Source organism: Pseudomonas sp. p1(2021b) (genome assembly GCF_020151015.1).
Taxonomy (GTDB): domain Bacteria; phylum Pseudomonadota; class Gammaproteobacteria; order Pseudomonadales; family Pseudomonadaceae; genus Aquipseudomonas; species Aquipseudomonas putida_K.
Genome location: NZ_CP083746.1, coordinates 1145001 through 1373229 on the forward strand (window position 1 = coordinate 1145001; position 228229 = coordinate 1373229).

Below are 228229 nucleotides of genomic sequence, written 5' to 3' on the forward strand. Positions count from 1 at the left end.
CGGGGACCAGCCCTTAAGCTGGTTTGAGATTAGTGGAACGCTCTGGAAAGTGCGGCCATAGTGGGTGATAGCCCCGTACACGAAAATCTCTTGCCAGTGAAATCGAGTAGGACGGAGCACGAGAAACTTTGTCTGAACATGGGGGGACCATCCTCCAAGGCTAAATACTACTGACTGACCGATAGTGAACCAGTACCGTGAGGGAAAGGCGAAAAGAACCCCGGAGAGGGGAGTGAAATAGAACCTGAAACCGTATGCGTACAAGCAGTGGGAGCCTACTTTGTTAGGTGACTGCGTACCTTTTGTATAATGGGTCAGCGACTTATATTCAGTGGCGAGCTTAACCGAATAGGGGAGGCGTAGCGAAAGCGAGTCTTAATAGGGCGCTTAGTCGCTGGGTATAGACCCGAAACCGGGCGATCTATCCATGGGCAGGTTGAAGGTTAGGTAACACTGACTGGAGGACCGAACCGACTACCGTTGAAAAGTTAGCGGATGACCTGTGGATCGGAGTGAAAGGCTAATCAAGCTCGGAGATAGCTGGTTCTCCTCGAAAGCTATTTAGGTAGCGCCTCATGTATCACTCCAGGGGGTAGAGCACTGTTTCGGCTAGGGGGTCATCCCGACTTACCAAACCGATGCAAACTCCGAATACCTGGAAGTGCCGAGCATGGGAGACACACGGCGGGTGCTAACGTCCGTCGTGAAAAGGGAAACAACCCAGACCGTCAGCTAAGGTCCCAAAGTCATGGTTAAGTGGGAAACGATGTGGGAAGGCTTAGACAGCTAGGAGGTTGGCTTAGAAGCAGCCATCCTTTAAAGAAAGCGTAATAGCTCACTAGTCGAGTCGGCCTGCGCGGAAGATGTAACGGGGCTCAAACCATGCACCGAAGCTACGGGTATCACCTCAGGGTGATGCGGTAGAGGAGCGTTCTGTAAGCCTGTGAAGGTGAGTTGAGAAGCTTGCTGGAGGTATCAGAAGTGCGAATGCTGACATGAGTAACGACAATGCGAGTGAAAAACTCGCACGCCGAAAGACCAAGGTTTCCTGCGCAACGTTAATCGACGCAGGGTTAGTCGGTCCCTAAGGCGAGGCTGAAAAGCGTAGTCGATGGAAAACAGGTTAATATTCCTGTACTTCCAGTTATTGCGATGGAGGGACGGAGAAGGCTAGGCCAGCTTGGCGTTGGTTGTCCAAGTTTAAGGTGGTAGGCTGAAATCTTAGGCAAATCCGGGATTTCAAGGCCGAGAGCTGATGACGAGTTGCCTTAAGGCGACGAAGTGGTTGATGCCATGCTTCCAAGAAAAGCTCCTAAGCTTCAGATAACTGGGAACCGTACCCCAAACCGACACAGGTGGTCGGGTAGAGAATACCAAGGCGCTTGAGAGAACTCGGGTGAAGGAACTAGGCAAAATGGCACCGTAACTTCGGGAGAAGGTGCGCCGGCGAGGGTGAAGGACTTGCTCCGTAAGCCCATGCCGGTCGAAGATACCAGGCCGCTGCGACTGTTTATTAAAAACACAGCACTCTGCAAACACGAAAGTGGACGTATAGGGTGTGACGCCTGCCCGGTGCCGGAAGGTTAATTGATGGGGTTAGCGCAAGCGAAGCTCTTGATCGAAGCCCCGGTAAACGGCGGCCGTAACTATAACGGTCCTAAGGTAGCGAAATTCCTTGTCGGGTAAGTTCCGACCTGCACGAATGGCGTAACGATGGCGGCGCTGTCTCCACCCGAGACTCAGTGAAATTGAAATCGCTGTGAAGATGCAGTGTATCCGCGGCTAGACGGAAAGACCCCGTGAACCTTTACTATAGCTTTGCACTGGACTTTGAGCTTGCTTGTGTAGGATAGGTGGGAGGCTTTGAAGTGGGGACGCCAGTTCTCATGGAGCCATCCTTGAAATACCACCCTGGCAACCTTGAGGTTCTAACTCAGGTCCGTGATCCGGATCGAGGACAGTGTATGGTGGGTAGTTTGACTGGGGCGGTCTCCTCCCAAAGAGTAACGGAGGAGTACGAAGGTGCGCTCAGACCGGTCGGAAATCGGTCGCAGAGTATAAAGGCAAAAGCGCGCTTGACTGCGAGACCCACACGTCGAGCAGGTACGAAAGTAGGTCTTAGTGATCCGGTGGTTCTGTATGGAAGGGCCATCGCTCAACGGATAAAAGGTACTCCGGGGATAACAGGCTGATACCGCCCAAGAGTTCATATCGACGGCGGTGTTTGGCACCTCGATGTCGGCTCATCACATCCTGGGGCTGAAGCCGGTCCCAAGGGTATGGCTGTTCGCCATTTAAAGTGGTACGCGAGCTGGGTTTAGAACGTCGTGAGACAGTTCGGTCCCTATCTGCCGTGGACGTTTGAGATTTGAGAGGGGCTGCTCCTAGTACGAGAGGACCGGAGTGGACGAACCTCTGGTGTTCCGGTTGTCACGCCAGTGGCATTGCCGGGTAGCTATGTTCGGAAGAGATAACCGCTGAAAGCATCTAAGCGGGAAACTTGCCTCAAGATGAGATCTCACTGGGATCTTGAATCCCCTGAAGGGCCGTCGAAGACTACGACGTTGATAGGTCGGGTGTGTAAGCGCTGTGAGGCGTTGAGCTAACCGATACTAATTGCCCGTGAGGCTTGACCATATAACACCCAAGCAATTTGCTGTTACGAATTGCGGTGGTGAAGACGAACGCACCGAAAGTTTGCATCACAAATTCACATATCCGAATTGGCTGGCATGTCCATCTGGACGTTCTGGCAACAGAATTTCTTGACGACCATAGAGCATTGGAACCACCTGATCCCATCCCGAACTCAGCAGTGAAACGATGCATCGCCGATGGTAGTGTGGGGCTTCCCCATGTGAGAGTAGGTCATCGTCAAGATTCATTTCGCAAAACCCCTATCTGCGCGAGCAGGTAGGGGTTTTGTCTTTCCGCTCCCCGAAAGACGCGCGCCTCGCCCTGTAGGAGCGGCCTTGTGCCGCGAATCGGTCGCGCAGCGACCGCCAACCCTGCCGCCCCGATCCCCCTGGTGCACCGCGTCGCCTGGGCTTACGGCCGCTGCGCGACCGATTCGCGGCACAAGGCCGCTCCTACAAGGGGGCGCGTTTCATGCAAAAGCAAATCTCTTTTGCCTCACCGGCCGCTTATCCTCCCGCCGACAGCTGCGACAATTAATGCCGATAATTAACGTGACTTTCCTCCACGCAGCCTACGTCAAGGCTTAGGTTCCGAGGATCCTTACCTGCGGACATAGCGATGCCAGCGTACCGTGCTGCGCATTCCTGGACTTCACCACCGTCCTATCATTTGAGGTAGCAAGCAAGATGGCCAAGGCCGCCGATGTCGTTGTGCAATGCCTGGAAAACGAAGGTGTCGAGTATGTGTTCGGCATTCCCGGCGAGGAGAACCTCGACCTGCTGGAATCCCTGCGCAAGTCGAAGATCAAGCTGGTCCTGACCCGTCACGAGCAATCCGCAGGCTTCATGGCCGCCACCTACGGCCGCCTGACCGGCAAGACCGGGGTCAGCCTGTCGACCCTCGGCCCTGGCGCCACCAACCTGGTGACCGCTAGCGCCTATGCCTACCTGGGCGGTATGCCGATGATGATGATCACCGGGCAGAAGCCGATCAAGAAGTCCAAGCAGGGCCGTTTCCAGATCATCGACGTGTGCGGCATGATGGACCCCATCACCAAGTACACCCACCAGTTCGCATCGGCTGACAACATCCCGGCCCGCATGCGCGAAGCCTTCCGCCTGGCCGAAGAAGAAAAGCCCGGCGCCGTGCACCTGGAGCTGCCGGAAGACATCGCTGCCGAACAGACCGATGCCATGCCGATCCAGCCGAGCCTGCACCGCCGCCCACTGGCCGAGCACGTGGCCATCGAAGCGGCTATCGAGAAGCTGCGCACCGCCCGCAGCCCGATCCTGGTGATCGGTGCCGGCGCCAATCGCAAGATGACCGCCAAGGTCCTCAAGCAACTGATCGACAAGACCGGCATCCCGTTCGTCACCACCCAGCTGGGTAAAGGTGTGGTGGACGAGCGCCATTCGAGCTTCCTGGGCAACGCCGCGCTGTCGTCCGGCGACTTCGTGCACCGCGCCATCGAAGCGGCCGACCTGATCATCAACATCGGCCACGACGTCATCGAGAAACCACCATTCTTCATGGTGCGTGGCGGTACCGAAGTCATCCACGTCAACTTCCGCTCCGCTGAAGTCGATGCCGTGTACTTCCCGCAGATCGAAGTGATCGGCGACATCGCCAATGCTGTCTGGCAGATCGCCGAAGGCCTGGGCGACACCTCGCACTGGGACTTCACCCGCTTGCTGGCCATCCGCGAAGCCAACGAAGCGCAGATCGCCGAAGGCAAGGATGACGACCGCTTCCCGATCTACCCGCAGCGCCTGGTCGCCGATATCCGCCGCGTATTGCCGTCCGAAGGCATCGTGGCCCTGGACAACGGCATCTACAAGATCTGGTTCGCCCGCAACTACAAGGCTCACAAGCCTAACACCGTGCTGCTGGACAACGCCCTGGCGACCATGGGCGCTGGCCTGCCGTCGGCCATGGCGGCGCATCTGGTGTACCCGGACCGCCCGGTGATCTCGGTGTGCGGCGACGGCGGCTTCATGATGAACAGCCAGGAGCTGGAAACCGCGGTACGCCTGGGCATGCACATTACTGTGGTGATCCTGCGTGACGACGGTTACGGCATGATCCGCTGGAAGCAGGCCAACATGGGCTTCACCGACTTCGGCCTGGACTACGGCAACCCGGACTTCGTCAAATACGCCGAAGCGTACGGTGCCAACGGTCACCGCGTCGAAAGCGCCGAAGGCCTGCTGCCGCTGCTCGAGCACTGCATCAAGACCCCGGGCGTGCATGTGATCGACTGCCCGGTCGACTACAGCGAGAACGACCGCATCCTCAACCAGGAACTGCGTGAGCGTGCGCTGGCCGTATAAAGCCGTCATGCGTTGATCGCCGGCAAGCCGGTTCCCACAAAGGACATCAGAGTATCTTTGTGGGAATCGGTCTGTCCCGCGACTGCCATTATCGAGTCAACCCATCCCCCGTGTGTTAGGGTGCATCCAAACATCCTTTGGACGTAGCCTTATGCTCCCTGCCCTCAGCGAAAAAGAACTCGACCGCCTAGAAGACCTGCTGATCACCTACGGCAACGACTTCTCCGTGCTCAACCTGGCCGAGCTCGACGGGTTCTTCACTGCCCTGGCCAGCTCTCCGGTCAATATCCTTCCCGAACAATGGCTGCCGGCCGTTTCCGGCGGCAAGGTACCCAAGTTCAAGAAGCCGGCCGATGAAGAAGCCTACACCGCTCTGATGCTGCGTTATTACCATCAACGGGCCGGCGAATTGGCCGATCATCTCGATCACTTCGAGCCGCTGTTCGAGGAGAGCGAAGGCGAGGAGGGGCCGGCGATCATTCTGGAAGAATGGTGCTTCGGTTACATGCGTGGCACGCAGGTCGCGGGCTGGGACGAATTACCGCCCGAACAGGACCGGTTGCTCAAGGCCATTTCGCTGCATGGCCTGGAAGACAACTTCGAGCTGCTCGACTCCATGAGCTTCGATGAGCACCAGGCGTGCGTGCCTCAGGTCGTGGAGGCCGCGCGTAGCTTGTATCGGTATTTCAAACAGCGCAACTGACACGATCAAGCCGATACTTCCCGGTGTCGGCCGTTTCTTTCCTTGCTGTGAGACAAGTCCCATCTTGTGGGCTGTTCGCCACAGTGCACTTGCTGGGGGAATGCTCATCCCGCTAACCTGCCAGCCCTGATTCCAGCAATGCTCCGGTCATCGCAATAGGCGCATGGTCGTGGGAAGCGCTGTCCCGACCAGAGCGAAAGGACCAACGCTCCAACCCCAAAGCATGTTTCATGCAGGCGGTGCTGATCGCTGCCTGCTTCGAACACTGACGTTCATCCATCACGCAAGGAGGCTCGACCATGCAACAGAACTCATCCCCAACCACCGGGAATCTGCTCGGTACCTACGGTTACGGCAAGGCGCTGATCATCAGTCTGGTCATCATCGGTATCGTCTGCCTGGGCCTGGCCGCCTTCGTCGGCTTCCTGAGCACGATGCTGCCAACGGATGTGTCCGGCCCCATTTCTGTCGAAACCCGCCGCGGCGCCACCTTGCAGTTCGATGGGCCGCAAAGCCTCGTGACCTTTAGCATTGGCCTGCTGGCGGTACTCGCCCTGTGCATGTTCGGCCTGGCCATGTGGCAGAAGAAGCTGCGCAACGCTCGCTATGAAGTGTATGAAAAAGGTATCTGCCAGATCATCGGCACCCAGCGCGACTACGTGCCTTTCAGCGAGATGAACGACCTCTACCTGTTCGCCTCCGGGCAAACAGCCGTTGCCGGTTTGCACAACAACCTGGCGTACCGCCGCGATGCCAGCGAGCCGTTCCGTCGCGTCAACCCCCATCTCAAGGACCTCTATGCCTTCATCGACCTGGTGCGCGACCAGCACCTGAACGAGCGCCTGCCCAGTGCGCTCGCCACCCTGGAAAACGGCGGCGCGGTGCGTTTCAGCTACATCGACAGCGCCCAGGTGTGGGGCAAGCGTATGAAAGGCGACTTCTTCGCGCTGAATACCAAGACCCTCACCATCACCCGGGATGCTCTCGATGTGGATGGGCGTCGGGTGCCGATGTCCAGCCTACGCAACCTCGACCTCAACGCCTGGACCGAGCGGGTGGTGATCAAGGACGAAAGCGGGCAGACGGTACTGTCCACGGTAGGCAGCGGGATCATGAGCTTCGACGTATTCATCAATACCCTGCATAGCTTGCTGCAGGCGCCGAAAGCTCAAGCAGGGGAGGTGGCGCAGGCTTGATGTTCACCTTTGTGGGAGCGGGCCTGCGCACCACCTGCAGCGTCATTGACATGCTGGCGCAGGCGCTGAGGGCTCAGCAGCTGGGCTGATTCAACGGAGCAGGGTGAATATAAAGCAGCCTGGGCATTGCTGTTCCAGCCACTCCTTGGCCCGTTCGCTCAGAAAGTACCCACGATAGACATCCCCTTTGAAGAAATCGGCTTGCTCGTCGACCTTGAGCACCTTGAGATACTGGCCGAGGTCGGCAGGGTCATGCTGCGGGTCCTTGAGCAGGTTGAGCTTACCTACCACGAATGCCTGCCAGTACTCCGGCATACGTGCGGCAAGCTCAGGGTCATGGGGCAGGGAGTCGATGATCGAGGTCGGCCCGCCTTCCAGATCGAGGTATTCGGTAATGGGTTTGCTGGTATCCCAGTGCAGCCAGTCGATGCGCACGACATGGGTTTTCTCCAGGTGCTCGTAACGCCCGACCCCCTTCAGGCCGCTTTTCTCCAGGGCTTGCTTGACCGGCTGGGTGAGTACCAGCGAACCCGACCGGATATACGCAGCCGGCGTAGCGTCGCTTCGCATATCGCGCTGGTGCGTGGATATGCCTGGGGCTTGCGAGGGCTGATCGGTCTGAACGGGCTGGCCGTGTTGGCCGCGCTGCCGAGCTACGCTTACCGGCCGCACATGGGCGGCTACGTCTCGGTTTTGCTGTTCGGGCTGCTGGCTTTGCTGGTGATCAACACCCAGCGCTATCGGGAAATGCGCGTGCGCCTGGTGGGCTACCGGGACATTCGCAGGGCCAACCGGGAGGCGGCGAAAGCTGCGAGGTAACGTGTTGTCGCTGGCACCGGCTGCGCCAGTGTTCGCGGCCACGGCCGCTCCCTCAGGAACAGCGTGAACCTGAAGTCCGCGCAGTACCTCTGGGAGCGGAATCATCCGCGAAGAGGCCCGCCCAAACGAAAAAAGGCTGCCAATCGGCAGCCTTCTCTATGCTTCGCTCGGATATCAATCCCAGCTCAACGCCCCACCAGTCTGATACTCGATCACTCGCGTCTCGAAGAAGTTCTTCTCCTTCTTCAAGTCCATGATCTCGCTCATCCATGGGAACGGGTTGGTAGTCCCTGGATACTCTTCTTTCAGACCAATCTGGGTCAGGCGACGGTTGGCGATGAACTTGAGGTAGTCCTCCATCATCGCCGCGTTCATGCCCAATACGCCGCGAGGCATGGTGTCGCGGGCGTATTCGATCTCCAGCTGGGTACCCTGCAGGATCATCTGGGTCGCTTCTTCCTTCATCGCGGCGTCCCACAGGTGCGGGTTCTCGATCTTGATCTGGTTGATCACGTCGATGCCGAAGTTCAGGTGCATGGACTCGTCACGCAGGATGTACTGGAACTGCTCGGCGACGCCGGTCATCTTGTTGCGGCGACCCATGGACAGGATCTGGGTGAAGCCGCAGTAGAAGAAGATGCCTTCCAGCACGCAGTAGTAGGCGATCAGGTTGCGCAGCAGCTCCTTGTCGGTCTCGACGGTGCCGGTGTTGAATTCCGGGTCGGAGATGGCGCGGGTGTACTTCAGGCCCCAGGCGGCTTTCTTCGCGACCGACGGGATCTCGTGGTACATGTTGAAGATCTCGCCTTCATCCATGCCCAGCGACTCGATGCAGTACTGGTAGGCGTGGGTGTGGATCGCCTCTTCGAAGGCCTGGCGCAGGATGTACTGGCGGCACTCGGGGTTGGTGATCAGGCGGTACACGGCCAGGGCCAGGTTGTTGGCCACCAGGGAGTCGGCGGTGGAGAAGAAGCCAAGGTTGCGCATCACGATGCGGCGCTCGTCTTCGGTCAGGCCGTCCATGCTTTTCCACAGGGCGATGTCGGCGGTCATGTTGACCTCTTGCGGCATCCAGTGGTTGGCGCAGCCGTCGAGGTACTTCTGCCAGGCCCAGTCGTACTTGAACGGTACCAGCTGGTTCAGGTCGGCGCGGCAGTTGATCATGCGCTTTTCGTCGACGCGCACGCGAGCGGAGGAGCCTTCCAGCTCGGCCAGGCCCTCGGCGATGTCGAGTTCGTTCAGGGCAGCCTTGGCGCGCTTGACGGCATCGGAGTCGTCGGCGGTCGCTACGCGGGCTTCCTGGGCGGCGGCGTCGCCGGCGCTGTCCAGCTTGTCGAGGGTGGCGGCGGCAGCGTTGCCTTGTGCAGCGGCGTTGCCTTTGGCGGCGACTTCGCCGTCTTCCTTGTCGAATTCGTCCCAGCTCAGCATGGTTCCTGGCTCCTGCTAGAGGGTTGCGCGGGGCAACCGGTTGGATTTTAGAAAGGTGACGCCTGTGCTACGCAAGGCCCTTAGGGCAATACGGCGGGCAATGAGCGCGGGCGCTCGTCACGTTTGGAATTGTCGGGGTCAGCGCCTGTCCTTGCCTCGCAGGAGGGGCCAGGTCGCTTGGGAACAGTGTGGCAACGATAAAACGTGCGGGCCGGCCAAGCGTTGGGGTACGGCTTGTGTCACGCAGTCGATCATTGGCTAAACCCTTTTTCGAGGGGGGCGAAGTATAACGGAATTCGCGACCGATCGGAGCGACGCTCAACCGGCCTGCTGTAAATTTTCGACCGGTGTGGGGCGCATCCGTTCACGAATCACGCGTCGTTTCCACGGGGAAGAAGTGTAGCGGAAAAATCGCAGATGTGGTGTCTGAATTTTTGACTTGGCACAAAATATTGTGTTTTTGCGCAGGGGGAGGAAGCGGCAAAAAGCCGCGCCCAGGAGGCCGTAACCACCCGGGCGAGGGCTTAGTGGCAGCGGTAGCGCAGCGTCTGGACGATATGCGTCTTCGGATGCTGGCGCGCCTCTTCGACCGTGGTGAAACGGCCGGTTTCGGCGTTGCGGCCAATCTTGCGTACTACTGTTTTCTTCCGAGCCATCGTTTGTCTTCCATGTTGGGATAGAGGCCAGGTGCTTGGGAGCACCGGGTCCGGCTGTTTTATCCCTTGGCGAAACAGGTGTGCAGGGGGCACGACCTCTCGATGACGCGGATACAAAAATGCCGCAAGGGGCGCCCGAAGGCGCCTCCCGCGGCACTGGGTGTCACTGGCAGGCTTCGCAGTCTGGCTCGTCGATCGCGCAGGCCTTCGGCACCGGGGCTGGGCCCGCTGCCTGGACCGGGGCGCTGTCGCCGCCGCTGGAAACGGCGTTGAGCTTGCCGGTATTGATGGTCGACTTCTCGGTGCTGGTGGCGGCCAGGGCACGGAGGTAGTAGGTGGTCTTCAGACCACGGTACCAGGCCATGCGGTAGGTCACGTCCAGCTTCTTGCCCGAGGCGCCGGCGATGTACAGGTTCAGCGACTGGGCCTGGTCGATCCACTTCTGGCGACGGGAGGCGGCATCGACGATCCACTTGGTCTCGACTTCGAACGCGGTGGCGTACAGGTCCTTCAGCTCTTGCGGGATACGCTCGATCTGCTGCACCGAACCGTCGTAGTACTTCAGGTCGTTGATCATGACCGAGTCCCACAGGCCGCGGGCCTTCAGGTCGCGGACCAGGTACGGGTTGATCACGGTGAACTCGCCCGACAGGTTCGACTTGACGTACAGGTTCTGGTACGTCGGCTCGATCGACTGCGACACGCCGGTGATGTTGGCGATGGTCGCGGTCGGCGCGATGGCCATGATGTTCGAGTTGCGGATGCCTTTCTTGACGCGCTCGCGGATCGGTGCCCAGTCCAGGGACTCTTCCAGGTTGACGTCGATGTACTTGGCGCCACGGGCTTCGATCAGAATCTGCTGGCTGTCCAGCGGCAGTATGCCCTTGGACCACAGCGAGCCTTCGAAGGTCTGGTAGGCGCCGCGCTCGTCGGCCAGGTCACAGGAAGCCTGGATGGCGTAGTAGCTGACCGCTTCCATCGACTTGTCGGCGAACTCGACCGCAGCGTCCGAGCCGTACGGGATGTGCTGCAGGTACAGCGCGTCCTGGAAGCCCATGATGCCCAGGCCGACCGGGCGGTGCTTGAAGTTCGAGTTCTGCGCCTGGGGCACGGAGTAGTAGTTGATGTCGATCACGTTGTCTAGCATGCGCACGGCGGTCTTGACGGTACGCGCCAGCTTGGCGGTATCGAGCTTGCCGTCGACGATGTGGTTCGGCAGGTTGATCGAGCCCAGGTTGCACACCGCGATTTCGTCGGCGTTGGTGTTCAGGGTGATCTCGGTGCACAGGTTCGAGCTGTGGACCACGCCCACGTGCTGCTGCGGCGAGCGCAGGTTGCACGGGTCCTTGAAGGTCAGCCACGGGTGGCCGGTCTCGAACAGCATCGACAGCATCTTGCGCCACAGGTCCTTGGCCTGGACGACCTTGAACACCTTGATCTTGTTGTACTCGGTCAGGGCTTCGTAGTACTCGTAGCGCTCTTCGAAGGCCTTGCCGGTCAGGTCGTGCAGGTCAGGCACTTCCGAAGGCGAGAACAGGGTCCACTTGCCGTCGTCGAACACACGCTTCATGAACAGGTCCGGGATCCAGTTGGCGGTGTTCATGTCGTGGGTACGGCGACGGTCGTCACCGGTGTTCTTGCGCAGCTCGAGGAATTCCTCGATGTCCAAGTGCCAGGTTTCCAGGTAGGCGCAGACCGCGCCCTTGCGCTTGCCGCCCTGGTTGACCGCCACGGCGGTGTCGTTGACCACTTTCAGGAACGGCACGACGCCCTGCGACTTGCCGTTGGTGCCCTTGATGTACGAGCCCAGGGCGCGCACCGGGGTCCAGTCGTTGCCCAGGCCACCGGCGAATTTCGACAGCATGGCGTTGTCGTGGATGGCCTTGTAGATACCCGACAGGTCGTCCGGCACGGTGGTCAGGTAGCAGCTCGACAGCTGTGGACGCAGGGTGCCGGCGTTGAACAGGGTCGGGGTCGAGGCCATGTAGTCGAACGAGGACAGCAGGTTGTAGAACTCGATCGCACGGGCTTCCTTGTCCTTCTCCTGCAGCGCAAGGCCCATGGCCACGCGCATGAAGAACACCTGCGGCAGCTCGAAGCGCACGCCATCCTTGTGGATGAAGTAGCGGTCGTACAGGGTCTGCAGGCCCAGGTAGGTGAATTGCTGGTCACGCTCGTGGTCGATGGCCTTGCCCATGCGCTCCAGGTCGTAGCCCTTCAGTGCAGGGTCCAGCAGCTCGAACTCGACGCCTTTCTCGACGTAGGCCGGCAGGGCCTTGGCGTACAGCTCGGCCATCTCGTGGTGGGTGGCGCTGTCGGCGACGTTGAGGAAGCCCAGCGCCTCGGCGCGCAGGGTGTCCATCAGCAGGCGGGCGGTGACGAAGGAGTAGTTCGGCTCGCGTTCGACCAGGGTACGGGCAGTCATCACCAGGGCGGTGTTGACGTCCTTGATGGCCACGCCGTCGTACAGGTTCTTCAGGGTGTCGCGCTGGATCAGCTCGCCGTCGACCTCGGCCAGGCCTTCGCAGGCTTCGCTGATGATGGTGTTCAGGCGCGCCATGTCCAGCGGCGCCAGGCTGCCGTCGGCCAGGGTGATGCGGATGCTCGGGTGCGGCTCGACCACGGCATCGGTATGGGCGCGGGTGGCACGCTCCTTGGCACGTTGCTCACGGTAGATCACGTAGTCGCGGGCGACTTTCTGCTCGCCGGCGCGCATCAGGGCCAGTTCGACCTGGTCCTGGATTTCTTCGATGTGGATGGTGCCACCCGACGGCATGCGGCGCTTGAAGGTCGCGGTGACCTGCTCGGTCAGGCGCGCGACGGTGTCATGGATGCGCGACGAGGCAGCGGCCGTGCCGCCTTCAACTGCGAGGAACGCCTTGGTGATGGCAACGGTGATCTTGTCGTCGGTGTAGGGAACGACAGTGCCGTTGCGCTTGATCACGCGCAGTTGGCCTGGAGCCGTAGCAGCCAGATCCTGGTTCGAATCGGCGGCCTGCGGCACCTTCGCCTGCGGGTTCTCGCGAGTTGTGTCGGTTTGCATGGGTGGGTGTCTCCACAGTTTCTATATGTTCAGGCGCCTTTTGGGCGCCCACCGTTCCATCCACTAGCCTGGTGCCGGGTGGGGGACGCACATGCGCGCGCGTCCGCCCGCTCGGGCGTACCGACTTCGGGACAGACTCAGGAATAAGGGGCAATAACCTGCCGCTCCCTGGCCGAAGTCAAATGCTGTTGGCGCTGGGGCCAAAGCTGTTGCTCTCAATGCTTCCGCTGGAGCGGTTTGCTGGTGAAACCACGTTAAGTTCAGCCAGAAAAATCGCTTGAATTTCTGTGCCGACTGGTGTTGGCGATAGTGAGTCAAACCCAATATCTAGTGGTTCGCTGCGATGGGGATACAAGATAATGCGGTATTGGGGCCTTTGCAAGGCGAGCGTCTGTGGATAACTTGTGCGTACTTTGTGTGTGATCCGTGGGTATGCGCTGTAGGCCTTGTCCTAGCTGGTCTTCACTTTTTTTCTGCGTCCCGATGCCCCATCGCAGATTTTTTCGGGTGCGAACCCTATCACGAAAAGCACGCCGATCCAGGCCCTGCGACCGGCGCCTTGGCATGGTTGGCAGGGCCGGGTGCGGCACGTAGTATCGGCAGGCAGTGTTGCCTTTTGGTGACGCGGACACCGCCAACCCATCGGCAGCCCCAGAACAAGAATAAACAGCACAGGCGATTCATGGACCAGCCCAGCAATCGGATTTTGATCGTCGAGGACGACCAGCGCCTGGCGGAGCTCACCGCCGAATACCTGCAGGCCAACGGCTACGAGGTTGCGGTGGAAGGTGATGGCGGTCGGGCCGCGCGACGCATCGTCGACAGCCAGCCTGACCTGGTGATCCTCGACCTGATGCTGCCCGGTGAAGACGGCCTGAGCATCTGCCGGCGCGTGCGCGGCCAGTACGCAGGCCCCATCCTGATGCTCACCGCGCGCAGCGACGAGCTCGACCAGGTGCAGGGCCTGGACATGGGGGCCGACGACTATGTCTGCAAGCCTGTGCGCCCACGCGTGCTGCTGGCGCGCATCACCGCCCTGTTGCGGCGCAGTGAGGCGCCGGAGGCCAAGCGCCAGGCGCTGGCCTTCGGTGCCTTGCGTATCGACAGCCGCCTGCGCGAAGCCTGGCTGGGCGAACAGGCGATCGACCTGACCAGCGCCGAGTTCGACCTGCTCTGGCTGCTCGCCAGCAACGCCGGCCGGGTGCTGTCGCGCGAGGAGATCTTCACCTCCCTGCGTGGCGTCGGCTATGACGGCCAGGACCGTTCCATCGATGTGCGCATATCCAAGATCCGCCCCAAGATCGGGGACGACCCGATTCATCCCCGGCTGATCAAGACCCTGCGCAGCAAGGGCTACCTGTTCGTCGGCGAGGCCGCCCAGGCCGCGGCGCCATGAATTCGATCTTCCTGCGCATCTATGGCGGGATGCTGGCCGTGCTGGTGCTGGTGGCGATACTCGGCGTGCTCAGCCTGCACCTGGTCAACCAGGTGCGTGCCGAGCAACACCGCGAGCGGCTGGCGCAGGGCACGTTCAGCCTGATGGCCGACAACCTGGCCGTGCAGGACCCGGTGGAGCGCAAGCGCTCGCTACTGATCTGGGAGCGTTTGCTCGGCGTGCCGCTGGAGCTGCAGCCACCATCGGCGTTCACCCTCGACGGCAGCCAGCGCGCGCGGCTGCGCCGTGGGCTGGTGGTGGTGGAGAAAACCGGCGCCCACGCGGTGCGGGTGTTGCGCCAGATCGGCAACGAGGCGCAGTTGCTGGTGGCCGAGGTCAAGCAGGTCAGCGAACAGCTCGCTCGCGCCACCCTTTACCTGCTGGCGGACGAGCTGGTGCGCTACCCGGTGACCGAGCAGCAACGGCGCCTGGCCGAACTGAAGGAAAGCAAAGGCTTCGGCTTCAATGTCGCCCTGCAACGGCTGGAGCGGGTCGGCTTGGACGATGACCAGCGGCGCCGGGTGGAGGAGGGCGACACGGTGATGGCGCTGGGCAGGGATGGCGATTCGGTGCGTGTCTTCTCGGGGTTGACCGGGTCGCCCTGGGTGTTGGAAATCGGGCCGCTGTACCAGCTCAACCCGTATCCGCCACAGCTGTTGATCCTCATTGCCTTCCTTGGCCTGTGCCTGATCGGTCTGGTGGTGTACCTGCTGGTGCGTCAGCTGGAGCGGCGCCTGTCGGGGCTCGAAGTCGCCGCCACGCGCCTGGCCCAGGGCAGCCTGGACACACGCGTACCGGCCGGCGATGCCGACTCGGTGGGGCGGCTGGCCGAAGCCTTCAACGGCATGGCCGAGCACCTGCAGCGGTCATTGACCATGCAGCGCGAGCTGGTGCGGGCGGTCTCCCACGAGTTGCGCACACCCGTGGCGCGCCTGCGCTTCGGCCTGGAGATGATCGAGAGCGCCGGCACCGAACAGGCCAGGGCCAAGCATTTGGCTGGTATGGACAGCGATATCCAGGATCTGGACAAGCTGGTCGACGAGATGCTGACCTACGCCCGCCTGGAGCAGGGCACGCCGGCATTGAAGTTCCAGGCGGTGGACCTCGATGCTTTGCTGGCGCGGGTGATCCAGGAGCTCTCGCCCCTGCGCGCCGAGGTCAAGGTGATGCGTGGCGAGTGTTTGGGCGGCCAGGCGGACGGGGCCTGGGTCGATGCCGAACCCCGTTACCTGCATCGAGCCCTGCAGAACCTGGTGGGCAATGCCATGCGCCACGCCGAAAGCCAGGTGCGGCTGAGCTACCAGTTGGGCCAGGAGCGCTGCCGGATCGATGTCGAGGACGATGGGCCTGGGATCCCGGAGGGCGTGTGGGATCGCATCTTCACGCCTTTCACCCGGCTGGACGACAGCCGCACCCGGGCTTCAGGCGGGCATGGCCTGGGCCTGTCGATCGTGCGCCGGATCATCTATTGGCATGGCGGGCGGGCGATGGTGGGCCGCAGCCAGACGCTGGGCGGCGCCTGTTTCAGCCTTAGCTGGCCCAGCACCCGGGCGCCGTCCTGAGCCTTATACGCTGATCAGGCTGAGCAATGCCCCATCGCGGACGCTGAACTGGCCTTCGAGCTCCTGGCCGCTGCGCCACTGGGGCGACAGGTCGGTGAGCAGACGCAGCCGGGCCTGCCCGTCGGCGGACCATTCCAGCAGTTCGGCGTGTTCGAAATAGAAGCGCTGCCGGGTCAAGGGGTAGAGTGCCTTGAACAGGCTCTCTTTGAGCGAGAAGGTCAAGGTCACGGCCAGGCCGAGCTGACTGCGATCCAGGCGCTGCAGCTCCGCCGGGGTGAGGATTTCCCCCGCCAGCCGTTCAGCGCGCGCTTCGTCGAGCAGGGTTTCCTGATCCAGGCCCAGGCCCTGGGTATCGCCATCGGCGGCCACCACTGCCGCCGCCCAGCCCTTGCCGTGGGTGATCGAGCCGTGGACGCCGGTCGGCCAGATCGGCGAGCGGTCTTCATGGGTGCCCGGCACGTAGTCGCGCCCGTCCAGCTGCTGCAAGGCGGCGCGGGCGCAGACCCGGCCGGCCAGGTATTCGGCCTGGCGCTTGGCCACCGAGCGGTGCAGGCTGGCGCTCTGCTCGATGCCGGCACGCTGGAAATCGTCCGCGGCCAGGCGGGTGGGGTCGAAGGTGCAACTGACCAGCACCGCGCCTGAGACCGGGCGGGGCAGGGGCCAGTGGTGTTGGAGTGGAGTACAGCAAGTGGGAAGTCTGGTCATGGTGGCTATTGTGCCAGCGCTCGGTCACTTTGGGGCCGCGAAACGGCCCCGGCACTCCTCAGTCGAACACTTTCTTCAAGAATGCCTGCATATCCGCCCACGAACTCTCATCGGCCGACTTGCTGTAGCCGATATCCGGCCCACCATGCCCGCCATGGCTCAACCGGTCAGCGTCGGGGTTGGTGAACCCATGCTTGGCGCCGGGAATGCTGACGAACTCGAAGCTCGCTCCCGCCGCGTCCATTTCCTTCTTGAACGCCTCCACCTGCTGCTCGGTGACCATGCTGTCGGCCGCGCCATGTTCGACCAGTACCTTGGCCTTGACACTGCCAGGTGTCGCCGGAGCCTGGGTCGCCAATGCCCCATGGAAGCTCACCACTGCGGCCAGGGGCTCGCCGCGCCGGGCGGCGTCGAGCACCACCTTGCCACCGAAGCAGTAGCCGACAGCGGCCAGCTTGCCCTGGTCGGTGTAGGGCTGCAGGGCAAGCAGCTCGAGGCCTGCATCGAAGCGCCGGGCCGCAGCCTTGGGGTCTTTCATCGCGGCGGCCATGAACGCCTGGGCATCCTGAGGGTGTTCGGTGCTCTTGCCATCGCCGTACATGTCGATGGCCAGGGCGCTGTAACCGAGGGCCGCAAGGTCCCGGGCGCGGCGCTTGGCGTAGTCGTTCAACCCCCACCATTCATGCACCACGACGATGCCCGGGCGTTTGCCATCGAGCGCATCGTCATAGGCGTAGTAGCCCACCAGGCGCTGGCCGTCGGCATCCTGGTAGGGGATTTCGCGGGTCTGCACCGCCGCCTGGGCGAAGGTGGCGCTGCATAACAAGGCCAGGGCAAGCAGGGAGCGCATGGTCGGTACCTCCTCATTTCGGCAAAGAGCGGGCTCGTTCAGCCAGGGTTCAGCCAGGGTTCAGCGGCGGTTCAGGGCGCCCTCCCTACTCTAGCCCCCAGACCGAAACAACGCATCCAACTGGAGTACCAAACCCATGAAAACACTCAACACCCTGATGGTCGCCATGGCCGTTTGCGCCGCCAGCCTCACCGCCCAGGCCGCCGACGACACCTTCGCCAGCCTGACCTATGGCCAGACCAGCGACAAAGTGCGTAAGTCCGGCCTGCTGCAGCGCAACACCGGGCACCTGAACACCGACGGCATCATCGGCAAGGATGGTACCTGGGGCGTGCGCCTGGGCAAGATCAACGATGACGCCCGCTACTACATGACCTACGACAACGTCTCGGGTGACCACAGCGGCATCAAGCTGCGCCAGGAAAACCTGCTCGGCAGCTATGACAGGTTCCTGCCGGTGGGCGATACCACCAAGCTGTTCGGCGGCGCCAGCCTGGGCCTGACCAAGCTGACCCAGGAATCCTCGGGCTACAGCCGCGACACCGACATGGGCTACGCCGTGGGTCTGCAGGCTGGCGTGTTGCAACAGATCACCAACAATGCCTCGGTGGAGCTGGGCTACCGTTACCTGCGCAGCAATGCCAGCACCGAGCTGGCCGCACACGGCGGTCCCAAGGCCGGTACCCTGCGTCTGACCAGCAGCGCCCAGACCTACCTGTCGGCCAATTACACCTTCTGACTTGGCAGGGGCCCGGACATTCACTGGTATGCTGTGCCGGCCCTATCGCGGGACAAGCCCGCTCCCACAGGAATCGTCGTCGATACTTGGTGGGAGCGGGCTTGTCCCGCGATAGGGCTGTCAGGCAAAGAATCAAGGAGAGTGACATGAAATTGCTGGTGGTCGAGGACGAAGCGCTGCTGCGTCACCACCTGTACACGCGCCTGGGCGAAAGCGGGCACGTGGTCGAGGCGGTGGCCAATGCCGAAGAAGCGCTTTACCAGGCCGAGCAATACAACCACGACTTGGCCGTGGTCGATCTGGGCTTACCAGGCATGAGCGGGCTGGACCTGATCCGCCAGCTGCGCAGCCAGGGCAAGCGCTTCCCGATCCTGATCCTCACCGCGCGCGGCAACTGGCAGGACAAGGTCGAGGGCCTGGCCGCCGGCGCCGACGACTATGTGGTCAAGCCGTTCCAGTTCGAGGAGCTGGAGGCGCGCCTCAACGCCTTGCTGCGGCGCTCCAGCGGCTTCACCCAGTCGACGATCTCAGCCGGCCCGCTGGTGCTGGACCTCAACCGCAAGCAGGCGACGCTGGGTGAGCAACCGCTGGCCCTGACCGCCTATGAATACCGCATCCTCGAATACCTCATGCGCCATCACCAGCAGGTGGTGGCCAAGGACCGGCTGATGGAGCAGCTCTACCCCGATGACGAGGAACGTGGCCCCAACGTCATCGAAGTGCTGGTCGGCCGCCTGCGGCGCAAGCTCGAGGGCGATCGGGGCTTCAAGCCCATCGATACGGTGCGTGGCCTGGGCTACCTGTTCACCGAGCGTTGCCGATGATCCGCTCGCTGCGCCTGCGCCTGATGCTGGCGGCGGCGCTGCTGGCCCTGCTGTTCATGCTGGCCCTGTTGCCGGCCTTGCAGAAGGCCTTCAGCCTGGCCTTGCAGGAGTCGATCGAGCAGCGCCTGGCCTCGGATGTCACCACCCTCATCTCGGCGGCGCGCATCGAGAATGGCCAGCTGCAGATGCCCGAGCTGCTGCCCGACGAGCGCTACAACCTGCCCTATACCGGCTTGCGCGGCTACATCTTCGACCGTGACGGCACCCTGGTGTGGCGTTCGCGCGCGACCTCCGAACAACACATCAACTACCGCCCGCGCTACGACGGGCGCGGCAACGAATTCGACCGCATCCGCCAGGACGATGGCGAGGAATACTTCGTCTATGACGTGGAGATCAAGCTGCTCGGCGGCAAGAGTGCGGCCTACAGCATCGTCGCCCTGCAACCGGTGCGCGACTACCAGCACACCCTCGATGGCCTGCAGGAAAAACTCTACCTGGGCTTTGGCGCCGCGCTGCTGGTGCTGATGCTGCTGCTCTGGGCCGGCCTGACCTGGGGCCTGCGTTCGCTGCGCCAGCTGAGCGTGGAGCTGGACGAAGTGGAGGCCGGCGCGCGTGATGGCCTGAGCCGCGAACACCCCCGGGAGCTGTTGCGCCTGACCGGCTCGCTCAACCGCCTGCTGCGCAGTGAGCGCGAGCAGCGCCAACGCTACCGCGACTCGCTGGATGACCTGGCGCACAGCCTCAAGACCCCGCTGGCGGTGCTGCAGGGGGTCGGCGAGAGCCTCGGGCAGGGCAACAGCGAGCGCGAGCAGGCGCGGGTACTGCAAAGCCAGATCGAACGCATGAGCCAGCAGATCGACTACCAGCTGCAGCGCGCCAGCCTGCGCAAGAGCGGCCTGGTGCGTCATCGGGTGCAACTGCGGCCGGTGCTCGACAGCCTGTGCAGCACGTTGGACAAGGTCTATCGCGACAAGCGCGTGGCGGTCACCCTGGACATTCCCGAGCGGGCCTGGCTGCCGATGGAGCAAGGGGCTGCGCTGGAATTGTTCGGCAACCTGCTGGAAAACGCCTACCGCCTGAGCCTCGGCCTGGTGCGGGTGAGCCTGCAGCAGGCACCTGGGCAACTGACGTTGTGCGTCGAGGACGACGGCCCCGGTGTGCCGGCTGGCCAGCGTGAGCGCATTCTCCAGCGGGGCGAGCGGCTCGACCGCCAGCACCCGGGGCAGGGCATCGGCCTTGCGGTGGTCAAGGACATCATCGACAGCTACGACGCCGAGCTGAGCCTGGACGATTCGCCCTTGGGCGGCGCGGCCTTCCGCATCGTCTTCCACCTGGACTGAGCGTCGCCTGCATGGCGGGGCAAGCCGGCCCCCCGTTCCCAGGGCTGACAGCGCCCCTGTAGGAGCGGGCTTGTCCCGCGATGAACGCAACACCAATCGGGCGGATTCCCGCCATCTCCCGCGTTCCAACCCTGCCAGCGGGCGGAAATCCGCCAGCTTCCGCCTGTGTGCCTGCCCAGTCCTGGGGCAGGAAAAGCCCCTGAACATGGGCCCTGCACCCATTGCGAGCACTTTGGCATCGGCCTTGCTATTGACCTGGCATCGGCCTGCCCAGGCAGCTCGACCACAACGACAAATCCCTCCAGGTGCAGGAGGGTTCGCGCTTTAGGTGCCGCAACACCCTGGGAAGGGTGGGCTTGGCACACTTGAGGAAAATGAGCCATGACGACACGTCAGCCGCTGTACAAATCGCTGTATATCCAGGTGTTGGTCGCCATCACCATCGGTATCCTGCTCGGTCACTACTACCCGGAAACCGGCGTCGCCCTCAAACCCCTGGGTGACGGATTCGTCAAACTGATCAAGATGGTCATCGCCCCGATCATCTTCTGCACCGTCGTCAGCGGCATCGCTGGCATGCAGAGCATGAAGTCGGTCGGCAAGACCGGCGGCTACGCACTCCTGTATTTTGAAATCGTCTCCACCATCGCCCTGATCATCGGCCTGGTGGTGGTCAACGTGGTCCAGCCGGGCGCCGGCATGCACGTCGACGTCAGCACCTTGAACGCCAGCAGCGTGGCCGCGTATGCCGCCGCTGGCGCGCAACAGACCACCGTCGGCTTCCTGCTCAACATCATCCCCAACACCGTGGTCGGCGCCTTCGCCAACGGCGACATCCTGCAGGTGCTGATGTTCTCCGTGCTGTTCGGCTTCGCCCTGCACCGCCTGGGCAGCTACGGCAAGCCGGTACTGGACCTGATCGACCGCTTCGCCCATGTCATGTTCAACATCATCAACATGATCATGAAACTGGCCCCGATCGGTGCTTTCGGCGCCATGGCCTTCACCATCGGCCAGTACGGCGTGGGCTCGCTGGTGCAGCTGAGCTACCTGATGATCTGCTTCTATGTCACCTGCCTGCTGTTCATCCTGGTGGTACTGGGCAGTATCTGCCGCTTCCACGGCTTCAGCGTACTCAAGCTGATCCGCTACATTCGTGAAGAACTGATGATCGTGCTCGGCACGTCCTCCTCGGAGTCGGCGCTGCCACGCATGCTGGCCAAGATGGAGCGCCTGGGTGCGAAGAAGTCCGTGGTGGGCCTGGTGATCCCGACCGGCTACTCGTTCAACCTGGACGGCACCTCGATCTACCTGACCATGGCTGCTGTGTTCATCGCCCAGGCGACCGACACCACCATGGACATCACCCACCAGATCACCCTGCTGCTGGTGCTGCTGATTGCCTCCAAGGGCGCTGCGGGCGTCACCGGTTCCGGCTTCATCGTTCTGGCCGCTACCTTGTCGGCGGTGGGCCACCTGCCGGTTGCAGGCCTGGCGCTGATCCTGGGTATCGACCGCTTCATGTCCGAAGCCCGCGCCCTGACCAACCTGATCGGCAACGCCGTGGCCACCGTGGTCGTGGCCAAGTGGGTCAATGAGTTGGACACCGACCAGTTGCAGGCCGAACTGGCTTCCGGCGGCGCACCGCTGGTCGAAAGCCGCCCGCTCGACGACCTGGGCGTGGCAGAAGGTCCGGCACGTTGATCCAGGCATGAACTGAAAAGGCGACCTTCGGGTCGCCTTTTTCATGTCCGTGTCTGGCTGTGCTGGCGCTATCGCGGGGCAAGCCCGCTGCCACAGGTTTTGCATCGCCGCCCAGTGCGCAGCCCTCCCTGTGGGAGCGGGCTTGCCCCGCGATAGCGGTGGTTCATTCGACGCGCGTCTCGCCGCTGTACACCAATATCTCCCGGCACCGCCGACACAGGTACCGTCGCCCCTGGCGCACCAACTTGTGCCGCTGGGCCGTGAATGGGAAATCGCTCTCCGGGCACGGGCAACGGTAGATATAGCGTGTCACCACCCGCCGCTGCACTTCATAGTTGTGGCACCGGTTGGGCGGCAGCTCGTAGACCCCGCGCATGATCAACTGCCATTCCTCGCCATGGGCCTGGATGCGGTCGCCGAACACTTGGTGCGCGACCAGGTGCGCCACCTCATGGGCAACGGTCTGGCGCAGGAAGTCTTCCTGGTTCTCGCGGTACAGCTGCAGGTTGAAGCGCAGCAGGTTCTCGTGCAGATGGGCGACGCCGGCCTTCTGGCCGCGTAGCTTGAAGCTGACTTCCGGGCGGGGGAAGGGGCGTTTGAAGAAGGCTTCGGCTTGCTGGTAACAGGTTTCGACGCGTTGTTTGAGCAGCTCGGGCATGGCGGGGTGGTTCTCCTGGCCGGGGCATTATGCCGCAAGCGCCCCATGCCTGCCGAGCCACCGGTCAGCGCATAGCCAGAGGCCGCCTCGATGGCGGCCCCTGGTAATGCGCCTATGTCGCAATGTCTCTAATTGGTATAGACAGGCCCCACACCCAGCCCCCAGATGATCACCGTGGCGGCCATGATCGCCACCAGCACCACCAGGCCCACCGCCAGCACGGAGCTGGAGAACAGGAAGCCTTCATCGGTGGGGATGTTCATGAAGGTCGGCAGGCCGACGTAGAGCAGGTAGACCGTGTAGCAGATGGCTGCCGTGCCTACCAGCATGCCCAGCCAGAGGTGCGGGTAGAGCGCCGCCAGGCCGCCGATGAACAGCGGGGTGGCGGTATAGGTGGCAAAGGCCACGCACTGCGCCATGGACGGCGTGGCATCGTAGGTGCGGGCCATCCAGTGGATGAAGGCGCCCATCACCGCGACGCCGGCGAGCATCGCCAGGTAGGACATGATGCTCATCCATAGCGCGCTTTCCATGGTCAGCATCACCGCCGGTCGATCGCCGATGACCCAGCCGACCTGGGTGGTGCCGATGAAGGCCGACACGGCAGGGATCGCTGCCAGTATCAGCGTATGGGTCAGGTACATGTGGCTGATGCTTTCGTCCTCGCCACGGATCTCCTTCCACTCCTGGTCAGGGTGGGTAAACAGCCCCAGAACGTGATGGATCATGCCGGTCACTCCTATCGTCGTTGTCAAACGCCCCCCAAATGGAGCGCTTGCGGCCCGAGGCCCTGGACACCGATGCAAGCGGTCGTGTGGCCTTATCAGGCAGTATAGGAAGCCGTTGCCGGCAAAAAACCGGCTTTTTAGAGCAAATTGCGCTGTCAGGCGCGCCCTTGATTCTTTATCGGAATGGCCTACGCCTGTGCTCGGTTTGTGCGTAAAATAGCCCGCTTTTGTCACACCTCGCGGATCCAAGCGCTATGGGCACCCTCTCGGTCAACCAGAACAAACTGCAAAAACGCCTGCGTCGTCTCGCCGGCGAAGCCATCACCGACTACAACATGATCGAGGATGGCGACAAGGTCATGGTCTGCCTGTCCGGCGGCAAGGACAGCTACACCATGCTCGACGTTCTGTTGCACCTGCAGAAGGTGGCGCCGATCCAGTTCGAGATCGTCGCGGTGAACATGGACCAGAAGCAGCCAGGCTTCCCCGAGCATGTGCTGCCGGCCTACCTCAAGACCCTGGGCATCGAGTACCACATCGTCGAGAAGGACACCTACTCGGTGGTCAAGGAACTGATCCCCGAAGGCAAGACCACTTGCTCGCTGTGCTCGCGCCTGCGCCGTGGCACGCTCTATACCTTCGCCGACGAGATCGGCGCCACCAAGATGGCCCTGGGGCACCATCGCGACGACATCGTCGAGACCTTCTTCCTGAACATGTTCTTCAACGGCTCGCTCAAGGGCATGCCGCCGAAGCTGCGCGCCGACGACGGCCGCAACGTGGTCATCCGCCCGCTGGCCTACTGCAGCGAGAAGGACATCCAGGCCTACTCGGACATGAAGGAATTCCCGATCATCCCGTGCAACCTGTGCGGCTCCCAGGAGAACCTGCAGCGCCAGGTGGTCAAGGAAATGCTGCTGGAATGGGAGCGCAAGCACCCGGGCCGCACCGAGAACATCTTCCGGGCCCTGCAGAATGTGGCGCCGTCGCAACTGGCCGACCGCAACCTGTTCGACTTTACCAGCCTGAAGATCGACGAGAGCGCCACCCCGCGCTTTCTCGACGTGCTGAATATCTGATCCATGCGTGACTACCAGTGGCTGCATGAATACTGCCTGAACCGCTTCGGCTCGGCCCAGGCCCTCGAAGCCTTCCTGCCGCAGCCGCGTACCCCTGCGCAACTGCGCGACATCGGCGATGACCGCTACTTGTCGACGCTGGCCCTGCGCGTATTCCGCGCCGGGCTCAAGCACAGCCTGGTGGATGCCAAATGGCCCGCGTTCGAGCAGGTGTTCTTCGGCTTCGAGCCGCAGAAGGTGGTGCTGATGGGCGCCGAACACCTGGAGCGGCTGATGCAGGACGAACGAATCATTCGCCACCTGGGCAAGCTCAAGAGCGTGCCGCGCAATGCGCAGATGATCCTCGACATCGAGAAGGCGCACGGCAGTTTCGGCGCATTCATCGCCGACTGGCCAGTGACCGACATCGTCGGCTTGTGGAAGTACCTGGCCAAGCACGGCAACCAGCTAGGCGGGCTTTCGGCACCGCGCTTCCTGCGCATGGTCGGCAAGGACACCTTCATCCCCACCGATGACCTGAGCGCGGCCTTGATCGCCCAGGGGGTGATCGACAAGCAGCCCACCAGCCAACGCGACCTGGCATTGGTGCAGCAGGCCTTCAACCAATGGCATGCAGAAAGCGGGCGACCGCTGTGCCAGCTGTCGGTGATGCTGGCGCATACCGTCAACCATTGAGCCCAGAGTTGATCACGCAGATCCCCTGTGGGAGCGGGCTTGTCCCGCGATTGGGCTGCGCGGCAGCCCTAGCGCTCAAAGCCCTTCGCCGGCCAGCCGCCGCTCATGCTGGAACTTCCAGCGCACATACAGCAGCGCACTGACGAACAGCCCCAGGCTCACCAGCACCTCGATCCAGCCGAACACTGCCCGCGCCGGGTCGAACGCCGCCAGTACACCTTTGATGAAATAGAGATTCACCACGAAGCAGGTCCAGGCATGCGCCCGGGCGCCGCCCATCAGCATGCCAGGCAGCAATACGAGCAGCGGCACCAGTTCGATCGCCAGGATCACCTCGACCCGCGCCCCGTGCAGGTCGGCGAACCCCAGGTTGTTCACCACCAGCAGGGCGATCAGGCCGAAGAAGAAGGCCAGGCTCGATGCTCGCGTCAGGCGCAGACGCGGAGCCAGCCACTCCAGCGGCGGCAACACCTTAGGCTTTTTAGCCACGCGCGGCCTCCAAGGCTTTGGCGGTGTTCGCCAGGCGTTGGCCGAGCGCGCGGCACAGGGCGATCTCGTGCGGGTCGAGCTCACGCTTGCCGTCGGCACCGGCATGGTGGCTGGCGCCATAAGGCGTGCCGCCGCCGCGGGTCTCGAGCAACGCCGACTCGCTGTAGGGCAGGCCCAGCACCAGCATGCCGTGGTGCATCAGCGGCAGCATCATCGACAACAGGGTGGTTTCCTGGCCGCCGTGCAGGCTCGCGGTGGAGGTGAACACCGCTGCCGGCTTGCCGACCAGTTCGCCGCCCAGCCACAGGCTGCTGGTGCCGTCGAGGAAGTACTTCAGCGGCGCGGCCATGTTGCCGAAGCGTGTCGGGCTGCCCAGGGCCAGGCCCGCGCAATGGCGCAGATCGTCCAGGGTGGCATAGAGCGCGCCGCTGGCCGGAATGTCCGGCGCCACGGCTTCGCATTCGGTGGAAATCGCCGGCACGGTACGCAGGCGCGCCTCCAGGCCGCCCATCTCGACACCCCGGGCGATATGCCGGGCCATCTCGCTGGTCGAGCCATGGCGGCTGTAGTAGAGAACCAGGACGTAGGGCTCGCTCACGGCAGGATCTCCAGCACTTTCTCAGGCGGGCGGCCGATCACGGCCCTGTCGCCGACGACCAGGATCGGCCGTTCGATCAGTTTCGGGTGCTGGGCCATGGCTTCGATCAGCTGCGCGTCGGTCAATGCCGGGTTGGCCAGGTCCAGGGCCTTGTACTCATCCTCGCCGGTACGCAGCAACTGACGCGGGGCGATGCCCAGCTTGCCGAGCAGGGCCTTGAGCGTGGCGGTGTCCGGCGGGGTCTCCAGGTAGCGCACGATGGTCGGGGCCAGGCCGCGTGCTTCGAGCAGTTCCAGGGCGCCGCGGGATTTCGAGCAGCGCGGGTTATGATAGAGGGTCAGATCAGTCATGACGGGTCGCATCCAGCTGGGTGTGGCGGCTATTCTAACCGCAGCGACTGTGTAGTTTGCTTGAATCTTCTAGAAGGATTGACCCATGGCAAGGCGTTTGGCAGCTGTATTGGCCATCACTGCGAGCCTGTTGCTCGGCGGTTGCGGTGCGGATTACGGCGTGGACCAGCACGGTAATACGGTAAAGGCCGAGCAGATCGATGGGCACTGGGTGGTGCTCAACTACTGGGCCGAGTGGTGCGGCCCGTGCCGCACGGAAATCCCCGAGCTCAACGCAGCGGCCAAGCAGTGGGAGGCCCAGGGCATCAAGGTGGTGGGGGTCAACTTCGACGGGCTGCAGGGGCAGGACCTCAAGCAGGCGGCCGAGACCCTCGGCATCGCCTTCACCGTGCTCGCCCAGGACCCGGCCGAGCGCTACGAGCTGCCGCGCAGCGAGGCGCTGCCGGTGACCTACATCATCGACGACAAGGGCAAGGTGCGTGAGCAGTTGATGGGCGAGCAGACTTTCGAAGGGCTGCAGGCCAGGATCAAGGCGCTCAAGGGCGGCGCCTGATCGATTCCGGGGCTGCTTGGCAGCCCATCGCGGCACAAGGCCGCTCCTACAGGCTGGTGTAGGCGCGGCCTTGTGCCGCGAAAGGGGCGCGAAGCGCCCCCGATCATTTCAGCCTTCCTCAGGCCAGAACCGCAGCGGCTTGCCCTCGGCCGGCCAGAAGCGGATCTGCTCGATCGGCGAGACGTCCCAGCGCTGCACGGTCTCCAGCGCCTGCAGGAAGCGTTTTTCCTGGTCCATCAACGCCGGTGCGCACAGCTTGCGGGTCTTGCCGACCTTGCCGAAGCTGATGCGGTCGCCTTCCAGGGTATAGGGCGCGAACCAATGGTTGCAGCCAGCATTGCCATAGGCGCGGCCGTCCTCGCCCAGAATCAGGGTCAGGTGGCTGTAGTCGATCAGCGGACGTTCGCCGATCCACTCCAGCACATAGCCGTGCTCCTGCTGCAGGGGCGACGGTTCGGACGCACAACCCCCCAGTGCGGCGGCAGCCAATGCGGCGCTCAACAACTGTCTCACTGCGCGCTCCCCTGGCAAGCCGGGCACAGGTGCCGTTCGCCCTGGCTGCTCCAGCCCAGTTCGGCGATACGCGCGCTGGCGGCCGGCTGGCGAGCCTTCTTGCCAAGCTTGGCGTCCACGGCGAACTCGAAGTCCAGCTGGGCCTGGCAAGCGTCGCACGTGACCTGCCAGTTGAGGATCTCCAGCTCGTTGAACACCGGGCCGCTGGCCACGGCGACCCACTGGCCGCGAGGGTTGATCAGGTGGCGCACGCTTTCCACGGTCAGGCGCATGGACAGGTCCTTGCTGCCCTTGAGGGTCACCAGTAGGACATCGTCCTTGTGCATCGAGCCACCGTTGCCGGTCACCTGGTAGCGGCCGGGCACCAGGGCACGGCATTCGATCAGCGTGTGTTGCGGGTTGAATAGGGTGTAGCGGAAATCGTGTTCGACCATGGGTCCTCCAGAATTGCCGCGTATCCTAGCACTAACCCATGACCAGATTCTGCGCATCGCCTGCCGCCCAGCGGACGATATTGTCCAGGGTGGTGGCGGCGATGGCATCCAGGGCTTCGCGGGTAAGAAACGCCTGGTGCGCGGTGACGATCACGTTGGGGAAGGTCAGCAGCCGGGCCAGTACGTCATCTTGCAGCGGCAGGTCGGAACGGTCCTCGAAGAACAGCTGGGCTTCCTCTTCATAGACGTCCAGGCCCAGGTAGCCCAGCTGGCCGCTCTTGAGCGCGTCGACCAGGGCGGGGGTGTCGACCAGCGCGCCGCGCCCGGTGTTGATCAGCATGGCGCCGGGTTGCAGTTGGGCAAGGCTTTGCGCGTTGATCAGGTGGCGTGTCTGCTCGGTCAGCGGGCAGTGCAGGCTGATGATCCGCGCTTGGCGCAGCAGTTCGGGCAGCGGCAGGTAACGCGCTCCCAAGGCCAGCAGCGCCGGGTTGGGCGTGGGGTCGTAGGCGAGCAGCTGGCAGCCGAACCCCGCCATGATGCGGGCGGTAGTGCTGGCTGCTGAACAACAGGACGCGCATGGGGGCACCTCTAGGTATCGTGTTGCGCCCAGTGTAGCCAGTCCGAGCCCATGGACCTTGATCTATGGTGCGGTTACAGCACAGTTCCTGTGGGAGATTACGCTGTCGCGCAGAGAACAAGCGGCCAATGCTGCCCCTGTAGGAGCGGGCTTGTCCCGCGATCAAGGGCGAAGCCCTTGCCAGATGACGGTGATATCGGGTCGGGCCTAATTGCGCCTGACCTCAGGAACCTCGTAACCATCTGGCCCTAAGCTCAGGCGCTCAGCCGCGCCTGGGCCGCCAGCCGGGTAATGGCCCGGTCCAGCTCATCCAGGGCCTGTAGGGCCTGGGGGCTGTCCTGCTTGAGCAGGGTCTCGCTGCGTTGACAGGCCGCGCGCAACTGCGGCACGCCACAATAGCGCGAGGCGCCGTTGAGGCGGTGCACCTGTTCTATCATGGCCGTGCGGTCGCCGCGCTCGCGGGCGCTGCGGATCGAGTCGCGGTCGGTCTCCAGCGAGGCCAGCAGCATGGCCAGCATATCAGCGGCCAGGTCCGGCTTGCCCGCCGCCAGGCGCAGCCCTTCGTCAGGGTCGAGCACTTTCAGCTCGGTGCCGTCGGGCAGGCGCTCCTGCGCGCGTTCCGGTTGCTGCGGGGCCAGGCTCAGCCCGGTCCACTTCATCACCACCTGGGCCAGCTGGCGCTCGCTGATCGGCTTGGTCAGGTAGTCGTCCATGCCGCTATGCAACAAGGCGCGCTTCTCATTGGCCATGGCATGGGCGGTGAGGGCGACGATGGGCAGCGGGTTGCCGCTCTGGCTGGCTTCCCAGCGGCGGATCTGCTCGGTGCAGGCGCGGCCGTCCATGCCGGGCATCTGCACGTCCATCAGCACCAGGTCGAAGGGCTCGTTCTGCACGGCCTGCACTGCCGCGAAGCCATTGTCGAGTGCCAGCACCTCGGCGCCCAGTCCTTCGAGCAAGGTTTGCACCAACAACAGGTTGGCCGGGTTGTCGTCCACGCAAAGGATCTTCGGCGCCCGCTGGCTACCGCTGCTGCGTGGCTCGGCCAATGGCCGACGCGGCTGCACCAGTTCCAGCAGCAGACGGCGCAGCTTGCGTGTGCAGGCCGGTTTGGACAGCAACTGGCCATGGCCGTTGGGTAGGTAGGGATGGTACAGCGCGTGTTCGGTGGTCGGGCACAGCACCACGCACAGGCAGTCGAGGCGCTCGAGTTGCTGGTGGTAATGACCGAGCTGCTCCGGCGAGAGGCTGCCCAGGTTGGCCCCGAGCACGGCGAAGTCGAATGGCTGGCCCGCCTGGGCGGCGGCCTGGGCCCCTTGCAGCAACTGGTCGAAGGACGCGAACAGGCTGACGCTCAGGCCACAGTCCTCCAGTTGATGTTCCAGCGCCTGGCGAGCCAGCTCGTGGCCGTCGACGATGGCCGCGCGGCGCCCGAGCAGCGGCTGCAAGGGCTGCTCCTCGGCATCGTCATGGGCCCGGGGCAGGTTCAGGCTGATCCAGAACTGCGACCCTTCGCCTGGCGTGCTGTCGACGCCGATCTCACCGCCCATCTGTTCGATCAAGCGCTTGGAGATCACCAGCCCAAGGCCGGTGCCGCCGGGCTGGCGCGACAACGAGTTGTCGGCCTGGCTGAAGGCCTGGAACAGGGTGCGCACGTCCTGGGGCGACAGGCCGATGCCGGTGTCCTGCACGCTGATGCGCAGCTGCACGTTGTCTTCCTGCTCGTCCTCGAGCATGGCCCGTACCACGATGGTGCCTTCGCGGGTGAACTTGATCGCGTTGCTCACCAGGTTGGTGAGGATCTGCTTGAGCCGCAGCGGGTCGCCGACCAGCGACAAGGGCGTGTCGCGGTAGACCAGGCTGAGCAGCTCCAGCTGCTTGGCATGGGCGGCCGGGGCGAGAATGGTCAGGGTGTCCTGGATCAGGTCGCGCAGGTTGAAGGGAATGCTGTCGAGCACCAGTTTGCCGGCCTCGATCTTGGAGAAGTCGAGGATTTCGTTGATGATCCCCAGCAGATTGTCGGCGGATTTCTCGATGGTGTTCAGGTAGTCGAGCTGGCGCGGCGTCAGCTCGCTGCGTTGCAGCAGGTGGGTGAAGCCGAGGATGCCATTGAGCGGCGTGCGGATTTCATGGCTCATGTTGGCCAGGAACTCGGACTTGATGCGGCTGGCCTCCAGGGCCTCCTTGCGCGCCATGTCCAGCTCGATGTTCTGGATCTCGATGGTCTCCAGGTTCTGGCGCACGTCCTCGGTAGCCTGGTCGATGCTGTGCTGCAGCTCTTCATGGGCATTGTGCAAGGTCTCGGCCATGCGGTTGATGCCCGCGGCGAGCTCGTCCAGCTCGTGGCTGCCCATGGCCGGCAGGCGCTCCTCCAGGTTGCCGTCCTTCAGCTGGGTGACGGCGTGCTTGATGCGGCTGATCGGGTCGTTGATGGTGCGGCTCATGCGCAGGGCGAGCAGGGCGGTCAGTGCCAGGCAGCCGAGGATCAGCAGCACGCTGGTGAACAGGCTGCGGTAGCCGCGCAGCAAGGTGCCGTCGTGGGACAGTTCGATTTCCACCCAGCCCAGCAGGCGCTCGGCCTCGGCGGGCACGGCCTCGGTGGCCAGGTCGCGGTGATGGCCGAACACCGGCATCAGGTAACGGGTGGCATCGTTGCCGGTACGCTGCAGCAGCTGTGTGCCGGTGCCGCCGGTGGGCGCCAGGTTGAGCATGCTGGGGCCGGCATGGGCCAGGCGCGTGCGGTCCGGGGCAAGAAATGCCACGGCGCGCACGTCGGTTTGTTCCAGGGCCTGGGCGGCGATCCGTTCGAGCTGGGCCTGGGCCGGGTGGGCCAAGGCCGGCGCTGCCAGCGGGGCCAACTGTTCGGCGAGCATCTTGCCGCGTTGGAACAGCTGGGTGCGCAGCTCGTTCTGCTGCAGCCAGGTGAAATAGCTCCCCAACACCAATGCCATCAGGCCGGCGGGCAGCAGGGCCAACAGCAGGACCCGGCTTCTGATTCCCAAGCGATCGAGCACATCTGTCTCCTGTCATGTGCTTGCATGCCGTCATCATAGGGACGGCCCCAGGCGGAACGTTACCCCGGCAGCCGGCCTGATGCACTTATTTGTATCCATTTTATACAGCCAACGGCCCACTCAACGAGAATGCAGCCCTGGCGAGGGTGGCCAAAAGCCGTCACCGGTCGAAACCCGGTTGCCTTGGCGCGTCCGCATGGCCAATAATCGCGCAACTGAGAATCAATGTCACAAGCCAATGAATCCCGTAGCTGTTAACCAGTCCTCTATTCTCGCCATCGAGGACGACCCCGTACTTGGCGCCTACCTGAACGAGGAGCTGCAGCGTGACGGCTTCCAGGTGACCTGGTGCCGCAATGGCTTGGAGGGCCTGAAGGCCGCTGGTCGCCAGGTGTTCGATGTGGTCCTGATGGACATTCTGCTGCCCGGCCTCAATGGCCTGGATGCCCTGGCCCAATTGCGCAGGCACAGCGCCACCCCGGTGATCCTGATGTCGGCCCTGGGGGCCGAGGCCGACCGTATCACCGGTTTCCAGCGTGGCGCCGATGACTATCTGCCCAAGCCCTTCAGCATGGCCGAGCTGCGTGTTCGCATCGAGGCGATCCTGCGTCGCGTCGCCCTCGAGCGGCGTCACCAGGTTTCGCGCGAGGTGGCCAACGGTCAGCTGCGCTTCGACGATGCCGCCTGCGACGTCTGGCTCGATGGTCTGTGGGCTGGGCTGACACCTAGCGAATACCGTCTGCTCGATACCCTCAATCGCAGCCAGGACGAAGTACTGAGCAAGCCGTTCCTTTATCAGCAAGTCCTGCAGCGAGGCTATTCGCGTCACGACCGCAGCCTGGACATGCATGTCAGCCAGATCCGCCGCAAGCTCAAGGTGATCGGCTACCACGAACGGCAGATCCGCACGGTCTGGGGCAAGGGCTATATGCTCTGCGCCGGCGAGGCGGACTGACGGTGCTCGACCGCCACTCGTTGTTCTGGAAGCTGTCCATCCTTCTGGTGGGCTTCTGTTTGCTGATGATCGGCCTGAGCTATACCTGGGGCCGGCACATGGAAACCCGCAATGCCTACCTCGACGCATCGGCCCGCGAAGAACTGCTGGCTTGGGCCGGCGAAGCCGAGCGTGCCTGGCACGAAGGCGGGCGGGCCGGCGTCGACCGATGGCTGGCGCAGATGCGCGAGCAAGGGGCGGGCTGGGTCGGTGTGCTCGATGCCGAACTCCGGCCATTGGGCAGCGCCAGCCTGTCTCTTGCTGAGGTTCAGCAACTGACGCACCTGCGGGGTGTCGATTGGCCCATGAGTCGGCGCAGCATCAGCCAACCCTGGCTGCGCCTGCCGTTTCCCGGCGCACCGGAGCAGGGCATGCTGGTAATCGAGCTGCCGGAGCGCCTCAACCCTGGCCGCTACCGCCTGTTCTGGCAAGTGCTGACCAACGGCATCATCCCGGGCTTGTTCACCCTACTGCTATGCGTGGGCCTGTACCGCATGCTGATCGTGCCGCTGAACCAGTTGCGCGAGCAGGCCAATGCCTGGCGCGCCGACCAGCTCTCGGCACGCCTGGATTCGCGCACCATCGGCCGACACGACGAACTGGGCGAACTGGCCCGGGCCTTCGACCAGATGGCCGAGCGCCTGCAGGGCACCGTGGCCATGCAGCAGCAGATGTTGCGTGACCTGTCCCACGAGATGCGTACACCGCTCAGCCGCCTGCGCGTGGCCTGTGACGGTGAAACCGACCTGCAGCGCCTGGCTGAACGTGTGGGCCGTGAGGTGGACTGCATGCAGCAACTGGTGGAGAACACCCTGCAACTGGCCTGGCAGGATGCCGAGCGTGCGCCGATGAACCTCGAGCCGATCCAGCTCCAGGCGCTGTGGGACATGCTCGCTGAGGATGCGTGCTACGAAAGCGGCTGGGCGCCGGCGCGTTTGCGCTGTGAACTGCCGGCCGAATGCTGGGTGCACGGCAACCTCAACCATTTGGCCCAGGCCCTGGAGAACATGCTGCGCAACGCGATCCGCCATTCCCCCGAACAGGGGCTGGTGCGCCTGGGAGGCCAGCGTGAGGGCGGGTATTGGCGCATCGTCCTGGAAGACCAGGGAGGCGGGGTGGCCGAAGAAGACCTGGAACGCATCTTCGCCCCGTTCTCGCGCCTGGACGGCTCCCGCCCGGGCGACGGTGGTTTCGGTCTGGGCCTGAGCATCGCCCGCAGCGCGATCCAGCGCCAGGGTGGCACGCTGTGGGCAGAGAACGGCAAGCAAGGGCTGCGCCTGTGCATGCGCCTGCCCGCCATCACACCGTCCCCCTGCAGGAGCGGGCTTGCCCCGCGATCGGCTGCGTAGGACTGGGGGCGGCGCTCGATCCCACAGGTCCGCTTCCTTATGTCTTATAGCTATAAACACTGCAGATTGCGTGATATGGCGAGGAAACGTTTGCCGGTATGATAGTCGCCCCTGCCGTCCGGATTGTGAACTACGCCATGACCTTGCAGTACCCAACCATCGCCGATTGCGTCGGCAATACGCCTCTGGTTCGCCTGCAGCGTATCGCAGGCGAGACTACCAACACCCTCCTGCTCAAGCTCGAAGGCAACAATCCGGCAGGCTCCGTGAAGGACCGCCCAGCCTTGTCGATGATCACCCGCGCTGAACTGCGCGGCCAGATCAAGCCGGGCGACACCCTGATCGAAGCCACCTCCGGCAACACCGGTATCGCCCTGGCCATGGCCGCGGCGATCAAGGGCTACAAGATGATCCTGATCATGCCCGACAACTCCACCGCCGAGCGCAAGGCGGCGATGACCGCCTATGGCGCCGAATTGCTGCTGGTCAGCAAGGAGGAGGGCATGGAGGGCGCGCGCGACCTGGCCGACAAACTGCAGGCCGAAGGCCGCGGCCTGGTGCTCGACCAATTCGCCAACGGCGACAACCCGGTCGCCCACTACACCAGCACGGGCCCGGAGATCTGGCAGCAGACCCAGGGCAGCATCACCCACTTCATCAGCTCCATGGGCACCACCGGCACCATCATGGGCTGCTCGCAGTACCTCAAGGAGCAGAACCCGGCGGTGCAGATCGTCGGCCTGCAGCCGATGGAAGGCTCGGCCATCCCCGGCATCCGTCGCTGGCCCGAGCAATACCTGCCGAAGATCTTCGACGCCACCCGTGTCGACCGCGTGGTCGATATGTCCCAGGAAGAAGCCGAGCAGACCACCCGCCGTCTGGCCCGTGAAGAAGGCATTTTCTGTGGTGTGTCTTCCGGTGGTGCGGTTGCAGCCATGCTGCGCCTGTCCCGCGAGGTCGAGAATGCGGTCATGGTGGCGATCATCTGCGACCGTGGCGACCGCTACCTGTCCACCGGCCTGTTCGACGCAACCTGATGTCCAGAAAGAAAAGCAACGGCGGCCTGCGGTTCCAACCGGCCGGCGGCAACCGTGCGCCCCAGGTGCCGGTAGGCAAGAAACAACGCCTGGACATCGAACGCCTGGCCGGTGACGGCCGAGGCATCGCGTTCCTGGAAGGGCGTACCTGGTTCGTCAGCGGTGCCCTGGCAGGGGAGGCTGTCGAAGCCCGGGTGCTCGGTGCGCGCGGCAAGGTGGTCGAGGCACGCCTGGAGCGGGTGCTGCAGGCCAGCCCTGAACGGCGCGAAGCCCCTTGCCGGTATTACGCCCGCTGCGGTGGTTGCAATCTTCAGCACCTGCCCCACGAGGGGCAGGTGGCGCTCAAGCAGCGCCTGCTGGCCGAGCAGCTGCAGCGCGTGGCGGGGGTACAGCCTGAACAGTGGGCCGCACCGCTGGTGGGCCCTGAGTTCGGCTATCGGCGACGGGCGCGGGTGGCGGTGCGGTGGGACCCCAAGGCGCGCCGGCTGGACGTAGGTTTTCGCGCCGAGGCCAGCCAGGACATCGTCGCCATCGATGAGTGCCTGGTTCTGGTACAGCCCTTGCAAACGATTTTTCGCCAGTTGCCGGACGTGTTGCGCAGCCTGGGCAAACCTCAAGCGCTGGGGCATGTCGAGCTGTTCAGCGGTACCGCCGAGGCGGTGCTGGTGCGCCATGTCGCGTCGCTGCCGGCAGACGACCTGGCGCGTCTGGAGGCCTTCTGCGCAGCCGTCGGCGCCCAGCTGTGGTTGCAGGGCGAAGGCGAGCCGGCGCCGGTACGGGCAGGCCAGGTGCTGGGCTTTGTCCTCGAGCCTTGGGGGCTGGAGCTTGCCTGGCGGCCAGGGGACTTCGTGCAGGTCAACGCCCAGGTCAACACGGCGATGATCGAGCAAGCCCTGGCCTGGCTCGCGCCGCAACCTGAGGAGCGGGTGCTGGACCTGTTCTGCGGCCTGGGCAACTTCGCCCTGCCGTTGGCCCGGCAGGCCCGTGAAGTGGTGGCGGTGGAAGGTGTCCAGGCCATGGTCGAGCGGGCGGCGGCCAACGCCCGGGACAACAAAGTGCATAATGCACGCTTTTTTCAGGCCGATTTATCGCAGCCTTTGGATGGCGCCGGATGGGCCGCCGAGGGCTTTTCTGCGGTACTCTTGGATCCACCGCGCGACGGTGCCTTCGAGGTGGTGCAAAACATCGCACGTCTCAAGGCCAAGCGGTTGGTCTATGTGTCCTGCAACCCGGCCACGCTGGCGCGAGACGCCCAGGTGCTGGTAGGGCAGGGGTACCGGTTAACAAGGGCCGGGATTCTCGACATGTTTCCTCAGACGGCGCATGTCGAGGCCATGGCGTTATTCGAAGCGGGCTAGCCAGGCTGGCCCCTTGGTGCGGCGTCCAGGGAATGGGCGTCGTACGGTGATTGCCAGCGCATCCGTGGGGTGCGCTGTATGGAAAGGTAAAAGAAAGATGGTACAGGTGAGAGTGCACCAGCCGGTCAATACCGACGGCAGTATCAATCTCGAAGCATGGCTGGATCATGTGGTGAGCGTCGACTCGGCGCTGGACCGCAAGGCGCTCAAGGAGGCCTGCGATTTCGCCCAGGAAGTCGAGAAGAAGGGCAACCCGGCCAAGCATTCCTGGGCCGATGGCACGTCCAGCTTCCAGGCGGGCCTGGAGATCGCTGAAATCCTCGCGGACCTCAAGCTCGACCAGGACTCCCTCGTGGCGGCCGTGATCTATCGCTCGGTGCGCGAAGGCAAGGTGACCCTGGCCGAGGTCGGCCAGCGGTTCGGCCCGGTGGTCTCCAAGCTGATTGACGGTGTGCTGCGCATGGCGGCCATCAGCGCCAGCCTCAGCCCGCGCCAATCATTGGTGCTTGGCTCCCAGGCCCAGGTGGAGAACCTGCGCAAGATGCTGGTGGCCATGGTCGACGACGTGCGCGTCGCCCTGATCAAGCTGGCCGAACGTACCTGCGCCATCCGTGCGGTCAAGGCCGCCGATGACGAAAAACGCCTGCGCGTGGCGCGCGAGGTGTTCGACATCTATGCACCGCTCGCCCACCGTCTGGGCATCGGTCACATCAAGTGGGAACTGGAGGATTTGTCCTTCCGCTACCTCGAACCCGATCAGTACAAGCAGATCGCCAAGCTCTTGCACGAACGTCGCCTCGACCGCGAGCGCTTCATCACCGATGTGATGAACCAACTGCAGAACGAGCTGCTGGCCACCGGCGTCAACGCCGACATCAGCGGCCGGGCGAAACACATCTATTCCATCTGGCGCAAAATGCAGCGCAAGGGCCTGGAGTTCAGCCAGATCTATGACGTGCGTGCGGTGCGCGTACTGGTACCGGAGATCCGCGACTGCTACACCGCGCTCGGTATCGTCCATACCCTCTGGCGACACATCCCCAAGGAGTTCGACGACTACATCGCCAACCCCAAGGAAAACGGCTACCGCTCGTTGCACACCGCAGTGATCGGCCCGGAGGGCAAGGTGCTCGAGGTGCAGATCCGCACCCACGCCATGCACGAGGAAGCCGAGCTGGGCGTCTGCGCCCACTGGCGCTACAAGGGCACCGACGTCAAGTCCAGCTCCAACCACTACGAAGAGAAGATCTCCTGGCTGCGCCAGGTGCTCGAGTGGCACGAGGAGCTGGGCGACATCGGCGGCCTGGCCGAGCAACTGCGGGTCGATATCGAGCCGGACCGGGTCTATGTGTTCACCCCCGACGGCCATGCCATCGACCTGCCCAAGGGCGCCACGCCGTTGGACTTTGCCTACCGCGTGCACACCGAGATCGGCCACAACTGCCGGGGTGCCAAGATCAACGGCCGCATCGTACCGCTGAACTACAGCCTGCAGACCGGCGAGCAGGTGGAGATCATCACCAGCAAGCACGGCAGCCCGAGCCGTGACTGGCTGAACTCCAACCTGGGCTATGTCACCACCTCCCGGGCCCGGGCCAAGATCGTCCATTGGTTCAAGCTGCAGGCTCGCGACCAGAACGTCGCCGCCGGCAAGACCTTGCTCGAGCGTGAGCTGAGCCGCCTGGGCCTGCCCCAGGTCGACTTCGAGCGCCTGGCCGAGAAGGCCAACGTCAAGACCGCCGAGGACATGTTCGCCGCCCTGGGCGCTGGCGACCTGCGCCTGGCGCACATGGTCAATGCCGCCCAGCAGCTGCTCGAGCCCGAGCGCAACGAGCAGATCGAACTGATCCCGCGCAAGGCCAGCGGCACCCGTTCCGGCAAGCGTGGCGATATCCAGATCCAGGGCGTCGGCAACCTGCTCACGCAGATGGCCGGTTGCTGCCAGCCGCTGCCGGGCGACGCCATCGTCGGCTATATCACCCAGGGCCGTGGCGTGAGCATCCACCGCCAGGACTGCGCCTCGGTGCTGCAGCTGGCCGGCAAGGAGCCGGAGCGGATGATCCAGGTCAGCTGGGGGCCGATCCCGGTGCAGACCTACCCCGTCGACATCATCATCCGTGCCTACGACCGCCCAGGGCTGCTGCGCGACGTGTCGCAGGTACTGCTCAACGAGAAGATCAACGTGCTGGCGGTCAATACCCGCTCGAACAAGGAAGACAACACCGCCTTGATGTCGCTGACCATCGAGATCCCCGGCCTGGATGCCCTCGGGCGCCTGCTGGGCCGGATCTCGCAGTTGCCGAACATCATCGAGACGCGGCGTAACCGTACCCCTTGAGACCCTGGGGCCGCTTTGCGGCCCATCGCGGGGCAAGCCCGCTCCCACAGGGGTGCGCTGTACCTTGTAGGAGCGGGCTTGTCCCGCGATCGCAGGCGAAGCCTGCGCCGTATGAGAGAACCCGATGTCCTACACCCTCGACGACCTGCTGCACCTCATGGCCCGCCTGCGCGATCCGCAGCACGGCTGCCCCTGGGACCTGAAGCAGAACTACGCGAGCATCGTCCCGCACACCCTTGAAGAGGCCTACGAAGTCGCCGACACCATCGAGCGCGGCGACTTCGAACACCTGCAAGGCGAGTTGGGCGACCTGCTGTTCCAGGTGGTCTACTACAGCCAGCTGGCCCGGGAAGAAGGCCGCTTCGCCTTCGATGGCGTGGTCGATAGCATCACCCGCAAGCTGGTCCGCCGGCATCCACATGTCTTCCCCACGGGGGACCTGTACGCGCCGCTGGATACGCCCAGCCTGAGCGAGGCCCAGGTCAAGTCGCGCTGGGAAGAGATCAAGGCCCAGGAGCGTGCCGAGAAAAGCGAGCCCGAGCAGTTGTCGCTGCTCGACGACGTGCCAGCGGCATTGCCGGCCCTGTCGCGCGCGGCCAAGCTGCAAAAACGCGCGGCCACCGTCGGCTTCGACTGGCCTGACGCCTTGCCGGTGCTGGACAAGGTCCGTGAAGAACTGGATGAAGTGCTGCAGGCCATGGCTGACGGCGATGACGATGCCCTCGAGGATGAAATCGGCGACCTGCTGTTCGCCACCGTCAACCTCGCCCGGCACCTCAAGCACGACCCGGAAAACGCCCTGCGCCGGGCCAACCGCAAGTTCGAGCGACGTTTCCGCTTCATCGAACAGGCATTGCGCGACAGTGGCCGCCCGATCGAAGATTGTACCCTTGATGAGCTGGACGCCCTGTGGGGTGAAGCCAAGCGTCAGGAAAAGAACCTGCCCAGCTGCGGCTGAGCTGTTGCATAAGTGAGTGAATACATGAGCCTTTCCCTTCGCGACCAATTGCTCAAGGCCGGTCTGGTCAACCAGAAACAGGTCAAGCAGGTCAACAAAGCCGAGAAGAAACAGAAACGCCTGGAGCACAAGGGGCAGGTCGAAATCGACGACACCCAGCAGCGCCAAGCCAAGGAAGCCATGGCCGAGAAGGCCAGGAAAGACCAGGAGCTGAACCGCCAGCTGCAGGAAAAGGCCGAGCAGAAGGCCCGTGCCGCGCAGATCAAGCAGTTGATCGAGGCAACCCGGCTGCCCAAGCTCAACACCGAGGACTACTACAACTTCGTCGATGACAAGAAGGTCAAGCGCATCGCCGTCAATGCCCTGATGCGCACCAAGCTCAGCAATGGTGCCCTGGCGATCGTCTCCTTCGGCGGCGGTTACGAGGTGATCCCGCGCGAAGCCGCGGTGAAGATCCAGGAGCGTGACCCGCATCGTATCCTGCTGCTCAACACCCATGTCGAGGAAGCGGACGAGGACGATCCGTACGCGGCCTACAAGATTCCTGACGACCTCATGTGGTAATAAAAGCGCTCCTACAGAACTCGCACGATCCCTGTAGGAGCGGCCTTGTGCCGCGAAAGGGCCGCGAAGCGGCCCCTCTGTGTGCAGAGGTTCACTGCATACCGCGCTGGCTCTCCAGGCATTCCAGCTCGCTGCGATATTGCTGGGCCTCCTGTTCGGAGTGGAACATGCCCACCAGTTCGCCTTGCTGGTGCACGTCCCAGATCCGCAGGCCATGGGCCTGGCTTTCGTGGGACATTTTCGATTCGTCGCGTTCGGTTACTTGGACTGTCATCGGTAAACTCCACTTTCGATTGGCTGCGGCAACGTGTCGCAGGTCTCTTTTATAGAGTTTGTTAGCAGGCTAAGTAAATTAAAACGACGATGAAACAAGTTTCATCCTGGGACTGGTCTTGAGGCGGGTGATGGCTGCGAGATCGAGCTGACAGCGGCAAAATCTGTGGGAGATCACCCAGCCCTTTGAGCTGCGCTGTCGCGCAGAGAACAAGTGGCTAGTGCCGCCTTCTTCTGTAGGAGCGGGCTTGTCCCGCGATAGGGCCGGCCCAGGCAGCGACAAATCCCAGGTAAAAAGAAGCCCCGCATCAAGCGGGGCTCTCGGGTATTGCAGGCAATGGTGATCAGTTGCCCTTCACCGATTTGCCATCGACCGTACCGTCCTGCAGCACGATCACATATTCCTTGCCGTCGGTCTCGACCTGGCGCAGTTGCACCAGCAGGTAGTCCCAGTCCTTGGCGAACCACAGCTCGGTGATGCGCTTGCTCTGGCTCGGGTCGCGCACGCGCTCGACCTTCACGGCATCGACCTGGCCGGTCTTGGTGGTGACTTTCTCGGTGCCGAGCACGCGGAAGTCATAGGTGTCGATCTCGTCGCCATCGACCACCTGGTAGGTCATGCTTTTCTTGCCGGCGGCCACATCATGCTGCAGGGCCAGCTGATAAGAGGATTTGTCCAGCACACCACGGTTGAGCGGCAGGCTGACGGCATCGCCACGGTCGGAGCCGGTGACTTTCTTGCTGTTCCAGTCGAAGGTCAGGTCGACCTTCTTCGCCTTGCCCAGGCCGCCACGTTCGAAGTGGTACTTCTGCGGCAGCAGGGTGTCGTTGTCCAGGCGCAGGGTGCTTTGTTCGGTCAGGCTGGCGATCATCATGGAAGCCTTGAAATTAAGGTCCCAGGTACCGTTGGCATTCTTCACCAGGCTGCGCTCGGCGGTGCCACTCATGGGCAGCTGCTTCCAGTCGGCGGTGTAGCTGGCCGAGAAAGGCTTCAGATCAGCTGCCTGGAGCGGCAGGGCGAGTACAGCGAGAGCCAAGAGCAGGGCGCGACGCATAAATTCTCCTAGGGTCGAATCAAGTGACCGCTGGCCGCCAAGGGCTGGCCATCCAGTAATGCACCCTGTTCGCCCAGACGCAAGCGTCCTTCGGCGAACCAGCGCACCGCCAGCGGGTAGATCTGGTGTTCCTGGCGATGAACACGCTGGGCCAGGCTGTCGGGTGTATCGCCTGGCTCAACCGGTACCACTGCCTGTACGACCAAGGGGCCGCCATCGAGTTCCTCGGTGACGAAGTGTACGCTGCAACCATGCTCCGCGTCGCCCGCTTCCAGTGCCCGCTGGTGGGTGTGCAGCCCTTTGTACTTGGGCAGCAGCGACGGGTGGATGTTGAGCAGGCGGCTCTGGTAGTGGCGGACGAACCCGCCGCTCAGGATGCGCATGAAGCCGGCGAGCACCACCAGGTCCGGCTCGAAGCCGTCGATCAGCGCCATCAGCGCAGTATCGAAGGCTTCGCGGCCCTCGAAGTCGCCGTGCGCGAGCACAGCGGTTTCGATGCCGGCCGCCTGGGCGCGTTGCAGGCCGTAGGCATCGGCGCGATTGGAAATCACGCCGCGAATGCGTACGGGGCTGTCGTCGCCACGGTTGGCGTCGATCAGCGCTTGCAGGTTGCTGCCGGAACCCGACAGCAGTACCACGACATTACAGGTCTTGCTTGGCATCAGTGCGCCTTGAGATTCTGCAGCTCGACCTGGGCGGCACCGGCTGGTGCTTCGGCGATCTGGCCGATGACCCATGGCTGTTCGCCAGCGTCACGCAGCACTTGCAGGGCAGTGTCGACCTTGTCCTGCGCTACGCAGATGACCATGCCGACGCCGCAGTTCAGGACGCGATGCATCTCATGCTCGTCGACGTTGCCTTTTTCCTGCAGGAAGTCGAACACCGCCGGACGCTGCCAGCTGGCCACGTCGATCACGGCCTGGGCATTGGCCGGCAGCACGCGTGGGATGTTGTCCAGCAGGCCGCCGCCGGTGATGTGGGCCATGGCCTTGACCGCACCGGTGTCCTTGATCAGCTTGAGCAGCGGCTTGACATAGATACGGGTCGGCGCCATCAGCAGGTCGGCCAGTGGCTTGCCGTCGAGCTGGGTGTTCTCGATGTCGGTGCCGGATACTTCGAGGATCTTGCGGATCAGCGAGTAGCCGTTGGAGTGCGGGCCGGAGGACGGCAGGGCGATCAGGGCATCGCCGGTGGCGACCTTGGAGCCGTCGATGATCTCGGCCTTTTCCACCACGCCGACGCAGAAGCCGGCCAGATCGTAGTCCTCGCCCTCGTACATACCTGGCATTTCGGCGGTCTCACCACCGACCAGGGAGCAGCCGGCCAGCTCGCAGCCGGCGCCGATGCCGGTGACCACGGTGGCGGCCACATCGACGTTGAGCTTGCCGGTGGCATAGTAGTCGAGGAAGAACAGCGGCTCGGCACCGCAGACCACCAGGTCGTTGACGCACATGGCGACCAGGTCCTGGCCGATGCTGTCGTGCTTGTTCAGGTTCAGCGCCAGGCGCAGCTTGGTGCCCACGCCATCGGTGCCGGAGACCAGAACCGGCTGCTTGTAGCCGGCCGGGATCTCGCAGAGGGCGCCGAAGCCGCCCAGGCCACCCATGACTTCAGGGCGTGCGGTGCGCTTGGCCACGCCCTTGATGCGTTCGACCAGTGCTTCGCCGGCGTCGATGTCTACACCGGCGTCCTTGTAGCTCAGGGAGGGTTGCTTGCTCATTGATCCAGGCCTTTAGGAGGGAGGGATTCGGGAAAACGACCGCGACGGCCAAGGCCGGCTCGAAGGGCGGCGGCTGCCTGTACGTCACTGGTCTGCGAAGGCGCGCGATTTTATCAGGGTTGCCGGGCAGCGGCCATCCTCAGGCCGACGGGCAGGGCGTGAATCTGGCAAAAAACATCCTTTCACAGGCTGCGACTGGTTGCCGGGGCGGTGCCTGTATAAGGTAATAGGAATGGCGGTGGGCCGAATCGGCTGGCACGGCGGAGCGTTTTGCGCCGTGCCGGTGTCACAACGGCAGGTCGGGGCCCGGCGCCCCTTGGTCATCTGGACAGGAATCCTCCATGCGTTTTCTCAATCACCTGGCGGTCGCTTGCCTGGTCGTGGGCAGTGCCGTCGCACAGGCCGAAACCGTCTCCGGGCTCTACCAGGTCCGTGAGCCGATCGACGGGCAGGGCAGCGACGCCCGCGCCCAGGCCACCAGCAAGGCCCTGGACACCCTGGTACTGCGTCTGACCGGCGACCCCAAGGCGGCCCAGAGCCCAGGCCTTGCGGCATTGCGCAAAGATCCGCAGCAAATCATCAACCAGGTCGGCACCGAGGCGGGCCCTCCTGAGTCCCTGGTAGTGGAGTTCGACCCTGGCAGTACCGAGCGCGCCCTGCGCCAGGCCGGGCTGGCCCTGTGGGGCAGCAACCGGCCGTCGATCCTCGGTTGGTGGCTGAGCGACAGCGTCGAGGGCAGCAACCTGGTGGGGGACGGGCAGTCGGCCGCCGGCCCGTTGCGCCGTGCCGCCCAGCATCGCGGTCTGCCGCTGCGCTTGCCGCTGGGCGACCTGCAGGAACAGTTGGTGGCGAACGCCAAGCAACTAGAGGGCAGTGACCCGGCACCCTTGCGCGAAGCGTCCGAACGCTACAACGCCGATGCCATGCTGGCGGTGCATGCCCAGGAAGCAGACGGCAAGTGGCAGGGTAAATGGCAGCTGTGGCTGGGCGACCAGCGCGAGCAGGGGAGCGTCGAGGCCGCCGACCAGGCAGCCTTGGCCGATGCGGTGATGCTGGCGGTCAGCAGTCGCCTGGCCCCCCGCTACGTCACCCGCCCGGGGGCCAGCAGCCAGTTGCAGATCCAGGTGCAGGGCATGAACCTGCAGCGCTATGCCGAGCTCGGCCGCGTGCTCGAGCCTTACGGCCCACGCCTGCGCCAGGCCGAAGGCGATACCCTGACCTACAGCGTCACCGGCAACCGCGAACAACTGCGTGCCCAGTTGGGCCTGGCCAAGCTCCAGGAGCTGCCGCCCGAGCAGGCGCCTGCGCCGCTGCCCGATGCCGCTGCGGCGCCGCAGCCACCGGGCACGCCGCAGCCGGCCGCGCCCAAGCCGTTCGACGGCCTGCGCTTTCGCTGGTAGGGAGTACCACGCATGATCGATATGCGCCGTTGGGCGTGGCTGGGCATGGCGTTGCTGGTCGCCGTGCTCCTCTATTGCCTGCATAACATCCTGTCGCCGTTCCTGGTCGGCATCCTGCTTGCCTACCTTGCCGACCCGCTGGTCGACCGCCTGGAACGCCTGGGGCTGTCTCGGACCTGGGGCGTGGTGGTGGTGTTCAGTCTGTTCGCCCTGCTGTTCCTTGCCTTGCTGCTGGTGTTGGTGCCGATGTTGGCCAAGCAGTTGGTGCGCTTGTACGAACTGGCGCCGCAGATGCTCGATTGGCTGCAGCATGTGGCGCTGCCCTGGGTACAGGGCCGGCTGGGCCTGGCCGATGGCTTCTGGAAGTTCGACAAGATCAAGGCCGCTATTGGTGCGCACATGGGCCAGACCACCGATATTGTCGGCGTGGTGGTGTCCCAGGCCACGGCGTCGGGGCTGGCCTTGCTCGCCTGGCTGGCCAACCTGGTGCTGATCCCGGTGGTAGGGTTCTACCTGCTGCGCGATTGGGACGTGATGATGGCCAAGCTGCGCAGCCTGCTGCCTCGCCAGCGCGAAGCCCAGGTCATGGGCCTGGCAGGGGAGTGCCACGAGGTGCTGGGGGCCTTCGTTCGCGGCCAGTTGTTGGTGATGCTGGCGCTTGGCTTGATCTATGCCGGCGGCCTGATGCTGGTGGGCCTGGAGCTGGGGTTGCTGATCGGCCTGTTGGCCGGGCTTGCGGCCATCGTGCCGTACATGGGGTTCATCATCGGTATCGGCGCGGCATTGGTCGCGGGCCTGTTCCAGTTCGGCGGCGACCCCTACGCGATGCTCGGCATCGTCGCGGTGTTCATGGTCGGTCAGGCGCTCGAAGGCATGGTGCTGACGCCGCTGTTGGTAGGCGACCGTATCGGCCTGCACCCGGTTGCGGTGATCTTCGCGATCCTGGCCGGGGGCGAGTTGTTCGGCTTCACCGGCGTGCTACTGGCCTTACCGGTGGCGGCGGTGATCATGGTATTGCTGCGGCATGTGCATGACCTTTACAAGGAGTCGGACATGTACGCCGGGGATATCGACCCGAAGCTTTAGCCGGGTAGGGGCCGCGTCGCGGCCCTATTAGGCGCGCGCCTGCCGCGCGATCGAGGGCGAAGCCCTTGCCATGCAACCGGGCCGGCAAGGCCAAAGTGTCATGCAACCCATTGATTTTACTTGCCCTATTACCCTCACAGATTGTGCCGTCCGCGTTGCGGGTATAGACTTTGCACACTGTTCACCAAAGGCCCCCTGTGGTCCTCGCGACCGCCAGCCAGCATGAAACCGATCCAGTTGCCCCTGGGTGTGCGTCTGCGCGATGACGCCACCTTCATCAACTACTATCCGGGCGCCAATGCCGCGGCATTGGGTTACGTCGAACGGCTTTGCGAAGCCGACGCCGGCTGGACCGAGAGCCTCATCTATCTATGGGGCAAGCAGGGTGTTGGTCGCACGCACCTGCTCCAGGCCGCTACCCACCGTTTCCAGCAGCTGGGCGAGCCGGCTGTCTACCTGCCTCTGGCACAATTGCTCGACCGTGGCGTGACGTTGCTCGATTACCTGGAGCAATACGAACTGGTGTGTATCGACGATCTGCACGTGATCGCCGGCAAGGCCGATTGGGAAGAGGCCATGTTCCACCTGTTCAACCGCCTGCGCGACAGTGGTCGGCGCCTGCTGCTGGCAGCGTCCAGCTCACCGCGCGAGTTGCCGATCAAACTGCCCGACCTCAAGTCGCGCCTGACCCTGGCGTTGATCTTCCAGATGCGCGGCCTGTCCGACGAAGACAAGCTTCGTGCCTTGCAATTGCGGGCTTCGCGCCGCGGCCTGCACCTGACCGATGAAGTCGGTCATTTCATCCTCACCCGTGGCGCTCGCAGCATGAGTGCACTGTTCGATCTGCTCGAACGTCTCGACCAGGCTTCCCTCCAGGCGCAACGCAAGCTGACCATCCCGTTCCTCAAGGAAACCCTGGGTTGGTAGCACCCTGAAAACAGCGCCCCAGAGCCTGAAAACAGAAAAGTCACATTTTTTTCGATAAAATTTGCAAATGGCCATGATAGAGGGCATAGTTTCCCCCTTCTAAAGGATTACAGACACGGTCGTGCCCATGCTGACGCGCTTCGCACCCCTCGTGCCACTTGCACTCGTGACCCTGCTTTTTGGCTGCGCCTCCCAAGGCCCCGTTTCCCAGCCACAGGATCAACAATCGCTCGCCACCCATACCGCCGAGCTGATCAAGCCATCCGCCTCTTCCGTTTTCGGTGAAGAGCCGCTGGCCACTGAAGAAGACCTGGAAGCCTTTTCCAGCAACAGCAAGCCCTATGAGCTGCCGGCCTTGGCCGACAGTATCCTGGAGCGCGGCATGTCGCTGATCGGCACCCGTTACCGTTATGGCGGTACCTCGGAGAAGTCCGGTTTCGACTGCAGTGGTTTCATCGGCTACCTGTTCCGTGAGGAAGCAGGCGTGAAACTGCCGCGTTCGACCCGCGAGATGATCAACGTCGATGCGCCAAAAGTCGCTCGCAACAAGCTCAAGCCAGGTGACCTGCTGTTCTTCAGCACCAATGGCCGTGGCCGTGTGAGCCATGCCGGCATCTACCTGGGTGACAACCAGTTCATCCACTCCAGCAGCCGCCGCAGCGGCGGTGTGCGCATCGACAGCCTGGGCGATCGCTACTGGAGCAAGACCTTTATCGAGGCCAAGCGCGCCCTGGCCATGGCGCCGACCACGATCTCGCGCAACTGATATCAAAATGCTGTACCCTGCCGCGGCGGCGATGCTGAAAAGCTCGCCGCCGTGCGCATTTATAGAAAGCGTCTAATCTAATTCCTCAACTCTTTTGGCTTCGGCTGCGGCCGAACGGTTCCAGACAGGATGTTCTGACCATGGCGATGTTGGCGCGCTTCGCATTCCTTTCCCTGGCGGCATTGCTCGCGGCCTGCTCGAGCCGTGCCCCGGCACCTGCCCCGGTGGCCAAGCCGACGGTGACGTTCAACCAGCAACCGGCTTTTTCGCCTGTGGCGGAAGATGTGTTGTTCCGTGCCATCGGCTTGGTAGGCACGCCCTACCGCTGGGGTGGCAATACGCCGGACTCGGGGTTCGATTGCAGTGGGTTGATCGGCTATGTGTACCGAGATGCGGCGGGGATCAAGCTGCCGCGGTCGACGCGTGAAATGATCGTGATGCGGGCGCCTAATGTAGACATCAATGCGTTGCAGTCGGGTGACCTGGTGTTCTTCGCCACCGGTGGCGGCTCGCAGGTCAGCCATGCAGGGATCTACGTGGGTGAGGGGCGGTTCGTGCATGCACCCTCCAGCGGGGGGACGGTGCGGTTGGATTATCTATCCAACCGCTATTGGGCGCGGGCGTACCTGCAGGCCAAGCGAGTGTTGACGGCGGGGCATTTGGCGCAGAATCCTTGAGATCGTCAGTGACAGTGATGGTGAGCGCTCGGGCCAATCGCGGGACAAGCCCGCTCCCACAGAAGAAGGCGGCGCTAGCCACTTGTTCTCTGCGCGACAGCGCAGCCCAAAGGGCTGGGTGATCTCCACAGAGACCGCATAATTCTTGAGCTTGCGCCGTCCTTGTGGGAGCGGGCTTGCCCCGCGATAGGGCTAGAACAGCCAACCCATCAGCACGATTTTTCGCCGCTGTCGCCGCCACCGCGTTTGCTCTTTCCTGCGCGATAGCCCAGGCCCCACCACCAAAAACGAATACCTGCACGACCTAAAAGCCCAAGCCCAAGCCCTCAAGTCCCCCGACTCACCCGCCAAACCACATTCCCCACATCATCCGCCACCAAAACCCCGCCACGCCCATCATTGACCACGCCCACAGGCCTCCCCATCGCCTTCCCCTCACCATTCACAAACCCCGTCAGCACATCCACCGGCTTCCCGGCAGGCCTCCCCTCATCACTGAACGGCACGAAAATCACCTTGTACCCACTGTGCGGCTTGCGATTCCAAGACCCATGCTGCCCTACGAACGCCCCCTGTTCGAACGGTGCCGGTAACACCCCCGGCTGGGCGAACTCAAGCCCAAGCGATGCCGTGTGCGGCCCCACCGCATAATCCGGCACGATCGCCTGCGCCACTTTCGCCGGATCCTGCGGCTCGACCCGCAAATCCACATGTTGGCCGTAGTAGCTGTATGGCCAACCGTAGAACCCCCCATCCTTGACCGAGGTGATGTAGTCCGGCACCAGATCGCTACCGATCTCGTCACGCTCGTTGACGGCCGTCCACAGCACGCCTGTACGCGGCTCCCACGCCAACCCGTTGGGGTTGCGCAGGCCCGAGGCGAAGATCCGATGTTCGCCATTGGCTGGGTCCACCTCCCAGATCGCTGCCCGGCCCTGTTCCTTGTCCAGCCCGTTCTCGCCCACGTTGCTGTTGGAGCCGACCGTGACATACAGCTTCTTGCCGTCGCGACTGGCGATCACGTTCTTGGTCCAATGGTGATTCAGCGGCCCCCCAGGCAGGTCCACCACCGTGCGGCCTTCCTGGCGCAGTTGCATGGCGCCCGGCTCATAGTGAAAACGCAGCAGCCGGTCGGTATCGGCGACATACAGGTCCTTGCCCACCAATGCCATGCCGAACGGTGAGTTGAGCCCTTCGATGAAGGTCGTACGAATCTCCGCGACGCCATCGTGGTCGGCATCGCGCAGCAAGGTGATGCGATTGGCGCTGGGCACGCCTGCGCCGGCGCGCTCCATGACCTTGCGCATCACCCAGCCGCGAATCCCCTTGCCATCCTCGGGCTTGGCTGGGGCATTGGTTTCCGCCACCAGCACATCTCCGTTGGGCAACACATGCAGCCAGCGCGGGTGGTCGAGGTTGCTGGCGAAGGCAACCACCTGTGTACCGGTGGCCGACTTCGGCCTGGCGCCCTCCGGCCAGCCGGTGACCGGCGCGATATGGATGGTGGGGAGCAGCGTCTCTCGCGGCTCCGGCAGCTGCGGCGAAGGGCCGCTGCCGTCGCTGACGTCCAGGCGAGCGGACTCGCCGCAGGCACCGAGGCTGAAGATCAGGGCCAGTAGTATCGAAGTTCGCATCCTGTCCATGACCGGAGTCCTCATCGGAGTGTGTGAGAGTTGAGAGTCGGATGCGTTCGAGTAGGTTCATTCGCGGCGTGCAGACCTATCTACCACCGGGGCGACGGGGCATTGGCAACCATGGCAGGCCCTAGACCAGCCTGGACCTATCCTATGCTCGACCTCCAACACATAGTGCTGCACAACCTCAAGGTGCTCGGTACCGGGCGCGCGTTGACACAACTGACGGACGACTTCCTGGCGCATTTTCCCGACCCCTATCGGCTCGCCCAGCGTCACGCTAGGCAGATTTTGCGGCGCCACACCGGCAAGGACTGGGACCCGGATCTGGTCTGGTGGCACCAGTTCACCGATGCGGCCTCCAGCAGCCGGAGTTTCACCGGCTGGGCGCACAACCAGCGCCCGATCAAGTCCTTGCGTTTCACCGAGCTGATGATCGAGCGCTTCTCTGTAGGCTTCCAGGACGCCACGGACGAATTGGACCTTTACGGTGGCTTCTATTGCCAGGGGGCCTATGCGCAGCGGTTCGACGAACGTAACGAGGTCCCTATGCTGGCCCGGGAGGTTCAGAAGGATTTCTGGAAACTGGATTTCGCCCAGGTGGTACAGGACGAAGTGGAGGCGTTCTGGAGAACGCGTGCCGACGACTTCAGGGTACTGGCCAAGGTCAGCCTGTTGGCCCAGTGCAAGCAGGCCGAGCGGGACGGGAGGCTCACGGCGCAGGATGCCAGGCAGATTCGCGCCCTCGTCTCGAGTGTGCTCGCGTCCTCGGCGCCTATTCCGACGCTGGAGCTGCTGCGCACGGTGACGGAAGAAGGGGAAACCACGCTCAGTGTCTATCGCCCGAGTGTGGGCAGGGCTTGCCTGTATATCCTGCGCCCAGCCGATGGGCGCGTGTGGCTGTACATGCCGTATGACGAGCAGGCCTTGCGCGGGTTCGCCTCGGAGCTGGCCATGGCGCGCTGGTTGCGTAGCTGGGCGGCCACGACCGAAGGCATGCAGCGGCTCAGGAGCGCGGCGATCGCTGACGCGCACCTGGGCGATGGGCCTGAAGCGACTGAGGATGCCCTGCGCCAGCTGGCCGACAGCTCCAGCGATGCCGCGGCCTTGCAGTTGCTCCGGCAATCCAGCACAGCGGGCAGTCGCAAGCTGTTCACCCAGCTGCAGGAGGATGCCAGGAGCGACATGCGCCGCAACGCCGGGTTGATGGTCGATAACCAGCAATTGCGCAAGGCCATGCTCACCGGTTATCTGGCCGCCTTCATCAAGGTCAGCGCCTTGCTGGTGCCCTTGTCGCCCGGTATCAGCCTGGCATTGCTGGCGGCGTCGGTGACCAAGGTCTGGCTGGATGTGGATGCTGCAACCCATGCACGCAGCCGTACGGCACGGCAGGATGCCCTGCGCGGCGCCATCATCGATTCGATCTTCGCCGCGTTGAACATGATCGAGCTCGGCTTCGGTGCCAGCTATGCCACCCTGGCCTATCGCGCGGCATTTCATGAAACGGGCGTATCGCTGGCTGACTGGCAACCGCTTGCCGAGCCTCAAGGTTGGCTGCAAGACCAGCAAGCCAACGAAATCCTGTATGGCCTGCCACAAGGCCGCCAGATGTTGCGCGGCATCCACTTGGGCCCCAAGGGCGAGAGTTGGATCGAACTGCAAGGCCTGCCGTATCGCGTGCGCTACAGCACCGAGCTGAACACTTGGCTCATCGTGCCCCCCGACAACCCCTTCGCCTTCGCGCCGATACGCCCCGTGCGTCTGAATGAAGCGGGCGAATGGGAGTTGCTGGGCCCGCCGCGCCTCGCGGGAGGCGCGCCAGGGGATGGGCTTGCCCAGCAGTCGTCGGCCTTTTGGGATGAGTACATGCTCACCGATGAGCAGCGCAGCGAGTTTCTGTCCGACACCGCCATGGCCCGCCAGGAAAGCCTGTTCGAGCAGCTCGACATCCCCGAGCTGGCGAGCGATGCCGAGCCGTTGGTGGACGATGAAGGGTTCGACTATATCGACCACCATGGCGCCTCCACCTACACCTACAAGCATGATGGCCGCTTCAAGAATCACCTGATCGATACCTACACCATGGATGACTCCATCAATGATTACCTGCGTCAGGGGGTGCGCAACTTCAGCTATGGAGACGAAGCCAGCTATCTCGACAAACTGGCCGACTCCCTGGAGCGACTGCCTGCCGATGCCGAGGTTCCGTTGTATCGAGGGGGGTGCGGCGAGCGCGGTACCAGTGGCGTGCACTTTCGCAGCGGGCGTTTCAGCGAAGGGGATATTCTGGTCAACACCGACCTGACGTCCTTTACCGAAAACCCCTACATCATTCGTAAGTTCTCGGCCGATCCGGACAAGCTTTCGAGTCGCGGCCTGGAGGGCGTTTTCGACGACACCTCTGTAGTGTTCGAACTGCCAGCCGGTCGCTACCGCAGCGGCAGGCAGATCGCGCCGCTCTCTGCCCATGGCTATGAAGTCGAGACGCTGTTCCTGCCGGGAACGTATTTCCAGATCGACGAAGTCTCTGAAATCGTCGGTGTCGACTATCGGTTCGTCAAGGTCAGACTCAGGCAGGTAAGCAAGCCTCAAGGCGGCCCGGTATACGACCTGCGTAGCGGTGACCCGTTCGACAGAGGCGCCTATCTCGAACGGCTGGGAGCGCCACATCTGGTAGAGCGTTTCTTCGGGCCATGATTGGGGTATCGGGGCCTCGCTTCATTTGACGCTCCCGATCCAACCCTCTAACCTTCGCGACGTGTTTCAGGTGCCCTGCCAGCCAACGCTGGGCAGGGTGAAACTGGGAAGCCGGTGGGCGCCAGCGAAGGCGCGATCCCGGCGCTGCCCCCGCAACGGTAGGTGAGTCAAAGGCCGCGCAGGGCCACTGGGGACATGCCCCGGGAAGGCGCGCGGTACAGGGGCCCAAGGCCTCGCTCACGAGCCCGGAGACCGGCCTGTCACTGCCAACGGCATCACGGAGGGTGATGCGCGGTGCACCGTGGCGCGTCTGCCACGGCTCCTGCGCGTTCTCCGGCTGCCTGCCTATCGACCTGTCGTCGCCCGTGCGCGGTGACAGCCTGCGGAGAACCCTGATGAGCGATTCCACCGAGCGCGACGAACGTCACCTGGCGCGCATGCAGCGCAAGAAGGCGATCATCGACGAACGTATCGCCAATGCCCCCAACGAATGTGGCCTGCTGCTGGTGCTCACCGGCAACGGCAAGGGCAAGAGCAGCTCGGCCTTCGGCATGCTCGCCCGCGCATTGGGCCACGGCATGCAGTGTGGCGTGGTGCAGTTCATCAAAGGGCGCAACAGCACCGGCGAAGAGCTGTTCTTCCGCCGCTTCCCCGAACAGGTGCGCTACCACGTGATGGGCGAGGGCTTTACCTGGGAAACCCAGGATCGCCAGCGCGACATCGCCGCCGCCGAAGCCGCCTGGGCGGTTTCGCGCCAGATGCTGCAGGACCCTTCGCTGCAGTTCGTGGTGCTCGATGAACTGAACATCGCCCTCAAGCACGGTTATCTTGACCTCGACCAGGTACTGGCCGATATCCAGGCGCGCCCGCCGATGCAACACGTGATCGTCACCGGCCGTGCCGCCAAGCCGGAGATGATCGAGCTGGCCGACACCGTCACCGAAATGGGCATGGTCAAGCATGCCTTCCAGGCCGGAATCCGCGCCCAGAAGGGCGTGGAGCTATGAACCAGGTCCGGCACTGCCCGGCGGTGCTGATCGCGGCACCCGCGTCAGGCCAAGGCAAGACCACGGTCACCGCCGCCCTGGCGCGCCTGCACCGCAACCTGGGCCGCAAGGTCCGGGTCTTCAAGTGCGGGCCGGACTTCCTCGACCCGATGATCCTCGAACGCGCCAGCGGCGCACCGGTGTACCAGCTCGACCTGTGGATGATCGGCGCCGAGGAAAGCCGGCGCCTGCTCTGGGAGGCGGCGGGCGAGGCCGACTTGATCCTGATCGAAGGGGTCATGGGGCTGTTCGATGGCACCCCGTCGAGCGCTGACCTGGCACGTCATTTCGGCGTGCCGGTGCTGGCGGTGATCGATGGCACCGCCATGGCCCAGACCTTCGGCGCCCTGGCCCTGGGCCTGGCGCGCTACCAGCCCGACCTGCCCTTTGCCGGGGTGCTGGCCAACCGGGTCGGCAGCCTGCGCCACGCACAATTGCTCGAAGGCAGCCTGACCGAGGGCCTACGTTGGTACGGCGGTTTATCCCGCGAGCGCGGCATCGAGCTGCCCAGCCGCCACCTGGGGCTGGTCCAGGCCAGCGAACTCAACGACCTGGACATGCGCCTGGATGCTGCCGCCGATGCCCTGGGTGCCAGCTGTGACGCCGCCTTGCCGCCACCGGTGGCGTTCGACGCACCTGTGCCTGCGGCCAGCGCCGCGACCTTGGCCGGCGTGCGTATCGGCGTCGCCCGGGACGAAGCCTTCGCCTTCACCTATGGGGCCAACCTCGACCTGCTGCGCCGGTTGGGGGCGCAACTGCTGTTCTTCTCACCGGTACATGACCTTGAGCTGCCGCCGGTCGACAGCCTCTACCTGCCCGGCGGCTACCCGGAGTTGCACCACCGCGCCCTGGCCGGCAACGCGCCGATGCTGGAGGCGATCCGCGCCCACCACGCCCAGGGCAAACCCTTGTTGGCCGAATGCGGCGGCATGCTCTACCTGCTCGACGCCCTGACCGACGTGGCCGGCGAGCGGGCTGAGCTGCTCGGCCTGCTGCCGGGCGAGGCGGTGATGCAAAAGCGCCTGGCAGCCCTGGCCCTGCAAGCGGTGGAACTGCCCGAAGGCACCTTGCGTGGCCATACCTACCATCATTCGCTGACCACGACCACGCTCGAGCCGATCGCCCGTGGGCAAAGCCCCAACGGTGGGCGTGGCAACGAGGCGGTGTATCGCATCGGCCGCCTGACTGCGTCCTACGTGCACTTCTATTTCCCCTCCAACCCCGACGCGGCGGCGGCGCTGCTGCGACCATGAGCGAGCACGCCTTCTCCGATGCCGAGCGCGCTGCGGTCTACCGCGCCATCGGCGAGCGCCGCGACATGCGCCATTTCGCTGGCGGCGAGGTGGCGCCGGAGCTGCTCGCCCGCCTGCTGGCTGCAGCCCACCAGGCCCCCAGCGTCGGCCTGATGCAGCCGTGGCGTTTCATCCGCATCAGCGAACGCACGTTGCGTGAGCGTATCCAGGCGCTGGTGGAACAGGAGCGCGAGCGTACCGCCCAAGCCTTGGGCCAGCGCTCCGATGAATTCATGAAGCTCAAAGTCGAAGGCATCCAGGACTGTGCCGAAGTGCTGGTGGCCGCGCTGATGGATCACCGCGAAGCCCACATCTTCGGCCGGCGGACCTTGCCGGAAATGGACCTGGCGTCCCTGGCCTGCGCCATCCAGAACCTGTGGCTGGCGGCCCGCGCGGAAGGCCTGGGCATGGGTTGGGTGTCGTTGTTCGACCCCCAGGCCCTGGGCGAGCTGCTGGGCATGCCGGCGGGGGCCAAGCCGGTAGCGGTGCTATGCCTGGGCCCGGTGGTGGAGTTCTACCCGGCACCGATGCTGGTGCTGGAGCAATGGGCGCAGGAGCGGCCCTTGAGTGAAATGCTCTTCGAGAACCAATGGGGAGAACGGCGATGAGCGTGGCCTTGCTGACCGTGGCCGGGGTGGCCCTGGATGCCTTGCTGGGCGAGCCCAGGCGGTGGCACCCCCTGGTGGCCTTCGGCAACTTCGCCTCGCGCCTGGAACAGCGCCTCAATGCGGGCGGGCGGGGCTGGCGCAGCCATGGCGTCAGCGCCTGGTTCCTGGCTGTGGTGCCGCTGACGTTGCTGGTGCTGATCCTCTCCTGGCTGCCGGGTATCGGCTGGCTGGTGGAGGTGCTGGCGCTGTATTGTGCCCTGGGCCTGCGCAGCCTGGGCGAGCATGTGCTGCCTGTAGCCGAGGCCTTGCGCCGCGGTGACCTGGGCGAGGCACGCCGGCGCGTGGGTTACCTGGTCAGCCGCGAAACCCGCGAGCTGGACGAGCCCGCCGTGGCGCGCGCGGCCACCGAATCGGTGCTGGAAAACGGCAGCGACGCGGTGTTCGCCGCCCTGTTCTGGTTCGTCGTAGCCGGCGCTCCCGGGGTGGTGCTGTACCGCCTGAGCAATACCCTCGATGCCATGTGGGGCTATCGTAACGAACGGTTCGAGCGCTTCGGCTGGGCTGCGGCGCGTATCGACGATGGGCTCAATTATCTGCCTGCCCGATTGGTGGCACTGACCTACGCGCTGCTGGGCAAGACCCGCCTGGCCTTGGCCTGCTGGCGCAACCAGGCACCGCTGTGGGACAGCCCCAATGCAGGCCCGGTGATGGCCGCCGGTGCCGGCGCCTTGGGCGTAGCGCTGGGTGGCCCGGCGGTGTACCACGGCGAGCTGCACGAGCGCCCGCGCCTGGGCGAGGGGCCCATGGCCGATGCCGACGCCATCGAGCGTGGCTGGCGCCTGGTCCAGCGGGGTGTGTGGCTATGGCTGTTGCTGATCTGCCTGGGAGCCTACTGGAATGCTTGAACACGGTGGTCGCCTGCTGCGTGCAGTGCGCCGATACGGCATCGCCCGTGAACATTGGCTCGACCTGTCCAGCGGTATCGCGCCCTGGCCCTATGCGATACCACCGATTCCGCTGGACGCCTGGGCGCGCCTGCCGGAGACCGACGACGGCCTGGAGCAGGCCGCACGCGGCTATTACGGCGCGGCCGAACTGTTGCCGGTCGCCGGCTCCCAGGCCGCGATCCAGGCCTTGCCCTGCCTGCGCCCGGTAGGGCGGGTCGGTGTGCTCTGGCCGTGCTACGCCGAGCATCCCCATGCCTGGCGACGGGCAGGGCACTCATTGCTCGAACTGGACGAAGAGCAGGTCGAGCAGACGCTCGACCGCCTGGATGTGCTGGTGTTGGTCAACCCCAACAACCCCACAGGGCGGCGCATCGAGCGCGAGCGCCTGCTCGACTGGCATGCCCGCCTGGCGCAGCGTGGCGGCTGGCTGGTGGTCGACGAAGCCTTCATGGACAACACGCCCGCCCACAGCGTGGTCGGGTGCGCCACACGCCCCGGGCTGGTCGTACTGCGCTCGTTCGGCAAGTTCTTCGGCCTGGCCGGCGTGCGCCTGGGCTTCGTGATGGCTGAGCAGGCCCTGTTGCTGCGCCTGGCCGAGCTACTCGGGCCCTGGACCATCAGCGGGCCTACCCGGGTGCTGGGGCAGGCCTGTTTCAGCGATGGCGCGGCCCACGCCCTGCAGATCGCCCGCTGCGCACAGGCCAGCCAGCGCCTGGCTGCACTGCTGGCCGACGCGGGCCTTGTGCCCGTGGGCGGCTGCGATCTGTTCCAGTACGTGCGCACCGAGCGGGCCGCGCACCTGCAGGATTTTCTCGCCCGCCGCGGCATCCTCGTGCGCCTGTTCGAGCAGCCAGCGGCCGTGCGCCTGGGCCTGCCTGCCAACGCTGCAGATGAGCAGCGCCTGCGCCAGGCCCTGGCCGACTACCAGAAGGAATCGGCATGACCACGCTCATGGTGCAAGGCACCACCTCCGATGCCGGCAAGAGTACGCTGGTCACCGCCCTGTGCCGCTGGCTGTTGCGCCAGGGCATCGGCGTGGTGCCGTTCAAGCCGCAGAACATGGCGCTCAACAGCGCGGTGACCGCCGACGGCGGCGAGATAGGCCGCGCCCAGGCGGTGCAGGCCCAGGCCTGCCGGCTGGCGCCGCACACCGACATGAACCCGGTGCTGCTCAAGCCCAACAGCGACACCGGGGCCCAGGTGATCGTCCATGGCCGTGCAGTGACCTGCATGAATGCAGTGGCCTACCACGATTACAAAGCCATCGCCATGCAGGCCGTGCTGGCCTCCCACCAGCGCCTGAGCGCCGCCTACCCGGTGGTGATGGTCGAGGGCGCGGGCTCGCCGGCGGAGATCAACCTGCGCGCCGGCGATATCGCCAACATGGGCTTCGCCGAGGCGGTGGACTGCCCGGTGATCCTGGTGGCCGACATCAACCGCGGTGGGGTCTTCGCCCACCTGGTCGGCACCCTCGAACTGCTGTCGCCGAGCGAGCAGGCCAGGGTGAAGGGCTTCGTCATCAACCGTTTCCGCGGCGACATCGCCTTGCTGCAACCAGGCCTGGACTGGCTGGAGCAACGCACCGGCAAACCCGTGCTGGGGGTGCTGCCCTACATCACCGACCTGCACTTGGAAGCCGAGGACGCCATCGATGTGCGCCAGTCCACCCAGCAAGGGCGCCTGCTCAAGGTGATCGTGCCGGTGCTGCCGCGCATCAGCAACCACACGGACTTCGACCCGTTGCGCCTGCACCCGCAGGTCGATCTGCAGTTCATCGGCCCCGGCCAGCCGATTCCGCCGGCCGACCTGATCATCCTGCCGGGCTCCAAGAGCGTGCGCGGCGACCTGGCGCAACTGCGCGAACGTGGCTGGGACGCCGCCATCGCCCGTCACCTGCGCTACGGCGGCAAGCTGATCGGCATCTGCGGTGGCCTGCAGATGCTCGGCCAGCAGGTGCACGACCCGCTCGGCCTGGAAGGCGCCGCCGGCTCCAGCCCAGGGCTGGGGCTGCTGGACTACGTCACCGTGCTGGAGGCCGAGAAGCAGTTGCGTAACGTCTGCGGCACCTTGGGCCTGGAGCGGGCCACGGTCAGTGGCTATGAGATCCACGCCGGCGTCACCCGTGGCCCGGCGCTGGAATGCCCGGCGGTTCAGCTGAGCGATGGCCGCTGCGATGGCGCAATCAGTGCCGACGGCCAGATCCTCGCCACCTACTTGCATGGCCTGTTCGAAGGCAGCCATTCCTGCGCCGCGCTGCTGCGCTGGGCCGGGTTGGAAGACGCCCAGGCCATCGACTACGAAGCCCTGCGCGAGCGGGATATCGAACGCCTGGCCGACTTGGTGGAACGCCATCTGGACACCACGCGCCTGCGCGAACTGTGTGGAGTCGCCTGACATGCGCAACCTGATCCTCGGCGGTGCCCGCTCCGGCAAGAGCCGCCTGGCCGAACAGCTGGCCGTGGCCAGCGGCCTGCCGGTCACCTACATCGCCACCAGCCAGCCGCTCGATGGCGAGATGAACGAACGCGTGCAGTTGCATCGCCAGCGCCGACCCAGCGAATGGGGGTTGGTCGAGGAACCCCTGGCCCTGGCCTCGGTGCTGCACGCACAAGCGGATATCGGGCGTTGCCTGCTGGTGGATTGCCTGACCCTGTGGCTGACCAACCTGTTGATGCTCGAAGACGACCAGCGCCTGGCCCATGAGCGCGACGCACTGCTCGACTGCCTGCAAACGCTGCCCGGCACCCTCATCCTGGTCAGCAACGAAACCGGCCTGGGCGTAGTGCCTATGGGCGAGCTGACCCGCCGCTATGTCGACCTGGCCGGCTGGCTGCACCAGGCCGTGGCCGAGCGCTGCGAGCGCGTGGTGCTGACGGTCGCCGGCCTTCCCCTCATGCTCAAAGGACCTGCCCTATGACCCAACCCTGGTGGAGCGCCCCCTGCCAACCGTTCGATACCGCCGCCATGGAGCAGGCCCGTGCCCGCCAACGACAGTTGACCAAGCCTGCGGGCTCGCTTGGCCAACTGGAGGGCTTGGCCTTGCACTTGGCCGGCTTGCAGGGCTGCGAGCGGCCATCCGTCGAGCAGGTCTGCATCGCGATCTTCGCGGGTGATCATGGTGTGGTGGAGGAGGGGGTTTCGGCCTATCCCCAAGCCGTGACGGGGCAGATGCTGCACAATTTCGTCGGTGGGGGCGCGGCGATCAGCGTGCTGGCGCGCGAGCTGGGGGCCAGCCTGGAAGTGATCGACCTGGGCACCATCGATCTTGGCCTGGCGCTGCCAGGTGTGCATCACCTGCGCCTGGGCGCCGGTACCGCCAACTTCGCCCGCCAGCCCGCGATGACCGGCGTACAGTTGCAGGCCGCCCTCGGTGCCGGGCGTGACAGCGCCCTGCGTGCAGCCGGGCAAGGTGCCCGGTTGTTCATCGGTGGCGAGATGGGCATCGGCAACACCACCGCCGCCGCCGCCGTGGCCAGTACCCTGCTTGGCTGTCAGGCCCGTGAGCTGAGTGGCCCGGGCACCGGCCTGGACCCGGTCGGCGTGCGCCACAAGGCCGAGGTGATCGAGCGTGCCCTGGTGTTGCACGGGCTGCGCGCCGACGACCCGCTGCAGGCGTTGGGCTGTGTCGGCGGCTTCGAGATCGCCGCCCTGGCAGGGGCCTACCTGGCATGCGCACAGCAGGGGGTGGCCGTGCTCGTGGATGGCTTCATCTGCAGCGTCGCTGCCCTGGTGGCTGTGCGTCTGAACCCGCAGTGCCGCCCCTGGCTGCTGTTCGCCCACCAGGGCGCGGAACCGGGCCACCGGGCCGTGCTCGAAGCCCTGGAGGCGAGCCCGCTGTTGGCCCTGGGCCTGCGCCTGGGCGAAGGCAGCGGCGCCGCGCTGGCGGTCCCGTTGATGCGCCTGGCCTGCGCCCTGCACGGGCAGATGGCGACCTTTGCCGAGGCCGCGGTGGCGGATCGCCCGGCATGATCATCGACCTGCTGCGCCACGGTGAGACCGAACAGGGGGGCGGCCTGCGCGGCAGCCTGGACGATGACCTGACCGAGCGCGGCTGGGCACAGATGCACGCGGCGGTGGCCCAGGCCGGCCCTTGGGATGCCCTGGTCAGCTCGCCATTGCGCCGCTGTGCCCGGTTCGCCGAGCAGCTCGGTGACCGGCTGGCACTGCCGGTGCAGTGCGAGGCAGGTGTCCGTGAGCTGCACTTCGGTGACTGGGAAGGGCGCAGCGCCGCGCAGATCATGCAGGACCAGGCCGATGCGTTGGGCCGCTTCTGGGCCGACCCTTATGCCTTCACGCCGCCCAACGGTGAACCAGTGGGTGACTTCGCCGAGCGGGTGCTGACGACCATGGAACGCCTTGGTCGCCAGCATGCCGGCAAGCGCGTGCTGCTGATCACCCATGGTGGCGTGATGCGCCTGCTGCTGGCACAGGCCCGAGGCTTGCCGCACGAGCAACTGTTGCAGGTGGAGGTCGGGCACGGGGCGCTGGTGCGCCTTGCCCTGGCGGCCGATGGTCAGCTGCGCGAGGAGGCCTGATATGACGCCATTCTGGATCGCCCTGCAATTTCTCAGCAGCCTGCCTGTGCGCCTGCCGGGCATGCCGGAGCCCCGGCAGATAGGCCGTTCGCTGCTCTATTACCCGCTGGTCGGTCTGCTGTTCGGCGTGGTGCTATGGCTGGCCAGCCACCTGTTGCAAGGCATTGCCGCGCCTCTGAACGCGGCCTTGCTGTTGACGCTGTGGGTGATGCTCAGCGGTGCCTTGCACCTGGATGGCCTGGCCGACAGTGCCGATGCCTGGCTGGGCGGTTTCGGCGATCGCGAGCGTACCCTGCGAATCATGAAGGACCCACGCAGCGGCCCGATCGCCGTGGTCACGCTGGTGCTGGTCCTGTTGTTGAAGTTCTGTGCACTGTGGGTGCTAGTGGAGCAGGGCGCCGGTGCATCGCTGGTGCTGGCGCCGGTGGTAGGTCGGGCGGCGTTGCTGGGGTTGTTCATGAGCACCCCTTACGTACGCCCGGGTGGGCTGGGGCAGGCATTGGCCGATCACCTGCCGAAAGCGGCCGCGGCCTGGGTGCTGGCGGGTACCTCGCTGGCTGCGGTGTTGCTCGGCGGGTGGCAGGTGTTCGGGGTGTTGCTGCTGGCGGTGTTGGTCTTCGCCTGGGGACGGCGGCTGATGTGTCGGCGGCTAGGAGGCACGACGGGAGATACGGCGGGGGCCTTGCTGGAGTTGGTGGAGCTGGCGGTGGTGCTTGGGTTGGCATTGTTCAGCCGGTGAAGAGGGTGTTGGGGCGTCGAAGTATCGCCGTAGCCGTTTCGACACTACCTTCTTAAACGCAGGCACCCTGCAACTTCCCGCAACGTACCTGAACGGTTTCCCAGCCAAGGCAGGCGTATGCTCACGGGCTTCTCAACCGACCAGGGAGCCTTCGCATGCGCCACTGGATACTCGCCGGCGCCCTCGCGCTGACCAGCCTGCCCAGCGTGGCAGCCGACCTCATCGATTTCTGGGACACACCACGTCACGGCGGCAACAGCTTCAACCGACTCCCGCCTGACCAGGCGTACTTCGAGGCGCTCAAAGGCTATGGCGCCACCTGGGTTCGGCTGTCCTACGACAAATGGCAGCCCGAGCGGCGCGACTTCCTGATAGGCAATGCCGATGCCTACAAGGGCCTCATGCCTGCCGACCTGGCGCAGCTCAAGGCCACCCTGGACAATGCCCACGCCGCCGGGCTCAAGGTCGTGATCGCACCGCTTTCGCTGCCTGGCATGCGCTGGTCGCAGAATAACCAGGGCACGTTCGACGACCGCCTCTGGCAAGACAAGGCCTATTGGGCCCAGGCCGCCGAGTTCTGGCGCGACCTGGCCCTCGCGCTCAAGGGCCATCCAGCCGTGGCGGCCTACAACCTGATCAACGAACCCGCGCCGGAAAAGCAGGGCGGCCTGGCCGAACACGCCAAGCCTGAACGCATGCGCCAGTGGTATGCCCAGGCGCAAGGCAGTGCGCGCGACCTGCCTGCGTTCTATCGCCAGGTGGTGGCGGCCATCCGTGAGGTCGACGCCGTCACCCCGGTCATGCTCAATGCCGGTTGGTACGCCGCCGCCGACGCCTTCGGCTACTGGCCGGCGCCGCTGCAGGATGCCCGGGTGCTCTACAGCCTGCATATGTACGAGCCCTATCAAGTCACCAGTGCGCCGAACATGGCCCGCAAGCAACCGATACCCTATCCGGGGCCTGCGCCTTTCGGCGGCAAGCGTGAGCTATGGGGGGCCGAACGTGTGGCCGAGTACCTGCAGCAACCCTTGGCCTGGGTGGATGCCATGGCGATCCCGCGGTCGCGCCTGGTGGTGGGCGAGTTCGGCTGCATGCGCCAGCTCGCGGGGTGCAAGCAGTACCTGGAGGATGTGCTCACTGTCCTGGACCAGAACAAGCTGCACTGGGCCTTCTACAGTTTTCGCGAGGACAACTGGGACGGCATGGACTACGAGCTGGGGTCGGCCAAGGTGCCCTGGCGCTACTGGCAGGCTATCGACAAGGGCGAGCCGGACCCGCTGGCGCGGCAGGCCACGGCTGAATTCGAACCGATCCGCCGACGGCTGGCACGCTGATCGGTCGCGCGAAATTTCTTGCAACATACAAGGTGCGGGTATATACACGGATTCATGTTGACCAGTGAATGCATCTGTACCCATCTGCGCCGCGCTGCCCGTGGGGTGAGCCGGCACTACGACGAGGCCCTTGTGGGTTTCGGCGTCAATGTCGCGCAGTTTTCCCTGCTTCGTCATCTACAGCGGCTCGACCGGCCAAGTATCACCACCCTGGCCGAGGCCATGGGCCTGGACCGCAGCACCCTGGGGCGAAACCTGCGGGTGCTGGAGGCCGAAGGGTGGGTGGCCCTGGCCGATGGCGATGACCAGCGCAACCGCCTGGTGTTGCTGACCGCTGCAGGCAAGGCTTTGCTGCAGGCCGCGCATCCTGCCTGGGAGCAGGCCCAGCGTGAGCTTGTGGAGCGCTTGGGGGAAGGGCAGCGGGATATGTTGGTGCGGCTATTGGAACGTTTGGCGTAAAGCCCTTCGATTAAAAGCGGGTATATACCCGTATAACCTTGCGATGTGCTGGAGATAACCACAATGACTTCGGTATGGCGAACCAGCGGGTGGGTATTGTTGGGCGCGGCGCTGATCCTGGCGCTGTCCCTGGGGGTGCGGCACGGCTTCGGCCTGTTCCTGGCGCCGATGAGCGCCGAGTTCGGCTGGGGGCGTGAGGTATTCGCCTTCGCTATTGCCTTGCAGAACTTGATCTGGGGCCTGGCCCAGCCCTTTGCCGGCGCCTTGGCAGACCGCCTGGGAGCGGCCAGGGTGGTGATCGTCGGTGGCCTTCTCTACACCGCAGGGCTGATCCTGATGGGCATGGCCGACTCGGCCTGGTCGCTGTCGCTCAGTGCCGGGCTGTTGATCGGCATCGGGCTGTCCGGCACCTCTTTCTCGGTCCTGCTCGGGGTCGTGGGGCGTGCGGTGCCGCCGGAAAAGCGCAGCCTGGCCATGGGTATCGCCAGTGCCGCTGGCTCGTTCGGCCAGTTCGCCATGCTGCCGGGCACCCTCGGCCTGATTCAGTGGCTGGGCTGGTCGGCGGCCTTGCTCGTGCTGGGGTTGCTGGTGGCGCTGATCGTGCCATTTGTGGGCATGCTGAAAGACCGCCCGTTGCCCAGCCATGGCACCGAACAGAGCCTTGGCCAGGCCTTGCACGAAGCCTGTTCGCATCCGGGTTTCTGGCTGCTGGCCCTGGGTTTCTTCGTCTGTGGCTTTCAGGTGGTGTTCATCGGCGTGCACCTGCCAGCCTACCTGGTGGACCAGCACTTGCCGGCCACCACCGGCACTACCGTGCTGGCGCTGGTCGGGCTATTCAACATCGTCGGCACCTACACAGCCGGTTGGCTGGGCGGGCGCATGTCCAAGCCGCGCCTGCTCACAGGGTTGTACCTGTTGCGGGCGGTAGTGATCGTGCTGTTCCTGTGGGCGCCGGTGACCCAGGCCAGTGCCTACCTGTTCGGCATCGCCATGGGCCTGCTGTGGCTGTCCACGGTACCCCTGACCAACGGCACCGTGGCCACGGTGTTCGGAGTACGCAATCTATCCATGCTCGGCGGCATCGTCTTCCTGTTCCACCAGCTGGGGGCCTTCCTCGGGGGTTGGCTGGGCGGCGTGGTGTATGACCGCACCGGCAGCTATGAGCTGGTCTGGCAGATCTCGATCCTGCTCAGCCTGATGGCCGCGGCCCTCAGCTGGCCGGTGCGCGAGCGCCCGGTCGCGCGCCTGCAGGCCCAGGCCGCATGAGCCGTTCATGGGGGCGCTGGCTGCTGGCGGCGGGGGCGCTGCTGGTGCTGGCATTGGCCTGGTGGGGCTGGCACGAGGGCGGGCTGGCGTTGATGCAGTTGGGCATAGGCGCCTGTTAGGCGCTACCCTGCAAGGCAAGGATTTCACTTTGCAGGAGTACCGAACGATGCATGTACGCTGGCTTGCCTTCCCGTTGTTGGCCCTGGCCGCTGCCACCTCGAGCTGGGCGGCGGACTGCCCGGCGTTGTTGCAGGGCAGCCTGCCCGAGCTGCGCGGCAAGGAACAGATCGATTTGTGCCAGCGCTTCGCCGGCAAGCCCTTGGTGGTGGTGAACACCGCGAGCTATTGCGGCTTCGCCCCGCAGTTCGAAGGGTTGGAGGCAACCTACAAGCAATACCACGGCCAAGGCCTGGAGATGCTCGGCGTGCCGTCGAACGATTTCAAGCAGGAAGATGCCGACAGCGAGAAGACCGCCAAGGTCTGCTATGCCAACTACGGCGTCACCTTCACCATGACCAAGGCCCAGGCGGTGCGGGGCAAGGATGCGGTGCCGCTGTTCAGCGAGCTGGCGCGTCAGAGCAGTGCGCCGAAATGGAATTTCTACAAATACGTGGTGGATCGCCGGGGCAAGGTGATCGCCAATTTCTCCAGCCTGACCAAGCCTGACGACCCGGCGTTCCAGGCGGCGATCGAAAAAGCCATCGCCTCCCAGCCTTGAGCCTCAGTGCGGGTTCACCGTCAGCGCCACCAGGCGCATGACGATGGGGCGCACCATCAGCACGCAGATGAACGCCACCGGCATTGCCAGTTGGTAGGCCTTGAAGACTTTCATCAGGTAATCGGTGCCGATGCCGGCGCTGGCGGCGGTGATCACGAAACACATCAGCAGGGCCATGATCGCCGACATATAGAAGGCGAATACGTAAGGAGTGGCCGCAGGGTGCAGCTTGCGGCGGGAGGTAGATATTTCGCCCATGGAAGCTCCTGGTCGAGTAAAGGGAGGCGCAGGTTAGCAATGGCGGGGCAGGGCCTGTAGACCCGCTGGGCTGAGTTCTTTATAAAGAATTACTTACGAATCCATTGGGCTCGACATGGACCTGCTCAACGCCATCCGCTGCTTCATCAAGGTCGCCGAAGCCGGCAGCATCGCCGGCGGCGCCCGTGCGTTGGGGCTCAGCCCCGCGGCCGCAAGCCAGACCCTGGCGCGCCTGGAAGCCCACCTGCACGTCCGTCTGGTCTCGCGGACCACCCGCAGCCTGGCGTTGACGTCAGCTGGCAAGCTCTATTACGACAAGGTCCGGCATGTCGAACGTGACCTCGCCCTGGCTGAGCAGGCCGTGACCACGCCGCAGAGCGAACCCCAGGGCCGCTTGTGCATCGCCTCCACCTCGGCCTTCGGGCGGCATGTGCTGGCGCCGCTGATCCCAGGCTTCTGCGCTCGTCATCCGTTGCTTTCAATAGAATTGGTAACGACTGACCGTAGGGTCAATCACGCTCGGGAAGATGTGGATGTGAGCCTGCGAATCACGCCGCAGTTGGAGGACAACCTGCTGGCTCGGCATATCGCACGTATTCCCTTCATCTGCTGTGCATCGCCTGGCTATCTGCGCAGTGCTGGGTTACCCGCCACGCCCGAGGCGCTGCGCGACCACCGTTGCCTGGTGTTCCGCTACCCGGTGGATGGGCGCTTCCTGCGGTGGGGCTTCATGCGTGACGGGCTACGCTTCGAGGCCGAGTTCGGCAGTGTGCTGATCAGCGACGATATCGACGTTTTGACCCAGATGGCCCTCAACGATGGCGGCATCACCCGCCTGGCGGAATTCATCGTCAGACCGCATCTGGCAGCCGGTCGCCTGGTGCCGTTGTTCGAGCCCGGTGAAGCCGGGCATGCCTATGCCCAGACCGAGCCGATGGATATCTACCTGTGCGTGGCCGACCGCTTTGCATTGACGGCCAAGGTGCGGGCGTTCATGGCGTATTTGCAGGAGGCGTTGGGGGAGCGGTGGCGGGTGCAGGCGTAATCAGGGCCGCTACGCGCCCCATCGCGGCACAAGGTGATCCTACAGGGCGTGCCCAATTCCTGTAGGAGCGGCCTTGTGCCGCGATGGGGCGCGTAGCGGCCCCGATCATTCAAGCGATCAGAAGCGGTAGGTCAGAGAAGCGCCAAGACCATGTGCGCTGTTCTCGTACTTGGCTTGGTAAGAGCCTTTGCTGGCGCTGACTTGGTTGACCTTGGTGTCTTCTTCCCACAGGTAGGAATACGCCAGGTCGATGGTCATGTCGTCGTTCGGGCTCCAGCCGGCGCCGAAGCTCACAGCCTTGCGATCACCGGTCGGAATACGCGGCGAACGGTCGTGGTTGTTGGTCGGCGACTGGTCGACCGAGAAGCCTGCGCGCAGGGTCCACTCCTTGTTCACCTTGTAGGACGCGCCGATGGCGTGTGCCCAGGTGTCATGCCAGTTCTGCTCTTCGGTGATGGTATCGAACGGCGAGCCGGTCAACGGTGGTGGAACGTCGTTCTCCACGGTGATGTTTTCCAGGCGGCTCCAGCGGGTCCAGGTACTGCCCGCGTAGAGGGTCCACTGGTCGTTCAGCTCGTGGGTAATCGAGAGGTCGACGGATTCCGGTGTCTTGATCTTCAGACTGGCGTCGAACTTGCTGCCATCGTAAGGGCCGATCAGCGGCGTGCTGACACGGGTCTTGCCCTCGAGCTTGTAGTCCACCATCGAATGGTAGGTCAGGCCAACACGGGTTCGGTCCGTGGCCTGGACCAGCACACCGATGTTGTAGCCGACAGCGGTGTCGTCGCCCTTGATCTTGACTTCGCCATCGTTGGCGCCGGGTGTGAACGGGTTGATCAGGCTGGAGCCCAGTTCGCCCTTGATGCGGTTGATGGTCGGGCCGAAACCGATCGACACCTTGTCGTTGAAGGCATAGCTGACGGTCGGCTGGAAGGTGATGACTTCGACGTGGCTCTTCTTGCCCCAGTAGCGTGCAGCGTCATCGCTGCCATAGTCGGTGACCAGGCCGAATGGCACGTAAACACCGAAACCTACGCTCCAGTGATCATCGATTGGTTTGACGTAGTAGCCCATCGGCACACCCACGGTCGGCACCATGTCGCCGTCGGTTTCCCCACCCAGGTTGCTCCCAGGGCCGGAAATATCGGTTTTGGCGATGACCGCTGCGCCCCCAACGGTGATCTGCTCGCGCTTGAGGCGTGACATGCCGGCAGGGTTGCCGAATACAGTGCTGGCATCCTCGGCAGAAGACGAACGCCCTGCGAAACCGGTCCCCATGCCGCTGACACTTTGTTCGTTGAGGGCGAAGCCCGCGGCGAACAGTTGGCTGGATGCGAGGGCGACGGCTACACCGAGGGAGGTTTTGAGCATTGCTTTTTTCATTATTGTGAAACTCCTTGGGATCTCCGGGGCGAAAAGCTACCAACAAATCACGCGCGGCGCTATAGCGGTAATCGCAGCAGTTCACGCAGTTTTGTAGGACAATCAGACCAAAATTCCCTTTTTTCCGGTTATTTGTAAGACGCGTCTTAAGATGCCTGGGATAAAATCGGATCCACACACAAATGCCAGGCTTGGGTGAAGTCCCGCAGGCGCCCTTGGGGGTGGAAGATCTGTCGCCAGACCCGCGCCAGGCCCAACAGGTCGTTCGGCGCCGGTAGTGGCATGGCCTGCTCTTCGATGAGCATCCAGGCGATAGCCGTGGAATAACGCAGGTTGACCGCGAGCTCCAGGTGCGGCCCGCGCAGAAAGGCGTGTTGGCTGGCCAGGCCGCGGACCAGGCTGGCAAGGTCCGGGTCGCGTGCCAGGAAGTCGTCCCAGAGCGCCTGGTGGCGGGTTTCGCCTATTAGATAGAGACCATGGCCCCGTCGGTCGTGCAGCGCTGAACCCAACGCCGATTGGCTGGCTGCAACGCCCAGCAGCAAGGCCTCGGCGCTTTGGCTGTGACGGCCCAGGTAGAGCAGGGTCGGACGGATCACATACTGACACAACTCTTTAGCCGCGATACCCATGGTGCCCTCGATCAGTTAAGGGCCGACGGGCACTGGAGCTTGGCAGCTGGTGAATTGATCAGGCCCGCCGGAAGCGGCTCGCACCGCTCGAGTTGAAGTGTAGTGTGATAATCGTGATGTAAAGGGCTGTTTTTAAATCGATTGCTGCCCGTCGCCCTGGCGCATATGCCTTGAAGCAATTACGCCAAGAACGATCAGGAAGCGAAGGGAAGGGGCTATCGTGCGCCTGGATGCGCCGGAATAGGCCGCTCACGCGGCCAGCGACTGGCGGGTCCGTTCGATGACAGCCTGCAGCGGGGCGACGCGGCTGTATTGTTCCGGGTACAGGCGTTCGGTGTGGCAGGCGATGCCATGTTCGTCGACCAGGGTGAAGCTGAAGTTGCCCTTGTGGGGGGCGACGATAACGCATTTCAACGGCGCGAAGGCCTGGGACAAGGTGCCGATAGCGGCTTGGATCTGATGATGGGTATTCATATTGTTGGATGTTCCTGCTTTAAACACGGATTTCGATCCGTGCATTTTAGAAACGTTCCAGTGACGCCTTTATTAAGGGACGAAGAACCTGACTGGAACAGGGCAGCCAGATGAGGCGCAAGCAAATGTGGGCGCTGGGCTGACTGGTAGGTACTTCAGAAGGCGGGCAGGCACGCCAGGGCCAAGGTTCAATGCCTCTGGGTGAAGGTCCCGATCAATCTGTCGCGTGATTCGTGCTGGGGCAGGTTTGCTGCCGAGTGAATCATCGAGGGGGCCGGTCCTGGTTTCAGCAATGGCTCGTGTGGGGCGAGAGGCACTGCAAGGACATATTGGCCAGAATTGACTTTCAGCTGGGTACTAACGATGCGCACCCTACAGGAAAGAACGCTGCCTGGCAAGCAATTTAGGTTTTGCCAGGCGAGCCGAGCAGTATGGCCTTTATTCGCAGTGCTGTGAAGTGGGGCGGTTCTGCGGTCGGCTTCGACGATCTTGCGGTTTTCCTATCCAACTGGATGCCCCTGGCGTACTTGTACACACGATGAGTGTGACTTGTAACGGTTTGGCAACGTGCGGCGGCGAGCTCGCCAATGCCTTGACTGAATCCTTAAGTCAATGAAAAAAAACACTAATTTTTACTGGTGAAAAAATCGTCAGTTTGACCGAAAGCCCCATTCCATCGGGGTTTGAAGACGTGTCGGGGCGGTTGTCCACTGAGTTATCCACAGCTTCTGTGGATTGTCCCGAGCGCTTGCTCTAGGACGGGCGTGCCAGCTGTTTTTGAATTGTCCGACGATCAGTCATCCGAGCTCGGCAAGGGGTCCATCGAGCGAAAACGTCAAGAAAAGATCATCGAAATTTTTTTTTACATCTTTAGGATTTGGCCGGGCCATGAACAAAAAAATGCAGTACAGTGCGCGCCTTTCGAATTGCCTTCGCTGTTGCTCATGAAGTTTCGCGGTAAACCCCTCGCAAGCCCCGCTGCACATTCGACAGTGCCTCCCTCCAAGCGCTTTTCCCTGAAGGTGGCCCTTTGGCTGCTCGACAGCCCGCGCCTGGGCGACAAGCCCAGCGTCAAGCACCTGGCCGGCCGCCTGCTCAAGCAGCCCGCGCGCCAGGGCGTGGTGGTCGCCCAGAGCCGGCTGGGTCTGATGCTTTGCCGCGACTGTGGCAATGCCCGCGACCGGCGCATCGGCCACGAACTGCTGCGCCAGGCTGCACGGTCGGGCGACCGTCGTGCCCAGCTGGAGTTTGCGCGGCTGTGCCAGCACAGTGAGCCGGAGCAGGCCCGTTACTGGCTGGAACTGGCGGCGGGGCAGGGCTCGCAGGAAGCGCGGCGGTTGCTCAAACAGCTGAGCTGAAGCAGCGTCGGTGAACTCCACCAACACATCCCCCAAGCCCCTCACCTGATAAGCTGCACAGCATTATCGAACACCGACCGGAGTCGCTATGGCAGTGGATCTTGCCAGTATCCTGCTGGGCCTCGTGGCCGCAGCCATACCTTGCCTGGGCTGGGCCGTGCAACTGCAGCGGCGCCTGTCTGCCCGGCAATCGGAACTGGCGCTGCTCGAAGAGCGCCTTGGCAGTGCCCAGCTCGCCCAGGAAGGCCTGCAGGCGCAGCTGGACGCCAGCCGCGACGAAATCAGCGACCTGAGCGAAGCCAATGTGCTCAAGCAGACCACCCTGGCGGCCCAGGCCCGCGAACTGGAACTGTTGCAGATCGACCGCGACAACGCTCGCGATGCCGCCCACGCCTGGCAGCTGGAGCGGGCCAACCGCGAGGCCGAACTGCGCCGCCTGGAAGCCCAGGCCGCCCGCCTGGAAGCCGAGCTGCGCGAACAGCAGGAAAGCCACCAGCAACGCCTCGAAGACCTGCAGCAAGCCCGCGACACCTTGCGTGCCCAGTTCGCCGAAATGGCCACCAAGATCTTCGATGAACGCGAACAGCGCTTCGCCCAGACCAGCCAGCAGCACCTGGGCCAGTTGCTCGACCCGCTCAAGGAGCGCATCCAGGCCTTCGAAAAGCGCGTGGAGGAAAGCTACCAGCAGGAAGCCCGCGAACGCTTCTCCCTGGGCAAGGAGCTCGAGCGCCTGCAGCAGTTGAACCTGCGCCTGTCCGACGAAGCCACCAACCTGACCCAGGCACTCAAGGGCCAGAAGACCCAGGGCAACTGGGGCGAGCTGATCCTGGAGCGGGTGCTGGAGCATGCGGGCCTGGAAAAGGGCCGCGAGTACCAGACCCAGGTCAGCCTCAAGAGCGCCGACGGCGAGCGCTACCAGCCCGACGTACTGATCATGCTGCCAGGCGACAAGCAGGTGGTGGTCGATGCCAAGGTCAGCCTGACCGCCTATCAGCAATTTGTCGGCGACCCCAACACCGAGAGCGCCCAGGCGGCCCTCAAGCAGCACGTGCAGTCGCTGCGCAGCCATGTCAAAGGCTTGTCCAGCAAGGACTACAACCGCCTCGATGGCCTGCACAGCCTGGATTTCGTCCTGCTCTTCGTGCCCATCGAAGCGGCGTTCTCCGCCGCCCTGCAGGCCGAGCCGAACCTGTTCCAGGAGGCCTTCGACCGGCAGATCGTCATCGTCAGCCCCACCACCTTGCTGGCCACCTTGCGGGTCATCGACAGCCTGTGGAAGCAGGAGCGTCAAAGCCAGAACGCCCGGGAAATCGCCGAGCGCGCCGGGTGGCTGTACGACAAGTTCGTGCTGTTCATCCAGGACCTGGACGAACTGGGCAGCCGCCTGCAGCAGGTGGACAAGGCCTATGCCGCAGCGCGCAACAAGCTCTGCGAAGGGCGCGGCAACCTGGTCAGCCGCAGCGAGCAGCTCAAGCTGCTGGGTGCCCGGGCCAGCAAGAGCCTGCCGGGCGACTTGCTCGAGCGGGCCCTTGCCGATGGGGTGATGGCCGACGAAGCGCTTACTGAACCAGGCTCAGATGGCGGTTGAGCAATGCACGCAGGGCTGCCGGCTTGACGGGTTTGGCCAGGTAGTCGAGGCCTGCGGCATGGACCAGTGCGATGGTCTCGTTGCGCCCGTCGGCACTGATCACCACGCCAGGCACCGGCTCGCCCAGGCGGGTGCGTAGCCAGGCCATCAGGCCGGTACCGGTCTCGCCGTCGTCCAGGTGGTAGTCCACCAGCGCCAGGTGCGGGCGCATGCCCTTGCCCAGCAGCGCCTCGCATTCCTCGCGGTTGCGCGCGGTCCAGACCCGGCAGCCCCAGCGGCCGAGCAGGCTGTTCATGCCCACAAGAATGCTGTCTTCGTTGTCGACGCACAGCACCTGCAGCCCGGCCAGTGGTTGGCTGGCCTGTTCCACCGGCGCCTTGGCCGGGGCGACGGCACTGCGGGCGATCGGCACGCTGACACGAAACACGCTGCCCTTGCCGGGCCAGGAACGCACCTCCAGCGGGTGGCCGAGCACCCGGCACAGGCCGTCGGCGATGGCCAGGCCCAGGCCCAGGCCTTTCTCGGCACGGGTCTGGTGGCTGTCCAGGCGCTTGAACTCTTGGAAGATCACCTGCAGCTTGTCGTCGGCGATGCCTGGGCCGCGGTCCCACACCTCCAGCCACAGGCGCTCGCCCTGGCGGCGTACGCCCAGCAGGATCGGGCTCTTGCCATAGCGCAGGGCGTTGGTCAGGAAGTTCTGCAGCACCCGGCGCAGCAGTTTCATGTCGCTGTCGACCCGCAACCGGCTGCCGCGCAGGCGGAATTCCAGGCCCTTTTCCGCGGCCAGCACCTTGAACTCGGTGCCCAGGGTATCGAACAGCTCGCTGAGGGCGAACGGTTTCGGGTCGGGAGTGACCTTGCCGTTCTCCAGGCGCGAGATATCCAGCAGATCGCTGATCAGTTCCTCGGCGGAGCGCAGCGAACTGTCCATATGCTGCACCAGTTGCCGGGCCTCGTCGGTCATGCCCTCGTCCTGTTGCGCCAGCGCGGCGGAGAACAGCCGCGCGGCATTGAGCGGCTGCATCAGGTCGTGGCTGACCGCGGCCAGGAAGCGGGTCTTGGATTGGCTGACGGCCTCGGCCTGGCTCTTGGCCTCCGACAGCGCCTGGTTGAGCTGGGACAACTCGTGGGTGCGCTCGGCGACCCGCTGTTCCAGCCCCTCGTTGGCATCCTTGAGTGCCTGTTCGGCCTCGCGGAACGGGGTGATGTCGGTGAAACTCATGACGAACCCACCACCGGGCATGGGGTTGCCGATCAGCTCGATGACCCGGCCGTTGGGGAACAGCCGCTCGGAGGTGTGCGCGCGGCCTTGGCGCATCCAGTGCAGGCGCCGGGCCACATGGACCTGGGCTTCACCGGGGCCGCACAGGCCACGTTCGGCGTTGTAGCGGATGATGTCGGCGATCGGTCGGCCGACGCTGATCAGCCCGTCGGGGTAGTTGAACAGCTCCAGGTAGCGACGGTTCCAGGCTACCAGGTGCAGGTTCTGGTCCACCACGCTGATACCCTGGTTGATGTTCTCGATGGCCCCCTGCAGCAAGGCACGGTTGAACTGCAGCACCTCGCTGGCTTCGTCGGCGATGCGCACCACGTCTTCGAGCTGCATCTCGCGGCCTTCGATGGCCGCCTTGACCACCGCGCGGGTCGAGGAGGTGCCGAGCACGCCGGCGAGCAGGCGCTCGGTGTGTTCGATCCAGTCGCCGTCGGCGTTCTGGTTGGGGTTGAAACCCTTGCCCTGGCGATAGGCGAAGCGGATGAAGCTCTGCCGAGCGCGCTCTTCACCGACGAAGCGCGCGGCCAGCTTGAGCAGGTCGTCGATCTGCACGGCCAGCAGCGAGCGGCTGCTGGGCCGGGCGCTGCTCTGCTGGCCGATGAAGCGGCCGGCCTGCCAGTGCTCCGATACCCGCGTGCGAGAAAGGATCGAGACCCAGGCGAAGAGGATGAAGTTGCCCGCCAGCGATAGCACCACCCCTTGGGTCAGCGGCGTGATGGGCAGGTCCAGCGGGTTGCCATGCAGCCAGGCCAGCCCCGGGAACAGTTGCAGCGACCAGCCCAGGCTACGGGCGGCAATGGGCAGCACCAGCGTGTAGAACCATAGGAAGATCCCCGCTGCCAGGCCCGCGAACACGCCGCGGCGGTTGGCCTGCTTCCAGTAGAGCGCGCCGAGCATCGCCGGGGTCAGCTGGGTGACGGCGGCGAAGGCGATCTGGCCGATGGTCGCCAGGCTGGCGGTGGAGCCAAGCAGGCGATAGCTGACATAGGCGAGCAGCAGGATGACCACGATGGTCACCCGCCGTACCGAAAGCATCCAGTGGCGGAACGCCTCGAACGGCCGCTCGGCGTTGTTGCGCCGCAGCAGCCAGGGCAGCAGCATGTCGTTGGAGACCATGGTCGACAGCGCCACCGCCTCGACGATGACCATGCCGGTGGCTGCCGAGGCGCCGCCGATGAAGGCCAGCAACGCCAGGCTCGGGTGGGCCTCGGCCAGCGGCAGGCTGATCACGAAGGAGTCGGAGATCACCGTGCCGGGCAACAGCATCTGCCCAGCCAGGGCGATCGGTACCACGAACAGGGCAGCCAGCGCCAGGTACAGCGGGAATACCCAGCGTGCCAGGCGCATGTCCTGGGGTTCGATGTTCTCTACCACCGTCACGTGGAACTGGCGTGGCAGGCAGATGATCGCCATCATCGCCACGGCGGTCTGCACCACCATCGACGGCCAGTTGACCGTCTCCTGCCAGTAGCTTTCCAGGTGCACCGAGTGGCGCGCCTGGTTGAACAGGTCGTCGAAGCCATCGTACAGGTTGAACACCACGAAGGCGCCCACGGCGAGAAATGCCAGTAGCTTGACCAATGATTCGAAGGCGATGGCCAGGACCATGCCACGGTGGTGCTCGGTGACGTCCAGGCTGCGGGTGCCGAAGACGATGGCGAACAGGGCCAGCACCAGCGAGACGACCAGCGCGGTGTCCTGCACCCGGGTGCCTGTGGCGTCGGCGTTGGCGCCGATCAGCAGGTTGACGCCCAGCACGATACCCTTGAGCTGCAGGGCGATGTACGGCAAAACCCCGACCAGGCAGATCAGCGCCACCACCACCGCCAGGGATTGCGACTTGCCGTAGCGGGCGGCGATGAAGTCAGCGATCGAGGTGATGTTCTCCTGCTTGCTGATCAGCACCATCTTCTGCACCACCCAGGGTGCGAAGACCAGCAACAGCACCGGCCCCAGGTAGATCGGCAGGAAGGCCCACAGCTGTTCGGCGGCCTGGCCGACCGCGCCGAAGAAGGTCCAGCTGGTGCAGTACACGGCCAGCGACAGGCTGTAGACCCACGCGCGCAGGCGCGGCGGCAGCGGCGTGCTGCGGCGGTCGCCGTAGAAGGCGATGGCGAACATGATGGCCATATAGGCCAGGGCGACCACGGCGATCAGCCCGCTGGACAACGACATGCAAACTCCGGAGCAAAAAAGAAAACGCGGTCCCGATCAATCAGTCTGGCACGGCCACTGGGGTTCGTCAGCGCCGACAATGGTCGCAGTGGCAGGACGTCGCACGCCCGTATCGGCCCGATCGCGGGTCAAGCCCGCCGCGGTAGGCCCGCACCGGCACGCTCAAGGCCTGCGTGTACCCAGCCAATAGAACACCCCCGCCAGTATCACCGACATCACCAGCAGGTAGAAGGTCGCCGCCGGCACCCACTGCCCCAGGGCAAAGCCGACGATCGCCGGCCCCAATCCCGCCCCCAGGTTGGACAGGTTCTGCGCGCCATAATAGACACCCCGCAGATGCTCCGGCGCGATCAGGTCGATGAACATGTATTCGGCTGGGATCACGATGATCTCGCCGAGGGTGAACACCACCATCGCCAGGCACCAGGCCAGGGCGGAGCCGGCCACGGAAAACCCCAGCAAGCCGAGGATGAACAGCGCCATGCCGGCCAGCAGCCAAGGCATCAGGCGCTGGCGGTCGATGCGTCGGCCGATCAGGTACTGGAGCCCGATCACCGTGACGGCGTTGGTGGTGATCAGGTAGCCCACCAGCCGCGCCGCCTCCTTGGCGTTGGTGGTCACCACCAGGTACTGGGACAGGTAGGCGCCGAACTGGCCGAACACCACGGCGCTCAGCATCCCGCCCACGGTGAAGCAGATCAACCGGCGATCACTTACCAGACGCAGGGCGACCTCGGTGAACCCGGCGTTGTGCTGGGCGTTCTCACCGACCTGCAGGCGCCGGTCGCCCAAACCGTGATAGAGCCCGCCCATGCCCAGGCCGATCAGTGCGGAAACCAGGAAGGGCAGGTAGGCACCTTGTTCGAACAGGGCCACCCCCAGCAGGGGGCCGACCGCGTAGGCGATATTGTTCAAGGTGTATTTGATGGCGAACACCTCGGCACGCTCGGCCACCGGCAGCAAGGCGCAGAAGCCCGACTTCACGGCGATGTCGACCACCGCCAGGGCCAGGTTGATCATCACCAGGCAGAAGAAGAACAGCGCGGCCGAGCGGCTGGCGATCGCCCCGACGAAGGCCAGGGTGAATACCGAGATGGCGCCTAGCAACAAGGTATGGTTGCGCACGGTGTCGACCAGGTGGCCGCCGTACAGGCTCAGCAACGAGGCGAGGATCACGGCGCTGCCGACCAGCAAGCCGATGGGGCCGACCGCCAATTGGAAGGTATCGGCCAGGTACACCACCAGATAGGGCAGGGTGATTGCCCGGGCGAAGGTCAGGACGGTCGCGGTCGCCAGCAGCAGGCGCACGGAGCGGGGGTAGCGTTTGAGGGCGGCGAGCATCGGACATCCTTGTGGTCGGGGTGGTGCCGGAGTCCAAGCATAGGAGCGTGCGTGAACAATGTCGTGGTATCCCTTGAGCACCCATGGACGCGGGGCTGCCTCATGCCGAAACAGTTACGGGTTGCCAGCCAGGCTCATTCCCATGCAGATTTGTGGCTTCTCGCGCAGTACGTGCCTCCAATTGAAAAGCCCAACCAGGTACACGGACGATGAGCCACCCCTCGCAATTCACCCTGCTCGGCAAGCGGCGCTTCTTGCCGTTCTTCATCACCCAGTCGCTGGGCGCCTTCAACGATAACCTGTTCAAGCAGTCGCTGATCCTGGCGATCCTCTACAAGCTGAGCCTGGAAGGCGACCGCTCGATCTGGGTCAACCTGTGCGCACTGTTGTTCATCCTGCCGTTCTTCCTGTTCTCGGCGCTGGCCGGGCAGTTCGGCGAGAAGTTCGCCAAGGATGCGCTGATCCGTGTGATCAAGCTGGCCGAGATCGTCATCATGGCCGTCGGCGCCACGGGTTTCGTCACCGGCCATCTGCCGTTGATGCTGCTGGCCTTGTTCGCCATGGGCACCCACTCGGCGCTGTTCGGCCCGGTGAAGTACTCGATCCTGCCCCAGGCCCTGCGGGAAGAGGAACTGGTCGGCGGTAACGGCCTGGTGGAGATGGGCACCTTCCTGGCGATCCTGGCCGGGACTATCGGTGCCGGCGTGATGATGTCCTCCACGCACTACGCCACGGTGGCCGCCACCGGCGTGATGGTCACCGCGGTGCTCGGCTACCTGGCCAGCCGCTGGATCCCCCGGGCTGCCGCAGCCGCGCCGCAGATGAAACTGGACTGGAACATTTTCAAGCAATCCTGGGCCACCCTGCGCCTGGGCCTGGGGCAGACCCCGGCGGTGTCCCGCTCGATCGTCGGCAACTCCTGGTTCTGGTTCGTCGGCGCCATCTACCTGACCCAGATCCCGGCCTATGCCAAGGACTGGCTGCACGGCGACGAAACCGTGGTGACCCTGGTGCTGACCCTGTTCTCGGTGGGCATCGCCCTGGGTTCGCTGCTCTGCGAACGCCTAAGCGGGCGCAAGGTGGAGATCGGCCTGGTGCCGTTCGGCTCCTTCGGCCTGACGCTGTTCGGCCTGCTCTGGTGGTGGCACTCCGGCGATGTGCCGGTGGGCGCCGTGCCTCATGACTGGCTGGCGCTGCTGGGTATGGGCCAGGCCTGGTGGATCCTGCTCTCGATCGTCGGCCTGGGCGTGTTCGGCGGCTTCTACATCGTGCCGCTGTATGCCTTGATCCAGGCGCGCACCCCTGAAGACCAGCGGGCCCGGGTGATCGCCGCCAACAACATCCTCAATGCCTTGTTCATGGTGGTTTCGGCCATCGTCACCATCGTCCTGTTGAGCCTGGCCGAGCTGAGCATCCCACAGCTGTTCCTGGTGGTGTCGCTGCTCAACATCGCGGTCAACGCCTACATCTTCCGCATCGTGCCCGAGTTCACCATGCGCTTCATGATCTGGCTGCTCAGCCACTCCATGTACCGCGTGGAGCATCGCGACCTGGAGCGCATCCCCGACCAAGGTGCGGCGTTGCTGGTGTGCAACCACGTGTCGTTCGTCGATGCGCTGCTGATCGGTGGTGCCATTCGCCGGCCGATACGTTTCGTCATGTACTACAAGATCTACAACCTGCCGGTGCTCAACTTCGTCTTCCGCACTGCCGGGGCCATCCCTATCGCCGGGCGTGGCGAGGACGAAGCCACCTACGAACGCGCCTTCGCCCGTATCGCCCAGTACCTGGCCGGTGGCGAGCTGGTGTGCATCTTCCCCGAAGGCAAGCTCAGTGCCGATGGAGAAATCGATGTGTTCAAGGGTGGGGTGAGCCGCATCCTGCAGGAAACCCCGGTACCGGTGATTCCGCTGGCGTTGCAGGGGCTTTGGGGCAGTTTCTTCAGTCGCGACCCGAACAAGGGGTTCTTCAAGCGTCTGTGGTCGAGGGTGACCCTGGTGGCTGGCGCCGCCGTCCCGGTGGACGCGGCGCAGCCCGAGGCGCTGCGCGAGAAGGTCTGTGCCCTGCGCGGCGACGTGCGTTGAGAAGGGAAGGGGTGAAGGTCAGCTGGTGCTGACCTTCAGGCCAACCAGGCCGGCCACGATCAGCGCGACGCTGGCCAGGCGCATGAACGCCATGGATTCGCCGAACAGGATGATCCCGGCGATCACTGTGCCCACGGCGCCGACGCCAGTCCAGACCGCATAGGCGGTACCCAGTGGCAGTTCCTTCATGGCCAGGCCCAGCAGGCCCAGGCTCACGGCCATGGCGGCCACGGTCAAGGCAGTGGGGAGGGGGCGGGTGAAACCGTCGGTGTACTTGAGGCCTACGGCCCAGCCCACTTCGAACAGGCCGGCGAAGAACAGGATGATCCAGGACATGATGAGTCTCCATCGTTGCTAAGGATGGGGCCGTCCCCGGAATGGTCACGCGCTGCGTCGTGAGGCCGTCCTCACAGTGCGCACTATACTGCACATTTTGCTGAAGGTCGGCAAGCGTGTAGTCGTTACCTGGGCCCACGCAATCGCGGGACAAGCCCACTCTCACAGGAGATGGAGAGGCCCTGTGGGAGCGGGCTTGTCCCGCGATTGCGCCGGTGAGGCGACCGCTCTCTCAGACCCCCTGCGGAATCTCCTCGCCTCCCAGTGCCTCGAAGAGCGCCGGCAGGAATTCGGTGAAGGTCATCATCATCAGGGTGAAGCTGGCATCGAACTGCTGCTGGGCTTCCTCGCCGCCGTCCTGTTCGGCCTGCTCCTGCAGCAGCTCCTCGAACTTCAGGCGCTTGATCACGGTCTTGTCGTCGAGCACGAACGACAGCTTGTCCTGCCAGGCCAGGGCCAGCTGGGTGACCACCTTGCCGGTGCCCAGGTGTAGCTGGATCTCTTCACTGGCCAGGTCCTGGCGCTTGCAGCGCACGATGCCGCCGTCTTCATGGGTGTCGCGCAGCTCGCACTCATCCAGGACGAAGAAGTCGGCGGCCGGCTCCTGGGTCTTGACCCAGTCGGTCATGGTCGCGCTCGGGGCGGTCTTGACCGTGACCGGGCGCACCGGCAGCGAGCCCATCACTTCACGCAGGGTCGACAGCAGGTCCTCGGCACGCTTGGCGCTGGCCGAGTTGACCAGGATCAGACCCAGGCGCGGGGCGATGGCGGCGAAGATCATCGAACGGCGGATGAAGGCGCGGGGCAGGAACGCCTGGATGATCTCGTCCTTGATCTGGTCGCGTTCCTTTTTATAGACCTTGCGCATCTGCTCGGTCTCGATTTCTTCGACCTTCTCCTTGACCGCATCGTTGACCACGCTGCTGGGCAGGATGCGTTCCTCCTTGCGTGCGGCGATCAGCAGGAAGTCACCGCTGACGTGCACCAAGGGAGCATCCTCGCCCTTGCCGAACGGGGCGACGAAACCATAGGTGGTCAGCTCCTGGCTGGCGCAGGGGCGGGCTGGCTTGCTGGCCAGGGCGGCTTCCAGTGCCTCGGGCTCGAACGGGACGTCCTGGGTCAGGCGGTAGGTCAGCAGGTTCTTGAACCACATGAGGGGGAATCTCTCCTTAATGCATAAGGCGGGCATTATTCTCCGAGGGGTGGTCGCAGGCCAACCCTGTCAGAGCGCCACCAGCGACTTAATTCAGGAGAAAAGCGCTGCTGCGCTAGGTCTTTGAAAGGCCTGAAAAAATTTTTTAAAAAAGTGCTTGCCAGGGTGGCAGGTCCTCCGTAGAATGCGCGCCACACCGAGACGTTGGGTGATTAGCTCAGCCGGGAGAGCATCTGCCTTACAAGCAGAGGGTCGGCGGTTCGATCCCGTCATCACCCACCACTTCTCGATGTTTAGCGCAGCGGTAGTTCAGTCGGTTAGAATACCGGCCTGTCACGCCGGGGGTCGCGGGTTCGAGTCCCGTCCGCTGCGCCATATTCCAGCTTCCAGGGCCCACTGAACACCCGGAAGCCACAAAGAAAGCGACCTTAGGGTCGCTTTTTTTGTTTCTGCTACGGCGAACCCACTCACGTGCCACCGATTGGTGCGAGCCCAACGGTTGGGTGCTATTTCTGTGCTGGCCGAATCGCGGGGCAAGCCCGCTCCTACTGTTTCTGTTCCCTCAAAGACACTGAAGACCCTGTGGGGTGGGCTGATACCTGCGCTTGGCCCAGTAATTGCTGATGCTCCTGCATCCAGGCCATCAACGCCGATGGCCTCCACGACAAAGGCGCCGTGCTGCTCCTCCTGCTTCTGCAGGGCGGGGCGGCCGGCGCCTTTTTTCGTTCATGCGGCCAGGAGATCGACCGATGAGCAGCAGCGAAGTGCGCAGTGTGTGCCCGTATTGCGGGGTAGGGTGTGGCATCGTCATGACCGTGACGGACGGCAAGGTCACCAAGATCAGCGGTGACAAGCACCACCCGAGCAACTTCGGTCGCCTCTGCACCAAGGGCCAGACCGCTCATCTGCCGCTGACCGCCGCCGGGCGCATGACCCACGCGTTCATGCGCCGGCAGCGCGGTCATGAGCCCGTGCAGGGCACCCTGGACAGCGCCATCGAACAGGCCGCCGACCGTCTGCGTGAGATCATCGACACCCACGGCCCGGATGCAGTGGCGCTCTATGTGTCCGGGCAGATGTCGCTGGAGGCGCAGTACCTGGCCAACAAGTTGGCCAAGGGTTTCATCGGCACGCGGCACATCGAGTCCAATTCGCGCCTGTGCATGGCCAGCGCCAGCAGCGGCTACAAGCAGTCCCTGGGCGCCGACGGGCCACCGGGCAGCTACCAGGATTTCGAGCACGCCGAGGTGTTCCTGGTGATCGGTGCGAACATGGCCGATTGCCACCCGATCCTCTTCCTGCGCCTGCTCGACCGGCTCAAGGCCGGCGCCAGGCTGATCGTCGTCGACCCCCGGCGCAGCGCCACCGCCGACAAGGCCGACCTGTTCCTGCAGGTGCGCCCGGGTACCGACCTGGCCCTGCTCAACGGCCTGCTGCACCTGTTGCACCGCAATGGCCATACTGACGCCGACTTCATCGCTCGTCACACCGAAGGCTGGGAGGCGATGCCCGCTTTCCTCGAGGCTTACACCCCGCAGCGGGTCGCTGCCATTACCGGCCTCGCCGAGGCCGACATTCACCAGGCCGCTGACTGGATCGGCCGAGCCGGCAACTGGATGAGCTGCTGGACCATGGGCCTGAACCAGAGCATCCACGGCACTTGGCACAGCAATGCCCTGTGCAACCTGCACCTGGCCACCGGCGCCATTTGCCGCCTGGGCAGCGGCCCGTTCTCGTTGACCGGCCAACCCAATGCCATGGGCGGGCGCGAAATGGGCTACATGGGCCCCGGGTTGCCGGGCCAGCGTTCGGCGCAGGACGCCGCCGACCGGGCGTTCGTCGAACAGCAGTGGGGGCTTGCCCCGGGCAGCCTGCGCAGCGAAGGCGGCGAGGGCACCGTGGCGCTGTTCGAACAGATGAAGGCGGGGGAGGTGAAGGCTTGTTGGATCATCTGCAGCAATCCGGTGGCCAGTGTCGCCAATCGCCAGCAGGTCATCGACGGCCTGGGCCAGGCAGAGCTGGTGATCGTCCAGGATGCGTTCCTCGACACCGAGACCAACCGCTACGCCGATATCCTGTTGCCCGCTGCCCTTTGGGCCGAAGGCGAAGGGGTGATGGTCAACAGCGAGCGCAACCTGACCCTGATGCCCAAGGCGGTCGAGCCGCCCGGCCAGAGCCTGCCTGACTGGCAGATCATCGCGCGCATCGCCTGTGCCATGGGTTATGCGGATGGGTTCGACTACCCCGATGCCGAGGCGGTGTTCGACGAGCTGCGCCGCTTCTGGAACCCCACGACCGGCTACGACCTGCGCGGCATCGGCTATGCCGAGCTGCGCGAGAAACCCCGCCAATGGCCCTGCCCCCCAGGGCGCGACAATGACCGCAGCCCGTTGCGCTACCTCCATGACGGTGCCCACCGAGCATTGGTCTTCCCCACGCCCAGCGGCAAGGCACGCTTCCTCGCACGCCCCTGGCTGCCAGCGGCCGAACGGCCTGACGCGCACTTCCCGCTGGTGCTCAACACCGGGCGCGTGCAGCACCAATGGCACACCCTGACCAAGACCGGCAAGGTCGCCCGGCTGAACAAACTCGACCCGGGCCCCTTCGTCGAACTGAACCCCGAAGATGCCGCCCGCCTGGGGATCGCCGAGCACGACCAGGTGGCGATCCGCTCCCGTCGCGGCCAGGCCGTGCTGCCCGCGCGGGTCAGCGACCGGGTGCAGGTGGGCAACTGCTTCGCGCCTTTCCATTGGAACGACGTGTTCGGCGAACGACTGGCCATCAACGCGGTGACCTGCGATGCAGTCGACCCAACCTCGCTGCAACCGGCCTACAAGCATTGCGCCGTGGCCATTGAGCGGGTCGCCGGGGCGCGTATCGAGGTGCTCGAACTGAGCCCCGCTACCGAGGCACTGTCCGATGGGCCTCGCCACCACGTGCTCTGGGCCTCGCAGACCGGCAATGGCGAGACACTGGCCGAGCGCTGCGGCCAATGCCTGCGCGAGGCAGGGTTGGCCGTGGAGGTCAGCTGTATGGAAGCCGTCAGCCCGCGCCAGTTGCAGGGTGCCGCCAGTGTGGTACTGATCGCCAGCACCTTCGGCGACGGCGAAGCCCCTGCCAGTGGCGCCGCCTTCTGGCAGGCGCTGCAGGGCGAGCAAGGCAGCCACTGCGCCGAGCTGCCCTATGCGGTGCTGGCCTTGGGGGACTCCAGCTACGACCAGTTCTGCGGCTTTGGCCGCAAGCTCGATTCGCGGCTGACCGAGCTCGGCGCCCGCCGACTGTTGGCCCGGGTCGATTGCGAACCGGATTTCGATGATGCCTTCGCCGCCTGGCTCGACGCACTGCTGCCTGAGTTGGGCAAGGCACCGGTGAAGACCTCGCCTGGGCGCGTTTCCAGCGTCGCCTTCGACAAGCAGCGCCCCCTGCCGGCCAGGCTGGTGGAAAACCGCCTGCTCAATGGCCCGGGCGCCAGCAAGGAGACGCGCCAATTGGTGTTCGACCTGGGCGACAGTGGTTTCACCTACCAGGCCGGTGATGCCCTGGGCGTTTGGCCTCGCAACTGCCCGGCGCTGGTCGGGGAAATGCTGGCCCTGATGCAGCTGGACGGCCGGCTTACGGTCGAGCTCAAGGGTCACGCCCCCATGCCATTGGCCACGGCGATGGAACGGCACCTGGACATCGCCCGGGTCAGCCCTCGGCAACTGGAGGTGTTCAGCCGAGCGAGCGGCGACCTGCGGGGCATGCTGCTGCCCGAACGCAAGGCCGATCTGAGAAGCTGGCTGTGGGGGCGGCAACTGGCCGATGTGTTGCGCGAGTTCCCGCAGGCGTTGTCACTGGCGCAGTGGCTGGACCTGCTCAGGCCCTTGCAGCCTCGGTTGTACTCGATCAGCTCGAGCCCAGCCGCGCACCCCGGCCAGGTTCACCTGACCGTCTCCACGGTGCGCTACGGCACGCGCAAGGGCGTGTGCTCGACCTTCCTCGCCGACCGCGCCGAAGGGCTAGAGGTGGCGATCTTCCCCCAAGTGGCGAAGCACTTCCGCCTGCCCGAGGACGACCGCACGCCGGTGATCATGGTCGGCCCTGGCACGGGTATCGCGCCGTTCCGGGCGTTCCTCGAAGAGCGCCAGGCGCGCGGGGCGAGTGGGGGCAACTGGCTGTTCTTCGGCGAACAGCACCAAGCCTGCGATTTCTACTACCGCGACCAGTTGCTGGCCTGGCAGGCCAGCGGCCACCTGCAGCTGAGCACGGCGTTCTCCCGCGACCAGGCGAGCAAGGTCTATGTCCAGCAGCGCATGCTGGAGCAGGGGGCGCAGTTGTGGCGCTGGCTGGAGGAGGGCGCCTACTTCTACGTGTGCGGCGACGCCCTGCGCATGGCCAAGGATGTCGACGCGGCCTTGCACCAGGTCATCGCCGAGCATGGCGGCCTCGATAGCGAGGCCGCCCAGGCCTACATGGACGCCTTGAACAAAGCCGGCCGCTACCGGCGCGATGTGTACTGAGTGCCCCAGGATGAGCAGGCGTGCACTGGATTGGAGCTTTGCGTACCCCTGAGAACTGGCGTGATCCTTGTAGGAGCGGGCTTGTCCCGCGATTAGGCTGGCCCCGATATCACCGTCGTCTGGCGAGGGCTTCGCCCTTGATCGCGGGACAAGCCCGCTCCTACAGAAAGGGGGCAACGCCTAATGGTGAGTTGGCACACTCCCTGCTTCTGAACCCTTACAACATGCCCTGCTGATCAACGGCGACCAGCCCGGGCCCACTACTGATGAGAACAGGCAAAGGCGCCTGGAGCTTCGGCTCCAGGCGCCTTTTTTTCGCGAGGATCGGCTATGAAGGCAACAGCGAACAGCGGGCAACGAGAGCGACTGGTCATCGTCGGCAATGGCATGGTCGGCCACCACTGCGTCGAACAACTGATCGAACGCGGCGCCCTGGCGCGTTTCGAGCTGCGCGTGTTCGGCGAGGAACGCCAGCGCGCCTACGACCGCGTGCACCTCTCCGACTATTTCGGTGGTAGCGATGCCGAGGCTCTGGCGCTGTGCGAACGGGACTTCTACGACCGCCACGGCGTGCACTTGCACCTGGGCGAGGCCGTGCTGGCCATAGACCGTGAACGCTGCGAGGTGCTCACGGCCGAAGGGCGCTACGGCTACGACCAGTTGATCCTCGCCACTGGCTCCTACCCCTTCGTGCCGCCGATCGAAGGCTCCAGCGGCACCGCGCGCCTGGTCTATCGCACCCTGGACGACCTCGACGCCATCCGCGCGGCAGCCGGCAACGCCCGCCGTGGCGTGGTGGTCGGTGGTGGCCTGCTCGGCCTGGAGGCGGCCAATGCCCTGAAGGCCCTGGGCCTGGAAGCCCATGTGGTGGAGTTCGCGCCACGGCTGATGCCGGTGCAGCTCGATGGCGAGGGTGGTGCTGCCCTATGCGCGCAGATCGAGGCGCTGGGCGTGGGCGTGCACCTGTCCCGGGCCACCCAGTCGATCAGTGCTGGCGAGGCCTACCGCTATCGCATGAACTTCGACGGCGGCGAGCACCTGGAAACCGACCTGATCGTATTCTCCGCCGGAATCCGCCCCCAGGATGCCCTGGCCCGCGCCTGCGACCTGGAGGTCGCCGCCCGGGGCGGCGTGGTGATCGACGGCGATTGTCGCAGCAGCGACCCACGCATCTTCGCCATCGGCGAATGCGCGTCGTGGAACGGCAGCGTGTTCGGCCTGGTGGCGCCAGGCTACGGCATGGCCCGCAACCTGGCGACGCTGTTGGCAGGCGAGCCTGCCCAGGCCTTCACCGGCGCCGACATGTCCACCAAGCTCAAGCTGCTGGGTGTGGATGTCGGCTCCATCGGCGATGCCCACGGTGCCACGCCGGGTTCGCGCAGCTATCGCTTCATCGACGAGGCCAACGCGGCCTATCGCCGGCTGGTGGTGGATGCCAGCGGCAAGCGTGTGCTCGGCGCGGTGCTGGTGGGCGACAACAGCTATTACGACACCCTGCTGCAGTACGTGCAGAACGGCATCGCCCTGCCGGCCGACCCGGCGGCGCTGATCCTGCCCCAAGGCAGCGGGGCGCCGGCCTTGGGCGCCGATGCACTGCCCGACAGCGCGACCATCTGCTCCTGCCACAACGTCAGCAAGGGCGCGGTCTGCGCGGCGATCGACAGCGGCTGCGCCGACCTCGCCGCAGTCAAGGGCTGCACCAAGGCCGCCAGCGGGTGCGGCGGCTGCGCGGCGTTGCTCAAGCAGGTCTTCGAGCACGAACTGGCGGCGCGCGGCGTGGCGGTGGACAAGAGCCTTTGCGAACACTTCGCCTACACCCGCCAGGAGCTCTATGCGCTGGTGCGGGTCGAAGGCATCCGCACCTTCGCCGACCTGCTCGCGCGCCACGGCAGAGGCCATGTCGGCTGTGACATCTGCAAGCCCACCGTGGGCTCGATACTGGCGTCCTGCTGGAACCAGCCGATCATGGACCCGTCCCTGGTGCCGCTGCAGGACACCAACGACACCTTCATGGCCAATATGCAGAAGAACGGCACCTACTCGGTGGTGCCGCGCATTCCCGGCGGCGAGATCACCCCCGACAAGCTGATCGTGATCGGCCAAGTGGCGAAGAAGTACGACCTCTACACCAAGATCACCGGCGGCCAGCGCATCGACCTGTTCGGCGCCCAGCTGCACGAGCTGCCCTTGATCTGGGGCGAGCTGATCGAGGCCGGGTTCGAGACCGGCCATGCCTACGGCAAGTCGACCCGCACGGTGAAGTCCTGCGTGGGCAGCACCTGGTGCCGCTATGGCGTGCAGGACAGCGTCGCCATGGCCCTGCGCCTGGAAGACCGCTACAAGGGCCTGCGCTCGCCGCACAAGCTCAAGTTCGCGGTCTCCGGCTGCACTCGCGAATGCGCCGAGGCGCAGAGCAAGGACATCGGCGTGATCGCCACCGACAAGGGCTGGAACCTGTACGTCTGCGGCAACGGTGGCATGCGCCCGCGCCATGCCGAGCTGTTCGCCACCGACCTCGACGACGAAACCCTGGTGCGCCTGATCGACCGGCTGCTGATGTTCTACATCCGCACCGCCGACAAGCTGCAGCGCACCTCGGTCTGGCGCGAGAGCCTGGAAGGCGGGCTGGACTACCTCAAGCAGGTGATCATCGACGACAGCCTGGGCCTGGCCAGCGAGCTGGAGGCGCAGATGCAGCATGTGGTCGAGCGCTACGAATGCGAATGGGCCAACGCCCTCAAGGACCCGGAAAAGCTCAAGCGCTTTCGCACCTTCGTCAACGACCAGCGCCCCGACCCGGACGTGCACTTCGTCCGCGAGCGCGAGCAGCGTCGGCCCGCCGCACCCTTGCATTTGATTCCCACCACCCAGGAGGCTATCTGATGAAAACGTCCAACGCTGCTGTCGCAACGCAACCCGGCTGGCAAACGGTCTGCCGGCTCCAGGACCTGGTCGCCGACTCCGGCGTGGTGGTCTGGCATGAGGGCGAACAGGTGGCCCTGTTCTACCTGCCCGGCCAGGCCCAGCCCGTGTACGCCCTCGACAACCGTGACCCGCGTTCCGGCGCCAATATCATCGGTCGTGGCCTGGTCGGCAGCCTGCACGGGCAGCTGGTGGTCGCGGCGCCACTGTACAAGCAGCATTTCAGCCTCCACGACGGGCACTGCCTGGAGGACACGACGCAGGCCTTGCGCGTGTGGCCGGTGCGCCTTTGCGGCGATGCGGTGGAGCTTGCGACGTGCGCTTGAAGCGTGCGCTGTGAAATTGCAAGCGGTCGGGCAGGACGGTTCGTTTCAGCTATGGGGAAATATCCGTGAACTTATCGGACTTTCCTGGCTCTCATGCCGGTAGCCATTGGTCATGGCCGCCTGCTAAGCTCGCGGCTTTACCTGATTGCCCTTATGGCGCATGAACAAGGAACTAGCATGAAACAGCATCGTTTGGCGGCTGCGGTTGCCCTGGTTGGTTTGGTCCTCGCGGGCTGCGACGCTCAGACCAGCAGCGTCGAGCTGAAGACTCCGGCACAGAAAGCCTCCTACGGTATCGGCCTGAACATGGGCAAGAGCCTGGCTCAGGAAGGCATGGAAGACCTAGATTCCAAAGCGGTGGCCCTCGGTATCGAGGATGCGGTTGCCAAGAAAGAGCAGCGCATCAAGGACGAAGACCTGGTAGCGGCCTTCACCGATCTGCAGAAGCGCGCCGAAGAGCGTCTGGCCAAGGCCAGCGAGGAAGCGGCCAGCGCCGGCAAGAAATTCCTCGAAGAGAACGGCAAGAAGCCAGGCGTCGTCACCACCGCCTCGGGCCTGCAGTACGAAGTGGTCAAGAAGGCCGACGGCCCGCAGCCCAAGCCGACCGACGTGGTCACTGTCCACTACGAAGGCAAGCTGATCGATGGCAAGGTGTTCGACAGCTCCGTCGAACGTGGCAGCCCGATCGACCTGCCGGTCAGCGGCGTGATCCCGGGTTGGGTCGAAGGCCTGCAACTGATGCACGTCGGCGAGAAGTACAAGCTGTACATCCCGGCTGACCTGGCCTACGGTGCCCAGAGCCCGAGCCCGCTGATTCCGGCGAACTCGGTACTGGTCTTCGACTTGGAGCTGCTGGGCATCAAGGACCCGGCCAACGCCCAGGGCGAGGCGCCGGAAGCCGAAGCGCCAGCGGCTGAAGAGCCCGCCAAGTAATACCGCGTCAGATCCAGACAAAGGGGCCGCTTCGCGCCCCATCGCGGCACAAGGCCGCTCCTACACCAGCCGTGCCATCCGCACGTCCCCTGTAGGAGCGGCCTTGTGCCGCGATGGGGCGCAAAGCGGCCCCTTTATTTCTGAACGAACCCCATAAACCCCGGGGTGTCGAAGAAAGGGCAGCCCACCGACGCAAAACGTTTGCGGTTCTGAAACAGCTGTGTAAAAAACGCCCGATCTGAGCCAGACCCTTGCCCAGTGGGCGCCTCGCGTCGGAAACTGCCCCCTGTTCACAAGGTTATCCACAATAAATGTGGATAACCTTCCCTGCCGATATGGAGGCCCCATGAGCGCACCCTGGAATTTCGCCCGCTTCCTGCCCCTGGCCGAGCGCCTGCTCAGCCGCGGTCGGCTGCCGGCCTTGCTGTTCGCCGTGGCCCGCAAAGGCCCCAAGCTTGGCCAGCTGCGGGAGGACGTCCGTTTGCTCCAAGGCCTGTGCCTGGCGTGGTGGCGTGGCGAATACCGCGCCATCAGCCCCAAGGCGCTGGTCACGGTGGTGGCGGGCCTGCTGTATTTCGTCAGCCCCCTGGATGCCATTCCCGACTGGCTGCTGGGGGTTGGCTTCCTCGACGACATTGCCGTATTGGGCTGGGTACTCAAGGCCGTGGGCGATGAATTGAACCGCTTCAAGGCCTGGCGCGACAACCAGGCACCCGAGCGCTTGCGGGTGGTCGAACGCCTGCCGGACACCCCCGAAGCCCTGCGCCTGGAGCGCGGAGCGCCCTGAAATCGCCTCAGCCGCGCATACGCCCGCGCTTGGACATATAATTGGCATAAGGATTATGCCTACGGATTACATGCAGTAATCCTACGTAAGGGGGTTGTATGGGTATTCAGGTCATCAGCCGGGACGGTCAGCCCGAGTATGCCGTGGTTCCGTGGGAACAGTACCAGGCACTGCTCAAGGCCGCGGGGCAGGCACCTGCCGAGGCACCAACGAACGAACCTGCAGTCGCCGCCGAGGCCCCGGCCTTGGTGGCATTGAGCGAATTGACACGCCTGCGCCAGGCCAAGGGCCTGGCGCCCGAGCAATTGGCGCGCAATGTCGGCATCAGCCCGGCCTACCTGGCGATGATCGAGGCCGGGGAGCGCCAGCCGGATGCGGCGATCCTGCGCAGCCTGGCCTGGCACCTGGGCGTCGCTGGCTGGAGCGAGCCGTCATGAGCCAGGTCAGGATCAGCCGCCAGCATTGGGACAACCTGTTGAACGAGCTCGATCTGGCCCGTCGCCAACGCCACCTGCTGACCTATCGCGCGTTGATCGAACGCCTGCAATTGCCCAGCCCGGCGATGCAGACCCTTACCGCTGCCCTGGAATACCTGGCCGTGCTCGACGCCCGGGCCGAGCAGCCGCTGCGCAGCTCGCTGGTGATCAGCCAAGGGGCCAGCCGCCTGCCACGCACCGGCTTCTTCGAATGCGTCGAGCGCCTGGGGCGCTTCTCGGGGCCGGTCGATGGGCTCGAGGCAGCATCCTGGCATGCCTCGGAAGTGGTGCGGGTGTTCGAGTACAGCTATCCGGAACAGGCCTGAGCCCGGGGCTGTTTCGCAGCCTATCGCCGGCAAGCCGGCTCCCACCTTTCCTGCGCTGTTTTCAGCGACACCGCCATACTGTGGGAACTGATTTGCCAGAGAGTGGGCCGGGCAGTTGCTCCCACCAGGCCGCTCCAGTAAAGCGCGATCCCTGTGGGAGCCGGCTTGCCGGCGATAGGGCGTAACACCCCACTGCGCAAAAAGGTCCACATAAAAAAGGGGCGGACATGAAAATGTCCGCCCCTGTTTGCCAACGCAGTTACCTCAGTGCTTGGCCACCTGCGCGTTCAAGCTCAGGTAGTCGAGCAGGATGCGCCCGGTCTCGGCCAGGTAGGCGTCGTCCTCAGGCTTGGTGTCCTCGTCCTCCACCGGCAGGGCATCCTCGTCTTCTTTCTTCAGCTCCTTGAGCGGTTCCTCGCCCTTGGCCTTGCGACGGACGTTCTCCAGCGCCAGTTGCTTGGCCTCGATTTCATCGTGGCGTGCGCGGCGCTCCTGCTCGTTGAGGCTGACGGTCTTCTCGTTCATCAGCTTCTGGGTCAGGGCCAGGCGGTCGCGGATGTAGGCGAATTCCGGGTCCTTGGCGCTGCGTGCGTCATGACGGGCCTTGAGCTCGGCCAGGAACGGCTTGAACGGGTCGACCGCAGGGCGCACCACCGGGCGGATGGTATCCCACGGCATGGCTTCGGGCAGGGCGCTCTCGCCGATTTCCTTGGTGTCGATGATCGATGGGTAGTCGATGTCCGGCAGCACGCCCTGGTGTTGGGTGCTCTGCCCGGAGACCCGGTAGAACTTGGCCAGGGTCAGCTTCAGCTCGCCATGGTTGAGCGGCTGGATGGTCTGCACGGTGCCTTTGCCGAAGGTCTGGCCGCCGATGATCAGCGCGCGGTGGTAGTCCTGCATGGCGCCGGCGAAGATCTCCGAGGCCGAGGCCGAGAGGCGGTTGACCAGCAGCGCCAATGGGCCCTTGTAGAAGGCGCCGGGGTTCTCGTCCTCGAGCACGTCGACGCGGCCATCGCTGTTGCGCACCAGCACGGTCGGGCCTTTCTCGATGAACAGGCTGGTCAGTTCGGTGGCTTCCTGCAGGGAGCCGCCGCCGTTGTTGCGCAGGTCGATGACCACGCCGTCGACCTTTTCCTTCTGCAGCTCGGTGAGCAGCTTCTTCACGTCGCGTGTGGTGCTCTTGTAGTCAGGGTCACCTGCACGGTAGGCCTTGAAGTCCAGGTAGAAGGCCGGGATCTCGATGATGCCCAGCTTGTAGTCGCGCCCGTCCTGCTTGAGCTTGAGCACCGACTTCTTGGCAGCCTGCTCCTCGAGCTTGACCGCTTCGCGCGTGATCGACACCACTTTGCTGGTCTGGTCGTTCGGCGCATTGCTGGCCGGGATGATTTCCAGGCGGACCACCGAGCCTTTCGGGCCGCGGATCAGCTTGACCACTTCGTCCAGGCGCCAGCCGACCACGTCGACCATTTCCTTGTCGCCCTGGGCCACGCCGATGATCTTGTCGGCCGGCGCCACTTGCTTGGTCTTGGCCGCCGGGCCTGCCGGCACCAGGCGCACGATCTTGACCTGGTCGTTGTCGCTCTGCAGCACCGCACCGATGCCTTCGAGCGACAGGCTCATGTTGATGTCGAAGTTTTCCGCGTTGTCCGGCGACAGGTAGTTGGTGTGCGGGTCGTAGGACTGGGCGAAGGTATTGATGTAGGCCTGGAAGATGTCCTCGGCACGGGTCTGGTCCAGGCGCGACAGCTGGTTCTTGTAGCGCTTGGTCAGGGTTTCCTGGATCTGCTTGGGATCCTTGCCGGCGAGCTTCTGGCGCAGCACCTCGTCCTTGACGCGCTTGCGCCACAGGTCGTCGAGCTCGGCCTCGTTCTTCATCCAGGGCGCATCCTCGCGGTCGACCAGCAAGGTTTCCTTGGTGGTGAAGTCCATCTTGTCGACGCCTTTGGCCAGTTCGGCCAGGGCGAAGTCCAGGCGCGACTTCACCCGGTCCAGATAGCGCTTGTAGATGGTGAAGCCAGGTTCGAGGTTGCCGCTCTTGAGGAAGTCGTCGAACTGGGTCTTCCACTTGTCGAACTGGGCGATGTCGGTGGCGGTGAAGTAGCTGCGCGAGGGGTCGAGCAGCTTGATGTAGCTGTCGTAGATGATGATCGAACGGGCATCGTCCAGCGGCGGCTTGCTGTAGTGGTGGCGCTTGAGCAGCTCCACCACGTTCAGGCTGGCGACGATTTCGTCACGGTCAGGCTGCAGGCTGTCCCACTTGTTGGCGGCCGCCGCATTGCCACCGAGCGTGAGGCTGCCGAGGCCGATCAGGAGGGCGAGGGCAGTGCTGGGCAGGAAATGCTTCATGCTGATTCGACGTAAAGGCAATTGATCACGCATAGTAGGCCGTCTTTTCCGTTCGCCGGTTCCACAAGAGCCGGACGCATACTGCAAAAAGCCCGGGACATGGCGATCCCGGGCTCAGTCATGACTCAACTATGGAGGCACTGTGAAGGCATTGCAAGGCGTTGACGGACATGTGGCCTGGGTCGAAGCCGAGCGCCCGACCTGTGACGCAGGCCAGGTGCGTATTCGTGTGGCCGCAGCGGGACTCAACCGCGCCGACCTGCTGCAGATGAAAGGCCTGTACCCGCCGCCGCCAGGCGCGAGCCCCTACATGGGCCTGGAGTGCGCCGGGGTGGTCGAGGAAGTGGGTGCAGGCGCCGACTGGCGGGTGGGCGACCGGGTCTGCGCGCTGTTGGCCAGCGGCGCCATGGCCGAGGAAGTGGTGGTCGATGCGCGCCATGTGCTGCCGGTGCCCGAAGGCCTGAGCCTGCACGAGGCGGCGGCGCTGCCCGAGGTGTATGCCACGGCCTGGCTGAACATCTTCCAGCTGGGCGCGGTGAAGGCCGGCGAGAAGGTGCTGGTGCACGCAGGCGCCAGTGGCGTCGGCTCGGCGGCGATCCAGCTGTGCAAGGCATTCGGCAACCCGGTGTGGGTCAGTGTCGGCTCGCAGGATCGCCTGGCCTACTGCCAGGCGCTGGGGGCTGCCGGTGGCGTGGTGCGCAACGAGAACCTGGACGAGCTGAAGGCGTTCGGGCCGTTCGATGTGATCCTCGACCCGGTGGGCGCCAGCTATGGGCAAATGAACCTCGAATTGCTGGCCCGCGATGGGCGCTGGGTGATCATCGGCCTGATGGGCGGGCGCAAGGTCGAGCTGGACTTGGCGCAGGTGCTGGCCAAGCGGGCGCAGGTCACCGGCTCGACCTTGCGTAATCGCAGCGATGAATTCAAGGGCGAGCTGCTGCGCGAGCTGGTGCAGCAGGTGTGGCCGTTGTTCGGCGAAGGGCGGCTGTCGCCGCAGTTGGTGGACACCTACCCGGTGGCGTTCGCCGAGGCGGCGTATGCGGAGCTGGCGAGCAACCAGGTGTCGGGCAAGCTGGTGCTGGTGATCGATCCTGGTTTGGCTTGAGATTGCTGGGGCTGCTTTGCAGCCCTTTCGCGGCACAAGGCCGCTCCTACAGGGCGACGCGATCCCGTCAGGGCGACGCGATCCTGTGTAGGAGCGGCCTCGTGCCGCGAAAGGGGCGCAAAGCGCCCCCGGGATCTCAGCTCCAGCTCAGAATCGGCCAGCCATTGACTTCGGCATGCTCGCGCAGCACCGGGTCCGGGTTGACCACATGGGGGTAGTCCACCTTCAGCAACAACGGCAGGTCGTTGCGCGAGTCGGAATAGAAACTCGCCCCTTCCAGGTTTTCCTGCTCCTGGTCCAGCCACTCCAGCAGGCGAGTGATCTTGCCCTCGCGGTAGGTCAGCACCCCATGGGTCTTGCCGGTATACACCCCGTTCACCGCCTCCAGCTCGATCGCCAGGTATTCGTCCACCCCCAGGCGCGCTGCGATCGGCCCGACCAGGTGGGTGCCCGAGGCGGAGATGATCAGGATCCGGTCACCGCGCTTGCGGTGCTCGGCGATACAGCGGCAGGCGTCGCCATAGATGATCGGCTCGATCACATCCTCGACCCAGGGCTCGACCAGGTGCTCCACCTCCTCGAGGGTGCGCCCGGCAATCGGCTCCAGGCTGAAGGCCATGTACTCTTCCATCTTCAGGTGGCCCTTGCCGTAGGCCTCCATCAGCTCCTGGTCGCGGCGCAGGAATGCCTTGCCGTCCACCCAGCCCAGCTGGGCCATCTGTTTGCTCCACAACGAGGCGCAGTCGCCGTGGATGAGGGTTTCGTCAAGATCGAATATTGCCAATGCCATTGCGTTGTTCTCCTAGGCCACTTCTCGTAGCGCCGTGGGGTCGATCGACAAGGATACCCGCTGCCCGTCGGCGTGCAGGTCGGCCGACGAGCGATTGAGCACGTCCACCACCAGTTCCACGCCACGCACTTCTACCCGATAGCGAATGACGTTGCCCAGCAGGCTGTGGCTGCGTACCTGGGCATCCAGCTCACCTTCCAGGCGCAGGCTGATGGCTTCCGGGCGGATCGCCAGGCGGCTGGTCACCGGGCGCTGCAGCAGGCGGCTGGCGGTATCGGGCTCGAGCAGGTTGTAGTTGCCGATGAAGCCTGCGGCGAACAGGTCCACGGGCGCGGTATAGAGGGTTTCGGCATCGCCGCTCTGGACGATGCGCCCCTGGTTCATCAGGAAGATGCGGTCGGACATCGTCAGCGCCTCTTCCTGGTCATGGGTGACGAAGATGGTGGTCAGGCCCAGCTCGCGCTGGATGGCGCGGATCTGCTCGCGCAGGTGCTTACGGATGCGTGCATCCAGGGCCGACAGCGGTTCGTCGAGCAGCAGCAGGCGCGGGCGGGTCACCAGCGAGCGGGCCAGGGCCACGCGCTGGCACTGCCCGCCCGACAGTTGATGCGGGTAGCGCCCGGCGAAGCTGGAAAGCTCCACCAGCGCCAGGGCCTCGCGCACCCGCGCCAGGCTTTCGTCGGCCTGGATCTTCTGCATGCGCAGACCGAAGGCGACATTCTGCTCCACGGTCATGTTGGGGAACAGCGCATAGCTCTGGAACACCATGCCGATGCCGCGTTTCTGCGGGCTGAGCGGCACCAGGTCATGGCCGTCGAGCAGGATGCGGCCGCTGTCCACCGGGGTCAGCCCGGCGATGCAGCGCAGCAGGGTCGACTTGCCGCAACCGGAAGGGCCGAGCAGGGTGACGAACTCGCCGCGTTCGATCTGGCAGTCGATGTCATGGAACACCGGGTTGCCGGCGTAGCTTTTGTGCAGTTTCTGTACGCTGACGAAGCTCATGTCAGGATTTGTCCTTGTTCAGGCGATTGGCGACCCAGGTCAGCACCAGCACGAAGGCGAAGTAGGAGATTACCAGTGCGCTGTTGAAATGGCCGCTGCTGTTGCGCATGTTGTTCAGATAGACCTGCAAGGTCTCGTAGCGGGTCCCCACCAGCAGGTTGGCGAACACGAACTCGCCGAACAGGAACGAGAACGACAGCAGCAGCGCCACCATCAGGCCCTTGCGCAAGTTCGGCAGCACCACCAGCAAGGCTGCCTGCCAGGTGCTGGCCCCCAGCAGCTGGGCGGCGTCCATCAGGTCGCGCAGGTTGATCGCCTGCAGGTTGTTGGTGATGGCCCGGTACATGAACGGCAAGGCGATGGTGAAGTAGCAGCCGATGAGGATCCACGGTGTGCCGACCATGGCCATCGGCCCGCTGCCGTACAGCTGCAGCAGGCCCACCGAAGACACCACCGGCGGCACGGCGAAGGGCAGCAGGATGAGGATGTTCATCAGCGCGTCCAGGCGCGGGAAGTGGTAGTGCACCACGAACAACAGCGGCAGGATCAGCACCACCGACAGCACCAGCGCGCCGACGCATACCAGCAGTGACTGGCCGAAGGCCGCCAGGAAGCGCGGTTCGCTCCACAGCGCCAGGTACCACTTGAAGGTCAGGCCGCTGGGCAGCAGGCTCGCCGACCAGCTGGTGGCCAGGGAATAGAGCAGGGTGCCGGCTAACGGCAGCAGCAGGATGAGGAACAGCAGGTGCACCACCACCCGGTGGTAGAGGTTGCCGCGAGGTTCAGCGCGCATGGTAGCTCCTCTTGAGCAGCCATTGATGGACCACCGTGACCAGCGTCATCAACCCCACCAGCACCATCGCCAGGGCGCTGGCCAGGTTCGGGTCGAGGGTGATGTCGCCGGCCACCAGGGCGGCGATGCGGATCGGCAGCACGTTGAAGTTGCCGGTGGTCAGGGCATAGACCGTGGCATAGGCGCCCAGAGCGTTGGCCAGCAGGATGACGAAGGTGCCCAGCAGGGCAGGGGCCAGCACTGGCAAGCCGATGTGCCGCCAGTACTGCCAGTGGCTGGCGCCCAGCAGTGCCGCGGACTCGCGCCAATCTTCACGCAGGGCGTCGAAGGCTGGGTAGAGCAGCAGCACCCCCAGGGGGATCTGGAAATAGGTGTACACCAGGATCAGGCCGCTCTTGGAATAGATGCTGAAGTCTTCCAACAGGCCGGCCTGCTTGAGCAGCAAGGTCAGCGCACCGTTGAAGCCCAGCAGGATGATGAAGGCGAATGCCAGCGGCACCCCGGCGAAGTTGCTGGTCATGTTGGCGAAGGCGCTGACGAAGTCGCGCAGGCGCGAGTCCACCTGGCGCAGGGAGTAAGCGCCGAGGGTGGCGATGACGATGCCGAACAGGCTCGACCAGAAGCTGATCTCCAGGCTGCGCTGCAGCGCCTGCAGGTAGAACTTGGAGGCGAACACCTTGTTGAAGTTGGCCAGCCCCCAGCCGCTTTCGCTCTGCAGGCTGTTGATGGCCACCCAGGCCAGCGGGGCGATCTGGAACACGATGAAGAACAGGGCGAACGGCAGCAGGCAGAGCAGGGCCAGGTAGCGGCCGCGAGGGCGGGTATTCACTTGAGCAGCTCCCGGCAGACCGGCTTGTCGTGGGCTGCGCCCAGCAGCTCGCAGATCGTGCCGCACAGCTCGGTCTGCAAGGGCTTGGCTGCGGGGTCGAGGCTGAACGCCTCGCCGAACACGAACAACGGCACTTCACGCTCCTCGGCCAGCAGGCCGTTGTGCGAGCGGTCGTTGTTCATGCCGTGATCAGCGGTCACCAGCACCTGGTAGCCCTCTTCGAGCCAGCGTGGCAAGTAGTCGGCCAGGAGGATGTCGACGCAGCGTGCGGCGTTGCGGTACTGACTGCTGTCCAGGCCATGACGATGGCCGGCGTCATCGATGTTCATCGGGTGTACGAGCAGGAAGTTCGGGGCATGGCGACGGCGCAGGTACTCGGCGTCGGCCAGCAGGTGCGAGTCGGGGTAATGGTCGGCGTAGTAGAACAGCCCGTGCTGGATGGGCAGCTTAGGTGCATGGGTGTGACGGTCGCGCAGCGGGTCGAAGGGCGAGCGGTTGTACAGCTCGCTGATCCAGTGGTAGGCCGCCGCCGCGGTGCCCAAGCCCGCTTCGCGGGCGTAGTGGAAGACGCTGCGTTGGTTCGACAGGCGGTTGACGTTGTTGTGCACGATGCCGCTGTCGATGGGGGCCACGCCGGTGAGGATGCATTCGTACAGGGGCCGTGACAGCGACGGCAGCTCGCATTCGATGCGGTACAGCGCGGCGCGGTCAGCTTCGACATAGGCGTGCAGGTGGCCCATGGCATGGTGGGCGACCTGGTGGTTGAGACCGTCGAGCAGGACCAGGATGACGTTGTGGTTCATAAGCGCTCCGCAGAGGGCGACGACGCCCCTGTAGGAGCGGGCTTGTCCCGCGATGGCGTCAATCCTGCAGACGCGGTTGTCTGACCTGACGCCATCGCGGGGCAAGCCCGCGCCCACAGGGCGTGAGCCGCCTCATTCCATCTCGATGATCACTTGCTCCTGCCACATCTGCGGCAGTTTCTTGGAGGTCGCTTCCCAGGCCTCGGCATTCTTGATCGGCTGCGCCGCACGGTATTGCTCGTTGGGCAGCAGCTTGGCCTGCACCTCGGCCGGCAGCTTCAGGTGCTCGGCGCGAATCGGTCGGGCATGGCCGATGGCCAGGTTGGTCTGGCCGGCATCGCTGAAGATGTACTCACGGGTGAGCTTGGCGGCGTTGGGGTGTTTGGCGTACTTGTTGATGATGGTGGTGTAGCCGGAGATCACCGAACCGTCGGAGGGGATCAGCACCTCGAAGCGCTTGGGATCGATCTGCTCGCGGTAGCTCAGGCCATTGAAGTCCCACACCACGCCGACCTCCACTTCGCCCTTCTCGAGGGTCTGGATGGTCGGGTTGGCCAGCGACAGGCGCTTGTCCTGGGCCAGCTTGGTGAACAGTTGCAGGCCCGGCTCGATGTTGCTTTCGTCGCCTTTATAGGCGATGGCAGCGGCCAGCACGCCGTTGGCAGCCTGGGCGGCGGTACCGACGTCACCGATGGCGACCTTGTACGTGCCTTTTTCCAGGTCGTGCCAGGTTTTCGGGCGCTCGCCTTCCTTGACCAGGTCCTTGTTGATGATGAAGGCGATGGTGCCGGTATAGGCCAGGGCCCAGTGGCCGTCCTGATCCTTGGCCCAGGCGGGTACCTGGTCCCAGGTGCTTGGCTTGTAGGGCTGGGTCACGCCCTTGGTCACGGCGATGGGGCCGAAGGCGGCGCCCACATCGCCGATATCGGCGCTGGCGTTGCTCTTCTCGGCGTCGAACTTGGCGATTTCCTGGGCAGAGCTCATGTCGGTGTCGCTGTGCTTGAGGCCGTACTTGCTGGCCAGGTCCGCCCAGGTACCTTTCCAGTTGGCCCAGGCATCGGGCATGCCCACGCTGTTGATCACACCTTCCTTGCGAGCGGCCTCTTCCAGGGCCTTGAGGTCGGTACCGGCGGCCATGGCCGAAGTGCACAGGGCGATGGTCGAGCCGAGCAGTGACGCCATGAAGAACGTTTTCATCCGAAGCTCCTTTGCTAGGGCCTTGCAATGTTGTGATGTGAGGAAACCCATGCTTGCGAACGTGTGGTCTAGGTCAGCAAACCTCGAGCCAAGGTAGGCCGGTTGCGTGACAGTTTGATGTAAGGCCTGGGCGTGAAAATGCGCGCCGGGGCCCTGGCAGTACAGCGTAGACCAGATCCCAGGCCTTGAATCCCGGGGCCTGGGCCTGTCCTGCCAGGTGCGGGACGAGGGCTTTGTCACAGGATGTTCATGGGCTGTGCCTAGGCTTGCGCTAATCTCCAATGGCCCTGTTCTGGGGCTGGACTAGTCCAGATAGGTAACCTTCGATGCAATCGACGCCACCGCGCGCGGTAACAGCCATCTGCCATGCGTTGCAGGAGCAGATCGAACACGGCCTGCTGGCGCCGGGGGGCAAGCTGCCGGCCGAGCGCAAGTTGAGCGAGGTGTTCGATACCACGCGTATCACCTTGCGCGAGGCGCTGGTACAGCTGGAGGCGCAGGGGTTGATCTACCGGGAGGAGCGCCGGGGCTGGTTCGTGGCACCCGAGCGGCTGACCTACGACCTGGTCGAGCGCAGCCATTTCCATGCCATGGTGCGTGCCCAGGGGCGGGAGCCGGGCACCGAGCTGTTGTCGGCGCGGTTGCAGCCGGCGCCGGCGGCGATCTGTGCACGGCTGGGGTTGCCAGCGCTGTCGAGCGTGGTGCGTATCTGCCGCTTGCGGCGCATCGATGGGCGGGCGGTGCTGTATGCCGAGCACTACCTCAACCCACAGTATTTCCCCGGCATCCTGGGCCAGGACCTGGGGCAGTCGCTGACCGAGATCTATGCCCGTGAGTTCGGCATCCGCTACGGGCGGGTGTGCTTCGAGATCCTGCCCACGGCCTTGCCGGGGGCGGCCGCGGCGGCGCTGAAGGTTTCAGCGGGCAGTGCGGGGTTGCACGTCACGCGGGTCAACAGCGACCAGCATGGGCATGTGATCGATTGCGACCTGGAGTATTGGCGGCATGATGCCATTCGCATCCGGGCAGAGGTGGGGTAGTGGCGCGAAGCAGCCCTAGTTGCCAGCCCCGCCGGCCTCGCTCATGCCACCCCCGCCGGCTGTCACCACCTGCACCGACAGCCGCGGCGTCGCCAGGTCCAGCCCCGCCTCATCCAGCTGCCGCTTCAACGCCAGGTTGAACGCCCGCGACACTTCCCATTGCTTGATCGGCGCCGTCTTGAACCGCGCCCGCAGGATCGCCGACCCCGACTCGAAACTCTCCACCCCTTGCAGCTCCAGCGGCGACCAGATATTGCGCCGCATCAGCGGGTCGTTGCGCAGCTTCTGCCCCACCTCGCGGATCAACGTGATGGCCTGGTCGATGTTCATGCTGTGCGGGATCGCCACGCGGAAGATCGCGTAGCCGAACTCGCGCGAGTAGTTCTTGATGCTCTTGATCTCGCTGAACGGAATGGTATGCACGATCCCGTCGATATCCCGCAGGCGCACGGTACGGATGGTCAGGCCCTCCACCGTGCCCAGGTGGCCACCGACATCCACATAGTCGTCGATGGCCAGGGAGTCCTCGATGATGATGAACAGCCCCGTGATCAGGTCCGCCACCAGTGACTGGGCACCGAAGCCGATGGCAAGGCCGATGACACCGGCACCGGCCAGCAACGGCGTGACGTTCATGCCCATGTTGGCCAGGGCGACGATCACCGCGATGATGAAGATCGCCACGAACATCACGTTGCGGATCAACGGCATCATCGTCTGCGCGCGGGCATTGGCCAGGCCTCGGCGCGAGCGCACCAGGGCATGGTGCACGGCGGTGTCGGCCAGGATCCAGACCAGCCAGGCAGCGATCAAGGTTCCGGCCAGGCCCAGCACGCGCACGCTGACTTCGTGCCCGCTGCCCTCGGCGAAATTGATCATCGACAGCCCCCAGACCCGCAGGCCCAGTTCGATGAAGACCAGCCAGATGAACAGGTGCACCAGCGCATAGGCAAAGTTGCGCAGGCGCTCGGCATAGACCTCCTGGCGCCGATTGGCCCGCTTGGGGTTGGCGGCGTGGCGGCGCACCAGGCCGTTGAGCACCATGCACACCACCACCAGCACCGTGCACATCAGCGATTGGCGCAGCGCCGTGCTGGTATCGCCGGCGGACACGAAGGTGGCGAACAACGAGATCGCCACCAGGATCAACGCTGGCACGAACCAGAAGCTGCCGAGGATCTCGATGGTGTCGCTCAGGGTGCGGCGGGTCAGGCGGCGCGACAGGGGCTGGTTGCGGATCAGGTGGGCGATGGGGCGGCGGAAGCGCAGGATGAACAGGCCCGTGCATATTGCCGCCACCACATTGGCCAGGGTCGCCAGGGTGTGGGCCAGGTGGCTGCCCAGGGCGGTGGTCATGCGCGGGTCGCTCATCGCCTCGCCGAACGCGGCGAAGCTGCCGATCAACCACAGCGGGCGGAACGCCTGGCGCCGCAGGATGTGCAAGGCCTGGTGGCGATGGGGGCCGTCGAGCAGGGAGAAGGCGATCACGCAGATCGCCGAGAACAGCGTGCCCACCACCAGCGCATAGGCCAGCACCATGGCCAGCGACTTGCCCAGCGAGGAGGGCAGGGCGAAGCTCAGGTAAACGGTGAACACCAAGGCGACCAGCCATGGCCCCAACTTGCGCAAGGCGAAGCGCACCAGGTCCCAGGTCCGCGGGTGCTGCGGCAGCTCTTCGCTCAGGACGAAGCGCAGGCGCACGCGGTGGCCGATCCAGTTGAAGGCGTAGGCCAGCAGGCTCCAGACCGCGATGATCGCGGCAAAGCCGAACAGGATCGCCGGCCATTGGTGCACCGGCACCACCAAGGCCGCCAGTTCGTCCTGGGCCTGGTCGATCTCCATCGACCAACGCCGGAACGGGCTGGCCTCACCGCTGAACTGCTTCTCCAGGTCATGCAAGGCACCGCCGATCAGGCCCAGTACGCCTTGTTCGGCGCTGGGCTGCGACTGTTTGGTGGCATCGCGCAGTTTCTTCAGGTCGTTGAGCAACTGGGTGCGCTGCTGGTCGTTCTCCAGGTTCTTGATCACCTCGTCCAGCGACTGGCCCAAGGGTTGCGTCGCTTCCGGTTGCGCAGGCTTGCCCGCACCTAGCAGGCCGGGCAGGCCGGCGGCCTGGACGGGAGCGATGAAGAGAAACAGCAACAGGGCAAGGCAACGCAGGAGGGCAGGCACCGAAAATCTACCTCAGGGCAAACGATTGCCGCAGTGTAGAGGATTTTTCAGGTCAGTTTCGCGAGGATCTTCCAGCACATGATGCCGAAAATGCCGAGGGTGCCGATCCACATCATCAGTACGCCGACATTGCGTTCGCGCAGGCTGAAGCCGATGGTCAACAGCAGCAGGCCGATGAACACCGGCAGGAACAGGGAAAGGAACGGCGACATGAACAGGCATCCTTCTACATGATGGCAATGTAGTAAGCATAGCGGGTTGGGCAGCCGTGGGCATTGATCCGGGTTAGGTGTTGTCCCCATCGCCGGCAAGCCGGCTCCCACCGGTCCTGCGTGCTCTTAGAGACACCGCTATACCTGTGGGAGTCGGCTTGCCGGCGATCGGGCGGTACGGTTTCAGGGCAACTCGCGACTGCGATAGAACGCGGTCAATACCTTCACCAGGTGCGCCAGGTCGTGGCTGCCGCACAGTTCGCGAATCGAGTGCATGGCGAAGGTCGGCAGGCCGATGTCGACGGTGCGCACGCCCAGGTGGCTGGCGGTGATCGGGCCGATGGTCGAGCCGCAGCCCATGTCGCTGCGTACCACGAAGCTTTGCACCGGCACTTCCTCGGCCATGCACAGGTGGCGGAAGAACCCGGCGGTCTCGCTGTTGGTGGCGTAGCGCTGGTTGTTGTTGACCTTGATCACGGGCCCGGCGTTGAGCTTGGGCCCGTGGTTGCCGTCGTGCTTGTCGGCGTAGTTGGGGTGCACGCCGTGGGCGTTGTCGGCCGACACCAGCAGCGAGCGCTGGAGGGTGCGCACGTAGTCGTCGCCGTCGGGCAGCAGGCGTTGCAGGGTCTGTTCGAGCATCGGGCCATCGGCGCCGCACGCTGAGCAGGAACCGACTTCCTCGTGGTCGTTGCACACCAGCACGCAGGTCTCGTCGCTGTCGGCGGCCAGCAGCGCCTGCAGGCCGGCGTAGCACGACAGCAGGTTGTCCAGGCGGGCACCGGCGATGAAGTCGCCGTTCAGGCCGACCAGTGCGGCGTCCTGGGTGTCATAGAAGCTCAGCTCATAGTCCAGCACCACGTCGGCGTTGAGCTCGTGCTCGCGCGCCAGCTGCTCGGTGAGCAGGGCGCGGAAGTCGACCCGCTCGTCACCGGCAACCTGGGCCAGGATCGGCGGCAGCTCGGTCTGCGGGTTGATTGCCCAGCCTTCGTTGGCGGTGCGGTTGAGGTGGATGGCCAGGTTGGGGATAACCGCGATCGGCAGCTTGAAGTCCACCAGCTGGCTCTCGACCTTGCCGTCGCGGCGGAAGGTGACTCGGCCGGCCAGGGACAGGTCGCGGTCGAACCAGGGCGCGAGCAGGGCGCCGCCATAGACTTCGACGCCCAACTGCAGGAAACCATGGCGCTGCAGTTCTGGCTGTGGCTTGACCCGCAGGCAAGGGCTGTCGGTATGGGCGCCGACCATGCGGATGCCGCCGATCAGGGGCGATTGCCTGCCCAGCTTGATGGCGATGATCGAGGAGTCGTTGCGGGTGACGTAGTAGCGGCCACCGGGCACCGTGGCCCAGCTGTCGCGTTCGTCCAGACGCTGGTAGCCGGCGGCCTCCAGGCGCTGGGCGAGGCTCGCGGTGGCATGGAAGGGCGTCGGGGAAGCCTTGAGGAAATCGATCAGGCCAGCATTCAGGGAATCGCGCATAACTCACTCCAGACAGCAGTGGCGCGAGTTTAGCGCAGTTGCCCATGAATTTGTCGCGGCGTCTTCGCGGGTAAACCCGCTCCCACAGGGATGGCGCAGGGCCTGTGGGAGCGGGTTTACCCGCGAAGCGACCGCTTCACGCGCCTCAGAACGGCGCCGGGCACTCGAACTTCAGGCGCTCCCCGGACACCGGGTGGGTAAAGCTCAGCATCGAGGCATGCAGGCACAGCCGCTCATGGGCCGCCAGCGCCTCGGGGTTGGCGTACAGCCGGTCGCCCAGCAGCGGGTGGCCGATCGACAACATGTGCACGCGCAACTGGTGCGAACGCCCGGTGATCGGGGTCAGCTCCACCCGGCAGTGGTCGGCGCAACGCTCGAGCACGCGCCAGAAGGTCAGGGCATGCTTGCCGTGCTCGTGGTCCACCACATGGCGCGGCTTGGTCGGCGGGTCGTAGCGCAGGGGCAGGTCGATGCTGCCGCTGTCCAACGCCGGCTGGCCCCAGCACAGGGCGGTGTAGGCCTTCTCGGTCTCGCGGTCATGGAACTGGCGCGACAGCTCGCGATGGCTGTCGGCATCGCGGGCCAGCAGGATGATGCCGGAGGTCTCCCAGTCCAGGCGATGGACGATCAGGGCATCGGGGTAGCCGTTTTCCTGCAGGCGGGTGATCAGGCAGTCCTTGTTGTCCTCGGCGCGGCCCGGCACCGACAGCAGCAGGGTGGGCTTGTTGACCACCAGGATGGCGTCGTCTTCGAAGAGGATCTGGATGTTCGACAGCGGCATTGCATGTTCCCTGGGGAGACGGTGTAGACCACAGGGGCCGCTTCACGGCCCTTTCGCGGCACAAGGCCGCTCCTACAGGTACGGTGCAATGCCTGTAGGAGCGGCCTTGTGCCGCGAAAGGGCTGCAAAGCGGCCCCTGTGCGATGGATCAGCGATCAGGCAGGGTGATGTTCAGCTCCAGGATCGAGCAGCTACCCTGGTTCTCGAGTTCGATATGCACGTCGTCGCTGCCGATGTTCACATACTTGCGGATCACTTCCAGCAGCTCTTTCTGCAGGGCAGGCAGGTAATCCGGTTCGCTGCGCTGGCCGCGTTCGTGCGCCACGATGATCTGTAGACGCTCTTTCGCTACCGACGCGCTGCTTTGTTTCTGTCTGCCACGAAAGAAGTCAAAAAGGTTCATGGTTTACTTGCCTCCAAACAGGCGCGCGAAGAATCCTTGCTTCTGCACATCGATGAACCGCAGTGGCTTCTCTTTGCCCAGCAGGCGGTCGACGGTGTCGCTGTACGCCTGGCCGGCATCGCTCTGGTCGTCGAGGATGACCGGGATGCCCTGGTTGGAGGCCTTGAGCACGGCCTGGGATTCGGGAATCACACCCTTGAGCTTGATCGCCAGGATCTCTTCGACGTCGGCGATGCTGAGCATCTCGCCTTTCTCGACGCGCTCAGGGTGATAACGGGTGATCAGCAGGTGTTCCTTGATCGGCTCCTCGCCGTTCTCGGAGCGGCGCGACTTGCTCGACAGGATGCCCAGCATGCGGTCGGAGTCACGGACCGAGGACACTTCCGGGTTGGTCACGACGATGGCCTCGTCGGCGAAGTACATCGCCAGGTGGGCGCCTTTCTCGATGCCGGCCGGGGAGTCGCAGATGACGAAGTCGAAGGTTTCCTTGAGCTCCATCAGCACCTTCTCGACGCCTTCCTGGGTCAGGGCGTCCTTGTCGCGGGTCTGGCTGGCGGCCAGCACGAACAGGTTCTCCAGGCGCTTGTCCTTGATCAGGGCCTGCTGCAGGTTGGCCTCGCCGTTGACCACGTTGACGAAGTCGTACACCACGCGGCGCTCGCAGCCCATGATCAGGTCGAGGTTACGCAGGCCGACGTCGAAGTCGACGATGACAGTCTTGTAGCCGCGCAGAGCGAGGCCGGTACCGATGGCGGCGCTGGTGGTGGTCTTGCCCACACCCCCCTTGCCGGAAGTAACCACGAGAATCTTGGCCAAGGTGTTTCACCCCTAAATAAATGGGACAGCGGTCCCTGCAAATACGAAAAACGGCAACAAGAAAAAAGTTGCGCTAAAAATGCCGGCAAGTATCCGTTAAAGACGGGTGATGTTCAACACATCGCCAGACAGGCTGATCTGCACGCCAGCCCCCCACAGCGGGTCGCGACGCAGGTCCTCGCAGACCTTGTACTGGCCGGCGATGGAGACCATCTCCGCGGTCATCTGCTGGCAGAAGATGCGCGCCCGGGTATTGCCCTTGATGCCCGCCAGTGCGCGGCCACGCATGGCGCCGTACACATGGATGTTGCCATCGGCGAGAAGTTCCGCACCCGGGCTGACCGAGGCGGTCACCACCAGGTCGCCGCCCTGGGCGTAGATCTGCTGGCCGCCGCGCACCGGCGCGGTGATGATGCGGGTGGGGCGCACTTCGGGTTCGGCCGGCGCTGGTGGCGGCGTAGGGGCGGGCTCGGGCTTCTTCACCTCGGGCTCCGGTTCCAGCGGCCGCTCGCGGGCACCGGAGGGTGGCAGCACCGGCAGGTCGATGGCGATCGCCGCGGCGATGTCTTCGATGCGGCTGGCGCGCACGGCCAGGGTGCGCAGGCCGTGGTGGCGGCAAACGCGCATCAAGCCGGGCAGGTCGATGGCGCCGCCGTCGGCCGACAGCTTGTCCAGCGCCAGCACCAACGGCGTGTTACTGAAGAAATTGGGGGCCTGGGCCACTTTCGCCGCCAGTTGCAGGTCGAGGGCTTCGAGGTCGTTGCGCGCCAGTTCCAGCACGGTGATGGCAAGCATGCTGCCTTTGAGCTGGAATACGGGGGCGGTGTCGGAGGTCTGGTTGAGGCTCATGGTCTGCATAGACGGCTTGTTGCGAAAAAAGTGCCCTGACTTATAACGATAAGACCCGTTGGCCGCAACCGCGGGCGAACCGATGTAGAATGCCCACCTTTGTCTTTCCGGAAGCTTCAATGGAACGCCCGCGTTTTCGACTTTATTTCCTTCACCCTCGGTTCTGGGGCCTGTGGCTGGGCCTGGGCCTGCTGTGGCTGGTGGCGCAGCTGCCGTACCGTGCGTTGCTGTGCCTGGGCTGTGCCCTGGGCGCGCTGATGTACCGGGTCGCCGGTGAACGTCGGCGCATCGCCGCGCGCAACCTGGAGCTGTGTTTCCCCGAGCTTTCCGGCGACGAACGGCAGCGCCTGCTCAAGGAAAACTTCGCCTCCACCGGCATCGCCTTCTTCGAAATGGCCATGAGCTGGTGGTGGCCCAAGCCACGCCTGGCGCGGCTGGCCCACATCGAGGGCCTGGAGCACCTGCAGGCCGCCCAACGCGAAGGCCAGGGTGCGATCCTCATGGCCGTGCACTTCACCACCCTGGAGATCGGCGCTGCACTGCTGGGCCAGGCCCATACCATCGACGGCATGTACCGTGAGCATGGCAACCCATTGTTCGACTACATCCAGCGCCGTGGCCGCGAGCGTCACAACCTCGACTCGCTGGCCGTGGAGCGCGAGGACGTGCGCGGCATGCTCAAGCTGCTGCGCGGCGGTCGGGCGATCTGGTACGCCCCGGACCAGGACTACGGTGCCAAGCAGAGCCTGTTCGTGCCGTTGTTCGGCATCCCGGCGGCGACCGTCACCGCCACCACCAAATTCGCCCGCCTGGGCAAGGCCCAGGTGATCCCCTTCACCCAGAAGCGCCTGGAGGATGGCAGCGGCTACCGCCTGGTGGTCCATCCGCCGCTTGAGGGCTTCCCGGGCGAGACCGAAGAGGCCGACTGCCTGCGCATCAACCAGTGGGTGGAGAGCGTGTTGCGCGAATGTCCCGAGCAATACCTGTGGGCGCACCGCCGCTTCAAGTCGCGCCCGCCAGGAGAGCCGCGGCTGTATGACAAGAAAAAGCGCTGACAGGTGATTCGTCTGCCTTGCCCCTATGGCCGGCAGGACATCCCTTCCAGGAGAACTTCATGGCTCCACCCCGCACCACCGGCCTGATCCTCTCCGGCGGCGGCGCCCGGGCCGCCTACCAGGTCGGTGTACTGGCGGGCATCGCCGAGCTGTTGCCGTCGGGTGCGGCCAACCCGTTCCCGGTGATCGTCGGCACCTCCGCCGGCGCCATCAATGCCGTCACCTTGGCCAGCGGCGCCACGCGTTTCACCGAGGCGGTGCAGCGCCTGACCACCTTCTGGCAGCACTTTCGCAGCCACCTGGTATTGCGCAGCGACTGGCCAGGGGTGATCCGCCAGGCCAGCCGTTTCGTCAGCCACAGCCTGCTGGGCATTGGCGGCCAGGTGCCGGTGGCGCTGCTGGACAGCAGCCCGCTGCGCACCCTCCTGCAGTCGCATCTGGACCTGGACGGCATCGCCCATTCCCTGGCGGCCGAGCAGTTGCGTGCGGTGGCCATCACCGCCTTCGGCTACGAATCGGGCCAGGCGGTAACGTTCTACCAAGGGCGCGGAACCATCGAACCCTGGCTGCGTCATCGGCGCATCGGCGTGCCCACTTCGTTGACCATCGACCATCTGCTGGCCAGCTCGGCGATCCCGTTGCTGTTCGCCCCGGTCAAGCTCGACGAGGAGTACTTCGGCGACGGTGCGGTGCGCCAATCGGCACCGATCAGCCCGGCGCTGCACTTGGGCGCCAGCCGGGTGCTGGTGGTCGGCGTCAGTGGCAACCCCCAGCGGCCATCGGCACCCATGCCGGCCCAGCGCGTCTTCAGCGGCCAGCAGCCGAGCCTTGCGCAGATCGGCGCGCACATGCTCAACAGCACTTTCATCGATAGCCTGGAAGACGACATCGAGCTGCTCCAGCGGCTCAACCACCTGAGCCACCTGATCCCCGCGCACCTGGATGCCCGGCGCCTGGGGCTGGCGCCGATCGAGGTGCTGGTGGTGGCGCCCAGCCAACCGCTGGACGAAATCGCCGCCCGCCACCGGCGCGAACTGCCGGCGGCGCTGCGCGTGTTCCTGCGCGGCCCGGGCGCCACCCGCACCAGCGGGGCAGGGGTGCTCAGCTACCTGCTGTTCGAAGCCAGCTATTGCAGCGAGCTGATCGAGCTGGGACGCAAGGATGCCTTGGCCAAGCGACGGGAGCTGTGCCAGTTCCTGGGCCTTTGAGTTCGCCGTAGCAAGCATTGGCGCTCGAACTCACCGGCACCACCTGCCTCAGATCAGCCCCGTCACTCGGCAATCTGCAGCTTGCGCGCCTGGGTATACACGTACCGCACCTTCTCGTACTCGAACGGCGAATTGAGCTGCCCATAACGGAAGTTGGTGCTGTAGCGCTTGTCCACCGCGCGCAGCACGGTGATCTCCGGGTGATCGCTGCTGGCCTCGGCCACGTTGAGGAAGTTCGCCTCGCGCTCGCCCACGTAGTCCACGGCCAGCCCCGCGGTATCGCGCAGGTTCGAAGGCCCGAGGATCGGCAACATGATGTACGGACCATCGGGCACGCCGTAGAAGCCCAGGGTCTGGCCGAAGTCCTCGCTCTGGCGTGGCAGGCCCATCTTGGTCGCCGGGTCCCACAAACCGCCCACGCCGATGATGGTGTTGAACATCAGGCGGGCGGTGATCTCTGCCGAACGCTTGGCCTTGAGCTGCAGGATACTGTTGAACAAGTTGGGCACGTCGCCCAGGTTGTTGAAGAAGTTGGTCACCCCGGTGCGCACGAAGCGCGGGGTGACGTAGCGGTAGCCGTCGACCACCGGCAGCATCACCCATTGGTCGAAGCGGTAGTTGAAGTGGTAGATGCGCCGGTTCATCGACTCCAGCGGGTCGTACACGTTCAGGGCGGTGAGCGTCGAGCGCTCGAACTCGCGCTGGTCCAGCCCTGGGTTGAATTTCAGCTCGCGCAGCGGGTCGAGAAAGCCGTCGGCTTCGGCCGTAGGCGCGGGCTTGTCGGCTTCGACCACGCTGGTGCGTGGCGCGGTTTCGGCCGCCAGGGCATTGCCGGCGGCGAGCAGGGCGGTGACGAGCAGCAGTTTGTTAACCACGGAAGAACTCCAGCATCGCGTCGCTGTTGACGCGGTAGTTGAGGTTGCCGCAATGGCCGCCATGGGGATACAGGGTCAGGCGATCGCCGAACACCTTGCGCAGGAAGCCGATGTCGCCAGGGCCGAGGATCACATCGTCGGCGTTGTGCATCACGGCGACCTTCGGGCTCTCGCGCAGGTAGTCGGCCAGGGCGTACAGGCTGACCTGGTCGATCAACTGCAACACGCTGCCGCCGTCGGTGCGGGCGCGCCACATGGGGATCACCTGCTCGGTGATGTAGCACTCGAAGTCGCATTGCAGGGCACGCTTGAAGAACGGCGTGAGGCTGCTGCCTTCGGTGATCGGGTACTTGGGTGGGGTGATCAGGCCACGGTTGTTGACCAGGTCCGAGGTGAAGGCGATGTCGGCCGCCGAGAAGCGGAACGAGGTGCCGATGAGCATGGCCATCTGTTCGTTGGACAGGTGCTGACGCGACTTCTGGAAGTCATAAAGCAACGCCTCGTTGAGGTCGATGTAGCCTTTCTGCTGGAAGTACAGGGTCAGTTTTTCCAGCATCAGTTCGTAGAACGTGGTGCTGTGGTCGATGCCCTTCACGCGGGTCTGCACCAGTTTGTCCAGGTTGCTGACCGAGGTGTAGAGGTTGACCGGCGGGTTGAGCAACAGCACACGCTTGAAGTTGAAGCTGCGCCGGGTTTCGTCCAGGTGGCTGACGAAAGCCGCATCGAGGGCGCCGAGGCTGTAGCCGGTGAGGTGGAACTCGCTGACTGGCAGGCGCGGGTGCTGGGCGCGCACGGCCTGCATCACCCGGTACAGGTCCTCGGCATCGTCCTGGGTGATGCCGGGGGTGGCGAAGCGCGAGGCGGCGCTCATGAAGTCCCAGCTGGTGGGCGAGGACAACTGCACCACATGGAAGCCCGCCTGGTAGAACAGCTTCTTCAGGTATTCATTGATGGTGCTGGAGTAAGGGGCCCCGGTGCCGGCGATGATGAAGATCAGCGGGGCCTCATGGTCCTGGTAGGCCAGGCGGTACTTGAGCTTCTTCACCGGCCAGAAGTTGTCGGGCAGGGTGAAGGCCCGCTCCGGGCGCAGGTTGAGGCTGTAGTCGGACTGGCTGATGTCCTCGTCGCTGGGCAGGGTAGGGCGCTGCTCCGGCGGCGTGGTGGCGATGGTCGCCTCGAACGGGTTGGTCAGCGGGTAGCCATAGCTCGCGGCGTCAATATCCTGCGCCGAAGCGGCCGCAGCCAGGAGCAGGCCACCGAACAGGGCAGCGAGGCGCAAGGGTCGAAGCATGGGATCCCCCAAAAAGTACATAAGGCAAAGCGCTATCTAGGACCATGGTTGGCCCGGCAAAGTTGCCTGGCACCCCACTGTTTGTTGCACAAGATAGTGCCGCGACTGTCTACGGCGCGGCAATGGAGTTCATTCGAACATAGCTGCAACTCACGTGTTTTGCCTTGCGTGGCGCTGCAGGCCGATTATGCTGGCGGCACGTTTCGACCTTTGGAGGCTGTCATGTCCCGTGCGTTGCCCATCGTTGTCATGCTGCTGTTCCTGGCTCTGTGGCTGGCGGCTAGTTATGGCGTGCGCTATGGGCTGATGGAGGATGGCCGTTGGGTGGGGCTGTGCAGCGTGCCGGGGGAATACTGGCAATGCCAGGCCCGCTCGCTGTTGGGCCTGGGCATTCATCACCAAGTGTTGGGGTGGGCAGCGTTGGGCATCTCGCTTTTGGCACAGGTGATACCGGGACGCGGTGGTTGGTGGCTGGCGCTGCTGGGGCTGCTCTTCGGCCTGCCGGCGCTAGTGCTGTATACCGCGAGTCTTGCGGTGTTCGCAGTGGTGTTGGCGGGGTTGCGGTTGGTCAGGCAGTCGGCCTGAAGCAAGCCTGTGCCCTTCCTGTGCGGGCTTGCCCCGCGATTGCATGCTCACGCCTTTCGCAGGCTGCGCCACAACGCCGCGACCATCATCGCGCTCACGATCGCCCAGCCCCACGCCTGCTGGCTCATCAGCCCTTCGATGAACAGCTGCGGCGCGATCCCCGCTCCGACGATGAACGCCAGCAAGGCCACTTCCGCCCGCGGCGCCGCCACCGGCCGCAGCAGGTAGACCAACGCCGGCAGCACCAGCGCCGATGTAGGGAAGCTGCGATAACGTGCATCGAACACCATCGCCAGCATGCTCACGGCTGCCGCGAAACCTGCCGCCAGCAGCCACCACCCCGCCCGTTGCTCGAGCCAGGCGAACAAGCGCTGACGCCAGCCATCACGCGCCGCCAAGGCCAGCGCCCCATGAGCCAGCACCACCAGGTTCAACCCCGCCAACCCAGCCGCCCACACCCATTCGGCGGCAAAGCGGGCGTGGGTGCGCATCAGCTCGCCCCACAACCCCAGGCTGGCTGCGCCTACTGCCGCCAGCAGCGGCAACGCCAGCGCTGCACGCCGGTTCGCGGGCTGGCCGGCCAGCCACAAGGTGAACAGCATCAAGCCAGCCCCAGCCAGCCACCATTGGCGCCAGTAAGGCAGGTTGCTCACCGGGCCTTCGAGCACGCCCTTGTCCTGCCGGTCGGCGTCGTACAGCCCCCAATAACCACCCACCGCCCCTTCGCTGGCGCGTTTCCAGGGCTGGTCGAACGCCTCGATCAGGTTGTAGCGCCAGCCATTGGCCTCGGCCAGGGCGACGAAGCCACGAATGAAGCGCGCCTCGTTGGCCCGGCTCGGCACGGCGGTCTCGCGCTGGCGGCCTTCGCTGGGCCAGCCGGTTTCGCCGATGAGGATGTCCTTGGGGGCGAAGCGCTCGCCGAACACCCGGCGCACCTCGGCCACATGGGCAAGGGCGTCATCGATGCCGCGCGGGTCGTCCTCCCAGTAGGGCAGCAAGTGGATGGTCAGGAAGTCCACCGCCGGGGCCACCTGGGGATGCTGCAGCCAGAACTCCCAGACATCGGCGTAGGTCACCGGGACCTTCACCTGGCTTTTCACCCGGGCGATCAGGCCGGCCAGGCGTTCGCCGGTCACTTCCTTGCGCAGCAACGCCTCGTTGCCGACGATCACTGCAGTGACCACGTCGGGGTTGGCGTTGGCCGAGGCGATCAAGGCGTCGACTTCCTTGTCGGTGTCCACCGGGTTGGCGTTGACCCAGGCGCCGAGCATCACCTTCAACCCGTGCTTGCGGGCCAGGGCCGGAATGGCCTCCAGGCCGGTCATCGAGTAGGTGCGGATGCATTGGAATCGCTCGGCGAGCAGGGCCAGGTCGGCATCCATGCGTGCCGGGCGCAGGCGAAACGGCTGGTCGAACGGCGACTGGTCCTTGTCGAACGGGGTGTAGGAGGCGCACTGCAGCTTGTGTGTCGAGCTGGCCGCGTCGGGTAGGTGAACCGGCCTGCCGAGCCCGTACCAGAGCGCGCCGAGCCCGGCCAGGGCCAGCAGGCAGGCGAGCAGGTACACAGGCAGCAGGCGGGTGGCACGGGGCATCGGGCGGTCCATCATCGGCGGCAAAAGGCTAGATGATAGCTGCAAACGCTCTAGATCAGGCATCTACCATGCAAGGATCACGCAGGGTAGGGAAAAGCTGGCGCACTGATGGCGAAGTGCTGTCGCTGATCGTTCGATAAAGGTCGCGCACAGAGCAGGTCAGCTATTGTGTGAGGTTGATGATGCAACTTCCGAGACCTGACGAGGGGATGCTTTGATGAAAATGCGACGTTTCCTGGGAGTGGGTGCAGCCCTGGTATTGGCCATGAGCGCTGCGCAGGCAATGGCCAAAGAAGTAAGCATTGGTTACGTGGATGGTTGGTCCGACAGTGTGGCGACCACCTTCGTGGCCGCCGAAGTGATCAAGCAGAAACTCGGTTATGACGTGGACCTCAAGCCCGTCGCCACCGGCATCATGTGGCAGGGGGTGGCCACCGGCAAGCTCGACGCCATGCTGTCGGCCTGGCTGCCGGTCACCCACGGGGAATACTGGGGCAAGAACAAGGACAAGGTGGTCGACTACGGCCCTAACTTCAAGGATGCCAAGATCGGCCTGATCGTGCCTGAGTATGTCAAGGCCGCGAGCATTGCCGACCTCAAGACCGACGAAAGCTTCAAGCACAAGATCGTCGGCATCGACGCCGGCTCCGGTGTGATGCTCAAGACCGACCAGGCCATCAAGGACTACGCCCTGGACGGCTACAAGCTGCAGGCAAGCTCCGGCGCGGCGATGACCGCGGAGCTGGGTCGTGCCTATGCCAAGCAGCAGTCCATTGCCGTGACCGGCTGGGTGCCGCACTGGATGTTCGCCAAGTGGAAACTCAAGTTCCTCGAAGATCCGAAGGGCGTCTATGGCGCCGCCGAGACCGTCAACAGCATCGGCAGCAAGGAGCTGGCGAGCAAGGCACCGGAAGTGGCCGAGTTCCTGAAGAACTTCCACTGGAACTCCAAGGATGAGATCGGCGAAGTCATGCTGGCCATCCAGGAAGGCGCCAAACCCGAAGCTGCTGCCAAGGACTGGGTCGCCAAGCACCCTGACCGCGTGAAGGAGTGGACCGGCAAGTAATCGGTCTGGGGCTGCTGTGCAGCCCCATCGCGGGACAAGCCCGCTCCTACAGGTACGGCGTCGCTCTCACACGCAGCGCCAGGCCTGATGCAGCCCCATCGCGGGTACAGGTACAGTGTCGCTCTCACAGGCAGCGGTGATCCTGTAGGAGCGGGCTTGTCCCGCGATGGGGCCCTCACAGCCACATCGCATCCCAGTGGGAATACGCGCCTATCCTGTCGACCAAGCCTGCCCTTAGAGGATTGGCAATGATGTAACGCGCCACCTGGCGCACATCCTCTTCTCTGCGCAGCGCCCGGTCATGATACCCAGGCTGCCAGATCCGCTCACAATGCCCGGCCTCGTACAACGTTCTGCTGCTGCGCGACTTGAACCTGCGCATCAAGGTGCACAGCGTCACGGATTTCAATTCGATCAACCAGTGGAGATGATCAGGCATGACGACCCAGGCCAGGGAATCGCAGGCCTGTTCTTTTTCGGCCTGCCGCAGTTGGTGCACTACCAGGCGCGCTGAGTTGAAGTCTCGAAAAAGCGGTTTGCGCGCGTGGGTGGCGGTGGTCAGCAGGTAGAGCCTACCTGGCTCGGAGAAGCGCCCGCGGCGCAACAGCCGGGCGTGGGGACGATCCATGTCGGCTTCCTTGAGAAATTGTCTGCTATTCAATGTAGTTCGCTGAAGAAATATGACTTGTCCGAATTCATTGCTGGATGTGCCGGCCCTATCGCGGGACAAGCTGAACTGGCCTAATGATTTTGGACACCTTCTTCGGGCGCTATGATGGCGCCCAATTGGAGGCAAAATCAGTGCGCAAGTCTTATTCGAGAGAACACAAAATCCGAGCAGCTGAAATGGTGCTGGATGCCGGCCAGTCGGTTCCTGAGGTATGCGAAATCCTCGGGATTGGCCGCACAGCTCTTCGTCGTTGGGTTGAGCAGGTAAGGCAGGAGAGAGAGGGCAAGGTGCCGGCTGGAGCCAAAGCCATCACTCCGGAGCAGCAACGTATTGAAGAGCTGGAAGCGCTGGTTCGTCAAAAGGATCGGGATATCGAAATCCTAAAAAAGGCCAGTGCTCTCCTGCTTCGGGACTCCAAAGATCGTTCTCGCTGATCAACGAGCTGAGTGAGCAATATGGTGTTGTCGACTGCTGTCGCGTGCTTGGGGTCAAACGCAGCAGTTTCTATGCATGGCGCAAACGCCAAGGGCGTGAGAATCCCGGCAGGGATGCTCTACGCTCGCGTGTAATCGATCGTTTTAAGGCGTCACGAAGCTCTGCCGGTTCACGCACGTTGATGCAGGAGCTGCGGCGTGAAGGCCATGAGATTGGGCGTTACAAAGTGCGTGCGCTTATGCGTGAAGCTGGCCTGAAATGCCGGCAGCGTAGACCGCACCGGTATCGGTCATCCGGCACGGAAGCATTGATTGCGGAAAACCAACTGAAGCGAAACTTCAAAGTTTCGACAATCAACGAGGTTTGGTGTGGCGATGTAACTTATATCCAGGTTGGCAGGCGTTGGCTGTATTTAGCCGCAGTAATCGACTTGTATGCACGCCGAGTCGTGGGCTGGGCGTTTTCAATGACTGCCGATGCCAGGCTGGCCTGTGACGCGCTGCGTATGGCGTCTGAGTCCAGGGGCAGGCCTGCGGGCGTGATGTTTCATTCAGATCAAGGCTGCCAGTACACCAGCCACAAATTCAGGTCTGTGCTTGAAGAGTGCAGCCTGAAGCAGAGCATGAGCCACCGTGGCCAATGCTGGGACAACGCCGCCATGGAGCGATTCTTTGGGGCATTGAAATCAGAATGGGTGCCACCAGGAGGCTATGAGTCCGAATCTGAAGCCAAGGCCGACATCATGGCTTATTTGGTGCGCTACAACCTCAAGCGCCTCCACAGCTACAACGGCTACGAGACCCCGGTAGCCATGGAGGAAAAGCTCAGGGCAGCGGCATGAACCTTAACCGGTGTCCAAAATTACTTGACCAGATCAAGCCCGCTCCTACACGGGCAGCGCCAGGCCTGATGCAGGCCCATCGCGGGACAAGCCCGCTCCTACAGGTACAGTGTCGCTCTCACGGGCAGCGGTGATTCTGTGGGAGCGGGCTTGTCCCGCGATGGGGCCCTCACAGCCACATCGCATCCCAGTGGGAGTACGCGCCTATCCTGTCGACCAAGCCTGCCCTTAGAGGATTGGCAATGATGTAACGCGCCACCTGGCGCACATCCTCTTCTCTGCGCAGCGCCCGGTCATGATACCCAGGCTGCCAGATCCGCTCACGATGCCCGGCCTCGTACAACGTTCTGCTGCTGCGCGACTTGAACCTGCGCATCAAGGTGCACAGCGTCACGGATTTCAATTCGATCAACCAGTGGAGATGATCAGGCATGACGACCCAGGCCAGGGAATCGCAGGCCTGTTCTTTTTCGGCCTGCCGCAGTTGGCGCACTACCAGGCGCGCTGAGTTGAAGTCTCGAAAAAGCGGTTTGCGCGCGTGGGTGGCGGTGGTCAGCAGGTAGAGCCTACCTGGCTCGGAGAAGCGCCCGCGGCGCAACAGCCGGGCGTGGGGACGATCCATGTCGGCTTCCTTGAGAAATTGTCTGCTATTCAATGTAGTTCGCTGAAGAAATATGACTTGTCCGAATTCATTGCTGGATGTGCCGGCCCTATCGCGGGACAAGCCCGCTCCTACACGGGCAGCGGTGATCCTGTGGGAGCGGGCTTGTCCCGCGATGGTGCCGGTAGCGGCACCGCGCCTCACAGGTTGTTACCGATCCTGCAAAACACTTTCTCATCTAAGACTAAGGTCGTCTGGTTGGCAGCCTTCGGCGGCATAAAGTAAGGGCGGGTTCTCCCTTATTTGTGCTGCTAGGACAACAACAATGAACGACAGCATCTACCAGTCGATACAGAACAGCCCCCGCTTCAAGGAGCTCGTCACCAAGCGCGAGCGCTTCGCCTGGATTCTCTCGGCGATCATGCTCGGCCTCTACTGCGCCTTCATCCTTCTCATCGCCTATGGCCCGCAGGTACTGGGCGCCAAGCTCAGCCCCGATTCGTCGATCACCTGGGGCATCCCCCTGGGCGTCGGCCTGATCGTCGCGGCGTTCGTCCTCACCGCCATCTACGTGCGCCGTGCCAACGGCGAGTTCGATGAGCTGAACAAGGCCATCCTGAAGGAGGCGCAACAATGATCCGCCATCCAGCCAAAGCCCTGGCCGTCCTGGCCTGCGGCGCTTTCGCACCCGCCGTGTGGGCCGCCGATGCCCTGACCGGCGAGGTGCACAAGCAGCCGCTCAACGTCTCGGCGATCGTCATGTTCGTGGCCTTCGTCTGCTTCACCCTGGGCATCACCTACTGGGCCTCCAAGCGCAACAAGTCGGCGTCCGACTACTATGCCGCCGGTGGCCGCATCACGGGCTTTCAGAACGGCCTGGCGATCGCCGGTGACTACATGTCGGCGGCCTCCTTCCTGGGGATTTCCGCCCTGGTGTTCACCTCCGGCTACGACGGCCTGATCTACTCGATCGGCTTCCTCGTCGGCTGGCCGATCATTCTCTTTTTGATCGCCGAACGCCTGCGCAACCTGGGCAAGTACACCTTCGCCGACGTCGCTTCGTACCGCCTCGGGCAGAAGGAGATCCGCACCCTGTCGGCCTCAGGCTCCCTGGTGGTGGTGGCGTTCTACCTGATCGCCCAGATGGTCGGTGCCGGCAAGCTGATCCAGCTGCTGTTCGGCCTGGACTACCACGTCGCGGTGATCCTGGTGGGTATCCTGATGTGCCTGTACGTCCTGTTCGGCGGCATGCTGGCCACCACCTGGGTTCAGATCATCAAGGCCGTGCTGCTGCTCTCCGGCGCCAGCTTCATGGCGCTGATGGTGATGAAACACGTGGGCTTCGACTTCAACACCCTGTTCTCCGAAGCGATCAAGGTGCACGCCAAGGGCGAGGCGATCATGAGCCCGGGCGGCCTGGTCAAGGACCCGATCTCGGCGTTCTCCCTGGGCCTGGCACTGATGTTCGGCACCGCGGGCCTGCCGCACATCCTGATGCGCTTCTTCACCGTCAGCGACGCCAAGGAAGCACGCAAGAGCGTGCTCTACGCCACTGGCTTCATCGGCTACTTCTACATCCTGACCTTCATCATCGGCTTCGGCGCGATCCTGCTGGTCAGCACCAACCCCGACTTCAAGGACGCCGCTGGCGCCCTGATCGGCGGCAACAACATGGCGGCGGTGCACCTGGCCAATGCCGTGGGCGGCAGCGTATTCCTGGGCTTCATCTCGGCCGTGGCCTTCGCCACCATCCTGGCGGTGGTCGCCGGCCTGACCCTGGCCGGCGCCTCGGCGGTGTCCCATGACCTGTACGCCAGCGTGATCTGCAAGGGCAAGGCCAACGAGAAGGACGAGATCCGCGTGTCGAAGATCACCACCATCGCCCTGGGCGTGCTGGCGATCGGCCTGGGCATCCTGTTCGAGAAGCAGAACATCGCCTTCATGGTGGGCCTGGCCTTCTCCATCGCCGCCAGCTGCAACTTCCCGGTGCTGCTGCTCTCGATGTACTGGAAGAAGCTGACCACCCGTGGCGCCATGATCGGTGGCTGGCTGGGCCTGGTGAGCGCGGTGGGCCTGATGATCCTCGGCCCGACCATCTGGGTGCAGATCCTCGGCCACGAGAACGCCATCTACCCGTACGAGTACCCGGCGCTGTTCTCCATGCTCATTGCTTTCGTCGGCATCTGGTTCTTCTCGGTCACCGACAAGTCCAAGGCGGCCGAAGGCGAGCGTGCGCTGTTCTACCCGCAGTTCGTGCGCTCGCAGACGGGCCTGGGCGCCAGTGGGGCGGTGTCTCACTGACCCCCGCCCGCTGAAAGAAAAAACGCCCCGCCAGCCCGGGGCGTTTTCATTGGGCCAGGAAATTTCGCACCGATGTAAGACGCGTCAACGGCGCGTTGGGAAGCGTCTGGTTCAAAGCACAAGGCCAACTGGCCACACTTTTCCTCGTTGGCTTATCAGGCCAGGGCTCACGCAATGCAACGAGGAGGAATCGTGGGAAGAACAAGGCTTTGGGGCGTCGTCCTGGGCATCTCGATACTGGTGATGGGGGCATATCCACCCTTGGCCTGGGCCGAGAAGCGATACATCACCGCGACCTACAGCCATAGCACGGGCAAGCTCACCTACGACCTACCGTATGTGCCTTATTGCAGGTACTTCCCAAGCTTTTGCTGGCCCGGCCACGAGCTCTACCATACGGTGGAAATCCCTTTTCATTTCACCACCACCACCAAGAGGGACAATGGCGTCTATCAACGCATGAACATCATGTACCCCTACCGTGCGAAGCGAGGGGTGCTTTCGAGCCCGGAAGGGGGCTCCCACCGGTTCGAGCTGACCCTCCTGGCGCTGGGCCTCGAGGTCACCAATGACTGGGTGAATGTCAGGCACCCCTTTGTAGGGTGGCCCGACCCGGAAAGCAGGTGTATAGGCCATGCCAGCCCGGAAGGCCGTACCATGGTCGTCGTAGGGCGACATATCGACAACTCTGGCTGGTGTTATGGGCGTCGGCCGTCCGCTGCGGAAAGTAACCTCGTCTATGAGGTTCGCACGGCAGGTGCCGCGTTCCGATTGGATGTCCCCACCCTCAAATCCATGGCACCTGGGGTCTATCGAGGCAGTATTCGCTACACCGTCGGCGAAAAGTACCGTGATTTCAACACCGGTGAGGGGCTGTTGTCCCTGAGTACGGACGCCTTCGAGCTGGAGGTCCAACTGACGGTCAAGTCGGACCTGAAGATCGATTTTCCGCCGGGCTCGGATCGCGCGGTACTGGAGCCACCCCGAGGCTGGAGCGCATGGCGCGGCGGGCGGGTGCCACCTGAATTGAAGCGCGACTTGCCATTTCGGCTCAGCGTGAATGGGCCGTTCACCGTCAGGCTCGATTGCCAGGATGGCGCCCTGTGCTACTTGTACAACGCGCAGCGTGACCGGGTCCCGCTCAAGGGCGGGTTGACGATGCCGGGAGTGACCTGGCAAGGGCGTGAAGTGCTCAATACCGCCATCGGCACCGACCCCACACGCTTCGAGGTATCGCGGCCAGTCGTCAACAGCCCTTCGGTCTTGCACCTGAAGGTTCGGGATGTGGGGGACATGCTTCGTAATCCTGGTACCTATAGGGGCTTGGTCGTCGTGGTGTTCGATTCGGCGCTGTAGTCAGGCTGACGGGCCGCCCACATCGCTTAGGAAATTTCATCAAATCGCCCGGAGGTTTCTTCTTAAAGGCGTCGGCTGCTGTCCTCACACTTCTCATCCCGTCGTTGGCGCGCTATGGGTGCGCCAGGGTTGACCAGCGAGCGCTGGCATGAGCGTGTCCGGAGGAGAGGCATGAAAACAATGAAAGACAGTCTGCCCAGGTGCCCGTCTGGCGAAGGACGCCGTCGGCTGGCCGAACTGTCATTGCGCGCCCTGTTGTTCCTGGCGGTGCTCCTGGGCAGTTGGCCGACCTTGGCCGCCGAGGTACGCATCATGGCCAAGTACCGCAGTGGCGTGCTTACCATCGAGGCGCCAGCAGCGGCGTATTGCCAGCGATGGCCGGAGTTGTGCGGCGCTAGCCATCCGCTGGGGCAGACCTTGGCGATACCGGTCAGCTATACCAAACGCTACGACGCCAGCGAGGCGCGCCCAGACCGTGATCGGCTCTACGTGAAAATGCCGGGCAAGCGCAGCGGGGAGTTGCTCGGCGCGACCGGTGGCGCTCATGCATTCGAACTGGAGTTCCTCACGATCGCCCAGGAAGTCGATGTCACCGCAGCCTACAACCCCGTGCAGTTCGACGTGCTCGGTTCATGCGACCTGCTGCGGCGCAGCGACCGCCACCAAATCATGATGGGGGTATGGCAGATCAGGGATTCCAGCCAGGGGTGCTATTCGGCTCGCGGGCAACTGGTGGCCTTCAATATCTCGGTGGCGAACCTGGGGGCAGCGTATCGCCTGCTGATTCCCGGGCTCAAGACCATGAAGCCGGGGACGTATTCAGGGCGGATCAGCTATCGCATCGGGGCCTCCGGGGACATCGATTTTGGCAACAATGTCTCGGCCAGTGACGGTGGGCTGGATATCGTGCTCGACCTGACCATCGAGCGCGATATCCAAGTGGACTTTCCCCCCGGCAGCGATCGAGCGGTACTGGAGCCGCCCGGGGGCTGGCTGCGCTGGGCGGGTAGCCGGTCGCCCGACCGGCTCAGTCGCGACATTCCGCTTCGTGTGACCAGCGAAGGTGGCTTTGGCGTATATCTGCGCTGCCAATACGCCCCCTCGGTGGATAACTGTGGCCTGCGCAACGCACAAGGCAAGGAAGTGCTGCTCTTCACCCGGCTGTCATTGCCCGGCGCCACCTCGGGGGGCAATGCGGCGGCCAACGTCCCGTTACCTGCCGACGAGCATGGCATGCGGGTCTTCGACATTGCGCAGCCGTTCGTGGGGCGGCCAGGCACGCTGCATTTCGTCATTGAACGCGATGGCGTGAAGGCCATGCTCGAAGACCCCGGCAGCACCTACCAAGGGCAGGTCACCGTTATTTTCGACGCGCGCATTTAACGAAGACGTTCATGCCCATGCGCGAGGTCCGACAGTGTCTTTAGGAAATTTCCTGTTTTGTTTAGGAAGTATCCGACTTTTCATATCCGCCATTCCAAGAACAATAGATCCAATGGTAGTCAATTGGCCACTATCGGAAAAATGCCAAGGCCAAATTGTTGATTAGTAAAGGATGACACTCCATGAAAGTTCTGATCGTGGACGACCACCCCTTCATCCGTTCCAGCGTGAGCATCCAGCTGCGCCAGGACCGTCTCGAGGTGGTTGGCCAGGCGGACAATGGCGTCGATGCCGTGCGCCTGGTACGCGAGTGCTCGCCTGACCTGGTGGTGCTGGACCTTGTCCTGCCGGACATGGATGGGTTGCAAGTACTGGTGCGGATCCGTGAAATGCCACGGCCGCCCAAGGTGCTGGTGCTCACTTCCCAGCTGGCGGATTTCTTTTCCCTGCGTTGCATGCGGGCGGGTGCATCGGGGTTCCTGTCCAAGAGCGACAGCCTGCAGGAGTTGAGCAAGGCGGTGCTTGCCCTGCGGTCGGGCTACAGCTATTTCCCCGACGTGTCGTTCAGCTCGGTCAACCACGGCGACATGATCGCCAGCGAGGCCCAGCGCATCGCTTCGCTGAGCAATCGCGAGGTGATCATCCTGCAATACCTGGCCCGGGGCATGAGCAACAAGGCCATCGGTGAACTGATGCTGCTCAGCAACAAGACGATCAGCACCTACAAGACGCGCCTGCTGGAAAAACTCAGGGTGGGCTCGGTGATCGAGCTGGCCGACCTCGCACGCCGCAACTTCCTGATCTAGAACCCCTCCTGTGCCCTTACCTCTTTTATTGGCGGCCTTGCTCTACTGCATCGCCGTAGGGTTCGCCCATGGTGCCCCACAGCTCAACCCGCCCACGCTTTCGCAAGGGGCGAGCCCTGAGCTGGATAATCGGCAATTACGTTGGTTATGGGAGCGCCGGACTTTGCGCCTGGGCGTGCTCGACCAGGAGAACCCGCCCCTGGATATCCTGGGGACCGGCCTGAGCTTCGAAGGCATCACCGCCGACTACGCCAGCCTGTTGGCCGCGCAGCTGCGGTTGCAGGTACAGGTGAAGGTCTTCAGCACCTTCGAGGAGGCCGTCACGGCCCTGCGCGACGGTCGTATAGACCTGCTTGGCTCGGTGACCGCCCAGCGCGCCCGCGAGGCCGGGTTGCGCCTGTCCCGGCCCTATGCCAGCGACCAGCCGACATGGCTTGGCCCCGCGCCCAACGGCCGTGTCGTGGCCGATGCCGACATGCCGTTCCGGCTGGCGATGCTCGACGGCTATCGCCCTGTGGCGCACGTTCGCGCCCGTTACCCCCGGGCCCGGATCCAGACCTACCCGTCGCCGGCCAGCGCCTTGGCTGCGCTGGCGCTCGACCAGGCCGACCTGTACCTGGGCAGCGCTTTGGGCGTGCGCTACGTGCTGGGGCGTAACCAGGCCGCCGGCATCGAGGAAATCGGCCGTGCAGGGTTGCCCGAACAGAGCGTTGGGTTCGCCATGGCCGATGACGGCAGCCCCCTGGCACACTTGGTCGACCTGGCCCTAGAAGGCCTCACGGTGCCCCAGAACCTGGAGGTGAGCGAACGCTGGCGTCCCATCGTGATCGACACCCACCAGCCCCAGCCGCTGCAACTGAGCGAGGCCGAGGAGCGTTGGCTGCAGGAAAACCCGCGTGTCACGGTGCTGGCGGACGAACAGCTGCTGCCCTTGAGCTACCGGGATGCCAATGGCAAGTGGCGTGGCTTGAGCCTGGATATCCTGCAACTGATCGGCCGTCGGACAGGCCTGCATTTCGACGTTCAGCCGGGTGGCACCATCGAACAGATGATCCAGCGTCTGCGCCAGGGCCAGGCGCAGTTGATCGCCGGCCTGCCGGAGAGCCCGGGGCGCCGGCGCGAGCTGGCGTTCAGCCGCGCCTACCTGAGCGCTTCGCGGGTGTTGGTCACGCGTGACACCCCCCAGGCACCGACCGAGTTGGTGCAGTTCGAACACCAGCGCCTGGCCCTGATCAAGGGGAGCGCTGCCCAGGAGCTTCTTCGGCAACGCTACCCGTCGATCCGCCAATTACCGGTTGCCACGCCGCTCGCTGCCCTGCATGCGGTCGCCCGGGGGCAGGCCGAAGCCGCAATGCTGACGTTCGACGATGCGCGCCTGCTGATCACCCGCTGGTACCCTGGGCGCCTGAAAATCAGCGCCAGCCTCGCCCTGCCACCGGTTCACTTCGCCCTGGCCAGCGTGCGTGGCGCCACGGAGCTGCAAGGGATCGTCAACAAGGCCATGCTCAGCCTCGCGCCCCAGGAAATCGACTCGCTGGTGCGGCGTTGGCGCAACCCGATGATCGTTGCCGACGGCATGTGGCCGCACTACCGATCCAAAGTGGTGCTGGGCTTTGCCGTGGCGTTGCTGCTGCTGGCCTTGGCTTTGTTGTGGATCCGCTACCTGCGTCGTCTGCAACTGCAATTGCGCCGGGCCAAGCAGGAGGCCGAACAGGCCAACCAGGCCAAGACCCATTTCCTCGCCACCATGAGCCACGAGATCCGTACCCCGCTGCATGCCGTGCAAGGCATGCTGGAGCTGGCCCAGCGCAAGGCTGCCCAGGGCGTACTGGACCGTCTGGCCATCGAAGTGGCCAGCGATGCCGCACGGGGCCTGCTCGAGCTGATCGGCGACATCCTCGATATCACCCGCATCGAGGCCGGGCACCTGCAACTGGTGCTTGAACGGGTCTGCCTGTATGACCAGGTGGCGCGGGTGGTGCAATTGTTCGAGCAGCAAGCCAAAGGCAAGGGGCTTGAACTGCGCCTGGATACCCATGGGCAGGTCGATGCCCATGTGATGCTCGACCCGTTGCGTTTCAAGCAAGTGCTGGCGAACTTGCTGAGCAATGCCATCAAGTTCACCCCGCGCGGTCATGTGCGGGTCGTACTGCGAGCCGAACAGCAGGCGCAACGGCTGCTGGTGGAGTTGCACGTGGAGGATACCGGTATCGGTATCGACGCCTCGGAGATCGACGCCCTCGGGCAGCCGTTCAAGCAGGCCAGCAATCAGTGCCAGTCTGCCCGTAACAGCACGGGGCTGGGTTTGGGTATCAGCCGCAGCCTGTGTGAAATGATGGGCGGAGGCTTGCACCTGCACAGTGTGTTGGGGCAGGGCACGCGGGTGGACGTACGCCTGGATCTGGCGCTGCTGCCCGAGGGTGAAATGAGCGAGCCGGCCATCGCCCCCTATGCCGAGGGTGGCGAGATGCGCCTGCGGGTGCTCGTGGTGGACGATTACCCGGCCAATCGACTGCTGCTGGCCCAGCAGTTGGATTTCCTGGGCCATCAGGCGCGGGTGGCCGAAGACGGGGCCCAGGCGCTGCGGTTGTGGTTGAAGGAACATTTCGATGTGGTGATCAGCGACTGCAATATGCCCCGCCTCAATGGCTACGCGCTGGCCCGGGCGATCCGCGAGCATGAGCGACGCAGCGGCAGGCCGCGGTGTCGCCTGATCGGCCTGACGGCCAGCGCCATGGTGCGCGAGCGTCGGCGTTGCCGTGCGGTCGGCATGGACGATTGCTTGTTCAAGCCGCTCGGGCTGGACAGCCTGCAACGCACCTTGGTCAGTTGCAGCGCATCGAGCGAAGAGCAACCGATGCTCGACCTGGCGCACTTGGAGCATCTGGTAGGCAGGGACCGGTCCGCGCTCAAGGCCTTGCTCAGCGACCTGCGCAGCAGCAACCGGGAGGACCTGCAGCGCCTGGAGGCCCTGGGCGACGATGCGCGGGCGCTCTCGGAGCTGGCGCACCGGGTCAAGGGCGGAGCACGCATCGCCCGGGCCGAGCGCTTGTACGCCGTGTGTGAACAGCTCGAACGCAGCTGTGCCGCAACGCCTATGGATATCGCCGCGTTACGCAAGGACGTGCATGCATTGCGTGGGGTGATGCTGCGGCTGGAGCGGCAATTGGCAGGCGAGGCGGCGCGGGGTGTCCAAGGCTGAGCGTTGATTGGCCTGGCCTAGGAAATTTCCACAAAACGCTCGGAGCGGTCCTGTATTTGTGCCCACGTCGCTTGCTGATAATTCTCTCCGTCAGCCGCCAAGTGCTGATTGAAAATTCTAGTTTTTCAAGGAGATGAATGAATGAAAGCGCGTTATCTGGCAATCCCTTTCCTGATGTTGACCGCAGGCTCGGCGTTTGCCGCCGAGACGATCGAGAAGCAGATCCAGGTCATCGCCTCGGTGCCGACTGCGCAGTTCTATGTCGAACCGGTCGGCAACTGGATGGATGATCCACAGGAGCTGATCTACAACTCGCAGCGTGGGGATTTCTCCGAGGTTCGTCGCCAGTTCCAGGCCAAGAGCACCATCGGGCCGATCAAGGCTTTCCTGACGACCCAGCCGGAGCTGGTCAGCGGCATCGACAAGTTCAGCTTGAAAGTGAACATGGCCGGCAAGGACCTGGGCCTCACGCCTGTCGAACTGCTCAACCAGGCCCAGGCCAGTGCAGGCACCGTGATGGACTTCCGCATCATTGCCGAGAAGCCTGCCGGTGGCTACGTGCCGGGTTCCTACCAAGGCATGGTCAACATGATGTTTGAAAGCGCGGCTCCTGGCGGCGCCTGATCCTTTCGCGCTTATACCTCCTCGCTCAACATCCATAGTCTCCCCTGGCTGCCCGGCGTCCGCCGGGTGGTCGGGGCGGGCATTGCCTATGGAAAAGGTCATGTTCTGCTTCTTCGTACGTTCCCGTCGCTTGTGCCATTGGCTGGCCCTTGGCGCCTGCCTGATCCCTTTGCAGGGCTGGGCCCAGACGCAGGCCCCGCCTTCGGTGGTACGCCAGTTCGAGGGGCTGCCCCGCGAATTCGAGTCGCACTTCTTCGATGTGCCCCTGGCCGTGCGGGTCGAACTGGATGGCCGTTACCTGGGGGATGCCATGGTCATCCTGACCCGTGACGAGCGGGTGCAGTTGCTCGAGTTCACCGATATCACGGAAAGCCGCGAGCCGCCTGCGCTGCGTCGCATCTGGCAGGAGCGCCTGGCCGCTGGGCGCCTGTTGGGCGACTGCACGAAGAACTGCCCGGACGGGCTGCAGGCGATCCACTACAGCCTGGCCAACTCCCAGCTTTCGTTGCTGACCGCCAATGCCGAGAAAGAAGGGCAGCCGGCGCGTTATCACAGCATGCCCGAGGCCGGCAGCATGGGGTTGCTGCTGCGCAACCAGCTCAACCTGGTGCATGACGGCAACGACACCACGGGCCGTGTCGCCTTCCAGGGCCAGGGCAGCCTGGGTAACTGGACCACCTACGCCGATGCCCAGGCCGACCGTGTCAGCGAGCGCCAGGGCGGCACCCGCTATCGCATGGACCAACTGTATGCCGAGCACCTGCTCGAACAGCATTTCTTCCGCCTGGGTTATTTCACCCCCGGCGCACAGGGCCTGACCCGCCAGCCGACGCTGCTGGGCGATAGCCCCGACACCACCCTTGGCGTGATGTTCGGCAGCAGCGACAGCCTGCTGATCGACAACGGCCAGCCCAGCTCCACGCCGATCTACGTCACCCCGAACCGCCAAGGCGTCGCCGAGATCTACCGCAACGGCGTGCTGATCAACAGCCAGCCAGTGCAACCGGGCCTGCAGACCCTCGACACCCGGGTGCTGCCCGGCGGCATCTACGAGGTGGAGGTGCGCCTGCTGGAGGACGGCCAGGAAACCTCGCGCACCGAGGCGTTCATCTACAAGCCGTCCAACTGGAGCAACCCCGAGAGCCGCTGGCGCTACAACCTCTACCTCGGCCAGCAGACCAGCCTGCTGAACAACTGGGATTACCAGCGTCGCGACGGTCTGGGGGCCGGGGTGATGTCCAACTATCTCCTGCATCCGCGCGCCGTGCTCGGGCTTTCGGCCCAGCAGGTGGATGAGCGCATGCAATACGGCACCTCGCTGGACTGGGATGCGCTCGAGCGCTTGAAGCTCTATGGCAACGTCAACTACACCGAGGACCGCGGCACTGGCTACGACCTGCAGGCGATCCATTCCTACGACCAGGGCTCGCTGGTGTTCAGCCACAGCCAGTCGTGGGTCGAGACTGGCCTGCGAGAGCGGGGCGAGCCGTCCCGGCAGGAGCAACGCAGCCAGTCGAGCCTGTCGTTGAGCCACCGGGTCACCCAGCGCAGCAGCGCGACCGTGCGCCTGTCCCACAGCAGTGGGGCGGCCAGCGGCCTGGGCGTCGACCTGGGCTGGGCGTTCTTCGGCAAGATGCTGGGGACAGACACCAACTGGCGCCTGTCGGTGTTCGACCGCCCTGGCACGTCCAGCAGCGGCGATGCACGCAGCCGTGGCGTCAACCTGAGCCTGAGCATGAACCTCGGCGGGCCAGGCAAGCGCATCGCCGCCAGCGTGGGTAGCCGTACCTCGCGCGATGGCGGTAGCGACCGACATGGGTCGTTGTCCTACCAGCAGGACGTTGACTTCGGCCCCCTGCAAAGCCTGGGCGCCAGCACCACCTTCGACCGTTATGGCGCCGGGTTCGGAGGCAATGCCCAATTGCAGGGTGAAAGCCTGTACGGCGACGCCTACGCCCAGACCTCGACGCTCAACAACAAGCTCAGCGCCGGCCTGAACCTGCAGAGCATGGTCGCCTTCGGCGGCGGCAAGATGGCAGTGAGTGGCCAGTACCTGTCCCATGAGGCCGGGCTGATCGTCGATGTCGATTCCGACATGGAGGGGCTGAAGCTGCGCGCCGACGATTACCAAGGCACCAGCGCTGTCCTGCACCCGGGGCGCAACATCATTCCCGTCACCGCGTTCAAGTCCGGCTATGTGCAGTTCGATTTCGAGGCCGACGATGCCCCGGCGGCGGTGATCCAGCCGTCGAGCCTCGACTACCACCTCAACCGCGGTGGCGTGGAGTACCGCCAACTGCATGTGATGCGTACGGTCACCGTGTTTGGCCGGCTGCTCGACGAGAAAGGCCAGCCCATCCGTGGGGCGCACGTGATCAACCACGCCAGCCGGGGGGTGAGCGAGGTGGATGGCTACTTCTCGGTGGAAATGAGCCAGGCGACACCCACCCTGGAGATCCGCCAGGCCGGCGCGGTCAGCTGCCTGCTGAGCCTGCCGCTGGACTCGCTGGTGCATGAAGGGGACGTGGTAATGGCAGGCGACCAGGTGTGTCGCACCGCCAGCCTGGCCGACCGGGGCGATGTCCGCTGAGCGCGGCATCAGCAGATGGACCCACCCTCCGGCAAGGTTGCCGGGGGTGGCTTGAGACGAAATGGGAGGTCGATGATGCAAGCATTCAAATCACTGTGTCTGGCGCTGCTGCTGGTACCCCTGGCAGCCCACGCTGGGCCGGAGCTCAATGTCGGGTCGTTGTACGACTACCTGGATGAAGGCAAGAGCACCGTGCTCAAGCGTATTCACAACGCAGGCGATACCACGGCATTCGTCAAGGTCAGCATCGCTGAGCTGGTCTACGGGCCGGACGGGGTGCCGCGTGAGGTGGACATCGAGCACCTGCCCCTCGATCAGCGCGCCGTGGTGGCCAGCCCGGCGCGCCTGATCGTGCCGGCCCGGGGCATGCAGTCGGTGCGCCTGCTGTACCGGGGCGTGCGGGACAAGGAGCGCTACTTCCGCCTGCGCTTCGTCCCCGTGCTGCCGGAGAAGAACGACGGTTTCGCGATCAGCGAACAGGAGGCGAAGGATTACAGCGACACGCTCAAGGCGGGCATCCAATTGCTGGCCGGCTATGGCACGCTGCTGTTCGTGCGCCCCCAGGGCAGCCGTTTCAGTACGCCATTGCTGCGCGAGGGCGCGGATTTCGTGGTGACCAACCAGGGCAACGCCACCGTGGTTCTCGACAATTTCCGCCATTGTGCCGGTGACGGGCATGAATGCTCGGCCGCTACCAAGTACCACCTGTTGCCAGGCGTCACCCGCAAGTTCCCCCAACAGCCTGGGCGCGAATACCGTTTCCAGTTGCAGGAAGGTGGCCGGCACCAGGAGCTGGCCTTCAAGGATTGATCCCTGTGAACGAGTGCCCAGCTATTGAGGAGTGAGCCCCGATGTCATTGCGCTGCCTGCCTGCGTCACTGCGAGTTGCCCTGGCGTTGCTCTTGCTGAACCTGGTGCCCGTGTCGGAGGCGGCCGATATCACGATTGGCGCGCGCTATCGCGCCGATGCTGGCAACCAGTATGTGCGGTTCGGTTCGTCCAATGAATGGATCTGCTCTAGCTGGCCGGCCCTGTGCAAAAGTGCATCGGAAAACGCAGTGGACCTGCCGTTCGGCATGTATTACAAAACCACGCTCAAGGACAGGGGCCTACGCGAGCAATACTACGTCAAGGTGCCGCCGCCACGTGCCCTGGAGGTGCGGCGCGTAGGTGGGCACGAGGCCTTGAACCTGGTATTCGAGGTGACCCATGTCAGCCAATACGCAATCGTGATGGCCGAAAGCCCGGTGCGCAACAACAGCCCGATCGCCACGGAGCGTGTCGGTGGTACGTGTAACGTCGTGCGTGCTCCATTGGCCTTCACCGGAGGTACCTTTCAATGGCAATTCTGGGGGCGCGACAACAAGAACTGCTGGTCCAGCAGTGAGTTAGGGAACGTTGGCGACATGAGGGTTTCGGGGGTAAGTCGAACGGGCATCGGTTACAAGCTCAGTTTGCCCTCACCGACCAAGATCGTATCGGGTATTTATCGCGGAAGCCTGGTCTTTACCGTGGGAGACGTCAATTCCGACTTCGATTTCGGTGAAGGAACACGAGGGCTGGTGTCGTCCTTGACGATCGATTTCGAACTGGACCTACGTCATGAGCTGAAGGTGGATTTCCCACCCGGCTCCGACCGGGCAGTGCTCGAACCGCCAGGCGGCTGGTTGGCCTGGCCGGGTGGGCGTGTCCCGCCGCAACTGGCTCGGGACTTGCCGTTTCGGTTGACCGCATCCGGCCCGTTCACCGTGCATGCGGCCTGCGAATATCCGTTGGAAGGATCGGGCTTTTGCAGGATCTTCAATGAAAATGGGGACCAAGCGGTGGTGGACCTGGCGATGTCGCTCCCCGCTGGCGTGAAGTACAACAATGGGCCGGTGCAGCGGCTGAGGATTCCTGCCAATGCCGCTCGCCCCATGAGGCTCGTACCGGACGTGGCGACCAGCGCTTTGCCCGGTACCGTGCATTTCTCGGTCAGGGAGTCATGGGTGGAAAGGATGCTGCAGCAACCGGGGAGCACCTACCGAGGTGCAATAACCCTGCTCTTCGATGCAGAAGTGCTCTAGGGGCCTGCCTTGGAAATAAACTGTTCACTTTTGGCGGCGTCCCGGGCGCCTTGGCCGAACCCCAAGCCACTCGCCAAAAGAGAACGTATTTCCCAGACAGGGCACTCGCTCATATCATGCCCAGGAGCAGCAAGACGAGCAGTATCACCAGCACCACACCGATGATGCCGGACGGGCCATAGCCCCAGCTACGCGAATGGGGAAAGACCGGTAAGCCACCGATCAACAGCAGGATCAGGATGATGATGAGGATCGTGGTCATGGTGGAGTCCTTGCGTTTGTTCGAAGGGTAAGGGCTCGTGAAGGCTGGCCTCTTGATAGTTCCGACTGGCGCGGCTGGGGAAAGATTCCATCGGAACGTGGTGCGCTTTCCCCGGCCTGGCGTCCCTCAGGTATGCTGGCGTCTTTTCGTTGGCAGGGGGCCTGGGTGGTCAATTACGTCTGGTTCTTCATGGCTGCGCTGTTCGAGATCGGCGGTTGCTATGCCTTCTACCTGTGGCTACGCCTGGGCAAGAGCGCCTGGTGGGTGGTGCCGGCGCTGGCCAGTCTGACGCTCTTCGGCCTGATCCTGACCCGTGTCGAAGCGGCCTATGCGGGCCGTGCATACGCCGCCTACGGCGGGATCTACATCGTCGCTTCGCTGCTCTGGCTGGCGCTGGTGGAGCGTGCCAGGCCGCTGGGCAGCGACTGGCTGGGGGCGTTGTTGTGCGTGCTGGGGGCGACCCTCATCGTATTCGGTCCGCGCCTGCAACACGGCTGAATTTGTAGGGCAAATTTACCGCATTGTGTAGGAAGTATCTAAATACTGGTCGATGCATTGTGCGGCTGAATGTACCCCAGGCAGTCTCTGGTTTTCCGTTGGGTTGGAGGATCTGAGCATGCTGGTGTTCACACGCGAGATTGGAGAAGGCATCGTCATTTGCGATGACATCTACATCAAGGTGGTGTCGTCCAAGGACAAGGCCGTTCGCTTCGGCATCAGCGCGCCGCTCGAGGTGCAGGTGCATCGGGAAGAGGTGTACCGGCGCATCAAGGCCAACCAGGCAAACGAAGCGCCTGCCGGCCTGGGCGCCGGGCCAGGAACACCTAGTCGAGCAATTCCCGGGGCACCTCATGCCGGGCCAGCAGCTGGCACTGTTGGCTCTCCAGGTCGAAGAGGATGAACGCCTGCCCCTTGGCCAAGGCCTGGCGCACCCGCAGCACGCGGGTTTCGAGGGGGGTGTCGTCGCCATTGTCGGTACCGTCGCGGGTGACGAAGTCTTCGATCAGGCGGGTCAGGGTATCGGCTTCGAGTTGGTCGTAGGGGATCAGCATGGTTGTACGGTCTTGGCTGGGAAGCGGCATGCTCCCATAGATTGATGCAAAGCTGTAGCGGGTCCGGCGAAGTTGCTTTGGCGTCTGAGAGACCGAGCGCCGCCCGCGCGGCGCTCGGTCTTCCAGGCGCCTCCAATCTCAAGACCTCCCCACCAAACTGTCCACCGGCGGCACCCGCGTCTCGCTTTCCATCTGCGCCTCGTGCTCCAGCTGGTGGCTGAAGCGCTCCAGGGAGGCGTTGGCCGGGTGCGAGTCGCTGGCGAACACGGGCGGGCTCAACAGGTAGCTGGCGAGCAGCTTGCTCAGGGCCGCCAGGCTGTCGATATGGGTGCGCTCATAGCCGTGGGTGGCATCGCAACCGAAGGCCACCAGCGCGGTGCGGATATCGTGGCCTGCGGTCACGGCTGAATGGGCATCGCTGAAGTAGTAGCGGAACAGGTCGCGGCGCACCGGCAGGTCGTGGTCGCCGGCCAGTTTCAGCAAGTGGCGCGAGAGGTGGTAGTCGTAAGGGCCGGAGGAGTCCTGCATGGCCACGCTCACCGCATGTTCGCTGGACGCCTGGCCCGGCGCCACCGGCGCGATATCGATTCCAACGAACTCGCTGACATCCCAGGGCAGGGCCCCGGCGGCGCCGGAACCGGTTTCCTCGGTGATGGTGAACAGCGGGTGGCAGTCGATCAGCGGTTGGCGGCCGCTTTCCACCACGGCCTTGAGCGCGGCCAGCAGCGCCGCCACGCCGGCCTTGTCGTCCAGGTGACGAGCGCTGATATGGCCGCTTTCGGTGAACTCCGGCAGCGGGTCGAAGGCCACGAAATCGCCGATGGCCAGCCCCAGGGCCTCGCAGTCGGCGCGGGTGGCGCAGTAGGCGTCCAGGCGCACTTCCACATGTTCCCAGGTGATCGGCATCTGGTCGATGGCGGTGTTGTAGGCGTGCCCGCTGGCCATCAGCGGCAGCACGCTGCCACGGAACACGCCGGTGTCGGTGAACACGCTCACCCGGCTGCCCTCGGCGAAGCGGCTGGACCAACAGCCCACCGGGGCCAGGGCCAGGCGGCCGTTGTCGAGCAATTGGCGCACGCTGGCGCCGATGGTGTCGACATGCGCCGAGACGGCGCGGTCCGGGGAGTTCTGCCGGCCCTTGAGGGTGGCGCGGATAGTGCCGCGGCGGGTCAGCTCGAAGGGAATGCCCAGCTCTTCCAGGCGCTCGGCCACGTAGCGCACGATGGTGTCGGTGAAGCCGGTGGGGCTGGGGATGGCGAGCATTTCCAGGAGCACGCGCTTGAGGTAGTCGAGATCGGGTTCGGGATGTCGGTCGGACATGGGGACTCCTTGGGGGCTTGCGCTAGCTGCTTCGCGGGTAAACCCGCTCCCACAGGTACAGAAGGAGCGGGCGCTGTATCAAGGGTTGGTCTTATGCGCTCCCACAGGCACAAGGCAGGTCTGTGGGAGCGGGTTTACCCGCGAATAGGTCGGCACTGATTCACACCAGCGCCCGGCTATGGGGAAACAACAGGTCAATGAAACGCTCGGCCGTGGGTTGCGGTTCGTGGTTGGCCAGGCCGACCCGTTCGTTGGCCTCGATGATCACGTAGTCCGGGTGCTCGGCATCGCGCACCATCAGGTCCAGGCCCACCACCGGGATATCCAGGGCCCGGGCCGCGCGCACCGCTGCATCGGCCAGCACCGGGTGCAGGCGTTCGGTGACGTCTTCCAGGGTACCGCCGGTGTGCAGGTTGGCGGTGCGGCGCACGGCCAGGCGTTGGCCGGTCGGCAGTACGCTGTCGTACGCCAGGCCTGCGGCACGCAGGGTACGCTCGGTTTCCTCGTCCAGCGGGATACGGCTTTCGCCGCCCGTGGCGGCCTGGCGCCGACGGCTCTGGGCCTCGATCAGTGCCTTGATGCTGTGTTCGCCATCGCCCACCACCTGGGCGGGGTGGCGGATCGCCGCGGCCACCACCTCGAAGCCGATGACCACGATGCGCAAGTCCAGCCCCGGGTGGAAGCTTTCCAGCAGCACCCGGCTGTCGAAGCGGCGGGCCTGCTCGATCGCCTGGCTGATCTCGTCGTGGGTGGTCAGGTTGACCGCCACGCCCTGGCCTTGCTCGCCATCGACCGGCTTGACCACCACCGCGCCGTGCTCTTCGAGAAACGCCAGGTTGTCGTCGGCATTGCCGGCCAGCTGCTGCACCGGCACCCTCAGCCCGGCGTTGTGCAGGGCATGCTGGGTGAGGCGCTTGTCCTGGCACAAGGTCATGCTCACGGCGCTGGTCAGGTCGCTCAGCGACTCGCGGCAGCGCACCCGCCGCCCGCCCAGGCTGAGGGTGAACAGGCCGGCGGCGGCATCGTCCACCTGCACCTCGATGCCGCGCCGGAAGGCCTCGTCGACGATGATGCGGGCATAAGGGTTGAGCTCGGCTTCCGGGCCGGGGCCAAGGAACAGCTGCTGGTTGATGCCGTTCTTGCGCTTGACGGCGAAGGTGGGCAGGTTGCGAAAGCCCAGCTTCTTGTACAGGCGCTTGGCCTGGCGGTTGTCGTGCAACACCGACAGGTCCAGGTAGGCCAGGCCACGGCTCATGAAGTGCTCCACCAGGTGACGCACCAGCACCTCGCCGACGCCAGGGCGGCTGCATTGCGGGTCCACCGCCAGGCACCACAGGCTGCTGCCGTGTTCGGGGTCGTCGAAGGCCTTGCTGTGGTTCAGGCCCATGACGCTGCCGATCACCGCGTTGGTGTCTTCGTCCTCGGCCAACCAGTACACCGGGCCACCCAGGTGGTGCGGTGTGAGCAGGTCAGGGTTGACCGGCAGCATGCCGCGGGCCTGGTAGAGGGCGTTGATCGCCTGCCAGTCGGCTTCGGCCTGGGCGCGGCGGATACGAAAGCCGCGGAACACCCGTTGCGCCGGGCGGTAGTCGGTGAACCACAGGCGCAAGGTGTCCGAGGGGTCGAGGAACAGTTGTTGCGGCGCCTGGGCCAGCAACTGTTGCGGGGCCGCCACGTAGAGGGCAATGTCCCGCTCGCCGGGGCGCTCGTCCAGCAGCGCCTCGGCCAGCACGGCGGGGTCCGGGTAGGTATGGCCGATCAGCAGGCGACCCCAGCCGCAGTGCACGGCGCGCGGTTGGTCGTGGGGTTCGCTGCCGTCGCCTGCCAGGCGCGCCTGCAGGCGCTCGTAGGAGGGCGCTTGCCCTCGCAGCAAGCGTTGGCCGTAGGCCGTTTGGGCTTTCATCGGTCAGATTCCTTGTTCGCTGAGCCACAGGTTCAGGGCCGCCAGCTGCCACAGCTTCGAGCCGCGCAGCGGCGTCAGCTGGTCATGGGGGTTGCTCAGCAGGCGGTCGAGCATCGCCGGGTTGAACAGGCCACGGTCCTGGCTCGGGTCGGTCAGCAGTTCGCGCACCCAGTCCAGGGTGGCGCCTTGCAGGTGCTTGAGGCCGGGCACCGGGAAGTAGCCCTTCTTGCGGTCGATCACCTCATGGGGGATGACCCGCCGTGCTGCGGCCTTGAGTACCTGCTTGCCGCCGTCGGGCAGCTTGAAGCGCGCCGGGATACGCGCCGACAGCTCTACCAGGCGGTAGTCGAGGAACGGCGTGCGCGCCTCCAGGCCCCAGGCCATGGTCATGTTGTCGACGCGCTTGACCGGGTCATCCACCAGCATCACCGTGCTGTCCAGGCGCAGGGCCTTGTCCACCGCGTCGCTGGCGCCGGGGCGGGCGAAGTGCTCGCGGACGAACTCGCCGGCCACATCGGTCTCCAGCAGCCAGGGGGCCTGGACGGTGTCGCGGTATTCGGCGTGGCTACGGTCGAAGAAGGCCTCGCGGTAGGCGGTGTAGGCATCCTCGGCACCATCGACCTGCGGGTACCAGTGGTAACCGGCGAACAACTCGTCGGCGCCCTGGCCGCTCTGCACGCCCTTGCAATGCTTGGCCACCTCCCGTGAGAGCAGGTAGAAGGCGATGCAGTCATGGCTGACCATCGGCTCGCTCATGGCGCGGAACGCCGCCGGCAGCTGTTCGATGATCTCGCGCTCGTCGATGCGCAACTGATGGTGGCGGGTGCCGTAGTGGCGGGCGATCAGGTCCGAGTACTGGAACTCGTCGCCGCGTTCGCCTCCGGCATCCTCGAAACCGATGGAGAAGGTCGACAGGTCGTCCACGCCCACGTCGCGTAACAAGCCCACCAGCAGGCTAGAGTCGACGCCGCCGGAGAGCAGCACGCCGACGTCCACCGCCGCCCGTTGACGAATGGCCACGGCGTCGCGGGTGGCGTCGAGCACGCGGGTGGTCCAGTCGTCCAGGTCCAACTGCTGTTCGTCGGGGTGCGGGCCGTAGTGCAGTTGCCACCAGGTCTCGCGCTGCACTTCGCCATGGCGGTCGATGCGCATCCAGGTGCCTGGCTCGAGCTTCTGCACGTTGGCCAGCAAGGTGCGCGGCGCGGGGACCACAGCATGGAAGTTGAGGTAGTGGTTGAGCGCCACCGGGTCGATCACCGGGTCGATGTCGCCGCCCTTGAGCAGGGCCGGCAGGCTCGAGGCGAAACGCAGGCGCTCGCCGTTGCGCGATAGGTACAGCGGCTTGACCCCGAGGCGGTCGCGGGCCAGGAACAGGCGCTGGTTGTCGCGCTCCCAGATGGCCAGGGCGAACATGCCGTTGAGCTTGGGCAGCAGCGCCGCGCCCCAGGCATGGTAGCCCTTGAGCAGCACTTCGGTGTCGCCGTCGGAGAAGAAGCTGTAACCCAGGCCTTGCAGCTCTTCGCGCAGCTCGGGGAAATTGTAGATGGCGCCGTTGAAGGCCAGCGACAGGCCCAGGGTGTTGTCGATCATCGGCTGGGCCGAGCCGTCGGACAGGTCCATGATTTTCAGGCGTCGATGGCCGAGGGCGATCGGGCCCTGGCTATGAAAGCCCCAGGCGTCGGGGCCACGGGGTGCCAGGTGGTGGGTGATGCGCTCCACCGCGGCGAGGTCCGCCGGGCGAGGGGCTTGGTCGATGGGGGTGAAACGTAACTCTCCTGCTAATCCGCACATAGGTCCTTACCGGTTTTGCCGTTGGGGAATATGTGCCCCCGAAATGAGGCACATAAGGAACTGACCCGTGGGGATTGTGAGAGTTTTAGATCGATCTGTTATATAGGCTGTGAGATCAAGCGCCGCCGATCTCAAACTTGGATTATCGACCGCGAATCAACCGGCGCAATGCAAACCGGTTCGGATGGCATGCTTCTGCCACCGCCCGAGGCACTGGCAACGGTTCGCCGCACACCCAGGCTGCGACCAGTTCGCCGCAGAGCGGCGCGGTGATCAACCCCCGCGACCCATGGCCGCTGTTCACATACAACCCATCCAGCCACGGGCAGGGTGTGTCTGGCACCTGGCGGGCATCCTTGGCCAGCACCGCATACGCCTCGGCGAACGCCTGGACATCCGCCACCGGCCCGACGATCGGCAGGTAGTCGGGGCTGGTGCAGCGAAACGCCGCCCGGCCTTGCAGCTGCGCAGGGTCAAGCTCAGCGCTGTGCAGCCGCCGCGCCAGGTCGGTGGAGATCTCGTCCAGCAGCGCCAGGTTGCCTTGGTGCTCGGCCGTGGTCGGGGTCAGGTCGTCGTTATGGAAGTCGAAGCTTGCGCCCAACGTGTGCTCGTCGCCCCGTGGCGGTGCCACGTAGCCCTCGGCGCAGACCACGGTGCGCAGCGCCCGGCTGGCCTCGGTGGCCGGCAGCCGGGTGATCTGCCCGCGAATGCGCTTGAGCGGCAGCGCGGCGCAGGCGTCGAAGCGGCGCACCTCGGCGGCGCCGGCCAGCACCACCACCGGTGCGCTGGCCAGCAAGTGTTCGCCGTCCCAGGCTTGCCATTGGCCCTTGACCTTGCGCAGCTCGATCACCTCGCGGTGCGTCAGCAAGCGGATGTTCGGGTGGCGCAACTGCGCCTGGCACAGCGCGGGTGGATGCACCCAGCCACCTTCGGGGTAGAACAGCCCGCCGGCCGGCAATGCCACGCCGGCCACGGCTTCGGCCTGGGCCTGGTCGAGTACCTGCAGCAGGCTGCTGTCGAAGGCTTCGGCCAGCTTGGCCTGGCGCTGGGCTTCCTGGTCGTCGAAGGCCAGCTGCAGTACACCGCAGGCGTCCCAGTCCTGGCCGGGCTGCAAGCGTTGCAGCCAGCGCCGGGTGTAGCCGAAGCCGGCGAGGATCATCTGCGACAGCGCCGTGCCGTGGGCCGAGAGCTTCAGGTACAGCACGCCCTGGGGGTTGCCCGAGGCTTCACGGGCCGGTGCGTCGTGGCGCTCCAGCACGCTGACCTGCCAACCTCGGGCGGCCAGGCTCGCGGCCGTGGCGCTACCGGCCAGGCCTGCGCCGATCACCAGGGCCTGGCGCGGGCCCTGGGGCAGGGCGGGGCGGGCGTACCAGGGCACGATGCCCGGAGGCAGCGGTTGCTCGGCCGGCCAACCTTGGAACGCGCCGTGCATCACCTCCCATTTCTTGCCGATACCGGGCACCTTGCGCATGGCAAAGCCGGCAGCGATCAGGGCGCGGCGTACCCAGCCGGTGGTGGTGAAGGTGGCGAGGGTGGTGCCCGGGCGGGAAAGCCGGGCCAGTTGCGCGAACAGCTCCGGCGTCCACATGTCGGGGTTCTTGGCCGGGGCGAAGCCGTCGAGGAACCAGGCATCGACTGGCGCATCGAGCTGGGGCAGCTGTTCGAGCACATCGCCGACCAGCAGGGTGAGGGTGACGCGACCGTCTTCGAAGCTGAACGGCTGGAAACCGCCATGTACCGCCACGTATTGCTCCAGCAGCGGCTGCCAATAGGGCGCCAGGTCCGGCCACAACTGCACGGCACGGGCCAGGTCGTCACGGGTCAGCGGGTATTTCTCGACGCTGACGAAGTGCAGGCGTGCTTCGGGGGGCGCGTGTTCGGCGAACAGCTGCCAGGCGCAGTAGAAGTTCATGCCGGTGCCAAAGCCCGTTTCGCCGATCACCAGGCAGGTGCCGGGCGCCAGGTTGGCGAAGCGTTCGCGCAGGCGGTTCTGCTCGAGGAACACATGCTCGGTTTCCTCCACGCCTTCATTTTTCGAGAAGTAGACGTCGTCGTACTGGCGCGAATGGGGGCGGCCCTGGTCGTCCCAGTCGATCTGGGCGTGGGTGATGTCAGGCATGGGTGGCTCGGGTTGCGGTGAAAGCGGCGATTTTAAGGCATCCATGGGTGTTTCGCCCAATCGCGGGGCAAGCCCGCTCCCACAGGGGGCCTGCTAATTCAATGCGTCATGTGCAGTTCTGTGGGAGATCACCCAGCCCTTCGGGTTGCGCTGTCGCGCAGAGCACAAGTGGCTAGCGTCGCCCCTGTGGGAGCGGGCTTGCCCCGCGATTTGGGCCTGAAGCCTGACGCGCAATCCGCTAGTCTTGCTTATCCAGTGAAGGAGCCAAGGCCACCATGTTCGAATCCGCCGAAATAGGACACAGCATCGACAAGGAGGCGTACGAAGCCGAAGTGCCCGCATTGCGCGAGGCGCTGCTCGAGGCCCAGTACGAACTCAAGCAGCAGGCGCGCTTTCCGGTGATCGTGCTGATCAACGGCATCGAAGGTGCCGGCAAGGGCGAAACGGTCAAGTTGCTCAACGAATGGATGGACCCGCGCCTGATCGAGGTGCGCACCTTCGACCAGCAGACCGACGAAGAACTGGCCCGCCCCCCGGCCTGGCGCTATTGGCGGGCCTTGCCGCCGAAGGGGCGGATGGGCGTGTTCTTCGGCAACTGGTACAGCCAGATGCTCCAGGGGCGGGTGCACGGCCTGTTCAAGGACGCCGTGCTCGACCAGGCCATCACCGGCGCCGAGCGCCTGGAGCAGATGCTCTGCGATGAAGGCGCGTTGATCATCAAGTTCTGGTTCCACCTGTCCAAGAAACAGATGAAGGCCCGGCTCAAAGCGCTCAAGGACGACCCGTTGCACAGCTGGCGCATCAGCCCGTTGGACTGGCAACAGTCGCAGACCTACGACCGTTTCGTGCGTTTCGGCGAGCGCGTGCTGCGCCGCACCAGCCGTGACTATGCGCCCTGGCACGTGATCGAGGGCGTTGACCCGTATTACCGCAGCCTGGCGGTGGGGCGCATTCTGCTGGAGAGCCTGCAGGCCGCGCTGGCCAGCGCACCGAGCACCAAGCACCTGGGCAACGTCGCCCCGCTGGGCCGCAGCATCGACCAGAAGAGCCTGCTCGGTGCCCTGGACCTGAGCCGGCGCCTGGACAAGGCCGACTACCAGGAGCAACTGGTGACCGAGCAGGCGCGCCTGGCCGGCCTGCTGCGCCACAAGCAGATGCGTCGGCACGCCCTGGTGGCGGTGTTCGAGGGCAACGACGCGGCAGGCAAGGGTGGGGCGATCCGCCGCGTGGCGGCCGCGCTCGACCCCCGTCAGTACCGCATCGTACCGGTGGCCGCGCCCACCGAGGAGGAGCGCGCACAGCCGTACCTATGGCGTTTCTGGCGACATATCCCGGCGCGCGGCAAGTTCACCATCTTCGACCGCTCCTGGTATGGCCGGGTGCTGGTGGAGCGGGTCGAGGGGTTCTGCACGCCAGCCGACTGGATGCGTGCTTATGGCGAGATCAACGACTTCGAGGAACAGCTGACCAGTGCCGGCGTGGTGGTGGTCAAGTTCTGGCTGGCGATCGACCCGCAGACCCAGCTGGAGCGCTTCGAGGAGCGCGAGCAGATCCCCTTCAAGCGCTACAAGATCACCGAGGAAGACTGGCGCAACCGCGACAAGTGGGAGGTGTATGCCGAGGCGGTGGGGGACATGGTCGACCGCACCAGCACCGAGATCGCGCCGTGGACGCTGGTAGAAGCCAATGACAAGCGCTGGGCGAGGGTGAAGGTGCTCAGGACGATCAACCAGGCGCTGGAGGCGGCGTTCGCCAAAGACAAGAAGTGAGGCGTTGACTGGGCTGGCCCCTGTAGGAGCGGGCTTGTCCCGCGATTGGGCCGACCCCGATATCACCGTCGTCTGGCAAAGGCGTTGCCCTTGATCGCGGGACAAGCCCGCTCCCACAGGGGAATGCACCGGTTGCCTGGGCCGGCACAGGCACCCATGCCTTCCCGGAATAACCCGATGAATTATTTTCCCACCACTTTTCCCCAGCCCGGTACTCCAAACCTCGTAGAATTTCCACACCCTTGCCATGGGCCTGATTCGAGGACGCTATGCACATTTCTTCCGGACGCTGGGTCTACGGCCTGTTCCTGGCACTTCTGACCGCGCTGCTCTGGGGCATCCTGCCGATCAAGCTCAAGCAGGTGTTGCAGGTAATGGACCCGGTGACTGTCACCTGGTACCGCCTGCTGGTCTCCGGCGGCCTGCTGTTCGCCTGGCTGGCGGCCAACCGGCGCCTGCCCGCGTTCGACAAGCTCGGGCGCAAGGGCTATGGCCTGGTGGCGGTGGCCGTGTGCGGCTTGGTGGGCAACTACGTGTTGTACCTGGTCGGGCTCAACCTGCTCAGCCCCGGTACCGCGCAACTGGTGGTGCAGCTCGGCCCGGTACTGCTGCTGGTGGCCAGCGTGTTCGTGTTCAAGGAGCGCTTCAGCCTGGGGCAGGGCCTGGGGCTGCTGGTACTGCTGGCCGGTTTCGGCCTGTTTTTCAACCAGCGCCTGGAAGAGCTGCTGACCTCGCTGGGCACCTACACCACTGGCGTGCTGACCATCATCCTGGCCACCAGTATCTGGGTGTTCTATGCCTTGAGCCAGAAGCAACTGCTGACGGTGTGGCATTCGCAGCAGGTGATGATGGTGATCTACCTGTGCTGCGCCGTGCTGCTCACGCCCTGGGTGCATCCGCTGGAAGCGTTGCAGTTGAGCCCATTGCAGGGATGGTTGCTGCTGGCGTGCTGCCTCAACACCCTGGTGGCCTATGGCGCCTTCGCCGAGGCACTGGCCCATTGGGAGGCCTCGCGGGTGAGCGCGACCCTGGCGTTGACGCCGCTGGTGACCTTCGTCGCGGTGGCACTGGCGGCCTGGTTGTGGCCGGCGTATGTGCATGCCGAGGACATCAATGCCCTGGGGTATGTAGGGGCCGTGACGGTGGTACTGGGCTCGGCGCTGGTGGCCCTGGGGCCCTCGCTGGTGGCCGGCTGGCGCGCGCGACGGGCCAGAATGCGCGCACGCGCCCTTTTATAGGAGCGGCCTTGTGCCGCGATCGGGCGCGAAGCGGCCGTAAACCCTGCGACCGCGTTCTGCCAGGTGTGCCGTGCAAGCAGGCTCTACGGCCGCTTCGCGCCCGATCGCGGCACAAGGCCGCTCCTACAGGGGGCGTGCGCGTATTTGAGGGTTAGCCTTTGGCCCCCGGAGCCAGCATGTTCTCCGGCCTCACCCACTGGTCGAATTGCTCGTTGGTCAGGTACTTCAGCTCCAGGCCGGCTGGCCAGAATGCGCGCACGCGCTCTCTTGTAGGAGCGGCCTTGTGCCGCGATCGGGCGCGAAGCGGCCGTAAACCCTGCGACCGCGTTCTGCCAGGTGTGCCGTGCAAGCAGGCTCTACGGCCGCTTCGCGTCCGATCGCGGCACAAGGCCGCTGGGGGCGTGCGCGTATTTGAGGGTTAGCCTTTGGTCCCCGGAGCCAGCATGTTCTCCGGCCTCACCCACTGGTCGAATTGCTCGTTGGTCAGGTACTTCAGCTCCAGCGCCGCCTCACGCAGCGTCTTGCCTTCGCCATAGGCCTTCTTGGCGATCTCCGCGGCCTTGTCGTAGCCGATGTGCGGGTTCAGCGCCGTCACCAGCATCAGCCCCCGCTCCAGGTGCGCGGCCATCTGCTCGGCGTCCGGCTCGATGCCCGCCACGCAGTGCTGCTGGAAGTTGTGGCAGCCATCGGCCAGCAGCTCGATCGACTGCAGCAGGTTATGAATGATCACCGGCTTGAACACGTTCAGTTGCAAGTGCCCCTGGCTGGCAGCAAAGCCGATGGCGGCATCGTTGCCCAGCACTTGGCAGGCCAGCATCGACAGCGCCTCGCACTGGGTCGGGTTGACCTTGCCCGGCATGATCGAGCTGCCCGGCTCGTTGGCCGGCAGGCGTACCTCCGCCAGCCCCGCCCGGGGCCCCGAGCCGAGCAGGCGTAGGTCGTTGGCGATCTTCATCAGGGCCACGGCGAGGGTCTTGAGGGCACCGGCCAGGGTGGTCAGCGGCTCATGGCCGGCGAGGGCGGCGAACTTGTTCGGTGCGGTGACGAAGGGCAGGCCCGACAGCGCCGCCAGCTCCGCGGCGATGGCCTCGGCGAACCCGTGCGGGGCATTCAGGCCCGTGCCCACTGCAGTCCCGCCCTGGGCCAGTTCGCACACCGCCGGCAGGCTGACGCGGATCGCCCGCTGGGCGTAGTCGAGCTGGGCGACGAACGCCGACAGCTCCTGGCCGAAGGTGATGGGGGTGGCGTCCATCATGTGGGTGCGGCCGGTCTTGACCAGGTGCTGGTGGCGCGCCGACAGCTCCGCCAGCCCCGCCGACAACTCGGCGATCGCCGGCAGCAGCTTGTGGTGCACCGCCTGGGCGGCGGCGATGTGCATGGCGGTAGGGAAGCAGTCGTTGGAGCTCTGGGAGCGGTTGACGTGGTCGTTCGGGTGCACCGGCGCCTTGCCGCCACGGCCCTTGCCGGCCAGCTCGTTGGCGCGGCCGGCGATCACCTCGTTGACGTTCATGTTGCTCTGGGTGCCGCTGCCGGTCTGCCAGACGACGAGCGGGAACTGGTCGTCATGTTCACCGGCGAGCACTTCGTCGGCAGCCTGCTCGATGAGCCGGGCGATATCCGCCGGCAGGTCGCCGTTGCGGTCGTTGACGCGCGCGGCGGCCTTCTTGACCAGGGCCAGGGCGTGCAGCACGGCCAGGGGCATGCGCTCCTTGCCGATGGCGAAGTTGATCAGCGAACGCTGGGTTTGCGCGCCCCAGTAGGCGTCCTCTGGAACTTCGACCGGGCCCAGGCTGTCTGTCTCGATACGGCTCATACTGCGTTCACTCCTTTGTCAGTCCGAAACCGCAGTTTAGGCCCTGAATCGACAGAGCGGTTCCGTCGCTCGTCGCGCCACTTGAGCACTGTGCCCGCTGCGGCGCAGAATGCTCTTCTCTGAGGTAACCCCTCCCTCTCTTGAAGGAAATGCAATGACCCGTCTCCGTGCCCTTTGCGCCGCCGCCGCCGTTACCCTGGCCTTCGCCAGTGGCCAGGTCCTGGCCGCCACCGCCAGCCACAACGCCGCCGCGGAAAAATTCCTGACCCTGGCCAACGCCGACAAGCTGGGCACCCCGGTCTACATGCAGGTCCAGCAGATGTTCGCCCAGCGCTTCGCCCAGACCAAGGCGCCGACCTCCAAGCAAGCCGTGCTGGAGAGCTACCAGGCCAAGGCCAACGCCGCCCTGGACAACGCCATCGGCTGGAACAAGATCAAGCCGGACATGGTCAAGCTGTACACCGACACCTTCACCGAGGCCGAGCTCAAGGACCTGGTCAAGTTCTACGAGTCGCCGCTGGGCCGCAAGGTCATGCGCGAGATGCCCAAGGTCACCCAGCAGTCGGCCCAGATGACCCAGGCCAAGCTCGAGCCTGCGGTGCCTGTGGTCAACAAGCTGCTCGACGACATGACCAAGGAACTGGACCCCAACGCCGGCAAGGCCGCACCCGCGAAGAAGTGAGTAACGCCCGATGAGCATGCAGCAACGCATCGAACAGCAGCTGGCGCCGCTGGCCACGCAGCACCTTGAAGTGCACAACGAAAGCCACATGCACAGCCGTGGCCAGGAGACCCACTACAAGGCGGTGCTGGTCAGCGAGCAGTTCGCCGGGTTGAACAGCGTCAAGCGCCACCAGAAGGTCTACGCCACCATGGGTGAGCTGATGGGGCAGATCCATGCCCTGGCCATCCACACCTACACCCCGGAGGAATGGGCGGCGGTCGGCTCAGCGCCGGCCTCGCCGGTGTGCGCGGGCGGCGGGCACTGAATCCTTTTCGGTATTCTGGTAGACTTCGTCGTCATTGGGGCCGCGTTGCGGCCCGTTCGCGGGACAAGCCCGCTCCTACAGGTACAGCGCCGCTGTCAAGGTGGCGCTGGTCCTGTAGGAGCGGGCTTGCCCCGCGATTGCATTTCTGAAAACGGTAATTTGTCATCCGGTCCGCCCTTTGCGAGGGCGACCACCTGGAGAATCGATTCATGACCCAAGCTATCGTCGTGGCGGCGTTGTACAAGTTCGTCACCCTGGAAGACTACGTCGAGCTGCGCGAGCCGCTGCTCAAGACCATGGTCGACAACGGCGTCAAAGGCACTTTGCTGCTGGCCCTCGAAGGCATCAACGGCACCGTCTCGGGCACCCGTGAAGGCATCGATGGCCTGCTCGCCTGGCTGCGCAGCGACCCGCGCCTGGTGGACATCGACCACAAGGAATCCTACTGCGACGAGCAGCCGTTCTACCGCACCAAGGTCAAGCTCAAGAAAGAGATCGTCACCCTGGGCGTGCCGGGCGTGGACCCGAACCACAAGGTCGGCACCTACGTCGAGCCCAAGGACTGGAACGCCCTGATCAGCGACCCCGAGGTGCTGCTGATCGACACCCGCAACGACTACGAAGTGGCCATCGGCACCTTCAAGGGCGCCATCGACCCCAAGACCGAGACCTTCCGCCAGTTCCCCGACTACATCAAGGCCAACTTCGACCCCAGCCGGCACAAGAAGGTTGCGATGTTCTGCACCGGCGGTATCCGCTGTGAAAAAGCCTCCAGCTACATGCTCGGTGAAGGCTTCGAGGAGGTCTATCATCTTAAGGGCGGCATCCTGAAATACTTCGAGGAAGTGCCTCAGGAAGAAAGCCTCTGGGACGGCGACTGCTTCGTCTTCGACAACCGGGTCACGGTGCGCCATGACCTGACCGAGGGCGAGTACGACCAGTGCCATGCCTGCCGCCACCCGATCAGCGTGGAGGACCGTGCGTCCGAGCACTATTCGCCAGGCATCAGCTGCCCGCATTGCTGGGACAGCCTGAGCGAGAAGACCCGGCGCAGCGCCATCGACCGGCAGAAGCAGATCGAGCTGGCCAAGGCGCGCAACCTGCCTCACCCGATCGGTTACAACTACAAAGCCGAGGCCTGACTGCATGTCCGCACGCCTGCTGTATGTGATGGACCCGATGTGCTCCTGGTGCTGGGGCTTCGCCCCGGTCGCTGAGGCGCTGATCGCCCAGGCCCGTACGGCCGGCGTGCCGGCGCGCCTGGTGCCCGGCGGGCTGCGCTCGGGCAGCAGTGCCCTGGACGCCTCGACCCGCCGCTACATCCTCGAGCACTGGCAGGCGGTCGCCGAGGCCACCGGCCAGGCCTTCCGCTTCGAAGGCGCCATGCCCGATGGCTTCGTCTACGACACCGAGCCTGCCTGCCGCGCCCTGGTGGCGGCCCGCGAGCTCGATGCCGAGCGTGCCTGGCCATTGCTGGCAGCGATACAGCGGGCCTTCTACGAGCAGGGCGTGGATGTCACCCGGGCCCCGCAGCTGGTGGAATTGGCCGAACAGGTCGGTTTCGACCGTGCACGTTTCGCCGAAGCGTTCTCCAGCCCCGATACCCGTACCGCCACCGCAGCCGACTTCAGTTGGGTGCAAGACCTCGGTATCGCCGGCTTCCCGACCCTGCTGGCCGAGCGCAATGGCCAGCTGGCCCTGCTGACCAACGGCTACCAGCCGCTGGAGCGCCTGCAACCCTTGCTCGGCCGTTGGCTGCAGCAGGCCGCCTGTGCTTGACCTGCCGGGGTCGTCCGACCCTGTGCCGGGGAAGGCCCCCGCTGTGCCCGATCGCTTGAGCTGGGCGGAAATCCGCCGCCTGGCCCTGCACCACAAGAAAGCCCTGTGGACTGCCAACCTGGTGGCCGTGCTCGCCGCCCTGTGCAGCGTGCCGATCCCGTTGCTGCTGCCGTTGCTGGTGGACGAAGTGCTGCTGGGCCATGGCGACGCCGCGCTCAAGTGGATGAACCACTTCCTGCCCGGCAGCTGGCAGGTGGCGGCCGGCTACATCGGCCTGATGCTGTTCGCCACCCTCGGCCTGCGCCTGGCCGCGCTGGCCTTCAACGTGGTCCAGGCCAAGCTGTTCGCGGGCCTGGCCAAGGACATCGTGTACCGTTTGCGCATCCGCCTGATCGAGCGGCTCAAGCGGATCTCCCTCAAGGAGTACGAAAGCCTGGGCAGCGGAACGGTGACCACGCACCTGGTCACCGACCTGGACACCCTGGACAAATTCGTCGGCGAGACTCTGAGCCGCTTCCTGGTGGCCGTGCTCACCCTCACCGGCACGGCCGCCATCCTGATCTGGATGCACTGGCAGCTGGCCATGCTGATCCTGCTGTTCAACCCGCTGGTGATCTACTTCACCGTGCAACTGGGCAAGCGGGTCAAGCACCTGAAGAAGCTGGAGAACGACAGCACCGCACGCTTCACCCAAGCCCTGGCCGAAACCCTGGACGCCATCCAGGAGGTGCGCGCCGGCAACCGCCAGGGCTATTTCCTCGGCCGCCTGGGCCTGCGGGCCCGTGAGGTGCGCGACTATGCCGTGGCCTCGCAGTGGAAGAGCGACGCCAGCGGCCGTGCCAGCGGGCTGTTGTTCCAGTTCGGTATCGATATCTTCCGCGCCGCGGCCATGCTCACGGTGCTGTTCTCCGACTTGTCCATCGGCCAGATGCTGGCGGTGTTCAGCTATCTGTGGTTCATGATCGGGCCGGTGGAGCAGTTGCTCAACCTGCAATATGCCTACTACGCCGCCGGCGGCGCCCTGAGCCGGCTCAACGAGCTGCTGGCGCGGGCCGACGAACCCCAGTACCCGGCGGCCGTCGACCCCTTCGCCGGGCGCGACACGGTCGGCATCGAGGTGCGTGACCTGCGTTTCGCCTATGCCGAGGAGCCGGTGCTGGAGCACCTGGACCTGTCCATCGCCGCCGGCGAGAAGGTGGCGATCGTGGGGGCCAGCGGCGGTGGCAAGAGCACCCTTGTGCAGCTGCTGCTGGGCCTGTACAGCGCCCAGGCCGGTACCATCCGCTTCGGCGGTGCGAGCCTCCAGGAAATCGGCTACGAGACCCTGCGCGAGAACGTCGCGGTGGTACTGCAGCACCCCTCGCTGTTCAACGACAGCGTGCGCGCCAACCTCACCCTGGGCCGCGACTGCAGCGACGAGGCCTGCTGGCAAGCCCTGCGCATCGCCCAGCTGGATGCCACCATCGCCGCCTTGCCCCAGGGCCTGGACAGCGTGGTGGGGCGCTCCGGCGTGCGCCTGTCGGGCGGCCAGCGCCAGCGCCTGGCGATCGCCCGGATGATCCTGGCCGAGCCCAAGGTGGTGATCCTCGACGAAGCCACCTCGGCCCTGGACGCCGCTACCGAGTACAACCTGCACCAGGCCATGGCGCGTTTCCTGAGCGGGCGTACCACCTTGATCATCGCCCACCGCTTGTCTGCGGTTAAACAGGCGGACCGGGTGCTGGTGTTCGACGGTGGGCATGTGGCCGAAGATGGCGACCACCAGCAACTGATCGCCGAGGGTGGGCTGTATGCCAAGCTATATGGGCACTTGCAGCAAACCTGACGGTTTCGCGGGGTTGGCCGGGCTCGATATCGCCGTCGCCTGGCAAGGGCTTCGCCCTTGATCGCGGGGCAAGCCCGCTCCTACAAGAATCTGCAATACATCCCCCTGTGGGAGCGGGCTTGCCCCGCGATTGGGCCGAGTAATGGCCTAAAATACCCGTCGAATCCCTGGCAAATGGCCTACGCTGTGCTTGTCTGGGTCGTCATGCGCCTTCCTGCCTCGGTGACAAGGATTACATGAAGGGAAATCGGACTCTCGAAGCGCCGAAGTTGCTGGGCATCACCTGGCCGTTCGTCGCTGTTGTGATTTTCCAGGTGCTGCTGGGCAGCATGAGCCTTTATGCCATGTCCGCCGTGCGCGCCTATGTCGCGGGCGAAAGCTTGTGGTCCAAAGCCCAGAAGGACGCCATCTACTACCTCAGCCTGTATGCCGACACCCGCGACGAGCGTACCTACCAGCGCTACCTGCGGGCCACCGAGGTGCCCAAGGGCGACCGCGAGTTGCGCCTGGCGCTGGACCCGTCCAACCCGGACGTGGAGGCCGCGCGCAAGGGCATCCTGCAAGGCGGCAACCACCCCGACGACGTCGCCCGGATCATCTGGTTCTATCGCAACTTTCGCCACATCAGCTACATGGAAACGGCCATCGCCTACTGGGACATCGGCGACGAGTACCTGCGCCAGCTGGACGTGGTGGCCAACGAAATGCGTGCAGGTTTCACCCAGGGCCAGGTCACCCCGGCGCAAGTCAACGCCTGGCGAGCCCGCATCGTTGCCATCAATGAAGGCGTGACACCGGCCGCCAGGGCCTTCAGCGATGCCCTGGGGGAAGGTTCGCGCATGCTGATGCGCGTGCTGCTGATCACCAACCTGGCCACGGCCTTGTTCCTGATCACCATTGCCTGGCGCCGTTCGAGCAAGCTGCTGGGCCAGCGCCAAGCCTTCGCCCAAGCCTTGCAGGCCGAGCGCGAGCGCGCGCAGATCACCTTGCAGTCGATCGGCGATGCGGTGATCACCACGGACGTCGACGGCCTCATCGTCTACATGAACCCCGCTGCCGAACTGCTCACTCACTGGCCGGCCGGCCAGGCCCAGGGGATGCCCCTGGCGGCGTTGTTCAGCCTGGTGGACGAGCATGCCGAGCATGACAACCGTACCCTGGTCGAGCAGGTGCTCAGTGGCAGCCTCAAGGGCGGCTCCGAGCATGCCCGGCTGATCCAGCGCCTGGATGGCAGCACGGTGTCGATCAACCTGGTGGGTTCGCCGATCTACAGCGACAACCAGGTGACTGGCCTGGTGCTGGCGCTGCACGACATGACCCAGGAACGCCAGTACATCGCCAACCTGTCCTGGCAGGCGACCCACGATGCCTTGACCGGCCTCGCCAACCGCCGCGAGTTCGAATACCGCCTGGAACAGGCGCTCAACGGCCTGACCCGCCAGGCCGGGCGGCATTCATTGATGTTCCTGGACCTGGACCAGTTCAAACTGGTCAACGACACCAGTGGCCATGCCGCCGGCGATGAGCTGTTGCGGCACATCTGTGCGGTGCTGCAGGCAGGCCTGCGCGAAGGCGACACCCTGGCGCGCCTGGGCGGCGACGAATTCGGCGTGTTGCTGGAAAACTGCCCGCCGGAGCAAGCCGAGCGTATCGCCGAGCAGCTGCGCCAGGCCGTGCAGACCCTGCACTTCGTGTGGAAGGCGCGACCCTTCGTCACCACCGTGAGCATCGGCCTTGTGCACATCGCCCAGCCGGCCGGCACCCTGGAAGCATCCCTGCGCGCCGCCGACATGGCCTGCTACATGGCCAAGGAGAAGGGGCGCAACCGGGTGCAGGTGTACCACCCCGACGACAGCGAACTGTCGCTGCGCTTCGGCGAAATGGCCTGGATCCAGCGCCTGCATGTGGCCCTGGAGGAAAACCGTTTCTGCCTGTATGCCCAGGAAATCGCCCCGCTGACCGCCATCGAGGGGCCGGGGCATCTGGAGATCCTGCTGCGCCTGCATGACGAAAGCGGCCGCACCATCCTGCCCAGCACGTTCATCCCTGCCGCCGAACGCTACGGCATGATGACCGCCCTGGACCGTTGGGTGGTGCGCAACGTGTTCCAGGTCATCCGCCAAAGCCTGGACGATGGCCGGGATGGCCCGCTGGCCATGTGCGCTATCAACCTGTCGGGCTCGAGCATCGGCGATGACAAGTTCCTGGAGTACCTGCAGCACCTGTTCGAGGAGTACCGCATACCGCCGCGGCTGGTCTGTTTCGAAATTACCGAGACCAGCGCTATCGCCAATCTCGGCAGTGCGATTCGCTTCATCAATGAATTGAAAGGCCTGGGCTGCAAGTTCTCCCTGGACGACTTCTGTGCCGGGATGTCGTCATTCGCGTACTTGAAACATCTGCCTGTAGACTTCCTGAAGATCGACGGAAGTTTCGTCAAAGACATGCTCGATGACCCGATTAACCGCGCCATGGTCGAGGTGATCAATCACATCGGCCATGTCATGGGCAAGCGGACCATCGCCGAGTTCGTCGAGACGCCGTTGATCGAGCAGGCGTTGCAGGAGATCGGCGTGGATTATGCCCAGGGTTACCTCATCGAGCGGCCGCAGGTGTTCACCTGCGACAGCCTACGACGCCAACGAATAGCCGCAAGGCCCCTGTTGCACCGGGCGCCTGGGACCTTTCGTTAAAAAAGGAGCCGTCCGGATGATCACATGATTCAAGGAGCTGGAAAGTGATTGATACATTCGTTCGGATCGGTCCTCTGATGGACCCTGCAAGTTACCCCGCCTGGGCCCAGCAACTGCTCGAAGACTGCCGTGAAAGCAAGCGGCGGGTGGTGGAACACGAGTTCTACCAGCGCCTGCGCGATGGTGAGCTCAAGCAGCACACCATCCGCCAGTACCTGATCGGTGGCTGGCCGGTGGTCGAGCAGTTCTCTCTGTACATGGCCCACAACATCACCAAGACCCGCTACGCCCGCCACCCCGGCGAGGACATGGCGCGGCGCTGGCTGATGCGCAACATCCGCGTCGAGCTCAACCATGCCGACTACTGGCTGCACTGGTGCCAGGCCCATGGCGTCAGCCTGGCCGACTTGCAGGCCCAGGACGTGCCGCCGGAGCTCAATGGCCTCAACGACTGGTGCTGGCGGGTGTGCGCCACCGAATCGTTGGCGCTGTCGATGGCGGCCACCAACTACGCCATCGAAGGCGCGACCGGTGAATGGGCGGCCCTGGTGTGCTCGACCGACACCTATGCCCAGGGCTTCCCTGACGCGATTCGCAAGCGGGCGATGAAGTGGCTGAAGTTGCATGCGCAGTACGATGATGCGCACCCCTGGGAGGCGCTGGAGATCATCTGCACGCTGGCCGGGGAGAACCCGACCCTGGGGCTCAGGAACGAGCTGCGCAGAACCATCTGCAAGAGCTATGACTGCATGTTCCTATTCCTGGAGCGGTGCATGCAGCTGGAGAATCGCCAGCAAGAGCGGATGAGGCCGGCACTGGCGGCCGGCTGACGGGCCCTATCGCGGGGCAAGCCCGCTCCCACAGGTACAGTGCCAACCCAAGGCCTGTACCGATCCTGTAGGAGCGGGCTTGTCCCGCGATTGCGTCAGCCCAGGCAGCCCTTTATTGAGCGTTGAACGCCTGCCCATTCACCCCGGCGCTGTCTGGCCCCATCAGGTACAGGTACACCGGCATGATCTCTTCGGGCAGCGGGTTGTTCTGCGGGTTTTCGCTCGGGTAGGCCTGGGCACGCATGGCCGTGCGGGTCGCACCTGGGTTGATGCTGTTGGCACGCACCGGCGCCACGCCTTCCAGCTCGTCGGCCAGGGTCTGCATCAGGCCCTCGGTGGCGAACTTCGACACCCCATAGGCACCCCAGTACGCCCGGCCCTTGCGCCCGACGCTGCTGGAGGTGAACACCACCGAGGCGTCTTCGGACAGCTTGAGCAGCGGCAGCAGCGTGCTGGTCAGCATGAAGGTGGCATTGACGTTGATGTGCATCACGCGCATGAAGTTGTCGCCCGAGAGCTGTTCCAGCGGCGTGCGCGGGCCGATGATCGAGGCGTTGTTGAGCAGCCCGTCGAGGCGGCCGAACTGGTCCTCGATCATCACCGCCAGCTCGTCGTACTGGTGGGGCAGGGCGGTTTCCAGGTTGAATGGAATCACCACCGGGGTCGGGTGGCCGGCGGCTTCGATCTGGTCGTAGACCTCGTTGAGATTGGCCTCGGTCTTGCCCAGCAGCAGCACCGTGGCGCCCAGGGCGGCATAGGCCTTGGCGGCGGCGGCACCGATGCCACGACCGGCACCGGTGACCAGGATGATCCGGCCTTTGAGCAGGTCGGGGCGGGCGGTGTAGTCGAACATGTCAGGTGTCCTTGTTCATGAATTTGCGCAAATCCTGTAGGAGCGGGCTTGCCCCGCGATGGCGTCGGATCAGGCAGTGAGGGCTGTCTGGCCTGACGTCATCGCGGGACAAGCCCGCTCCTACAGGATTTGCGGTGCCCAGGATTAGGGGATCAGCAGCCGCACAGCGCGCTGTCGATCACCTTGCGCAGGTCCAACGGGTGGTCCACCACCACGTCGGCACCCCAGTTGTTGGGGTTGTCCTGTGGATGAATATAGCCATAGCGCACCGCCGCCGTGCGGGTGCCGGCGTCGCGACCGGACTCGATGTCACGCAGGTCGTCGCCCACGAACAGGACGCTGGCCGGGTCCAGGTCGAGGGTCTTGCAGGCCAGGATCAGCGGCTCGGGGTCGGGCTTGCTGTTCTTGACGTGGTCCGGGCAGATCAGCAGGGCCGAGCGCTCGGCCAGGCCCAGGCGCTGCATGATGGGTTCGGCGAAACGTACCGGCTTGTTGGTCACCACGCCCCACAGCAGGTTGCCTTTCTCGATGTCCTCGAGCAGCTCGGCCATGCCGTCGAACAGCTTGCTGTGCACCGCGCAGTCGCGCTGGTAGCGCTCCAGGAACTCCAGGCGCAGGGCCTCGAAGCCTTCGGCGTCCGGGTCCATGGCGAAGGTGGCCGCGACCATGGCGCGTGCGCCGCCGGAGATCACGTCGCGGATGCGCTGGTCATCGATGGCCGGCAGGCCGCGGTCGGCCAGCATGCCCTGGCAGATGGCGATGAAGTCTGGCGCGGTGTCCAGCAGGGTGCCATCCATGTCGAAGAGTACGGCTCGCAAACGCATGCTCATTCCTCGCGCAGGGTCTGGATCATGTAGTTGACGTCCACGTCGCTGCAGAGCTTGTAGTGCTTGGTCAGCGGGTTGTAGGTCAGGCCGATGATGTCCTTGACCTCCAGGCCCGCAGTGCGGCTCCAGGCACCCAGCTCGGACGGGCGGATGAACTTCTTGAAGTCGTGGGTGCCGCGCGGCAGCATCTTGAGGATGTACTCGGCGCCGACGATGGCCAGCAGGTAGGCCTTGGGGTTGCGGTTGATGGTGGAGAAGAACACCTGGCCGCCGGGCTTGACCAGGCGGTGGCAGGCGCGGATCACCGAGGATGGGTCCGGCACGTGCTCGAGCATTTCGAGGCAGGTGACCACGTCGAACTGGCCGGCCATTTCCTCGGCCATGTCCTCGGCGGTGATGCGCCGGTATTGCACTTCGACACCCGACTCCAGCTGGTGCAGTTGGGCCACCGCCAGCGGCGCCTCGCCCATGTCGATGCCGGTGACGCTGGCGCCACGCAGGGCCATGGCTTCGCTGAGGATGCCGCCGCCGCAGCCGACGTCCAGTACCTTTTTGCCGGCCAGGCCCGCGCGCTCGTCGATCCAGTTGACCCGCAGCGGGTTGATGTCGTGCAGCGGCTTGAACTCGCTCTCGCGGTCCCACCAGCGGTGGGCCAGGGCTTCGAACTTGGCGATTTCGGCGTGGTCGACGTTGCTCATGGAACAGTCCTCTGAATCTTCGATAAAGGTGCTACGGGCGCCAGCCTGCTGGCTGGCGGCCAGTCATTCGTTGCCTGCGATGCGCGCGCCCCAGGCGCGGGCCGTGGCCGTCAGGGCCTGTTCGTCCATCTGCGTCAGGCGGCCCTCGTCGAGCAATTGCTGACCGGCGACCCAGACGTGCCGCGCGCAGTCGCGGCCGGTGGCGTAGATCAGTTGTGAAACCGGGTCGTGGACCGGCTGCTGGGCCAGCCCCGACAGGTCGAAGGCCACCAGGTCGGCCGCCTTGCCCAGCTCCAGCGAACCGGTGACGGCCTCGAGGCCCAGGGCGCGGGCGCCGTTGAGCGTGGCCATGCGCAGCGCCCGATGGGCGTCCAGCGCCGTGGCCGAGCCCGCCACCGCCTTGGCCAGCAGGGCCGCGGTGCGGGTTTCGCCGAGCAGGTCCAGGTCGTTGTTGCTGGCCGCGCCATCGGTCCCCACTGCCACATTGACGCCGGCCTGCCACAAGCGTTCCACCGGGCAGAAGCCGCTGGCCAGCTTGAGGTTGGACTCGGGGCAGTGCACCACGCTGGTGTCGCTTTCTACCAGCAGGGCCAGGTCTTCGTCGCTGACCTGGGTCATGTGCACCGCCTGCAGGCGCGGGCCCAGCAGGCCGAGGCGGGCCAGGCGTGCCAGCGGGCGTTCGCCGCTGTCGGCCACGGCCCGCTCGACTTCGCCGGCGGTCTCGTGGATGTGCATGTGCAGCGGTGCGTCCAGCTGGTCGGCGATGACGCGGATCTTCTCCAGGTTCTCGTCGCTGACCGTGTAGGGCGCGTGCGGGCCGAGGGCGACGCTGATGCGCGGGTGGTGGTGCAGGTCGTCGAACAGCTCGATGGCCTGGTTCAGGCCCTCGTCGGGCGTGCGGGCACCGGGGATGGGGAAGTCCAGCAACGGCACGGCGATCTGTGCGCGGATGCCGCTGCGGTGTACCCGGTCACAGGCCTCGCGGGGGAAGAAATACATGTCGGCGAAGCAGGTGACGCCGCCCTTGAGCTGCTCGGCGATGGCCAGGTCCGTGCCGTCGCGCACGAAGGCCTCGTCGACCCAGCGGCCTTCGGCTGGCCAGATGTGTTCCTCGAGCCAGGTCATCAGTGGCAGGTCGTCGGCCAGGCCGCGCAGCAGGGTCATGGCGGCATGGCCATGGGCATTGACCAGCCCCGGGCACAGCAAGCAGTCGGGTAGCTCGCGCACCTCCCGCGCCTCGGGCGCCCGCTCGCGCGGGCCGAGCCAGGCGATCTGGCCGTCACGGATGCCCAGGGCGTGCTCCTTCAGTACCACCCCGGCTGGCTCCACGGGGACCAGCCAGGTCGGTATGAGTAGTAGGTCGAGGGGGGAAGACGCTTGGGGCATGCGGGGGGATACCTGGTTCTATGGAAACGAGCGCGCAGTATACCCGAGCGCCCGTGACAGAGGCTCGCTATAATCGGCCGCTTTTGATCAGCGAACGACGGGGAGAGGCGATGCGCGAGCGACTTTTGGCGGCGGAGAAGGTGACCGGCATCCAGTGGCGGGATGGCACCTTGCATCTGCTCGACCAGCGCCTGCTGCCTGCGCGTGAGCACTGGCTGGCCTGTACCGACGTGGCTTCGGTAGTGGAAGCGATTCGCCAGATGGCCGTGCGCGGGGCCTCGGCCATCGGCATCAGCGCCGCCTACGGCCTGGTGCTCGCCGTGCGCCAGCGCCTGGCCGAGGGCGAGGACTGGGAGCATGCGCTGGAGGAGGACTTCCTCGCCCTGGCCGAGGCCCGCCCCACCGCCGCCAACCTGTTCTGGTCGCTCAACCGCATGCGCGAACGCCTGCAGCGGCTGCGCGCCGACGAAGACGTGCTGGCGGTGATGGAGGCCGAGGCGATGGCCATCCACGAAAGCGACCGCGAAGCCAACCTGACCATGGCCCAGCATGGCATCGAGCTGATCCGCCGGCAGCAGGGCAACGCCCAGGCCCTGCTCACTTACGGCAATGCCGGCGCCCTGGCTAGCGGCGGTTTCGGCAGCGCGCTGGGGGTGATCCGGGCGGCCTATCTGGAGGGTATGGTCGAGCGAGTGTACGCCGGCGAGACCCGCCCCTGGCTGCACGGCTCGCGCCTGACCGCCTGGGAACTGGCCCATGAAGGCATCCCGGCGACGCTGTGCGCCGATTCAGCCATGGCGCACCTGATGAAGACCAAGGGCATCACCTGGGTGGTGGTCGGCGCCGACTGCATCGCCGCCAACGGCGATGTGGCCGGCAAGATCGGCACCTACCAACTGGCGGTGGCTGCCATGCACCATGGCGTGCGTTTCATGGTGGTGGCGCCGAGTACCACCATCGACCTGAACCTGGCCACGGGCGAGGACATTCCCCTTGAGGAGCGCGAGGCCGACGAGTTGCTGGATGTGGGCGGCAATCGGGTCGCGGCCGAGGTCGAGATGTGCAACCCGGTATTCGACGTGACCCCGGCTGACCTGGTCGATGTGATCGTGACCGAGCGGGGCGTGGTCGAACGGCCCGATACGGCCAAGATTGCCCAGTTGATCTGTCGCAAGCGGTTGCATTGATCTTCGGATGGGCTGCAGCGCAGCCCCATCCAATGGCGCAGATACAGCGAATCAACCGCTTCGGCGGCAACCTGCCATATCTCCCACGCCCCACGCCTTTGTGATACCATCCGGCAGTTTCCAGGCCCGCTCGTTGAAGCGGCCTTCATTGCGCAGATCCATGGCTCAACTCATTGATTTGTCGTAAGTCGTCGCACCACTGTGCGTTGCGGCGGCGAGCTTCGTTCGTCCTACGAGGGAAACGACGAAGTTTCACCAGAAAAAGGAATCAGGCTTCTCATGGGCGAACTGGCCAAAGAAATCCTCCCGGTCAATATCGAAGACGAACTGAGACAGTCTTACCTCGACTACGCGATGAGCGTGATTGTCGGGCGTGCACTGCCCGATGCGCGTGACGGCTTGAAGCCCGTGCATCGCCGCGTTCTCTACGCGATGAGCGAACTGGGCAACGACTGGAACAAGCCGTACAAGAAGTCCGCCCGTGTGGTCGGTGACGTCATCGGTAAGTACCACCCCCACGGCGACACCGCGGTCTATGACACCATCGTGCGTATGGCGCAGCCGTTCTCGCTGCGCTACCTGCTGGTCGACGGCCAGGGCAACTTCGGTTCGGTGGACGGCGACAACGCCGCGGCCATGCGATACACCGAAGTGCGCATGGCCAAGCTGGCCCACGAGCTGCTGGCCGACCTGCACAAGGAAACCGTCGACTGGGTGCCCAACTACGACGGCACCGAGCAGATCCCGGCGGTCATGCCGACCAAGATTCCCAACCTGCTGGTCAACGGTTCCAGCGGTATCGCCGTGGGCATGGCGACCAACATCCCGCCGCACAACCTGGGCGAGGTCATCGACGGCTGCCTGGCGCTGATCGACAACCCCGAGGTCTCGGTCGATGAGCTGATGCAGTTCATCCCCGGCCCCGATTTCCCCACCGCCGGCCTGATCAACGGCCGCCAGGGCATCATCGAGGCCTACCGTACCGGCCGTGGCCGCATCTATATGCGCGCCCGCTCCGAAATCGAGGACATCGACAAGGACAAGGCCGGCGGTCGCCAGCAGATCGTCGTCACCGAGCTGCCGTACCAGCTGAACAAGGCGCGTCTGATCGAGAAGATCGCCGAGCTGGTCAAAGAGAAGAAGATCGAAGGCATCACCGAGCTGCGCGATGAGTCCGACAAGGACGGCATGCGCATCGTCATCGAGCTGCGTCGCGGCGAGGTGCCGGAGGTGGTGCTCAACAACCTTTATGCGCAGACCCAGCTGCAGAGCGTGTTCGGCATCAACATGGTCGCCCTGATCGACGGCCGCCCACGCCTGCTCAACCTCAAGGACCTGCTCGAAGCGTTCGTCCGTCACCGCCGCGAAGTGGTGACCCGCCGTACCGTGTTCGAGCTGCGCAAAGCCCGCGAGCGTGGCCATATCCTCGAAGGCCAGGCGGTCGCGCTGTCCAACATCGACCCGGTGATCGCCCTGATCAAGGCCTCGCCGACCCCGTCCGAGGCCAAGGAGGCCCTGGTCAGCACCGCCTGGGAGTCCAGCGCCGTGCAGGTCATGGTCGAGCGCGCCGGCGCCGACTCCTGCCGCCCGGAAGACCTGCCGGAGCAGTACGGCCTGCGTGACGGCAAGTACTACCTGTCACCGGAACAGGCCCAGGCCATCCTGGACCTGCGCCTGCACCGCCTGACCGGCCTGGAGCACGAGAAGCTGCTGGCCGAGTACCAGGAGATCCTCGAGCAGATCGGCGAGCTGATCCGCATCCTGAGCAGCGCCGAGCGCCTGATGGAAGTGATCCGCGAGGAACTCGAGGCGATCCGTGCCGAATACGGCGATGCCCGTCGCACCGAGATCCTCAACGCCACCCACGACCTCAGCTACGGCGATATGATCCCCGAAGAAGAGCGTGTGGTGACCATTTCCCACGGCGGTTATGCCAAGACCCAGCCGCTGTCCGCCTACCAGGCCCAGCGCCGTGGCGGCAAGGGCAAGTCGGCCACCGGCGTGAAGGACGAGGACTACATCGAGCACCTGCTGGTCGCCAACAGCCACGCCACCCTGTTGCTGTTCTCCAGCAAGGGCAAGGTGTACTGGCTCAAGACCTACGAAATCCCCGAGGCGTCCCGTGCCGCCCGTGGTCGCCCGCTGGTCAACCTGTTGCCGCTGGAGGAAGGTGAGCGCATCACCGCCATGCTGCAGATCGACCTGGAGGCCCTGCAGCAGAACGCCGACGGCGATGAAGAGCTGGAGGATGCCGACGACACCGTGCTCGAAGGGGAAGTGGTCGAGGCCGAGGAAGCCGACGAGGAAGACGGCGACACCCCTGAGTGGGTGGCAGAGCCGACCGGCGCCTACATCTTCATGGCCACCGCCTTCGGTACCGTCAAGAAGACCCCGCTGGCCCAGTTCGCCCGTCCGCGTACCAGCGGCCTGATCGCGCTGAAGCTCAAGGAAGGTGACACCCTGATCGCTGCGGCCATTACCGACGGCGCCAAGGAAGTCATGATGTTCTCCGACGCCGGCAAGGTGATCCGCTTCGCCGAAAGCGTGGTGCGTGAAATGGGCCGTACCGCCCGTGGCGTACGCGGCATGAAGCTGGGCAAAGGCCAGCAGGTGATCTCCATGCTGATCCCGGAGTCCGGCGCGCAGATCCTCACCGCCTCCGAGCGCGGCTTCGGCAAGCGCACCCCGCTGTCCAAGTTCCCGCGTCGCGGCCGGGGTGGTCAGGGCGTCATCGCCATGGGCACCAAGGGGCGCAACGGCCTGCTGATCGGCGCCATCCAGGTGCAGGAAGGCGAGGAGATCATGTTGATCTCCGACCAGGGCACCCTGGTGCGGACCCGCGTCGGCGAGGTCTCCAGCCTGGGCCGTAACACCCAGGGTGTGACGCTGATCAAGCTGGCCAGCGACGAGACCCTGGTGGGCCTGGAGCGCATCCAGGAGCCTTCCGAGGAAGAACTCGACGAGTTGCTCGATGGGGACGAGGAGGGCGTCGAAACCGACGCACCGGGCGATGACCTGGCCGGTGCCGAAGAGGCGCCACAGGAATAAACCAATGCAACACCCGAGCGGGGCGACCAAGGTCGCCCCGTTTGACTGATTACAGCAGGCTGCGCTGTAGTGGCGCGTCTCGTTGTAGGAGCGGCCTTGTGCCGCGAAAGGGCTGCAGGGCAGCTCCAGGGTTTCAGCGGCGCTGCGGCAATCTGGGGGTCGCTTTGCGGCCCTTTCGCGGCACAAGGCCGCTCCTACAGGGACCGGTGCGTGGTCTGCAAGAACGATTTGTACTATTTGGCAGAGCGAGAGTGGATGTGAGCAAACGAGCCTTTAACTTCTGCGCAGGCCCTGCCGCGCTTCCAGACGCTGTCCTGCAGCGTGCCCAGGCCGAGATGCTGGACTGGCGTGGCAAGGGCTTGTCGGTGATGGAGATGAGCCATCGCAGCGACGATTACGTGGCCATCGCCGAAAAGGCCGAGCAGGACCTGCGCGACCTGCTGTCCATCCCCTCCAACTACAAGGTGCTGTTCCTCCAGGGCGGCGCCAGCCAGCAGTTCGCCGAGATTCCGCTGAACCTGCTGCCCGAAAGCGGCACCGCTGACTACATCGAGACCGGCATCTGGTCGAAGAAGGCCATCGAGGAAGCGCGTCGTTTCGGCCACGTCAACGTCGCCGCCAGCGCCAAGCCCTACGACTACCTGGCCATCCCAGGCCAGAACGAGTGGAACCTGACCAAGAACGCGGCCTACGTCCACTATGCGTCCAACGAGACCATCGGTGGCCTGCAGTTCGACTGGGTGCCGGAAACCGGCGACGTGCCCCTGGTGGTCGACATGTCCTCCGACATCCTCTCGCGCCCGATCGATGTGTCCCAGTACGGCCTGATCTACGCCGGCGCCCAGAAGAACATCGGCCCCAGCGGCCTGGTGGTGGTGATCGTGCGCGAAGACCTGCTCGGCCACGCCCGCAGCAGCTGCCCGACCATGCTCGACTACAAGGTCGCCGCCGACAACGGCTCGATGTACAACACCCCGGCCACCTATTCCTGGTACCTCTCGGGCCTGGTGTTCGAGTGGCTCAAGGAGCAGGGCGGCGTCGAGGCCATGGAGCAGCGCAACCGTGCCAAGAAAGACCGCCTGTACGGCTTCATCGATGCCAGCGAGTTCTACACCAATCCGATCAGCCACAACGCCCGTTCGTGGATGAACGTACCGTTCCGCCTGGCCGACGAGCGCCTGGACAAAGCCTTCCTGGCCGGCGCCGACGCCCGTGGCCTGCTCAACCTCAAGGGCCATCGCTCGGTCGGCGGCATGCGCGCCTCCATCTACAACGCCCTGGGTCTGGAGGCGGTCGACGCCCTGGTGGCCTACATGGCTGAATTCGAGAAGGAGCACGCTTGATGTCCGAACAGGAGCTCAAGGCGCTGCGCGTGCGCATCGACAGCCTCGACGAGAAGATCCTCGAGCTGATCAGCGAACGCGCCCGTTGCGCCCAGGAAGTGGCCAAGGTCAAGACCGCCTCCCTGGCCGAAGGCGAGAAGCCGGTGTTCTACCGCCCCGAGCGCGAGGCTGCGGTGCTCAAGCGCGTCATGGAACGCAACAAGGGCCCGCTGGACAACGAAGAGATGGCGCGGTTGTTCCGCGAGATCATGTCGTCCTGCCTGGCCCTGGAAGAGCCGCTCAAGGTCGCCTACCTCGGCCCCGAGGGCACCTTCACCCAGGCTGCCGCCATGAAGCACTTCGGCCATGCCGTGGTCAGCCGCCCGATGGCGGCCATCGACGAAGTGTTCCGCGAAGTGGCCGCCGGTGCCGTCAACTTCGGCGTGGTGCCTGTGGAAAACTCCACCGAAGGTGCGGTCAGCCACACCCTGGACAGCTTCCTCGAGCATGACATGGTGATCTGCGGCGAAGTCGAGCTGCGCATCCACCATCACCTGTTGGTGGGCGAGAACACCAAGACCAACAGCATCACCCGCATCTACTCCCATGCCCAGTCCCTGGCCCAGTGCCGCAAATGGCTGGACGCTCATTACCCGAATGTCGAGCGCGTGGCGGTGTCCAGCAACGCCGAGGCGGCCAAGCGGGTCAAGGGCGAGTGGAATTCGGCGGCCATCGCCGGCGACATGGCGGCGAACCTGTACGGCCTGACCCGCCTGGCCGAGAAGATCGAGGACCGCCCGGACAACTCCACGCGCTTCCTGATGATCGGCAACCAGGAAGTGCCGCCGACCGGCGATGACAAGACCTCGATCATCGTCTCGATGAGCAACAAGCCAGGTGCGCTGCATGAGCTGCTGGTGCCGTTCCACGAGAACGGCATCGACCTGACCCGCATCGAGACCCGCCCGTCGCGCAGCGGCAAGTGGACGTACGTGTTCTTCATCGACTTCGTCGGCCACCACCGCGACCCGTTGATCAAGGCGGTGCTGGAGCAGATCAGCCAGGAGGCCGTGGCGCTCAAGGTGCTGGGGTCGTATCCGAAGGCGGTGCTTTGATCGAGATCGCCGGGGCCGCTTCGCGCCCCATCGCGGGGCAAGCCCGCTCCTACAGGCCACGCGGTGCCCACCCGACCCGCACACCCCCGGTAGGAGCGGGCTTGCCCCGCGAAGGGCTGCAAAGCAGCCCCGCTTCCCACGGGGCGCAAACGTCCTCTGTAGGAGCGGGCTTGCCCCGCGATGGGCTGCGCAGCAGCCCCAACAATCGCCGTACTGAACAGGATTCGCGCTAGTGGTTGATGTAACAGCAAGCAAATCCGGCCCCATCATCGGCCGTCTGGTGGTCGTGGGCCTCGGCCTGATCGGCGGCTCCTTCGCCAAGGGCCTGCGCGAAAGCGGCCTGTGCCGGGAAGTGGTCGGCGTCGATCTGGACGCCCAGTCGCGCAAGCTGGCCGTGTCCCTGGGCGTGGTCGACCGCTGCGAAGCGGACCTGGCCGCCGCCTGCGTCGGCGCCGACGTCATCCAGCTGGCGGTGCCCATCCTGGCCATGGAAAAGGTACTCGCCCACCTGGCCCGCCTGGACCTGGGCGACGCCATCATCACCGACGTCGGCAGCGCCAAGGGCAATATCGTGCGCGCCGCCCGCGAAGCCTTCGCCGAACGCCTGCCGCGCTTCGTCCCGGGCCACCCGATCGCCGGTTCCGAGCAGAGCGGAGTAGAGGCCTCCAACGCCACCCTGTTCCGCCGCCACAAAGTCATCCTCACGCCGCTGCCGGAAACCGACCCCGCCGCCCTGGCCCTGGTCGACCACCTGTGGCGCGCGCTGGACGCCGATGTGGAACACATGCCGGTGGAGCGCCACGACGAAGTCCTGGCCGCCACCAGCCACCTGCCGCACCTGCTGGCGTTCGGTTTGGTCGATTCCCTGGCCAAGCGCAATGAAAACCTGGAGATCTTCCGGTACGCTGCGGGAGGCTTCCGCGATTTCACGAGAATCGCCGGCAGCGACCCGATCATGTGGCACGACATCTTCCTCGCCAACCGCGAGGCTGTCCTGCGCACCCTGGATACATTTCGCAGCGACCTCGACGCCTTGCGCGACGCGGTCGATGCAGGGGACGGGCACCAACTGCTGGGTGTGTTCACCCGCGCCCGGGTTGCCCGCGAGCATTTCAGTAAAATCCTGGCCCGCCGGGCCTATGTGGACGCTATGAACGCCAACGATCTGATTTTCCTGGCCCAACCTGGTGGCCGCCTGTCCGGACGGATCCGCGTTCCGGGCGACAAGTCGATTTCCCACCGCTCGATCATGCTTGGCTCGCTGGCCGAAGGCACCACCGAGGTCGAAGGCTTCCTCGAAGGCGAGGATGCCCTGGCGACCCTGCAGGCCTTCCGCGACATGGGCGTGGTCATCGAAGGCCCGCACCATGGCCGCGTGACCATTCACGGCGTCGGCCTGCACGGCCTCAAGCCGCCACCCGGGCCGATCTACCTCGGCAACTCCGGCACCTCCATGCGCCTGCTCTCGGGCCTGCTGGCCGGCCAGCCGTTCGACGTGACCATGACCGGCGACGCGTCGCTGTCCAAGCGCCCGATGAACCGCGTGGCCAACCCGCTGCGTGAAATGGGCGCGGTGGTCGAGACTGGCCCTGAAGGCCGCCCACCGCTGACCATCCGCGGTGGCCACAAACTCAAGGCCCTGGACTACACCCTGCCGATGGCCAGTGCCCAGGTCAAATCCTGCCTGCTGCTGGCCGGCCTGTACGCCGAAGGCACCACCACCGTCACCGAGCCGGCGCCGACCCGCGACCACACCGAGCGCATGCTGCGTGGCTTCGGCTACGACGTGCAGACCAACGGCCCGGTGGCCTCGCTCAAGGCCGGCGGTAAGCTCAGCGCCACCCGTATCGAAGTGCCGGCCGACATTTCCTCGGCCGCCTTCTTCCTGGTCGCGGCCTCCATCGCCGAAGGCTCGGAGCTGGTGCTGGAGCACGTGGGCATCAACCCGACCCGTACCGGCGTGATCGACATCCTGCGCCTGATGGGCGGCGACATCACCCTGGAAAACCAGCGTGAAGTCGGCGGCGAGCCGGTGGCCGACCTGCGCGTGCGCGGTGCCAAGCTCAAGGGTATCGACATTCCCGAAGAGCTCGTGCCGCTGGCCATCGACGAGTTCCCGGTGCTGTTCGTCGCCGCGGCCTGCGCCGAAGGGCGCACCGTGCTGCGTGGTGCCGAGGAGCTGCGGGTCAAGGAATCGGACCGCATCCAGGTCATGGCCGATGGCCTGCTGACCCTGGGCGTGAAGTGCCAGCCGACCCCGGACGGCATCATCATCGACGGCGGCCAGATCGGCGGCGGCGAGGTGCATGGCCACGGCGACCACCGCATCGCCATGGCCTTCAGCGTCGCTTCGCTGCGCGCCAGTGCGCCGATCCGCATCCATGACTGCGCCAACGTCGCGACCTCGTTCCCCAACTTCCTGGCGCTGTGCGCCGAAGTCGGCATCCGCGTCGCAGAAGAGGGCAAGTCGTGAGTTCCCAAGTGCCGGTCATCACCATCGATGGGCCAAGCGGCTCGGGCAAGGGCACCGTTGCCGGCATCCTCGCCCGCGAGCTGGGCTGGCGGCTGCTGGACTCCGGCGCCCTGTACCGCCTGCTGGCCTTCAACGCCACCAACCACGGCGTCGACCTGACCAACGAAGAGCTGCTCAAGGCTCTGGCCGCCCATCTGGATGTGCAGTTCATCGCTGCCGAACCGGGTAAGCTTCAACAGATCATCCTCGAGGGTGAGGATGTCAGCAACGTGATCCGCACCGAAACAGTCGGCGCCGGCGCCTCCATGGTCGCCTCCCTGCCGGCGGTGCGCGAAGCGCTGCTGCAGCGCCAACGCGCCTTCCGCGAAGCTCCCGGGCTGATCGCCGATGGTCGCGACATGGGCACCGTGGTGTTCCCGGACGCGCCCTTGAAAGTGTTCCTCACCGCCAGTGCGGAGGAGCGCGCACGACGTCGTTATTTGCAGTTGAAGGGCAAAGGCGATGATGTTAGTCTGGCGAGTCTGCTGGATGAGATCCGTGCGCGCGATGAGCGCGACACCCAGCGTGCGGTGGCCCCGTTGAAACCAGCGGCCGATGCCATCCAGCTGGACTCCACCGAGTTGTCCATCGAGCAGGTGTTGCAACGTATCAGGAGCGAGCTCGCCCAGCGCGATCTGCTCTGATAACCAGGGAAGCAGGCAGGGTCACCAGTCAACGTCCTGCCGGCTTGCCTTTATATGAACGAAACCCACATTGTCTGGAATGTGGCGATGGGCGTCTGTTTCGCCCGAATCTACAGGAATTAAAATGAGCGAAAGCTTTGCAGAACTCTTTGAAGAAAGCCTGAAAACCCTCAATCTTCAGCCGGGCGCGATCATCACCGGTATCGTTGTCGACATCGACGGCGACTGGGTTACCGTTCACGCTGGCCTGAAGTCCGAGGGCGTCATCCCGCTCGAGCAGTTCATCAACGAAGCTGGCGAGCTGACCATCAAGGTCGGTGACGAAGTTCACGTTGCGCTGGACGCGGTCGAAGACGGCTTTGGCGAAACCAAGCTGTCCCGTGAAAAAGCCAAGCGCGCCGAGTGCTGGATTGTTCTGGAAGCAGCTTTCGCCGCCGAAGAAGTGGTCAAGGGCGTTATCAACGGTAAGGTTAAGGGCGGCTTCACTGTCGACGTTAACGGCATCCGTGCGTTCCTGCCGGGCTCCCTGGTCGATGTCCGCCCTGTGCGCGACACCACCCACCTGGAAGGCAAAGAGCTGGAGTTCAAGGTCATCAAGCTGGACCAGAAGCGCAACAACGTTGTCGTTTCCCGTCGCAGCGTGCTGGAAGCCGAGAACAGCGCCGAGCGCGAAGCCCTGCTGGAAACCCTGCAGGAAGGCCAACAGGTCAAGGGTATCGTCAAGAACCTCACCGACTACGGCGCCTTCGTGGACCTGGGCGGTATCGACGGCCTGCTGCACATCACCGACATGGCTTGGAAGCGCATCAAGCACCCGTCGGAAATCGTCAACGTTGGTGACGAAGTCGACGTTCGCGTCCTGAAGTTCGACCGTGAGCGCAACCGCGTTTCCCTGGGTCTGAAGCAGATGGGCGAAGATCCGTGGGTAGCTATCACTGCCCGCTACCCAGAAGGTACCCGCGTACAGGCTCGCGTGACCAACCTGACCGACTACGGCTGCTTCGCTGAGCTGGAAGAAGGCGTTGAAGGTCTGGTACACGTTTCCGAAATGGACTGGACCAACAAGAACATCCACCCGTCGAAAGTCGTTCAGGTTGGCGACGAAGTGGAAGTCATGGTTCTGGACATCGACGAAGAGCGTCGTCGTATCTCCCTGGGCATCAAGCAGTGCAAGTCCAACCCATGGGAAGACTTCTCCAGCCAGTTCAACAAGGGTGACAAGATCACCGGTACCATCAAGTCGATCACCGACTTCGGTATCTTCATTGGCCTGGACGGCGGCATCGACGGCCTGGTTCACCTGTCCGACATCTCCTGGAACGAGTCCGGCGAAGAAGCCGTACGTCGCTTCAAGAAGGGCGACGAGCTGGAAACCGTCATCCTGTCGGTCGACCCAGAGCGCGAGCGTATCTCCCTGGGTATCAAGCAACTGGAAGACGATCCGTTCTCCAACTTCGTTGCTCTGAACGACAAGGGCGCTATCGTCAAGGGTACCGTCAAGGAAGTTGACGCCAAAGGCGCCATCGTCACCCTGGCCGACGACATCGAAGCTACTCTGAAGGCTTCCGAAATCAGCCGTGACCGCGTTGAAGACGCGCGTAACGTCCTGAAGGAAGGCGACGAGATCGAAGCCAAGATCATCAGCGTTGACCGCAAGTCCCGCGTCATCAGCCTGTCCATCAAGTCGAAGGACGATGCTGAAGAGCGCGAAGCTATCCAGAGCCTGAAAAACGCTCCGGAAGCTGCTGCCGACACCACCATGGCCGCGCTGCTGCGCGAAGCGATGGCCAAGCAGAACTGAGTTCTGTTTGATCGGTAAAAAAGGGGCGACCTTCGGGTCGCCCTTTTTTTTATTGGTGTGGGTGGCGAGATGGCGTGATGGCGGAGAGGTGTTCGCCGTGAGGGATTGGTCGCCGGTGAGATCGAGCGCCGCCCGCGCGGCGCATCGCGAGCTGCGCTCGCTCCTACGTTTGTTTCGGGCCAGTAACGCCTGTGGCAGACGCGCGCGACCGCCTGGTTCGTACGACACGATCTTGCGTCAAGCCCCAAAACGTCCGCGCGAAAATTCCATAGGAATACTTCGCCCGAAACAAACGTAAGCGAGCGCAGCTCGCGATGCGCCGCGCGGGCGGCGCTCGATCTCCCAGGCGCCGCCCCTCTACCGCCTACCTCTACCGCCACACCTCTAAAGCCACACCGCATCCCAATGTGGATACTCCCCAACCGTAGCCACCAGCCCCGCCCTTACCGGATTGGCAACGATGTACCTTGCGACCTTGCAAACATCCTCGTCCCGGCGCAAGGCCCGGTCGTAATAGCCTGCCTGCCAGACCGGCCCCCCTTTTGCCCCAGCCTTGTGCAGTGCATTGCTGGACTGGCATTTGAAGCGTTGCATGAGTGTTCCAAGCGTCACTTCTTTCAATTCAATCAACCAATGCACATGGTCTGGCATCACGACCCAGGTCAGCGAGCGGCAGTGGTGCTGTTCTTCCGCGTAACGAAGGTGCTGAATGACCAATCGAGCAAAACGGAGGTTGTGAAATAAAGGCCGACGGTGGTGGGTGACTGTAGTTAGCATGTAGAGCCTACCTGGCACCGAGCATCTTGCGCGGCGTAGCCTGCAGCCGTGAGGGTTGGGCATTGGTTCATCCTTGGGTGAGTATGTGCTCGGTTAGCGTAGTCAGCCCGTGCAGCCCTCGATCCGATAAAGGGTTGCTGCTTGTAAATAAGATCGGATGTAACAACGCATGCTTGGCATAAGGTTGCGGGGTGGGCCGGAATGGCTGGCGTGGGTTTTGCGGTGTTGCGCAAATCGAGCGCCGCCCGCGCGGCGCATCGCGAGCTGCGCTCGCTACGTTTGTTTCGGGCCAGTAACGCCTGTGGCAGACGCGCGCGACCGCCTGGTTCGTACGACACGATCTTGCGTCAGGCCCCAAGGCGTCCGCGCGAAAATCCTCCAGGATGAACTGGCTCGAAACAAACGTAGGAGCGAGCGCAGCTCGCGATGCGCCGCGCGGGCGGCGCTCGATTCCAAATCCCCCGCGCCCGCTTAAGCCATACCCTCCATTCTTGAATTTTTTTATTAAGTCAAGATCCACCCTGTTCAAATCTTTCAGAGCGTGCTACAAACTGGTTAAGCAATGATCTAGCTGCTTGATAACGAAGGGAAAAATATGACGAAGTCGGAGCTGATCGAACGTATTGTCACCCATCAAGGGCTGCTCTCGTCCAAGGACGTGGAGTTGGCCATCAAGACCATGCTTGAACAGATGTCCCAGTGCCTGGCCACCGGCGATCGCATCGAGATCCGTGGCTTTGGCAGCTTTTCCTTGCACTACCGCTCACCCCGCGTAGGTCGCAACCCAAAGACCGGCCAATCGGTGAGCCTTGAAGGCAAGTACGTCCCGCACTTCAAGCCCGGCAAGGAATTGCGCGACCGGGTCAACGAAGAAGAACACGCCCACACCTGAAGGGCAGAAGGAGCAGTCTGATGCGTAACCTCAAGCGCGCCGTGGCGGCGTTGTTCGTGTTGCTGCTGGCAGCCGTGGTGCTGTTCTTCGTGCTGGAGAATCAGCAAAGCGTCTCCCTGGTCCTGTTCGGCTGGGCCGCCCCCGCCGTGCCGGTAGCCGTGCTGGTCATCGCCGCCCTGGTCATCGGCCTCGCCGTCGGCCCCTTGCTCGGTGCCTACGGCGTGCTGCGCAGCAAGCGCAAGATCCGCGCCTCCGCCCGCCAGGCTGCCCTCTCCGGTAACTGACAATCTGTGGGAGGGCCTTGCCCCGCGATCACCGGCAAAACCGTGCCATACACCGCATTTCTGCAACCAACCCCGATCTGCCAGTCGCCGCGATCCCTGTAGGAGCGGCCTTGTGCCGCGAAAGGGGCGCAAAGCGCCCCCCAGCATTCCCCCAAGCCTCCACAACCCACTCACCAACCAGATATTTCCTACACTCATGTAGGAAGCCTACCCTGTAACTCCCTCCAAACCGCATGGGCTAATACCCAATTCCAATCCGCACAGGGAAGGCCCACCGGCATGGATTACCCCAACCTCTCACACCACGGCGCCACCCGCGGCGTCACCGGTTCCTGCCACCAACTCCACCTCGACACCACCAACAGCCTGTTGATCGACTGCGGCCTGGAACAAGGCACCGACGCCACCCCCAACAGCCAAACCACCCCCCTCGATTTCGCCATCACCGGCATCCAGGCCCTGGTCATCACCCACGTCCACCTCGACCACGTCGGCCGCATCCCCGCACTCCTGGCCACCGGCTACCGAGGCCCGATCCTGTGCAGCGAGCCCTCCGCAAAACTCCTGCCGCTGATCCTCGAAGACGCCTACCGCCTCGGCATCTCCAGCGAACCCGCACAGATCGCCCGCTACCTGGACCTGCTGAACCGCCTGGTCGTCCCGCTACCCTTCGACCAATGGCACACCATCACCCAAACCCCCAGCCTCGAATGCCGCATCCGCCTCCAACGCGCCGGGCACCTGCTGGGTTCGGCCTATGTCGAGTGCGATGTCCACTACCCCAAGCAAGCCACTCATACCCGCGTCGTCTTCTCAGGCGACCTCGGCGCCCCCGACAGCCCACTGCTACGCCCGCTACAGCCACCCGAGCGCGCCGACATCCTGGTGCTCGAAAGCACCTACGGCGACCGCCTGCACCCAGACCGCAGCGAACGCCAACAACGCCTGGAATCCGCCATCGACCGCGCCCTCGCGGACCAAGGCACCATCCTTATCCCGGCATTCAGCCTCGGCCGAACACAAGAGCTGCTCTACGAGCTGGAAGACATCCTCCACCGCAAAGCGCTGCTGACCGATGAAGAAAAGCCCGGTACCGACCCGCTGGATTGGTCCCAGCTCCCCTTCATCCTCGACTCCCCCTTGGCCCAGCGCGTGACCCAGGCCTACCGCGAGCTGCACGACTACTGGAACACCGAAGCCAGGCAACGCCTGGGCGAAGGCCGCAAGCCATTGGGTTTCCGCCAACTGATCTGCATCGATACCCATGCCAAGCACCAACAGGTGGTCAACTACCTCAAGAGCACCGGCCGACCCGCCATCGTTATCGCCGGCAATGGCATGTGCTCGGGTGGGCGGATCGTCAATTACCTCAAGACCATGCTCGAGGATCCGCGGCATGAGGTGATGTTCGTGGGCTACCAGGCCAGAGGTACACCAGGTGCGGTGATCCAGGCGAGCAGTGGCGCGGACAGGACGGCATGGGTCGAGTTGGATCAAGTGCGTTATGAGATACGTGCGAAGGTAATGACACTCGACGGGTATTCCGCGCACGCGGACCAGGCAGGGTTGCTACGGTTTGCCCTCGGCCAGGGCCAGCCCGCGAGGCGAGTGGTGCTGGTGCATGGAGAGGGGAGGGCGAAGCAGGCCTTGGCCCGAGCCTTGCGGCGGCGTTACGAGGAGCTGGGGTATGAGGCGGACGTCACAATTCCGTGAACGCCGTTTGGCGGCAAGGTGAATTTTGGTCGGAAAGCAGGGAACTTCTTTGGTCGGGTTCCCTCTACTGCTGATTAATGCTTAAGGCGTAAGGCGGTTCTTGAGCGTGTTGGCAAAATGACGCTACGCTTCAATTGAGTGGCTTGCGCCACCGACGGACGGTCGGTCGGTTGATGGGCTACCGGAGCATGCGGATAGACGTGACCCAAGGAAAAACAGAATAGATGCGCAACGAACCTGAGCGCCTGAGTAGTACTGGTGACGAGATTGACCTCTTCGAGCTGATCGAGGGGCTGTGGAAGCAGAAGGTGTTGATCATCGTGACGACTGTAGTCGTGACGGCGATTGCGGTGGCGTATGCGTTTCTGGCCAAGCCTGTGTATGAGGCGAAGGTTTTTGTTCAGCCGCCTACTCAGAATGACATCGCCCAATTGAATTATGGGCGTGGTGGAAGCTCTGAGCTGAATATGCTTACAGTGAAGGATGTTTATGATATTTATCTTAGGAACCTTCAGTCGGAATCGCTTCGGCGTGAGTTTTTTCGAGGTATCTATCTGCCAAGCCTGACAGAGGACGAGCGTACAGGATCTCAAGATGAACTATATGGCCGGTTTCAAGATGTATTATCGCTAGGCCTAGCATCTAAAGAATCCTCAGATCGCTACTATGTGATAGCTAATGTGGCTGACCCTCAGCAAGCAGCGGAATGGGTTGTTCGTTATTTAGAGATGGCTGGACGGCGTGCTAGAAACGAAGTTGTTAAGGATGTAAAGGCTGATGCCACTATCAAAGCAAATAATATAGAGCAGCAAATTACCGCAGAACTGGAGAGCGCGCGAAAACAACGAGAGGATCAAATTGTTCAGCTGTCAGAAGCATTGCGAGTGGCGAAGTCAATTGGTCTAGAAAAACCTCCGATAATCTCCAATAGCTTATCAAGCGAGGTTTCGGCGGGTATGGACGGTTCGTTGATGTACATGCGCGGGACAAAGGCATTGGAAGCCGAAATCGAGAATCTGCGTAAGCGAGTATCCGACGATCCGTTTGTCAAGAACCTTCGTCAGCGGCAAGAGGCATTGGCGTTCTATCGATCGTTGCAGATAAATCCCAATGTGGTCCAGGTTTACCGGCAAGACGGCGCTATCGAGTCGCCTGACAAGCCGATCAAGCCTCAGAAAGCTATCATTATTGCGCTTGGCACGATAATTGGCCTCACTTTTGGGATTTTGGCTGCGTTTTTGCGACAGATTATGTCAGCATTAATCACGCGTAGACCACCCAAGGCCGTCTAGGGATTCTCCGATCTAGTCAGCACGAGCCGCTCGACCTGTGCTGAAATAGCCCTCCGTTCAGCCGCCCCACCTTACCCATGAGTCAGATGAGCTTTTCCGATTTCGAGTACGCCGGTAAGCGCAAGCAAACCCGCTGTGAGCGCTTCCTGGCCGAGATGGAGCAGGTCGTACCGTGGAGCGGTTTGGTGGCATTGATCGAGCCGTATTACCCAAAGACCGGCGGTGGTCGCAAGCCGTACCCACTGGAAATCATGTTGCGTATTCACCTGCTGCAGAACTGGTTTTCGCTGAGCGATCCGGCCACGGAAGAAGCACTGTACGAAATCACTTCGATGCGCCAGTTTGCACGACTGACGCTCAGCGCGCCGATTCCCGAAGACACGACGATCATGAATTTTCGGCACTTGCTGGAGAAGCATCAGCTTGCGGCAGGAATTCTGGAAACTATCAACAACTACCTGCAAGACAAAGACCTGTCGTTGCGTCAGGGCACGATTGTCGACGCCACCATCATCCATGCGCCCAGTTCGACCAAGAACAAGGAAGGCAAGCGCGATCCGGAAATGCATCAGACAAAGAAAGGCAACCAGTACTTCTTCGGCATGAAGGCGCATATCGGTGCCGATGCTGAGTCGGGTCTGGTGCATCATGTCCACGGCACCGCAGCGAATGTGGCTGACGTGACGGAAGTCGCTCAGTTGTTGCATGGCAATGAAAACGTCGTATGCGCCGATGCAGGCTACACCGGCGTGGAGAAAAGGCCAGAGCATGAAGGGCGGCGAGTGATCTGGCAGATCGCAGCCCGCCGCAGTACCTACAAGTACTTAAGCAAACGCAGTGTTCTCTACAAAGCCAAACGTCAGATCGAGAAGGTCAAAGCGCGGACACGGGCGAAAGTCGAGCATTCCTTTCGCGTGATCAAGCGCCAGTTCGGTTATGTGACGACCCGCTTCCATGGCTTGGCCAAGAACACGGCTCAACTGACCACGCTGTGTGCGCTGTCGAATCTGTGGATGGTGCGCCGGCATTTATTGACTGCTGCGAGAGAGGTGCGCCCGTAAGGCCTGATGACCAGGGTCTTGCCCTGGCTTTTCAATAATCAGCGCCTCCAAATCGAGCTTTTCTGAGGGCGAAAGTCGCCCATTGGCAGTTGCTGGGCGACTTGTTCGGAGGTTCCTTAGAGATAGCAAATCGATAGCATTATGCTGGTGTCTTGCGGTCCGAGCTGTCACAATAGCGCCTTCGTCCGCACCGGACAGGGATGGTTCAGCTGCTCGAATTAGCTATCGCACAATGATAGCAAGATGACTGGTCCTGTCAGGTTAGGTAACTCACACTGATAAACAGACAGGCAATGATGTGACTAGTATGACTTCTAACCCGCATGTTACTCATTACGACGAAATCGACGTGTTCGCGTTGTTTCGATCTGTTTGGCGACAGAAACTACTAGTTGGACTGGTAGCGGCGTCCTGTGGAGTACTTGCGGCGATTTATGTATTCAGTGTGACGCCTGAATATGAGGTCAGTACTATGCTGCGCCCGGCTGCTATTAATGACCTAGATGAGCTGAATAGGACAAAGATTTACTCTTTACCTCCTAATGCAGCACTTAAACGCGTTGGTTCAGCACTTGACTCTTATGATACTCGATTAGGCTATTTTCGCTCTAATCCTTCTTTGCAAGCGGCATTTATGCGAGATGGGCATACTCTAGAGCAAGCATTCGAGGACTTTAATTCTAAGGCACTAAAGCTTATTCAACCGAATCCTAAAAAGATTGATTCGTTGAAGCCATTCATTGGTCTGGATATGCGTTACCCTGAGGGGCTCGATGGGAAGTCAGTGCTTAATGGGTTGGTTCAGTATGCAATTGAAAGTGAGCGAAAACAGATTTCGAAGGATTTAGAGGTTCTTGTCCGGAACCGCATAAAAGAAGTCGATGCTGAATTGGAAGTTCTTCATATCGACTACGTAGCTAATAAGGATGGGCGAGTAGCGCGACTTTTAGAGGCAGACTCACTCAAGCGTGCAAAATTAAATGACGAGCTAAAAGCATTGCGATTGCAGCTAAAGATTCGTCGAGAAAATCGCATTGCTCAGCTCAGTGAGGCGATTTCAATCGCGCACTCTCTTGGTCTAAAAAGACCATCGACACCTTCAATTATGGGGCAGTCTGAATCATCAGGGAACGTTATTCGTACCGAAGTAATCAATCAACAGTTGCCACTTTATTTTATGGGGACTGAAGCGTTGGAGGCTGAGCAGCGAGCATTACGTAAGCGTACATCTGATGACTTTGTTGATTCTCGAATCGCAGAAATCCGTAAGGAACTCTCGCTCTTAGAAAATAACCGAAACGTTCAGATTTTGCGTTCACGTCAAAATGAAGAACTATTTCTTAAAGGGATTGAACCGTTAAGAGCTGAGCGCCTACGACTTGCTGCGATTTCGACTGATATGAGTAAGCTCCAATTGGTTAATATAGATCGTCTTGCTGCCGATCCAGTCAATCCAGTCTGGCCTAAGAAAACTCTTATTCTTATCTCGGGAATGACTTTCGGGGTGTTTATCGGAATTCTCCTGGCACTGGTTCGTGCTTTATTGATAGTCCGACGAAAAGGATCAAACTATTCAGAGCTTGGGCGGCTCCAAATCATTAGCTCCGAAAATAAATCGCCGATTGCTTTCGGGTGATAGGACAATTATGGTTCTAAGCACCTAGAGATCATAGGATGATATTCCCTTTAGCCCGCCTCTGAAATCTATTTTGAGGAGGGCTAAATACAAACAACTACCACTCTTCAGGGGTCATGTTTCTTATAATTTTTGCCTGATACAGCGCTGCAATAGTGCTATTCCAATGTTTCCTACCTAAGTATCCAGGCCCTTAAAACCGTTAATTATAATTTTCGGAAGGTCAAGTAAACTCTGTGTTGCTAGAGATTTTTTTATAAAAAAATGCTACTATCTAGCACCCATGGTTTGTGCCATGCGGGCAGCTTGACGGTTTCATGAAGCGATGGATGCGCTCTCTAGAGGTGATTCTTGTATTGCTGTGTGGTATACAAGCTTAAGTGATTCTAGGCTTTTCACGTGTAGGTTTAACTAGACTGTTGAGTGTTAATTTACAGTGGCAAAAAAATACATTATCAAAACGCTATCTCTTTTGGGCTTTAGCTCTTTAGCAGGGGCCGGACTTGCATTTTTGACGCAAATCTTACTGGCTCGAAATCTAGGAGTTAATGAGTATGGCGCATTCTCATCTGCTTTTGGTACAGTTGCGCTATTGACGCCGCTTGCTGGATTTGGTATAGCGCCGATGTGGCTGAAAGTGTTTGGATTAGAAGGAGAAGCGGGTAAGCGTTGGGTTAGGCCGTCTTTTATTTTTTCTATATGCTCTACTGCATTAACTATATTTTTTATTGTCCTATGGGCGATTTTAATCGATCATGATGCATTGAATAGAGTGCTATTGTTAATTATGAGTACCTATATATTCGGACAGGTCTTTTTGGAGTTGGTGAGTGCCCGATTACAGTTAGAGGAAAGGTATTTAAATTTATCGATATGGCAATTTTTACCTCACCTTGGCCGTTTTTTACTGATATGTTTGGTTGTGTATACGGTTCGCGAAAGTGCTGAGGCTATATATGTGGCAATAAGTTATTCGGCAGTTTCGTTGCTTGCGTCTCTTTTTGGGCTTAGATATTTGCGAGGAATGGCGACTAGTGGAGTTCAACTTGTAAAAGGGCAAGACTACTATAAGTATATTGATGGGGTGGGGGTAACCATAAAAGATGTCATCAAGGCATGTTGGCCTTTTGGTGTTGGAGCCTTTGCACATTTGATTTATTATCAAAGTGATATTGTCATGATACAATATTTTACCGGTGATAAAGCGGCTGGTGAATATAATATTGCTTTTATCATTATGACGGCGGTTTATTTATTGCCTTCTATGGTTTATCAAAAGTTTTTGATGCCAAAAATTCATAGGTGGTCAAATTATGATCTTGAGAAACTCTACAAAGTTTATAAATTAGGCAGTCGATATATGCTTATTTTAGGGTGTATTTCCACCGTCGTGCTGTGGCTTTTGGGTGAATGGGGTATTGCGTTCCTGTTTGGCGAAGAATATAAAAATTCCAGTAGTCTACTGAATATATTGGCGTTATCAGCTCCTATAATTTTTCTCGCGCTGAGTGCAGGTTCGGTCTTGGTTACGCAAGAGCATATGCTCGAAAAAGTAAAATATATGCTTTTGGTCGCTGTGATTAATGTTTTGTTGAACCTACTTTGTATTCCAGCCTGGGGAGCTGAGGGGGCAGCAGTTACGACAGTAATTAGTAATCTTCTGCTATTGTGCCTGTATCTATACGGTGCTAATAGAAGTGTTTTTATATTCAAGAATTAGAATAGGGTGTCTTTTGGAAAGTTTGGCCAAGGAGCGTTTCGCTTTTTAAGAGAGACTAATTAAGGTTAATTGACATGGTTATAACTGTGGAGGGGAGTAGTGAAAATTGCTTTGATAACTATACATTATGCTAATAGCTATGGCGGATGTTTGCAAGCAGCTGCCACTCAAGCGGTCCTTTCGAGATATGGTGAAGTAACCATATTGGACTATAAAACTAAAGATCTTGGGAAGACTCTCAATGTTCTACGGTTAGGCTTTGGGATAAGGGACTTCTTAAGAGTAGGTAAGGATATTGTAAGATTTTTTCCTAGGAAAAGGCTGATATCAAAATTTAAGAAGTTTATTTATAGGTACTATAAATTATCTCGGCCTATAGGAACTGTTAGGGATCTTAAAGCGGCTGCCAGCAAGTTTGATGTTTTCGTTTGCGGAAGTGATCAAATTTGGAATCCAAATATCGTGGGCGCTCAAGACTTTAACTATGTTTTAGAATTTGCTGATGGTAAGAAGATATCTCTTTCTTCTAGTATGGGGTCCTTTAGATATTCCGGCAAAGGGCTTGCCGAGTTTAAGAAAAAACTATCTAGCTTCTCTCATATTGCAGTAAGAGAGAAAGATTTGGCAGAAGAATTATCAGTTGAATTGGATCGTGAGGTGGTAAACACATTGGATCCTACACTGCTGCTTGATAAAGTTCAATGGTTTGACTTGTTGGGTGTGGAGGCGGATGAAAGAGAGAAATATATATTTGTATATACGCTGAAGAAGACTGATTTCATATGTAGGGCTATTGATAAAATATCAATGCAGCTAGGGTTGAAAGTAGTAGTCATTGATCAAGATCCATTTATTGGATTTAAATGTGATCGTCATGTAATGGATGCAAGCCCGGAAGACTATGTTAAGCTAATAGCTGGATCTTCGTTTGTTTTAACTAATTCATTTCACGGGACAGCATTTGCGGTAAATTTTGCAGTTCCTTTTATTACTCTTCCTCCGGAGTCGGGAGTTAACAGAATACAGAGTCTCCTAGATTCGGTAGGTTTACGCAATCGAATGATAGACTCAATAGACTCTATTGATGAGCTTTTAAAGCTCACGCCAGATTTCACTGGTGTCGAAAATAAGCTCGAGGCTCTGAGAATAGAAACTTTTAAGTATTTAGATAAGGCAATGAGAGAGTGATAGTGAATAGAGAGAACGAACGAGCTAAACCGATGGTGTATATGCTTTTAGTAGCCATGCTTTTTTTAAGTATGACTAACACTCTTTTCAATATGCCGGTCGATAAAATTGGCTTCGTTGCTTTCTGTGTGATCGTGGTTGTATTATTACCATATCGAGGCAGTTTTCGAGTCAGTTTGCTACCTTTTTTTATAGTGTTGCTCTCGTTCCTTCTCTCTTATTTAATCTCAATTGATGAGTTTGAAATTCAGGGTTTCGATTCTTATCTTATAATTTTTTTCATGACGGGCATTGTTTTCCTTATCCCATATGTTACCCAAGGATATAGGGTTTTATTGCAAGCATTTATAATAAGCTCGTTCGTTTATATTTTGTTTGGGGTCGCAGCGTGGTGTTACTCAGTACTTACGGGGGAGGTTTTCTTTGTAAAGCCGTTATACGGTAAACAAATGGCGGATGTGTATGCGGCCATTTCGTTTTCTACAACTCAACAAGTATTTGGCTCTATAGCGATGCTAAATTGTATTGCAATAGTTTGGTTGAGAAAATATGGAATAATTGGGAAACCGTATTTTTTGTTTAGTTTGTTTATTTCACTGGTTGCAATATTTGCCTCTCTTAATCGTGTTTGGCTTTTGTTTACCCCCGTCCTACTTTTGTTTTGGGGGGGACGTAGAGTGCTATATGCCTTTTTACTATTGGGTATTATTAGCTTGCCAGTTTTTCTATTCTACTCGGATGTCATGTTGGCTTTCGGAACCGTACAGTCCCGATTTATGATGATAGACAATTTGTTAGACTTTTGGTGGGGGCAAGAAATAAGGCATGTTTTGTTCGGACGACCGTTTTACGTGGGGGACTATTTCTTTATGCATGGTAGATATTTTACCTATGTTGAAAGTGGTCCTTTTTACTTGCTAATTAAATTTGGGCTTGTTGGCTTATTTCTTGTGGGGGTGTTGTCAATTCTGTGGATTGGCTATTTATATAAGCGTTCATGGTTTCTAGGTTTTTTTTCACTCTATTATTTATTTTTTGTTCAGTTTATGACGCAGGAGTATCTTTCGGTAAGTTTTTGGCTTTATTGGGTTATTATGTTTTGTTTGATGGCTGCAAAAAAATATAAAGTGAAGGAGTATAATCTTGCGTAATATAGTTTTTATACATCTTTTCAATGATCGAAGCGGTAGCCCTAGGGTGCTCTCGCAAGTGATTAACGCTATTTTTAATGCCGGCTATAACGTTGAGACATTAACGAGTTGCCATTCATATGGTTTTTTGGATGGTGTGCCAGGGACTAAACGTACTATTTTTTATAAGCGATCTGAAAACAAATTCGTAACTTTGTTTTTTTATATGATTTCGCAGGTTCATTTGTTTTTCTATTGCTTTCGTTATTTAAAAGTAGATGCTATTTTTTATGTGAATACTATGATGCCGTTTGGTGCTGCACTTGCGGCAAAAATAATGGGGAAGACGGTAGTTTATCATGTACATGAAACGTCTATTAGACCTTTACTTTTGAAGCGTTTTTTACGGTTAATTATTAAAATTACGGCTGGTAAAATATTATTTGTTTCAAATTATTTGAAGAATGCTGAGGCATTTGAGAATATTCCTCAATATGTTGTGCATAATGCATTGAGCACAACGGTGGCGCCGTGCAGAAGAAAAAATAATGAAATTTTTAACATATTGATGGTTTGTTCATTAAAAAAATATAAAGGAGTCTTAGAGTTTTTTAGTGTTGCCGAAAAGCTTCTAGGTAATCCGATTTTGACCTTCACCTTAGTACTTAATGCGACTGCCGAAGAAATAGAGAATTTCTGCCTGACGGTACCGCCTCCAGAAAATATGAGATTGATATCTCGGCAATCTAATATGGAGCCATTTTATAATTCGGCTTCGTTGCTTTTAAATCTTTCTAGACCGGATGAGTGGATAGAAACTTTCGGGCTTACGATAATAGAAGCTATGGCCAAAGGATTACCTGTAATTGTTCCTCCGGTTGGTGGGCCTGCTGAGTTGATTTCAGATGGACAGGAGGGATATCTAATTTCATGCTATGAAGTTGAAGAAATTTGTTCAGCTATTTCCAGGCTTGCGGAGGACTCAAATCTCTATGAAAATATGTCTCGGCATGCGGTTCGACGGGCACAAGATTTTGAGTTGGCTGAGTTTAATAAGCGTATGATTGACGTTATTGATCAATAGGTTATTATTTTGAATAAAAAACTTTATATACTTGGAATTCGCGGCGTACCTGCTCAACACGGCGGGTTTGAAACGTTTGCAGAAAAACTATGTTTGTTTCTTGTTGCACGGGGGTGGGATGTAACGGTGTACTGTCAGGAGGAGGGAGCTGGGGCGAAATGGGAAAGTGTATGGAGCGGAGTCAAACGTATTCATATTCCAGTCCGTCAAAATGGTGCGTTGGGTACAGTCGTTTTTGATTTTCTTGCCACATGCGATGCACTTAAACACCAAGGCTTATTCTTGACGCTTGGTTATAACACAGCTGTATTCAATTTGATGCAAAGAGTTTGGCGGCAAGTTAATATAATTAATATGGACGGTATAGAATGGAAGCGTGGGAAGTGGGGGAGGATTGCAAAGTCTTGGTTCTGGCTGAATGAACGAATCGGCTGCTGGGGAGGAAGCCACTTAGTTGCCGATCATCCTAAAATTTTTGAGCATCTCGCTACGCGAGTTTCGAAACAGAAAATAACTATGATTCCATATGGCGGTGATGAGATAAATACCGCTAACGTGAATTTACTAGGGGTATATGGATTAGAGCCCCACAAATTTTCAGTAATTATCGCACGTCCTGAACCAGAAAATTCATTTGTGGAGATGGTTCGGGCGTTTAGCTCCCAAAGGCGAAATCATAAACTTGTTGTGTTGGGGAATTTTAGTCCGGACGTTAACCCATACCATCAAAAGGTTATGGCTGACGCAAGTGACGAGGTGATCTTTCCGGGAGCTATTTATAATACCGCCATAGTACAAGCACTGCGCTTCTATTGCCGATTCTATCTTCATGGCCATCGCGTTGGAGGAACTAATCCTTCGTTGGTAGAAGCGTTAGGAGCTGGATGTGCCGTAATTGCCCATGATAACCACTTTAATAGATGGGTGGCTGGGCCTGGAGCAGTATATTTCAATGACGAAAAAGATTGCGCAGTGGTTTTGGATAATTTGCTTCCTGACGAAGAAGTGTATTTTAAAATGAAAAATAGTAGCCGTGTACGATTTAATGAGCGCTTCAGGTGGGAACAGATACTCCAAGAGTATGAAGATCTTTTATTTAAGTGGTACCCATCGGATCTTGAATTTAAATGATCTCTCCAGGTGTGTCAGGAACTATGAATTCTAGAGTATTTATTAAGGAGGTCTGAGGATTATATGTGGAAAAAAATTAGGCCATATGCACAAGGTTGCTATCGTCTGCTCGATACGGCTAATGGTTTTTTATACGATTTTATTCGATTTTTTAAATATGGTGGTTGGCCGGGCAAACTTTCTGATAAAGCTCAAAGAGATTATGGGTTAATAATGCGGTATCATGGGCTTGAAAAAAGCCTTAGTTATAAGGAGCGAAATCCCTCAGCAGGATGGCGTAACGCATTCGATACATTATCTTTTATTGAAGCTGCGCACCTCCACGGTGAAATTGGTCCCGTTGATGTTGCGGCGGTAAAAGTTTTGGAGAAATTTATTTCTCTTCCAGGTAATGAAAAGGATATCCGATCAAAAAATATTAAAGAAAGATTGAAAGTAATTAATGCCGAGGTCGGCGAGGATCATGGTGCGATCGATTACTCGCATTTGGATTTTTTACGAGGTATGCTACAGTCTCCAGAAGATTTCTTTTTCTCAAGATATTCGTTGCGGGAATTTAAGGATAAGGCTGTTTCTAAAAGCGTAATTGAGCGAGCAGTTTCCCTTGCTATGAAAACACCTTCTGTGTGTAACCGACAGGCGTGGGCAGTATATAATGCATCAGAAAAAATGGTGCGAGATGTTGTTTTGTCTCATCAAAATGGTAATAAACCATTCGGTGATAAAGTCCCTAATGTTCTAGTGGTGGCGGCGGATTTAAGGGCTTTTTTTACGGGGAGAGAGCATTACCAGCACTGGATCGACGGTGGGCTCTTTTCCATGTCTTTAATGTATGCGTTCCATTCGCTAGGATTGGCTACTTGCCCTTTGAATTGGAGTCAAACACCAGCAATGGATAAATCATTACGCAGCAAGCTTTGTATAAAAGATAGCCACACTATAATAATGGTTATAGCTGTTGGCTACCCGGACGAGCATAATAAAGTCTGTGTTTCTGCGAGGCGCTCTTTGAGCGAAGTGGTTTTTGATTTGAAGTTAAAGTGATACAAAGGGCTTATTTAAATTTTTGGCGGGCAATATATTTATGTAAACTCTGTCGCAAACACTGCATAGAGCAAGCAAGTGATAGGATGACGACATAGTTTTCGCGAGCTTGTCGAAGCGTATCACAATCCGGCGGTTCTTTTTCAACCACCCACACATGTACTCGATGATGTTGCGTTGTTGGTATTTTGGGCGATCAAGCAGTCGGAGTAAGCCGATCTAGGGTTCGCACTTCATCGAGTTCAGCGGGATGGCGGGTTGCAACTGATCCCAGTAAGGGCGCAGTACTTCGGGGACGTTGTCGGTGAGTAGCTATTTGCGGCGTTTGCGCGGGCGATCAGAGGTGAGCATAGATGATATCGCGTATCTGCTCTGTGAGTTGCCCCTGGCTGAAGTACGCTTTCATCAAGAAGCACTCGACGGATTACCCGGTGCGGCGCCTTTGCCAAACCCTCAAGGTGCACCCAGCGGCTACTACGCTTGGTTGGCCAAGCCTCAATCTGCCCGAACAAAAGAAGATCACCATCTGCTTGGCTTGATCAAACATGCTTGGCTCGAAAGCGGAGGTGTGTACGGCTACCGCAAAATTCACGATGACCGTGAGCTGGGAGAGACATGCGGGCGAAATCGAGTCGGTCGCTTGATGCAGGCAGAGGGGCTGCGTTCGCAAACGGGGTATCGCCGTCGTACTGGGTTTTATGGCGGAAAACCAACAGTGGCATCGCCCAACCATCTGGCCCGGCAGTTCAAGGTCAGTGAGCCGAATAAGGTCTGGGTGACCGATATCACCTACATCCGCACCTATGAAGGGTGGCTGTACCTGGCGGTCGTGCTGGATCTGTTCTCTCGCCAAGTCATTGGTTGGTCAATGAAACCCAGGATGAGCAGCGACCTGGCCATCGACTCCATGCTGATGGCCGTGTGGCGACGCAAGCCACAGCAGCAAGTGATGATTCACTCAGACAAGGCAGTCAGTTCAGTAGCTCAGATTGGCAAAAGCTTCCTTAAGGCCAACAATGTGATCAGCAGCATGAGCCGACGGGGAAACTGCTACGACAATACCGTGGCCGAGAGCTTTTTCCAGCTTTTGAAGCGGGAGCGAATCCGACGAAAGACCTACGCAACGCGTGACGAAGCCCGAAGTGATATTTTCGATTACATTGAGATGTTCTATAACCCTAAACGCTGACACAGCAGTGCTATGCAGCTGTCACCAGTAGAGTATGAGAAACGCTATTTTCTGAGCTTGGAGAGTGTCTAGGAAACCAGGGGCGATTCAACGTGGATGCCACATGCTTCTTCGGTAGAAGACTACGAAACGCTGCTGCCGTGGAATTGCTCGTCTAAGATGCCATGGTAAACCTGATCCCTGTCTTGCGGTAGGTGAGGTTCATGGATTGCACTCCGATGACCTAATACCGACCAACCGCAGCGCTTGTCATTAGCTTGCCGTTGATGGGGAACGTTTGTCGGCGACATGGTTGGTCCTGGTAGCCGTCGAACAAGCCGCTGCCGCACAGGAGGTTGTAGCCGTCGTCGCTGCCGTTGAAGGGCGACGTTTCTTCCGAAAAGACGATCAGGTCAAGAAGCCGGAGCACGTTCATACCTCCGGCCTGATCTTCGGTGAATCTGGCCATGGGGTTTCTACAGGCAAAAAGAAGCCCGCGCTAGGTGAACTCAGAGACATTTACTTATAGATGTGGCACGATACGCGCCGCTGCCAATTCAATACCTGAGGAATCGACGGTGCTTTTTAGTTCCTACGAGTACATACTCTTCTTCCTACCTATATCATTCTTCGTATACTTCTGGCTTAACCGGCTTAAACTAGTGACCTTGGGAAGGTGCTGGCTTGTCTTGGCGAGCCTTTTCTTTTACGCCTGGTTCAATGTCTACTACCTTCCAATTCTCCTAGCATCAATACTTATAAACTATGGATTCGGTGTAACTCTATCGAAGGACCTGCCAAAACATCCAAAATTTACAAAGAAAACTATACTGACGGTCGGGGTGTTATTTAATATTATTCTTCTTGGGTACTACAAATATACGGACTTTCTTATTGAAAATTTCAACGCGCTTACAGGGTCGGATGTACCTTTAACACATATTCTTTTGCCTCTCGCATTAAGTTTCGTGACATTCCAAAAAATTGCCTACTTGGTAGATAGCTATAACGGCAAGACTAAAGAGTATGATCTACTCACGTTCTCTCTGTTTGCTTCGTTTTTCCCGCAACAGATTGCTGGACCAATCGTGCATCATGCCGAAATGATGCCTCAGTTTGCGTCTCGCTGGAATATGTTTAAGCGGTATAACAATATACTATTTGGCCTATACATTTTCAGCATTGGCCTATTCAAAAAGGTTATCATCGCCGATACGTTCGCCGTATGGGCTGACGAAGGATTCGCACATACCGGATCATTTGAGTTCTACCTCGCATGGATAACGAGTCTTTCGTACACTTTTCAACTGTATTTTGACTTTAGCGGCTACACTGACATGGCTATCGGATCCGCTCTTCTTTTCAACATTCGCTTGCCAATAAACTTCAATTCACCATATAAGGCATTCGACATCCAAGATTTTTGGCGTCGCTGGCATATGACTCTCAGCCGCTTTCTACGAGATTATGTGTACATACCTTTTGGAGGTAATAGAAAAGGTGAATTCAGGACTTATCTAAACCTTTTCCTAACTTTTTTGATCGGAGGAATATGGCACGGTGCAAGCTGGATGTTCGTAGCTTGGGGTGCCCTACATGGCGCAGCCCTGGTCATCCATCGCGCGTGGTCAAAATTTGGTTTTAAGATTCCCAAGCCAATTGCCTGGTTCATTACCTTCAATTTTGTAAACATTGCATGGGTATTCTTCCGTGCTCCAGAATGGTCCGTTGCAAAATCAATTTTATCTGGTATGACTGATTTTCAAGGCGCACTCACAAATGATGTATACGCCGCCTCTACTGCTGGTCTTTCTAAGTTCGGATTCATGGCCGACTACGTGACTAGTATTCTAAGTGCTCAGTCAGCTGTTTATCTGACGCAATTGCTCGCCATCGTTGCCGCATTAGCTATCTGCTCAATGAAAAATACATCCCAAATCTATTTGGATTCTAAGCCTGTTGAGTGGAGGCACGTTACGGTCGCCGGGATTGCGGCAGGTATGGCTGTGATATCTTCTCTAACCACTACCTCCGCCGTATTTCTTTATTTTAATTTCTGAGGCAAATATGAAGGTAAAGTCTGTAGCCTTAGTCGCAATTGCCGCTGTAATAGCCATTATCTTGCCTGCGACAAATATTATAACTGGCGCAATAACCAACCCTTTTAGCTGGAAAAGCTTGAAGGAAAACGCTTTTGCAACCGACTACTACACCGGCCTACTAAATTCTATCAGATACAGTATTGGATATAGCACATCACCAAAACAGGCTGTCGTTGGCTATAATGGATGGCTATTTCTTGGTGATCAATATGCAAACAGCATGAGCGTTTCACGCTCAAAACTATTTATGACTACAGGGAAGATGGATGCGCGAAAAGCATGGCGCGAAAAATGGCGAGAGACAATATTGAAAGATTTTGGAGCAAAATTCTATGTGACAATTGCTCCAAACAAAGAGGAGGTTTACTCTGAGAATCTACCAAACTGGGCAAAGCCATATAATAAGCTACCTTATAGCTCATTCCTTAACATGCAACATGACGAATCGCTAATCCATCTACATGACCGGATATCATCCGAAAAGAGCTCATCTCCAATTCCTCTTTATTACAAAAATGACTCTCACTGGAACGAGTCCGGAGCATGGATCGCCTATCAAGCCATTTCAAAACACATTAAATCACACAATCCAAATCTAACCTTTCTTGCGCAAAAAGACATATCCATAAGCAATGCCCATCGGACAGGTGGCGATATATCAAAGTTTTTATTTATCGAAAATCAAGTCACAGATTTTGATCCAATAATATCAACTAAAAATAATTCTAACATAATTATTCGATCATTTGAGTCCGGTGCAATTCTTTATTCTGGGAAAAATAAAAGAATAGACTCACCATCGTCAACTATTGTTGTTACATCCAGCGACGCAAAAAACGACATAAAAGTGCTCTGGTTGAGAGACTCTTTCGGGACTCACCTCTCCCCTCTTTTCGCATCTACATTTAAGACTGTATACCAGCGCCACTGGGGAGGGATCATAACAAATGATTTGGCATTCAGAAGCCTTATCGCCAAAACATCACCAGACATAGTAATCTTAACAATCGTTTCACGATCAGAGTTTGAGCTAACCTATTTCAATAAATAGTGGCGGGAAATCCCGCCACAATCTATATCGTTACGAAACGAGGGACTCGGCGTTTGCCACAAGTACCTCTACAGCTGGACACGGTATACGATCCATGAACTCCACCTACCGCGAGGTAGAAACCAAGGTTACCGTGGAATCTCTGGCGAGCAACTCCATGGCAGCAGTGCTTCGTAGTCTGCAACTGACGACGCATGTGGCAGTTGCTCAAGTGCGTGGCGCAGCCACATATAGGGCTCTTGGCCGTTGATCTTGGAGGTTTCGACCAAGTTGTAGATCTGCCGCTGGCCGTGGCTCACTTGGGCGTGTCACTGAACAGCCAAGCCTTGGACCCATAGCGCTCAGGCGACTCCAGGTCAGGTTTGCCGGGAGATTTCGATACTACGTCGGCTCAGCATCGTCTCGAAGCGGTGCAGCGGCAGGCCATCCACATACTTAGTGGTAAGCAATGTGGCCAGCACGCTGGGACTGGCCATGCTCTTTTCAATTGAGCCGGCTTGTCAGCAGTGACCGGCGCGGTTTCGCAACCACGGCAGCATAAACTTTGCGCACGTGTTTTAGCACACGGATCTGCATCGGCAGGTGTCGCGCTTTTCGCTGATTTCCTCACTAATCACTTGCTTGCGGCAATCACTGCGCAAGTCAGTTCGTGCTTGGGCAAGTCATGAATGACTTCAATGCGTGATAGCTCAGCAGATAGCGGTTTGCGTTTGCGGCGCTGCTTGGTCGACGCAACGACTTCTTCGTCGGCATCATCAGCGCCAAGTACTCAGTGGCCTTCGGGTTCGTTGAACAACTCCGGTTGAGGCGTGTTAGGCTCGGTTTGCTCAGACTTGCGATTGAACAGTCGGTCGAGCAGCAGCTTTTCCTGTTCTTTAAGATCGATGATGTGGCCTCGTCGGCCGTACGCTCAGCTAGGCTCTGTATGAAAACCTTCGAAACGCCATCAGAGCCGCCGAAAGCCTGATTTTGCGTAGAGTTCTCGCCTTTAGGCGAAGGATTTTGCGATGCCCAAGTGATACGAACTTTCCGACGCAGATTGGGAAATAGTCGCCGATCTTTTTACTGCCCATCGGCATACCGGACCCCCAAGAGCTGATGATCGCCTGCTGCTCAATGGCGTGCTGTGGGTGCTTTGCTCCGGTGCCGCATGGCGAGACATGCCGGAGCGGTTCGGGCCTTGGTCCACGGTTTATCAGCGCTTCCGAGATTGGCGAAACCTGGACACCTTCAACAAAATGCTCAAGCGCCTACACGTCAAACTCAGCGCTCAAGGCCTGATTGACTTGGACACATGGTGTATTGACTCAACGGCAGTCAAAGCGACCCGAGCCTCATCTGGAGCAGGCCGAAAGGGGGCGGAATGACCAACGGACCACGCACTCGGAAGAAGCCGGGTGGGCTGACAACGAAAATTCCGCAGTAAAATCCACATGCTCTGCGACGCTAACGAGACAGCTTTGCACTTCCTCCATCAGCTAGGCCCAACCACTTTTGGACGAAGTCAGCACTCCATCGAGCCAGCGTGGCCGCCTACGTAGGCGCTGCAAATGGTTGCTCACCGACAAGGGTTATGACGCCGAAGCGCTACGCCGCTACTACGATCAATATCGAACGCAACCCGTGATCCCGATGTGCTCGATGAAGAGTAAACCAAGCCGGCTTGCCCAGACTGTTTGATAGAGTCAAGTACCGGCAGCACAACATGATCGCGGGCATGTTCGGCTGGTTGAAAGAGAGTCGCCGGATCGTGACACGCTTTGACAAAGCTCGCGAAAAGCTATGCCGCCATGGTTTCACTGGCTTGTTCCATGCGGTGTTTGCGACATCTCTTTTCGTACAACGCCTAACCGCGCCGCCAAACCCGAAAAGCCCATCGGCCTTACGGGATGTAGAGTTTGGTAGCGGAAAGTTTACAGTGGTGGCGATGTTTGCTGGCAACGCTGCTTACGAATTTTCGTACGATTTTCCTCATGCATAGTGCTGTGGAAATCTTCATTTTTCTGGTAGGTTGTCGGGTTCAGGCCTCTTGCCTGCGACCGTGAGTGCCTATCGGGACGGGCATTTGGGACCACCCTGCCATGAGCGGGACAGTCGAGAGGCATTGTCGTTAATTTTCATTCGTGTTCCGTGGGAGCCTTTGTAAAGGATATGCAAGCCATTCCTCGTTATCAACCAACCTTTGCCGAGCGTTATCCTGTGCCATTTTTTGTGGCACTGTTAGATTTTTTTATAGTGCTCGCGGCGGGGCTCCTTGCCCATTACTACCGTTTTGGTAGTTTGGATATGACAGGTCGTTATAACAATGCGACGGTGCTAACAGCAATTGTGGTAGTACTGTGCCTGGGAATGGGCGGAGTGTATGGTTCTCAGCGTGGTTACGCATTTTTGCGTCAATTTAGTGTGTTGTTAGCGGGATGGTTCGCAGCAGCAGGTATTATGCTGTCTCTTACTTTTTTTCTGAAGGTCTCAGAGAATTATTCACGAATTTGGTTTAGTACCATGCTGTTGGCTGGTGGTGGGTTAAGTTTGCTACTGCGAGTTGTTGTTTTCTTATTGCTTCGTCGGCTAAGAGCTTCGGGGCGAAACCTAAAAGCTGTTTTGCTTGTAGACTCAGGTGGGAGCTCAGCTAGTCAGCTGAGTAATGGTCAAGCTCTTGATGAGTATGGGTTTAAAGTTGTGTGCAGCTTGCCATTCGAGCTTAACGAAGAATGGCTTAACAGTTTAGTTGAAAAGGTTGATGAGTCGGGGGCGCATGAGGTCTGGTTGTGTTTGCCTCTAAGTGAGGGAGGTGGTATTCGCTCAATTATGTATGCATTGCGCCATCATACTGTGGCTGTGCGATTTATTCCTGAATGGGATGATATTCCTTTACTTAATCACAAAGTCAGCCATATAGCTGGTTTTTATTCCTTGGACTTGAGTTGCAGTCCTATGGATGGTCCGCCGCGCTTATTGAAACGGTTGGAGGATCTGGTGTTAGGTTTTTTAATATCTTTGATGATTGCCCCTATTTGTTTGGTGATTGCTATAGCAATTAAACTAACATCGGCAGGGCCGGTGTTGTTTAAGCAATATAGGACTGGCATCAATGGCAAGTGCTTCAAGGTCTATAAATTCCGCTCTATGGTTGTCCATCGCGAAAGCTCAGGAAGTGTTACGCAGGCAACAAAGAATGATGCGCGCATTACACGAGTAGGGGCGTTTTTAAGGCGGACTAGTCTTGATGAGCTGCCACAGTTTTTCAATGTGCTGCAAGGACGTATGTCTATTGTGGGGCCACGACCTCATGCGCTTTCGCATAATGAGTACTATAAAGATTTAGTTGAGTCCTATATGCAGCGGCATAAAGTTAAGCCTGGAATTACCGGTTGGGCGCAGGTCAGTGGTTATCGCGGCGAAACTGATACTTTAGAGAAAATGCAGAAGCGAGTGGAGTATGATCTTTGGTATATTGATAACTGGTCCCTCTGGCTTGATTTGAAAATTATTTTTATGACCGTGTTCAAGGGTTTTGTAAATAAGAATGCATATTAAAAGTAACATTCCGTTGGAGGGAGGGGTGGTGTCCAGGACTACACGTGTCATCTGGGGCGGTTGGCCAAATGCAATGCTTTGGATGCTAGTTATCGGTATTTTTATTCAAATTAGTGGTAAAGTATGGATAGTGTCGGGTAGTGGCCGAAATACGCAAGTATATCTATGGCTTTTGTTGCCTGTATTTATTTATTTGCTATGCAAGATATTTATGAGGGAGTGGCCTAGGCTGGATTTTCAGTATGCGCCATGGGCGTTATTCTTAGGGTGGGTGGCGCTTAGCGTTTTTTGGTCCTCAGATGCTGAAGGTGATGTTTTTTCGTTAGCTAAGCGCGGGGCATTTATTGGTTTTTATTTAATTGCGATTCACTTGCTTATGAGTCGCAATGAAAAACTGCTGTATCGTGCTGTAATGGCGGCTGTGTTCGTGGTTTTTCTTGGTGCGCTGGCAAGTTTGGTTTATCAGTATGGGGTCCTCAATAGGCCGCTAGAGTACAGGGCGTTCCGAATCTACCGCATGGGGATTGCCGACTTTGCGAACTACGGGTGGCCAGTTGCCGCTGGTATCTTTAATGGGTCCATTGCGCTTTGGGCCTTGGGAGTGTCCTTGGATAGGCGAACTAATTATAATGTTGCGTTGTTATGGCTTTTGGTGTTTGCCGTTTTGGCAGTTTATGTGTTGATGACGGGTACGCGAGGTGCGTGGTTTGCTTTGTTGGGTGGAGGGGTCGTTTCTGTTCTTTTGCAGAAAACTAAGCGTGGTGTTTTCGGGTTGCTTTTTTGTTCCCTTCTTCTAATAGTGGTTACGATTGTTTTTTGGGATCAAGTTGTTTTTGAGTTTGAAAAGCGGCAGCTTTCTGGTCGGAGTGGAATTTGGGAGTATTACTTTAAAGTGATGTCGGGGCATTGGGCCTTTGGGCATGGTTTAGGTACCCCGTTTGTATATTTGTGGCCAGACGGCAAATCGATTTCCCCTCACGCGCATAGCCTGTATTTACAGCAGGTTTATGATAGTGGTTTGGTTTCTCTCGGCTTGATGCTTGCAGGGCTGGTAGGGGTTTTTTATAAAGTTTGGATGATTCGTGACAACTTCTGGGTCCGCTTGACATTTCCAGTGTTGGTGTTCGCCTTGATCGCAATGTTGACTGATGTTGAGCGAATTTTTACTCGTCCAGGAGATTATTGGACGGTATTTTGGTTGCCTGTAGCTATTTTGTTAGCCGTCCCAACAGTCGATCATACAAAAAAAAATTAGCGGCAGTTGGCAAGTGACTATTTGTGCTAACAGGTTTCATACTCTGTCCGCTCGAATTGCTAGACGATAAGTCGTCGTCTGATGAGTATTGCTCCTACAAAAAATGGTAGGGTTAACTATGGGAGGATTTTTTGTGAAGTCAACGCCACTGAGCATCCCCGATGTTATTTTGTTTGAACCTCGCGTCTTTGGCGATGCTCGAGGATTTTTTTTTGAGAGTTTTAATCATCGAGTCTTCGAAGACGCCGTGGGTAGACCCGTAAGTTTCGTACAAGATAACCACTCTCTCTCTTCCGAAGGTGTTTTGCGCGGCCTGCATTATCAAATCCAAAAACCGCAGGGAAAACTTGTCCGAGTAGTAGAAGGGGAGGTCTTCGACGTCGCCGTTGATTTGCGTCGATCATCTCCTACGTTCGGACATTGGGTCGGTGTTCATTTATCGGCAAGTAACAAGCACCAACTTTGGATCCCGGAGGGTTTCGCACATGGTTTTGTTGTACTCTCCGAGACAGCTGAGTTTCTATACAAAACCACAGACTATTACGCACCCGCTCATGAGCGCTGCTTGGCCTGGAATGATCCAGAGATTGCAATTCAGTGGCCAACTATGATCTCCCCGCTATTGTCCGAAAAGGATAAAGCCGGAAAGTTTCTCGCAGAAGCGGATCTTTTTGACTAACGCAAACTTGCGATAGCGTCACCTTCGATAAGCGGGCCTGGTTCACAGGCCTGTGCTTGCGTACAGACTCAGGATCCTTTCGTACGCCAGCAAACCCACGTCGTTCAATGTACAATCCGGCTCGTGAGGTATTCAGCCCCCGCGAGCTGTATCCTCCGCTGAATTATGATCGGACGTATGTGCATTGATGCCCTCAGAGGCTACATGAAGACGGCCCCCAGCAGGACTGCCCAACGTTTGGGCGCAAGGAAGTCCCGTCATCCCTTTCGCGAAACAACTGAAAAGACCTGAAAAATGACTATCTTGGTAACCGGCGGAGCCGGCTTCATCGGCGCAAATTTCGTACTGGACTGGGTGGCTCAATCGGATGAGCCGGTGATCAACCTAGACAAGCTCACCTACGCAGGCAACCTGCAGAACCTCGCGAGCCTGGAAGGAAACCCCCAGCACCAGTTCGTACAGGGCGACATCGGTGATTTCGAGCTGGTGCAGCGCCTGCTGGCCGAGCACAAGCCGCGAGCGGTGATCAATTTCGCCGCCGAATCCCATGTGGACCGCTCGATCCACGGTCCTGAAGATTTCATCCAGACCAATATCGTCGGCACCTTCCGCCTGCTCGAGGCTGTGCGCGGCCACTGGAAAGGCCTTGAGAGCGATGCTCAGCAGGCTTTCCGCTTCCTGCACGTTTCCACCGACGAAGTGTATGGCTCCCTGGCCGCCGACGAGCCAGCGTTCACTGAAAAGCACCAATACGAGCCCAACAGCCCGTACTCGGCGAGCAAGGCTGCGAGCGACCACCTGGTCCGTGCCTATCACCACACCTACGGCCTGCCGGTGCTGACCACCAACTGCTCGAACAATTACGGCCCGTACCATTTCCCGGAAAAGCTCATCCCCTTGATGATCGTCAACGCCTTGGGTGGTAAAGCGCTGCCGGTATATGGCGATGGCCAGCAGATCCGTGATTGGCTGTACGTCAAAGACCACTGCAGCGCCATCCGCCGTGTGCTTGAGGCGGGCAAGGTGGGTGAGGTTTACAACGTCGGCGGCTGGAACGAGAAGCCGAACCTGGAGATCGTCAATCGCGTTTGCGCCTTGCTCGATGAGCTGCGCCCGCGTGAGGATGGCAAGGCCTACAGCGAGCAGATCACCTTCGTGACCGATCGCCCAGGGCACGACCGTCGTTATGCCATCGATGCTCGTAAACTGGAGCGCGACCTGGGCTGGAAGCCAGCGGAAACCTTCGAGACCGGCATTCGCAAAACCGTGCAGTGGTACCTGGATAACTGGCAGTGGGTCGAGAACGTGCAATCCGGCAATTACCGTGACTGGGTCGAGAAGAACTACAGCGGGCGTAATGCATGAAGATCCTGCTGCTAGGCAAAGATGGTCAGGTTGGCTGGGAGCTGCAGCGAAGCCTGGCGCCGTTGGGCGAGGTCCTGGCGCTCAATTCCCGTAGTGAATCCTATTGTGGCGACTTGGCTGACCTGCCAGGCCTTGCCCGCACTGTTCAGGACTGGGCGCCGGATGTCATCGTCAATGCTGCTGCCTACACGGCGGTGGATAAGGCTGAGTCCGAGCGGGAGCAGGCCTTCCGGGTCAACGCCGAGGCCGTTGGCGTGCTGGCACAAGCCGCAGCGGCTTCCGGGGCGCTGTTGGTGCATTACTCCACCGACTACGTCTTCCCCGGGCAGGGCGTGACGCCTTGGCAGGAGACGGATGAAGTAGGGCCGCTCAACGTATACGGCGAGAGCAAGCTTGCGGGTGAGCAGGCGATACAGGCTTCGGGCTGCAAGCATCTGATCTTCCGTACTTGCTGGGTATACGCGGCACGTGGCAATAACTTTGCCCGCACCATGCTGCGCTTGGCCACGGAGCGCGACACCTTGGGCGTTATCGATGACCAGTTTGGCGCACCTACCGGCGCGGAACTGATCGCTGACGTAACTGCGCACGCTATTGTCGCGGTCCGCCACGATGCTGCATTGTCTGGGCTCTATCATTTGGCCGCAGCAGGGGAGACGACTTGGTGTGGCTATGCCCGTTTTGTGCTGGAGCACGCTGCTGCGGCCGGTGTGGCGCTGAAGGTGCCCGCTGAGGCGGTCAACGCTCTGACCACCGACGCCTACCCCACACCGGCGAAGCGGCCGGCCAATTCGCGTCTCGATACGCATAAACTTGAGAAAGCTTTCGGCCTGCGGCTTCCTGAATGGCAACAGGGCGTGGCACGGATGCTGACGGAAATACAAGGGAAATAACGGCAATGAAACGTAAAGGCATCATTCTGGCGGGTGGTTCGGGTACTCGTCTGCATCCGGCGACCTTGGCAATTTCCAAGCAATTGCTGCCGGTCTACGACAAGCCGATGATCTATTACCCTTTGACCACGCTCATGTTGGCTGGGATTCGGGACATTCTGATCATCTCGACTCCGCAGGACACGCCGCGTTTCGAGCAGTTGCTGGGTGGCGGGGAGCAGTGGGGTTTGAATATTTCCTACGCTGTTCAGCCTTCACCCGATGGCTTGGCGCAGGCGTTCATCATTGGTGAAGACTTCATCGGCAACGATCCATCGGCGCTGGTGCTGGGCGACAACATCTACTACGGCCACGATTTCCAACATTTGTTGAGTAACGCGGGCAAGCGTACCAGCGGCGCCAGCGTGTTCGCTTACCACGTGCATGACCCGGAGCGTTATGGCGTGGTCGAATTCGATGCCAATGGCAAGGCCATCAGCCTCGAAGAAAAGCCTGCTCAGCCGAAGTCCAGCTATGCCGTGACCGGGTTGTATTTCTATGACCAAGACGTGGTTGAGATCGCCAAGGGCATCAAGCCATCCCCACGTGGCGAGCTGGAAATCACCGATGTGAATCGCATCTACCTGGAGCGCAACAGCCTGTCTGTGGAAATCATGGGACGTGGCTACGCCTGGTTGGATACCGGTACCCATGATTCGCTGCTGGAAGCGAGCCAGTACATCGCAACCATCGAACGCCGCCAAGGCTTGAAGGTGGCCTGCCCTGAAGAGGTCGCATTCCGCCAGGGCTGGATCGGTGCCGAGCAGCTCGAGGCCCTGGCCGCACCGCTGGCCAAAAACGGCTATGGCCAATACCTGAAGCGCCTGCTGCAAGAAAAAATCTACTGATCTCGGACGCCCCGTTCCCACTTCCTGTACGACCTTTCCCCAGGAAGTGGGACACACGCCGTAACGTCTAAATCTCGTAACCATTCCCCCTCACGCACCGCTATCCCACCGCCTCCTGAAGGGCTAAGTTGTGTCGGGCAGCCAGGAAATGCTGCCTCGTCATTCAACCTCACAGGAGTGCCACTCAATGCGCAACACCATCCTTTCCTACCTGCTCCTCCCGCTGTTCACCGGCCTGTCCTTCTCGCTCAGCGCTGCGCCCAACGCAACCCCTGCGCCTGTCACCGAGCTGTCCGCCACTCAGGTGGTGACAGCTGCAGTGGAGTCTCAACCGGCCAAACTCGACCTGAACACCGCCGACGCCCTGACCCTGCAAAAGGAGCTCAACGGCATCGGCAAGGCCAAGGCCGAGGCGATCGTGGCCTACCGTGAGGCCCACGGGCCGTTCACGTCGGTGGATGAGTTGCTGGAAATCAAGGGCATCGGCAATGCGCTGCTCGAGCGTAACCGCGACAAGTTGGTGGTAGCGGAGTAACGGTAGGGATGATGGCCGGTCCGCTGGGTCGGCCATCAAGGAGCATCAGCGGTCTTTCGCCTCTTTGGCGTCCATTTCGGCATTGCGTTCGTGGATTTTCTTCAGCTGCTCTTCGGTCAGGGGCAGTTTCTTGGCCGTGTCGCGCAGCAGCAACAGGCCGCCCACGATCGAGCCAAGGGCTATGATCAATATCAACCAGGCATACCAGGGCATGATGTTCTCCTTGCAGACCGTGGAGGGCAGTGCTCCTTCAGTTTCGAGCTGCCGTGTATCCGTTGGTTCAATTATAGGAGCGACTGGGTGCCGGGCCAATTCTCGTGACCCGTGGCCCCCCAAGGTGGTGCCACTTCGTTTACAATGCGCGCCGTTTTCGACTTGCCAAGAGACCCTACCCATGTCCGCCTGCCAGACGCCCCTGATCGTCGCCCTGGATTTCCCTACCCGTGAGGCCGCCCTGAAGCTGGCTGACCAGCTCGATCCAGCCCTGTGCCGGGTGAAGGTCGGCAAGGAGCTGTTCACCAGCAGCGCTTCGGGCATCGTCGAGACGTTGTGCGAGAAGGGCTTCGAGGTGTTCCTCGACCTCAAGTTCCACGATATCCCCAACACCACGGCGATGGCGGTCAAGGCTGCGGCCGAGATGGGGGTGTGGATGGTCAACGTGCATTGCTCCGGTGGCCTGCGCATGATGGCGGCCTGCCGTGAAGAGTTGGCCAAGCGTAGCGGGCCGCAGCCGCTGCTGATCGGCGTGACGGTGCTGACCAGCATGGAGCGTGAAGACCTGGCCGGTATCGGCCTGGATGTCGACCCGCAGGAGCAGGTGCTGCGTTTGGCGGCGTTGGCCGAGAAGGCGGGGATGGACGGGTTGGTGTGTTCGGCGCTGGAGGCTCCGGCGTTGAAGGCGGCGCACCCGTCGTTGCAACTGGTGACCCCGGGGATTCGCCCGGCGGGCAGTGCGCAGGATGACCAGCGGCGGATCCTGACGCCGCGCCAGGCGTTGGATGCGGGGTCGGATTACCTGGTGATCGGGCGGCCGATCAGCCAGGCGGCGGACCCGGCGCAGGCGTTGGCGGCGGTGGTGGCTGAAATTCGCGGTTGATTGTGCGAGGCGGGCCGCGTTGCGGCCCAATCGCGGGGCAAGCCCGCTCCCACAGGGGCAGCGCCGGCCGCGGGTTCTGCGACAGCGCAGCCCATAGGTAGGGTGCCTGTCATAGACATATGGCCGACTTGGCCTCTGTAGGAGCGGGCTTGCCCCGCGATCAGGCCGGCACTGACGGACACATGCCTCAAACCTTGAGCACCAGCTTCCCGAAATTCTCCCCGCTGAACAGCTTGAGCAGCGTCTCGGGGAAGGTCTCCAACCCTGCCACCACATCTTCCTTGCTCTTCACCTCGCCACTGGCCAGCCAGCCGGCGATCTCCTGGGCGGCCTTGCCGTACTCCTTGGCGTAATCCATCACCACGAAGCCTTCCATCCGTGCGCGGTTCACCAGCAGCGACAGGTAGTTGGCCGGGCCTTTGACGGCATCCTTGTTGTTGTACTGGCTGATGGCCCCGCAGATGATCACGCGGGCCTTGAAGTTCAGGCGGCTGAGCACGGCGTCGAGGATGTCGCCGCCAACGTTGTCGAAGTACACGTCCACGCCTTTGGGGCATTCGCGCTTGAGGCCGGCCAGCACGTCTTCGGCCTTGTAGTCGATGGTGCCGTCGAAGCCGAGCTCCTCTTTGAGGTAGCGGCACTTCGCTTCGCCACCGGCGATACCGACCACGCGGCAGCCCTTGAGCTTGGCGATCTGCCCGGCAATGCTGCCCACCGCGCCGGCGGCGCCGGAGATGACCACGGTTTCGCCGGCCTTGGGCTGGCCGACGTCGAGCAGGGCGAAGTAGGCGGTCATGCCGGTCATGCCCAGGGCCGAGAGGTAGCGGGGCAGGGGGGCCAGGCGTGGGTCGATCTTGTACAGGCCCTGGGGTTCGCCGGTGAAGTAGTCCTGCACGCCGAGCGGGCCGTTGACGTGGTCGCCGGGCTGGAAACCGGGGTGCTTGGAGGCGATCACTTCGCCTACGCCCAGGGCGCGCATCACCTGGCCCAGGGCCACGGGTGGGATGTAGGACTTGCCTTCGTTCATCCAACCGCGCATGGCGGGGTCCAGGGAGAGGTAGAGGTTCTTGACCAGCACCTGGCCTTCGGCGGGCTCGGGGGCGGGGGCTTGTTCGTAAGTGAAGTCGTCGCGGCGTACGGCGCCGACGGGGCGTCTGGTCAGCAGGAAGCGGCGGTTGGTGTGGGCCATGGGGGTTCCCTTGGGTTTGGGGTTGGCAGTGCCGGCGCAATCGCGGGGCAAGCCCGCTCCTACAGGGATAACGCTGAATCCACTGTAGGAGCGGGCTTGTCCCGCGATGGAGGCATCACGATTCTTCCAGTTCAACCACTTGATAGCCCCTGGTGCGCTTCGGAGCAAGCACCACATCCGCTGTAAATACACCCTGATCCACCCGAATGATCCTGCTGCCCAGCGGCCGCATGATCTGTCTAGACTCCCCCTGCACAACAACCAGCATGCAGGAGCCAGCAATGAGCATGACCTTTTCCGGCCAGGTTGCCCTGGTCACCGGTGGCGGGGCGGGGATCGGCCGGGCGACGGCGCTGGCGTTCGCCGGCGAGGGCTTGAAGGTGGTGGTGGCCGACCGTGATGTGGCCGGCGGCGAAGCGACCGTGGCGCTGATCCACGAGGCGGGTGGGCAAGCGCTGTTCCTGGCGTGCGACGTTACCCGCGAGCGCGAGGTGCAGGCGCTGCATGAGCAGGTCATCGAGGCCTATGGTCGCCTGGACTATGCCTTCAACAATGCCGGCATCGAGATCGAGAAGGGCCGCCTGGCCGAGGGCAGCGAGGCGGAGTTCGACGCGATCATGGGGGTGAACGTCAAGGGCGTGTGGCTGTGCATGAAGTACCAGTTGCCGCTGATGCTGGCCGCCGGTGGCGGGGCCATCGTCAACACGGCCTCGGTGGCGGGGCTGGGCGCGGCGCCGAAGATGAGCATCTACAGCGCCTCCAAGCATGCGGTGATCGGCCTGACCAAGTCGGCGGCGATCGAATACGCCAAGAAAGGCATTCGGGTGAATGCGGTGTGCCCGGCGGTGATCGACACCGACATGTTCCGCCGCGCCTACGAGGCAGACCCGCGCAAGGCGGAGTTCGCCGCGGCGATGCACCCGGTGGGGCGCATCGGCAAGGTGGAGGAGATCGCCAGTGCGGTGCTGTACCTGTGCAGCGATGGGGCGGCGTTCACCACGGGGCATAGCCTGGCTGTGGACGGTGGGGCCATGGCTATCTAAGCATCAGTACTGGGCGTTGACGGTGCCTGTGAGAAAGATATCGCGACGCTCCAATCGTCCGATGTCCTGGTGCTTGGCAATCCGGTATACCCGCTCGAATGCCTCCCGGTCGATATGTGGGAAATAGTGTGAGAGGGCTTGTTCCACCTGGGTGTCGTAATCGGCTTCGGTGATGTAGCGGTAGACTTCGCGGAAATAGAAGAACCCGAACTGGAAGCCCAGCGTTTCACCAAGGAAGTCTGTTGGGACGTGGAAGCTATTTTCGAGATCGATGGCTTGGGGCTGGGCGCCAGGTTGGGTTGGCAACATGATATTGGCAGCCCATAGGTCCATATGAGTAATGCCCAGGCTATGGAGAGCGTGCAGCAATTCGAAAGCAGCCTGGATTATGTTGTCGATCGCCTCTGGGCTCTGGCGCAGTATGGCCAGCCCATCGTGATATTCATCCAGGTGTTGGGTAATCAGGAACAGGTCCTGCACCAGCCCGAGCTTGGAGCGGCTATAGCCATACCCTACCAAGGGGGGGACACGAGCGCCGCGTCGCGAAGCCTCTTGGGTGTTGATCAGTTCTTCGAGCGGCCAATCGAACATGCCATTGCGTTTTGGGCGACCTCTTTGCACGCGCCATTTCTTCTTCAGTGAGTCGAGCTTTTCACGCTTGGTGAAGAATGCTCGCTCCGGGCAATCGAGAGGCGTGCTGACGCGTTTGCTGCGGCTGGCCTGGTCGATCAACCGCTCGAGAGCATGTCGGGTATGGGGACGCAGAGGAGCTTTGAAATGCAGAGTGGTGCGTTGGTGCTTCACGACATGCGGAAAATCATTGGACCATTCTGGGGTATTGCGGACCACGCTACATCCTTGTAAGTATCAAAATGCCATCACTCTTTGTAATATTACAGTTATTTCACCTTTCTGTTGCAAATTTAAATTTACACGCGCTCCTATCTATGGCTGTCCTCTCGGCGTTGTTCGATGTTGTAGGAGCGGGCTTGTCCCGCGATTGGGCCCGGCCTGCTTTCGCGGTGGCATGGCACGGGCTGCGCCCGTGATCGCGGGGCAAGCCCGCTCCTACAGGGGCCTTGCTGGCCACCGTTGCCCTGGGTCTACAAAGGCTGCGCTGCCTTGCGAACAGCGCTATCTCGCCTCGACATCATCACCGCTACACACCCCAGCAACAACGCAGCGCCAAACACCACCAATGCCGTCCGCGAACCGAGCCGGTCACTGATCACGCCGGTAAAGATCACCGGCAAACTGAACCCCAGGTAGGCCAGCAGGAAGAACCCCGCACTGGCGCGGGTTTTCTCGGTGCCGGCCAGTTGGTTCACCGCGGCCAGCCCACCCAGGTAGATGAACCCGTAGCACGCGCTGCTGGCCGCCACCGCGCCGGCCAGCACGGCCAGCAGATGCCCGCTGTCGGCACCCCACGCCAGCAGGGCATAGCTGCACGGCAGGATCACCAGCCCCAGCAGGGTGGCGCGGGCGCTGGGCAGGCGGCGGGCCATGGGCTGGAACAGCACGCCGCAGCTGATCACGCAGAACGTGGAGAACCCCGACCAGGCGCTCAGGCCGTGTTGTCGCAGGATGCCGGGCAGCAGGGCGATCACCAGCCCGACACAGGCCCAGGCGAGCAGGATGGCCAGGCCGTAGGCCAGGCTGCCGGCGGGGTAGCAGGGCAGGCGCAGCATGGCGCTGCGTTGTGCGGGCCGTGGGTCGGGCAGGCGCCAGACGAGCGCCAGGGCGAGAGCGGCGAGGGCCAGCTGCAGGTGGAAGCTGCCGGGCGTCAGGGTCGGGCCGCTCAGCAGGAACAGGCTGGTCAGCGAAGCGCCAAGGCCGAAGCCCAGGGAGGTGCTGGCGGTGACCCAGTTGGCGGCGCGGCCGGTGTCGCCGCCGGCCATGAGTTCGCCCATGTAGGCGGTGGCGGTCGCCGAAGCCAGGCCCGTGCCCAGGCCGAGGAACAGGCGGGCGAGGCCCAGGGTGTGCAGGCCGGGGGCCAACAACATCAGCACGGTGGCGACCATCGACAGGGCCAGGGCGGCGAGGATCAGTGGGCGTCGGCCGATGCGGTCGGCCAGGCCGCCGAGGGCCAGCAACACCGGCAGCACGCCCAGCACATAGCCGGAGAAGGCCACCGCGGTGGCGGCCGCGCCTTGGCCGGAGAGATCGGCGTAGGCGATGTACAACGGGGCCTGGAGGTTGACCGCCAGGGTGATCAGGCAGAGGGCGAAGGCCAGGCGGGCCGGGGCTGAGCGGGTAGGCATCTGGGTATCCTTGGTTGTCTGTACTGGCGCAATCGCCGGCAAGCCGGCTCCCACACAGTCCGATGTGCATGGTGCCAATGGTGAACACCGTTCGCAGATCACCCAGCCCTTCGGACACGCTGTCATGCAGAGAACCACTGATTAGCGCTGCCCCCTGTAGGAGCGGGCTTGTCCCGCGATCAAGGGCAGAGCCCTTGCCATACCGCCGCGGTGGCAGGGCCGGGTCCGTAAAATCAAATCGTTAGGCGGGCGCCGGGTATGGGCACATTGCTCTCAACCCACCACCATCAACAAGGCACACGCTCATGCCATTTATGCTTAACTGTTCGCCAAAAAACAGCGAACACTTGCCATGCCCATCCACCTGGACCGCCAATCCACCACCCCTCTGGTGCAACAGCTCACCGACCAGCTCCAGGCCTGGATCGAACACCAGCGCCTGCGCCCCGGCGCACGCCTGCCCTCCATCCGCACCCAGGCGCGCACGCTGGCGGTCAGTGCATCCTGCGTGATCGAGGCTTACGACCGCCTGGTCGCTGGCGGCTGGCTGGAGGCGCGCCACGGCACCGGCTTTTTCGTCGCCGAGCGTAAACCCGGGCTCGCGGTCGAAGACGCCCAACCCTGGGGCGAGGCCGGCGACGGCAGCTGGCGCCAGTTTCGCGAAGGCCACCATGAGCTGCTCAAGCTCGGCTGCGGCTGGCTGCCCGGCGCCTGGCGCGCCAACGCCGAGCTGGCCCAGGCCATACGCCAAGTCAGCCGCGGCAGCGTAGAAGACCTGTTCGACTACTGCCCACCCCTGGGCCTGGCCAGCCTGCGCCAGCAGTTGCACAAGCGCCTGGCCCGCCTGGACATCCCCGCCGGCCCGGAGCGCATCCTCACCACCCAGGGCGCCAGCCACGCCCTCGACCTGCTGGTGCGCACCCTGCTGCGCCCAGGCGACACGGTGCTGGTGGAAAGCCCCGGCTACTACAACCTGTTCAACCTGCTGCGCCAGCACCAGGTGCGCATGCTGCCGGTGCCGCGCACGGCCAGCGGCCCGGACCTGGCGGCCCTCGAGCGGCTGTTGGCCGAGCATCGCCCGCGCTGCCTGTTCATCAACAGCCTGTACCACAACCCGACCGGTACCAGCCTGACCCCCAAGGTCGCCTATCGCCTGCTGGAGCTGGCCCGGGAACATGACCTGCGGATCGTCGAGGACGACCTCTACGCCGACTTCCAGGACGGCCCGGCCACTCGCCTGGCTACCCTCGACAGCGAGCAGCGGGTGATCTACATGGCCAGCTTCTCCAAGACCTTGAGCAGTTCCCTGCGGGTCGGCTACCTGGTGGCCGATGCCGCGCTGATCGCGCGCCTGGCCGAATTGAAGATGGTCACCGGCATCGGCACCTCGCGTTTCGCCGAGCAGGTGGTGGGGCAGATGCTCGCCACTGGCAGCTACCGCAAGAGCGTGCAACGCCTGCGGGTACGCCTGGGGCAGCACATGGCCAAGGTGCTGGGGCAACTGGAGGCGTTTGGCTGGGAGGTGTTCTGCGAGCCCTATGGCGGCATGTTCGTCTGGGCCCGGTCGCCGGGGCGGGATTTTGCCAGCCTGGAGCGCATCGCCCTGGAGCATGCGGTGCTGCTGACGCCGGGCAGCGCCTTCGACCCTGAGGGCGCGCCCAGCGACTGGCTGCGGATCAACGTCGCTTACGGGCAGGACCCACGTGCCCAGGCGTTCTTTCGGCACGCAGGGCGACCTTCAGCATGCTGAAAGCGACAGGGTCATAGCTATTTGACACCATTGTGAGGGTTGGGCCTTGTGGACAGAGGCCAGCTGTTGCCACTCTTGGACGATAACAAAAGGGCTGCTTTGCAGCCCATCGCGGCACAAGGCCGCTCCACAGGAATGCGCGATCCCTGTAGGAGCGGGCTTGCCCCGCGATGGGCCGCACAGCGGCCCTAAAACGCAGGGGGAAAAGGCAATGAGGGCAACCCAACACGGTGTGCTGGCCAACCTGGGCATGGCCCGCAAGCTCGGCCTGGGCTTTGCCCTGGTCCTGCTGCTGACCCTGGCGGTCGCCGCCATCGGCATCTTCGCCCTCCACGGCGTCGGCCAGCGCTTCGACAGCCTGCGCCAGATGAGCCAGTTCAACACCGACCTGCTCAAGCTGCGCCAGCATGAGCAATCCTTCGCCCTGCGCTCGGACATCAAGGAAGCCGAAGCCCTGCGCAATGACCTCAAAAGCCTGGTCGAACGCGCCGGCAACCTGCCCGCCCTGGCCGCCGCCCAAGCCGACCTCAGCGCCTATGGCCAGGCCTTCGACGTCTTCGTCGAAGCGGTGCAGGCCAAGGAGCTGGCCCTGGATATGGCCAGCTGGTCGGTGTCCAGCGTGGCCAACAACCTCGATGTGCTGCAGATGGGCCTGGCCGACGACGGCACCTATACCCTCAAGCAGTCCCAGGGCCAGCAGGGCAGCGAGTTCCTCGAGCAGGCCGGGCAGGTGGCCCAGGTGTCGCGGTTGATGCTGCAGGCCATGGACGAGGCGCGGGTGCGCCTGGAGCAGGGGCGCAAGGGCGAGGAGGCGGTCAACGAAGGGCGTATCGCCCAGACCGTCGAGGCCGGCGCGCTGGTCGAGCAGCTCAAGGGCTCGGTGGCCGATGCCGGTTACCAGAGCGTGCTGGGTGAAGTGGCCGGGCACATCGCCAGCTTCTCGGAAAAGCTCAACGAATACACCGACCTGCTGGCCAAGGAGCAGGGCATCAAGGCGCAGTTGCAGGCCCGCGCCGAACAGGTCACCGCGCGGGTCGACCAGGCCTACGCCGCCCAGGAGCAGGCCATGCAGGGCGAGCTGGCCCGCAGCACCGTCGCCATCGGCCTGGCCACGGCCTTGGCGCTGCTGGTCGGTGTGCTGGCGGCCTGGTTGATCACCCGTGCCGTGGTCGGCCCGCTCAAGCGGGTGATCGCCCGGGCCCAGCGCATCGCTGCCGGCGACCTGGCGATCGACACCGAAACCACCCGGCGCGACGAGGTCGGCCAGTTGACCCTGGCCATGCAGCAGATGGCGGCGGGGCTGTCCGGCATCGTCAGCGGCCTGCAACAGGGCATCGAACAGTTGGCCGGCAACGCCCAGGCGCTGTCGGCGGTCACCGAGCAGACCAACCGTGAGGTGGGCAGCCAGAAGGAAGAAACCGAGCAGGTGGCCACGGCCATGCAGCAGATGACCGCCACTGTGCACGATGTGGCGCGCAATGCCGAGGAGGCCGCCCAGGCCGCGCAGAGCGCCGACGACAAGGTCGAGTCCGGCCAGCAGGTGGTGCGTCAGAGCATGCAGCGCATCGAGCAGCTGGCGGCAGCGGCGGAAACGGCCAGCGCCAGCATCGACAGCCTCAGCGACGAGATCCACACCATTGGCGATGTGCTCGAAGTGATCAAGAGCGTCGCCGAGCAGACCAACCTGCTGGCGCTCAACGCGGCCATCGAAGCGGCCCGGGCCGGGGAGCAGGGGCGTGGTTTCGCGGTGGTGGCCGATGAAGTACGGGCCCTGGCCCGGCGTACCCGGCAGTCCACCGAGGAAATCGAGCGCCTGGTCGCCAGCCTGCGTGGCAATGCGGCCCAGTCGGTGGCGCAGATCCGTGGCAGTACCGAGCTGGTGCGCCTGGCGGTGGCCGATGCCTTGCACACTGAAAGCGCACTGGGCAGCATCGCCGCAGCGGTTTCATTGATCCAGCAAATGAACCAGCAGATCGCCGCAGCGGCAGAGCAGCAGAGTTCGGTAGCCGAGGAGATCAGCCGCAGCGTCACGCAGATCCGTGGCAGTGCCGACCAGGCGGCGTTGGCCATGCAGGACAATGCCCGGTCCAGTGTGGAGCTGGCGCAGTTGGGCGATGAGCTGAAAGGAATGGTGGGGCACTTCAGGTTGTGATCGCCTGTACCGGCCCTATCGCGGGACAAGCCCGCTCCTACAGGGAATACGCGAAACTTGTAGGAGCGGGCTTGTCCCGCGATAGGGCCGCTACTGCCGATAAATCAATCAGCCCCGGCGCGGGCTCAGGATCATCAAGGTCAGCACCCCCGCCACGATCCCCCAGAACGCCGAGCCGATGGAAAACAAGGTGAACCCCGAGGCCGTGACCATGAAGGTGATCAACGCCGCCTCCCGCTCGCGCACCTCGCCCATGGCCACGCTCAACCCGTTCATGATCGAACCGAACAGCGCCAGCGCGGCGATCGACAGCACCAGCTCCTTGGGCAGGGCCGCGAACAGTGCCGCCAACGTGGCCCCGAACACGCCGGCGATGCCGTAGAAGATCCCGCACCACACCGCGGCGGTGTAGCGCTTGCTCGGGTCTTCATGGGCATGCGGCCCGGTACAGATCGCCGCGCTGATCGCGGCCAGGTTGATGCCGTGGGAGCCGAACGGTGCCAGCAGCAGCGAGGCCAGGCCGGTGGCCGAGATCAAGGGCGAGGCCGGTACCTGGTAACCGTCAGCGCGCAGTACGGCCACGCCCGGCATGTTCTGCGAGGTCATGGCCACCACGAACAACGGGATGCCGATGCTGATGGTCGCCGCCAGCGAGAAGCTCGGGGTGGTCCACACCGGCTTCGCCACCTCCAGGTGGAAGCCGCTGAAGTCCAGTAGGCCCAGGGCACCGGACAGCGCCGTGCCCACCAGCAGCGCCGCCAGCACGCAATAACGCGGCGACAGGCGCTTGACCACCAGGTAGCTGAAGAACATGCCCAGGACCAGTACGGTGCGGTGTTGGGCGGCGACGAAGATCTCGCTGCCGATCTTGAACAGGATCCCGGCCAGCAAGGCCGAGGCCAGGGACGCCGGGATGCGCCGCACCAGGCGCTCGAAGCTGCCGGTCAGGCCGCAGATCAGTACCAGCACCGCGCAGGTGATGTAGGCACCGATGGCCTCGCCATAGCTGACCCCGCCCAGGCTGGTGATCAGCAGCGCCGCGCCCGGGGTCGACCAGGCGATGGTCACCGGTGTGCGGTAGCGCAGCGACAGGCCGATGCTGCACACCGCCATGCCGATTGACAGGGCCCAGATCCACGAGGAGATCTGCGCACTGGTCAACCCTGCGGCCTGGCCGGCCTGGAACATCAGCACCAGCGAGCTGGTATAGCCGGTGAGCATGGCGATGAAGCCGGCGACGACGGCCGACGGGGAACTGTCTGCCAAGGGGCGCAACGGCGCGGAGGTGGCATCGGTCATGGAAAAGTCCTTGTAAACGTGTAAGCAGTTTTTTCAGCGTACCGTGACCCGGCGCAATGCTTGCCATACAGCAACCATTGCATTTAGCCGTACAGTCGCCAACTATTGGGCACGATTGCGCAACTGCACGAGAGGGAAGGGGTGATGTACAAGGTTTATGGGGATTACCAGTCGGGCAACTGCTACAAGGTCAAGTTGATGCTGCACCTGCTGGGCCGCCCTTACACATGGCATCCGGTGGACATTCTCAAGGGCGAGACCGAGACGCCCGAGTTCCTGGCCATGAACCCCAACGGCAAGGTGCCGGTGCTGCAGCTCGAGGACGGTACCTGTTTGTGGGAGTCCAACGCCATCCTCAACTACCTGGCCGACGGCAGCGAGTTCCTGCCCAGCGAACCGCGCCTGCGCACCCAGGTGCTGCAATGGCAGTTCTTCGAGCAGTACAGCCACGAGCCCTACATTGCCGTGGCGCGCTTCATCCAGTTCTACCTGGGCTTGCCGGATGAGCGTGTGGAGGAGTACCGCAAGCTGCACAAGGGCGGCTACAAGGCGCTCAAGGTGATGGAGCGGCAGCTGCAGATGACGCCGTACTTGGTGGGAGAGCAGTATTCGATCGCCGATGTGGCGTTGTATGCCTACACCCATGTGGCCCATCAAGGTGGGTTCGACCTGGCCGAGTACCCGGCGGTGCAGGCTTGGCTGGCGCGGGTGGCGAGCCATCCGCGGCATGTGCCGATGGTCGATTGACCGGCCCCGCTTGCATACCGGGCCCAGAATCCCCGTCAGATCGCCGAGAAGCGCTTGTCCAGGTAGGCGATGATGTCCTTGGACTCGTACATCCAAGTCACCTGGCCCGCTTCCTCGATGCGCAGGCACGGCACTTTCACCCGGCCGCCGCCCTCGAGCAGGGCCTGGCGATGCACCGGGTCGTTCTTCGCATCGCGCAATTGCACCGGCACGTTCAGGCGGTGCAGGGTGCGGCGGGTCTTGACGCAGAACGGGCAGGCATGGAACTGGTACAGCGCAAGGCCCTTGGCCTCCTGCTCGACACGGGCCTGGGCCGCGGCGTCGCGCTTGCGCTTGGCCGGGCGGCTGATCCAGTCGCCGAACACGATGAGCTGGCCGAGGCCGACCCGCAAGGCTTTGACGATCATGGGCAACTCCTGAAGACATGAAAAAGCCGACCCCCAAGGGTCGGCTCGCAATCACCGGCCGATCACTTGATCAGGCTGAGGAACTCGCTGCGGGTCGCCGCATTGCTGCGGAATTCGCCGAGCATCACCGAGGTGATCATGGTCGAGTTCTGTTTTTCCACACCGCGCATCATCATGCACATGTGCTTGGCCTCGATCACCACGGCCACGCCGGCGGCGCCGGTCACCTGCTCCACGGCCTCGGCGATCTGGCGGCTGAGGTTTTCCTGGATCTGCAGGCGGCGGGCGAACATGTCGACGATGCGCGCGACCTTCGACAGGCCCAGGACCTTGCCCTTGGGCAGGTAGGCCACATGGGCCTTGCCGATGAAGGGCAGCATGTGGTGTTCGCACATCGAGTACAGCTCGATGTCCCGGACCAGCACCATCTCGCTGTTGTCGGAGGTGAACAACGCGCCGTTGGTGACTTCTTCCAGGGTTTGTTCATAACCGCGGCAAAGGTACTTCATGGCCTTTGCGGCCCGCTTGGGCGTATCGAGCAGCCCTTCGCGGGAGACGTCCTCGCCGAGCTGGCTGAGGATCTCGGTGTAGTTCTGTTCCAGGGACATGGATCTACCTGTGGGGATTAATCGCAAAGACGAAGGGTACGGCGGCCAGGGCCATGCTGCAAGCGCGGCGTCACTCGTCGCGGCCTTCGAGCATGGTCCGCTTGAGCATCACGTACACCGCGCCCGTGCCGCCGTGGCGGGGCTGGCAGGAGGCGAAGCCGAGCACCTGCGGGTGCTGGCGCAGCCAGGTGTTGACGTGGCTCTTGATCATCGGGCGCTTGCCATCCAGGCGCGCGGCCTTGCCGTGGGTGACGCGTACGCAGCGCACTTCCAGCTTGGTGGCTTCGGCGATGAAGTCCCAGAGCGTCTCGCGGGCCCGCTCCACGGTCATGCCGTGCAAGTCGAGGCTGCCCTCGAAGGCGATCTGGCCGAGCTTGAGCTTGCGGATCTGGCTTTCCTGCACGCCGTCGCGACGCCACATCAGCTCGTCCTCGGCGCCGACATCGATGACGAACTGGTCGGACAGCCCGTCGATCACCAGGGGCTGGTCGCTGCGCACCGTCGCGGCCTGGCGCAGGCCGGCCAGCTGCTTGCGGTCGGCCTTGGGCTTGCCGACATCGGCGCGGTCGTGCTTGATCGGTTTCACGCCGCGGATTTCGGCCTGGAACAGGGAAAAATCGTCGTCTTGCATGCTGCCTCCACGTGGGCGGCGTAGTGTACGCGAAAGCGCTTGTATGTAGGAGCGGCCTTGTGCCGCGAAAGGGCCGCAGCGCGGCCCCAACGTTCTGTGCAATGGCCCAGATCCTGGGGCCGCTTCGCAGCCCTTTCGCGGCACAAGGCCGCTCCTACACAGGGGAAGCCGGTGATCACATCGTCAGTCGTGCTTTTTCATCAGGTGCGGCGCCAGGTTCAGCCCATGCCCACGGCGCAGGCGGATACGGCTACGCCGCCAGAAACGCACGCCCAGGTACAGCAGCACCAGCCCGCCGACCGTGAGCGTCACGGCCAGGGGACGGTTGGCGTTGAGTTCGGCCAGGGCATCGTAGTTGCCCAGCAGGCCGGCGATGCCGGCCATGGCCAGGAGGATGCCCAGGGTCGCCACCAGGGCGGACAGGCCGGCCGCCAGGCGCGCGCCCCAGTTGCGCGGCTCGCGCGGGCGCAGGCGCTTGGCGTCGAGACTGCCTTTGAGCTTCATTCCGATGTCCTCTGTGGGTATCCGGAATTCGACCTGGGCCCGGCCCTTGGGTTCCGCCTCAGATCAGGCTGGCGGTCGGGGCGACGCAGGCGAAGTTGTCGGCCATCACGGCCATTTCGCACTGGTGGATCTGTGCGGCCGGGATGACCGTGTCCTTGAAAGCCAGGTCGCGGGTGGTGGAGGCATCCTCGACCAGGGTGCAACGATAACCATAGTCCTTGGCGCGGCGCACGGTGGTGCTGACGCTGGAGTGGCTCATGAAGCCGCAGACGATCAGGTCAAGGTGGCCCAGCTCCTGCAGCGTCTCGTGCAGCTTGGTGTTCTTGAACGCGTTGGGCATGCGCTTTTCGATGACGATTTCGCCTTCACGCGGCTCCAGGCCCGGGATGAACTCGCCACGGGCGCCCTGGGGGTCGAACAGGCCGCCGACGGTGCCCAGGTGGCGGACATGGATGATCGGACGGCCGGCTTTGCGTGCGGCGTCGAGCAACCGGGCGATGTTGGCCACGGCCTCGTCCATGCCCGACAGCGCCAGGGGACCGCTGAGGTACTCCTTTTGCGCATCGATGATGATCAGGCTGGCTTGGCCCAGCTTGGCCGGCGGGTAGTCGCGGCCGCTGAGGCGGAACATCGTGGTTGGAACGGACATCAAGGGCTCCTTGGGTAGGGCTTTTGTATACCTATTCTCCCCTGCAACGGCGACAATGTGAATGGTTGACATTGCAGGCGGCATGGTTACTGGCTTCTGGCTACCGGCGGAGGATTCCGGGGGAACATTTGCGGCGGCGGGCTGTTAGACTTTTGTACTGTCTGAAAAGGAGTCCCCCGTGATCACATCCCGTCTGCGCACCCTGCGCGACCATATCCGCTGGGCGGTCAGCCGCTTCCATGAGCACGAGTTGTTCTTCGGCCACGGTGCCGACAACGCCTGGGACGAAGCCCGCCTGCTGGTGCTGGGTGCCGTGCACCTGCCGTGGGAAGTGGCCGACAGCTACCTGGATTGCCAGTTGGAAGATGACGAGCGGGTGCGCTTGCAGCACCTGCTCAAGCGCCGTATCGAAGACCGCGTGCCAACGGCCTACCTGCTGGGCGAGGCGTGGTTCTGCGGTATGTCGTTCCTGGTCGACGAGCGTGTGCTGGTGCCTCGTTCGCCCATCGGCGAACTGCTCGAGAAACGCCTGGAGCCCTGGCTGGCGGCCGAGCCGGCGCGCATCCTCGACCTGTGCACTGGCTCCGGGTGCATCGGCATCGTCGCCGCCGACGTGTTCCCCGAGGCTGAAGTGGTGTTGGCCGACCTGTCCTTCGAGGCGTTGGAAGTGGCCAACCAGAACATCGAGCGCCATGGCCTGGAGGAGCGGGTCTACACCGTGCAGGGCGATGGCTTCGCTGGGCTGCCGGGGCAGCGCTTCGACCTGATCCTGTCCAACCCGCCGTATGTCGATGCCGAAGACTTCGCCGACATGCCGGCCGAGTACCACCACGAACCCGAGTTGGGCCTGGCCTGCGGCAACGACGGCCTGGACCTGGTGCGGCGCATGCTCGCCGAGGCGGCCGACCACCTGACCGAGAAGGGGTTGTTGATCGTCGAGGTGGGCAACAGCCAGGTGCATGTGGAGGCGCTGTACCCCGAGGTGGACTTCGCCTGGCTGGAGTTCGAGCGTGGCGGGCATGGCGTGTTCATGCTGACGGCCGAGCAGTGCCGGCAGCATCAGGAGCTGTTCCGCGCCAGAGTCTGATGAAGCGGGGCCGGCACAAGGCCGCCCTTACAGAGGCGCGCAATCCCCTGTAGGAGCGGCCTTGTGCCGCGAAAGGGCCGCAAAGCGGCCCCCTGGCTACACGCTCAGCGCGTAGCGATCCAGATCAGCAACCCCGCCTGGAACACCGCGAACGCCACCAGGCAGGTGATGGTAAAGCGCAGCCCGCTGTCCTCGCGCCGGTACTTGGCCACCCGCTCATCGCGCTCGCGCAGTTGCGCTTCCTTCTCCAGCAACTGCTGTTCGGCCTGCTGCAACATGCCCGCCGCTTCGAGGATGTCGACGCGCTGCACCTTCTCGCCGTTCCAGCTGCCTTTGAGCTGGCCCACCGGGGTTTCCACGATTCGTGCCTTGAGCAGTTGCCCGTCGGCGTACTCCACGTCCAGGCCCGCGCCGCGCAGCACGTGATCACGACGCAGGCGGCTGTCTTCGTTGAGGGCGTCCTTGCTCGGCAGGCTCATGCCCTCGACTTGGTAATGCGACCAACGCCGCTGCAGCCATTGCACCGCCTGGCCCAGCAGGAAGCGGCCCAGGCCGCGGTTCAGCGGCTCGAGCTGCAGTCCGCTGTCGCCACCGATGCGCACCAGGCGCTGCTCGTGGTCGACACGGATGTCCAGGTGGTTCTGTTCCTTGCGCACCTTCTGCCCAGGCAGGCGGATCACCAGGCGCAACAGGCTGTGTTCCTTGCTGTGGCGTTCGGCATGGCCGAATTCGACGAAGCGCAGCGGCCGCGCGCCGCTGGTGCGTTCGGTGGGCAGCGGCGCCAGGCGCAGCAGCTGGAAGTGTTCCGGGGCCAGGTCTTCCCAGGGCAGCGGGGCGCTTTCAGGGGCTTGTGGCTCTTCGTCCGCCTCAACGGCGGCGGGGGCGTCGGTCATCAGGGGTGTCCTCGAATGCACGGTGGGCGGGATACGGGGCTGCTGTGCAGCCCTTTCGCGGCACAAGGCCGCTCCTACAGGCGCAGCGATCCCTCTGTAGGAGCGGCCATGTGCCGCGAAAGGGCCGCAACGCGGCCCCGAAGCACCGCCTCGATAACCCCCGTTATCGGCAGCGAAAACGACTTCCTGAGCCCGATCTATTCCCGCGTCACCTGGCGAACGAACGCGACGATCCGTTCCCCCAGCTCCCGCGCCAGCGGCAGTTCGGGGTTGCGGTAGCTGTCACGCTGCTGGCTCATGTTCCGAGGGCTGATGCGCAGCATGTGGTTCATGCCCTCGATCACCACCAACTGCGCATCGGGCTTGGCCGCCTTGAGGCGCTCGGCGTCGGCCACCTCCACCTGCACGTCGTTGCGGCCCTGGAGGATCAGTGCTGGCATCGGCAGGCGGGCGAAGGCCGCCGCCGGGTCCTGGCGCAGCAGCGAGATCAGGTACGGCTGCACGCTCGGGCGGAACACCTCGCGCAGCGGGGCGGGCACGTCGAGGGTGGTCTGCCCGGCCTGCAGGCGGTCGATCACCGCATTGCCCCGCGCCAGTTGCGCAGGCGGCAGGCGCTGGGCCAGTTGTTCGCGCAGCACGTCCGCCACTGGCCTGCCGCTGCCGGCCACGGTGATCACCGCGCTGGCGCCGGCCTGTTCAGCAGCCAGGCTGGCGATCAGCGCACCTTCGCTGTGGCCGAGCAGGATCAACGGGCCGAAGCGCGGGTCAGCCTTGAGCATTCGGCCCCAGGCCACGACATCGGCCACGTAGCGTTCGACGCTGAGGTCGCGCTCATCGGGGGTGGCCGGTTGGCTGGCGGCCACGCCGCGCTTGTCGAAGCGCACGCTGGCGATGTGCTCGCCGGCCAGCAGCAGGGCCAGGCGCTTGAGGTTGTCCAGACGGCCGCTGGCGGGGTTGTTGCCATTGCGGTCGGTGGGGCCGGAGCCGGCGATGATCAGCACCACCGGTGGCGGCGTGGGCTCCTGGGGCAGCAACAGGCTGCCATGCAGCACGCCCTGGCCGGTGTCCAGGTCGATGGGGCGTTGCAGGACGGTAGGGGCGGCGGCCTGGGCGAGGCTGGCGCACAGCAGCAAGAGGAGGGCGGCGAAGCGCAACATCATTGGGCTACTACGTGGGAGGGATGTCGGTTGGACCGGGGGCTTGGCGGAAGGTTCTGGTTCGGCGTTCGCCTGAGCTGGCGTAATCGCGGGACAAGCCCGCTCCCACAGGGGCTGGCGTAATCGCGGGACAGGCAACCTATCCAACGGAGTTTTCCGTATACTGCCCGCCTCCTTCAAATTCAGGCAGATTCGCGGAGCGTCCATGTCCGGCAATACCTACGGCAAGCTGTTCACTGTCACCACCGCTGGCGAAAGCCACGGCCCGGCGTTGGTCGCCATTGTCGATGGGTGCCCGCCTGGCCTGGAGATCTCCCTGGCCGACCTGCAGCATGACCTCGACCGGCGCAAGCCGGGCACCAGCCGGCACACCACCCAGCGCCAGGAAGCGGACGAGGTGGAAATCCTCTCGGGCGTGTTCGAAGGCCGTACCACCGGCTGCTCGATCGGCCTGCTGATCCGCAACACCGATCAGAAGTCCAAGGACTACTCGGCGATCAAGGACCTGTTCCGCCCGGCCCACGCCGACTACACCTACCACCACAAGTACGGCCTGCGCGACTACCGCGGCGGTGGCCGTAGCTCGGCCCGCGAGACCGCCATGCGCGTGGCTGCCGGCGCCATCGCCAAGAAGTACCTGGCCACCCAGGGCATTCGCGTGCGCGGCTACATGAGCCAGCTGGGCCCGATCGAGATCCCGTTCAAGACCTGGGACTCGGTGGAGCAGAACGCCTTCTTCAGCCCCGACCCAGACAAGGTGCCGGCGCTGGAGGCCTACATGGACCAGCTGCGCCGTGACCAGGACTCGGTCGGCGCCAAGATCACCGTGGTCGCCGAAGGCGTGATGCCGGGCCTGGGCGAGCCGATTTTCGACCGCCTGGATGCCGAGCTTGCCCATGCGCTGATGAGCATCAACGCGGTCAAGGGCGTGGAAATCGGTGCGGGCTTCGCCAGTGTCGCCCAACGTGGCACCGAGCACCGTGACGAGCTGACCCCGCAAGGCTTCCTCAGCAACAACGCCGGCGGCATCCTCGGTGGTATTTCCTCCGGCCAGCCGATCGTCGCCCACCTGGCGCTCAAGCCGACCTCCAGCATCACCACCCCGGGCCGCTCTATCGATATCGACGGCAACCCGGTGGAGGTGATCACCAAGGGCCGTCATGACCCGTGCGTGGGCATCCGCGCCACGCCGATCGCCGAGGCGATGATGGCCATCGTGCTGATGGACCACCTGCTGCGTCACCGGGCACAGAACGCCGACGTGAAGGTGAACACCCCGGTGCTGGGCCAGCTCTGAGAACGGTGTTCGTCAGTCAGGTACAGGTTGCCTGAACCGGCCCAATCGCGGGGCAAGCCCGCTCCCACAGGTTCTCCGCAGCCCTTGTAGGAGCGGGCTTGTCCCGCGATTGAGCCGGCACAGGGACCTCACAAGGCCCAATCATGCCCCCGATCCCATACTGGCGCCTGTCCAGTTTCTACCTCTTCTATTTCGCCCTGCTCGGTTCCACCGCCCCGTTCCTGGCGCTGTACTTCGACCATCTGGGTTTCTCCCCGGCGCGCATCGGCGAGCTGGTGGCCATTCCCATGCTCATGCGCTGCATCGCCCCCAACCTGTGGGGCTGGCTGGGTGACCGCAGCGGCCAGCGCCTGCTCATCGTGCGCCTGGGGGCGTTGTCGACCCTGGCGACCTTCTCGCTGATCTTCGTCGACAAGAGCTACGCCTGGCTGGCACTGGTAATGGCCCTGCATGCCTTCTTCTGGCATGCGGTGCTGCCCCAGTTCGAAGTGATCACCCTGGCCCACCTGCACGGCCAGACCTCCCGCTACAGCCAGGTGCGCCTGTGGGGCTCGATCGGTTTCATTCTCACCGTGGTCGGCCTGGGCCGGCTGTTCGAATGGCTGAGCCTGGACATCTACCCGGTGGCGCTGGTGGCGATCATGGCTGGCATCTTTCTCGCCAGCCTCTGGGTACCCAACGCCCAGCCGGTGGAACAGGCCGAGCGCAAAGGGGCAGGGGGCTTTTTGCGCCAGCTGGCGGCGCCGGGCGTGCTGGCATTCTATGCCTGCGTGGCGCTGATGCAGCTCAGCCACGGCCCTTACTACACCTTCCTGACCCTGCACCTGGAGCACCTGGGCTATACCCGTGGCGCCATCGGCCTGTTATGGGCGCTGGGGGTGGTCGCCGAAGTGCTGGTGTTCATGGCCATGAGCCGGATCTTCGCGCGCATCAGCGTGCGCCGTGTGCTGCTGGCCAGCTTCCTCTTGGCGGCGCTGCGCTGGCTGCTGCTGGGCAACCTGGCCGACATCCCGGCGGTGCTGGTCATGGCCCAGGTGCTGCACGCGGCCACCTTCGGCTGCTTCCATGCTGCCGCCATCGCCTTCGTCCAGGGCAGCTTCGGCGCGCGCCAGCAAGGGCAGGGCCAGGCGCTGTATGCGGCGTTGTCCGGCACCGGCGGTGCCTTGGGCGCGCTTTATTCGGGCTACAGCTGGAAACTGCTGGGCCCGGCCTTCACCTTTGGTATGGCCAGCCTCGCAGCCTTGGCCGCAGCCGTTATCATTGCCCTTTGTTCGAAAGAAACCAGGAACAGCCCCTGATGAGCATTCTCAGCGTTTTCCACACATCCAGCCCCGAGGTGCCGAACAAGGTGCTGACCCACCATGACGACATCGCCGCGACCCTGGCCGAGCAAGGTGTGCGCTTCGTCCGTCGCCCCCATGAGCTGCGCATCCGTCCGGGCACCCGCCGCGACGAGGTGCTGGCCGAGGGCCGTGGGTTGCTCGATGAGCTGATGACCGAATATGGCAGCGTGGCGTTCAGCCTGCTCGATCGCGATGGCCAGGCCCCGGCCGGGGCTGACCTGCGTGATGAGCATGTGCATGAGGCTGAGGAAGTGTTCGCAGTCGTCACCGGCCGTGCGCAAATCAGCCTGCGACTGGGCGAGGCGGTGTACGCGGTGGTGTGCGAGAAAGGCGATGTGCTGGTGGTGCCGGCCGGCACCCGTCGTTGGTTCGACCTGGGCGACAACCCGTTCTGCCTGGCTTTGCGCCTGTTCGCCAGCGAGCAGGGTGCGCAGCCGCGGTTTACCGGCGATGCCTCAGCCCGGGCGTTTGCCGGCATGGATGAATTCTAGGGCCAATCGCCGGCAAGCCGGCTCCCACAAGGGTTTGGGGAACACCTTTGGCCGCTGTGGGAGCCAGCTTGCCGGCGATTGGGCTTTCCGTGCTTACCGATAGGTCGGCAAGGCAAAGCGCTGCTGGCTTTGCAGCATCGAGATCACCGGCAACTCGCTGGCCTGTTCGGCCAAGTCACGGCGAATGGCGCTGATCGCCCAGGACAATTGCTCCGCGCTGTGCAGCTGCGCGTACGACAGCACCCGGCGGGTGACCTTGCCGTCGGCGGCACGCAGGTTCAGCTGGATACCGCCATCGGGACGCGGTTGGGTTTCGACCTTGTAGGCGGAGAAGACCGAGGCGAATTTTTCCTGGATGAGGTCCATATCTCAACTCCTGACTGTTGTGTTTTGCAGACTCTGGAGTTGAGGGTTGCAGCGACCGTGCCAGGCACGAGTCGCTGAAAATTCCATTTAAAATCAACAGGTTGATGATCTATTGCAATGAGGTGACCGTGCATTGTGCAAGGTCGTGCATTTTGCACAGTGCATTTTGCAAGGGTCATAGGGTTTGCCTCTTGGCCCTATAGATTCTGAACCTTTGACCGCCCGGCATTGCCTGACGAACACTTGGGCGCTCGACTATGCCAGGAGGTTCCCGATGTCCGACCGACAACCTATCGCCATGACCGACGACGAAACCGCTGCGTTCGCTGAAGAAGTCTTCGAACGTGCCCGCCGGGGCGATGCGCAGATGCTCGAACGCCTGTTGCACAGCGGCCTGCCGGCTAATCTGCGCAACCATAAAGGGGATACCCTGTTGATGCTGGCCAGCTACCACGGCCACCATGACGCGGTGAAGGTATTGCTGGCCCATGGCGCCGACCCGCTGATCGCCAACGACAACGGCCAGCTGCCGATCGCCGGTGCCGCGTTCAAGGGCGACTTGGCGATGATTCGCCTGATGCTCGAGCACGGCGTACCGGTGGATGCCGCCGCCGAGGACGGGCGTACCGCGCTGATGCTGGCGGCGATGTTCAACCGCGTCGAGATCCTCGACTTCCTGCTGGCCCAGGGCGCCGACCCGGCTCGCCAGGATGCCCGTGGCGCCACCGCCCTGGCCGCCGCCCAGACCATGGGCGCCGTCGACACCGCCACACGCCTGCAGGCGCTGGTCGGCTAACCCTCCGGGGGCATTTGCGGCTATCCTTGGCGACTTTTTCGCAAGCCGCAGGCCCCCTCATGAAAAACCAGTTGCTCGAATTCATCAGCCTCATCGGCGCCGGCTGCATGCGCGAACAAGACATCGAGCGCATCGCCGACGAAGCTGCCCAGGCCTATGCCGACCCGGCCGCCTTCCTGGCCGCCAACCCGGACATCAACTACGACGATACCTTCCCCATCCCCTTGGGCGAATGGGTGGTGCTCGGCAGCCTGCCCGATACCGTGCTGTTCCAGGCCGACAGCTATCAGGAGCTGTTCGAGCGCATCACCGATTCGTTCGACAAGAGCGTGCCGTTCACCCTCAAGCCCAAGCAACTGGCGCGCACCGAGGCGCTGACCGCGCTCAACCGTATCCAGGTGCAGATGGGCGCCTTGAACAAGGAAGCGGGTGGCTACGTGCTGCTCAATTTCAGCCAATTGCTCGATGACGAGCTGCAGATGGTGATGGTCGGGCAGAATGACCTGGCGCGGGTGCTGGAGCTGGGCGCGGCGTTGGGCATCAAGGTGGAGCCGGCGCTGGAGGCGTTGCGGGTGGCGGTGCACGTCTGACAATGAATGGGGCCGCTTTGCGGCCCTTTCGCGGCACAAGGCCGCTCCTACCGGCATTCGTGATCCCCTGAGCGGCCCTTGTGCCGCGAAAGGGCTGCAAAGCAGCCCCAAAATCTCACCCCAACGCGGTATCGAGAAACATCATCACCCCGAACCCGCCCATCAACCCCAGGGTCGCTGCCGTCTGGTGCCCATTGCGGTGGGTCTCGGGAATCACCTCGTGGGACACCACGAAGATCATCGCCCCGGCCGCCAACCCCATGCTGATCGGGTAGGCGAGGGCGAAGCCAGTGGAAATGCCCAGGCCGATCACCGCGCCCAGTGGCTCCATCAGGCCGGAGCCGATCGCCACCAGCGCCGCCTTCACGTTGGAAAGCCCGGTGGCACGCAGCGCCAAAGCCACGGCCAGGCCTTCGGGGATGTCCTGGATGGCGATGGCGCTGGTCAGCGGCAGGCCGATGTTCATGTCGCCGTTGGCGAAGCTCACCCCGATGGCCATGCCTTCGGGCAGGTTGTGCAGGGTGATGGCCAGCACGAACAGCCAGACCCGGCTGATCCGTTCCGCTTCCGGGCCGCACGGGCCGGTGCTTTCATGCTCATGGGGCGTGAAGCGGTCGAGGCCCAGCATCAGCAACACACCCAGGCCCATGCCCAGCACCACGGTAAAAGCCGCAGCCGGGCCGTTGCCGGTGATTTCCCGGGCGGCGTCCAGGCCAGGCAGGATCAGCGAGAAGGAGCTGGCCGCGAGCATCATGCCAGCGGCAAACCCCAGCATCACGTCCTGGCTGCGTGCGCTGACATCGCGCAGCACCACGGCCAGCACGGCGCCCAGAGCGGTGGCGCCGAACCCGGAAAGGCCGCCCAGCACCGCCAGGTGCAGGTTGTCGGCATGGTCACCCTGGACGGCATTCCACAGGCTGGCCGAGAGCAGGGCGAGCACCGCCAGCAGGCTCAGGCCCAGGCCGGCGCTGAGCCAGGGGGCGGTGGTGGCTTGTTGGCGCCAAGCGTTGAACAGTGAGACAGGCGCGGTAGTGGGGGACTGGGCGGGTGGCATGCGAACCTCGAGGCAAATCTGTTGCTGGCAGTCTACCCAGTGACCGATGCCAGCGCCCAAGGATTCCCTTCTATCGACGTAATAGCCGACTATGCTTGGCGGCAATCACCTTTGGCAGGAGCGTGCGCATGGGGTCCACATTCAATGGCCTGGTCGGGCTGATCATTCTGGCGCTGGATATCTGGGCGATTCTTCATGTGCTCAAGAGCGGGGCCGAGGTGGGTATCAAGATCCTCTGGGTGTTGCTGATCGCCTTGCTGCCGGTGATCGGGCTGATCATCTGGGCCATCGCCGGGCCGCGAGGCAACCTGCGATTTTGAATATCGTTCACTGGGGACGCTACGCGCCCCATCGCGGGACAAGCCCGCTCCTACAGGTTCTGTGCAGGGGTGTAGTAGCGTTCGCCGTAGCAGGCTTTGCAAAACCCACCCCGTGACAAAATTTTCACACTGGATTATCGAAAATCCGCGCCGCACAATGCTGCGTTGGCCCAATTGCCGTGCTGGATGGCCGGGCCCTTCAGGTAGCAGGGCGTCTTCGCCTTTTTCGCAAACCCGCAATCCTAGGATCCCCCCATTCATGGCTAACACGGATGCCTTGAAGCAACGGGCCGTGCCGGCTTCGTTCGCGCCGACCCTCAAATCGCACCTCGCCTACACGCTGCTCAGCGCCCTGGTGATCATGCTGATGCTCAGCCTGGTCCGCCTGGCGCTGCTGGTCTACAACAGCGACATGATCGGCGACACGCCGTATGCCACCGTCGCCGAAGGCTTCCTCAACGGCCTGCGCTTCGACCTGCGTGTGGTGGTGTACATCAGCATCCCGCTATTGCTGGCGCTGCTCAGCCCCTGGGCCATGGCCCGGCGCGGTTTCTTCCGCCTGTGGCTGACCCTGGCCTCGAGCCTGGTGATGTTCCTCGGCCTGATGGAGCTGGACTTCTACCGCGAGTTCCACCAGCGCCTGAACGGCTTGGTGTTCCAGTACATCAAGGAAGACCCCAAGACCGTCATGAGCATGCTCTGGTACGGCTTCCCGGTGGTGCGCTACCTGCTGGCCTGGCTGTTCGGTACCTGGCTGCTGAGCCTGCTGTTCAAGGGCATCGACCGCCTGACCCGTGGCACCGGCAGCACCGCTGCAGCTGCCGCCCAGCGCAGCGTCGCGCCCTGGTACCAGCGCGTGGCGGTGTTCATGGTGATCCTGTTGGTGGCCGTGGTCGCCGCCCGTGGCACCCTGCGCCAGGGCCCGCCGATGCGTTGGGGCGACGCCTTCACCACCGACTCCAACTTCGTCAACCAGCTTGGCCTGAACGGCACCCTGACCCTGATCGACGCCGCCAAGAGCCGTTTCGGCGAAGACCGCGCCAATATCTGGAAGCCCGTGCTCGAACAGGGCGTGGCCACCCAGAGCGTGCGCGACCTGCTGCTGACCCCCAACGACACCCTGGTCGACGCCGACGAAGCCGCCATCCGCCGCGACTTCGTACCGCCGGCCGACCGCACCCTGGCGGTCAAGAACGTGGTGGTGATTCTCATGGAGAGCTTCGCCGGCCATTCGGTGGGCGCCCTGGGCAGCCCCAACAACATCACCCCGTATTTCGACAAGCTGGCCAAGGAGGGTCTGCTGTTCGACCACTTCTTCTCCAACGGCACCCATACCCACCAGGGTATGTTCGCCACCATGGCCTGCTTCCCCAACCTGCCGGGCTTCGAATACCTGATGCAGACCCCGGAGGGCGGCCACAAGCTGTCTGGCCTGCCAGCGTTGCTCAGTGGTCGTGACTACGACGACGTATACGTCTACAACGGCGATTTCGCCTGGGACAACCAGTCCGGTTTCTTCGGCAACCAGGGCATGACCACCTTCATCGGCCGTAACGACTTCGTCAACCCGGTGTTCTCCGACCCGACCTGGGGTGTGTCCGACCAGGACATGTTCGACCGCGGCAACGAGGAATTGGCCAAGCACGACGGCAAGAAGCCGATCTACGCCTTGCTGCAGACGCTGTCCAACCACACGCCGTACGCGCTGCCCAAGGACCTGCCGGTGGAGAAGGTGACCGGCCAGGGCCGTCTGGACGAGCACCTGACCGCCATGCGCTACTCCGACTGGGCCCTGGGCCAGTTCTTCGAGAAGGCGCGCAAGGAGCCGTACTTCAAGGACACCCTGTTCGTGATCGTCGGCGACCACGGTTTCGGCAACCAGCAACAGGTCACCGAGCTGGACCTGGGCCGCTTCAACGTGCCGCTGCTGCTGATCGCCCCCGGCATCCAGGAGAAGTTCGGTGCGGTCAACCACACCGTGGGTACCCAGGTCGACATCGTGCCGACCATCATGGGCCGCCTGGGCGGCCAGACCCGTCACCAGTGCTGGGGCCGCGACCTGCTCAACCTGCCTGAGGGTGACCAGGGCGTGGGCATCATCAAGCCGTCGGGCAGCGAGCAGATCGTCGGGATCGTGCAGGGCGATCGTATCCTGATCGAGTCCAAGGACATGACCCCGCGCCTGTATCGCTACCAGTTGGGCCGCGAGTTCAAGGCCGAGCTGATCGAGAGCCCGGAGCAGCCTGCGTTGCTGAAGAACCTCGAAGCCTATATCCAGACGGCGACCAAGAGCCTGCTGGACAATACCGCGGGCGTGGTTCACGGCACGCCGAAGTAAGCGCAAGCGGGCCGCAGTGCGGCCCTATCGCGGGGCAAGCCCGCTCCTACAAGGGGCTGGCTTGTCGGCAATGTCCTACGGACTGAACAAATCCCCCGGCTCACGGTCAAGGTTACAGGCAGCACATCCTGGTTTCTTTGATTGAGAGGGCGATTCAATGAAAGAGTGGGAAGTCACCTTCGTCGACCAGAACGGCGTACAGAACTCACTGCTGTATAACGGCGAGCAATGCCCCAGCGACGAGGAAGCCGCACGGCTGATTCGTTCGCACCTGTTCCCGGTGATCGATGAGCTGGACCTGAACGACTTCCAGGACCGCAGTCCTTCTCCCACGGTACGTTGGCTCAAGGAACAGAGCGGTGTGTCCATCACGGGCATAAGCCCATTGTCCTGAGCGGCTGCGCTGGCGTCGGTGGCCAGCAGGCACTACGCTCAGACGAGGCCTGGGTCTTTTCTGCGGACCTTGGTCGGTTTCATTCGCGTCTCGCATCAGCTCGATCTGCCGGGCACCGCTTGGTGCCAGCAGGTGCGTTGTGCACGGAAAGTCTATCCATTGCATTGCAGGAGGACGTTTCATGAGCAGCCAGAACGACGATATCAGCAGCAGTGTCCTTCGCCAGATGAAAGATGGCGGTTTCGATTTCACCCGTATCCACCCGATCGAGTTCTACGCAGTGTTCCCCGACGAGGCAGGCGCCCGGCGGGCGGCCCGGCAATTTCGTGGGGAGTCCGTCAGTGCGCAGGTCTGCGAACTGGACGACGGCGCCTGGCACTTGGAATTGAGCAAGGTGATGTACGCCACCTACCGAGGAATCGGTGCCTTCGAAGAGACGTTCGAGCAACTGGTCTCGCCGTTTGGCGGCGAGGTGGAAGGCTGGGGCGTCAAGCAAGAGCGTCCGGTGGCCTGAGCGCCTCGCCGCTCCTACAGGCCTTGTAAAATCAATGAGTTATGCGTTGTTCTATGAGAGAGGCGAGGCCTCAGGGCTTGCGCTTGGCCATATGCGCCAGGTAGGCGATAAGGTCGTCCAGCTCCTGGTCGTTCAGCACGCTGGGCGCAAACCCCGGCATGCGCGCCTGGGGCCACTGCCGCAGGCTTTGCGGGTCGCGGATGTAGCGCCGCAGGAAGCCGGCCTGGAAATACTCGGTTGGGTTGTAGGGCACGTTCAGGTCCGGGCCGAACTGCGCATCACCCGCGCCATTGAGCCGGTGGCAGGCCAGGCAGTTCTGCTGGAACAGGGCGAAGCCGTGGCGCACCGGGTCGTCCGCCGGCAGGCCTGGGTCGGGCAGCAGGGCAGGGAAGCGCGCCTGCACCGGGGCCAGGCGGCGGATCGTGGCGATCTGGAACGGCCACTGCTCGGGGCGGATGCCGCTGGCCTGGGGGGTGGTCCATACCAGGTAGAACGGCCCGGCGCTCGGCTTGCCGTCGCCCAGGGCCGGCCAGGGCTTGGCCGGGTCTTCCACGGCCAGCCACGCCCGCGCCGGGCCGGTCTGCAGCAAGGGCCCGGCGGGCATCTCGGCGGCGAAACCATCCAAGGCAACGGCTTGCAAATGGTCGCTTGCAGTGACGCCTTCGAGCAGCACGTTCAACGGCACGGCGCGGTAGTGCATCGGGCGCTTGTAGGACACGTCCTGGTCGATGCGGATATTCCGGGCCTGCGGGTGGGCCAGCAACTCATCGCTTTGCCACTGGCGCGAACGTTCACCGAGTTCCAGGTGCAATTGCGCCGCCGACAGGGGCAGGCAGAACAGGAGTGTCAGCAGGGCGAGGCAGCGACGCATGGGCAATCTCCAACCGGTCAGGGGTGGCAGATTACCTGTGTGGTGCCTGCAATGGCCACGGCTGCTTTCATCCGAACAAGCGTGTCAGGTTCGGCAGGATGAGCAGCAAGGTCGTGGCGAAGAGAATGAGCCCAGCTTGGCGTACTTTTGGTTGTTTGATCATGGCGGACCGCCTTCTTGTTGTTATTCCTGAATAGCCCTTGGCTTCCTTGTCTCGCTTCGGGTCGATCGCGACGGCGTACGCGGTACGCCGGTCCTGCATGCCTCTTTTTTTGGATATACAACCAACAGTAGGGGGTACGTCATCCTTGTTTCAGAACCCTTTGTTCTATTGGTTTTCCCATTGATTCACTTCGCTTATGAGGCCATGTGCCAGCTCGCTGGCAAGCTCTGGCTAGACAGCTGCGCTCCCTGCACCGGACTGCGTGAAATTAGTGACCGTTCGTCAGAGCATCCTACTTGCTTGTACCGGGCTTTCGCGTCAGTCTCTACAGCAAATTCCCACACACGTCGTTCAGGACTATCCCTATGTCGTTACGCATCTGCATCCTGGAAACCGATGTCCTGCGACCGGAGCTGACCGCGCAGTACCAGGGCTACGGAAGGATGTTCGAGCAGCTGTTCTCGCGTCAGCCGATCGCCGCCGAGTTTCGCGTGTACAACGTGATGAACGGCGAGTACCCGCCTGAAGGGGAAACCTTCGATGCCTACCTGGTCACCGGCAGCAAGGCCGACTCGTTCGGTTCGGACCCCTGGATCCAGACGCTCAAGGCGTACCTGCTCAAATTGTACGAACGTGGCGAGAAGTTGCTGGGCGTGTGTTTCGGCCACCAGGTGCTGGCGTTGGTGCTTGGCGGCAAGGCCGAGCGGGCTGAGCAGGGTTGGGGCTTGGGGATTCACCGCTACTCCCTGGCCGCCCATGCGCCCTGGATGGACCCGGAGGTCTCCGAGCTGACCCTGCTGATCAGCCATCAGGACCAGGTGACCGAGCTGCCGGAAGGCGCCACGGTGATCGCTTCGAGCGATTTCTGCCCCAACGCGGCCTACCACATCCGTGATCAAGTGCTGTGCTTCCAGGGGCACCCGGAGTTCGTCCACGACTATTCCCGCGCCCTGCTCGATGCCCGTCAGGCGGTGTTGGGGGATGAAGTGTACCAGCGGGCCATCGCCAGCCTGTCGCAGGAGCACCAGGGGGATCTGGTGGGCAAGTGGATGCTGCGCTTCATCGGGCACTCGAACAAGAGCAGCGAACACGCGGCGTAAGTGCCTGGCTGTCAGGGGTCCATCGCCGGCAAGCCGGCGAGGGGCCGCACAGCGGCTCCTACAGCCAGCCCGACCGCTTGAAGCTGGCATACAACGCCGTGCAGCCCACCCCGATCACCCCCAGCACCCCGAAATACCCGTAGTGCCAGCCCAGCTCCGGCATGTTCTCGAAGTTCATCCCGTAGATGCCGGCAATGGCCGTGGGAAACGCCAGGATCGCCGCCCAGGCCGCGAACTTGCGCTGCACGATGCTCTGGCGCGAGGCTTCGAGCAGCATGCCGATCTCGATGGTCTGGCTGGCGATGTCGCGGATGCTGGACAGGTCTTCCATCTGCCGCGTGACGTGGATCTGCACGTCGCGAAAATACGGGCGCATGTTCTTGTCGATGAACGGGAAGCTCAGGCGCTGCAGTTCTTCGCTGACCTCCACCATGGGCGCGACGTAGCGGCGCAGGCGCAGGATGTCGCGGCGTAGGCTGTGCAGGCGCTGGATGTCTTCTTCGCGCAGCGAATTGCTGAGCACGCTCTGTTCGAGTTCCTCGATCTCGCCGTGGATGGCCTCGCTGACCGGCTGGTAGTTCTCGGTGACGAAGTCGAGCAGGGCATAGAGCACGAAGTCCTCGCCGTGCTCGAGCAGGAGCGGGCGCGCTTCGCAACGCTGGCGCACCAGGGCGTAGGATTTGGAGTGGCCGTTGCGGCAGGTGATGATGTAGCCGGCTCCGGCGAAGATGTGCGTTTCGATGAATTCCAGCTTGCCTTCATGGCGCACCGGCGAATAGGTGACGATGAACAGCGCGTCGCCGAAGGTCTCGAGCTTCGGCCGGCTGTGCTTTTCCAGCGCGTCCTCAATGGCCAGTTCGTGCAAGCCGAACTGGCGCTGCAGGTTGGCCAGTTCCTCGGCGTTGGGTTCTTCCAGGCCGATCCAGACGAAGTGCCCAGGCTTGCGCGCCCATTCGCTGCCTTCGTCGATGCTGATGTTAGTGACCTTCCTGCCGGCGCTGTACACCGCCGACGCCACGACTCGCCCCATGGTTACCCGCTTCTTCGGTTGAACACCCGCTACAGCTTGGGCTGTGTCGGGCCATAGAGCAACTTTTGCCCTGCAGGCGGCATCGCGGGGCAAGCCCGCTCCTACAGAGTCTGTAGGGAGGATGCAGGCCTATTGTGGGAGCGGGCTTGTCCCGCGATGGGGCCATCGCGGGTCTCAGCCGTTCGCCAACTCGCCTTCCATCCGGTCGATGCACTGCTGCATCTGCGTGCGGCATTGCTCGACCAGCGCCGGCAGGTCCTGCTGGCTCATGCCCGCCGTGGCGATGGGCGGCAGCGAGCGGACGATCACCGTGCGCTGGCGCCAGCTGTTCAGGCCCAGGCGCCGGGTGTAGCGGCTGACGCACACCGGCACGATCGGCACCCCGGCTTCGACGGCCATGTGGAACGCGCCTTTCTTGAACGCCAGCAACTGCTCGCCCGGGTTGCGGGTGCCTTCGGGGAAGATCCAGATCGACGTATCGTCGCGCAGGATACGCGTGGTCACCTGCATGGCCTTGCGCGCCTGGTAGGCGTTCTTGCGGTCCACCAGCACGTTGCCGCCGAGCCAGAACAGCTGGCCGAACAACGGAATCCAGCCCAGGCTCTTCTTGCCGATGGCCACGGTACGCCGGGGCACCACCTGGCCGAGGATGAACAGGTCGAAGTTGGACTGGTGGTTGGCGACGATGACACAGCCAGGCGGCTGGTCCCACAGCGGGCCGACCTCGGCCTTGACCTTGATGCGCATCAGCCAGGCGGCAGGCAGGCTGTAGAGGCGGGCGAAAACGCGGCTGTTGTCGGGGTTGAACGGGCGGCACAGGCCGATGACCAGGCCTGCCACGCCGACGAACAGGAAATGCAGCGCCAGAAGGAGCATGCGAAGCATATAGAGCATGATACGACTCACACCAGACAGTCGCCGCGCAGTGTACGGCTGTGCACTGTCTGGG

The 228229-nt window shown here is 62.7% G+C and carries 203 protein-coding genes, 2 tRNA genes, 2 rRNA genes, 5 pseudogenes and 1 riboswitch (1 of these 213 running past the window's edge); of the genes and pseudogenes, 132 read left to right on the forward strand and 80 right to left on the reverse strand.

Going from position 1 to position 228229, the window contains the following annotated elements:
* The 5 genes from K8374_RS05375 to K8374_RS05395 all read left to right on the forward strand — a co-directional run.
* Window positions 1-2637, forward strand: a 23S ribosomal RNA gene (locus K8374_RS05375); it begins 256 nt to the left of the window's first position.
* A 127-nt stretch (window positions 2638-2764) separates the two neighbouring features.
* Window positions 2765-2880: ribosomal RNA gene (rrf, locus tag K8374_RS05380) — 5S ribosomal RNA — on the forward strand.
* Window positions 2881-3323: 443 nt separating this feature from the next.
* The gene (locus K8374_RS05385) at window positions 3324-4967 is read left to right on the forward strand and encodes an acetolactate synthase large subunit (RefSeq protein ID WP_224458200.1); all 1644 of its coding nucleotides are present in this window, start codon (window positions 3324-3326) and stop codon (window positions 4965-4967) included.
* A gap of 151 nt (window positions 4968-5118) precedes the next feature.
* Entirely contained in the window at window positions 5119-5670 is a 552-nt protein-coding gene (locus tag K8374_RS05390; protein ID WP_084858661.1) for a UPF0149 family protein, read from the forward strand.
* A 299-nt stretch (window positions 5671-5969) separates the two neighbouring features.
* Complete coding sequence (locus tag K8374_RS05395) at window positions 5970-6866, forward strand: hypothetical protein (protein WP_224458201.1); 897 nt, start codon at window positions 5970-5972, stop codon at window positions 6864-6866.
* A gap of 90 nt (window positions 6867-6956) precedes the next feature.
* On the opposite strand, the gene K8374_RS05400 is transcribed toward K8374_RS05395, so the two are convergent.
* Window positions 6957-7436 (reverse strand): hypothetical protein, encoded by a 480-nt coding sequence (locus tag K8374_RS05400; protein WP_224458202.1) that lies wholly within the window; start codon window positions 7434-7436, stop codon window positions 6957-6959.
* Window positions 7437-7466: 30 nt separating this feature from the next.
* Between K8374_RS05400 and K8374_RS05405 the strand changes: the two genes are divergently transcribed.
* A complete protein-coding gene (locus K8374_RS05405; protein ID WP_224458203.1) occupies window positions 7467-7685 on the forward strand; it encodes a hypothetical protein in 219 nt (72 codons plus the stop codon).
* 174 nt (window positions 7686-7859) lie between these two features.
* Here the strand turns inward: K8374_RS05405 and K8374_RS05410 are convergent, their stop codons facing one another.
* The 3 genes from K8374_RS05410 to K8374_RS05415 form a co-directional block, all read right to left on the reverse strand.
* Entirely contained in the window at window positions 7860-9113 is a 1254-nt protein-coding gene (locus K8374_RS05410; RefSeq protein WP_084858667.1) for a ribonucleotide-diphosphate reductase subunit beta, read from the reverse strand.
* Between the two features lie 524 nt (window positions 9114-9637).
* Window positions 9638-9769 carry a hypothetical protein gene (locus K8374_RS26210; RefSeq protein ID WP_263498521.1) on the reverse strand — a complete coding sequence of 44 codons (132 nt, stop codon included), beginning with the start codon at window positions 9767-9769 and terminating at the stop codon, window positions 9638-9640.
* A 163-nt stretch (window positions 9770-9932) separates the two neighbouring features.
* The gene (locus tag K8374_RS05415; protein WP_084858668.1) at window positions 9933-12812 is read right to left on the reverse strand and encodes a ribonucleoside-diphosphate reductase subunit alpha; all 2880 of its coding nucleotides are present in this window, start codon (window positions 12810-12812) and stop codon (window positions 9933-9935) included.
* 682 nt (window positions 12813-13494) lie between these two features.
* Between K8374_RS05415 and K8374_RS05420 the strand changes: the two genes are divergently transcribed.
* Both K8374_RS05420 and K8374_RS05425 read left to right on the forward strand, forming a co-directional pair.
* The gene (locus tag K8374_RS05420) at window positions 13495-14208 is read left to right on the forward strand and encodes a response regulator transcription factor (RefSeq protein ID WP_224458204.1); all 714 of its coding nucleotides are present in this window, start codon (window positions 13495-13497) and stop codon (window positions 14206-14208) included.
* Window positions 14205-15809: an ATP-binding protein gene (locus K8374_RS05425; protein WP_224458205.1), complete on the forward strand. Its 1605-nt coding sequence runs from the start codon at window positions 14205-14207 to the stop codon at window positions 15807-15809. The genes K8374_RS05420 and K8374_RS05425 overlap by 4 nt, the downstream gene beginning before the upstream one ends.
* 3 nt (window positions 15810-15812) lie before the next feature.
* Here the strand turns inward: K8374_RS05425 and K8374_RS05430 are convergent, their stop codons facing one another.
* A complete protein-coding gene (locus tag K8374_RS05430; protein WP_224458206.1) occupies window positions 15813-16514 on the reverse strand; it encodes a 4'-phosphopantetheinyl transferase in 702 nt (233 codons plus the stop codon).
* A gap of 58 nt (window positions 16515-16572) precedes the next feature.
* Window positions 16573-17364 carry a dienelactone hydrolase family protein gene (locus K8374_RS05435; protein ID WP_224458207.1) on the reverse strand — a complete coding sequence of 264 codons (792 nt, stop codon included), beginning with the start codon at window positions 17362-17364 and terminating at the stop codon, window positions 16573-16575.
* A gap of 136 nt (window positions 17365-17500) precedes the next feature.
* Between K8374_RS05435 and K8374_RS05440 the strand changes: the two genes are divergently transcribed.
* From K8374_RS05440 to K8374_RS05455, 4 genes are all read left to right on the forward strand, one after another.
* Window positions 17501-18103, forward strand: coding sequence for a hypothetical protein (locus K8374_RS05440; protein ID WP_224458208.1), 603 nt, complete (start codon window positions 17501-17503; stop codon window positions 18101-18103).
* A gap of 146 nt (window positions 18104-18249) precedes the next feature.
* Window positions 18250-18927: a response regulator gene (locus tag K8374_RS05445; protein ID WP_224458209.1), complete on the forward strand. Its 678-nt coding sequence runs from the start codon at window positions 18250-18252 to the stop codon at window positions 18925-18927.
* Complete coding sequence (locus tag K8374_RS05450) at window positions 18924-20270, forward strand: ATP-binding protein (protein WP_224458210.1); 1347 nt, start codon at window positions 18924-18926, stop codon at window positions 20268-20270. Before K8374_RS05445 ends, K8374_RS05450 begins: the two co-directional genes overlap by 4 nt.
* A gap of 381 nt (window positions 20271-20651) precedes the next feature.
* Window positions 20652-21974 (forward strand): dicarboxylate/amino acid:cation symporter, encoded by a 1323-nt coding sequence (locus K8374_RS05455; RefSeq protein ID WP_224458211.1) that lies wholly within the window; start codon window positions 20652-20654, stop codon window positions 21972-21974.
* A gap of 163 nt (window positions 21975-22137) precedes the next feature.
* On the opposite strand, the gene K8374_RS05460 is transcribed toward K8374_RS05455, so the two are convergent.
* Window positions 22138-22632: a SprT family zinc-dependent metalloprotease gene (locus K8374_RS05460; RefSeq protein ID WP_084858677.1), complete on the reverse strand. Its 495-nt coding sequence runs from the start codon at window positions 22630-22632 to the stop codon at window positions 22138-22140.
* A gap of 128 nt (window positions 22633-22760) precedes the next feature.
* Window positions 22761-23360, reverse strand: coding sequence for a Yip1 family protein (locus K8374_RS05465; protein ID WP_070091748.1), 600 nt, complete (start codon window positions 23358-23360; stop codon window positions 22761-22763).
* A 254-nt stretch (window positions 23361-23614) separates the two neighbouring features.
* Between K8374_RS05465 and ttcA the strand changes: the two genes are divergently transcribed.
* Window positions 23615-24439, forward strand: coding sequence for a tRNA 2-thiocytidine(32) synthetase TtcA (gene ttcA, locus K8374_RS05470; RefSeq protein ID WP_224458212.1), 825 nt, complete (start codon window positions 23615-23617; stop codon window positions 24437-24439).
* A 3-nt stretch (window positions 24440-24442) separates the two neighbouring features.
* On the forward strand, window positions 24443-25114 hold the full coding sequence (locus K8374_RS05475) for a DNA-3-methyladenine glycosylase I (RefSeq protein ID WP_224458213.1): 672 nt from the start codon (window positions 24443-24445) through the stop codon (window positions 25112-25114).
* 75 nt (window positions 25115-25189) lie between these two features.
* Here K8374_RS05475 and K8374_RS05480 read toward each other — a convergent pair whose 3' ends face one another.
* The 3 genes from K8374_RS05480 to arsC are packed head-to-tail and all read right to left on the reverse strand — an operon-like array spanning window position 25190 to window position 26551.
* Window positions 25190-25603: a DUF2069 domain-containing protein gene (locus K8374_RS05480; RefSeq protein WP_224458214.1), complete on the reverse strand. Its 414-nt coding sequence runs from the start codon at window positions 25601-25603 to the stop codon at window positions 25190-25192.
* Window positions 25596-26201 (reverse strand): NAD(P)H:quinone oxidoreductase, encoded by a 606-nt coding sequence (wrbA, locus tag K8374_RS05485; RefSeq protein WP_224458215.1) that lies wholly within the window; start codon window positions 26199-26201, stop codon window positions 25596-25598. Before wrbA ends, K8374_RS05480 begins: the two co-directional genes overlap by 8 nt.
* Window positions 26198-26551, reverse strand: a complete 354-nt coding sequence (arsC, locus tag K8374_RS05490; protein ID WP_084858682.1) for an arsenate reductase (glutaredoxin) — start codon at window positions 26549-26551, stop codon at window positions 26198-26200. Before arsC ends, wrbA begins: the two co-directional genes overlap by 4 nt.
* 85 nt (window positions 26552-26636) lie before the next feature.
* Between arsC and K8374_RS05495 the strand changes: the two genes are divergently transcribed.
* Window positions 26637-27104: a TlpA disulfide reductase family protein gene (locus tag K8374_RS05495; protein WP_224458216.1), complete on the forward strand. Its 468-nt coding sequence runs from the start codon at window positions 26637-26639 to the stop codon at window positions 27102-27104.
* A 108-nt stretch (window positions 27105-27212) separates the two neighbouring features.
* Here K8374_RS05495 and K8374_RS05500 read toward each other — a convergent pair whose 3' ends face one another.
* The 4 genes and pseudogenes from K8374_RS05500 to K8374_RS05515 form a co-directional block, all read right to left on the reverse strand.
* Window positions 27213-27617, reverse strand: a complete 405-nt coding sequence (locus K8374_RS05500) for an META domain-containing protein (RefSeq protein ID WP_224458217.1) — start codon at window positions 27615-27617, stop codon at window positions 27213-27215.
* Entirely contained in the window at window positions 27614-28051 is a 438-nt protein-coding gene (locus K8374_RS05505; RefSeq protein WP_224458218.1) for a hypothetical protein, read from the reverse strand. The genes K8374_RS05500 and K8374_RS05505 overlap by 4 nt, the downstream gene beginning before the upstream one ends.
* Before the next feature lie 31 nt (window positions 28052-28082).
* A pseudogene (locus tag K8374_RS05510) lies at window positions 28083-28601 on the reverse strand (NAD(P)-dependent oxidoreductase); the annotation flags it as partial.
* A gap of 281 nt (window positions 28602-28882) precedes the next feature.
* On the reverse strand, window positions 28883-31639 hold the full coding sequence (locus K8374_RS05515; RefSeq protein ID WP_224458219.1) for a response regulator: 2757 nt from the start codon (window positions 31637-31639) through the stop codon (window positions 28883-28885).
* 238 nt (window positions 31640-31877) lie between these two features.
* Here K8374_RS05515 and K8374_RS05520 point away from each other — a divergent pair, with 238 nt between their 5' ends.
* The 7 genes from K8374_RS05520 (at window position 31878) to K8374_RS05550 (ending at window position 40237) form a co-directional block, all read left to right on the forward strand.
* Window positions 31878-32594, forward strand: a complete 717-nt coding sequence (locus tag K8374_RS05520) for a response regulator transcription factor (RefSeq protein WP_084858688.1) — start codon at window positions 31878-31880, stop codon at window positions 32592-32594.
* A gap of 2 nt (window positions 32595-32596) precedes the next feature.
* A complete protein-coding gene (locus K8374_RS05525; protein ID WP_224458220.1) occupies window positions 32597-33982 on the forward strand; it encodes a sensor histidine kinase in 1386 nt (461 codons plus the stop codon).
* Window positions 33983-34119: 137 nt separating this feature from the next.
* Complete coding sequence (gene cysM / locus K8374_RS05530; protein WP_224459274.1) at window positions 34120-35019, forward strand: cysteine synthase CysM; 900 nt, start codon at window positions 34120-34122, stop codon at window positions 35017-35019.
* Window positions 35019-36377 (forward strand): 23S rRNA (uracil(1939)-C(5))-methyltransferase RlmD, encoded by a 1359-nt coding sequence (gene rlmD / locus K8374_RS05535; protein ID WP_224458221.1) that lies wholly within the window; start codon window positions 35019-35021, stop codon window positions 36375-36377. Before cysM ends, rlmD begins: the two co-directional genes overlap by 1 nt.
* 97 nt (window positions 36378-36474) lie before the next feature.
* On the forward strand, window positions 36475-38715 hold the full coding sequence (gene relA, locus K8374_RS05540; RefSeq protein WP_084858691.1) for a GTP diphosphokinase: 2241 nt from the start codon (window positions 36475-36477) through the stop codon (window positions 38713-38715).
* A 124-nt stretch (window positions 38716-38839) separates the two neighbouring features.
* Window positions 38840-39673, forward strand: a complete 834-nt coding sequence (gene mazG, locus K8374_RS05545) for a nucleoside triphosphate pyrophosphohydrolase (protein WP_084858692.1) — start codon at window positions 38840-38842, stop codon at window positions 39671-39673.
* A 24-nt stretch (window positions 39674-39697) separates the two neighbouring features.
* Window positions 39698-40237, forward strand: a complete 540-nt coding sequence (locus K8374_RS05550) for a DUF2058 domain-containing protein (RefSeq protein WP_224458222.1) — start codon at window positions 39698-39700, stop codon at window positions 40235-40237.
* 91 nt (window positions 40238-40328) lie between these two features.
* Here the strand turns inward: K8374_RS05550 and K8374_RS05555 are convergent, their stop codons facing one another.
* The 4 genes from K8374_RS05555 to purM all read right to left on the reverse strand — a co-directional run bounded on the left by K8374_RS05555 (window position 40329) and on the right by purM (window position 43285).
* Window positions 40329-40511: a hypothetical protein gene (locus K8374_RS05555; protein WP_224458223.1), complete on the reverse strand. Its 183-nt coding sequence runs from the start codon at window positions 40509-40511 to the stop codon at window positions 40329-40331.
* 343 nt (window positions 40512-40854) lie between these two features.
* On the reverse strand, window positions 40855-41565 hold the full coding sequence (locus K8374_RS05560) for a DUF3108 domain-containing protein (RefSeq protein WP_084858695.1): 711 nt from the start codon (window positions 41563-41565) through the stop codon (window positions 40855-40857).
* Between the two features lie 8 nt (window positions 41566-41573).
* Entirely contained in the window at window positions 41574-42227 is a 654-nt protein-coding gene (purN, locus tag K8374_RS05565; protein ID WP_224458224.1) for a phosphoribosylglycinamide formyltransferase, read from the reverse strand.
* Entirely contained in the window at window positions 42227-43285 is a 1059-nt protein-coding gene (gene purM, locus K8374_RS05570) for a phosphoribosylformylglycinamidine cyclo-ligase (RefSeq protein ID WP_224458225.1), read from the reverse strand. Before purM ends, purN begins: the two co-directional genes overlap by 1 nt.
* Before the next feature lie 341 nt (window positions 43286-43626).
* On the opposite strand from purM, the gene K8374_RS05575 reads away from it, so the two are divergent.
* From K8374_RS05575 to K8374_RS05595, 5 genes are all read left to right on the forward strand, one after another.
* Window positions 43627-44685 (forward strand): DUF2066 domain-containing protein, encoded by a 1059-nt coding sequence (locus tag K8374_RS05575; protein WP_224458226.1) that lies wholly within the window; start codon window positions 43627-43629, stop codon window positions 44683-44685.
* A gap of 12 nt (window positions 44686-44697) precedes the next feature.
* Window positions 44698-45771 carry an AI-2E family transporter gene (locus K8374_RS05580; RefSeq protein WP_224458227.1) on the forward strand — a complete coding sequence of 358 codons (1074 nt, stop codon included), beginning with the start codon at window positions 44698-44700 and terminating at the stop codon, window positions 45769-45771.
* Between the two features lie 222 nt (window positions 45772-45993).
* On the forward strand, window positions 45994-46698 hold the full coding sequence (gene hda, locus K8374_RS05585) for a DnaA regulatory inactivator Hda (protein ID WP_084858700.1): 705 nt from the start codon (window positions 45994-45996) through the stop codon (window positions 46696-46698).
* Between the two features lie 127 nt (window positions 46699-46825).
* Complete coding sequence (locus tag K8374_RS05590; RefSeq protein WP_224458228.1) at window positions 46826-47464, forward strand: C40 family peptidase; 639 nt, start codon at window positions 46826-46828, stop codon at window positions 47462-47464.
* Window positions 47465-47604: 140 nt separating this feature from the next.
* The gene (locus tag K8374_RS05595; RefSeq protein WP_224458229.1) at window positions 47605-48141 is read left to right on the forward strand and encodes a C40 family peptidase; all 537 of its coding nucleotides are present in this window, start codon (window positions 47605-47607) and stop codon (window positions 48139-48141) included.
* 326 nt (window positions 48142-48467) lie between these two features.
* Here the strand turns inward: K8374_RS05595 and K8374_RS05600 are convergent, their stop codons facing one another.
* Entirely contained in the window at window positions 48468-49784 is a 1317-nt protein-coding gene (locus K8374_RS05600) for a PQQ-dependent sugar dehydrogenase (protein WP_224458230.1), read from the reverse strand.
* Window positions 49785-49928: 144 nt separating this feature from the next.
* Between K8374_RS05600 and K8374_RS05605 the strand changes: the two genes are divergently transcribed.
* The 16 genes from K8374_RS05605 to K8374_RS05675 all read left to right on the forward strand — a co-directional run bounded on the left by K8374_RS05605 (window position 49929) and on the right by K8374_RS05675 (window position 65416).
* A complete protein-coding gene (locus K8374_RS05605; protein ID WP_224458231.1) occupies window positions 49929-52472 on the forward strand; it encodes an ADP-ribosyltransferase in 2544 nt (847 codons plus the stop codon).
* Window positions 52473-52523: 51 nt separating this feature from the next.
* Window positions 52524-52748: riboswitch (cobalamin riboswitch) on the forward strand.
* A 119-nt stretch (window positions 52749-52867) separates the two neighbouring features.
* Entirely contained in the window at window positions 52868-53479 is a 612-nt protein-coding gene (gene cobO, locus K8374_RS05610) for a cob(I)yrinic acid a,c-diamide adenosyltransferase (RefSeq protein WP_224458232.1), read from the forward strand.
* A complete protein-coding gene (locus K8374_RS05615; RefSeq protein ID WP_224458233.1) occupies window positions 53476-54771 on the forward strand; it encodes a cobyrinate a,c-diamide synthase in 1296 nt (431 codons plus the stop codon). Before cobO ends, K8374_RS05615 begins: the two co-directional genes overlap by 4 nt.
* A complete protein-coding gene (gene bluB, locus K8374_RS05620) occupies window positions 54768-55418 on the forward strand; it encodes a 5,6-dimethylbenzimidazole synthase (RefSeq protein WP_224458234.1) in 651 nt (216 codons plus the stop codon). Before K8374_RS05615 ends, bluB begins: the two co-directional genes overlap by 4 nt.
* Window positions 55415-56323 (forward strand): adenosylcobinamide-phosphate synthase CbiB, encoded by a 909-nt coding sequence (gene cbiB, locus K8374_RS05625; RefSeq protein ID WP_224458235.1) that lies wholly within the window; start codon window positions 55415-55417, stop codon window positions 56321-56323. The genes bluB and cbiB overlap by 4 nt, the downstream gene beginning before the upstream one ends.
* Complete coding sequence (gene cobD, locus K8374_RS05630) at window positions 56316-57308, forward strand: threonine-phosphate decarboxylase CobD (RefSeq protein WP_224458236.1); 993 nt, start codon at window positions 56316-56318, stop codon at window positions 57306-57308. Before cbiB ends, cobD begins: the two co-directional genes overlap by 8 nt.
* On the forward strand, window positions 57305-58759 hold the full coding sequence (locus tag K8374_RS05635) for a cobyric acid synthase (RefSeq protein WP_224458237.1): 1455 nt from the start codon (window positions 57305-57307) through the stop codon (window positions 58757-58759). The genes cobD and K8374_RS05635 overlap by 4 nt, the downstream gene beginning before the upstream one ends.
* Window position 58760: 1 nt before the next feature.
* A complete protein-coding gene (gene cobU, locus K8374_RS05640; protein ID WP_224458238.1) occupies window positions 58761-59282 on the forward strand; it encodes a bifunctional adenosylcobinamide kinase/adenosylcobinamide-phosphate guanylyltransferase in 522 nt (173 codons plus the stop codon).
* Complete coding sequence (cobT, locus tag K8374_RS05645) at window positions 59279-60334, forward strand: nicotinate-nucleotide--dimethylbenzimidazole phosphoribosyltransferase (RefSeq protein WP_224458239.1); 1056 nt, start codon at window positions 59279-59281, stop codon at window positions 60332-60334. Before cobU ends, cobT begins: the two co-directional genes overlap by 4 nt.
* Window positions 60331-60900, forward strand: coding sequence for an alpha-ribazole phosphatase family protein (gene cobC, locus K8374_RS05650; protein WP_224458240.1), 570 nt, complete (start codon window positions 60331-60333; stop codon window positions 60898-60900). The genes cobT and cobC overlap by 4 nt, the downstream gene beginning before the upstream one ends.
* A gap of 1 nt (window position 60901) precedes the next feature.
* The gene (locus K8374_RS05655; protein ID WP_224458241.1) at window positions 60902-61639 is read left to right on the forward strand and encodes an adenosylcobinamide-GDP ribazoletransferase; all 738 of its coding nucleotides are present in this window, start codon (window positions 60902-60904) and stop codon (window positions 61637-61639) included.
* 155 nt (window positions 61640-61794) lie between these two features.
* Window positions 61795-62973, forward strand: coding sequence for a glycoside hydrolase family 5 protein (locus K8374_RS05660; RefSeq protein WP_411969600.1), 1179 nt, complete (start codon window positions 61795-61797; stop codon window positions 62971-62973).
* 54 nt (window positions 62974-63027) lie between these two features.
* Window positions 63028-63432, forward strand: a complete 405-nt coding sequence (locus K8374_RS05665; protein ID WP_224458242.1) for a MarR family winged helix-turn-helix transcriptional regulator — start codon at window positions 63028-63030, stop codon at window positions 63430-63432.
* Between the two features lie 63 nt (window positions 63433-63495).
* Entirely contained in the window at window positions 63496-64698 is a 1203-nt protein-coding gene (locus K8374_RS05670) for an MFS transporter (RefSeq protein WP_224458243.1), read from the forward strand.
* Window positions 64695-64817 (forward strand): hypothetical protein, encoded by a 123-nt coding sequence (locus K8374_RS26215; RefSeq protein ID WP_263498522.1) that lies wholly within the window; start codon window positions 64695-64697, stop codon window positions 64815-64817. The genes K8374_RS05670 and K8374_RS26215 overlap by 4 nt, the downstream gene beginning before the upstream one ends.
* 47 nt (window positions 64818-64864) lie before the next feature.
* The gene (locus K8374_RS05675) at window positions 64865-65416 is read left to right on the forward strand and encodes a glutathione peroxidase (RefSeq protein ID WP_224458244.1); all 552 of its coding nucleotides are present in this window, start codon (window positions 64865-64867) and stop codon (window positions 65414-65416) included.
* Window positions 65417-65419: 3 nt separating this feature from the next.
* Here the strand turns inward: K8374_RS05675 and K8374_RS05680 are convergent, their stop codons facing one another.
* Window positions 65420-65674 (reverse strand): DUF2798 domain-containing protein, encoded by a 255-nt coding sequence (locus K8374_RS05680; RefSeq protein ID WP_224458245.1) that lies wholly within the window; start codon window positions 65672-65674, stop codon window positions 65420-65422.
* A gap of 115 nt (window positions 65675-65789) precedes the next feature.
* Here K8374_RS05680 and K8374_RS05685 point away from each other — a divergent pair, with 115 nt between their 5' ends.
* On the forward strand, window positions 65790-66719 hold the full coding sequence (locus K8374_RS05685; RefSeq protein WP_224458246.1) for a LysR family transcriptional regulator: 930 nt from the start codon (window positions 65790-65792) through the stop codon (window positions 66717-66719).
* Between the two features lie 117 nt (window positions 66720-66836).
* Here the strand turns inward: K8374_RS05685 and K8374_RS05690 are convergent, their stop codons facing one another.
* From K8374_RS05690 to K8374_RS05700, 3 genes are all read right to left on the reverse strand, one after another.
* The gene (locus K8374_RS05690; protein WP_224458247.1) at window positions 66837-68102 is read right to left on the reverse strand and encodes an OmpP1/FadL family transporter; all 1266 of its coding nucleotides are present in this window, start codon (window positions 68100-68102) and stop codon (window positions 66837-66839) included.
* Between the two features lie 146 nt (window positions 68103-68248).
* Window positions 68249-68731 (reverse strand): hypothetical protein, encoded by a 483-nt coding sequence (locus K8374_RS05695; RefSeq protein WP_224458248.1) that lies wholly within the window; start codon window positions 68729-68731, stop codon window positions 68249-68251.
* A 249-nt stretch (window positions 68732-68980) separates the two neighbouring features.
* Window positions 68981-69205, reverse strand: coding sequence for a hypothetical protein (locus K8374_RS05700; RefSeq protein WP_224458249.1), 225 nt, complete (start codon window positions 69203-69205; stop codon window positions 68981-68983).
* Window positions 69206-70149: 944 nt separating this feature from the next.
* Here K8374_RS05700 and K8374_RS05705 point away from each other — a divergent pair.
* On the forward strand, window positions 70150-70563 hold the full coding sequence (locus K8374_RS05705) for a tetratricopeptide repeat protein (protein ID WP_224459276.1): 414 nt from the start codon (window positions 70150-70152) through the stop codon (window positions 70561-70563).
* A gap of 202 nt (window positions 70564-70765) precedes the next feature.
* Window positions 70766-72151: a DNA recombination protein RmuC gene (rmuC, locus tag K8374_RS05710; protein ID WP_224459277.1), complete on the forward strand. Its 1386-nt coding sequence runs from the start codon at window positions 70766-70768 to the stop codon at window positions 72149-72151.
* On the opposite strand, the gene K8374_RS05715 is transcribed toward rmuC, so the two are convergent.
* Together K8374_RS05715 and K8374_RS05720 are read right to left on the reverse strand one after the other, a co-directional pair.
* Window positions 72123-75599 carry a PAS domain-containing hybrid sensor histidine kinase/response regulator gene (locus K8374_RS05715; protein ID WP_224458250.1) on the reverse strand — a complete coding sequence of 1159 codons (3477 nt, stop codon included), beginning with the start codon at window positions 75597-75599 and terminating at the stop codon, window positions 72123-72125. The two genes, rmuC and K8374_RS05715, sit on opposite strands and share 29 nt — an antisense overlap.
* 162 nt (window positions 75600-75761) lie before the next feature.
* Entirely contained in the window at window positions 75762-76940 is a 1179-nt protein-coding gene (locus K8374_RS05720) for an MFS transporter (protein ID WP_224458251.1), read from the reverse strand.
* A gap of 209 nt (window positions 76941-77149) precedes the next feature.
* Between K8374_RS05720 and K8374_RS05725 the strand changes: the two genes are divergently transcribed.
* Window positions 77150-79024 carry an MFS transporter gene (locus K8374_RS05725; protein WP_224458252.1) on the forward strand — a complete coding sequence of 625 codons (1875 nt, stop codon included), beginning with the start codon at window positions 77150-77152 and terminating at the stop codon, window positions 79022-79024.
* A gap of 18 nt (window positions 79025-79042) precedes the next feature.
* Here the strand turns inward: K8374_RS05725 and sugE are convergent, their stop codons facing one another.
* Entirely contained in the window at window positions 79043-79360 is a 318-nt protein-coding gene (sugE, locus tag K8374_RS05730; protein WP_084858651.1) for a quaternary ammonium compound efflux SMR transporter SugE, read from the reverse strand.
* A gap of 232 nt (window positions 79361-79592) precedes the next feature.
* Entirely contained in the window at window positions 79593-80513 is a 921-nt protein-coding gene (gene rdgC / locus K8374_RS05735) for a recombination-associated protein RdgC (protein ID WP_084858652.1), read from the reverse strand.
* Between the two features lie 206 nt (window positions 80514-80719).
* Here rdgC and K8374_RS05740 point away from each other — a divergent pair.
* From K8374_RS05740 to K8374_RS05780, 9 genes are all read left to right on the forward strand, one after another.
* A tRNA-Val gene (locus tag K8374_RS05740) sits at window positions 80720-80795 on the forward strand.
* A gap of 16 nt (window positions 80796-80811) precedes the next feature.
* Window positions 80812-80888: transfer RNA gene (locus tag K8374_RS05745), tRNA-Asp, on the forward strand.
* 374 nt (window positions 80889-81262) lie between these two features.
* Complete coding sequence (locus tag K8374_RS05750; RefSeq protein ID WP_224458253.1) at window positions 81263-85012, forward strand: bifunctional nitrate reductase/sulfite reductase flavoprotein subunit alpha; 3750 nt, start codon at window positions 81263-81265, stop codon at window positions 85010-85012.
* Window positions 85013-85342: 330 nt separating this feature from the next.
* Complete coding sequence (gene nirB / locus K8374_RS05755) at window positions 85343-87895, forward strand: nitrite reductase large subunit NirB (RefSeq protein WP_224458254.1); 2553 nt, start codon at window positions 85343-85345, stop codon at window positions 87893-87895.
* The gene (gene nirD, locus K8374_RS05760; protein WP_224458255.1) at window positions 87895-88260 is read left to right on the forward strand and encodes a nitrite reductase small subunit NirD; all 366 of its coding nucleotides are present in this window, start codon (window positions 87895-87897) and stop codon (window positions 88258-88260) included. Before nirB ends, nirD begins: the two co-directional genes overlap by 1 nt.
* Before the next feature lie 177 nt (window positions 88261-88437).
* Window positions 88438-89193: an FKBP-type peptidyl-prolyl cis-trans isomerase gene (locus tag K8374_RS05765; RefSeq protein WP_084858656.1), complete on the forward strand. Its 756-nt coding sequence runs from the start codon at window positions 88438-88440 to the stop codon at window positions 89191-89193.
* Between the two features lie 346 nt (window positions 89194-89539).
* Window positions 89540-89980: a YkvA family protein gene (locus tag K8374_RS05770; RefSeq protein WP_224458256.1), complete on the forward strand. Its 441-nt coding sequence runs from the start codon at window positions 89540-89542 to the stop codon at window positions 89978-89980.
* 98 nt (window positions 89981-90078) lie between these two features.
* Window positions 90079-90417: a helix-turn-helix domain-containing protein gene (locus tag K8374_RS05775; RefSeq protein WP_224458257.1), complete on the forward strand. Its 339-nt coding sequence runs from the start codon at window positions 90079-90081 to the stop codon at window positions 90415-90417.
* Window positions 90414-90782 (forward strand): hypothetical protein, encoded by a 369-nt coding sequence (locus K8374_RS05780; RefSeq protein ID WP_084854862.1) that lies wholly within the window; start codon window positions 90414-90416, stop codon window positions 90780-90782. The genes K8374_RS05775 and K8374_RS05780 overlap by 4 nt, the downstream gene beginning before the upstream one ends.
* A gap of 264 nt (window positions 90783-91046) precedes the next feature.
* On the opposite strand, the gene K8374_RS05785 is transcribed toward K8374_RS05780, so the two are convergent.
* A complete protein-coding gene (locus tag K8374_RS05785) occupies window positions 91047-93128 on the reverse strand; it encodes a carboxy terminal-processing peptidase (RefSeq protein WP_224458258.1) in 2082 nt (693 codons plus the stop codon).
* A 142-nt stretch (window positions 93129-93270) separates the two neighbouring features.
* On the opposite strand from K8374_RS05785, the gene K8374_RS05790 reads away from it, so the two are divergent.
* Window positions 93271-94233, forward strand: a complete 963-nt coding sequence (locus K8374_RS05790; RefSeq protein ID WP_224458259.1) for an NAD(P)H-quinone oxidoreductase — start codon at window positions 93271-93273, stop codon at window positions 94231-94233.
* A gap of 136 nt (window positions 94234-94369) precedes the next feature.
* Here the strand turns inward: K8374_RS05790 and K8374_RS05795 are convergent, their stop codons facing one another.
* The 6 genes from K8374_RS05795 to K8374_RS05820 all read right to left on the reverse strand — a co-directional run bounded on the left by K8374_RS05795 (window position 94370) and on the right by K8374_RS05820 (window position 99647).
* Window positions 94370-95023 carry an HAD family hydrolase gene (locus K8374_RS05795; RefSeq protein WP_224458260.1) on the reverse strand — a complete coding sequence of 218 codons (654 nt, stop codon included), beginning with the start codon at window positions 95021-95023 and terminating at the stop codon, window positions 94370-94372.
* A 12-nt stretch (window positions 95024-95035) separates the two neighbouring features.
* On the reverse strand, window positions 95036-96025 hold the full coding sequence (locus K8374_RS05800; RefSeq protein ID WP_224458261.1) for an ABC transporter ATP-binding protein: 990 nt from the start codon (window positions 96023-96025) through the stop codon (window positions 95036-95038).
* Between the two features lies 1 nt (window position 96026).
* On the reverse strand, window positions 96027-96818 hold the full coding sequence (locus tag K8374_RS05805) for an ABC transporter permease (protein WP_224458262.1): 792 nt from the start codon (window positions 96816-96818) through the stop codon (window positions 96027-96029).
* The gene (locus K8374_RS05810) at window positions 96808-97647 is read right to left on the reverse strand and encodes an ABC transporter permease (RefSeq protein WP_224458263.1); all 840 of its coding nucleotides are present in this window, start codon (window positions 97645-97647) and stop codon (window positions 96808-96810) included. Before K8374_RS05810 ends, K8374_RS05805 begins: the two co-directional genes overlap by 11 nt.
* On the reverse strand, window positions 97644-98450 hold the full coding sequence (locus K8374_RS05815; RefSeq protein ID WP_224458264.1) for an alkaline phosphatase family protein: 807 nt from the start codon (window positions 98448-98450) through the stop codon (window positions 97644-97646). Before K8374_RS05815 ends, K8374_RS05810 begins: the two co-directional genes overlap by 4 nt.
* Window positions 98451-98582: 132 nt before the next feature.
* Window positions 98583-99647, reverse strand: coding sequence for an ABC transporter substrate-binding protein (locus tag K8374_RS05820; protein ID WP_224458265.1), 1065 nt, complete (start codon window positions 99645-99647; stop codon window positions 98583-98585).
* A 326-nt stretch (window positions 99648-99973) separates the two neighbouring features.
* Here K8374_RS05820 and K8374_RS05825 point away from each other — a divergent pair, with 326 nt between their 5' ends.
* Window positions 99974-100687, forward strand: coding sequence for a UTRA domain-containing protein (locus K8374_RS05825; protein ID WP_224458266.1), 714 nt, complete (start codon window positions 99974-99976; stop codon window positions 100685-100687).
* Between the two features lie 15 nt (window positions 100688-100702).
* On the opposite strand, the gene K8374_RS05830 is transcribed toward K8374_RS05825, so the two are convergent.
* The 7 genes from K8374_RS05830 to minC all read right to left on the reverse strand — a co-directional run bounded on the left by K8374_RS05830 (window position 100703) and on the right by minC (window position 107402).
* Window positions 100703-102859: a mechanosensitive ion channel family protein gene (locus K8374_RS05830; protein WP_224458267.1), complete on the reverse strand. Its 2157-nt coding sequence runs from the start codon at window positions 102857-102859 to the stop codon at window positions 100703-100705.
* A gap of 47 nt (window positions 102860-102906) precedes the next feature.
* The gene (locus K8374_RS05835) at window positions 102907-103071 is read right to left on the reverse strand and encodes a hypothetical protein (RefSeq protein ID WP_224458268.1); all 165 of its coding nucleotides are present in this window, start codon (window positions 103069-103071) and stop codon (window positions 102907-102909) included.
* A 183-nt stretch (window positions 103072-103254) separates the two neighbouring features.
* Window positions 103255-104544 carry a M18 family aminopeptidase gene (locus K8374_RS05840; RefSeq protein WP_224458269.1) on the reverse strand — a complete coding sequence of 430 codons (1290 nt, stop codon included), beginning with the start codon at window positions 104542-104544 and terminating at the stop codon, window positions 103255-103257.
* A gap of 145 nt (window positions 104545-104689) precedes the next feature.
* Window positions 104690-105325, reverse strand: coding sequence for an RluA family pseudouridine synthase (locus K8374_RS05845; protein WP_224458270.1), 636 nt, complete (start codon window positions 105323-105325; stop codon window positions 104690-104692).
* A gap of 148 nt (window positions 105326-105473) precedes the next feature.
* Window positions 105474-105728, reverse strand: coding sequence for a cell division topological specificity factor MinE (gene minE, locus K8374_RS05850; protein WP_043206650.1), 255 nt, complete (start codon window positions 105726-105728; stop codon window positions 105474-105476).
* Window positions 105729-105731: 3 nt separating this feature from the next.
* Window positions 105732-106544, reverse strand: coding sequence for a septum site-determining protein MinD (minD, locus tag K8374_RS05855; RefSeq protein WP_084854875.1), 813 nt, complete (start codon window positions 106542-106544; stop codon window positions 105732-105734).
* A gap of 96 nt (window positions 106545-106640) precedes the next feature.
* Complete coding sequence (gene minC, locus K8374_RS05860) at window positions 106641-107402, reverse strand: septum site-determining protein MinC (protein ID WP_224458271.1); 762 nt, start codon at window positions 107400-107402, stop codon at window positions 106641-106643.
* Window positions 107403-107512: 110 nt separating this feature from the next.
* On the opposite strand from minC, the gene K8374_RS05865 reads away from it, so the two are divergent.
* Window positions 107513-108448: a lipid A biosynthesis lauroyl acyltransferase gene (locus tag K8374_RS05865; protein ID WP_224458272.1), complete on the forward strand. Its 936-nt coding sequence runs from the start codon at window positions 107513-107515 to the stop codon at window positions 108446-108448.
* 59 nt (window positions 108449-108507) lie between these two features.
* On the forward strand, window positions 108508-109656 hold the full coding sequence (locus K8374_RS05870; RefSeq protein ID WP_224458273.1) for a patatin-like phospholipase family protein: 1149 nt from the start codon (window positions 108508-108510) through the stop codon (window positions 109654-109656).
* A gap of 62 nt (window positions 109657-109718) precedes the next feature.
* Here the strand turns inward: K8374_RS05870 and K8374_RS05875 are convergent, their stop codons facing one another.
* Window positions 109719-110531: a VacJ family lipoprotein gene (locus K8374_RS05875; protein ID WP_143515163.1), complete on the reverse strand. Its 813-nt coding sequence runs from the start codon at window positions 110529-110531 to the stop codon at window positions 109719-109721.
* Window positions 110524-111822 carry a serine/threonine protein kinase gene (locus K8374_RS05880; protein WP_084854880.1) on the reverse strand — a complete coding sequence of 433 codons (1299 nt, stop codon included), beginning with the start codon at window positions 111820-111822 and terminating at the stop codon, window positions 110524-110526. Before K8374_RS05880 ends, K8374_RS05875 begins: the two co-directional genes overlap by 8 nt.
* Window positions 111823-112044: 222 nt before the next feature.
* Between K8374_RS05880 and K8374_RS05885 the strand changes: the two genes are divergently transcribed.
* Complete coding sequence (locus tag K8374_RS05885; RefSeq protein ID WP_224458274.1) at window positions 112045-112407, forward strand: hypothetical protein; 363 nt, start codon at window positions 112045-112047, stop codon at window positions 112405-112407.
* A gap of 47 nt (window positions 112408-112454) precedes the next feature.
* On the opposite strand, the gene K8374_RS05890 is transcribed toward K8374_RS05885, so the two are convergent.
* Entirely contained in the window at window positions 112455-114011 is a 1557-nt protein-coding gene (locus tag K8374_RS05890; protein WP_224459278.1) for a beta (1-6) glucans synthase, read from the reverse strand.
* 205 nt (window positions 114012-114216) lie between these two features.
* On the opposite strand from K8374_RS05890, the gene K8374_RS05895 reads away from it, so the two are divergent.
* On the forward strand, window positions 114217-115065 hold the full coding sequence (locus K8374_RS05895; RefSeq protein ID WP_224458275.1) for a glycine betaine ABC transporter substrate-binding protein: 849 nt from the start codon (window positions 114217-114219) through the stop codon (window positions 115063-115065).
* A 175-nt stretch (window positions 115066-115240) separates the two neighbouring features.
* On the opposite strand, the gene K8374_RS05900 is transcribed toward K8374_RS05895, so the two are convergent.
* Entirely contained in the window at window positions 115241-115693 is a 453-nt protein-coding gene (locus K8374_RS05900; protein ID WP_224458276.1) for an REP-associated tyrosine transposase, read from the reverse strand.
* Between the two features lie 116 nt (window positions 115694-115809).
* Here K8374_RS05900 and K8374_RS05905 point away from each other — a divergent pair, with 116 nt between their 5' ends.
* Both K8374_RS05905 and K8374_RS05910 read left to right on the forward strand, forming a co-directional pair.
* Window positions 115810-116169, forward strand: coding sequence for a transposase (locus K8374_RS05905; RefSeq protein WP_224456644.1), 360 nt, complete (start codon window positions 115810-115812; stop codon window positions 116167-116169).
* Window positions 116170-116177: 8 nt separating this feature from the next.
* Window positions 116178-117011, forward strand: a complete 834-nt coding sequence (locus K8374_RS05910; protein WP_263498532.1) for an IS3 family transposase — start codon at window positions 116178-116180, stop codon at window positions 117009-117011.
* 169 nt (window positions 117012-117180) lie between these two features.
* On the opposite strand, the gene K8374_RS05915 is transcribed toward K8374_RS05910, so the two are convergent.
* Entirely contained in the window at window positions 117181-117633 is a 453-nt protein-coding gene (locus tag K8374_RS05915; RefSeq protein ID WP_224458277.1) for an REP-associated tyrosine transposase, read from the reverse strand.
* A gap of 304 nt (window positions 117634-117937) precedes the next feature.
* Between K8374_RS05915 and K8374_RS05920 the strand changes: the two genes are divergently transcribed.
* From K8374_RS05920 to K8374_RS05965, 10 genes are all read left to right on the forward strand, one after another.
* A complete protein-coding gene (locus tag K8374_RS05920; RefSeq protein ID WP_224458278.1) occupies window positions 117938-118249 on the forward strand; it encodes a DUF485 domain-containing protein in 312 nt (103 codons plus the stop codon).
* On the forward strand, window positions 118246-119913 hold the full coding sequence (locus tag K8374_RS05925) for a cation acetate symporter (RefSeq protein WP_224458279.1): 1668 nt from the start codon (window positions 118246-118248) through the stop codon (window positions 119911-119913). The genes K8374_RS05920 and K8374_RS05925 overlap by 4 nt, the downstream gene beginning before the upstream one ends.
* 174 nt (window positions 119914-120087) lie before the next feature.
* On the forward strand, window positions 120088-121269 hold the full coding sequence (locus K8374_RS05930) for a hypothetical protein (RefSeq protein WP_224458280.1): 1182 nt from the start codon (window positions 120088-120090) through the stop codon (window positions 121267-121269).
* 171 nt (window positions 121270-121440) lie between these two features.
* On the forward strand, window positions 121441-122652 hold the full coding sequence (locus K8374_RS05935; RefSeq protein WP_224458281.1) for a hypothetical protein: 1212 nt from the start codon (window positions 121441-121443) through the stop codon (window positions 122650-122652).
* Between the two features lie 182 nt (window positions 122653-122834).
* Entirely contained in the window at window positions 122835-123458 is a 624-nt protein-coding gene (locus K8374_RS05940) for a response regulator transcription factor (RefSeq protein ID WP_224458282.1), read from the forward strand.
* Window positions 123459-123468: 10 nt separating this feature from the next.
* Window positions 123469-126660: a transporter substrate-binding domain-containing protein gene (locus tag K8374_RS05945; RefSeq protein WP_224458283.1), complete on the forward strand. Its 3192-nt coding sequence runs from the start codon at window positions 123469-123471 to the stop codon at window positions 126658-126660.
* A gap of 141 nt (window positions 126661-126801) precedes the next feature.
* A complete protein-coding gene (locus tag K8374_RS05950; RefSeq protein WP_224458284.1) occupies window positions 126802-127284 on the forward strand; it encodes a CS1 type fimbrial major subunit in 483 nt (160 codons plus the stop codon).
* A 100-nt stretch (window positions 127285-127384) separates the two neighbouring features.
* The gene (locus K8374_RS05955; RefSeq protein ID WP_224458285.1) at window positions 127385-129874 is read left to right on the forward strand and encodes a CS1-pili formation C-terminal domain-containing protein; all 2490 of its coding nucleotides are present in this window, start codon (window positions 127385-127387) and stop codon (window positions 129872-129874) included.
* A 75-nt stretch (window positions 129875-129949) separates the two neighbouring features.
* Window positions 129950-130684, forward strand: a complete 735-nt coding sequence (locus K8374_RS05960; protein ID WP_224458286.1) for a molecular chaperone — start codon at window positions 129950-129952, stop codon at window positions 130682-130684.
* Between the two features lie 41 nt (window positions 130685-130725).
* The gene (locus tag K8374_RS05965) at window positions 130726-131940 is read left to right on the forward strand and encodes a hypothetical protein (RefSeq protein WP_224458287.1); all 1215 of its coding nucleotides are present in this window, start codon (window positions 130726-130728) and stop codon (window positions 131938-131940) included.
* Window positions 131941-132049: 109 nt separating this feature from the next.
* Here the strand turns inward: K8374_RS05965 and K8374_RS05970 are convergent, their stop codons facing one another.
* Window positions 132050-132202, reverse strand: coding sequence for a DUF3309 family protein (locus K8374_RS05970; RefSeq protein ID WP_003252624.1), 153 nt, complete (start codon window positions 132200-132202; stop codon window positions 132050-132052).
* A 165-nt stretch (window positions 132203-132367) separates the two neighbouring features.
* Here K8374_RS05970 and K8374_RS05975 point away from each other — a divergent pair, with 165 nt between their 5' ends.
* Window positions 132368-132700 carry a YnfA family protein gene (locus K8374_RS05975; protein WP_224459280.1) on the forward strand — a complete coding sequence of 111 codons (333 nt, stop codon included), beginning with the start codon at window positions 132368-132370 and terminating at the stop codon, window positions 132698-132700.
* Window positions 132701-132818: 118 nt separating this feature from the next.
* Complete coding sequence (gene csrA, locus K8374_RS26395; RefSeq protein ID WP_411969601.1) at window positions 132819-133103, forward strand: carbon storage regulator CsrA; 285 nt, start codon at window positions 132819-132821, stop codon at window positions 133101-133103.
* On the opposite strand, the gene K8374_RS05985 is transcribed toward csrA, so the two are convergent.
* The 5 genes from K8374_RS05985 to mnmC all read right to left on the reverse strand — a co-directional run bounded on the left by K8374_RS05985 (window position 133027) and on the right by mnmC (window position 140387).
* Window positions 133027-133254: a YheU family protein gene (locus K8374_RS05985; protein WP_084854894.1), complete on the reverse strand. Its 228-nt coding sequence runs from the start codon at window positions 133252-133254 to the stop codon at window positions 133027-133029. The two genes, csrA and K8374_RS05985, sit on opposite strands and share 77 nt — an antisense overlap.
* A gap of 138 nt (window positions 133255-133392) precedes the next feature.
* The gene (locus K8374_RS05990) at window positions 133393-134574 is read right to left on the reverse strand and encodes an osmoprotectant NAGGN system M42 family peptidase (RefSeq protein WP_224458288.1); all 1182 of its coding nucleotides are present in this window, start codon (window positions 134572-134574) and stop codon (window positions 133393-133395) included.
* 160 nt (window positions 134575-134734) lie between these two features.
* On the reverse strand, window positions 134735-136477 hold the full coding sequence (gene ngg, locus K8374_RS05995; protein ID WP_224458289.1) for an N-acetylglutaminylglutamine synthetase: 1743 nt from the start codon (window positions 136475-136477) through the stop codon (window positions 134735-134737).
* 3 nt (window positions 136478-136480) lie between these two features.
* Window positions 136481-138268: an N-acetylglutaminylglutamine amidotransferase gene (locus K8374_RS06000; protein WP_224458290.1), complete on the reverse strand. Its 1788-nt coding sequence runs from the start codon at window positions 138266-138268 to the stop codon at window positions 136481-136483.
* A 142-nt stretch (window positions 138269-138410) separates the two neighbouring features.
* Complete coding sequence (gene mnmC / locus K8374_RS06005) at window positions 138411-140387, reverse strand: bifunctional tRNA (5-methylaminomethyl-2-thiouridine)(34)-methyltransferase MnmD/FAD-dependent 5-carboxymethylaminomethyl-2-thiouridine(34) oxidoreductase MnmC (protein WP_224458291.1); 1977 nt, start codon at window positions 140385-140387, stop codon at window positions 138411-138413.
* A 275-nt stretch (window positions 140388-140662) separates the two neighbouring features.
* On the opposite strand from mnmC, the gene pap reads away from it, so the two are divergent.
* Together pap and K8374_RS06015 are read left to right on the forward strand one after the other, a co-directional pair.
* Entirely contained in the window at window positions 140663-142156 is a 1494-nt protein-coding gene (gene pap, locus K8374_RS06010; RefSeq protein WP_224458292.1) for a polyphosphate:AMP phosphotransferase, read from the forward strand.
* Between the two features lie 269 nt (window positions 142157-142425).
* Window positions 142426-143394, forward strand: coding sequence for a DMT family transporter (locus K8374_RS06015; protein WP_224458293.1), 969 nt, complete (start codon window positions 142426-142428; stop codon window positions 143392-143394).
* Window positions 143395-143812: 418 nt separating this feature from the next.
* Here the strand turns inward: K8374_RS06015 and K8374_RS06020 are convergent, their stop codons facing one another.
* Entirely contained in the window at window positions 143813-145207 is a 1395-nt protein-coding gene (locus K8374_RS06020) for a class II fumarate hydratase (RefSeq protein WP_224458294.1), read from the reverse strand.
* Window positions 145208-145361: 154 nt separating this feature from the next.
* Between K8374_RS06020 and K8374_RS06025 the strand changes: the two genes are divergently transcribed.
* The 7 genes from K8374_RS06025 to K8374_RS06055 all read left to right on the forward strand — a co-directional run bounded on the left by K8374_RS06025 (window position 145362) and on the right by K8374_RS06055 (window position 153323).
* Complete coding sequence (locus K8374_RS06025; RefSeq protein WP_084854902.1) at window positions 145362-145889, forward strand: DUF2059 domain-containing protein; 528 nt, start codon at window positions 145362-145364, stop codon at window positions 145887-145889.
* A gap of 10 nt (window positions 145890-145899) precedes the next feature.
* Complete coding sequence (locus K8374_RS06030) at window positions 145900-146196, forward strand: BolA family protein (RefSeq protein WP_224458295.1); 297 nt, start codon at window positions 145900-145902, stop codon at window positions 146194-146196.
* A 209-nt stretch (window positions 146197-146405) separates the two neighbouring features.
* Window positions 146406-147338 carry a rhodanese-related sulfurtransferase gene (locus K8374_RS06035; RefSeq protein WP_224458296.1) on the forward strand — a complete coding sequence of 311 codons (933 nt, stop codon included), beginning with the start codon at window positions 146406-146408 and terminating at the stop codon, window positions 147336-147338.
* A gap of 4 nt (window positions 147339-147342) precedes the next feature.
* A complete protein-coding gene (locus K8374_RS06040) occupies window positions 147343-147975 on the forward strand; it encodes a DsbA family protein (RefSeq protein ID WP_224458297.1) in 633 nt (210 codons plus the stop codon).
* Window positions 147968-149800 carry an ABC transporter ATP-binding protein gene (locus K8374_RS06045; protein ID WP_224458298.1) on the forward strand — a complete coding sequence of 611 codons (1833 nt, stop codon included), beginning with the start codon at window positions 147968-147970 and terminating at the stop codon, window positions 149798-149800. Before K8374_RS06040 ends, K8374_RS06045 begins: the two co-directional genes overlap by 8 nt.
* Before the next feature lie 236 nt (window positions 149801-150036).
* Window positions 150037-152493, forward strand: a complete 2457-nt coding sequence (locus K8374_RS06050) for an EAL domain-containing protein (RefSeq protein WP_224458299.1) — start codon at window positions 150037-150039, stop codon at window positions 152491-152493.
* 44 nt (window positions 152494-152537) lie between these two features.
* Window positions 152538-153323 carry a TenA family transcriptional regulator gene (locus K8374_RS06055; protein ID WP_224458300.1) on the forward strand — a complete coding sequence of 262 codons (786 nt, stop codon included), beginning with the start codon at window positions 152538-152540 and terminating at the stop codon, window positions 153321-153323.
* 112 nt (window positions 153324-153435) lie between these two features.
* Here K8374_RS06055 and K8374_RS06060 read toward each other — a convergent pair whose 3' ends face one another.
* From K8374_RS06060 to K8374_RS06075, 4 genes are all read right to left on the reverse strand, one after another.
* Entirely contained in the window at window positions 153436-154176 is a 741-nt protein-coding gene (locus tag K8374_RS06060) for a YciK family oxidoreductase (protein ID WP_224458301.1), read from the reverse strand.
* Between the two features lie 152 nt (window positions 154177-154328).
* Window positions 154329-155000 carry an N-acetylmuramic acid 6-phosphate phosphatase MupP gene (gene mupP, locus K8374_RS06065; protein ID WP_224458302.1) on the reverse strand — a complete coding sequence of 224 codons (672 nt, stop codon included), beginning with the start codon at window positions 154998-155000 and terminating at the stop codon, window positions 154329-154331.
* Window positions 155001-155002: 2 nt separating this feature from the next.
* Window positions 155003-155701 (reverse strand): bifunctional 2-polyprenyl-6-hydroxyphenol methylase/3-demethylubiquinol 3-O-methyltransferase UbiG, encoded by a 699-nt coding sequence (gene ubiG, locus K8374_RS06070; RefSeq protein WP_224458303.1) that lies wholly within the window; start codon window positions 155699-155701, stop codon window positions 155003-155005.
* A gap of 63 nt (window positions 155702-155764) precedes the next feature.
* Window positions 155765-157087: a TRZ/ATZ family hydrolase gene (locus tag K8374_RS06075; protein ID WP_224458304.1), complete on the reverse strand. Its 1323-nt coding sequence runs from the start codon at window positions 157085-157087 to the stop codon at window positions 155765-155767.
* A gap of 110 nt (window positions 157088-157197) precedes the next feature.
* Here K8374_RS06075 and mtnA point away from each other — a divergent pair, with 110 nt between their 5' ends.
* The 7 genes from mtnA (at window position 157198) to rpsA (ending at window position 168716) form a co-directional block, all read left to right on the forward strand.
* A complete protein-coding gene (mtnA, locus tag K8374_RS06080) occupies window positions 157198-158274 on the forward strand; it encodes an S-methyl-5-thioribose-1-phosphate isomerase (RefSeq protein WP_224458305.1) in 1077 nt (358 codons plus the stop codon).
* A 279-nt stretch (window positions 158275-158553) separates the two neighbouring features.
* Complete coding sequence (gene gyrA, locus K8374_RS06085) at window positions 158554-161322, forward strand: DNA gyrase subunit A (protein ID WP_224458306.1); 2769 nt, start codon at window positions 158554-158556, stop codon at window positions 161320-161322.
* A 257-nt stretch (window positions 161323-161579) separates the two neighbouring features.
* Complete coding sequence (serC, locus tag K8374_RS06090) at window positions 161580-162665, forward strand: 3-phosphoserine/phosphohydroxythreonine transaminase (protein ID WP_224458307.1); 1086 nt, start codon at window positions 161580-161582, stop codon at window positions 162663-162665.
* The gene (gene pheA / locus K8374_RS06095; protein WP_084854915.1) at window positions 162665-163759 is read left to right on the forward strand and encodes a prephenate dehydratase; all 1095 of its coding nucleotides are present in this window, start codon (window positions 162665-162667) and stop codon (window positions 163757-163759) included. Before serC ends, pheA begins: the two co-directional genes overlap by 1 nt.
* A 265-nt stretch (window positions 163760-164024) precedes the next feature.
* Window positions 164025-166232 carry a bifunctional prephenate dehydrogenase/3-phosphoshikimate 1-carboxyvinyltransferase gene (locus K8374_RS06100; protein WP_263498533.1) on the forward strand — a complete coding sequence of 736 codons (2208 nt, stop codon included), beginning with the start codon at window positions 164025-164027 and terminating at the stop codon, window positions 166230-166232.
* Window positions 166229-166915, forward strand: coding sequence for a (d)CMP kinase (gene cmk / locus K8374_RS06105; protein WP_224458309.1), 687 nt, complete (start codon window positions 166229-166231; stop codon window positions 166913-166915). The genes K8374_RS06100 and cmk overlap by 4 nt, the downstream gene beginning before the upstream one ends.
* Before the next feature lie 124 nt (window positions 166916-167039).
* The gene (gene rpsA, locus K8374_RS06110) at window positions 167040-168716 is read left to right on the forward strand and encodes a 30S ribosomal protein S1 (RefSeq protein ID WP_084854918.1); all 1677 of its coding nucleotides are present in this window, start codon (window positions 167040-167042) and stop codon (window positions 168714-168716) included.
* 384 nt (window positions 168717-169100) lie between these two features.
* Here rpsA and K8374_RS06115 read toward each other — a convergent pair whose 3' ends face one another.
* Entirely contained in the window at window positions 169101-169556 is a 456-nt protein-coding gene (locus K8374_RS06115) for an REP-associated tyrosine transposase (protein ID WP_224458310.1), read from the reverse strand.
* A gap of 532 nt (window positions 169557-170088) precedes the next feature.
* Here K8374_RS06115 and ihfB point away from each other — a divergent pair.
* The 13 genes and pseudogenes from ihfB to K8374_RS06185 form a co-directional block, all read left to right on the forward strand.
* Complete coding sequence (gene ihfB, locus K8374_RS06120; protein WP_084854919.1) at window positions 170089-170385, forward strand: integration host factor subunit beta; 297 nt, start codon at window positions 170089-170091, stop codon at window positions 170383-170385.
* A gap of 20 nt (window positions 170386-170405) precedes the next feature.
* Window positions 170406-170669, forward strand: coding sequence for a LapA family protein (locus K8374_RS06125; RefSeq protein WP_084854920.1), 264 nt, complete (start codon window positions 170406-170408; stop codon window positions 170667-170669).
* Window positions 170670-170948: 279 nt separating this feature from the next.
* Window positions 170949-172382: an MBL fold metallo-hydrolase RNA specificity domain-containing protein gene (locus K8374_RS06130; protein WP_224458311.1), complete on the forward strand. Its 1434-nt coding sequence runs from the start codon at window positions 170949-170951 to the stop codon at window positions 172380-172382.
* A gap of 224 nt (window positions 172383-172606) precedes the next feature.
* Window positions 172607-173674, forward strand: a complete 1068-nt coding sequence (locus tag K8374_RS06135) for an LPS O-antigen chain length determinant protein WzzB (protein WP_224458312.1) — start codon at window positions 172607-172609, stop codon at window positions 173672-173674.
* 77 nt (window positions 173675-173751) lie between these two features.
* Window positions 173752-174735: an IS5 family transposase gene (locus K8374_RS06140; RefSeq protein ID WP_224458313.1), complete on the forward strand. Its 984-nt coding sequence runs from the start codon at window positions 173752-173754 to the stop codon at window positions 174733-174735.
* Window positions 174736-175042: 307 nt separating this feature from the next.
* Window positions 175043-176371, forward strand: coding sequence for a Wzz/FepE/Etk N-terminal domain-containing protein (locus K8374_RS06145; RefSeq protein WP_224458314.1), 1329 nt, complete (start codon window positions 175043-175045; stop codon window positions 176369-176371).
* A gap of 436 nt (window positions 176372-176807) precedes the next feature.
* A complete protein-coding gene (locus K8374_RS06150; protein ID WP_224458315.1) occupies window positions 176808-178091 on the forward strand; it encodes a flippase in 1284 nt (427 codons plus the stop codon).
* 99 nt (window positions 178092-178190) lie between these two features.
* Window positions 178191-179279 carry a polysaccharide pyruvyl transferase family protein gene (locus tag K8374_RS06155; protein ID WP_224458316.1) on the forward strand — a complete coding sequence of 363 codons (1089 nt, stop codon included), beginning with the start codon at window positions 178191-178193 and terminating at the stop codon, window positions 179277-179279.
* A 2-nt stretch (window positions 179280-179281) separates the two neighbouring features.
* A complete protein-coding gene (locus K8374_RS06160) occupies window positions 179282-180430 on the forward strand; it encodes a hypothetical protein (protein ID WP_224458317.1) in 1149 nt (382 codons plus the stop codon).
* Complete coding sequence (locus K8374_RS06165) at window positions 180423-181493, forward strand: glycosyltransferase family 4 protein (protein WP_224458318.1); 1071 nt, start codon at window positions 180423-180425, stop codon at window positions 181491-181493. Before K8374_RS06160 ends, K8374_RS06165 begins: the two co-directional genes overlap by 8 nt.
* 9 nt (window positions 181494-181502) lie before the next feature.
* Entirely contained in the window at window positions 181503-182624 is a 1122-nt protein-coding gene (locus K8374_RS06170; protein ID WP_224458319.1) for a DUF1972 domain-containing protein, read from the forward strand.
* A gap of 63 nt (window positions 182625-182687) precedes the next feature.
* Window positions 182688-183668 (forward strand): nitroreductase family protein, encoded by a 981-nt coding sequence (locus K8374_RS06175; RefSeq protein ID WP_224458320.1) that lies wholly within the window; start codon window positions 182688-182690, stop codon window positions 183666-183668.
* A gap of 389 nt (window positions 183669-184057) precedes the next feature.
* A pseudogene (locus K8374_RS06185) lies at window positions 184058-184929 on the forward strand (IS3 family transposase); the annotation flags it as partial.
* Window positions 184930-185080: 151 nt separating this feature from the next.
* Here K8374_RS06185 and K8374_RS06190 read toward each other — a convergent pair.
* A complete protein-coding gene (locus K8374_RS06190; RefSeq protein WP_411969603.1) occupies window positions 185081-185305 on the reverse strand; it encodes a hypothetical protein in 225 nt (74 codons plus the stop codon).
* 220 nt (window positions 185306-185525) lie between these two features.
* On the opposite strand from K8374_RS06190, the gene K8374_RS06195 reads away from it, so the two are divergent.
* Window positions 185526-186896 (forward strand): MBOAT family O-acyltransferase, encoded by a 1371-nt coding sequence (locus K8374_RS06195; protein WP_224458321.1) that lies wholly within the window; start codon window positions 185526-185528, stop codon window positions 186894-186896.
* Window positions 186897-186903: 7 nt separating this feature from the next.
* Window positions 186904-187989, forward strand: coding sequence for an alginate O-acetyltransferase AlgX-related protein (locus K8374_RS06200; protein WP_224458322.1), 1086 nt, complete (start codon window positions 186904-186906; stop codon window positions 187987-187989).
* Window positions 187990-188117: 128 nt separating this feature from the next.
* Here the strand turns inward: K8374_RS06200 and K8374_RS26400 are convergent, their stop codons facing one another.
* Together K8374_RS26400 and K8374_RS06205 are read right to left on the reverse strand one after the other, a co-directional pair.
* The gene (locus K8374_RS26400; RefSeq protein WP_411969631.1) at window positions 188118-188219 is read right to left on the reverse strand and encodes a transposase domain-containing protein; all 102 of its coding nucleotides are present in this window, start codon (window positions 188217-188219) and stop codon (window positions 188118-188120) included.
* Window positions 188220-188348: 129 nt separating this feature from the next.
* Window positions 188349-188916 (reverse strand): annotated as a pseudogene (locus K8374_RS06205) (transposase); the annotation flags it as partial.
* Between the two features lie 119 nt (window positions 188917-189035).
* Here K8374_RS06205 and K8374_RS06210 point away from each other — a divergent pair.
* The 8 genes and pseudogenes from K8374_RS06210 (at window position 189036) to K8374_RS06245 (ending at window position 197140) form a co-directional block, all read left to right on the forward strand.
* Window positions 189036-189839: pseudogene (locus K8374_RS06210) on the forward strand (IS5 family transposase).
* A gap of 301 nt (window positions 189840-190140) precedes the next feature.
* On the forward strand, window positions 190141-191526 hold the full coding sequence (locus K8374_RS06215) for an undecaprenyl-phosphate glucose phosphotransferase (RefSeq protein ID WP_224458323.1): 1386 nt from the start codon (window positions 190141-190143) through the stop codon (window positions 191524-191526).
* A 28-nt stretch (window positions 191527-191554) separates the two neighbouring features.
* Window positions 191555-192781 carry an O-antigen ligase family protein gene (locus K8374_RS06220; RefSeq protein ID WP_224458324.1) on the forward strand — a complete coding sequence of 409 codons (1227 nt, stop codon included), beginning with the start codon at window positions 191555-191557 and terminating at the stop codon, window positions 192779-192781.
* 133 nt (window positions 192782-192914) lie between these two features.
* Window positions 192915-193460, forward strand: a complete 546-nt coding sequence (rfbC, locus tag K8374_RS06225) for a dTDP-4-dehydrorhamnose 3,5-epimerase (RefSeq protein WP_224458325.1) — start codon at window positions 192915-192917, stop codon at window positions 193458-193460.
* 294 nt (window positions 193461-193754) lie between these two features.
* Window positions 193755-194825: a dTDP-glucose 4,6-dehydratase gene (rfbB, locus tag K8374_RS06230; RefSeq protein ID WP_224458326.1), complete on the forward strand. Its 1071-nt coding sequence runs from the start codon at window positions 193755-193757 to the stop codon at window positions 194823-194825.
* Complete coding sequence (rfbD, locus tag K8374_RS06235; RefSeq protein ID WP_224458327.1) at window positions 194822-195718, forward strand: dTDP-4-dehydrorhamnose reductase; 897 nt, start codon at window positions 194822-194824, stop codon at window positions 195716-195718. Before rfbB ends, rfbD begins: the two co-directional genes overlap by 4 nt.
* Before the next feature lie 5 nt (window positions 195719-195723).
* Window positions 195724-196605 carry a glucose-1-phosphate thymidylyltransferase RfbA gene (gene rfbA, locus K8374_RS06240; protein WP_224459281.1) on the forward strand — a complete coding sequence of 294 codons (882 nt, stop codon included), beginning with the start codon at window positions 195724-195726 and terminating at the stop codon, window positions 196603-196605.
* 187 nt (window positions 196606-196792) lie between these two features.
* Window positions 196793-197140: a ComEA family DNA-binding protein gene (locus K8374_RS06245; protein WP_224458328.1), complete on the forward strand. Its 348-nt coding sequence runs from the start codon at window positions 196793-196795 to the stop codon at window positions 197138-197140.
* 45 nt (window positions 197141-197185) lie between these two features.
* On the opposite strand, the gene K8374_RS06250 is transcribed toward K8374_RS06245, so the two are convergent.
* The gene (locus K8374_RS06250) at window positions 197186-197353 is read right to left on the reverse strand and encodes a DUF2897 family protein (RefSeq protein ID WP_084854939.1); all 168 of its coding nucleotides are present in this window, start codon (window positions 197351-197353) and stop codon (window positions 197186-197188) included.
* 181 nt (window positions 197354-197534) lie between these two features.
* Between K8374_RS06250 and pyrF the strand changes: the two genes are divergently transcribed.
* A complete protein-coding gene (pyrF, locus tag K8374_RS06255; protein ID WP_084854940.1) occupies window positions 197535-198236 on the forward strand; it encodes an orotidine-5'-phosphate decarboxylase in 702 nt (233 codons plus the stop codon).
* 187 nt (window positions 198237-198423) lie between these two features.
* Here pyrF and K8374_RS06260 read toward each other — a convergent pair whose 3' ends face one another.
* Both K8374_RS06260 and K8374_RS06265 read right to left on the reverse strand, forming a co-directional pair.
* Complete coding sequence (locus K8374_RS06260) at window positions 198424-199425, reverse strand: NADP-dependent oxidoreductase (protein ID WP_224458329.1); 1002 nt, start codon at window positions 199423-199425, stop codon at window positions 198424-198426.
* A 115-nt stretch (window positions 199426-199540) separates the two neighbouring features.
* Window positions 199541-199714 (reverse strand): hypothetical protein, encoded by a 174-nt coding sequence (locus K8374_RS06265; RefSeq protein ID WP_224458330.1) that lies wholly within the window; start codon window positions 199712-199714, stop codon window positions 199541-199543.
* Between K8374_RS06265 and K8374_RS06270 the strand changes: the two genes are divergently transcribed.
* Window positions 199707-200468 (forward strand): SDR family oxidoreductase, encoded by a 762-nt coding sequence (locus K8374_RS06270; protein ID WP_224458331.1) that lies wholly within the window; start codon window positions 199707-199709, stop codon window positions 200466-200468. The genes K8374_RS06265 and K8374_RS06270 overlap by 8 nt on opposite strands.
* Before the next feature lie 3 nt (window positions 200469-200471).
* Here the strand turns inward: K8374_RS06270 and K8374_RS06275 are convergent, their stop codons facing one another.
* Both K8374_RS06275 and K8374_RS06280 read right to left on the reverse strand, forming a co-directional pair.
* The gene (locus K8374_RS06275) at window positions 200472-201317 is read right to left on the reverse strand and encodes a lipopolysaccharide kinase InaA family protein (RefSeq protein WP_224458332.1); all 846 of its coding nucleotides are present in this window, start codon (window positions 201315-201317) and stop codon (window positions 200472-200474) included.
* Between the two features lie 254 nt (window positions 201318-201571).
* Entirely contained in the window at window positions 201572-202729 is a 1158-nt protein-coding gene (locus tag K8374_RS06280; protein WP_224458333.1) for an MFS transporter, read from the reverse strand.
* Window positions 202730-203081: 352 nt separating this feature from the next.
* Between K8374_RS06280 and K8374_RS06285 the strand changes: the two genes are divergently transcribed.
* From K8374_RS06285 to K8374_RS26410, 3 genes and pseudogenes are all read left to right on the forward strand, one after another.
* Window positions 203082-204479, forward strand: a complete 1398-nt coding sequence (locus tag K8374_RS06285) for a PLP-dependent aminotransferase family protein (RefSeq protein ID WP_224458334.1) — start codon at window positions 203082-203084, stop codon at window positions 204477-204479.
* Window positions 204480-205545: 1066 nt separating this feature from the next.
* Window positions 205546-205722, forward strand: a pseudogene (locus K8374_RS26405) (HAMP domain-containing protein); the annotation flags it as partial.
* 204 nt (window positions 205723-205926) lie between these two features.
* On the forward strand, window positions 205927-206631 hold the full coding sequence (locus tag K8374_RS26410; protein WP_411969632.1) for a methyl-accepting chemotaxis protein: 705 nt from the start codon (window positions 205927-205929) through the stop codon (window positions 206629-206631).
* A 108-nt stretch (window positions 206632-206739) separates the two neighbouring features.
* On the opposite strand, the gene K8374_RS06295 is transcribed toward K8374_RS26410, so the two are convergent.
* On the reverse strand, window positions 206740-207930 hold the full coding sequence (locus K8374_RS06295) for a benzoate/H(+) symporter BenE family transporter (RefSeq protein WP_224458336.1): 1191 nt from the start codon (window positions 207928-207930) through the stop codon (window positions 206740-206742).
* A gap of 144 nt (window positions 207931-208074) precedes the next feature.
* Here K8374_RS06295 and K8374_RS06300 point away from each other — a divergent pair, with 144 nt between their 5' ends.
* Window positions 208075-208677, forward strand: a complete 603-nt coding sequence (locus K8374_RS06300; protein ID WP_084854948.1) for a glutathione S-transferase family protein — start codon at window positions 208075-208077, stop codon at window positions 208675-208677.
* Window positions 208678-208712: 35 nt separating this feature from the next.
* Here K8374_RS06300 and K8374_RS06305 read toward each other — a convergent pair whose 3' ends face one another.
* The 5 genes from K8374_RS06305 to K8374_RS06325 form a co-directional block, all read right to left on the reverse strand.
* On the reverse strand, window positions 208713-209084 hold the full coding sequence (locus K8374_RS06305; RefSeq protein ID WP_224458337.1) for a glutaredoxin family protein: 372 nt from the start codon (window positions 209082-209084) through the stop codon (window positions 208713-208715).
* 62 nt (window positions 209085-209146) lie between these two features.
* Window positions 209147-209692, reverse strand: coding sequence for a GTP cyclohydrolase I FolE (gene folE / locus K8374_RS06310; protein ID WP_084854950.1), 546 nt, complete (start codon window positions 209690-209692; stop codon window positions 209147-209149).
* Between the two features lie 70 nt (window positions 209693-209762).
* On the reverse strand, window positions 209763-210323 hold the full coding sequence (locus K8374_RS06315; protein WP_224458338.1) for a Smr/MutS family protein: 561 nt from the start codon (window positions 210321-210323) through the stop codon (window positions 209763-209765).
* Between the two features lie 183 nt (window positions 210324-210506).
* Window positions 210507-210827 carry a hypothetical protein gene (locus K8374_RS06320; RefSeq protein ID WP_224458339.1) on the reverse strand — a complete coding sequence of 107 codons (321 nt, stop codon included), beginning with the start codon at window positions 210825-210827 and terminating at the stop codon, window positions 210507-210509.
* A 58-nt stretch (window positions 210828-210885) separates the two neighbouring features.
* On the reverse strand, window positions 210886-211476 hold the full coding sequence (locus tag K8374_RS06325) for a cysteine hydrolase family protein (RefSeq protein WP_084854953.1): 591 nt from the start codon (window positions 211474-211476) through the stop codon (window positions 210886-210888).
* A 178-nt stretch (window positions 211477-211654) separates the two neighbouring features.
* On the opposite strand from K8374_RS06325, the gene prmB reads away from it, so the two are divergent.
* The gene (prmB, locus tag K8374_RS06330; protein WP_224458340.1) at window positions 211655-212563 is read left to right on the forward strand and encodes a 50S ribosomal protein L3 N(5)-glutamine methyltransferase; all 909 of its coding nucleotides are present in this window, start codon (window positions 211655-211657) and stop codon (window positions 212561-212563) included.
* 104 nt (window positions 212564-212667) lie between these two features.
* Here prmB and K8374_RS06335 read toward each other — a convergent pair whose 3' ends face one another.
* Window positions 212668-213456: a hypothetical protein gene (locus K8374_RS06335; protein WP_224458341.1), complete on the reverse strand. Its 789-nt coding sequence runs from the start codon at window positions 213454-213456 to the stop codon at window positions 212668-212670.
* Between the two features lie 197 nt (window positions 213457-213653).
* On the reverse strand, window positions 213654-214616 hold the full coding sequence (locus K8374_RS06340) for an alpha/beta hydrolase (RefSeq protein ID WP_224458342.1): 963 nt from the start codon (window positions 214614-214616) through the stop codon (window positions 213654-213656).
* A gap of 202 nt (window positions 214617-214818) precedes the next feature.
* On the opposite strand from K8374_RS06340, the gene aroC reads away from it, so the two are divergent.
* From aroC to K8374_RS06355, 3 genes are all read left to right on the forward strand, one after another.
* Entirely contained in the window at window positions 214819-215910 is a 1092-nt protein-coding gene (gene aroC / locus K8374_RS06345; RefSeq protein WP_224458343.1) for a chorismate synthase, read from the forward strand.
* A 143-nt stretch (window positions 215911-216053) separates the two neighbouring features.
* A complete protein-coding gene (locus tag K8374_RS06350) occupies window positions 216054-217208 on the forward strand; it encodes an MFS transporter (RefSeq protein ID WP_411969604.1) in 1155 nt (384 codons plus the stop codon).
* Window positions 217208-217744 carry an oxidase gene (locus tag K8374_RS06355; protein WP_224458344.1) on the forward strand — a complete coding sequence of 179 codons (537 nt, stop codon included), beginning with the start codon at window positions 217208-217210 and terminating at the stop codon, window positions 217742-217744. The genes K8374_RS06350 and K8374_RS06355 overlap by 1 nt, the downstream gene beginning before the upstream one ends.
* A 93-nt stretch (window positions 217745-217837) precedes the next feature.
* Here K8374_RS06355 and K8374_RS06360 read toward each other — a convergent pair whose 3' ends face one another.
* A complete protein-coding gene (locus K8374_RS06360; protein ID WP_224458345.1) occupies window positions 217838-218110 on the reverse strand; it encodes a DUF3509 domain-containing protein in 273 nt (90 codons plus the stop codon).
* A gap of 274 nt (window positions 218111-218384) precedes the next feature.
* Here K8374_RS06360 and K8374_RS06365 point away from each other — a divergent pair, with 274 nt between their 5' ends.
* Together K8374_RS06365 and K8374_RS06370 are read left to right on the forward strand one after the other, a co-directional pair.
* The gene (locus tag K8374_RS06365; RefSeq protein WP_224458346.1) at window positions 218385-218906 is read left to right on the forward strand and encodes an ankyrin repeat domain-containing protein; all 522 of its coding nucleotides are present in this window, start codon (window positions 218385-218387) and stop codon (window positions 218904-218906) included.
* A gap of 59 nt (window positions 218907-218965) precedes the next feature.
* Window positions 218966-219496 (forward strand): hypothetical protein, encoded by a 531-nt coding sequence (locus K8374_RS06370; RefSeq protein ID WP_224458347.1) that lies wholly within the window; start codon window positions 218966-218968, stop codon window positions 219494-219496.
* A gap of 115 nt (window positions 219497-219611) precedes the next feature.
* Here K8374_RS06370 and K8374_RS06375 read toward each other — a convergent pair whose 3' ends face one another.
* Window positions 219612-220550, reverse strand: coding sequence for a ZIP family metal transporter (locus K8374_RS06375; protein ID WP_224458348.1), 939 nt, complete (start codon window positions 220548-220550; stop codon window positions 219612-219614).
* A gap of 128 nt (window positions 220551-220678) precedes the next feature.
* Between K8374_RS06375 and K8374_RS06380 the strand changes: the two genes are divergently transcribed.
* The 4 genes from K8374_RS06380 to K8374_RS06395 all read left to right on the forward strand — a co-directional run bounded on the left by K8374_RS06380 (window position 220679) and on the right by K8374_RS06395 (window position 224116).
* Window positions 220679-220870, forward strand: a complete 192-nt coding sequence (locus K8374_RS06380; protein WP_084854964.1) for a PLDc N-terminal domain-containing protein — start codon at window positions 220679-220681, stop codon at window positions 220868-220870.
* Between the two features lie 259 nt (window positions 220871-221129).
* Complete coding sequence (locus K8374_RS06385) at window positions 221130-223208, forward strand: LTA synthase family protein (protein ID WP_224458349.1); 2079 nt, start codon at window positions 221130-221132, stop codon at window positions 223206-223208.
* 157 nt (window positions 223209-223365) lie between these two features.
* Window positions 223366-223602: a hypothetical protein gene (locus K8374_RS06390; RefSeq protein WP_084854966.1), complete on the forward strand. Its 237-nt coding sequence runs from the start codon at window positions 223366-223368 to the stop codon at window positions 223600-223602.
* 181 nt (window positions 223603-223783) lie between these two features.
* On the forward strand, window positions 223784-224116 hold the full coding sequence (locus K8374_RS06395) for a ribonuclease E inhibitor RraB (protein WP_224458350.1): 333 nt from the start codon (window positions 223784-223786) through the stop codon (window positions 224114-224116).
* A 70-nt stretch (window positions 224117-224186) separates the two neighbouring features.
* On the opposite strand, the gene K8374_RS06400 is transcribed toward K8374_RS06395, so the two are convergent.
* Window positions 224187-224987, reverse strand: a complete 801-nt coding sequence (locus K8374_RS06400) for a cytochrome c (protein WP_224458351.1) — start codon at window positions 224985-224987, stop codon at window positions 224187-224189.
* Between the two features lie 528 nt (window positions 224988-225515).
* Between K8374_RS06400 and K8374_RS06405 the strand changes: the two genes are divergently transcribed.
* On the forward strand, window positions 225516-226250 hold the full coding sequence (locus K8374_RS06405; protein WP_224458352.1) for an amidotransferase: 735 nt from the start codon (window positions 225516-225518) through the stop codon (window positions 226248-226250).
* 58 nt (window positions 226251-226308) lie between these two features.
* Here K8374_RS06405 and K8374_RS06410 read toward each other — a convergent pair whose 3' ends face one another.
* A complete protein-coding gene (locus K8374_RS06410; RefSeq protein WP_224458353.1) occupies window positions 226309-227280 on the reverse strand; it encodes a magnesium and cobalt transport protein CorA in 972 nt (323 codons plus the stop codon).
* A gap of 174 nt (window positions 227281-227454) precedes the next feature.
* The gene (locus tag K8374_RS06415) at window positions 227455-228174 is read right to left on the reverse strand and encodes a lysophospholipid acyltransferase family protein (protein ID WP_224458354.1); all 720 of its coding nucleotides are present in this window, start codon (window positions 228172-228174) and stop codon (window positions 227455-227457) included.
* Window positions 228175-228229: the final 55 nt, after the last annotated feature.

Excerpts from the sequence above, each read along its gene's own strand:
- K8374_RS05385 (WP_224458200.1), top strand. The coding sequence starts at position 3,324 with ATGGCCAAGGCCGCCGATGTCGTTGTGCAATGCCTGGAAAACGAAGGT.
- K8374_RS05390 (WP_084858661.1), top strand. The coding sequence starts at position 5,119 with ATGCTCCCTGCCCTCAGCGAAAAAGAACTCGACCGCCTAGAAGACCTG.
- K8374_RS05395 (WP_224458201.1), top strand. The coding sequence starts at position 5,970 with ATGCAACAGAACTCATCCCCAACCACCGGGAATCTGCTCGGTACCTAC.
- K8374_RS05400 (WP_224458202.1), bottom strand. The coding sequence starts at position 7,436 with ATGCGAAGCGACGCTACGCCGGCTGCGTATATCCGGTCGGGTTCGCTG.
- K8374_RS05410 (WP_084858667.1), bottom strand. The coding sequence starts at position 9,113 with ATGCTGAGCTGGGACGAATTCGACAAGGAAGACGGCGAAGTCGCCGCC.
- K8374_RS26210 (WP_263498521.1), bottom strand. The coding sequence starts at position 9,769 with ATGGCTCGGAAGAAAACAGTAGTACGCAAGATTGGCCGCAACGCCGAA.
- K8374_RS05415 (WP_084858668.1), bottom strand. The coding sequence starts at position 12,812 with ATGCAAACCGACACAACTCGCGAGAACCCGCAGGCGAAGGTGCCGCAG.
- K8374_RS05420 (WP_224458204.1), top strand. The coding sequence starts at position 13,495 with ATGGACCAGCCCAGCAATCGGATTTTGATCGTCGAGGACGACCAGCGC.
- K8374_RS05425 (WP_224458205.1), top strand. The coding sequence starts at position 14,205 with ATGAATTCGATCTTCCTGCGCATCTATGGCGGGATGCTGGCCGTGCTG.
- K8374_RS05430 (WP_224458206.1), bottom strand. The coding sequence starts at position 16,514 with ATGACCAGACTTCCCACTTGCTGTACTCCACTCCAACACCACTGGCCC.
- K8374_RS05435 (WP_224458207.1), bottom strand. The coding sequence starts at position 17,364 with ATGCGCTCCCTGCTTGCCCTGGCCTTGTTATGCAGCGCCACCTTCGCC.
- K8374_RS05440 (WP_224458208.1), top strand. The coding sequence starts at position 17,501 with ATGAAAACACTCAACACCCTGATGGTCGCCATGGCCGTTTGCGCCGCC.
- K8374_RS05445 (WP_224458209.1), top strand. The coding sequence starts at position 18,250 with ATGAAATTGCTGGTGGTCGAGGACGAAGCGCTGCTGCGTCACCACCTG.
- K8374_RS05450 (WP_224458210.1), top strand. The coding sequence starts at position 18,924 with ATGATCCGCTCGCTGCGCCTGCGCCTGATGCTGGCGGCGGCGCTGCTG.
- K8374_RS05455 (WP_224458211.1), top strand. The coding sequence starts at position 20,652 with ATGACGACACGTCAGCCGCTGTACAAATCGCTGTATATCCAGGTGTTG.
- K8374_RS05460 (WP_084858677.1), bottom strand. The coding sequence starts at position 22,632 with ATGCCCGAGCTGCTCAAACAACGCGTCGAAACCTGTTACCAGCAAGCC.
- K8374_RS05465 (WP_070091748.1), bottom strand. The coding sequence starts at position 23,360 with ATGATCCATCACGTTCTGGGGCTGTTTACCCACCCTGACCAGGAGTGG.
- ttcA (WP_224458212.1), top strand. The coding sequence starts at position 23,615 with ATGGGCACCCTCTCGGTCAACCAGAACAAACTGCAAAAACGCCTGCGT.
- K8374_RS05475 (WP_224458213.1), top strand. The coding sequence starts at position 24,443 with ATGCGTGACTACCAGTGGCTGCATGAATACTGCCTGAACCGCTTCGGC.
- arsC (WP_084858682.1), bottom strand. The coding sequence starts at position 26,551 with ATGACTGATCTGACCCTCTATCATAACCCGCGCTGCTCGAAATCCCGC.
- K8374_RS05495 (WP_224458216.1), top strand. The coding sequence starts at position 26,637 with ATGGCAAGGCGTTTGGCAGCTGTATTGGCCATCACTGCGAGCCTGTTG.
- K8374_RS05505 (WP_224458218.1), bottom strand. The coding sequence starts at position 28,051 with ATGGTCGAACACGATTTCCGCTACACCCTATTCAACCCGCAACACACG.
- K8374_RS05520 (WP_084858688.1), top strand. The coding sequence starts at position 31,878 with ATGAATCCCGTAGCTGTTAACCAGTCCTCTATTCTCGCCATCGAGGAC.
- cysM (WP_224459274.1), top strand. The coding sequence starts at position 34,120 with ATGACCTTGCAGTACCCAACCATCGCCGATTGCGTCGGCAATACGCCT.
- rlmD (WP_224458221.1), top strand. The coding sequence starts at position 35,019 with ATGTCCAGAAAGAAAAGCAACGGCGGCCTGCGGTTCCAACCGGCCGGC.
- relA (WP_084858691.1), top strand. The coding sequence starts at position 36,475 with ATGGTACAGGTGAGAGTGCACCAGCCGGTCAATACCGACGGCAGTATC.
- mazG (WP_084858692.1), top strand. The coding sequence starts at position 38,840 with ATGTCCTACACCCTCGACGACCTGCTGCACCTCATGGCCCGCCTGCGC.
- K8374_RS05550 (WP_224458222.1), top strand. The coding sequence starts at position 39,698 with ATGAGCCTTTCCCTTCGCGACCAATTGCTCAAGGCCGGTCTGGTCAAC.
- K8374_RS05555 (WP_224458223.1), bottom strand. The coding sequence starts at position 40,511 with ATGACAGTCCAAGTAACCGAACGCGACGAATCGAAAATGTCCCACGAA.
- K8374_RS05560 (WP_084858695.1), bottom strand. The coding sequence starts at position 41,565 with ATGCGTCGCGCCCTGCTCTTGGCTCTCGCTGTACTCGCCCTGCCGCTC.
- purN (WP_224458224.1), bottom strand. The coding sequence starts at position 42,227 with ATGCCAAGCAAGACCTGTAATGTCGTGGTACTGCTGTCGGGTTCCGGC.
- purM (WP_224458225.1), bottom strand. The coding sequence starts at position 43,285 with ATGAGCAAGCAACCCTCCCTGAGCTACAAGGACGCCGGTGTAGACATC.
- K8374_RS05575 (WP_224458226.1), top strand. The coding sequence starts at position 43,627 with ATGCGTTTTCTCAATCACCTGGCGGTCGCTTGCCTGGTCGTGGGCAGT.
- K8374_RS05580 (WP_224458227.1), top strand. The coding sequence starts at position 44,698 with ATGATCGATATGCGCCGTTGGGCGTGGCTGGGCATGGCGTTGCTGGTC.
- hda (WP_084858700.1), top strand. The coding sequence starts at position 45,994 with ATGAAACCGATCCAGTTGCCCCTGGGTGTGCGTCTGCGCGATGACGCC.
- K8374_RS05590 (WP_224458228.1), top strand. The coding sequence starts at position 46,826 with ATGCTGACGCGCTTCGCACCCCTCGTGCCACTTGCACTCGTGACCCTG.
- K8374_RS05595 (WP_224458229.1), top strand. The coding sequence starts at position 47,605 with ATGGCGATGTTGGCGCGCTTCGCATTCCTTTCCCTGGCGGCATTGCTC.
- K8374_RS05600 (WP_224458230.1), bottom strand. The coding sequence starts at position 49,784 with ATGGACAGGATGCGAACTTCGATACTACTGGCCCTGATCTTCAGCCTC.
- K8374_RS05605 (WP_224458231.1), top strand. The coding sequence starts at position 49,929 with ATGCTCGACCTCCAACACATAGTGCTGCACAACCTCAAGGTGCTCGGT.
- cobO (WP_224458232.1), top strand. The coding sequence starts at position 52,868 with ATGAGCGATTCCACCGAGCGCGACGAACGTCACCTGGCGCGCATGCAG.
- K8374_RS05615 (WP_224458233.1), top strand. The coding sequence starts at position 53,476 with ATGAACCAGGTCCGGCACTGCCCGGCGGTGCTGATCGCGGCACCCGCG.
- bluB (WP_224458234.1), top strand. The coding sequence starts at position 54,768 with ATGAGCGAGCACGCCTTCTCCGATGCCGAGCGCGCTGCGGTCTACCGC.
- cbiB (WP_224458235.1), top strand. The coding sequence starts at position 55,415 with ATGAGCGTGGCCTTGCTGACCGTGGCCGGGGTGGCCCTGGATGCCTTG.
- cobD (WP_224458236.1), top strand. The coding sequence starts at position 56,316 with ATGCTTGAACACGGTGGTCGCCTGCTGCGTGCAGTGCGCCGATACGGC.
- K8374_RS05635 (WP_224458237.1), top strand. The coding sequence starts at position 57,305 with ATGACCACGCTCATGGTGCAAGGCACCACCTCCGATGCCGGCAAGAGT.
- cobU (WP_224458238.1), top strand. The coding sequence starts at position 58,761 with ATGCGCAACCTGATCCTCGGCGGTGCCCGCTCCGGCAAGAGCCGCCTG.
- cobT (WP_224458239.1), top strand. The coding sequence starts at position 59,279 with ATGACCCAACCCTGGTGGAGCGCCCCCTGCCAACCGTTCGATACCGCC.
- cobC (WP_224458240.1), top strand. The coding sequence starts at position 60,331 with ATGATCATCGACCTGCTGCGCCACGGTGAGACCGAACAGGGGGGCGGC.
- K8374_RS05655 (WP_224458241.1), top strand. The coding sequence starts at position 60,902 with ATGACGCCATTCTGGATCGCCCTGCAATTTCTCAGCAGCCTGCCTGTG.
- K8374_RS05660 (WP_411969600.1), top strand. The coding sequence starts at position 61,795 with ATGCGCCACTGGATACTCGCCGGCGCCCTCGCGCTGACCAGCCTGCCC.
- K8374_RS05665 (WP_224458242.1), top strand. The coding sequence starts at position 63,028 with ATGTTGACCAGTGAATGCATCTGTACCCATCTGCGCCGCGCTGCCCGT.
- K8374_RS05670 (WP_224458243.1), top strand. The coding sequence starts at position 63,496 with ATGACTTCGGTATGGCGAACCAGCGGGTGGGTATTGTTGGGCGCGGCG.
- K8374_RS26215 (WP_263498522.1), top strand. The coding sequence starts at position 64,695 with ATGAGCCGTTCATGGGGGCGCTGGCTGCTGGCGGCGGGGGCGCTGCTG.
- K8374_RS05675 (WP_224458244.1), top strand. The coding sequence starts at position 64,865 with ATGCATGTACGCTGGCTTGCCTTCCCGTTGTTGGCCCTGGCCGCTGCC.
- K8374_RS05680 (WP_224458245.1), bottom strand. The coding sequence starts at position 65,674 with ATGGGCGAAATATCTACCTCCCGCCGCAAGCTGCACCCTGCGGCCACT.
- K8374_RS05685 (WP_224458246.1), top strand. The coding sequence starts at position 65,790 with ATGGACCTGCTCAACGCCATCCGCTGCTTCATCAAGGTCGCCGAAGCC.
- K8374_RS05690 (WP_224458247.1), bottom strand. The coding sequence starts at position 68,102 with ATGAAAAAAGCAATGCTCAAAACCTCCCTCGGTGTAGCCGTCGCCCTC.
- K8374_RS05695 (WP_224458248.1), bottom strand. The coding sequence starts at position 68,731 with ATGGGTATCGCGGCTAAAGAGTTGTGTCAGTATGTGATCCGTCCGACC.
- K8374_RS05700 (WP_224458249.1), bottom strand. The coding sequence starts at position 69,205 with ATGAATACCCATCATCAGATCCAAGCCGCTATCGGCACCTTGTCCCAG.
- K8374_RS05705 (WP_224459276.1), top strand. The coding sequence starts at position 70,150 with ATGAAGTTTCGCGGTAAACCCCTCGCAAGCCCCGCTGCACATTCGACA.
- K8374_RS05715 (WP_224458250.1), bottom strand. The coding sequence starts at position 75,599 with ATGTCGTTGTCCAGCGGGCTGATCGCCGTGGTCGCCCTGGCCTATATG.
- K8374_RS05720 (WP_224458251.1), bottom strand. The coding sequence starts at position 76,940 with ATGCTCGCCGCCCTCAAACGCTACCCCCGCTCCGTGCGCCTGCTGCTG.
- K8374_RS05725 (WP_224458252.1), top strand. The coding sequence starts at position 77,150 with ATGAGCCACCCCTCGCAATTCACCCTGCTCGGCAAGCGGCGCTTCTTG.
- sugE (WP_084858651.1), bottom strand. The coding sequence starts at position 79,360 with ATGTCCTGGATCATCCTGTTCTTCGCCGGCCTGTTCGAAGTGGGCTGG.
- rdgC (WP_084858652.1), bottom strand. The coding sequence starts at position 80,513 with ATGTGGTTCAAGAACCTGCTGACCTACCGCCTGACCCAGGACGTCCCG.
- K8374_RS05750 (WP_224458253.1), top strand. The coding sequence starts at position 81,263 with ATGAGCAGCAGCGAAGTGCGCAGTGTGTGCCCGTATTGCGGGGTAGGG.
- nirB (WP_224458254.1), top strand. The coding sequence starts at position 85,343 with ATGAAGGCAACAGCGAACAGCGGGCAACGAGAGCGACTGGTCATCGTC.
- nirD (WP_224458255.1), top strand. The coding sequence starts at position 87,895 with ATGAAAACGTCCAACGCTGCTGTCGCAACGCAACCCGGCTGGCAAACG.
- K8374_RS05765 (WP_084858656.1), top strand. The coding sequence starts at position 88,438 with ATGAAACAGCATCGTTTGGCGGCTGCGGTTGCCCTGGTTGGTTTGGTC.
- K8374_RS05770 (WP_224458256.1), top strand. The coding sequence starts at position 89,540 with ATGAGCGCACCCTGGAATTTCGCCCGCTTCCTGCCCCTGGCCGAGCGC.
- K8374_RS05775 (WP_224458257.1), top strand. The coding sequence starts at position 90,079 with ATGGGTATTCAGGTCATCAGCCGGGACGGTCAGCCCGAGTATGCCGTG.
- K8374_RS05780 (WP_084854862.1), top strand. The coding sequence starts at position 90,414 with ATGAGCCAGGTCAGGATCAGCCGCCAGCATTGGGACAACCTGTTGAAC.
- K8374_RS05785 (WP_224458258.1), bottom strand. The coding sequence starts at position 93,128 with ATGAAGCATTTCCTGCCCAGCACTGCCCTCGCCCTCCTGATCGGCCTC.
- K8374_RS05795 (WP_224458260.1), bottom strand. The coding sequence starts at position 95,023 with ATGGCATTGGCAATATTCGATCTTGACGAAACCCTCATCCACGGCGAC.
- K8374_RS05800 (WP_224458261.1), bottom strand. The coding sequence starts at position 96,025 with ATGAGCTTCGTCAGCGTACAGAAACTGCACAAAAGCTACGCCGGCAAC.
- K8374_RS05805 (WP_224458262.1), bottom strand. The coding sequence starts at position 96,818 with ATGCGCGCTGAACCTCGCGGCAACCTCTACCACCGGGTGGTGGTGCAC.
- K8374_RS05815 (WP_224458264.1), bottom strand. The coding sequence starts at position 98,450 with ATGAACCACAACGTCATCCTGGTCCTGCTCGACGGTCTCAACCACCAG.
- K8374_RS05820 (WP_224458265.1), bottom strand. The coding sequence starts at position 99,647 with ATGAAAACGTTCTTCATGGCGTCACTGCTCGGCTCGACCATCGCCCTG.
- K8374_RS05825 (WP_224458266.1), top strand. The coding sequence starts at position 99,974 with ATGCAATCGACGCCACCGCGCGCGGTAACAGCCATCTGCCATGCGTTG.
- K8374_RS05835 (WP_224458268.1), bottom strand. The coding sequence starts at position 103,071 with ATGTCGCCGTTCCTTTCCCTGTTCCTGCCGGTGTTCATCGGCCTGCTG.
- K8374_RS05840 (WP_224458269.1), bottom strand. The coding sequence starts at position 104,544 with ATGCGCGATTCCCTGAATGCTGGCCTGATCGATTTCCTCAAGGCTTCC.
- K8374_RS05845 (WP_224458270.1), bottom strand. The coding sequence starts at position 105,325 with ATGCCGCTGTCGAACATCCAGATCCTCTTCGAAGACGACGCCATCCTG.
- minE (WP_043206650.1), bottom strand. The coding sequence starts at position 105,728 with ATGAACCTTTTTGACTTCTTTCGTGGCAGACAGAAACAAAGCAGCGCG.
- minC (WP_224458271.1), bottom strand. The coding sequence starts at position 107,402 with ATGCAGACCATGAGCCTCAACCAGACCTCCGACACCGCCCCCGTATTC.
- K8374_RS05865 (WP_224458272.1), top strand. The coding sequence starts at position 107,513 with ATGGAACGCCCGCGTTTTCGACTTTATTTCCTTCACCCTCGGTTCTGG.
- K8374_RS05870 (WP_224458273.1), top strand. The coding sequence starts at position 108,508 with ATGGCTCCACCCCGCACCACCGGCCTGATCCTCTCCGGCGGCGGCGCC.
- K8374_RS05880 (WP_084854880.1), bottom strand. The coding sequence starts at position 111,822 with ATGCTTCGACCCTTGCGCCTCGCTGCCCTGTTCGGTGGCCTGCTCCTG.
- K8374_RS05885 (WP_224458274.1), top strand. The coding sequence starts at position 112,045 with ATGTCCCGTGCGTTGCCCATCGTTGTCATGCTGCTGTTCCTGGCTCTG.
- K8374_RS05890 (WP_224459278.1), bottom strand. The coding sequence starts at position 114,011 with ATGGACCGCCCGATGCCCCGTGCCACCCGCCTGCTGCCTGTGTACCTG.
- K8374_RS05895 (WP_224458275.1), top strand. The coding sequence starts at position 114,217 with ATGAAAATGCGACGTTTCCTGGGAGTGGGTGCAGCCCTGGTATTGGCC.
- K8374_RS05900 (WP_224458276.1), bottom strand. The coding sequence starts at position 115,693 with ATGGATCGTCCCCACGCCCGGCTGTTGCGCCGCGGGCGCTTCTCCGAG.
- K8374_RS05905 (WP_224456644.1), top strand. The coding sequence starts at position 115,810 with ATGATTTTGGACACCTTCTTCGGGCGCTATGATGGCGCCCAATTGGAG.
- K8374_RS05915 (WP_224458277.1), bottom strand. The coding sequence starts at position 117,633 with ATGGATCGTCCCCACGCCCGGCTGTTGCGCCGCGGGCGCTTCTCCGAG.
- K8374_RS05920 (WP_224458278.1), top strand. The coding sequence starts at position 117,938 with ATGAACGACAGCATCTACCAGTCGATACAGAACAGCCCCCGCTTCAAG.
- K8374_RS05925 (WP_224458279.1), top strand. The coding sequence starts at position 118,246 with ATGATCCGCCATCCAGCCAAAGCCCTGGCCGTCCTGGCCTGCGGCGCT.
- K8374_RS05930 (WP_224458280.1), top strand. The coding sequence starts at position 120,088 with ATGCAACGAGGAGGAATCGTGGGAAGAACAAGGCTTTGGGGCGTCGTC.
- K8374_RS05935 (WP_224458281.1), top strand. The coding sequence starts at position 121,441 with ATGAAAACAATGAAAGACAGTCTGCCCAGGTGCCCGTCTGGCGAAGGA.
- K8374_RS05940 (WP_224458282.1), top strand. The coding sequence starts at position 122,835 with ATGAAAGTTCTGATCGTGGACGACCACCCCTTCATCCGTTCCAGCGTG.
- K8374_RS05950 (WP_224458284.1), top strand. The coding sequence starts at position 126,802 with ATGAAAGCGCGTTATCTGGCAATCCCTTTCCTGATGTTGACCGCAGGC.
- K8374_RS05955 (WP_224458285.1), top strand. The coding sequence starts at position 127,385 with ATGTTCTGCTTCTTCGTACGTTCCCGTCGCTTGTGCCATTGGCTGGCC.
- K8374_RS05960 (WP_224458286.1), top strand. The coding sequence starts at position 129,950 with ATGCAAGCATTCAAATCACTGTGTCTGGCGCTGCTGCTGGTACCCCTG.
- K8374_RS05965 (WP_224458287.1), top strand. The coding sequence starts at position 130,726 with ATGTCATTGCGCTGCCTGCCTGCGTCACTGCGAGTTGCCCTGGCGTTG.
- K8374_RS05970 (WP_003252624.1), bottom strand. The coding sequence starts at position 132,202 with ATGACCACGATCCTCATCATCATCCTGATCCTGCTGTTGATCGGTGGC.
- csrA (WP_411969601.1), top strand. The coding sequence starts at position 132,819 with ATGCTGGTGTTCACACGCGAGATTGGAGAAGGCATCGTCATTTGCGAT.
- K8374_RS05985 (WP_084854894.1), bottom strand. The coding sequence starts at position 133,254 with ATGCTGATCCCCTACGACCAACTCGAAGCCGATACCCTGACCCGCCTG.
- K8374_RS05990 (WP_224458288.1), bottom strand. The coding sequence starts at position 134,574 with ATGTCCGACCGACATCCCGAACCCGATCTCGACTACCTCAAGCGCGTG.
- ngg (WP_224458289.1), bottom strand. The coding sequence starts at position 136,477 with ATGAAAGCCCAAACGGCCTACGGCCAACGCTTGCTGCGAGGGCAAGCG.
- K8374_RS06000 (WP_224458290.1), bottom strand. The coding sequence starts at position 138,268 with ATGTGCGGATTAGCAGGAGAGTTACGTTTCACCCCCATCGACCAAGCC.
- mnmC (WP_224458291.1), bottom strand. The coding sequence starts at position 140,387 with ATGCCTGACATCACCCACGCCCAGATCGACTGGGACGACCAGGGCCGC.
- pap (WP_224458292.1), top strand. The coding sequence starts at position 140,663 with ATGTTCGAATCCGCCGAAATAGGACACAGCATCGACAAGGAGGCGTAC.
- K8374_RS06015 (WP_224458293.1), top strand. The coding sequence starts at position 142,426 with ATGCACATTTCTTCCGGACGCTGGGTCTACGGCCTGTTCCTGGCACTT.
- K8374_RS06020 (WP_224458294.1), bottom strand. The coding sequence starts at position 145,207 with ATGAGCCGTATCGAGACAGACAGCCTGGGCCCGGTCGAAGTTCCAGAG.
- K8374_RS06025 (WP_084854902.1), top strand. The coding sequence starts at position 145,362 with ATGACCCGTCTCCGTGCCCTTTGCGCCGCCGCCGCCGTTACCCTGGCC.
- K8374_RS06030 (WP_224458295.1), top strand. The coding sequence starts at position 145,900 with ATGAGCATGCAGCAACGCATCGAACAGCAGCTGGCGCCGCTGGCCACG.
- K8374_RS06035 (WP_224458296.1), top strand. The coding sequence starts at position 146,406 with ATGACCCAAGCTATCGTCGTGGCGGCGTTGTACAAGTTCGTCACCCTG.
- K8374_RS06040 (WP_224458297.1), top strand. The coding sequence starts at position 147,343 with ATGTCCGCACGCCTGCTGTATGTGATGGACCCGATGTGCTCCTGGTGC.
- K8374_RS06050 (WP_224458299.1), top strand. The coding sequence starts at position 150,037 with ATGAAGGGAAATCGGACTCTCGAAGCGCCGAAGTTGCTGGGCATCACC.
- K8374_RS06060 (WP_224458301.1), bottom strand. The coding sequence starts at position 154,176 with ATGTTCGACTACACCGCCCGCCCCGACCTGCTCAAAGGCCGGATCATC.
- mupP (WP_224458302.1), bottom strand. The coding sequence starts at position 155,000 with ATGCGTTTGCGAGCCGTACTCTTCGACATGGATGGCACCCTGCTGGAC.
- ubiG (WP_224458303.1), bottom strand. The coding sequence starts at position 155,701 with ATGAGCAACGTCGACCACGCCGAAATCGCCAAGTTCGAAGCCCTGGCC.
- K8374_RS06075 (WP_224458304.1), bottom strand. The coding sequence starts at position 157,087 with ATGCCCCAAGCGTCTTCCCCCCTCGACCTACTACTCATACCGACCTGG.
- mtnA (WP_224458305.1), top strand. The coding sequence starts at position 157,198 with ATGCGCGAGCGACTTTTGGCGGCGGAGAAGGTGACCGGCATCCAGTGG.
- gyrA (WP_224458306.1), top strand. The coding sequence starts at position 158,554 with ATGGGCGAACTGGCCAAAGAAATCCTCCCGGTCAATATCGAAGACGAA.
- pheA (WP_084854915.1), top strand. The coding sequence starts at position 162,665 with ATGTCCGAACAGGAGCTCAAGGCGCTGCGCGTGCGCATCGACAGCCTC.
- rpsA (WP_084854918.1), top strand. The coding sequence starts at position 167,040 with ATGAGCGAAAGCTTTGCAGAACTCTTTGAAGAAAGCCTGAAAACCCTC.
- K8374_RS06115 (WP_224458310.1), bottom strand. The coding sequence starts at position 169,556 with ATGCCCAACCCTCACGGCTGCAGGCTACGCCGCGCAAGATGCTCGGTG.
- ihfB (WP_084854919.1), top strand. The coding sequence starts at position 170,089 with ATGACGAAGTCGGAGCTGATCGAACGTATTGTCACCCATCAAGGGCTG.
- K8374_RS06125 (WP_084854920.1), top strand. The coding sequence starts at position 170,406 with ATGCGTAACCTCAAGCGCGCCGTGGCGGCGTTGTTCGTGTTGCTGCTG.
- K8374_RS06130 (WP_224458311.1), top strand. The coding sequence starts at position 170,949 with ATGGATTACCCCAACCTCTCACACCACGGCGCCACCCGCGGCGTCACC.
- K8374_RS06135 (WP_224458312.1), top strand. The coding sequence starts at position 172,607 with ATGCGCAACGAACCTGAGCGCCTGAGTAGTACTGGTGACGAGATTGAC.
- K8374_RS06140 (WP_224458313.1), top strand. The coding sequence starts at position 173,752 with ATGAGTCAGATGAGCTTTTCCGATTTCGAGTACGCCGGTAAGCGCAAG.
- K8374_RS06145 (WP_224458314.1), top strand. The coding sequence starts at position 175,043 with ATGACTTCTAACCCGCATGTTACTCATTACGACGAAATCGACGTGTTC.
- K8374_RS06175 (WP_224458320.1), top strand. The coding sequence starts at position 182,688 with ATGTGGAAAAAAATTAGGCCATATGCACAAGGTTGCTATCGTCTGCTC.
- K8374_RS06190 (WP_411969603.1), bottom strand. The coding sequence starts at position 185,305 with ATGGCCAGATTCACCGAAGATCAGGCCGGAGGTATGAACGTGCTCCGG.
- K8374_RS06200 (WP_224458322.1), top strand. The coding sequence starts at position 186,904 with ATGAAGGTAAAGTCTGTAGCCTTAGTCGCAATTGCCGCTGTAATAGCC.
- K8374_RS26400 (WP_411969631.1), bottom strand. The coding sequence starts at position 188,219 with ATGTGGCTGCGCCACGCACTTGAGCAACTGCCACATGCGTCGTCAGTT.
- K8374_RS06215 (WP_224458323.1), top strand. The coding sequence starts at position 190,141 with ATGCAAGCCATTCCTCGTTATCAACCAACCTTTGCCGAGCGTTATCCT.
- rfbB (WP_224458326.1), top strand. The coding sequence starts at position 193,755 with ATGACTATCTTGGTAACCGGCGGAGCCGGCTTCATCGGCGCAAATTTC.
- rfbD (WP_224458327.1), top strand. The coding sequence starts at position 194,822 with ATGAAGATCCTGCTGCTAGGCAAAGATGGTCAGGTTGGCTGGGAGCTG.
- rfbA (WP_224459281.1), top strand. The coding sequence starts at position 195,724 with ATGAAACGTAAAGGCATCATTCTGGCGGGTGGTTCGGGTACTCGTCTG.
- K8374_RS06245 (WP_224458328.1), top strand. The coding sequence starts at position 196,793 with ATGCGCAACACCATCCTTTCCTACCTGCTCCTCCCGCTGTTCACCGGC.
- K8374_RS06250 (WP_084854939.1), bottom strand. The coding sequence starts at position 197,353 with ATGCCCTGGTATGCCTGGTTGATATTGATCATAGCCCTTGGCTCGATC.
- pyrF (WP_084854940.1), top strand. The coding sequence starts at position 197,535 with ATGTCCGCCTGCCAGACGCCCCTGATCGTCGCCCTGGATTTCCCTACC.
- K8374_RS06260 (WP_224458329.1), bottom strand. The coding sequence starts at position 199,425 with ATGGCCCACACCAACCGCCGCTTCCTGCTGACCAGACGCCCCGTCGGC.
- K8374_RS06270 (WP_224458331.1), top strand. The coding sequence starts at position 199,707 with ATGAGCATGACCTTTTCCGGCCAGGTTGCCCTGGTCACCGGTGGCGGG.
- K8374_RS06265 (WP_224458330.1), bottom strand. The coding sequence starts at position 199,714 with ATGCTCATTGCTGGCTCCTGCATGCTGGTTGTTGTGCAGGGGGAGTCT.
- K8374_RS06280 (WP_224458333.1), bottom strand. The coding sequence starts at position 202,729 with ATGCCTACCCGCTCAGCCCCGGCCCGCCTGGCCTTCGCCCTCTGCCTG.
- K8374_RS06285 (WP_224458334.1), top strand. The coding sequence starts at position 203,082 with ATGCCCATCCACCTGGACCGCCAATCCACCACCCCTCTGGTGCAACAG.
- K8374_RS26410 (WP_411969632.1), top strand. The coding sequence starts at position 205,927 with ATGACCGCCACTGTGCACGATGTGGCGCGCAATGCCGAGGAGGCCGCC.
- K8374_RS06295 (WP_224458336.1), bottom strand. The coding sequence starts at position 207,930 with ATGACCGATGCCACCTCCGCGCCGTTGCGCCCCTTGGCAGACAGTTCC.
- K8374_RS06300 (WP_084854948.1), top strand. The coding sequence starts at position 208,075 with ATGTACAAGGTTTATGGGGATTACCAGTCGGGCAACTGCTACAAGGTC.
- K8374_RS06305 (WP_224458337.1), bottom strand. The coding sequence starts at position 209,084 with ATGATCGTCAAAGCCTTGCGGGTCGGCCTCGGCCAGCTCATCGTGTTC.
- folE (WP_084854950.1), bottom strand. The coding sequence starts at position 209,692 with ATGTCCCTGGAACAGAACTACACCGAGATCCTCAGCCAGCTCGGCGAG.
- K8374_RS06315 (WP_224458338.1), bottom strand. The coding sequence starts at position 210,323 with ATGCAAGACGACGATTTTTCCCTGTTCCAGGCCGAAATCCGCGGCGTG.
- K8374_RS06320 (WP_224458339.1), bottom strand. The coding sequence starts at position 210,827 with ATGAAGCTCAAAGGCAGTCTCGACGCCAAGCGCCTGCGCCCGCGCGAG.
- K8374_RS06325 (WP_084854953.1), bottom strand. The coding sequence starts at position 211,476 with ATGTCCGTTCCAACCACGATGTTCCGCCTCAGCGGCCGCGACTACCCG.
- K8374_RS06335 (WP_224458341.1), bottom strand. The coding sequence starts at position 213,456 with ATGACCGACGCCCCCGCCGCCGTTGAGGCGGACGAAGAGCCACAAGCC.
- K8374_RS06340 (WP_224458342.1), bottom strand. The coding sequence starts at position 214,616 with ATGATGTTGCGCTTCGCCGCCCTCCTCTTGCTGCTGTGCGCCAGCCTC.
- aroC (WP_224458343.1), top strand. The coding sequence starts at position 214,819 with ATGTCCGGCAATACCTACGGCAAGCTGTTCACTGTCACCACCGCTGGC.
- K8374_RS06350 (WP_411969604.1), top strand. The coding sequence starts at position 216,054 with ATGCCCCCGATCCCATACTGGCGCCTGTCCAGTTTCTACCTCTTCTAT.
- K8374_RS06355 (WP_224458344.1), top strand. The coding sequence starts at position 217,208 with ATGAGCATTCTCAGCGTTTTCCACACATCCAGCCCCGAGGTGCCGAAC.
- K8374_RS06360 (WP_224458345.1), bottom strand. The coding sequence starts at position 218,110 with ATGGACCTCATCCAGGAAAAATTCGCCTCGGTCTTCTCCGCCTACAAG.
- K8374_RS06365 (WP_224458346.1), top strand. The coding sequence starts at position 218,385 with ATGTCCGACCGACAACCTATCGCCATGACCGACGACGAAACCGCTGCG.
- K8374_RS06370 (WP_224458347.1), top strand. The coding sequence starts at position 218,966 with ATGAAAAACCAGTTGCTCGAATTCATCAGCCTCATCGGCGCCGGCTGC.
- K8374_RS06375 (WP_224458348.1), bottom strand. The coding sequence starts at position 220,550 with ATGCCACCCGCCCAGTCCCCCACTACCGCGCCTGTCTCACTGTTCAAC.
- K8374_RS06380 (WP_084854964.1), top strand. The coding sequence starts at position 220,679 with ATGGGGTCCACATTCAATGGCCTGGTCGGGCTGATCATTCTGGCGCTG.
- K8374_RS06385 (WP_224458349.1), top strand. The coding sequence starts at position 221,130 with ATGGCTAACACGGATGCCTTGAAGCAACGGGCCGTGCCGGCTTCGTTC.
- K8374_RS06390 (WP_084854966.1), top strand. The coding sequence starts at position 223,366 with ATGAAAGAGTGGGAAGTCACCTTCGTCGACCAGAACGGCGTACAGAAC.
- K8374_RS06395 (WP_224458350.1), top strand. The coding sequence starts at position 223,784 with ATGAGCAGCCAGAACGACGATATCAGCAGCAGTGTCCTTCGCCAGATG.
- K8374_RS06400 (WP_224458351.1), bottom strand. The coding sequence starts at position 224,987 with ATGCGTCGCTGCCTCGCCCTGCTGACACTCCTGTTCTGCCTGCCCCTG.
- K8374_RS06405 (WP_224458352.1), top strand. The coding sequence starts at position 225,516 with ATGTCGTTACGCATCTGCATCCTGGAAACCGATGTCCTGCGACCGGAG.
- K8374_RS06410 (WP_224458353.1), bottom strand. The coding sequence starts at position 227,280 with ATGGGGCGAGTCGTGGCGTCGGCGGTGTACAGCGCCGGCAGGAAGGTC.
- K8374_RS06415 (WP_224458354.1), bottom strand. The coding sequence starts at position 228,174 with ATGCTCTATATGCTTCGCATGCTCCTTCTGGCGCTGCATTTCCTGTTC.